Genomic DNA, 230,686 nt, shown 5'->3' on the forward strand with positions numbered 1-230,686 from the left:
AGGAATATGGCGGCTCCGGACTCGGGTTGACTGAAGCGTCGGTGATCATGGAAGAGATCAACCGCAGCGGCGGCAATTCCGGCGCGTGTCATGGACAGATGTACAACATGGGAACGCTGCTCAGACACGGCTCCGCCGAGCAAAAGGCGCGATATCTGCCGGAGATCGCGAGCGGAAAATTGCGGCTTCAATCGATGGGCGTGACCGAGCCGACCACCGGCACCGATACCACCAGTCTGAAGACAACGGCCGTTCGCAAGGGTGACCGGTATATCGTCAATGGTCAGAAAGTCTGGATCTCGCGGATTCAACACTCCGATCTGATGATCCTGCTGGCGCGGACCACGCCGATCGCTCAGGTGGCCAAGAAATCTGAAGGCATGTCGATCTTCCTGGTCGACCTGCATCAGGCGGTCAAACAAGGCATGACGGTTCGCCCGATCCCAAACATGGTGAATCACGAGACTAACGAGCTCTTTTTCGACAACCTCGAGATTCCCGCGGAAAACCTGATTGGTGAAGAAGGCAAAGGCTTCAAGTACATCCTTGATGGCTTGAATGCCGAGCGGACGCTGATTGCCGCCGAGTGTATCGGCGACGGTTACTGGTTTCTCGACAAGGTTTGCAAGTACGTCAAGGAACGCGTCGTCTTCGGCCGCCCGATCGGACAGAACCAGGGCGTGCAGTTTCCGATCGCACGCGCCCACGTCAACGTCGAAGCGGCCAGCCTGATGCGCTATAAGGCCTGCGAGCTGTTCGACGCCAGACAACCCGCCGGCGCGCAAGCCAACATGGCCAAGCTGCTGGCCGCCGACGCCTCCTGGGAAGCGGCCAACGCGTGCCTGCAGTTCCACGGCGGCTTCGGCTTTGCGAACGAATACGACGTTGAACGCAAATTCCGCGAGACACGGCTCTATCAGGTGGCGCCGATCTCGACCAATCTCATTCTTTCGTATGTAGCCGAGCATCTGCTCGGGCTACCGCGTTCCTTCTAAGGGGCTGCACATGAAACCGCTGGACGGCGTGAAGGTCATCACCCTCGAACACGCGATTGCAGCACCGTTTTGCACCCGCCAACTTGCCGATCTCGGCGCACGCGTGATCAAGATCGAGCGTCCGGGCACAGGCGACTTCGCGCGCGCCTACGACGAGCGCGTACACGGCATGGCCTCGCACTTTGTATGGTGCAACCGCTCGAAGGAAAGCCTCACGCTGGACGTCAAGGCCCCGCAGGCGCAGGGCATCTTCGAGCGCCTGCTCGACGATACCGACGTGCTGGTGCAGAACCTGGCACCCGGCGCCGCGGCGCGACTGGGGCTGTCGTATGAAGCGTTGCGTGAGAAGTATCCCCGCCTGATTGTCTGCAACATCTCGGGCTACGGATCCGATGGCCCGTATCGCGACAAGAAAGCCTACGATTTGCTGATCCAGAGCGAGTCCGGTTTTCTTTCAATTACCGGAGGCCCGGACTCGCCCGCGAAGGCCGGGTGTTCCATCGCCGATATCGCAGCAGGGATGTACGCGTACACCAACATTCTCGCCGCGCTTCTGCAACGTTCGAAGACAGGTTTGGGAAGAGAAATCGACGTCTCGATGCTCGAGAGCATGGTGGAGTGGATGACGTATCCCCTTTACTACGCGTTCGATGGCGCATCGCCGCCGCCTCGCGCCGGAGCCGCTCACGCGACCATCTACCCCTATGGCCCTTTCCCTGCCGGGGACACAAAGACCGTCATGCTGGGGTTGCAGAACGAGCGTGAGTGGGGCGTCTTCTGCGCAAAGGTTCTGCTCGCACCCGAGCTGGCTACCGATCCCCGCTTCAGCTCCAATTCGAAGCGGGTGGCGGCGCGCGAGGCGTTGCGCGACATCATCGTCGCCGTGTTCGGCGAACTGACCTCGGAAGAAGTCATCAGCCGGCTCGATCACGCGCAGATTGCCAACGCGCGAATGAACGATATGTCCGACGTGTGGGCGCATCCACAGCTTAAAGAACGCAATCGCTGGGTGAACATCGACTCGCCCGCCGGCTCCATTCCCGCCTTGCTGCCGCCTGGCATCGATACGGCATCCGATGTCCGGCTCGACCCCGTCCCCGCACTGGGCCAGCACACCGAAGCCCTTTTGAGCGAATTGGGTTTTTCAACCGATGCCGTCCGCGAACTTCGCGACGGGGCCGTCGTATAATCCCTCAGTCAAGGTAAGCCTGTTATGAGCAACGCACAGATTCTGGCTTCGTTTGCGGCCAATCTCGAGTTTGAGCAGATCCCCAAGGACGTCGTGGCACGCACGGAAGACCTCTTCCTCGACTGGTTCGGATCCGCATTGGCTGGCCGCGGTGCACGCCCCGTCGAGACGATCCGGAAACTCGCACAGGACTTCGGCCCGCATTACGGCCCCTGCGAAGTGCTGATCTCCCGCCGAACCACCAGCCCGCTCTTCGCGGCAATGATCAATGGTGCGGCGTCGCACTTCGCCGAGCAGGACGACCTCCACAACAGTTCAGTTCTCCACCCGGCAACCGTCGTTTTCCCGGCAGCGTGGGCTGCCGCTCAAGCACTCGGCAGAAGCGGCAAGGAGTTCATTGCCGCATCCGTCGCGGGCTACGAAGTGGGCATCCGCGTCGGCGAATTCCTCGGTCGATCGCACTACAAGATTTTTCATACCACCGGGACCGTCGGTACGATCGCGGCCGCGGCGGCGGTCGGCAAGCTTTTGCGGCTGAGCGGCGAACAGATGGTGAATGCGTTCGGCTCCGCCGGCACCCAGGCAGCCGGGCTCTGGGAATTCCTGAAAGACGCTGCGGACTCCAAACAACTGCATACGGCCAAGGCGGCAGCGAACGGTCTCCTCGCGGCCTACCTGGCGGCCGACGGTTTCACTGGCGCGAAAGACATCTTCGAAGGCGGCAAAGGCATGGGCGCCGGCATGTCCACGCAAACGCATCCGGAGAAACTCGTTGACGCACTCGGCACGCGCTGGGCGCTGAGCGAGACGTCCTTCAAATTTCACGCCTCATGCCGGCATACCCATCCGGCGACCGATGCCCTGTTGCAGGTCATCAGGCGGGAGCGGATCGTACCGGACGACATCGAGACGGTGGTGACACATGTTCACCAGGCTGCCATCGATGTCCTCGGACCGGTAACCGATCCGCAGACAGTGCATCAGGCGAAGTTCTCCATGGGCACTGTGCTCGCCATCGCTGCCGAGTTTGGCCACGCCGGCGTCCGGGAGTTCGACGCCCACTACAGGGAAAGCCGGATCTCGCACTTCTGCAAGAAAGTTTCGATGGTGCTCGACCGTGAGGTCGATACAGCCTATCCGTCGCGCTGGATCGGCAAGGTCACCGTGCAGACCAAAGATGGTCGCACTTTCGCTGGTCGCGTGGATGATCCCAAGGGAGATCCCGGCAACACCCTCACGCGCGCCGAACTCGAGCATAAAGCGCTCACGCTTGGCTTGTACGGCAATGCGGCCACCGAAGACGAACTCAAGCACGCCATTGCGTCCATATGGGCGATTGGCGATGCGCTCGTCGTCCCCAAACTGCTCCCCGACTCGAAACTGGAGACTCATCATGGCTAACCTGGCACCCCGGTCCTATCTCTTCGTTCCCGGAAACCGGCCTGACCGGTTTGCCAAGGCTGCGGCGTCGGGCGTCGACGTTGTCGTTATCGATCTGGAAGACGCCGTCCCTGCCGCCGAAAAGAGGATTGCGCGAGCCGCTCTGGCCGAGTGGCTGTCCACCAACAGCACGCCGGTCGCGGTGCGGGTGAACGACGTGAACAGCGAATGGTTTCGCGATGACATCGCCGTATGCCGTGCGCCCTCCGTGGCCGCTGTCATGCTGCCCAAGACCGAACGCATCGACGATATTTTCCTGTGCGAGTTCGCCGGCAAGCCGACCGATATCCTGCCGATGATCGAGACCGCGCAGGGTTTTCGGAATGTGGTCGCGATCGCCCAGCACCGGCTGACCACGCGGCTCGTCTTCGGCAATGTGGATTTCCAGCTTGACCTCGGCATCGACGGAGACGATGAGCAGCTCCTGTACTTTCGCTCGCAGATCGTCTTCGCTTCTCGCATTGGCAACCTGCTTTCGCCGGTAGATGGTGTCAGTACCACGCTGGACGATCCCGAGCAGATCACACGCGACACCCTCCGTGCAAAGCGGCTCGGTTTCGGCGCCAAGCTTTGCATTCATCCGAAGCAGGTGGCGGCAGTCAACGCTGCGTTCATTCCCGGCGAGAAGGACGTCGAATGGGCACAGCGGGTTGTAGACGGCGCCGCTGCATCTCATGGAGCGGCCGTCGCGGTGGACGGCCGTATGGTCGACCGGCCGGTCATTTTGAAGGCCCAGGAAATCCTCGCGGAGTCTCAGCGCCGTCGACGCCTGGGCGTTTGATTCAACCTCAAGAGGAGACGAAAGTCATGCAACGGTTTGAGATGTATATCAACGGCGAATCCTGCGCGCCGGCTTCGGGCGAATGGTTCGACACGGAGAATCCCTTCACCGGCGAAACGTGGGCGCAGATTGCCAAAGGCAACGCGACAGACGTCGATCGGGCTGTGCAGTCGGCGCATGCCGCCTTCAGTACAGGACCATGGTCGCAGATGTCGCCGAGCCAGCGCGGTCTGCTGCTTCATCGGGTAGGCGACCTGATCGCACGAGACGCCAGGCGGCTTGCCGAACTCGAAGTTCGTGACAACGGCAAGCTCATGGCGGAAATGCTGGGCCAGTGCCAGTACCTGCCGCAGTGGTACTACTACTTTGGCGGCCTCGCGGACAAGATTCAGGGCGCGGTCATCCCGCTCGACAAGAAAGGCTACTTCAACTACACCCGCAACGAGCCGCTGGGTGTCGTCGCCGCCATTACGCCGTGGAATTCGCCCCTGTTGCTCGCCACATGGAAAATTGCGCCCGCGTTGGCCGCGGGCTGCACGGTCGTGATCAAGCCATCCGAGTTCACTTCTGCGTCCACGATCGAGTTCGCCAAGCTCTTCACCGAGGCCGGCTTTCCGCCGGGCGTCGTGAACGTCGTAACCGGATTCGGGGCGGACGTCGGCTCCCCTCTGGTAGAGCATCCTCTGGTCAAGAAGATCACCTTCACCGGTGCGGACTCCACCGGCCGGGCCATCAACGAGGCAGCAGCCCGTCAGTTCAAACACGTGAGTCTCGAACTGGGCGGCAAGTCGCCCAATATCGTGTTCGAAGATGCAGATCTGGAAGATGCGGTGAATGGCGCGGTTTCCGGCATCTTTGCTGCGACCGGGCAAACCTGCATTGCCGGATCGCGGTTGTTGCTGCAAGAAAGTATCTACGACACCTTCGTCGACAAACTTCTGACGCTGGCACGGACCGCGGAAATGGGTAATCCGTCGAGTATGGACACGCAGGTCGGGCCGGTCACCACGCGCCCGCAGTATCAGAAGGTCCTCTCCTACATCGAAACCGCAACCCAGGAAGGCGCGACCTTGCTGCTCGGCGGGAAGCCTGGCAGCGGCCCCGAATGCGGCAACGGCTGGTTCGTCGAACCCACGATCTTCGGCGACGTGAACAACAAGATGCGAATCGCGCAGGAAGAGGTCTTTGGTCCTATCCTCTCGATCATCAGGTTCAAGGACGAGGACGACGCGGTGGCACTGGCCAATGACGTGCGTTTCGGCCTAGGCTCAGGCGTCTGGACGAAGGATATGGGCCGCTCCCTTCGTGTCGCCGAAAGGCTGCAGGCCGGCATGGTGTGGGTGAACAGCTATCGCGCGGTGAGCTACATGTCGCCGTTCGGCGGCTACAAGGATTCCGGACTGGGCCGCGAGAACGGCATCGACGCGATCCGCGAGTATCTGCAAACGAAGAGCATCTGGATCAATACCGGCGTCAAGACGGCGAATCCGTTCGTCATGAGGTAACAAGGAAATGCCCCGCGAAACACTGCGGGGTAACCTGGCAATCCATTCTGGTAATCAGGATAGCGAATGGATCACGCGTTGCCTTGCGCAACGCCTCGAATCATTCCACGAAACGCTTTGCAAGCGCCTGGACTGTCAGGACTTGATACCTTGAGCGGCCCGGGTACTCGGCGCCCGGACCTCCAGCGTGATCCCAGCCCCTTCGTCGACGGTCTTGAAGTACGTGAAGCCACTTCGATCATCGAGACGCCCGCGGGCGAGCACATCCACTCCGGCGCGCGCAGCGAGTTCCTCGGCCTTGTCGCAACTCTCGACAGAGAAGCCGAGATGAAAGACACCTTCGCCTCGCGTTTCCAGAAACCGTCGTTGCGGCGTATCGCCGTCTCCCGGCTGGCAAAGCTGCAACTGGGCGTTGTCGATATTCGCAAACTTGTAGCGCATTTTGAGAAAGGCCGGACGATCATAGCCGTCCAGTTGGTACGCGTCCAACGGTGGAAAGTCAGTCCACGGACCGACCCCAATCGACTCGTAATACTTCACAGCGTTTTCGATATCGCGGACCACGATGCAGATGTGGTGCAGTTTCTGAAAAATCGGCAGCTTGTCCATCGTGAGCTTCATCCCTGGTCGGTGTTGACGCTGGACTGCAGAACCTTTCGAGGCTACCGCGGCCCGCTTTGAAGAAACGGCAGGATCAACCCGCCTTGGCAATCTTCTTCGGCGTATACGTCTGTGCCGCATCATCATGCGACTGGCCGATGCCTGGGTTCCATTGGAAGCCGGAACGCGCCACGACTCCCGGCTTCAGGCGCTGGTCCGGACCAAAGTCCGCAAACGGATGGAAGAACAGAGGCTCTGTGCTCTCAAGCGCGCGCAACCGCGCCGCGTAAGCGTCCAGGTACGCCTGCCGCTCCTCGACGCTCACGCGCCCGGGCATCCACGACACGTGCGGCGGCAGCACATCGAAGCCGAGGTAATTGAAAATCCCGTTGTGGATCGGCCAGAGAATGTGGTTGATATCGCCGTCCACGCCATCCGGTTCGTAGAGGCTCGCCGCCGTTCCCGTCGTGGTCGACACCATCGCCTTGCGGCCCTTGAACATGCCGGTCTCGTATTTACGGCCGGTGGCATAGGCGAACCCACGCGTCATGATGCGATCCACCCAGCCCTTCAGGATGGCGGGCATCCCGAACCACCACATCGGATACTGGAAGATGATCAGATCGGACCACAGCACCTTCTGCTGCTCGGCATAGACATCCGGCGTCGGTTTCGTGGACGTCCCGAACATGTGCTCCTGTTCCGCCGAAAGATCGAGGAATTCAGGGTTGAGACGTTCGCCTACAAAGTCTTCCGCGCCGAGCTCGGGCCGCCACTTCATCTGGTACAGGTCCGTTACCTGAACCTCGTGCCCCTGCTCTATCAGGGTAGAGACAGCCGTGTCTTTGAGCGCACCGTTGAACGACTTAGGTTCGGGGTGGGCGAAAACGATAAGCACTTTCATGCGACAACTCCATAAAAACCGGTTCGTTGAGCGGGCTGGCCGTTGGCGTACGCTCGGATTCGGATCACCGCCGGGTGCAATCCCGTCACGGTGACCGGTCAGGTCTGTAGCATTCTGGATGTTTACCCAAGCCCGGTCTTGAAGGGGCTCGGCTAATTTTTGCGGAATTTTGCACAGTATTTGATCGCCTTCGTCACTTGCAGGGTCAAAAATCCCTTTCCAGCATGCCGTTCCCGATCTTCGACCCACCCTGCGTGGTGCGGAGAATTGCCAAAATTCCCGCGCATCGCCGGCCGGATCGGTGCAGATGAGCGAGCCATGCGCCGGATCACCCCGGGTCAGCGGATCAGGCCACCGCATCCAGTTGAGCAGTGTCGCCCTCCAGATACGCTGTCCGAACCGCTGGGTTGGCCAGCAGGTCTGCGCCGCTCCCTTCAAGCGCAATCTGCCCATGCTGGAGCACATACCCTCGATGCGCCACGCGCAACGCATGATGGGCGTTCTGTTCCACAAGCAGAATCGTCATGCCGAGCTGCTCGTTCAACTCCTTGATGACCGAGAAAATCTTCTTGATGAAAAGCGGCGCCAGTCCGAGCGACGGCTCGTCGAGCAGCAGCAGTCTCGGTTGCGACATCAAGGCGCGTCCTATCGCGAGCATCTGCTGCTCGCCTCCTGACAGTGTGCCGGCACGCTGCGAGACTCGGCTCCGCAGGATCGGGAACATCTCGTAGATCCGTTCGAGGTCACCCGCAGTCCGGCGATTGGCCGACGTATCGCCCATGAGGAGGTTCTCAAGCACCGTCATCCGCTGAAAGATGCGGCGCCCTTCCGGCACGACTGCAATATCGAGCTTGCCGATCGCATGTGACGGCAGGGTCGTAATATTCCGTCCGTCGAATTCGACCCTGCCGCCGCTAGCGCGGGGATAGCCGAAAATAGTATTCATCAGTGTGGATTTGCCTGCGCCGTTTGCGCCGATCAACGTGACAATCTCCCCCGTGTTCACACCTAGGCTGACTCCGCGTAGTGCCTGGACGCTGCCATAGTGGGCACTGAGTTCGGTAATCTTAAGCATGAGCGGTTTTCTCCTGCGATGCGTCATCGTGTGAAGACGTCTCGTCGTCCTCTCCGAGGTATGCGCCGATAACCTCGGGATTTGCCTTGATCTCGGCAGGCAGCCCCTCTGCAATCTTCTTCCCGTGATTGAGCACGACAATATGATCTGAAACCTTCATGACGACGCTCATATCGTGCTCAATCAGCAGAATGCCAATCCCCTGCTCCCTGGAGAGGGAGGTCAACAGCGCCGTGAGTTCCGCCGACTCACGCGGATTGAGGCCGGCGGCCGGTTCATCGAGGCAAAGCAGGATCGGTTCAGCGCACATCGCACGCGCGATCTCGACACGACGCTGTACGCCATACGGCATGTCGCCCGCAGGTTTGTTGGCGATATCGCGAACGCTCAGGCGCTCTAGCCACGTCAAGGCCTGTTCTATCGCCTTGTCGTTGGCATGCCGAAACGACTTCGAATTCAGCGCGCCGGCAATCGAAAACCTCGACGCCTGCTGCAGGACATTGTGCTGGGCAATCATCAGATTTTCGAGCACGGTCATACGCGGAAACAGCCGTATGTTCTGAAACGTCCTCACCACCTGACCGACCCGCGCGACATCCACGTTCCTCATCGCGTCGAGTCGAAGTTCGCCGCGCTGTGGATGTCGCAGTTTGACGGAGCCTTTCGTGGGTTTATAAAAACCGGTCAGGCAGTTAAAGAAGGTCGTCTTTCCGGCCCCGTTCGGCCCGATCACGGCTGTCACCTCGCCGGCACGCGCCGTCATGGACAGGTCTTCGATTGCATGAAGTCCGCCAAACTGCATGGTCAGGTTCTCAACGCTGAGCAACGAACTGGAACCGTTCATGGATTCGCCTCCACGCCCGGAGCGCTGACCGTCGCACGTCGATGGCTGATCAGCCCGCCGGGGCGCACGATCATGATAAAAACCATCGCAATACCGAAGAGCAGCATTCTGTACTCTGCAAAATCACGTCCCAGTTCAGGCAAGATCACGAGCAAGGCTGCCGCGAGCACAACGCCCAACTGACTGCCCATGCCACCCAGCACGACGATCGCAAGAATCGTCGCCGACTCCGAAAATGTGAAACTCTCTGGAGAGATGAAGCCCTGCCGTGCCGCGAAGAACACGCCGGCGAATCCGGCCAGCATGGCACCGGTCGCGAAAGCCGACAGCTTCACGTTCGTCACATTGATGCCCATTGCTTTGCAGGCAATCTCGTCTTCGCGCACCGCCTCCCACGCGCGCCCCACAGGCAAGCGTCTCAGCCTGGAGACAAGGAGGTTGGTCAGCAACGCGAGTGCCAGGATCAGGTAGTACAGAAAGACGATCCTCTGGGCAGGCGAGTAATCGAGGCCGAACACAGTTGCAAACGTCGGGCCGTCGCTGGACGTCTGCATCGGAAGCCCAAAAAACGTTGGCTTGGGAATCGACGAAATGCCGTTCGGCCCGCCCGTCAGGCCACCCCAGTTCACCAGCAGCAGCCGGATAATCTCTCCGAACCCGAGCGTAACGATCGCCAGATAGTCGCCTCTGAGTCTGAGCGTCGGATAGCCAAGCAGCATGCCGAATGCCGCGGCAAGACCGCCAGCAATCGGGAGCGACTCCCAGAAACCCAAGCCAAAATGCGTCGAGAGCAGACCGTAGGTGTACGCCCCTACCGCGTAGAAGGCGACATAGCCAAGATCGAGCAGGCCTGCCAGACCGACGACGACATTCAGGCCCCAACCCAGCATCACGTATATGAGGACCGTCGTAGCCGTATCGACGACATAGCGGTTTCCTGCAAATAGTGCGGGCAACAGCACGGCGAACGCCACGCATGCCGCTCCGATCCAAACCAGCGAGTCGTTCCGTGCGGTTTCAGACGCGGGCCTCGCGCGCACGCTTCGCTTTGAAAAAAAACTGAACCGTTGCAGCATCCACTGCAATATCAAACGTCCGGCAAAGGCGACCACAATGAAGGCTGCCAGAAGCCCCCATCGTGTTTCGACCTGTAGGCCGTTTGCTCCGTCTCGCGTGGTCAGTCCCAGCATCGGCAAACCCACGAGAGCGGCAACCAGCGCGGCGCCAAGCGCATCCCTGAGGCGAAACTGAATATCCATTCTTTGCATGGTTGTCGGGCTCATCAGACTTTCTCCACCTCTGGCCGGCCAAGCAGGCCGGAAGGACGGAACATCAGAACAATGATCAGGATGACGAACGTGGCCACATCCTTGTATTCGGGAGACAGGTAAGCCGCCCAGAAGGCTTCGATCAAGCCGATGATCAGGCCGCCGAGCATCGCGCCGGGGATTGAGCCGATTCCGCCCAGAACCGCTGCGGTAAAGGCCTTGATGCCGGCCTGAAAGCCAATTGAGAAGTCGATCACGCCGTAGTAGATTGTCACCATGACGCCGGCGACGGCAGCCAGCGCAGCGCCGATCATGAAGGTCAGGGCGATAATCCTGTCGACGTTATAGCCGAGGAACTGCATCATCCGCTGATCTTGCTCGCAGGCTCGCTGCTGCCTGCCGAAAGGCGTCCTGTTGATAAACAACGTGAACGCGGACATCAGCACGACGGTCACAATGACAATGAGCATCTGCACGTACGAGACGTACGGCCCCGGTCCGTGAAGTCCCTCACTGGAGAAAAGATTCACGCCGCCCATGACAAGCGGCGGGATCGACTTGACCCGCGCGCCCTGGGTAAGCTGAACCATGTTCTGTAAAAAGATGGAAATCCCGATCGACGAAATCAGCGGCGCGAGACGATTGGAGCCTCGAAGCGGCCGGTAGCCGACGCGTTCGACGGTCCAGCCGAATACGGACGTCAGTGCAATCGAGACGATCAAGGTAATGGCAATACTCACCACCACAGACGAGATCCCACCGCTCGCGATAAGCGTGAAGCAGGTCACGGCGATGAATGCACTGACCATATAGATATCGCCGTGAGCGAAGTTGATCATGCCGATAATGCCGTAGACCATCGTATAGCCGATCGCGATCAGGCCGTAGACGGCGCCCAATGTCAGCCCATTAATCAGTTGTTGCAGTGCCTGGCTCATGTCCTCTCCGGTGAATCTGCTTCAGAGGCGGTGCAGTGGACAGACGCACCGCCTCATTCCGTATTACAAAGACTGGAAAGGACCGGTCACTTCACATAGTCATAGTTGTTGCCGTTCCAACGGTAGACCACATAGCCAGGGCTCTTGAGATCGCCTTTCGCATCGAAGTCCACCTGGCCGACTACCGTATTGAAGGAGGCGTTGTGGAGCTGCTTCACGATCGCCGCATAGTCTGTGGAATTGGCCTTCCTCGCTGCCTCTGCGAAAACCTGCATCGCGGCATACGAGTACAGCATGTAGCCTTCCGGCTCGATCTTCTGCGCGCGGAAGGTCGCCACGACCTTTGCGGCTGCCTCACTCTTGCGCGGGTCGGGCGGGAAGGTGAACAGTACCTTGTTGATTTCCGGTCCCGCCGCAGTGACCAGTTCATTGTTCGTGAGCGTGTCGCCGCCCAGCACGGTAAGATTCAGCCCTGCCTGCGCCGCTTGCCGCAGAATCAGCGCGACTTCCTGGTAGTACCCGCCGTACGCAAGGATCTGAACGCCGTTCGCCTTCAGTTTGCTGACCAGGCCTGAATAGTCCTTTTCACCGGCTGTGATCGACTCACGCAGCACCACGGGCGTCTGCCTGGCTGCGAGATCCTTGGCGACCTCGTCGGCGAGACCGCCGCCATATGCGGTCTTATCGTCGATGATTGCGATTTTCTTGCCCTTGAAATGCGCAGCGATATAGTCGGCGGCAACCTGTCCTTGCTGATCGTCCCTACCGGTAATGCGAAAGATGCCCTTGATGCCGCGTTCCGTGATTTTCGGGTTGGTGGACACGGTGACCTGCGGGATCTGCGCGTCGTTATAGACGTCTGACGCCGGCAACGTGGAACTGGAACACCAGTGACCGTCGACGAACGCCACCTTCTGATTGACGAAACTGTTGGCAACCGAAACGGCCTGCTTTGGATCGCACACGTCGTCGCCAACGACCAGGTTGAGTGACTGCCCGAGCACACCACCCGACGCGTTGATGTCCTTCACCGCCTGTTCTGCGCCCTTGCGAAACTGATCACCGCCCGAGGCGTACTCCCCCGTCATTGGGCCAGCCACGCCCACCAGAACACTTGCATCCGCAGCGGCCGAGCATGCCAACGCCAAGCCGCCCATGCTCAGTACCGCGCCCATTCCAACCAATCTTTTCCGGCCGTTCATAACCATCTCCAAGAGCAGGCTTCGATGCGGGAACGAACAGGTCTCAGCTATCGTTCCCGGGTATTACCTCGCTGTCACTGCCGCGAGATAGATCGAAGGTTGCCGACACCAAAAACGGCGCGGAATTTGATTGTGCGAAAGCGTGGATTAGGTACAGGCTAACGATGCGCAACGGCGGCATTCCGCTGCGGGAAATCGCACAGTTTGCCAGTCCGTCCGCCGGACGGCCGCGTAAACGACTAGGCGGAAACGGCGAGAAAATCTGCGCATCCGCTCAGCCGAAGATTCGTGTTCTGGCTGACATCCTCGTGCGGCTGGCGCGCACTTAGGGGTGCTCATCCCCCTACGCGGTTGATTTCACGAGTCGCGCCGAAGAGCCACTCAACGGTCAGCCGTTGACTCTCGGCGAAAGCAGATCCTGCAGACCGATCGAGTGGTACATCTCGCGGCGCATCCGGTCCGCCACGCCGTTGACGATCTCTGCGCCGTCCTGCGACGGGTCCACATGCACGCGAAACGGCCGCTTGCCGAACGGCAGGTCCACCACGCGAACGATCTCCGCTGCGACCTCCGCCGGATCCGCATCCGCGGGCTCCAGACTCGCCAGCCCCTTCAGCGCCTGGTCGGTCACGCCGGCATACGGGCCGCTTTCATATTCGGCGGCGATGTCGGCGTCCGCCGGCTTGCCTGAATGCGCAAAGTGATTCGTACCTTTGGTGAAGGCGCCCGGCACCATGATCGTGCTCTCGATGCCCCAGCGCGCCAGCTCGGTCGAGTACGACACGGCGAGCGCATCCATGGCCGCCTTCGCCGCGAAATACGGCGCGAGGAACGGCGGCGTGCCGCCGCGCGTGGACGACGAACCGACCCACACCAGCAACCCCCTGCCCTGCTTGCGCAGGAACGGCAGCGCGGCGCGGTTCACGCGCTGCGCACCGAGCACGTTGACGTCGTACTGCTGGATCATCTGTTCGGGCGTAAACGCCTCGGCCGGCCCGAACACCATGTGACCGGCGTTGTGCACGATCACATCGAGACGGCCGGCGTCCTTCAGGATGTGCGCAATGCCCGCGGCCACCGATGCATCGGACTGCACGTCCAGTTCGACCGTGCGCAGATCGAGCGACTTTTCCTGCGACCACTGCGCGATTTCCGCGACGCGAGGCGCGTTGCGGCCCTGCGTTTCGCGCATCGACGCGTAGACGGTATGGCCCGCTTCGGCCAGCGCACGAGCCGTCATCAAACCAAATCCGGATGATGCGCCAGTCACGAGAATGCTATAAGTCATGAGATATCTCCTGTTGTCCTATGATTAACGCCCGGCTACGGGCTGCGAAGGCTGACTCAGCTCGCCTCGGCCTGCGCCGGAACGATCGCCGAAAATCGACCGGTAGTAATCCATCCCGCTATCCAGATGGGTGTGGAAGCCAAACTTTTCGTCCAGCATTGCCAGCATGTCGGCACGCTCGACGCGCATCACATAGCTGTGCTCGTTCGTCACGAGCACGCACGGCTCGCCTTGCGCCTCGGCGGCGCTGAACCACTTGCCCGGATCGGCATGACCACTCCGAAACGTGCGTCCGGCATGCTCGACCTGCCAACCGCCGTCGAGCAGGATCCAGTACGGCGCATCCGGTTCGACACCGTGATCGCACGTGGCGATCACGGCACCGGCGTCCGCTTCCCACTCGCGTGAGTGGTCGATCACCCACTGCAGCTGCGCCGTCGACAGCGCAGTGAAGAACGGCGTATGCCGCAGCAGGTGCAAATACGTCACTGAGGCTCTCATCGTCATCTTCTGTGCGGCGTCCGGCTCGCGCTTTGCGCCGCATGAGGCCAATCCCAATACGGCGATCAGCGTCAGGAGGGAGGTCGAGAGGCGCCGGCGCCAACGCGCCGCGCCGCTCGAAGCCTGAGGGGACACCATGTCAGGTTCCGCCATCGGTTTGCCGGTACGTCAGGCAAGGCCGCCGTTGGCGCGCAGCACCTGGCCGTTCACCCAGGCACCGTCCTTTCCAGCCAGGAAGGCCACGACGCCCGAGATGTCGTCCGGCTGACCCAGGCGCTCCAGCGGCGGCATCTTCGAGAACTGCGCGATCTGCTCTTCGGTCTTGCCGTTCAGGAACAGCTCCGTTGCAACCGGGCCCGGCGCCACGCAGTTCACCGTGATGCGGCGGCCGCGCAGTTCCTTCGCGAACACGCGTGAGAACGCTTCGACGGCCGCCTTCGTGCCGTTATAAACCGAGTAGCCCGGCAGGTTCAGCGCCAGTGTCGTGCTCGACAGGTTGATGATCCGGCCGCCGTCGTTCAGACGCGTCGCCGCTTCGCGCAGCGTGTTGAACACACCGCCGACGTTGATCGCGAACGTCTGGGCAAACAGCTCGTCGCTCGATTGCGCGAGCGGCGCGGTCTTCAGGATGCCGGCGTTGTTGACCAGCACGTCGACCTTGCCGAGTTGCTGCTCGACCGTCTCGAACAGACGGCGCACGTCCTCGACCTTCGACACGTCGCCCTGCACCGCGATGGCCTTGCCGCCGGCCTGGGTCAGTTCGGCCACGAGCTTGTCGGCTTCTGCCGGGCTCGATGCGTAGTTCACTGCAACCGCAAAACCGTCCTTGACGAGACGCCGGGCGATGGTGGCACCGATACCGCGCGAAGCGCCGGTGACGATTGCGACGGCGGATTGATTTGCTGCACTCATTGAAATTCTCCTGTTCAGGTGGATACCTGGACAGGATAATGACTGACATCACGGCGAAGATAATTCGCCATGTTTTTCCATCAGTATTCCATTTACTTTAACTATTGAGCGGATCATCCCGTCATGGACCGTTTCCAGGAAATGCAGGCGTTCGTTCGTACCGCCGAACGCAGCAGCTTCTCGCAGGCCGCCGACGACCTCAACATTCCACGTGCAACGATCACCAACCTGATCAAGCGGCTGGAACTGCGGATCGGCACCCGGCTGCTCGAACGCACCACGCGCACGGTACACCTCACTCACGATGGCGAGGCCTACTACCACCGGTGCGTGCGTCTGCTCGCCGATATCGAGGAGGCCGAAGGCACCTTCCGCAACGCATCGCCCAAGGGACTGCTTGTCGTGAACCTGCAGGGCACGCTGGCGCGGCACTTCGTGATCCCCGCCCTGCCCGACTTCCTGTCGAGCTATCCGGAACTGCGGCTGCACATCGGCGAGAACGACCGGCTGGTCGATCTCGTGCGGGAGGGCGTCGATTGCGTGTTGCGCGCAGGCACCCTGCGCGATTCGTCTCTGATCGGACGGCAGATCGCGTCCATGGAGCAGGTCACTGTTGCGAGCCCGGCTTACCTCGCACGCTTCGGCGAGCCGGCCAGCCTCGAGGACCTGTCCGAACATTTTGCGGTGGACTACGTGTCGAGCGCGACGGGCAAAGCGGTCCCGCTCACTTTTCTTGTCGACGGCATAGAGACTGATCTGGTGATGCGCTCGACCATCTCGGTGACAGGCGCCGACCTGTACACGGGATCGGCCATCGCCGGCGCCGGGGTGATTCAGGTGCCGCGCTACCGGATTGCGGCTGATATCGCCGACGCACGGCTCAAGGTGATTTTGCCGGGGTTTCCGCCGCCGCCGATGCCCGTGTCCGTGCTGTACCTTCACAACCGGCAGTTGTCGCCACGGGTGCGGATTTTTACTCAGTGGCTTGAAGAGATATTCAGGGGGGTGCCGTATCAGACTGGTGTGAAGCGGAGCGGTAAGACTTAGCGTGAAAGAACCCCGGAATCTCTCGTCCCCTTCAGGAAAGCCGATCGTAGCCGAGCATCTGGTTCACGTACCGAGACCGGCGTCCTTTCACTTTCATCTTTTCCCCTACAACGGTCTCATCTTGCTCTGCAATAGCGAAGCATCATACTCTCGTCGGAAGTCGGCGCTTCTTCGCGCTAACCGTGGGCTTCTCTGCGTCAATTTGCGAAATCGTAAAAATAACGAGGAAAGGATGCGACCGTCATTGAATCGGATAGTGCTGTATGCGAAAGACGTGCAGGCAACCTGTGCCTTCTACGAGCGACACTTCGAATTTGAGTGCGAGTTCGACGCCAATGGTCGCATAGCAGAGTTGGTCTCGCCGCATGGCGGCGCCATCATCATGGTTCATCAAGCCGGAAAGGGATTGAAGGCGGGGCAAGCGTCGGTAAAGCTGGTTTTCGACGTGGAAGACGTCGAGGGCTTTAAGACGCATTGTGCGAAGCAGGGACTTGAGTTCGGCACATCTCACCAAGCAGATGGATATAGTTTCGCAAACGCAAAAGACCCAGCAGGTAACCCGATATCCATTTCGAGCCGAAGGTTCGCCATCGGCCGATAGCAGCGACCGTTTGCGCCTTTCAGTAGCAGACTGGCCGGATCGGGCTGAGTTATGCCCAATGCATAGGCAACGTCCTGGACAAACGGCGGGTGCGGTCGTGAGACGCCGTGCGGCCGTGAGCGGTCGTTGGAACAGTGCTCATAAATCGGCGACAATCGGACATTCTGGAAAGCCATTCTTGCAACTGCGCTGATGTCCTGTCCACTGCGGGCTTAAAGTGCAGCCGATTCGCGCCGCTCTTGTCCACGGTAACTATCTCGGGCTCGCCGTTCTGTCTACCTTCTCGAAGTAACAGCGAGCTACTTGACCGCGCTAATGCGACAAAGCCTTCCAGACCTTCAAGGACGTACGGCCCGAGACACATCGAACCAGTTCGCCACATCATGACCACGACGAGAAGCCTGGCGCTCATTCTGGCATGCGTGTTTGCCTCTTCTCAGCACGGCCACGCGCAATGTGTCGACCTGGTCGCCAGTCTTGACGACGGTCAGTTGATGCAGTCGCGGATTGCGCTGGTCGACCGTGCCACGCCTACCGAGCAGATCCGCATCCTCGCCTACATTTTCGAAATCGATCAGACCGGCGGCCTGCTGTTGCGTCATCTGGTCGACGCCGCGCGCCGAGGCGTGCCGGTCAAGCTGCTGATCGACGGCATCGGCCCCGAGCCGCACTTCCCGTTCGAGGACGAGTTCATCGTCGCCCTGCACGAGGTGGCTCCCGGCATCGAACTCCGAATCTTCCATCCACGATCAGATCTCGTCGAGATTTCGCATCGCATGCACGACAAGCTGTTCCTGGTTGGCGACACGGCCGTGATCGGCAGTACCTCGATCTGGGATGCGAGCTTCCGCAACTGGCTCAGCGAGCGCGATCTGATGGTGTCGGGCGACGCCGGCCAGGATGCTTCCTCCCTGCACGCCATGTACCAGCATTTCGCCTTGTTCTGGAATAGCCCGGAAGTGGTTCGCCCCGAGCCGGAAAAATTCCTCAAAGTCGCAAGTCCTTATCGCGTCTCGCAGGGTTATGCGACGCTGGACCCGGCGCGCATCCGTCATTGGCGCGAATGGCTGCTGGCTCCGCTCGACGCTGCAGCCCGGGCGACGGACCTGGCCGCTACCGATACACCAACTGCCTCCGATACGCCCAATGATCCCGCCGCTCTGCCCGCACCCGAGGGGTATTTTGATCCCGCCTGGATGCCGATCGCCTGCGAGCGCCTGCGCTATGTCCACGACTGGCCCGACAAGCGCTCGCCAGGCACGTTGCAGGACATGCTACAAGCGTTCGATACGGCGCAGCACGAAATCCTGATCATCAACCCCTACCTGATCCTGGTGCCGGAACTGCGCGAGGCGCTTGAGCGCAAGCGGCGCGAAGGTGTCCACGTGATCCTGGTGAGCGCCTCGCTGGCGAGCATCACGCAGGAATTCCCCGCAGTCGGGCGCGCCTATGCCGACGATCTGCCCGGCCTGGTGAATGCCGGGATCGAGGTGCGCGAATATTCCGACCGAGAGAACCGCATGATGCACGCCAAGCTGGTCCTCATCGACGGCCATCGATATTATCTCGGCAGTTTCAATTTCGATTCGCTGTCGGCCCGCTTAAATACCGAAAACGGCCTGTGGATAGATATCCCTGAGGACGGGCTCGATCCCTTGCAAGACAGCGTGGCGTACTTCCTGCGCAACTCAAGTTCGGTGAGCGACCCCAATGGCCGCCTTCTGGCGGATCCCGATGCGCGCTGCCGGGCCGACGGCTGCGGCGGTGCCTGGCGGTGGGTGACGATGTTGATCAGGAACTTCCTCTGAGCGCGGCGTGCCCTGTCGCTAAACTACGTGGCGAGTTCGGGGGCGCCGAGCAAACCCGCGGAAGCGTGTAAGTTTGGATCAAGGCAGCGGGGCTCTTGCCTTCAGACTTCCTGTTTCCGGGCCGCATTCATGCGTCGCCCCATCTGTCGACGCGTCCGTACGCGCGGCTCGTGCATCGCTGGATACGGTCGATTGGACTGGACGACGCCGCGTACGGCACGCACACGATGCGCCGGACCAAAGCGTCGCTGATTTATCGCCGGACAAAAAACCTCCGGGCCGTCCAGCTGCTGCTTGGCCATACCAAACTTGAGAGCACAGTCCGGTACCTCGGCATCGAGGTCGACGACGCGCTCGAAATGGCGGAACGGACCGAGGTTTGAGCCGCGATCCCGCCGGACGGTAACAGACACTGTCCGGCCAGGAGCGGTCTTTGGACAGGCACCCACGAATCGTCGACAATCGTGGTTACCCATTTGCTCAAGTTGAATACCGATGAAAGTATCGAGAGACTTCGGAATCGTTGTCCGACGGGCTGCGCTTGTGTCCAAGGATGTCGACCTATCGACGGTCATGGCCGAATTCAATTTTCAGACATACTTTGACGAATCCAGCAATCTGATATCGCTCGGTCCGTTTTTTGGAGGCGATGCAGCCGACGAGTGCATGAGGTCATTGGAAAGGCTTGGTCTCGCATACGTCGACGACTTTTTTATCTTTGAGGGGTTTGTGCCCGACTGGTGTTCATTCGAAGTCTTTTGAGGCGCGACGGCTGACGAGCAGCTTCTGCTGTCGGCCACAACCTGCCGTTCAGCGAGTTGAGGAATTTGCAGTTTGAACGGCAGCCGCACTCCGGAACCCGATGCTCGCGCTATGCGCGCGATTCGACCATTGCGTATCCGTCAATCCAATGTCAGCTACTCTAAACGCACGATAACGGTTGAACTGTTCAGCGGCCCAACTCGCCGTTGCGGCCCCTCAATCTTCTATCGAGCGGGTAAGATTGGGTTCCACACTGCGGGCATATATGCGCGATGAGTATGTTTTCGAGGAGGCCGAGCCTGTGATCAATCATATAGACATAGAAAACTTTGGTAGCTTCCAAGGTTTGGAGTGGAAAAAGACAGTTCGAGACAACGGGAAGAACGTCAAGCCTTTCCAGCGCCTGAACATCCTCTACGGACGCAACTACTCTGGAAAGACGACCCTCTCTCGTGTTTTTCGTGCGCTGGAGACGCGCAAGCTCCCGCTGAACTATGTGGGCTCGTCGTTCACCGTGACGGGTGAAAAAGGTGCGGTCACTAATGCTGACCTTTTGACCCACAACTATGACGTGCGCGTCTACAACCGCGACTTTGTAACTGACAACCTGAGTTTTCTGGTCAACCAAGAGATCGGCGGCGTTATCAAGACCTTTGCCATCGTCGGTGAGCAGAACAGGGAGATCGACGACGCCATTGCTGCCATCGAAACCAAGCTTGGCAGTGTGGAGGCCAAGGCTGGACTGCGCTTTGACCTAGAGAACAAGAAGAAAGAACGCGATCGCACCAAGACTGCCCATAGCACGGCTTTGAGTGGATTAGAAGGCAAGCTGCGCTCGCATGCTGCTGAGAAGATAAAGAAGAATCCGCAGTACCTCGTGCCCGTCTACACCATAGAGCACATCAGACGCGACATTGCTTCTACCAGTAAGCCCGGCTTCATCGCGCTGACCACCGAGGAACAAGCAGGTAAGCTCACCTTGCTCAAGCAAGAAGCCTTACCCGACATTACAGGCACTCTGGCCGTCACCCTCAAGCTGGAGTCGCTGAAGGCCATTGCTGGCCCTCTTCTGTCCAAGGCGATAACGCCTACCAAAGCGATTGAAGAACTGCTTAAGGACAGCGCTTTGCAGCTTTGGGTCAAACAAGGTATCGGGCACCACCGGGACAAGCGGAACACCTGTGCTTTCTGCCGACAGGACTTGCCGTACGACATTTGGCAGGTGCTGGACGAACACTTCAGCAAAGAGTCGGATGACCTAGAAACGGCCTTGGATGCTGCTATCGCGTCAGTCACGAACGAGATCAAGTCCATTGCTAGACTCAATACCTTCACAGGAGCTCAGTTTTATGCGGATGAGCGTATCGCGTTTGAAGCGAGCAGCAAGGCACTATCGGAAGCACTTGGTGTCTACCAAGACGATTTGGATGCCCTGAAGAAATCGCTTGAGACTCGCAAGAGCAACCTGTTCCAGCCCGTGCTTCTGAAGGCCACTTCACATGACGCCAAGGAGATCGAGAAGCATGTTCAGGACATCAATTCGCTGATTGTCACGAGCAACGGAAAGACAAAAACCCTGGAAGACGACAAAAACACTGCTAGAGATGCACTTCGCTTGGCTGACGTGTTTGCGTTTGCTGAGGCGATCACCTATGAGAAGGAGGTTGCGCGCATAGCTAAGCTCAAGACCGACGCCAACACGGCAGATACGGCCCATACGGACACTGAAAGAGATATCCGTGAAGCTGAGGCAGAAGTCCAAGCCTTGAGAGCCAAGCAAAAAGATGAGCGGAAGGGGGCCGAGAGAGTCAACTCTTTGCTCAACAACTTCTTCGGCCATGACGGTATAAAGCTTGAGGCCCGTGACGGCGCAGACAAAGCCACGGTCAAGTTTGAAATCACACGAAACGGTACGGCCGCGTACAACCTCAGCGAAGGCGAGTGCAGCTTGATTGCCTTTTGCTATTTCATTGCCAAGCTAGACGACCCGGAGAGCAAAGGCAAAGAACTGATCATCTACATTGATGATCCAATTTCTAGCCTCGACGGAAACCATATCTTCTTCATGTTCAGCTTGATAGAGAGTTTAATTGCGAAGCCGATTAAGAATGCTGACGGTTCAAACGTCTACCGCTACAAGCAGCTTTTCATCTCGACCCATAACCTGGACTTCCTGAAGTACCTCAAGCGCCTGTCCATTCCGAAGAAGAAAATCCCTGCTGGTGAAGGCAAGACGAAAAGTGTCGATGACCATGAGCATTTCATGATTGAGCGCAACGGCGCTTCAAGCAACATCTTGCTCATGCCGTCTTATCTTAAAGACTACATAACTGAGTTTCACTACCTCTTTCATCAAATCTACAAGTGCAAAGATCAAGCTGCCGCAGCAGATAGCCATGAGCCATTTTTCGGCTTTGGCAACAACCTGCGAAAATTTCTAGAAGCCTTCTTGTTCTTCAAGTACCCTTATCATGATGATAGGAACGACGCCTTTGAACGGATCAAGAAATTCTTCGGGGAAGAGGAAGATGCAGCAGTTGCGCTGGTCAACCGCCTTAACAACGAGTTTTCGCACCTAGAATCTGCTCCAGACAGAGGCTTTAAGCCCGTGGAAATTCCTGAGATCGCCAAGGTGGCAAACTATGTCTTGGACAAGATTTACGCTGCTGACAAGGTGCAATACAACGCTCTGTTGAAGAGCATAGGAGAGCCTGAGCGAGCAGGCTAAAGGATCGCTTCCGATGTCGGATTGTTGGACGGAAGCCGCCACTTAACTCGATCTATACCGAATGGCCGTGCCGGGGCGCGTTGAGCCGGTCAACGGGTCCACGTGCCGACGTGCCAATGCAAAACGCATGAAGCCGTGCTCGACCAATTTCGGTCTTTCGACATAGGTGTTGCAAATCATTGGCAACCTATCCGGGGCAATTGCCCGTCTCCTAAGCGGCCTCGTCGGAGATAACACGTTTGATTAGCACCAGACAACAGACAGGTTAGGATATCAACCCGGCGAGGAGGCGCAATACGCTCGTTGTCCCATTCAAATAAGTGTTTCGGGTAAAGAGAATGCAACCGACCTACATTTCTGTTGGAAAGCTGTTTGGGGACCAAGTTCGCCACACGGTGCCGCTGTTTCAGCGGCCGTACGTCTGGGTTAGGGAGGATCAGTGGGAGCCATTATGGGAAGACATTGCCGGTCTGCTGGACCGCATCGAGCGCCGTGTCGACGGGCAGTCGGTCGCCGGCCATTTTCTCGGCACGGTAGTCCTCGAGCAAACACCGAACGCTACCGGCAGTCTGCCGCGTCGAGAAGTCATCGACGGGCAGCAACGCTTGACCACGCTGCAGCTTATGTTGAAAGCAGCCGAGCATGCGTTGTCGCACGCGCTCGACTCAGCCGATGAATCGCAGCGCCGGCCGATTGATGTCGCCCATCGACAGATTGCGCCGCTGACGATAAATCCAGGTTGGTCTACCGAAGATGAACAGTATAAGGTCTGGCCGACCAATGAAGATCGTGCACCGTTCACGTCAGTCATGGATTCCAAGGCGACCGACACGTGGGCGAAGCCCACAAACCGAATGGCCGAAGCTTACGCCTATTTCCGCGATATGTTTCAGACGTACCTGTCGGGCGCGGACGTCGGCCAGCGTGCACAACGTTTCGCAGCCGCTCTCAAGGACCACCTGCGTCTCATCGTTCTAGATCTCGATACGGAAGACGAGCCACAAGCCATCTTCGAGACGCTGAACGCGCACGGGACGCCACTGCTGCCGGCGGATCTGATCAAGAACTGGCTGCTGTGGGAAGCCAATCGCCAGCAAGTGAACATCGCGCCGCTCTACGACGCGTATTGGAAGCAGTTCGATCGCGACCACGGTTATTGGCGCGCGCGCGTCGGTGTTGGCCATGCGGCGCGCGCACGTATTGACACCTTCCTACAGAACTGGCTGTCGAAAGAAACACTCGAGCAGGTCTCGCCGAAGCATCTCTACGATCGCTTCCTACGATACATGGCGGTTTTGAAGAAACGATCGCTTGGTGAATTAATTGATGTTGCGCAGCTGATGTCGGCTGTCAAAGCGGATGCGCTTCGATACCAGCGAATCGCTAACGCCACTGGCACTACACGTTTCGATGCATTTCTGCGGCGCTTGGCGGTGCTGGATGTGACTGTATTCCAGCCGCTGCTGCTCTTTATCATGGGCCGACCGAACATCACGATCGCCGATCTCGACGACGTGGCGGTCGTGTTGGAGAGCTACTTCGTGCGCCGCATGGTCTGCGGCATGCAAACGCGTGGGGCTGGATCAATGGCACTGGCGTTGGTGAGGGTTGTTGCTCAGATTCCCGAAGGAATGGGCATCGCCGCGTCTTTGGAGAGCTATCTGCTGGCCGCGGCAGGGGCTGACCAATGGCCTAACGACAGCGTGTTCCAACTGGACTGGAGAACCCGGCGCTTTTATGGCGGGTTGAAGCGCGAACGCGTCAATATGATTCTGCAGGCTATCGAGGAGGCCTACCAGAAGTCGACGTCCAGCAAGGCCGAACCGCTATTGACATTCGATTTTTCCCAGCTCGAGATTGAACACATCATGCCGCAAAAATGGCGGGAACATTGGCCACTGGGCGACGGTCAAATTGCAGACGGTCGCGATATTGTTGTGCATGGAATCGGGAACTTGACGCTGGTGAGCAAGAAACTGAATCCGAACCTATCGAACGCTCCGTGGATATCGGAGAACGGTGGCAAGTCGAAGCGCGAAGGATTGGAAGAGCACAGCAAGCTCGAGCTAAATCGTTGGCTGCTTAAGCACAACGGGATATGGGACGAGACATCGATAGCAACCCGGGCCGATGAGCTGTTCAAACAGGCAATGATATTGTGGCCGATTCCGAGCAAATCTGCTCCCGATACAAGTACATCGGATACAGGTACCACACCGCCAATTGAAAGCAGCACGCGCAGCGCACCGATCATGACGAACACCGACCTGGCCACTGCGGTAAGTCGCGCCTCTAGTTCCGCGGGCGTGTCCGCGGCCGATTCCATCTCTAACTTCTACGTGACGTTGCAACCGACTTATTTCAACATGGGATTCTTCAACGTCACCGTCAAGGCGTCAGATCTGTTTCCGGCGGCCGGTGGCAGTATAAAAATCGTCTGCGGTTCCGAGAAACTGGTTGTCGACGGGCGCTTCGATCGGTCGACCAATACCAACGGTGCGCCGCGCGTGTTTGGCTATGCCCCGTTGAAAAATTGGTTTCAACAAAACCTAGCGCCGATGGAAGAATTTGTAGTCGAGATGATCGGCCCTTCCACGATAAGCGTGAACAAGTCTCAGCCCGGCGCCTCGACCTCTTCTCTTCGATGAACGACTGCTTTCGGCAAGAGCGACTGTCTCTTTGGGGTCGAGTACGGAAGTTCAGCGTCGGACCGGGTTCGGCCAGAAGCGGTCAGACGACAACCCGGCACGGATCGCTGACAATCGGATCGCAGTACCATCCGCTCGATAACGGCCGCCAGTAGATGATCTGGACGGCCGAACCGTCGGCCCATGCCGCCAGGAAGCGGAGTCCGAGTGTCCGATACAATCTCGTACTCCCATCGGTCCCTGACAGTGAGCCCAAATGGCAAATCGCCGAATAACTGAGTTGGTACAGGAGGCGCTCGCGATTCGTGCAAGAGCTTACGGCCTGGACAGTGATTCGACTTGGGCGGGGGTAAAAAAGCGAATGCACGAACTTAAAGGCCTCGCAGCGACAGTCGACAGCAACGAAGTTCGTCGGCACGTGATTGTTGCGTCGATTGCAACGCTTCAAACGTTCGTTCGCTTTTCAATCTCCGAACTCGTCAATTCCGAAGCGCAATATCGCGTACGTGCGGCGGAAAGGATTCCGGAGAAATATTCGGTGAAGGACGCGCTCACGCTGTTGGACGATCAGACCATCAGCTTTGGCGAGCTAGTGGCGCATATCGCTTCGTACAATTCGGTTACGGATGTAGTGTCTTGGCTCGGTGCGATCCTCGGACTTGATCTTAAAAGTGCGCTATCTAACGCCCGTAGTCATTACATGCTGCGCAGAGGTTCGAAGGGGGCACCTCTTCTGATTGCCGATGTCGATCAGTTGTTAGGTGACGTAGAAAACGCCTTCCGGCTCCGGCACATATTGGCCCACGAAATGGCCTACGGACTTTCTATCGAAACCGAAGAGTGCCGACGCTTGGTAGGAGCGGTGGACCGATTTATCGCCGCTCTCAACGCAGTTATCTGGAACACCGCTTACACGGAAGTGCCATTGGTTCCGGAGGAATACCGCGAGCGAGCAAGCGAAACGCGATGCGCTGCTAGGAGCGAACTCGCCAAGAGCCTATTCCGAGCAAGGGAGGTGGCGCGAATACTGGGATTTTCATCATGGCTCCGCAACAGTCACCTCCACTGGGTGCGGTTCGGACGAGCGTGGGCGGGAGGAGGACTGCAAGACCAGCTTGTGGGACCCATACCAGAATTTCTTCGATTTGGAGAAACAGACATGATCCTTCGACGATCTGCGCAGGTAGCAGAATGGGTCACCTTTTGGGGAGACCCACTTACGCTTCAGGATCGTTGGCGCAAATAGCGTCACAGAACTGGGGCGCGCTCGGCGACGGTGCGTTCGCGCGACAAGCCAATGTACTGAGAGATGCGTGTCGGGGTTAGATGTCCGCTATGTAGATACGGGTCCGACTGCTCAGGGTCGCGTGCCGACCATCGCCGTCGGGCAGTGACCGGCCTGTAGCCGCCCATCGTGAACGTCTTCTTTCGGGTATGCTGGGATCCCTACGATTTCAAGTCTTGCAGGGGCGATCGTCATCGGCCTGGTGGGTGCGATACGAATCATCGAAATCGCCTGCAACGTGTCGATTCGACAGCCCTTCGTTCGTCGTGGTTTTGAAGCACCATTCAACTCAGGAGAACGACGATGCGATTCATCATCACAGCCCAGGCAAGTGCAGACAATGTGAAGCCGGATGCCGGCGGCGGTTTGGACGAGGCCCTTCTCACGGCATACATGAGATTCAACGAAGAGATGTACAAGGCCGGTGTCCTGGTGGCTTCCGAAGGCTTGAACCCAGCAGCGCCCGGAGCGCGAATTGCGGTTAGCAAGGGGAAACGCTACATCGTTGATGGCCCATTTGCCGAGTCCAAGGAACTGGTCGGTGGCTTTTACATCGTCGAAGTTGGATCGCTCGAGGAAGCGATTTCCTGGGCATTGCGCGCGCCATCCGGTCTCGGCTCGGACGATGTACTGGAGGTGCGCCAACTCACCGGAGCGGGCGACGTCCCGCCCGACGTCCTCGACATCATCCGGGCAGCGGCACCGACCTGGAGCGAGTCGGTTTGGCAGGCGCGGAAGTGAAGGCCACAGACGGAACCGCCGAGTTGCCGCCCAGCCGCGTGCTCGAGTCGACGACCGCCGGCTTCAGGTCGGTGGCGTTACGTTCGGCCTGACCGATTTCAGGCTGGACTCGACCACAAAGGGACATCCACACATGCAAGTAGAATCGTCAACAATCGGCCCAGGCGATTTGATGGCCGTTCCTCTTTCGTGAGACACAGCGATGAAGGTAACGATTGCCTATATCGAGGAACCACCGTTCGGTTGGACGGAAGCGAACCGTACCGTTACCGGCGCTGACATCGAGTTGGCCGAAGCGGTTCTTCGGGAGATTGGCGCCACCCGGATCGAGCATCGTCTGACGATATTCAGCGAACTGCTCCCAGGCGTCGAAGCCGGCCGGTGGGACATGAACGTTCCGCTGTTCGTGACACCCGAACGCGCCGCCCGGGTGGCGTTCAGCGTGCCCGTCTGGGCGATCGGGGACGGCTTCCTGGTTCGGGCGGGCAATCCAAAGTCGCTCAAGAGCTATGCGTCACTTGCTGAACGCCAGGATGCGCGCCTTGGCATCATTGCCGGCCAGGTTCAGCACGACTCGGCAAGGGAATCGGGAGTAACCGAGAACCAAATAGTCATCTTCGAACATCAGAACGACGCTATCGCGGCAGTACGTTCGGGCGCGATCGACGCGTACGCAAGCACTGCGCTGGGAAATCGCATGCTTGCGGATCGGATCGGTGGCTCTGTCCTCGAGGCCGTGGAGCACGAGAGGGGAACGAGTGAGAAGCAACAACATCTCCCTCTCGGAGCGTTCTCGTTTAGTAGACGAAATAGCGAATTGCTTAATGCGGTAAACGAGCGCCTGCGTTCATATCTGGGCTCATCAGACCATCGCGCTCGTATGGCGAGATTCGGCCTGACTCACAACGAGATCGAACCTGCTCTCCCACGTCGAGCATGAGACGGCCTTCGGCCGACGGGATACAAATTCTCCGGATCGACAAAGGAAGTTCGCGTCGAGGTTACGTAAACGATTGACGGACGCTGACTAAACTTCCGGGTTCGGCCACGAAGAGACGGTCAAACGCGACGCGTAGGTCGTCAACAATTCACCGTTGCAGTGTTGGTGTGCCACCCATGTGGCAAACTTAGCAGCCCAGCATCTAAAGCGGAGTGATATGCGAGTCGTCGTACTCGGTGGTTACGGTAATTTTGGTGCGCGGATCTGCCGTGGGCTTGCAGAAGATGCGGCGATAGAGCTCGTGGTTGCCGGGCGGGACGAGGCGCAAGCTGCTGCCTTTGCGAGGACACTCGGGAGAAACGTATCGGCAATGTCACTCGACGCATGCGCTTTGGATTTTTCTAAACGTCTAGGCGTGCTCAAACCCGATTTGGTAATCCACACAGCAGGGCCGTTTCAGGGACAAGGTTACGATGCCGCTCGAGCGATCGCAGAGTGCGGAGCACACTACATCGATCTCGCAGACGGCCGGCGGTTTGTGTGTGACTTCTCCGAAGCACTGGACGCGTCGTTCAAGGCCGCCAAGCGCACAGCCTTCAGCGGTGTGAGCACGCTACCCACCCTGTCGGCGGCGGTCGTCGATGATTTGCGTCATCGTTTCGCCGAACTATCTTCGATTGAGATTTGCATCGCACCGGGGCAGCAGGCTCCGCGCGGCAAGGCGACTTTGGCAGCGGTGTTGTCATACTGTGGCGAGACCGTTCAAGTATGGCAAGGTGGCCGCTGGACATCACAAACGGGGTGGTCGAACCCAATACGAATTTCGTTTGCGAAACTGAAGTCGCGCCTCGGAGCCTTATGCGACGTTCCAGACCTCGAGCTATTCCCGCAACGGTATCCGGGCGTGACCAACGTCATTTTCCATGCCGCGCTTGAAGTTGAGCTAACGCAGCGTGTTTTCGCCTTGATCGCATGGGCAAGGCGTCGACGATTAATTTCGCGTGCAAGTCTGCTGGCCCCTGTGCTATACCGCACGGGGACGTGGCTTGATCGTTTCGGCTCAGGGCTCGGCGGCATGGTAATTCGGCTCGATGGGCTTTCCTCGCAAAGGCAGCCTCTTCATCTTGAGTGGCACCTTACCGTAGACAATAACCACGGGCCGGAAATCCCTTGCATGGCGGCGATCTTGTTGGCACGAAGGTTGGCACATGGCGACACGTTCGCGTCTGGTGCGCAGACTAGCGCGGGCTCGCTACTCCTGCGGGAGTTTGAGCCGGAATTCGCACGGTGGGGCATCCAGACTGAGGTGATCGAACGCGTTGGTTGATGATTGCGCGCGGTATCGCAAAGGGCAGCCATGTCGAAACTGGGATGGCGGCCTAGGGTCGCCCCGAAGCAATCGTCGCCGGCCCGCGTTCGACCAGTTCAGGTGGCATGTATTCCTGAAGATGGTTCCGGGTGGCTTGGCCTTCGTTTCCCACGAGTTTGCAGAAAACGTGGTTTCAGTGACGCCCATCTGCTATAGCCGAGCAGTTTCCCGAGATCGTTCTTGATCCCATCGCAGACTACATTGTCCAGACCATCAATGCCGGCACCTAAGCACTCAGCGAGATGAACAGAAGAAAGAGACTGACTTTTTGGGGCGCTGACGAAAACGACGACAGTCTTCCGCGCGCTGTCATGGAGGGTCGAAAGACCGTCACCGCCGACACAGTCGCGGACTACCACACGCCGTACGGCGAATACGGCGACGGTGGCTATGTGCCTGGTGACATCATCGAGGTTTACGATTTGAAGCAGCGGCTTCGCTGCATCATCAAGGCGACCAAGGTGTATACGATCGAATTCGGAGACATCCCGGAGGAAGTCTGGCGCGGCGAAACGTTTTCCAGTGCGGAGGAGTTCCGCGAATGCCATATTCGGTGCATGCCGCACCTTGAACTGCATGATCACTTCGAACTGGTGACGCTGCACTTTGAATTGATTGAGATCATCGCGCGCGACGTAGTGGACTGACGCTAAACGCGCGTCGCGATGAAGTTACTCGGCAGGCCCGCTTTTCCAGAGCGTCCTCGCGAACCTCAACAGCTCACGATTTCGTTCACTGAGCTAAAACAGGTTAGAACAGGTACTTCGCACGGAGGTAATAGAACCCACCGTCCATACCGATAGCAGACGTCGTGGGGTCGAAATCGGCCCCTGCGTATTGAGCTGCCGCAGGCAGTTTGTTCGGATACTCATTGAACAGGTTCTTCGCGCCCACCGCCACCTCAAAGCGCTTTGTCACGTCGTAACGTGCTTCGACATCCGTGGTGTATTCCACCTTGTTGGTGAACGGTATGAATACGGTGACCGAACCGGCATTCGGTCCGGTACGGTACGACTCCTCCGCCGAGGTGGTGCCGAAGCGCGTCTCGTGCAGAGATACGCCCCATTTGCCATAGTTCCACACTCCCCCAGCAACGATGTTGCTCTTCGGTGTCCCACTGGTCAGATAGGCAATCTGCTGAGCATTGAGCAGCGGCTGGCCATTCGTTCCGGGAGCCAGATGCGTCAACGTCGTGTTGTTGAAGTTGACGCCGAGGTCCCAATCGATCGTGCCATATTGTCCAATGTACGTATGGTACGTCGCCGCCAGATCGATGCCGTCGGTGCGCGTGTTCGCACCGTTGGTGAAATAACTGGCTGAGATCGCCGAGGCCGGAATGCCCAGCGGGGTCGAGAATCCCGCCAGGCCAATCGCGTTGATTGCAGCCTCGCCGGCCTGCGAGCCGCCTTCGACGATACGGTTGCGGATATCGATCTCATAGGCGTCGAGCGTGACGTTGATATCGTGCGTCGGCGTCAACACAAGACCCAGGTTGTAGCTTGTCGATTCCTCCGGCTTCAGCGGCTGCGCACCGAGCGCTCTAGCGGCCGCTGAATTCGCCGCAAGCAATGCGAACGCCGAGGTCGGCGTCGGACTAATCGTTGTGTAATATTGTTCGGCCAGCGTCGGCGCACGGAACCCCGTGCCGACACTCCCGCGCAACGCGATCCATGGAGTGAAGTCGTAGCGGGTCGAGATCTTGCCGTTCGTGGTGTCGCCCACGTCGCTATAGTGCTCGAATCGTCCCGCGAGATCGAGCTGCCACTTTTGGGTTAGCCTGGTCGCCAGATCGATATAGGTGCCGAGCACGTCACGCGTATTGTCGCTCGCGCTCGCCGGTGTCAGACCGACCAGTGCCGGCGTCCCTCCGTATAGATACGCATCCGGCTCGCCTGCGCCGACCGAATAGCCCTCGGTGCGCTGTTCGAAGCCGAACGACACGGTCACAGGCGCCGGCAAGCCAGGCAAACTGAACGGGCGCGTGAAATCAAGGTTATTGGTCCACTCGGTGTTCTCCTGATTGCCGATATAGAACTGCGTCGGCGTGTGACCCGTCGCGTCGTACAAGCCGATGTTCTCCGACGTCACCTGACTAAAGCCAGCGTAATCGCCGCCGTATGTCGTGCTCAGATCCCACTTCCAGCCCAACAGATCGTCCCCTTTCACGCCGACCGTCACCGAGAAGTCGTTTTCGTTAATGAGGTCCTGCGGAATGAAGCCGTTTGGATAAACCGCAGGAAGAACAACGGAGCCCCGGATCGACTGATAACTGGCCGCATCCCGATGGGCATAGGTGCCGAACCCGTAGAGCTCCACACTGTCGCTCACGTAATAGCCGGCGTTGAATCCGACAACCTCACGCGTGCTTGACGGATCGCCAAAGTAAGCATTGCTTACCGAGCCGGCGAGCGCCCCGGTGTGAGCGTACTGCCCCGTCCGGTCCGTATGATTCTCCCGAGACACCTCTGCGCTCAAATCCAGAAACCCGCCTACTCCCAGCGCAAGCCCGTAATGGGCGGACTCGTCCTGACGGAGGCCATCTCCCTGATAGGTCTGCCCCGTCGACGTTTCGATTGAACCACCCTTGGTGTCCGACTTGAGAATGATGTTGATCACCCCCGCGATGGCATCGGAGCCGTACTGCGCGGCCGCACCGTCACGCAGAATTTCCACGTGGTCGACGGCACTCACCGGGATCAGATCGATGTCGACGCCGGTGGAACCTTGCTGCGGCCCCGGGTTAAGCGCAATCGTCGCAGTCGAATGCCGGCGCTTACCGTTGACGAGCACCAGCACCTGGTCAGGTGTCAGGCCATGGAGTGTCAGCACATCGACCAAGGCGGCTTGCGCTCCACCCATGGCCTGACGCTGGATCGACGGCGACAGTGAAACCAGCGCATCGCGCAGGTCGGTCTGGCCAGTGCTCTGCAACTGGGCAGCCGTAATCACATCCACCGGCGTCAGGCTCTTTGTGGCCTTGGTCGCCGTACGGGTCCCCGTAATCACCAGTTGATCTTGAACCTGCACGCCATTCGTCCCACCTTGCTGCGGCACGGCGCCGGCCGGTTGCGCCGCAGGTGGCACGGCCGCACTCTGCGCGAAGGCGGCGCCGGTGCATGCGAACGCGGCCACCGCCGCCGAAATCGCCTTGCACCGAGCCCCTACTCTGGCCTTGCTACCCAGCATTGCTGAACGTCTGTCACGCATGGTCAGTCTCTACAAGTCAGAAATGCAATCGGCTCAATGCGGGCCGCGCACAGGTTCAATCCCCGGTCTTTTCGCGTATCGGGTAATTGAACAAAAATCCCGTTCCACTCGATCAGGAATCCTTATATCCTGGCGGATTGGTCTCCGAGTGCGAGATTGCCTCGGCTTCAAGCCCCCACCGGGCGAGCGCCGCCTGATATTGCCCTCCCGCGATCAAGCCATTGGTCGCCTCGGTCAGAGCATCAGCGAGTCCAGCGCCCTTGCGCGATGCAATCGCTACGTCGGCCCTGAGCGGCCAACCCGCATTGACGGTTCCGACGAGACGAATCTTTCCTTGCGTCGCCGCCGCATAGGCGAGCGGTGCGTGGGGATTGAAAATCGCATCGGCGCGATTGGACAACAATGCGAGCGAGGCCGTGTCCAGATCGTCGAAATACTGGAGCGAGGTTTCCTTGAGTCCCTGCGCTACGTTCTGCTTGTTCCATTCCAGCAGGATGCGCTCCTGGATCGTTCCCGAACCCGTGATGACGCGAAGACCGGCGATATCCTTCGGCTCGCGAATTGACTGGATTGCGCTGGCCACCGGTACATAGAAGGCATGCAAACCGAGCCGATAGGTCGTGAAATCGAATTTCTGCTTGCGCTGCTCCGTCACGCCCACATTCGAGATCACCGCGTCGTACTTGCTGGAAGCGAGCCCCAACGGCCAATCCGGCCATGCGACAGGCACGAATACCAGTTTCAGGCCAAGCGCGTCAGCCACGAGCAGAGCGTAGTCCGGATCCGAACCGACAATCGAGCGCGCGTCGGTGGCATAGCTTGCAATCGGCGCTGCGAATGGCGCAACGGCAACCGTCAGCACGCCAGCCTCGACAAAACGGTATCCATTGCTCAAGCGTTGCACTGCCGCGGGATTCTTCCGGGCTCTCACCCGTCCGCGCTGTTCCGGGCTGAAGTCGAATGAGTGGGTATCGGCTAGCGCCCGTTGCACCGGCCAGAGAGTCGATGCGGCAGCAAGCGCCGCAAGATTCGAGAGGAATTTTCTGCGTCGTGTCATAAGTTGGGCTCTTTGGATGGCAATGCATGCCAGGTGCGCTGACGCTCGGAATCAAAACAGGTAATGCGCGCACGTAACAGACGCCACCGTTCGGGCAGATCTGCGAGGCGTAGACAATCAATCAATAGTGCTTAGCATATTAAGACCACGCAATCCGGCTAGATCCATCATGAAACATGGGCTGCCGGAATAGTGCAGGAGCATCACTCTGGAGCAAACCAAGTATTTGGCAGATCGTTATACAGACCTAATTCAATACCTAAGCCCGCACGCATCCCAATGGCCACGTCCAATCAAGCGTCGCCGCTACTGCCATTAAATGAACAATATTTGATCCGCCACACCTCATCCGGCACCGGTTCGGCGAGATGGAACAGACAGTCAACTGATTGGCCAGCGATTGCATTGCACAGCGCAATACGTTGGGTTTAGGCACGACGGGCTTGACCGTTCTGCGCGCTGAATCCGTGGGACGGTCTCGCTTACCTGTCTTTCAGCTTTCAACCATCAAAACAAAGGGTTGGTAAGGAAGTTTGTCAACGAATCAAAACTTATTAACTTGTATCTAAAAAATTTTGATCCGCTAATCCGGGCCTGCTATGTTCCTTTCCGCTATTGGCTTCTACGACATGGGTCCGGGGCGCAGTTCGCGCACATCGTGCCATTACACGCGAGGGGAACGTAAACATGAAAAAACGAGCACTGGCGGTCGCCGCCAGACACCTGATCTGGACACATGTTGCGCTAGGTGCAACGCTGGCAGGACCGGTATTCGCACAGACCGCACCGGCCACCGGCAGCGGGACCAACCCGGCTGCCGGTGCCGCGGCAGCGCCTGCGGCCGCTTCCGGCTCGTCGGCCATCACCACCACCACCGACGAACACGGCACACAAGCGAAACTCAAGACGTTTGAAGTCACCGGCTCGCTGATCCGTCAGACGGACAAGACCGGCTTCAACGCGGTGCAGACCGTCACTCAGAAAGACATCACGCAGAGCGGCGAGACGACGGTCGCGGGTTACCTGCAATCGCTCTCGGCAAACTCGGCCAGCAGTTGGGGAGAAACCACACCGTTCAATCTCGCGCCGGGCGGCGCGGGTATCGCCCTGCGCGGCCTCAGCGAAAAGTACACGCTGGTGCTGATCGACGGGCAGCGGGCGGCGCCCTACGCGTTCGGATCGAACGGCACGGATACCTTCTTCGACATCGACACGATTCCGACCAACATGGTCGACCGCATCGAAGTGGTCAAGTCAGGCGGCGTGTCGCAGTACGGTTCGGACGCCATCGCCGGTGTCGTCAACATCATCACCAAGCACGATTACCAGGGTCTGCAACTGGACGGCAGCCTGGGCGGCGCAGCGCAAGGCGTGGATGGAACGGTCAAGTTCAATGTGCTGGGCGGTTTCGGCAACCTGGCCTCCGACGGCTATAACGTCACCGCGGCAGCAAGCTTCTATCGCGCGAGCGGCTTGACGCTCGGCGATCGCTCGACGACGGATGCGCTCGACTATTCGGCGCTGGGCGGCCCCAATGTCTCGCCGCTTTCGTATCTGGCGTCGCCGACCGGGGTGTTGCAGGCGCCCAAGAACTGCTTTGGCTCGGTCGGCTCGCCGAACCCTGCGAGCGAATTCGCCGGCGGCTCGACGGGCACGGTCTGCCAACCGCCCAACGCGGCTTCCGCGTATAGCCTGGCGCCGCAGGTCGATCGCTCGAACCTCAAGGTTCACGCGGACTTCAAGATCAACGATACGACCCAGGCATGGGTGGACGCGTGGGAAAGCTACGACACCACGCAACTCAGCAAGGGGTACGCCTATCTGGGCACGGCTGCGCCGGGTGTGACCGCGCCGACCGTCTATTCGCCTTCGGCGGGCTATGGCCTGTTCAACAACCAGACGAGCGACGGTTATACGGTCAACTACGCCTTCCCGAACCAGGTGGTGCAGAACACAGACTCGAACTTCTATCGCGTGTCGACCGGTGTGAAGGGCGAGATCGATACCAGCTCGATCGGTAACTGGAACTGGGAGGCTTCGGCGGGTCACTCGCAGAGCACGGTGACGAACACCGTCAGCAATCAGCTCAACGCAAACGTGCTGGGCACTTACCTGAGCGGCGTGACCGCCTCGACGTTCGACGGCAACACCCTGCAAAATCTGCCCGGCCTTTACGGCACGACCTCGCAGCTCGCGATTTCCAAGCTCGAAACGGTGGATGCGTCGATCTCGACGCCGAACCTGTTTCATTTGCCGACGGGTGACGTGGGCGCGGGCTTCGGTACGCAGTTCCAGCACCAGTCCGAATACGTCGGGCCGGGTTCTTACAATTACCTGAACCCGTATCTGCAGTCGGTGGATGGCGAGCGCAACATTGCCGCCGTGTTCTATCAGTTCGATATCCCGCTGCTGGATAACCTGAAGTTCAGCCAGTCCGGCCGCTACGACCACTATAGCGACGTGGGCGGCGCCTTCTCGCCCCGCTTCGCATTGCGTTACCAGCCTATCCAGGCGCTGACGGCTTATGCGAGCTACGACCGCGGTTTCCGCGCGCCGACGCTGATCGAGGCAGACCAGAAGGTCAATGCGGTGTTCCAGAGCGTCACGGTAAACGGTTCCAACTACAACGTGCCGGAGTTCATCACCGGCAACCCGAACCTGGCGCCGGAACGCACGAAGAACTACAACCTTGGCTTCGAACTGTCGCCGACGCGCAACACGGACGTGGGCCTGGATTGGTATCGAATCTCGGTTTCGAACGTGATCGGCACGCCGAACCCGACTAGCGAGGTGGCGGCGGACATCGCTCAAACGGGATCTGCGCCGGCCTTCATCACCGAGCAATTCGAGAACCTTGGCACGATGCGCACGGACGGATTCGAGGCGACCTTCCGCCAGGCGCTGCCGACGCAACTGGGCACGTTCACGCTGGCAGCCGATTGGGCGTGGGTGTGGCACTTCGATCTGGCCAATGGCCCGGGTCAACCGAGCGTGAACCTGGCCGGCAACAACCTTGGCATCGATACGGTGTTCGGTGCATCGTTCCCGCGCTGGAAGGGCAACACGAGCGTGAACTGGGTTTCGACAAACCGCAACTGGAACGCGACGCTCACGTGGCAATACACGGGGCCGTATGCGCAAGCGGCCGGAAGCCCTGGCTCAGTCGGTTCGTACAGCCAGTTCAATCTGTTTGCGTCTTACTCGGGCATCAAGCATTGGACGCTGTATGCCGGTATCAACAACATCTTCAACCACAAGCCGCCGTATGACGCGCTGTGGCCGTATGTTGACGGCAGCTTCTACGACTCGTCGCTTTACAGCGATCTCGGTGTCTACGCGCAGATCGGGGCAACGTATAAGTTTTGACGGATCGCTGGCCGGTTGAGGTTGGATCTGATAACCCGGCAAGAGAATGCGCGGCCCAGTGCGGCCGCGCAGCAAAGAACAACACCCGTACATCGTCTTCTGGCAAGCGGTCGCAACCTGTCGCTGCCGCGCGCCTCTTACGCGGATTTCCTCTCGCTATCGAAGCCGTCGCGAGCCGCGGTAACCGCATCGTGATTGTCCTCCGCCCACTGCAGCAGCACGTGTAGCGCTTCGAACATCGAATGGCCGAGGTCGGTCAGGCTGTATTCCACGCCTGGCGGTTTGGTCGGAAAGACCTCTCGATGCACATAGCCGTCGCGTTGCAACTCCTGAAGCGTCTGCGTGAGCATGCGCTGCGATATGTCAGGCACGAGCCGGCGAAGTTCTCCGAACCGGTAGGGTTGCTCGGCCAGTGCAGTCATCAGCAACGAACTCCACCTGCCGCTAATGACGTCAATGACGTCGCGCACGGGGCAATTCACGAACGCCCCGTATTTTGCCTTGGCCCCTTCAAGCTTCGCTCTGAGCGTACTCGTCGTCGCCGTGGTGGTTCCCATTTGGTAACTATCTCCTGAAAAACTGCCTTCTTTACGATTGCCCGCGAACGCCCGATTATCGAGGCGCTCTCGAATTGAGAGTAACACTCAAAATGAGGTTCGCGCATGAACGACAGTATTTTTGTGACCGGTGCGGCCGGTCAACTCGGGCAACTCGTCATCAAGCACCTGCTAGCGCGCGGCGTAGCGCCCAGCCGGATCGTCGCCGGTACCCGCAGCCCTGAGAAGCTGGCCGGCCTCGCTGCGGCAGGCATCGAGGTGCGCAAGGCGGACTTCGAAGACTTACATGGCCTGACCGAGGCTTTCAACGGTGCCGGCACCGTCCTCATTATTTCTACGGATGCCTTGGACGGAACCGATACGCGCCTGCAGCAGCATCGCAATGCGGTCGCGGCGGCCGTCGCCGCGGACGTGAAGCGTCTCGCCTATACGTCTCAGCCCAATCCAGCCAGTTCGCTTTTGACCTTCTCGCCCGACCACCTGGGAACCGAGCAGGCCATCAAGGCCACCGGTCTGCCCTACGTGATTTTCCGGAACAGCTGGTATCACGAGAATCTGCTCCGGTCGCTTCCCAATGCGCTGAAGAGCGGACAGTGGCACTCCGCGGCCGAAGGCGGGAGAACGTCGTACGTTGGACGTGAGGACATTGCCGAAGCGATTGCCGCAGCGCTCACCACTTCAACATTGGAAAGCAGGACATATACCCTCACGGGTTCTGAGGCACTGTCTACCGAAGAAGTTGCCCGCCTCGCCAGTCAGGCGACAGGCCAGCCCATTTCCGTCGTTCACGTGACCGACGGACAACTCGCTACGGGGCTGAAGGCCGCCGGCGTTCCTGAGATATTCGTCTCTGTCCTGGTGTCGGCTGAAGCGGAGACGCGGGCGGGCAATCTCTCCATCGTCACGGACCATGTCGAGTCGCTTATCGGTCGCACTCCAAAACGTCTCGCCGAGTATCTCAAGGAAGCAAAGGCCGCTTTCGGAGCTTGAGAGCCTAAGGCGCGATGCGAGCCGCCCGGGCTGCACCGCGATGTGGTTCGCGTGGACAGCCTGAGCCCGCGACGACCCGTTCAGTCCAACTCAAAAAAATCTTTGCATATATCTGCGAAGTCAGATATATTCCGCATCAGAAACAGAGGAATCAGAGATGAATCATGAGTTCGACAACTTTCTTTGGCCGGGTCAGAGCATCGTCTTTGCGTTGAGCAAAGCCCGCCATCTGCTCACGGCGGAAATGGACGTGGCGCTTGCGGGCACAGGCGTCACCAGTTCGCAAGTCGGTACACTGCTGCTCCTGTTTCAGGACATGACGCACACCTCGGCGGGCTTGTCCAGGCTGCTGCGCATCGATTCGGGATTCGTCACACGGACGGTGGATCGACTGGAGAAGCAGGGTCTCGTGCGCCGGACTCGCGACAGCGAGGACCGGCGAGTGGTCAGCCTGACGCTGACCGAAGCGGGACGGGATGCCGCCGCGCGGATCGCGGAAATTGCGCCGGAGATTTTGAACCAGCACTTGTCAGGCTTTACCCCAGCAGAATTCGCAAGCTTGTGCAGGCTCCTCGGCAAGTTGCTGGATGGGTAGGCCATTTTTTTTACCCAAATAACTGACTTGTCAGATAAAAGGCGCCGGCTTCAGGACAGCCGGCCGTCAACCCCCTTAAAGGACGCAACATGAATCCGCCAAAAGCCGCAAGCGCGCCTGCCCCATTGGTTGGCTGGCAGTTCGCACTGGGCACCTTCGCCGTGGCCCTCGCTACCTTCATGAATGTGCTGGACTCGTCGATCGCCAACGTTGCGATCCCGACGCTCTCCGGCGACCTTGGCGTGTCAGTCGACGAAGGCACGTGGGTCATCACGATGTTCTCCGCGGCCAACGCGGTGTCGATTCCACTGACCGGCTGGCTCACGCAGCGGGTCGGGCAGGTCAAGCTTTTCGTGGCAGCGATCCTGCTGTTCGTGGTGTCGTCAGCGGCGTGTGGCCTGGCGCCGAACCTGCCCGTGCTGCTCCTCGCGCGTATCGTGCAGGGCGCGGTGGCGGGGCCGCTGGTGCCGCTGTCGCAATCGCTCCTGCTCGCTTCGTTTCCGCGGGAAAAAAGCTCGAGCGCGCTGTCGCTGTGGGCGATGACCGCAACGGTCGGGCCGATCGCCGGGCCGGCTCTCGGCGGCTGGATCACCGACAACTACAACTGGTCGTGGATCTTCTACATCAACGTGCCTGTCGGCCTCTTTGCCGCCGCAGTGATCTGGGCGCTCTACCGCAAGAGCGAAACGCCGGCGCGCAAGCTGCCGGTCGACAAGGTGGGGCTCCTCTCGCTGATCGTCTGGGTGGGCGCGCTGCAGGTCATGCTCGACAAGGGCAAGGATCTCGACTGGTTCAATTCGCCGACGATCTGGGCGCTGACGATCGTCGCGCTGATCGCGTTCCTGTTCTTCGTGATCTGGGAACTGACGGAGGCCAAACCGATCGTCGATTTGCGCCTCTTTGCAGGGCGTAACTTCCTCGGCGGCACGGCGGCGATATCGGTCGCATACGCGGTCTTCTTCGCCAACCTCGTGATCCTGCCGACGTGGATTCAGGAGTATCTGGGCTACCGGGCCGTCGATGCGGGGCTGGTGACCGCGCCGCTCGGCATCTTCGCCGTGCTCCTTGCGCCCGTGATGGGCAAGATCATGCCGAAATCGGACACACGGGTGCTGGCGACGCTCGCCTTCCTCGGCTTTGCGGGCGTGTTCCTGATGCGTTCGTGGTACACGACGGGCGTCGACTCCTACACGCTCATTCTGCCGACGCTGCTGCAGGGCATCCCGATGGCGCTGTTCTTTACGCCGCTCACGGCAATCATCCTGTCGGGCTTGCCGCAGGAGAAGATCCCGGCCGCCGCGGGGCTGTCGAACTTCGCGCGGATCTTCGCCGGCGCGGCGGGCACGTCGCTCCTGAGCACCATCTGGAACGACAGGACAATCCAGCACCATTCGCAGCTCGCCGAGCAGACCAGTTTGACGAACCCGAACTACGTGCACGCGCTCGCCAATATTCAGACGACGCTGCACGCGAGTCTCTTCAAAGCCCAGGCCTTTTTCGAAACGCAATTGAGCGCGCAGGCGTCGATGCTCGGCCTGAACGACGTGTTCTGGCTGTCGGCGGTGATCTTTGTGCTGATCATTCCACTCATCTGGATCACCAAGCCCAGCAAGGACGGCGCGGCGAACGCAGCGGGGGCCGGCGGTCACTGAGTAGCGCGCCGTCCGGACGGGAAGAAATCGCAGAAATTCTTCTTGACAATATCTGACTTTACAGTCATTGTAGAAGTCACTTGAATTGAGGATGCGCCATGAAGCACTACACGTCGGAAAGTTTTTCCCTGACGCACAGCGTCGGGTTCTTGCTGACCAAGGCTCGCAACCTGATCACGGCGGAAATGGACACGGCCCTCAAGGATCTCGACATCACCGGCCCGCAGATGGGCATTCTGCTCGGCATGCAGCGCGGTTTGGCCTCAACGCCGTTCGAGCTGTCGAAGATGTTGTCCGTCGACACGGGCCTGATGACGCGGATGCTGGACAAGCTGGAAACGAAGGGGTTGCTGGAACGCTCGCGCAGCGTGGACGATCGCCGGGTGGTAAACCTGGTGCTGACGAAGCAGGGCAAACAGATCGCGGCCGAGATTCCGAATATCGCACCGGAAGTGCTGAACGCGCGGTTGAAGAAGTTCACGAAGACAGAGTTCGAAGAGCTGTGCCGTCTACTTAACAAGTTCATTGGAGAGTGAGCGCTGCGGCGCCCCCCCTTTTTTTAATCATTAATCTGACAGGTCAGAAAATGAAAGAGCAGATTACTCAACCCGGCAGCGGTGCCCGTGCGATAAAAGCGGGGCTGTCGGCGATCATGGCGGCGGTGCTCTCGGCATGCGTCAACTATGCGGGCATCCACAGCGACAAGCAGATGGCCCAACCGCAACAGTACGAGACGACGCAAAGCCTGCCGGCCGAAAGCGGTCACTGGCCGGCGGCCGACTGGGCCGACCAGTTCGGCGATGCGCAACTGAAGGCCTTGCTCGAGGAAGCGCTTAAGGGCAGCCCGACGATCGCGCAGGCGCGCGCCCGCCTCGCCGGGGCGCAAGCCTATGCGGACACCGCGAAGGCCAGCACGATGCCGCGCGTCGACGCCGAGTATTCGCTGCAACGCCAGCAGTTCAGCGGCACGGCGGAAGTGCCGCCGCCCTACGCGGGCACCTGGCAAACCCAGAACACCGGGCTGCTGAGCGCCTCATACGATCTGGATCTGTGGGGCAAGAATCGCGAATCGATGAAGGCCGCCGTCTCCCAGGTAGAAGCAAGCGAGGCCGATGCGGAAGTCGTCAAGCTCACGCTCACCACCGCGATCGCCCGCACCTATAACCAGTTGGCAAGGCTTTACGTGCTGCACGATATTGCCCAGCAGGAAGTCGGCCGCCGCGAACAGATCGACCGCATCACGGCCGGCCGCATCGCAACCGGGCTGGATACCGAAGTCGAGCGCAAGACGGCCCAGGCGAATCTCGCGACCGCGCGCTCGGCGCTCGCCGGGCTTGACGGCAGCATCCTGACGACCCGCTACCAGTTAGCCGCGCTGATGGGTGAAGGTCCGGACCGCGGGCTCGCGATCACGCGGCCGGCGCTTGGTGTCGGCGACGAAGTGCGTCTGCCGGACAACCTGCCCGCCAACCTCGTGAGCCGCCGCCCGGATATCGTCGCGGCCCGTTGGCGCGTCGATGCGATCACGCACGAAGTGAAGGAAGCGAAGGCCGAGTTCTACCCGGACATCAACCTGAGCGCCGCAATCGGTCTGGACGCGTTCGGCTTCGGCCGCTTTCTGACGGCGGCGAGCCGCACGTCCAATGTAGGTCCGGCGATCAATCTGCCGATTTTCGACGCCGGTGCGTTGCGTGCGCAATTGAAGGGCCGTTACGCCGATTTCGACGACGCCGTCGCGACCTACAACCAGACGTTGATCACCGCCTTGAGCAACGTGGCGACGCAACTTGCGCAGATCCGCTCGAGCGACGTGCAGCTTGGCGATGCGCAAGCGGCGCAACAGGCCGCACGCGAGGCCGACGATCTGGCGATCACGCAGTACAAGGGCGGCCTGACGAATCAGCTGACCGTGCTCAACGCCGACATGAACGCGCTGCAGGCCGATCAGGCCGTCGCCAACCTGCTGATGAACCGGCGCGACCAGCAGATCGCGCTCGCATCGGCGCTCGGCGGCGGCTACGTCGATACGTCATCCGAATCAATACACAGTGCGGCTGCAGCCGCGCCTTCCAACCCTGTCGTCGCCGCGCGTTGAACCGGCACGTTCGCAAACTCTCTGGAGAATTGACATGAGCGATACCACCACGACCGACCGCACGAGCGCGGACCCGGTGTCATCGAAAAGCAACGGGGCACACGCTGCTCCCGCCGGGACCTCGCCGAACGCGCCGCCGCCCGGCGCCTCAGGCAAGCGCAAGCTATGGCTTGCACTGCTGGGCATGGGCGTGGTGGTCGCGGGTGCTGCGTATGGTGCGTACTATTTCACGTATGCGCAATATCACGAGTCGACCGACGACGCGTACGTCAACGGCAATCTCGTGCAGCTCACGCCGCAGGTGACCGGCACGGTTAACGCAGTCGACACGGACGATACGCAGATCGTGAAAGTGGGCGACCCGGTTGTCACGCTGGACCCGGCCGATTCGAGGATCGCACTCCTGAACGCCGAGGCGGCGCTCGGCCAGGCCGTGCGCCAGGTGAGCACCCTCTACGTGAACAACGACTACTACGCGGCCAACGTCGCGCAGCGCGCGTCGGACCTGGCCCGAGCAGAGGACGATCTGAAGCGCCGCGTCGCGGTGCAGAACACCGGCGCGGTATCGGCGGAAGACGTCTCGCACGCCCACGACGCCGTGGCCGTCGCGCAGGCCGCGCTCGACGCCGCCCGCCAGCAGGCGCAATCGAACCATGCGCTGACCGACCGCACATCGGTCGAAAACCATCCGGACGTGCAAGCCGCCGCCGCGAAGGTCCGCGACGCCTACCTCAACTACGCGCGCAATACGCTGCCGGCGCCGGTGACGGGCTACGTGGCGCAGCGCTCGGTGCAAGTGGGCGAGCGCGTCGCACCGGGCACGCCGCTGATGTCGATCGTGCCGCTCGACGGCGTGTGGATCGACGCAAACTTCAAGGAAGTGCAATTGCGGCGGATGCGCATCGGTCAGCCGGTCACGATGACGGCGGATATCTACGGTTCGAGCGTCAAGTACCACGGGCGGGTGATCGGTTTCTCGGCTGGCACGGGCAGCGCGTTCGCGACGCTGCCGGCACAGGACGCAACCGGCAACTGGATCAAGATCGTGCAGCGCCTGCCGGTGCGTATTGCCCTCGACCAGAAGGAGCTGGAGGCGCATCCGCTTCGTATCGGGCTGTCGATGGTGGTTGACGCCGACACGCGCGACGAGTCCGGCACGCAGCTCGGCGCTGCTGTGAACACGACCTATCACACGGATGTGTTTGCGCAGTACGGCGCGCAGGCCGATGCGGAGATCGCGAAGATCATCGGGCAGAACGAGATCGCAGCGCAGGCGAAGGTGGCGACGTCGGCGGCAGGGAAAGCGGCGATGCGGGATCCTGCGCGCGGTTAGGCGCCGGTCACTCTGGTCGCCATGACAGCCAGGCGTCTGAGAACGCAGGCAGCTAAAGTCCCAATCCGCTAAGGAATGCATCGATCTGCCGCTCGAAACGAGGCCGGTCGTAGTCCACCAGCGCCATACGCCAGATGCCCTGCAGATAGGTGACAACAACTGATGCGGTAACGTGCGGATCCAGCGTTGCAGACAATCGACCCTCGTCTCGATCCTGGCTCAACCGCTCGACGAGACAAGCGTGAAAACTTCCCAGGCCATCCTCGACAAGCTTGCGCAGCTCGGGCTCCGACAGCACCTCTTCGGAGGCCATCGCCGCCATCATGCAGAGCCTCGACGGCGTGGACGGATTGTCCAGGCAGTCGAGCACCGCACCGAACAGCGCGCGAATCCCCTGGCTAGCCGTCGGGGCGCTCATCAGAGCCTGCCCGCGCTTGCGCCCTTCCGTCTCTTCGTAGCGCCTCACGCATGCCAGATAAAGCTGCTTCTTGCTCTTGAGGGTGTTGTAAAAGGAGCCTTCGCCGATGTCCATGATCTTCAGCAGATCGCGCAGCGACGTGCCGGCATAGCCGCTCTTCCAGAACAGCCACGTCGCCCGCTCCAGAGCCCGATCGTAGTCGAATGCAATTGTTCGTGCCATGGCGCCATCATAGCTTATTTGTAGCAGTAGCTAAAAATTGCATTGACAGGCTGGGCGGGCGTGAGCGATATTTGTATCGATCGCTACAAACAAGCATGTGGCGAAACATCGAGGCGCGCCGAACATCAAGGCGGATGTGCCCTTCTCTACCCTGTGCCCGGCGATGTCAGCCGGTCATTCACCGTGTCAACGAATATAAGGAGTACGGCATGTCGGTCAAACAGGCCTCGGCGGAATACAAGGCAATGGTTCAGGAAAAGCTAGGCGAGAAGTTCAATATCATTGCCGGCGATATGGAGCGCGTCCGCGCATCCGGCGCGATCGACGGCGCGTTGAAGAGCGGACAATCCGCACCGGACTTCACGCTGCCCGACGCGTTCGGCAATCAGGTCTCGCTCAAGACTCTGCTGGCCAAGGGGCCGGTAGTGATCAGTTTCTATCGCGGCGAATGGTGTCCGTTCTGCAATCTCGAACTACGCGGCTTGCAAGAAGCACTGCCGAAGATCGAAGCGCTTGGCGCAAGCCTGATTGCCATCTCTCCGGAGAAGCCGGATCACAGCATCGTGGCAACCGAGAAGAGCAAGCTGACGTTTCCGGTGCTCAGCGATTTCGGCAACACGGTGGCACGGCAGTTCGGCATCGTGTTCCGGGTCGGGGATGAGTTACAGGCATTTTCGAAGAACGTCTTCAAGAACGATATCGCGCTGCGTAACGGGGAGGATTCGTACGAACTTCCGGTTCCGGCAACCTATGTGATCGATGCGGCCGGCGTCATTCGCTTCACGCATGTCGACGTGGATTACATGACAGGTCGAGCGGAACCCGATGAGGTGGTCGCCGCGCTGGCAACCTTGAAATAAGCTCGACGGATCCTGAAAACGGATCCTGTCAATCCATCATCTTGTCTCGCGTATCGCGTGTAATGAGCCGCGTGCTGCGCCGGTAGGTGAGATACGCCCAGAGCCAATCGAGAATGACGATGGCCCGGTTCCGTCCGCCGACCAGAAAGGCGATATGAGTTGCGCCGGCTGAACGCAGTTTGACCTTCCAACGGTCCAATTCACCAGTCCAGCAGCCGTGGGCCCAGCGCCACGCCAGCAAGCGTGGGAATCAGCATGCCGAGGAGATACCAGACCGCCCAGAATGGCACGCCCATCTCGGGACAGTGGAAACAGTAAGCAACCGCTGCAGTCGCTCCCGCCAGCAGGCCGCCTGCGGCGCCGGCCAGCCTGGGACGCGTGGGAGCCAAACCTCGCATCGCCCAGAACACCATGATGAACACTGGCACTGAGAGCAACGCGATATTACGCGGACATACGCGCCACGTACTGCCCATGACCAGCGGCAAACGCGCGTCGGAAGGGGTCAACCACAACAGGACGAGCGTCGCAATCCAGACGGCGAGCACTGGCGCAGCAAGCGCGGCCCACGCGCGGCCTACCGCCACGCCTGGCCGGGATAGTCGCGCCGTCGCCAGCAACGCAGCGAGTGTGAGGCACAGAGGCAGAGCCAGCTTGATCCAGAACAGCGGCGTCTTCATCGCCGCGCCGATATCGGGGCGAACGCCATAAACGATTGCCATGAGCACCGTGGAACCGACACCGCCGCATAACATCGCCCGGCTGAATCGCTTTGCCGACACGTTATGATCGATAGCGGGCACCCCCGCGGCCAGCAGTGAAACAAGATCCTCTGTCTTCATGATGCGCCTTGAAACTTCAGTGCCAATGCTTTTAGACCGCGATGCACGCCAACCTTGACCGCCGACTCCGACAGGCCGGTGAGCTTTGCGGTTTCAGTCACCGACAGCCCCTCCAGCTTCATGTGCAGAATCGGCAGACGCTGGCGATCGGGCAACTGTTCGAGCAGCTTGCTCAGATCACGCCGGGCCTCCGCCGGTTCGACATCGCAGGTGGCGAATATCTCGAGCTCGTCGTCCAGCGGCGTGTGCAAGGCTTCCCGGCGCGATCGGGCGCGAAAAAAGTCCGCCAGTTTGTAACCTGCGATCGCATGCACCCAGGCAGTCAACGGCTGGTCCTGACGATAGGTATGGCGTCCATTATGCACTGCCAGCAAAATCTCCTGAACCAGGTCCTCGATATCGTCTTGCAGATAAAAGAGACGCTTTCTCAGGAACCCGCGCAGATGCCCGGTCAGGTCGCCGAGAAATGCCTGATAAGCCGCCGCGTCCCCATCCAGACCACGTACGAATAGAGCCTTCAGCCGCTCTTCGACGGGACGCGCCGGTCCATCTCGGTAGTTCGGTTCATTGCGGGTTCTGGTTACAGTTGGCACGAAATAAGCTACGTGAACAGCATTGACGCGGGTAGTAGAGAAGTGCTTTTCCACACGCCATGATCTCCAGCGGGACGGTCGTTGATCGTTAAAACGGGCACTTTTCTTCCGTCCTTTAGTCGTGGCTCGCCGCCAAACATGACACGAGGTATAACCGGAATCGTTCCGCCTTCCCGGTTTTCCACTAACAACAGATGCTGCTCAAGAGGTTCCTCAGTTTTTTCTCATCGGGCTGTCATATCGCCTTCCCCGCTGCGACCAATGCATGAACGATCCTCACCAGGAGTCAACTCATGCTATCCCGTCTGCTTGCGTCCATTTCACTGCTTGTGGCCCTCCCGGTTGCTGCGGCAATGCCCCGACCGGTGGTTGTCGAACTGTTTACGTCCGAAGGCTGTTCATCCTGTCCGCCGGCTGACGCCTATCTGTCGGAGTTAAGTCAGCAGCGAAGCGACATTCTCCCTTTGGCTTTTCATGTCACCTACTGGAACAGCCTCGGATGGAAGGATCCTTTTTCCCTCGATATCGCCACCCAACGTCAGGCTGAATACGGGCGACGCTTTGGCGACGGCTCCTACACGCCCGAAATGGTCGTCGACGGAACAACGGCCTTCGTGGGTTCAGACCGCTCGTCCGCCGAGGTCGCGATTCAGAAAGCGAAGGACGCGGATTCAACGTCCGCGCCGTTGTCCGCGGTGCGCAAGGGCAACGCCATTACTGTTTCGGTCGGCGCCGGCTCCGGAAGCGCGCGCGTGATTCTGGTTGGTTACGACGCGCAGCACATGACCGCCGTCGGGCGTGGCGAAAACGGAGGGCGAACGCTGAAGGAGTCCAACATCGTTCGCTCGTTCCAACAGATTGGTCAATGGACCGGCGAACCGGCTGTGTTCGACCCGCAGTTACCTGCCGGTGAGAAGTCCGCGGTATTGCTCGAGGCGCCGGACGGACACATTGTCGGAGCTGCCCGCGTGACAGATGCGCCTTAGCGTGCTCTCACCCCGTCTCGGACAGACGCATTGTAAAAGTCCTATGTGCTTACCATCTCTTCGGGAGAAGCAAGCGATGTCGCGCGTCACACGCATCAGTACCTTCTTTGCCGTTGTCGCAACACTTGTTCTTGCTCCATCGTTCGCGTCTCATGCGGCGTCGTCCAACTGGTCCGGCGATCAGCGGGCCAGTGTGCGCATCATCACAGCAACCAACGGCGTACAAGGCAGCACGCTTCAGATAGGTGTCGAGTTCCGGTATCCGAACGGGTGGCATGGTTACTGGCGCACCCCTGGCGATGCCGGCATCGCGCCGATTTTCGACTGGTCTCGGTCCCGCAATGTCGCATCGGCATCCGTGTCCTGGCCGGCGCCGTCCCGCCTCGTTATCTCGGGTCTGCAAAACAGTGTCTATACAGGCGATTTGATTCTGCCAGTGAGCCTTAAGCTAGACCATCCGCTCGAGGCGACCCGCATTGCGCTGACTCTCGACTATGCGAGTTGCGCGAATGTCTGCGTGCCCGAACATGCGGAGGTGACGCTCACGTTGCCGCCGGGCACGGACGAACCATCAAGTGAAGCAGCGGAGATCGTCGCAGCGGCGCAAAGGGTGCCGCGGACGCCCACAGAGGCCGGCATCGGCGTGGTGCATAACACGCTGGAGCAAACCTCCGGCGGCCGGCGCCTGAAGGTCGATCTGCTTAGCGAGGGTACCCCGTTTCGGTCGCCCGACCTGTTCGTCGAAGGAGCCGAGGCCGGTCTGCCCGCAGCGCCGCAGGTACACCTTTCAAACCACGGGCACCGGGCTGCACTGGAAGTCGAACTGCCACCTGCCGGTGCAGCGAAAGACCCGCTGCGCCTGACCGTGGTGGACGGATCCAGAGCGGCCGAGTTCATGGCCGCACCCGTCATCGCCACGGGAGGCGACGATCGCGGCATCGTCGTTATTCTGGCCTTGGCGCTTCTTGGCGGCCTGATTCTGAACTTCATGCCATGCGTGTTGCCCGTTCTTTCAATCAAGGTTTTCTCGGTAGCGAAAGCCGCAGGCACCGAACGCAAAACGGCAAGGCGGGTGGCGCTCGCGACGGCACTTGGGATTGTCACGTCATTCGGATTGCTTGCGGCCGTGCTGTCGGTGCTCAAACTCGCGGGTGCGTCACTTGGTTGGGGCATACAGTTCCAGCAACCATGGTTCCTCGCAGGCATGGCGGTCTTCACAACGCTGTTCGCGGCAAGCTTCTTTGACTGGCTCCCGATCGGTCTTCCGCCAATCCTTTCCGGAGGTGCAAGCGGCGCAACGAGTCGGGGGCCGATTGTCGAGGCGTTCGTCGGCGGCATGCTTTCCACGCTTCTGGCGACACCGTGCTCGGCTCCGCTCGTCGGTACGGTGGTCGGCTTTGCGTTGGCACGTAGCCCGCTCGAGATTACCGCGGTGCTTCTCGCACTTGGGGTAGGAATGGCACTCCCGTTCCTGACGTTGGCGCTCGCTCCGTTGCTCGCGACGTGGCTTCCGCGCCCCGGCCAATGGATGATCCAGTTGCGCAAAATCATGGGCCTAATGCTGCTCACGACTTCGGTCTGGCTGATCGTGTCGCTGTGGAATATCGCGGGTATGGCAGTCGCGTCACTCGTCGGCATCGTGCTGATTGCCATTCTCGCCGTACGGGCCGTCGTTACCCGATTGGGAAGCCTGCGGACCCACCGATGGTCAGGCGCGACGACTGCGCTCCTTGCGTGCAGTGCCATTGCAATGGCCTCGCTTACCCCTTCCGGAGCAGCAGATCGCAGCGCTCCACCCTCCGAATGGCAAGCGTTCGATCCAAATGCAATCAGCCCGCTGGTCGCCAGCGGCAAGACTGTGCTCGTCGACGTAACGGCAAGCTGGTGTCTCACCTGTAAGATCAATGAGCTGTCTGTTCTGGACACGGCTGCCGTGCGCACTCGGCTCAGACAGGACAATATCGTGCGCATGCGAGCCGACTGGAGCCGGTATAACCCCGGAGTCCTCGCCTACATTCAGGATTTCGGTCGCTTTGGCATTCCGCTCGACGTCGTATATGGGCCTCGCATGCCACAGGGGCAATTGCTGCCGGAGGTCTTGCAAACTTCGACGCTCTTCCGCGCGCTCGACAATGCCACCCTCCCGCAAACGGCGAAGAGCCATTCATCCGCCGGTTGAAATGGCGCAATTTCTTCAGAAGCTATTCAGACTTACGACCAACTGAAGGTAAGGGCTCGTTGAGATAGGGGGTGTAAGCCGCCACATGCTTCGAGTGGGCGCCTCGACTCAGGAAAGTCTTCTCCATGTTCTTCGTACATGGCTTGCCCTCGTTCGTGTAACCCGAAGCACTTTTTGGACGAATTTAAAGGGCGAGGTCGAACCGGCACAACACGTCGACCGCATAAAGCAAAATGGACAATCCGTCGTGTGTAGCGGCTTCACTTGACGTTGGGCTCCAGAAGCGCCAGCGCTGGCCGTACAACTCCCTCCAGCAGCGCACGCTCCGGTCTTACCCGGGCAAGCACCCGTATGCCCAGGTGTACGCCCAGCAGCAACCGGGCAAGATCATCAGCAGGCTGTGTAGTCGAAATCTCGCCAGCCTGCTGACCAGCGCGCACACAACGCAGGAAAAACGCTTCGACCGCGATCAGTACGTTTGCGATCATCGCCTGAAAATCGGCGTCGTGTGGTGCAACCTCAAGCGCCGAATTCACCAGCAGGCATCCCTTACGGTCCCTGTCGCAGACCGACCGCTCGACAATCTCGCGGAAGAATGCCTTGATGGCGTCCAACGGTGGGAGGCTTCGCTCAAATCTCGATACCCGGTCACCAAAGCTTCTTTCAATGTAATGTGCCAGCGCTCGTTCAAACAGCGACCGTTTGTCCCCGAACGCGTTGAACAGGCTTGCCCCCGTAATTCCCATACCCTGCGCGAGATCCCGGACGGACGTAGCTGTATAGCCATAGATCCAAAACTGGTGGGCGGCGGCATCAAGAACCGCATTTTCATCAAATTCCCGTGGTCGGGCCATGTTAACTCCTGCCATCGCGTAACGTTTTGCCGGTCGGCATTGCAACGTCACACACGTTACGATATTCTAAATCAATTGATCTAAAATGACCTGAGGCGATAGCAAACCTCCCCTAGGGTGCTACGAAAGCCGTGACGCACGCATCAGGCGGTCTGAACGCCACGCACAGTAAACCATGATCGACTTCTATTTTCACCCTACGCCCCACCCTGCAAAGCTTGCCCTGATGCTTGCCGGCATGAAAGCCGTGCTTGACGCAGCGGTTCGGGACCACTCTGCTCTTTGACCCGGGAGTCAGAACCGTGTATTCCGCAGAGCAGCGTCTGAAAACATTGTTTGTCGCGGGCCTCGCGGGCAACGCATCCGAATATCGCTCGTTCCTGTTCGAACTGACGCGTCACCTGCGGGGCTATCTTCGCAAGCGGATTCCACAACTCCACGACGACGTCGAGGATCTCGTTCAGGAAATCCTGCTTGCCGTGCACAATGCACGTCATACATACCGCCCGGACGAACCTCTCACCGCGTGGGTCCACGCGATCGCGCGTTATAAGCTGATGGATTTCTTCAGGACGCGTGCACGACGCGAGTCGTTGCACGAACCGCTTGACGAGCACGACGACATTTTCGCCGAATCCGACGACGAGCCGGCAGATGCCCGTCGTGATGTCGGGAAACTACTTGGTCATCTGCCTGACAAACAGAGGCTCTCGATCCTGCACGTCAAGTTGCAGGGACTTTCGGTTGCCGAAGCCGCCCAGTTGACAGGGCTATCGGAGTCGGCCGTCAAGGTCAGTATCCATAGGGGCCTCAAGGCTCTGGCCGCACACGTGCGGAGAATCGCATGAGAACAGATGATCTTGTCGGGTTGCTCTCGACCGGCATAACACCTGTAAGAAGAGGCGCTGCAGCCCGTCGGTTCGGCATCTCACTGCCTATCGCCGCTCTTGGCGCAACGGCGTTGATGGCTACAGTGTTTGGCCTTCGCCCCGATCTGGGTGTTGTCGTCAAAACCCCGATCTTCTGGGAGAAGCTCACGTTACCACTATGCCTCGCAATCGGTGCCCTGCTTGCGACCGTTCGGCTGGCGCGCCCCGGCGCCAAGGTTGGAGCCGGATGGCCCGTCATGACGACACCGGTGCTGGTCGTCTGGATCGCGGCAATTATGATTGTCGTCACCGCGGCACCCAAAGACCGCCTGCCTGCGATACTCGGGCACTCATGGCGGTCATGTCCGTTCAATATTCTTCTGCTCGCCGTTCCAGGTTTCATCGCCATATTCTGGGCCGTCAAAGGTTTGGCACCCACGAGTCTCCGGCTTGCCGGTGCTGCCTCCGGGCTGCTCGCGAGTTCGATCGCCACAGTCGCGTACTGCTTTCATTGCCCTGAGATGAGTCCGGCATTCTGGAGCGTCTGGTATATGGCTGGCATGTTGCTCCCAGCCGCGCTCGGAGCAGTGCTTGGTCACAAATTCCTTCGCTGGTGAGCAACGCTCCGACACTATGCAGTGGTGTCCCTGATCAAATGGCTGATGTCGACCACCACAGGCAAAAAAAGAAAACTCCCCTGTAACCGGACGTCTGTGACCCACGAATTAGATGACGTATCCATCACGGATACCTTCTAACTTCTGGAGAAATTCGATGTCCACAAAAGCCACTGTTAGTTCCACACTGCTCGTCGGCGTTGTTGCGAGCCTGCTTGCATCAGTCGCCCACGCAGCACCGCTCACAAAAGCGGAAGAAGGTGCAGCCATTGCGGCCCACAAGGAAAAGTGCTACGGCGTCGCCCTGAAGGGGCAGAACGATTGCGCCGCCGGTCCCGGCACGACGTGCCAGGGAACGTCGGCAATGGACTTCCAGGGTAACTCGTGGAAGTTCGTTCAAGGCGGCACCTGCACGAGTATCGAAGTGCCGGGCGGTGGCCATGGCTCGCTCACGCCGCTAAAGTCCTGAACCGGCCAACGGCTTGATGAACGGGAGCGGCCATGAACGATACCTCAAGGACAACAGCGGTTTGCGAGCCTGGCTGTTCGAGTGGCACATCATGGCTGAGGAAACGGTGTCACTCGCTGAGGAGGCCAGCCATGCAGCCGGAAAATCCTTCGGGCGGCCACGCCACCGCGTTTGCACTGGGTTTGACGGACCCATCGATCACCGCACCTGAAGACGTGATCGCCGCGCCGGGCAAGCGTGTGGTCAAGCGTTACAACGTTTATCGCAACAACGTCACGGTCACCCTCATTGACGCGCTGGCTGCGGTCTATCCTGCTATCCAGCGCATCACAGGCGTCGACTTCTTCAGGGCGATGGCCCGTTTCCATCTCCGCGCGACGCCTCCCACTTCGCCGCTGCTGTTCGAGTACGGACGGGACTTTCCTGCGTTCATCGAATCCTACGAATATGCGCGTGAAATGCCCTGGCTTGCGGACACCGCGCGCATCGAGCGGGCGTGGCTGGATGCTTATCACGCAGCCGACATGCCTGTGCTCGCTGCCGAGGCGTTAGCCACGATCGAACCGGCGTCTCTCGCTGAAGTCCGTTTCACACCACACCCCGCCGCGCGGGTGGTGCGATCACGCTATCCCGCCGTCGCCATCTTTGCGATGAACCGGACCGATGGCCCCGTTACGCCGCTCCGCTCAGGCGAAGCGGAAGACGCGCTCGTGACGCGACCCGGACACGAGGTGCTGGTATCGCGCCTGCCGGCTGGCGGTGCGGCCTTCCTGACCCATCTTCTAGAAGCTGCATCACTGGGCGAAGCGGTCGCGGCGGCGTTACAGGAGGCGCCCTCCTTCGACATCCAGGCCAACCTGGCAGGGATGCTTTCAGCCGGCGTATTGACCGGCATTCAACACGGAGATTGACCAGGATGTCGAATCAACAAAACCTGAAACTGCCCTTTCCGGAGCCGCTCGTCTCCGCCATTGGCGCGGCGAAGCGACTGATCCAGACGCTCGCGCAACCGTGGCTGGTTCAGCTCGTGCTGCGGCTTGCGCTGGCTGTGCCATTCTGGAAGTCGGGGATTCTGAAGTGGCACGGCTTCCTGCAACTCAACGATACGGCGATCGACCTGTTCACGCAGGAGTTTCAACTGCATCTCCCGGGCGGTCCCTATCCGTTTCCTGCTCCCGCAGTTTTCGCGTTTCTGTCGGGCTGCGGCGAAGTCACATTTCCGGTGCTGCTCGTGCTTGGCCTTGGAACCCGCTTCGCCGCAGCCGGCCTGATATTGATGACCTGCATCATCGAACTGACCGTGCCTGAGGGCTGGCCGATTCACCTGACCTGGGTGGCAATGGCACTGGGTATTGCGGCGTGGGGACCAGGGCTGATATCAATCGACTATCTGCTGGGTGACCGGTCGTTCAGGTCGTGATCCCGTGAACGCATCTGACCGGACAAGCGAGGTGGCATCACGAATGCCGGGTTCGAAGTATTGTCTGTCCCGGACTGAGAGCTTGCCCGACAGCCGGTTCTCGTATTGCATCGCGTATCCGCTTTAAAAACGTTGCGGCAACATGAGAACTTCAGATCTGATACTCAGGCTAACTAACAATCTGACACCGATTGAGTCGAATTTTTCTTCGAAGCGGCTCAATCGGGCGCTTAGTGTTGGCATGGCCAGCAGCACGGTTTTGCTGGTGGTACTTTACGGCATCCGCAGCGACATGCCGGAATTGCTACTGACGACGATGTTCTGGGTACGGCTCGCGTTTCCAGTAACGACACTCATCGCTGCATTGAATCTCGCTGGACGTCTTGGTCGGCCCGGTGCACCCGTCAGGCTGGCATGGTTAGTGGTCACACTACCATTCATTACCATGTTGCTCGCTGCCACGTTCATGGTATTCGCGACCCCGCCAGGTTATCGCCTGCAACTGATGTTGGGTACCACATGGAAAGTCACCACAGCGAATATTGTTCTGCTCTCCCTACCATCGCTTGCCGCCGTGATGCACGCCTTGAAGGGACTCGCTCCCATCCACCTGATATTGGCAGGGACAGGCGCCGGACTGCTCGCCGGCGCGCAAGGTCTGCTCGTATATTCGCTTTACTGTTCAGAGATGTCGGTACCGTTCTGGGGTGTCTGGTACGTACTGGGCATCAGCATCACCGCCGGTATCGGCGCCCTAGTGGGTCCGCTCTATTTGAGGTGGTAGCCTGGGAAGAGCACCAGGAGAAATCACGTCGCAGGAAATCAGGTTTCCTGATCAATACAGGTCGTCTGTGTTGATTCGACGCTGAGTCAACCGTTGCAACCTACATGCGAAGGAAAAGTCGTGAAAACCATTGGCAGTCTCAGGATAGGCGCTCGCCTTGGAATTGGATTTGGCGTGACGCTCGTTTTGCTATGTCTTGTAGGCGCTCTAGGCCTCGCCCAGACTTCCCGCATTTATGCTGGTACGCAAGATCTTGCAACCAATCTGCTTCCCAGTGTCCAGCGGCTGGGCAATATACGGGCGCTGGCTGATGAAACGCGCCAGGCGTCCTTAAGTTATCTGATTGCAACCAGCTCTTCGGAACGTCAGTTTCAGCGGTCGAAACACGACGCAGCGCTAAATGAGTTATCGCGGGTGTGGCCACAGTACGAGGCGGTGGTCGGCTCGGCTGAAGAACTGCAATTGTCGAACCAGATCAAGGCAGCATGGAGCACCTATCTCTCCCTGGACAAACGGCTGAACGAGCTTGCCGACAGTGGAGATGAGCATTTCAGTGACGCCCGGTCTTTCGCTGGAGGCGAGTCTTTGCGCGCGTTCACCAAAGTCACTGACCTCATTGCGCAGGACATTGCCCTTAATAGTCAGGGAGCGGACGACTCCAGTACCGAGGCTGCGGCCGCCTTCCACAGCGCCTTGCTGTTTACGTGCGTGCTGATCGGAATAGCCATCGCGTTGAGCCTGCTTGTTGCGTTTATCATCGCTCGCTCCATCACGGCCCCAATCCGCATGTCCGTGAAGATTGCCCAAACGGTCGCACAAGGCAACCTCACCTCGAAAATCGAAGTACGCGGCAAGGACGAAACGAGCCAGCTACTGCGAGCGCTCAAACACATGAATGAGCGACTCGCGGAACTGGTTGGACAGGTACGATCCGGCAGCGAGACCATTGCCACGGGCGCTGCGCAGATCGCAGCAGGCAATACCGATCTGAGCCAGCGCACGGAAGAACAGGCTGCGTCGATTGAGGAAACCGCAGCGAGCATGGAGGAGCTGACTTCCACCGTCAGGCAAAACACGGAAAGTGCCCGGCAAGGCAGCGCGCTTGCGGCGAACGCGTCCGACATCGCGCAGCGTGGCGGCAATGTTGTAGGACGGGTGATCGAGACCATGCATGCGATATCGGAAAGTTCGGCCAAGGTGAGCGATATCATCGCCGTGATCGAAGGTATCGCTTTCCAAACCAATATTCTCGCGCTCAACGCGGCAGTCGAGGCGGCACGTGCGGGCGATCAGGGGCGCGGTTTTGCCGTTGTCGCGGCAGAAGTGCGGACCCTTGCGCAACGAAGTGCCAGCGCCGCGAAAGAGATTAAAGGACTCATCACACACTCAGTCGAGCGCGTAAAAGCCGGTTCGGATCTGGTGAACGAAGCAGGCATGACCATGGGTGAGGTAGTCCAGGCGGTCAAGCGCGTCGCCGACCTGATGGAAGAGATTACGACAGCCTCGCTCGAACAGCATACTGGTATCGAACAGGTCAACACGGCCGTTGCGCAGATGGACCAGGTGACGCAGCAAAACGCCGCATTGGTTGAGGAAGCCTCGGCCGCCGCGCAATCGATGTCAGCGCAATCCGGCACGCTGCGCGAGATTGTGTCAATTTTCAAGCTGGCAGTTGACCCTTCGAAGACCGCCCCTGCGACGCCTCGAGCTGAGGTTGCTGCTGTACAACCATTCAAACCGGGCCAGAAAAGAACGGCAGCGGAAACGCCTGCCATTCGCGACGCGGCGGAACAGCGTACGGAATGGGCTTCGTTTTAGCCGACGTTTGCTATTTACGCGTGACCAATGTGCGCGAAAGCCCGCGCCAGTCGCCGTTGAGAGCATCACGCCGTGGCAATACGACAGCAATGGAAAATCCAAACGCGGAGCGTGTGAGAAAAGCGTTAAGGTCAGACGAAAGCGAGCCTTTCGCTATCAAAGATCAAGCACAAGCCGCTCATTCCGCCTCGAGGAACATGTACCGTGAGATACGCACATGTACATCACTTCATTGGCCTCGCGCTGCGCCGCGTTCAGGATGCTGTCGCGATGCACTGGTTGTCCGGCCACGACACGGACCTCGCACGCCCCGCAGATACCTTCCCTGCAACTATAGTCAATGTCGACACCTTCCTTGAGCAACGTATCCAATAGGCTGGCGCCCGGCGCTACCTCGATTGTCCGGCCACTGCGCGCCAGTTCGACCACATAGGTTTCCGTTGAAGCAGCCACGGCGCCTTCGACGGGATGAAACCGCTCAAGATGCACGTCACGAATCGACGCTCGCTCGCACGCCAGTTCGAACGCATCGATCATCGACTTCGGGCCGCAGCAATACGCATGCGTGCCATCAGGCCGCGTAGCAAGCCATGCATCCATGTCGAACCGCCGACCATGGTGCTCGTCGCTAAAGTGCAATTCGACCTCGATGCCGAGCGACTTCAAATCATCGACAAACGCTGCATCCACGCGAGAGCGCGCCGCATACGCGACGCGAACATCACGGCGCAGCGCGCGCAATCGACGCGCCATGCAGAGAATCGCGGTAATTCCGATGCCGCCCGCAATCAATGCGCTCGAGGTCGCCGACTCGTCGAGTGCGAACTGATTACGCGGCGAGCCGATTTCGATCTGTGCGCCACAACGCAACAACTCGTGGATATAACGGGATCCGCCGCGGCTATCCGGCTCGTCGAGGACAGCAATCACATACCGGTCAACTTCGGTTTGCGCGTTCACGAGTGAATAGCTTCGTACGATTCCATTGGGCAGATGCAGATCGATATGCGCGCCAGCAGTGAAAGATGGAAACGTCGTGTTGCCGGTCGGCACGAGTTCCACGCTCACAATGCGCGTCGCTTCGTATCGCAGCGTCCGCACCCGTGCTTTGAGTCGTTCAGCACTCATGGTTTCCACACTCAAAAGTTCATGGCGAGATTTTTATTGGCGGACAAAAATGGATTCGACAATTCATTCCTCGTCATCATTAGCCAACTATGCGGACTTACAGGATCACGATAGGTTTCGAAGACCCACCGGAGGGCGGCGTCAACGCCGATGCTGTTGCTGCGACGCTAGCCACGGCTTTTCCCGGTTCAATCTACCAGGTAGAGCAAATAAGCGGCAACACCCACACGCAAAACGCCCTTAAAAACAGGCTCGACTTGCCGCGCGATCAAAAGATCTACCTGTCACTGGCTCATTTCATCCAGACGTCGCCAAGCTTTGACGACCAGATGTTTCGCCTCGACGCGCATCGCGGCGTGGCCAGGGTTGAACTCATCGAGCCCGCATCAAAGTCGGCGCTGCGCTCCAGGTCGTACGCGTACGAAACTTCAGATGACCACGAGATCGCATCGCTTGAAGCCGCGATTGCCGCCGACTTCGCTGTCGGCGCCACAACCTCCGATACTTGAGAGGTACAGGTCACAGCGGAGCGCGCAACCCGCGCTCCGCCCTGCTCGATGCCTCCCCGCCGTCTCTAGACGACGATCCCCCCGTCGATCACCAGTTCCTGCCCCGTGATATTTCGTCCACCCTCGCTGGCAAGAAACGACACCATTGCAGCGATATCCCAAGGCTCGTTCAGCTTGCCCAATGCGGGACCCATCTCGGCCGTATAGCGCGCAACCGCAGTGGACGTATCCACCCCATCGCGACGACCGCGCTCGGCCCACCCGCGTTTCATGCGATCGACGGCAATCGGTCCCGGCGCAATGTAGTTGACCGTCACCCCTGAACGTCCCGCTTCGAGCGCGGCGCAACGCGTCAGTCCACGCAGTCCCCACTTCGACGACGTGTAGCCGACCCGCCCTGCCCGTCCACGCATGCCGTGATTGCCGCCAATGTTGATGATCCGCCCGTAGCCCCGCTCGATCATCACAGGCAGAAGATACGTCATCGTCAGGAACGGGCCGCGCAGGTTGGTGCTGATCATGGCGTCGAATTCGGCGATCGGCAGTTTTCCAATCGGCACTTCAACGGCCCCTGGAATAGCCGCGGCATTCACGAGTACATCGATGCGCCTGTCGGACCACTCGAGAACCGCCCCCAATGCGTCGGCCACCGCTTGCTCGTTCATCAGGTCGAACGCAAAGGCCTGCGCCGTACCGCCCGCTTCGAAGATGCAAGCCGCCGTCTCGTTCAGCGCATCGAGGCGGCGTCCTGCCAACGCGACGCGATATCCTTCAGACGCCAGCGTCAACGCGATTTCGCGTCCCGTTCCGCTCGAAGCGCCGGTGATCAGCGCGACGGGCATCTCCTGCTTCGCTCCAGAGGTGTTCATCATGGGTTCGTAACCGTGTCGAAGAAACGCGAGCGCGCCATCGTCTGCGTCTTGTAGATCGAACTGCCTTCACTCGGGAACGGTAAGGTCAGCGGGTTTGGTTCGATACGCACGCGGCTCGTCGGCTCACCCAGCACGATTCGCGAGTTATATTCGTTCCAGTCGACGTGATAGAACAACGGCCACGCGTCCACTGCGGCGAACTCCAGAAACAGTATGCGGCGCGGCGAGCCCGACCGGTTCAGGCCAGAACCGTGCACCGTCATCGGATGATGAAACGCAACCGTCCCCGCCTTTCCCACCAGCGGTTGCGCAGTCGAAAAATCAAGACCCTTGGTTGACGGATCAATCGCGCCGACGAACCGGTCCTCGCTGTCATGATGCTCATGCAAGGGTCCAAGGTGACTGCCCGACAACACCTGCATGGCACCGTTTTCGACAAACGCGTCGTCGATCATCACCGACGCCACGCAGGTCGACATATTGGTGTGCGGCGCAAACGCCCAGTCCTGATGCCACTCGAGGGTCGAACCGACCCGTGCAGCCTTCACATTGATCTTGCTGTGATTGAGGCGCACCGCGTCGCCCACCACACGGCGGACAAAACCTAGCACGTCCGGATTGCGAGCGAGTTCGAAATAGAACGGGTCCACGCGATGGGGCTTCTTCATGCGCTGGATCGGCGGCTTTTCGCCGCCCTGCGCGTCTTCGAAATCGAAAATCGCTCGATGCGCATCGTCATCCACCGCATCGGCCATTAACCGGTCGGTCAGCGCGCGCAGCGCCTGGGTCACGTGATCGCCGAGCAAGCCCGGCATCACGACATAGCCGCGTTCCTGATAATGTTCGACCGCAGCGTCGAATGTTTCGCTATTCAAGTTCATCTCCTTTAGTGCAGACGGCTCTCGCCACGTCGCGCCAGCCATCACGCGGACGCAGCCAATTCCTCGATGCGCAGATCGGTCACGACCATATGCGCCTTGTAATGGGTAATGCAAAACGGCAGACGGGCATGCATTGCTGCAAGTTGCGCAGTCGCACCACACGCCCAGAACACCGGCAGCTCGTCTTCGCGCAACGTGGTCAGGCCGTGACCGCCATAGGACTGCGAAAGATCCTCAATGCCGATCAGTTGCGGCAGTCCAATATGCACCGGCGCGCCATGAAACATCGTGTGGCGGCTCGATACGAGCGTCGCGCGTATCGCGTCAGCCGGCGACAATGCGCGCATCGACACGACGAGCGGTCCTTTGAACGGCTCGCACGCTTCGGTTTGCAACGAGGTCACGTACATCGCGGAGACATTGCCTTCGTCGAGATGACGCAGCCGTACACCGTGATTTCGCAACAGCGTCTCGAACGAAAACGAGCAGCCCAGCACGAACGCAACCAGGTCGTCACGCCAGATATCGGTGATCGACTCAGGCGTGCTGCTTAGCTCGCCATCGCGAAACACCATGTAGCCGCCCACGTCCGTGCGCAGATCAAGGTCGGCGCCCAGCGCGGGCATGAACGGCACGCCCGGCTCCGATCGCGCCAGCAACGGCAACGCCTGAGCGTTAGCCGCGCAAAACGCGGCGAATGCATCGGCATAGGCGGCAGGCACGATCATCAGGTTGCCCTGTACGTGATGCGGCGCGATATGGTTCGTGTATCCGGTCCAGCGCCGCTCACGGATCGCATGACGCAGGGCGAGCGGTGTATCGAACGTCGTGGTTGAGTTCATGGCGCGCTGAACTCCACGGTCACCGTGAACGCATGCGCGTTTTCGCCGGTCCATGCATCGGCGGGGATGGCCGGATAACTGCCGCTTTCGACAATTGCGACTGCCTGCTTGTCGAGAATCGGCGAGTTGGACGTCCGCACCACGCTGACGTTGCTGACCGCACCCGCGCGGCTCAACGTGAAGCTCACCTCAACCGCACCCTCCGGGCGCAAGCGGCGTGCTTCACCGGACGGCGGGTATTGCGTGATCGACCGAATATACGAGCGTAACTTGCCCACGAAGCTGTTCTCGAGCGACGCGTTGTTCACTGGCGGCGCCACCGGGGCGGGCGGCGTCGGTTCGGCCTTCAGCGGCGCAGGTTGCGACGGCGGCGTAGCCTGAGGCGGTGGCACGGGCGCGGGTTTGGGCGCGGCCACCGGCGTCGGTGCGGTCGTCGCATGCACCGGTGCCGGCACAGGTACCGGCCGGGGCTTAGGCGGCGGTGGAACCGGTTTGGGCGGCGGCGGCATTGGAGCCGGGGGGTGTACCGGCGCGGGAGGCTCGGGCGGCGGTGCCTGCAACGCCACCACGAACGTCTCCTGCTTCGGCGGAGCGGGCAACGGCGGGATAGGTCGCAGCGCGCCGAGCACGAGCAGCACGGACACAGCCACTACCATCCCGAACCCGGCCCCTTGACTCACTCGCTCCATAGGATCGGCACGCATCGCTTATTTCGCCTTCGTGATGATCGACGCGGCCGGCAGACCCGCATCTTTCAGTTGATCGAGCACGTCGACCAACACCTGCAGATTCGAGTGACCGTCGCCCGCGATGATCACGCTCGGCTTGTCGTTACCCGCAATACTGCGCAAGGCCGCCGCAACCTGCGCAACCGGCGTCGGCTTGCCGTCGACCAGCACGTCGCCGCCCTGATCGATCGTCAACGTAATGCGCTTTTGCTCCTGCACCTTCTCAGGGCTCGCCGAACTCGGCAACGCCACTTTCAATCCGAGCGCCGGCAACACATTCATGCTGATCAGCACGAAGAACGCGAGCAAAAACATCATGACGTCGATCATCGGAATGATCTCGATGCGTGCCCGCCGTACTTCTCTTTGTGGAAATTGCCTCATTTAAAGCCTCCGTCGACCTGGCTGGATAGTCGGCTCAAGCCGCGCGCTGACCGCGCATCTCGGCGCGCCGCGCCTGCCCCGACAAAGTCGCTTCAAGCAGGAAGGACTTGAATTCGTCGCTCAGGCTCTCGCCGAACCGGTGCAGGATGTTGTATCCGAGCAGGCCATACAGCGCCGTACCGATACCGATGGCAGTGGCGAAAAGCGCCGAGCCGATGCCACGGCTCACCGCGCCAGGGTCCGAAATCCCGCCTGCCGACAACGCATTGAACGTATCCATGATGCCGAGAATCGTACCGAGCAGACCCAGCAGCGGCGCTGCCGTTACGATCGTGTCGAGAATCCACAAGCCGCGATTGATCTTGCGATCCACCCGCAGGAACAGCGCCGTCGACACGTCTTCGACACGTTCGCGCGGCGCGTTCCCTTCACGCTGCACGTCCATATACTCGGACATGGCACGTGTCATCACGTCGGCGGCCGACTTGTCGAACTGCGGCTGCGGCCACGCTGGATCCTGCGCGACAGCCAACGCTAACGCCTTCGCAATGCGCGCCCGCCTGGCGGTCAGGTAAAAGTAAAAGACGAGTCGTTCGACGATCACGAAGGTGAGGATCACCATCCCTGCATAGAGCAGGTGGATCGACGCGGCATGGAGAAATTCTCGATTGATTGGCATGATGTTCCGTCAGAAGGCAGTTGCGAAAGTAACCATTGCGGTGACGCCGTTGCCCACGAGATACGTCGGGGCAGAGCCTGCGACCGACGAGCCGTCGAGGGCTTCGGTGGTCCTGGCATTCGTTGTCGCGCTATACACGCCCGACAGGTAGTGACGATTGAGCAAGTTCAGCATGTTGAGACGGATCTCAGGCTTCTTCAGGAACGCCGTGTTCGCGAAGCGCATGCCGAGCGTGCCGTCCATCGTCATGTACGAAGGGATCTTTTCGTCGTTCATGAAGGTCGAGTATTGCGAGCCCACATACTTGACACCCAGGTTGGCGAAATAGCGGCCGGTGTCGTAGTCGACTGCAAACGCGGCCTGCATGCGCGGCGATTCGACAGCTTCTTTCCCCGCCGTCGGGAGGTACGACGTACCCGTTTGAATGTTGTCCTCGATTTCCGTATGCAGATATTCAAACGACACATACGGACGGAAGTTGTGGATCGGCTGCATGCCCAGTTCGAAGTCCACACCTTCGCCCATCTGACGTCCACCATTGATCGGTTCGCTCAGGCAACCCGGATCGCAGATGCTCGACGAGATCTGACGGTTCTTGAAGTCATAGCGGAACAGCGTGGTGGACGACGTGAAATACGGTCCCTGGTAACGGTAGCCGAGCTCGAACGACGTGGAGCTTTCGCCCGGTTGATGCGGGTTTGCCTTCGTCGTCTGCGTGCCGTTGTAGTAGTACGGATAGAGCGAGTTTTCCGGCAAGAGGCCGTAGCTCTCGGTCACGCTCGCGAAAAACTGGTGGCGTTCGGCCGGTTTGAAACTCACAGCGAAAGTCGGCAATGTCGCCATGTGCACGACTTCGTCACGCGGATCCGGATTCGGTTCGAGATCGTTACCCACACGGCGCAGCCACAGTTCCTTGAGACCCGCGCTGATCTTGAGCGAGTCGCCCAGGTAGCTCAGCGTATCGCCGAAGAAGAGTGCGCCGGAGTCGTCAATGGTGTTCCGGTTCAAGCCGGTAATCACCTGCCCGTTCGACAGGCGGATCTGGTCGCTGCTACCCGAGTAGTCGAGCGGCGTGGTGCCGTTCGTGTAGCTATACGGTTGATACAGGTGGTCTTGCGAGTGCTCGAACCACGCACCGGCGACGATGTCGTTGTTGCCAATCGTGTATTCGCCCTTGAGCGTCGTACCTTCGCGAACCGTGCTTTCGATATACGGCGTGTAGACGAGAACGTTAGTGTCGGTGGTCGTGCCATTGCGGTTGAGGTCGACCGGTTGAACCGTGTCGCCGTAACCCACCGCGCTTTCGTTCATCAGCGAGGCATCGCCCGAAGCACCGTAGCCATAGTAGACATATGGCGTGAAGGTCACGCGCAACGCCGGATTCACAACGAACGTGGACGGCATCGACACGAGCAGGTTGCGCCACGGGTTCTTCAGCAATGCGTAATACGACGTGCCGCCGGCCGCGTAGCTCGCGGCGTAGTTCGACGCCGAGCCAAAGCCGCGATCCTGACTGTACTCCGCGAGCGTCGGGTTCTTATACGTATCGCGCACGATCTCCGAATAGGTCAGCGCGAGCTTTGTCGAACTGCCGCCGCCCCAGTCCTTCACAATACCCATGTCGACGTGTTGCTTCTTGTCCTCGCCTTCGCCGCGGAAATGGTTGGCGTCGATGTTCGAAAACGAAATAAAGCCACGCAAACCGGTGTCGCCAATGTCGCCGCTTTCGAGTCGCACGAACTCACGACGCGCATCGTCCGTACCGTACGACATATCGACGAGTCCGCCGGCCTCGTGAGACGGGTTATGCAGGAACAGATCGACCACGCCGCCCGTCGCGTTGACGTTCGGCGAAGCGAGGTCGGGCGTGCCCTGGTTCAACGTCACGACGTCGGTGTTCTCCGTATCGATCCACTCACCCGGAAACACGGACCAGTTCGACACGACACTCAACGGCATGCCTTCGAAGTTGAAACCCATTTGCGAGCCCTGCAGACCGCGCACTGCGATCACGCCCTGGTTGAGACCGTATGCATCGCCGGTGCCTGTCGTCGCACCCGGCGAGTACTTCAGAATCTGAAATACATCCGCGGACGGAGCCTGCTTCTGAATGAAATCGCGCGTGACCGAGCTCTTTGACTTCGGCACGTCTTCGTCGACGATCAGACCGCCACCAGGTTCTTTACGCGTCACGCCCGTTGCCGAGGGCGTGTTGTCCGCGGTGGCCGTACTCGTACCCGTTGCGCTGACTTTGCCGATGTCGGTCGTGTCTTTGTCGGGTGTAGTCGTCTGAGCGAACACCGATGCCGGAACTGTGGCACCTACGACCATCCATTTGATAAGCGTCTTGTTCTTCAATGCAGACCCCTGAGCATGCGAGTGGAAATGTCGGCGTGCAACTGAAGCTCAGCGTCACACCTTTCGGATTCGAGTGACGTCCCGCTGCTGCGGACGTTTCGTGCGATTGAATGTATCGAGGTCAATTTCTTCCCACGAGTGCTTTTTTCGCAGGGCAACGACACCGAACTGTCTACGCACACCAAAGTGTTTTCCCACCCATCTGTCGTATCGAACAACGTACGCGAGCGACGTCCATCCTTCGATGAAGCGCCGCTCATGCTCCCCTTGAAGTCACCGTATCGGCGCCGTCAATCGCGCCGGATCCACACGCCTTTGACGTTCAGGTAATCGTCGAGTTGTTGTGTTCCCGACTCGCGTCCATACCCACTCATCTTGTAGCCGCCGAACGGCATCGCGGGGTCCATCGCGTTGTAGCAGTTCACCCACACTGAGCCGGACCGAATGCGGCTCGCGAGCGTATGCGCGCGCCCCACATCGCGCGTCCACACCCCTGCGCCGAGGCCGAACGGCGTTGCGTTCGCGCGCGCGACGACCTCGTCCACCGTATCGAATGGAATGGCTGCTACCACGGGCCCAAAGATTTCCTCTCGCGCGATGCGCATGTCGTCGTTCACGTTACGGAAGACTGTGGGCGGCACAAAAAAACCACCGTCGTAGCCTGCGCCCGCCAGCCGGCGCCCACCCGCAAGCGCATGCGCGCCCTCCTGTTCTCCCGCGGACAGATAGCCGAGCACCCGGTCAAGCTGCCTCTTCGAGACGAGCGGTCCGATATCGGTCTCGCCATCCACGCCATGCCCCACCTTCAGACTGCGTGCGGTATAGGCAACGGCTTCGACGAAAGCATCGAAGATGGGACGCTGGATGAAAAGCCGCGTGCCGGCGCTGCAGATCTGCCCTGCATTGGCAAAGGCAGCCATCGCCGCGGCAGGCGCCGCGCGATCGATGTCGGCGTCCGCGAACACGATGTTGGGCGATTTACCGCCCAACTCGAGCGACAGCCGTTTCAGATTGCCCGCCGACGCCTTGACGATCTGCTGTCCCGTCACATGCGACCCCGTAAACGAGACCTTGTCGACGTCCATATGCGCGGCCAATGCCGCACCCGCCGTTGCGCCGTAGCCCGGCACGATATTGACGACACCTGGCGGCACACCCGCTTCGAGCAACAACTCGCCGAAGCGCAGCGGCGTCAGCGACGCGTCCTCCGCCGGTTTGAGCACCAGCGTGCAACCCGTGGCGAGCACCGGTCCGGTCTTCCAGATCGCGGCCATCAACGGGCCGTTCCAGGGCACGATGGCGCCGACGACGCCAACCGGCTCCTTGATTGCGCAGGCAAAGAGGTCGCCACCGAGCGACGTGTCCACCGTCTGCCCATGCAGCGTCACGGCCATCGACGCGAAATAGCGCAGCAGGCCGACCATATGGCGCTTGCTACCGCGCGTGTGGCGAATCGGCGCGCCCATATCCAGCGTGTCGAGCAGGCTTAGTTCGTCGAAGTGCGCGTCCACCAGGTCGGCGAGACGCAGCAGGATCGACTGGCGCTCATCGGGCTTCATCGCCCGCCACGGTCCTTCGAAGGCACGCCGCGCCGCGCGCACGGCGCGATCGATGTCCGCCGCGTCGCCTTCGGCGATAGTGGCGAGCCATTCGCCGGTCGCGGGATTGCGCGAATCGAACGTCTTGCCGGACAGCGCGTTCACCCATTCGCCGTCGATCAGCATGTGCTTGACGCGGCCATCGAGAAACCCGGGCTTGCCACCCGTCGGATCAGCAGAAGTCATCGGAACTCAATATGAAGGTCGGTTGAGGTGTTACGCTGCGGCCGCGAGACGTTGGAAACCGCGTTCGAGATCGTCGATCAGATCGTCGACGTCCTCCAGACCCACATGCAGCCGCAAGCCCCGGCCATCCGAAGCCCACGGACGCGCCGTGCGCAACGTGCCCGGATAGGTGGGCACAACCAGGCTCTCGTAGCCCCCCCATGAATAGCCCATCTGAAACAACGTCATGTGGTCGAGCATCGCGGCGAACTGCGCATCCGAACAAGGCTTCAGCACCAGACCGAAGAGACCCGAGGCCGCTTCGAAATCGCGCTTCCAGATGGCGTGTCCAGGATCGTCGGGAAGTGCCGGATACATCACGCTGTCCACCTCCGGGCGCTGCTGTAACCACTGCGCGACCTTGAGTGCGCTACGTTGATGCCGCTCCATGCGGATCGGCAACGTGCGCAGACCACGAAGCGCCATATACACGTCGTCGGGTCCGCCGCAATAGCCGGCTCCCGAAGCGGTCTGCTTGAGACGCACGAACACTTCTTCGGTCGTGACGGCAATACCGAGCATCAGGTCCGAATGCCCCGAGATGTATTTGGTGGCCGCATGAAGCGATACATCTATGCCGTGCCGCAAAGGCCGGAAGCCGATAGGTGACGCCCACGTGTTGTCCATGACCGACACGATGTCGCGCGCGCGGCATGCCTTGGCGATAGCAGGTACGTCGCATACCTCGAACGTCAAGGAACACGGCGACTCGAGGTAGACCACTCGCGTGTTCGGGCGAAACAGCGCTTCGATGCCCGCGCCAATCTGCGGATCGAAGTACTCGATATCCACGCCGAATTTGCGCAGGGTCTCCTCGCAAAATGCGCGGGCGGGACCGTACAGGCTGTCGACGATCAGCAGGTGATCGCCGGCCGACAGAAACGCCATCAGCGATGCCGCGATTGCGCCAAGGCCACACGACGTGACCACGGCACGATAGCCGCCTTCGAGTTCCGTCATGGCATCTTCGAGGGCGCGCGTGGTGGGTGTGCCTTCGCGGCCATAGGTGAAGCCCACGTAGGCACCGCTCGCGCGATCACGGCGCGTTTCGAGCAATTCGTCGACCGTCTCGAAGATAAACGTCGACGCGTGGTAGACGGGCGTATTCACAACGCCGTGAAAGTCGCGCGGCGTGCGGCCTGTGTGGACGACGCGGGTATCCGTCTTGTGCTGCCGTTCGGTTTTTTGGTCCATGATGTCTGTCAGGTGGCGGAGGGGGTCAAACGAGCATGCCGGCATCGACCACGATGTCCTGACCGGTCATCATCCGGCCGGTTTCGCTCGCGAGGTACAGGACGGCGCCCGCGATGTCGGAAGGACTCACGAGACGGCCCATGGCGGTTTGCGCGATGAAGCGGGCGTGCACGGCGTCATAGCTGATACCTTCCCGCTGCGCGGTTCGCCTGAACATCTCGGACAACCGTTCGCCTTCGATGCCGCCCGGCGAAACAAGATTCACGCGAATGCCAAACGCCCCCGCGTCGAGCGCGGCCGATTTGATGAGGCCGCGCAGCGCCCATTTCGACGCTGCGTACACGGAGAAATTCTGCACACCCTTATGTCCATAGGTGCCCCCGATCGCGACGATGCAGCCCTGCTGGCGTTCGATCATCGCCGGCATCACGGCTTTCATCGCGAGCAGGGTGCCGAGCACGTTCAGATCGAAGCAGGCGCGAAAGTCGCGCTCTTCTGCCAGCCAGAGCGGCCCTTTCGCTGCCGAGGTTCCCGCCGCGCAAATCAACGTATCGATCCGGCCATATTCGTCGAGCACGGCATGCGCCGCGGCATCGATTGCATCCTCGCGCGTCACGTCGGCCACGGCGACGCTCGCAAGGCCACCCGCGGCGCGAATCTTGTCCACCACCCGTTCGCCCGCGTCGATATCGCGTCCCACCACGACCACGGTCGCGCCTTCTTGCGCCAGCGCGAGCGCGAGTTCGGCACCCACACCGCGGGTGCCACCGGTCACCATCGCAACCTGGCCATCAAGCCTTCCTGCGCCGGCCCTAAGTTCGAATTCCATTTCGCGCGACATCACACTCATGTGCCGCTCCGGTCGAGTACGGCCCGTTCGAGCGCGATAGTTAGCGTAAAGAACAGATACGCGAGCGTCGTGCTGACCGCGACCGCCGCCCACATCAGGCCAAGATTCTGTTTGGAGTACGCATCGAGCATCAGCGTGCCGAGGCCCGGTGAGCCGGAGAGCCATTCGGCAAACATGGCGCACAGGATCGCGGAACTCCCGGCAAGACGAAGCCCTGTGAATACGAACGGCACCGCGCTCGGCACCCGTACCTTGAGCAAGGTTTGCCAGAAGCTCGCGCCACAGGTCCGCATCAGTTCGAGCATGCTTTGGCTCGGCGCGTCGAAGCCCCGCTTTGCCGCGAGCATCACCTGGAAGAACGTCAGCAACGCCACCATGCCGATCGTGTTCCAGCGGTCACGTCCAAACAGCACGACGACGAGCGGCGTGATGGCGATCATCGGAATGGAGCGAATCGCAATCAGCAGTGGCGTGACAGTCCGGTCGGCGAGCGGCGACAGCACGAACAGCAACGCCAATCCCACGGCAATACACACACTGACCGCAATGCCGACCACGGTGCACCACAACGTCAGCCATGTGGCGCCCGCGATTAATCCGCCGTTAGCGACCAGCGCGGCAGCGACCTCGGTGGGTGTCGGCAGCACATAGTCGGGCGCATGAAGCGCATAACTGATCGCCGCCCAGACGACGCAGACCACCGCGCCAAAGGCCACGAAATCGCCAATGCGATCGACCAGCACGCGAGCGGCCGCCGCCTGCCACGTTCGCGCAGCGATAGCGTCCGTGGAAATCGTCGCGGCAAGCACGGGCGCTTGCGCGTAGTTCACTGGATTGGATCCGTTCATGCGGAAGCCCCTTCAATTACGCGATCGCCCGGCAATGCCAGACGTTCGATCAGACAGACATAGCCATAGGCCCCGAGAGAAATGACGCATGCAATGCACACCGTGCTCCACAACCGGTCGATTTGCAGGCTGAACATGGCATTGAGCATCAGCACGCCGAGTCCTGTACTCGCGCCGCTCCATTCGGCGACGAGCGCGCCGAGGATCGACAGCGGCGCGGCGACGCGCAGGCCGACGAACAGGTACGGCACGGCGACGGGCAACGCGAGCCGGGTAAAGCGCTGCAACGGACGGGCCGCCATGACGGTGAAGAGTTCGTCGAGGCGGCTGCCGACGGCCTGCACACCCTGAATCGCCGACACCAGAATGGGAAACACACAGATGAGGCACGTCACCGCGATCCGGGTCGACACGAACGGTCCCATCCAGATCAAGAGCATCGGCATGATCGCCATGATGGGGATGCTGCTCAGCACGGCAGCGGCGGTCATCACCGTGGTCTCCACCCGGCGCACCGCGTAGACGACAAACGCGAGCGTCAGCGAGATCGCCGTCGCAGCAATGAAGCCGTAGATGGCCACGAACAAGGTTGACAGCGTTTCTTCGAACAACGCGTGCGCGTCGCGCCACATTGCGATGCCGACCGCCGACGGCGCAGGGAACGAGCGCGCGGCGACGCCCGCACGCGCGCACACTTCTGCCAGGACCAGCACCGCGACGATCAGCAACGCCGGCGGCATGAAGAATGACGCGAAGCGCGACGTAAAGCGCGAGGTGCGCCGCGCGGCGGGATGCGAGAGGCTAGGCTGCATGTTCGAACCTCTGCTCGATGTCGCTGAACAACGAGCGCCGAACCCGATCCGTGAGCACACTGAATGCCGGCGTTTCGATATGCTCGAAGCGCCGTGGCCGCGGCAAATCCACTTCAACCACGTCGACGATGCGGCCAGGCCGCGCGGCCAGTACGAAAATGCGATCGGCCATCAACACCGCTTCATCGATCGAGTGCGTGACCATCAGCGCCGTCGTGCCGGTCTGCGACCAGATCCGCAACAGCTCGAAATTCATCCGGTAGCGTGTGATTTCATCGAGCGCGCCGAACGGCTCGTCAAGAAGAAGAATGCGCGGCGCCACGGCCAGCGCACGGGCAATTGCGCAACGCTGTTGCATGCCGCCCGACAACTGCGAAGGACGCGCATGTTCGAAACCATTCAGTCCGACGAGTTGCACGAGTTCGGCCGGCGTCAGTGCACCGCGCTTGCCTTGCGTGCCGAGCATTTCGAGCGGCAGGCGGATGTTGTCGAGCACTGACCGCCAAGGCAGCAGCGTCGCCTCCTGAAACACGAAGCCGATGTCATGCCGCAGTCGCGCCGTACGCGGCGGCGCATCGTCGAGCGTGATCGTGCCGCTCGATGGCGCGACGAGATCGGCGACCATGCGCAGCAGCGTCGACTTTCCACAGCCCGACGGGCCGATGAGCGCGCCGAACTCACCCGGAGCGAGGTTGAGCGTCGCGCCTTCGAGCGCAACGAAGGGTTTGCCGTCGACAGTAAATGTCTTCGACACATCGGCAATGGACAGGCCAGGCATCGGAACTCCCAATACAGTACGGAATGGTACGAAGCGAGACGAGACGGACCGCGCCGGCTCGGCGCACGCCGCGGCAACACGTCTGTCTGAAGGTTAAGTGCACAAAAGCGGCGGACTCGTTGCCGATTTCGTGTGAAGGGGTTGCCGGTTTGGCATCACTCGGCGCAACCGGCGGCAGGCCGGGGTCAGCCGGTCATCACGCCTTGCCCAGTGCCGCGCGAATCACGCTTTGCGTGACGATTTTCGACACGTCAACCGGCAGATTCGCCGGCACCGTGCCCGCCTCGCGGCCCAGCGCCACGTTTTCCTCGAACACGGCGGGATCGATCCACAGCAAACCCTGTGTGCGGGCATCGCCTTCCGTCAGGTAGCTCTGCATCATGGCAACTTCTTCGAGCTGCTCGCTCAACTGCGTGCCCGGCGGCGCATAGCGCGCAACCACCAACTCGGCGGTCTCGCGCGGGTGTTGCGTCATCCACGACCAGCCTTCGATGAGCGCGCGCGTATAGCGCACGAGCACGTCGTGATGCTCTTCAAGCGTATCTCTGCGCGCCATCAGCACCTGCCCGTAGCCGCGAAAGCCGAGGCTGGAGAACGGCAACACATGCGGATCCAGTCCAAGACGGCGCAAAGGCGGCACCACGGTCGTCTCCCAGCCGTAGTACGCATCCACCTGGCGCGCCGCGAGCAAGGCAGGGTCGCTACCAATGGGAACGAACTTGACGCCGGAAGAATCGATTTTCGCCCGCTGAAACAGGGCCTCCACCTGGCCACGAATGCTGTTCGGCAAGCCAATCGTCTTGCCGATCATGTCGCGCAACGAGTTGATTGGCCGGTCGCTCAGGCTCACAAAACAGCTTGGATCGCGCTGCATCACCGCCGCGAAGGCGATGAGCGGCTTCTTGAGCACATAAGCACTGATCAGGCCGGCCGGGTTGCTCTCGCTGACCATTGCGCGACCGCTCGTCACCATGGTCTGATAATCCGTGCCCGGACCGCCCGGCGTGTAGACGACATCGAGCCGCTCACGCGCAAAGAAGCCTTTGTCGATCGCGACGAAGTCGCCACCAAACTGCACACCGTTGATCCATCCAAGCTGATGCGTGATGCGCGTCCGGCCCGCCACGGTGGCTTGCGCATTGCTGACCTGCGGCAGCACGTGCGCCGACAACAGGCCGACACCCAACACCGAAAGCGCACCGAGTGCAGCAAGCGCGGCGCGACGTTGACCATCCACCCCTGCGTGACCAGCCGGGGCCCCCGACGACTTGATTTGAATAGTCTCGCTCATAGCTTCCGTGCGTACGACGATGAGGCGCTGTAACCCGCCCCGATTCACCGGCATCGCTGCCGGCACTCGCTTCGCTTGCTGCGCATGGAGGTGTCTCCCATGCGGAACGGAGACAAGCCTACAGCGCAAAAAACTGCGTCGGGTAGTAAAAAATAAAGCGTTTTCTTCGTAGTCAATTTCGTCGCGCGGCGACACGCAAATGGCACTCCCCCTGTATTTTGGCGAGCGTAGCCTTGCCCTCATTTGACGTTGCAGGGCTCGCCGGCGCTATCTCCAGCGCCATGCCGATTGCTTGCAATGCCGCGCTCATCACCTGTTCATAAGGCCTTGATCATGTCCCGCAGCTCAGAAGGCATTGAAGACAAAATCGCCGCACGTCCGGTGGATATCGCCGAGATTCCGGTCGTGGATTTCTCTCCGTTCCTGCGTGGCGATCTGTCGGGTAAGGCACGCGTCGCAGCACAGATCGCTGAGGCATGCAGCCGCATCGGTTTTTTCTATCTGCGTGGACACGGCGTCGATCAGGCGCTGATCGACGCTGCATTTGCGCAGTCGGCCGCCTTCTATAGCCGCCCCGTCGACGAGAAGCAGCGTACGCGGGCCACGCCCGACTGGTATCGCGGCTGGATCCCCATGCCGTCCAGTCAGCCTCTGTCGCGCAATAGCCGCCTTCACGAGCAGTTCCGCTTGCAGGACGAGTTTGACGACGGCGAAGTCGATCCGCTCTTCTATCGCCCCAACCGCTGGCCCGACGACATGCCCGAGTTCCGCCGCGTGTGCAAGCAGTACTACGATGCGATGACCGACCTGTCGCGTCATCTGCTGAATGCATTCGCGATCGGGCTGGGTCTTCACGAGACACGCTTCAACGGCTATTTCCACAAGCCGCTCTCGCAACTCAGCCTGCTCTATTACATCCCGCTGCCTGAGCATGCCGACATCGAAGTGTCCAATACGGTCTCCCATACTGACGAAGGACCTTTCACGATCCTCGCGCAGGACTCGCGCGGCGGCCTCGAAGTCAAACGACGCGACGGCACATGGATCGAAGCGCCGCCCATTCCCGGCGCCTTCACCATCAATGTGGGCGACATGATGATGTGGTGGTCCAACGGACGCTATCTGTCCAACTATCACCGCGTGCGTAACCGTTCGCACTTCGAGCGCTATTCGATTCCGTTCTTCATGAACCCCGACCGCGACGTCACTGTGGAACCGCTGCCCGAGATACTGGCCGTGGATCAGGAGAAACGCTTCGAGGGCGTGCATGTGGGCAAGCATCTGAGCCGCTTCTACGAGAGCCTGAATCGCCGCGCGGCTGAAGAAAAGTCCGCCATGTAGTCACGGAACGCGCGCCGTCAGATCCGGCGCGCTCGCGAATCAACATGAACCAGCTGAGGATCACGCAGTGACCAGAGTTGCAGGAAAGGCGCGCATTGGCGCGGATATCGGCGGCACGTTTACCGACGTCGTACTGGAAGTGGAAGGACGCCGCGAGTCGATCAAGATACTCACGACCTACGATGCGCCCGAGCGGGCGCTGCTGGAAGGCATTGAGACGCTGCTCGCACGCGCAGGGCTGCAGATCGCGGACGTCGGCCTGATCGTGCATGGTACGACGCTCGCCACCAACGCGCTGATCGAACGCAAGGGCGCAAAAACCGCCCTGTTGACGACCGCCGGGTTTCGCGACGTGCTGGAACTCGCGTCGGAAAGCCGCTTCGATCAGTACGATCTGACGATGCAAGCGCCGACACCGCTCGTGCCGCGGCCATTGCGTATTGGCATTCCCGAACGGATCGCCGCTGATGGCGCGCTGCTCGTACCGCTCGATCGCGACGCCATTTGCGCCGCCGCGCGTCTGTTCGAGCAGGAACGCGTGACGAGCGTCGCGATTGCGTTCCTGCATAGCTACGCGAATCCCGCACATGAGCGCGAAGCGGCGCAGCTACTCGCGGAACTGATGCCGGGAGTCAGCATCTCGCAGTCGTCGGAGGTATCTCCGGAGATTCGCGAGTACGAGCGCTTTTCGACGACGGTCGCCAACGCCTATGTCCAGCCGCTCGTTGCACGATACCTGCGCCGGCTCGAAGAGAAACTGGCGACGCTCGGATTCACATGTCCGTTGCTGCTGATGCTGTCGTCCGGCGGTTTAACCACGGTCGAAACGGCCGCGCGGTTTCCGGTGCGACTCGTTGAGTCGGGTCCGGCCGGCGGCGCGATTTTCGCCGCCAGCGTGGCGGCCGAACACGGTATCGAGCAGATGCTGGCGCTCGATGTGGGGGGAACGACCGCGAAGATCTGCTTCATCAACGATGCGCGCCCGCAGATTTCGCAGATGTTCGAAGTGGCGCGCGTGCATCGCTTCCGCAAGGGCAGTGGCTTGCCGCTGCGCATTCCGGTTGTGGAGATGGTGGAGATTGGCGCGGGCGGTGGCTCGATTGCACAGATCGACTCCGCACGCCGCTTGTCGGTCGGTCCGCACAGCGCCGGTTCCGAACCCGGTCCCGCCTGCTACGGACGCGGCGGCACAGCGCCCACCGTCACCGACGCCGATCTCGTACTTGGCCGCATCGACCCCACCGCGTTTGCCGGCGGCACCATCCTGCTCGATATCGACGCCGCCACAGACGCCTTGAAGCATCTCGACGCATGGGATGCGTCGGCCGCGCAGCTCGCGCTGGGTGTCAGCGAGATGGTGGACGAAGCGATGGCCAGCGCCACGCGCGTTCACGCAATGGAGAACGGTGCCGACGCGGCCGCGCGAACGCTGTTTGCGTTCGGTGGCGCCGCGCCGCTGCATGCGGCGCGGATCGCTGAAAAGCTCGGCATCGCGCGGATCGTGATTCCGCGCAGCGCGGGCGTCGGGTCAGCAGTCGGCTTTCTGCGGGCGCCGATCGCGTATGAATTGTCCCGCAGCCTGCATCAACGCCTCACGCAGTTCGATCCCGCGCCGGTCAATGCGATGCTCGAACAGATGGCTGCCGAAGCACACGAGATCGTCGCCCGCGCACACACGGGTGCGCCCTGTATCGAGCGTCGCACCGCGTTCGCGCGCTATTGCGGCCAGGGCTTCGAAGTGGCCATCGACGTGCCGTCGCGCGCATTGACTGCGGATGACGCCGACGTACTCGCCGAGACCTTCGCTCTGGCTTATCGCGCACTGTATGGCGCGACCGCTGACGGTCTCGCCGTGGAGGTGCTCACGTGGCGCGTGTCGGTGACTGCCCCCTCCGCGCCTTATGAGCGCATCGCAACGACACCGCGCACGCGCACCGTCAAACCGGGCGGTTATCGACGCGTGATGGACCCGGCCAGCGGCGAAGCGATGGACTTCGCAATCGTTGGCCGTGAAGGACTCGAAGCCGGCGACCACATTGCCGGTCCCGCGCTGATTGTCGAGAAGGAAACCACCACGGTCGTGTCGCCCTCGTTCGACGCGATGATCGACGCGCATCACTACATCGTGCTCACGCGGCGCGAGCAAACAGGAGCCCGGCAATGAACCATGCCATGACCGATCTGCGCCAGCAGCTAATGTGGACTCGCCTGATATCGGTGGTCGAGGAATCCGCGCAGGCGCTGATGCGCACGGCGTTCTCCACCACCGTGCGCGATGCAGGCGATCTGTCCGCCGCGATCTTCGACACGCGTGGACGCATGATTGCCGAAGCCGTGACCGGCACGCCAGGACACGTCAACTCGATGGCCGAGGGCGTGCGGCACTTCCTTGCCCGCTTTCCCATCGACGCGATGGAAGACGGCGATCACTTCGTGACCAACGACCCCTGGCTCACGGCCGGTCACTTGCACGACATCACGGTGATCAGCCCGGTGGTGGCGCACGGAAAAGTGGTCGCGATGATCGGCTGCTGCTGTCACCAGGTGGATATTGGCGGCCTCGGGCAAGGTCCCGACGGTCGCTCGATCTTCGAAGAAGGGCTACAGATCCCGTTGCTCAAGCTCGCGTCGCGCGGTGTGCTGAATCAGGACCTGATGAGCATTCTGCGCGCCAATGTCCGCACGCCGTTGCAGGCGGAGGGCGACATGCTGTCGTATATCGCCTGCAATCAGTCCGGCGCGGTGCGCCTGCGTTCGATGCTCAACGAATACGGCCTGCAAGACTTCGATGCCCTCGCTGATTACATCATCGATCAATCGCTGGCGGCGACTCGGGATGCCATTGCGAAACTGCCGCGTGGAAGCTGGTCGGCCGACATGACAATCGACGGCTACGATGCGCCCATCACGCTGCGTGCCAGATTGACCATCGCCGCCGACACCATCTCGGTGGACTACGCGGGCAGCGCGGACGCCGTGAGTCAGGGCATCAACGTCGTACTGAACTACTGCCGTGCGTATTCGATCTTCGGCCTGAAATGCGTGGTGGCGCCGCAGGTGCCCAATAATCATGGCGCACTCGCGCCGTTCATCGTCGATGCCCCCGCTGGCAGCATCCTCAACGCGCAGCGTCCTTCCCCTGTCGCCGCGCGTCATGTGATCGGCCAGATGTTGCCGGACCTGGTATTCGGTTGTCTCGGCCAGGCGTTGCCTGAGCGTACGCCCGCCGAGGGATCGTCATGTTTATGGAGCGTTCAGTTGCGCGGCGTCGACGCCGCGGGTGGCACGACCTTCGATACGGTGTTCTTCAATAGCGGCGGCTCCGGCGCGCGCGCGGTGCAGGACGGGCTTTCGGCGACGGCGTTTCCGAGCGGCGTCCGGGCGATGCCCGTCGAAGTGACGGAAGCCGGCGCGCCCATCGTGATCTGGCGCAAGGAGCTGCGCGCGGATAGCGGTGGCGCCGGCCGCACGCAAGGTGGACTAGGACAGGTCGTCGAAGTGGGCACGCGCGATGGCGAGAGTTTCGAAGTGCTCGCGATGTTCGAGCGCGTACGTTCTGCAGCACGGGGCCGAGCGGGTGGTCTCGACGGTGCGACGGGCACAGTGCACCTCGCATCGGGTACGGCGTTGCGCGCGAAGGGCCTGCAACGCATTCCGCGCGGCGACCGTCTCGTGCTCGCGTTGCCGGGTGGCGCAGGCCTCGGCGATCCGGCAGAGCGCCCGGCCGAGCGGATCGAAGCGGACCTTGCACATGGCCGAATCTCGGCCGCATTTGCCCGCGACGCTTATCCTCACGTCGGTTGATGAAACGGGGTTCCGGCTTGATGCGTCGTCAGGCAAGCCCGAACCCGTGCGCCATCTGACATATCACGCGCGCGTGGAAGCATGCGCGCGTGATCCCATCTAGCTACAGCGCCCGCTCGCGATAACCCTTCCCCCAGGTGCCGAATCCGCGCATCGGCTGTCCTTCTGCCAGCAGATCGAGCGGCACCAGCATTCCACAACACGACGCCTGCACACATTCGATCCAGCGCGGATCGTGCCACCAGTATTGCGCGCGAGCCGTGGGATTCGCTGCGTCATTCACCTGGCGCGCCGGGGATTGCGCGCGGAATTCGCCCTTTTGCGCGACGTGCTCGAACGGCGCCAGCAGACTTTCAACCGTACGATATTTGCCGCCGATCATCACGCCATTCACATGAGTCGCGTCGTCGATGTTCACGGTCGGATCGCCGTCGACGAACACGAGGTCCGCGAGCGCACCCGGCACGATCGTCCCCAGATCGGGATACAGCGCCGCGCCGGCATCGCGTGTCGCCGTCTTCAACGCATCGATGGGGCGCATGCCATAGCGGACCATCGCCCTCAGGTTCAGATGCAGGCTGATCGCGGGCGCGACCATCGGATAGTCGCTCCCTGTCACCACCTTCACGCCTGCATCGATCATGCGAACGATGGCGTCGACCTGGCGGGCGACACTCGGAATGGGCTTCGATGGGCCGCCTGCCGCTGCTCGCCGTAGCGCTTCGCGATCGGCGTGCGTGAACAGCACAGCCACTCGACGGTCGTCTTCGATCAGCGAAGGTGTGTCGCCCAGCATCGCTTCGAGGCCAAACAGTGTCGGCGTCCGGTAGCACCCCGCCGCAGCCGACAACGCGAGCACATCGTCATACATGGTGCCCAACGCACTGCCCGTACGCGAATAGCCGAACCGGCTCGTCTCGCCCATATGCTCGTAGCCGTCGCCACCAAACGCCACAGCGGGAAAGAGATAGTGCGACGTGATCGGAATGCCGAGCGCATGCGCGCCGAGCGTCGCGCGCTGCTGAAGATCCGGCGGCAGACGCACATAGCATTTGATGAGATCGTATTCGAGCTGCGCCGCGCGTTCGAGCTCGCGATCGAGCTGCGCGACGTCGGCAATCGGACGCATGCCGTCCCAGAACGTGCGCGTGCCGTCGAGTGCGTCGCCCGTGCCGAAGTGGCGCGGGCCCGCCCGTTTGCCGGCGTCTACCGATTCCTTGTTCTCAAGCGCGAGATACGGGTTATCGGACAAGCCACGCGTGCTGGTAATGCCGAACGAGAGAAAGATACGCGGATCGCGCGCGCCAAGCTGATTACCCATCTCGCGATGCGTGTGCATGTCGATCATGCCGGGCATTACCGTCAGTGCGCTCGCGTCGATGTGCGCCGTCCGCGGATCGTCTGCGCCGGAGAACCGCGCTTCATCGTGTGGCGACACGGACACGATACGGTCGCGCTCGATCACGATGTCGACATCCGTCAACGCGGCGTCGGCCGCGCCGTCCCACATGCGCCCCGCGTGGATCACGGTGCGGTGGTCCGGACGGTGAACGGTCCATTCCAGATCGAGCGGGACCGGCGTCAGGTTGCCGCGCTCCAGCTCAAGGATATACAAGGCGGCGTTCGATAGAAACAGCACGTTGCGTCCTGTCGCATCGGCACTGAGTGCATCGCAAAGTATCTCTGTAACCCGCTGCGAATCGCCCACCGGCTGAAAAGCTGCGTCGATTCCCAGCGACCACAGTTCACCGCGCATCGTAAACAGCAGACGCGAACGGGCGCCTTCATGCGAACCGCCGCCCGCGATCCAGAGGGGACCGTTCGCATTGCGGACATCGAGCGCGCCCTGCGGCGCAGGTGGGTAATAACGCGTGTCCGCACTCTCGATGTCGTAAATCAGGATCGTGTTGCGCGCCTCGCGATAGCGGGCGGAGTACGGTTGCACGGCAGCGAGCGTCAACCGCGTGCCGTCCGGCGACCACGAAGGCCGCCCCGACCAGACCGTTTGATGCCAGGTGCGCGTCAATTCCCCGGTTTTTGCATCGACCACGTAGATGACGCCATCGGCCGATCCGCACGCGAGTCGACCTCCATCCGGCGCCCACACGCATTGCTTGAGTGCGTGAGCCGCGTGCGTCAGTTGACGGTCAAGCCCGGTCGCCAGATCGCGGACCCAGATGTCCATATTGCCGCCGCGGTCGCAGATATACGCAAGCTGCTTTCCATCCGGCGAGAACGCGGGCCAGATTTTCGCGTAGACGTCATCGGTCAATGGTTGAGGGCGCGCATCGCCAATCTTCAGAAGCCACAACTGGTTCAGCGCACCAAAGGCCACGTGGCCGGCATCGGGTGAGATGACCGGAAACGAAATGCCCTTGACCCTCCGGGGCGCGTCCGAAGCGTAATCACGCCAGCGACGTGCATAGCGGTGCCGCTTGACAGCAACCGTTGCGCGAAACGGCACTACGCCGAGAAAGCCCCGCGACAACGAACTTCGCCGGATCTCACCGTGCGCCGTGTGGAGGAAGATGTCGTCGTCCACGAACGCGACGGGCAACGGAAACACCTCCACGTCTTCCGGCGTCAGCGCAGTACCGTCAATGCACAGACGACTCGTGCGCCAGTCACGGTGCTTGCCGGTCAGCATGCGGTACATCAACGACTGGCCGCCGGGCGTCCATGCAGGGGCGGCAAGCAGAGCGCCCGGGTGTTGGCAGCGCGCCACGGCGGGGTGAACGCGATCGCCGCCGCGCGAGGACACGCATGCCAATTGCCCGTCCCGCACGAAGGCGATCCACGCACCATCGGGTGACCAGGCGGGCTCCGATAGCTCGGCAGCTTCCGCTGCGATGCTGCGCATGGCGCCGCTCGCCAGGTCCATCGCGTAGATCGCGAACCGGCCGCCACGATCCGACGCGAACGCAAGTTCGCGGCTATCAGGCGAGAAGCAGGGCTCGCGATAGTCGAACTCGCCGTGCGTGAGTTGGCGTAGGTCGTCACCCGCCGGATCGATCGACCACAAATGAAAATTGCCGCTGCGGTACGACTGGAAGACGATCCTCGCGCCGTCCGGCGACCAGCGGGGCCAGGCAATGTCGCCAAGATCGTCGGTGAGACGGCGCGCCTCGCCGCCGCTTATCGGCATCACCCAGAGAATGCCCTGAAGGTCCATTGCGATCCGCTGTCGATCCGGCGAAAGCGTAATGGCGAGGTTGGTGCCTTGTTCGAGAGCGACCTCGATGGTCTCCTCATCGATATCGGCCAAGGACAACGGTAAGGATTGGGAATCGTATTGCGGACTGGAACCGGTCATCGTTTGACACTCGTCGTGACTACCCGTCGCGCGCGCATTGCTGCGCGCGCAAAAACGGCCTGCCACATGCAACGACCAAACGACGCATGTGATGGGCCATGCCGTCTTCGAGGCGGATAAGGACGACGTCGCAGTGCACCGCCGTCGATCGCGGTGCATAACAGACGCGCAGTGGTGCACGCAGGTCAGTCGGTCTGGAGCATCGCATCAGCATCTGCGTGGATGCCCGGCACATCCTGCGACGGCGTGGAACGCCACTCGTGGAGCTTGCGCGCGAGTTGCTCGCCGAACTTGGCTGTGGCGAGCGGCAAGGCACGTCCACGTAACTGACCGAGCACGAGCGGGCCGAATGCAGCATCGCGTTCATCGACCGGCACCACAGCAAGCATCGGATCCTGCCGCCAGCCGAGCGTGCCGATGTCGATCTGAAACGTGATGATCCGCGATTGCCGTACGAGATCGACCAGCAAGTCGAATGAGTTCGCCTCGATGATCGGATTGAGCTGCACCGAACTCCGCGCGACGATCTCGTCGATGATCTCGCGACCGGAAAAACTGCTGTCCACGAGACCGATCTCATACTCCAGGCATTCGCGCATCCGCACGGATGGCCGTCCCGCGAGCGGATGATCCGCCGACATCACCGCGACCAGCCCCTGCCCGATCGACATCAGCGGTTGAAGCTCCGCTGCCTGCGGTGGCCGGAACACCAGCACGAGGTCCGTTTCATACGCAATCAATGCACGCATGGCGCGGCCATGGTCGCAGATGGTCACATGAAACTTGACGAGCGGATGCTGCGCCCGGAAGTCGATGATCTCCTGCAACAGAAAACCCCGCGCCACCGCCTGGCTTGCCGACACACGCACCTCGCCGCGCCGTAGCCCCGAGAGCGATTCGATCTGCGACATCACGTGACGCAGTCCCGCGTTCTGCGTGCGTATCCAGCCGAGGAACAGTTCGCCGGCCGCAGTCAATTGCGCACCCGCCGAGGTCCGCTCGAATACCGGCGCGCCGAGTTCTTCCTCAATGTCCTGAATGCGCCGCAAGAGCGCCGACGGCGTGACATACAGGCGTTCGGCCGCCCGCCGTATCGAGCCCGCACGCGCGACCTCTTCCAGATAACGCAGAACTCGCATGCTACGAAGCGTCACGGCCACACTCCCTATCCAGATTTCGAAGCACCCGCAGTCTAGCCAGACTCAATTCAAGACTCCATAGCCAGTTAAACAACAGGGGCGAACCAAATTAACACCTCGTCCTTCGATATTGATCAAGTATCGTGAAGACAACTCCCTGGTGCCTCAACGGGTTGAATCGAACGAGCGTGCCGCGGATACAAAGCAAGGTTGATGCCAATTTCAGAACAGGCCGCGAGCATCGACCCGGGACAGATCTCTCTATAAAGGACAATCAATGGATTTGCAGCTGCGCAACAAAGTCGTGGTAGTGACGGGCCCAGCAAAGGGAATGGGTCCAGCGATCGTGCGCGCGTTTGCCGCCGAAGGCGCGAAGCTGGTCCTCGCGGGACGTGACATGGCTGCGATTGAAGGTCTCGTGCAAGACCCCGCTTTAAGTGGCGCAGACATCCTGATGATTCGTTGCGATGTCACCGATGCGGCCGACGCCGACGCGCTCGCCAACGCTACGATGGCCCGCTTCGGTTGTATCGACGTACTCATTAACGTGGCGGGCGGCACCGGTCCCGTAGGCGGCACGACGTGGACCACCACGAATGAAGAGTTCGAGGAGATCGTCGATGTCAACCTGACCGGCTGTTTCAACATGATGCGGGCCATCATGCCGTCCATGATCGAACGGCGCTACGGGAAAGTCGTCAACGTGGGCGGTACGTTCGGCATGCGCGGCCGCGCCGGTCGCATGGCTTACTCGGCTTCAAAATGGGGGCTACGCGGCGTGACCAAGTCGGCAGCGCTCGAAGCCGGTCGCTACAACATCAACGTCAATTACGTTGCGCCCGGTATGGTCGACGGCGAGCGCTTTCGCACGAAGGTCGTGCCCGACGTCATGCGCAAGCTGTCCATCGGCGAGGAAGAAGCCGTCGCGCATCACGCGCAGGACTATGCGCTCCAACGCATCAGCAACGATAGCGACGTGGCGCACGCGTGCCTGTTTCTCTCCTCCGATGTATCACGTCAAATTACCGGAGTCGATCTGCCTGTCGACGGCGGATGGGCCATGCTCTGACCGCTGGTCTGCCACAGCACTTACTTTCCTCGCAAACACACCATGATTGCAGACCTGATCATTCGCGGCGGCACTGTCGTCACCGACTCCACCCAATACGTCGCATCCATTGCGATCAAGGACGGCCGCGTGCTGTGCATCGGACACGATGCGAGCATGCCCGAGGCGAAAGAAACGCTCGATGCGCGCGGCAAGCATGTGCTGCCCGGCGCGATCGACGTTCACGTTCATTTCCGCGAACCCGGCTACACCCATAAGGAAACATGGGCAACAGGGACGGCGAGTGCTGCGATGGGTGGCGTCACGACGGTGTTCGAAATGCCCAATACGAACCCGCCGACCGGCACGCCCGATGCATTGAAGCTCAAGCTCGAAGCGGCACAGAAGGCATACGTGGACTACGGCATCTATGGACTGCTCGCCGAAAACAATCTGGATCAACTGGAGAGTCTGATCGACGGCGGCGTGGCGGCGTTCAAGTGCTTCATGGGCAACACGTTCGGCAACCTGCCCTCGCCGCCCACCGGCGCGATGCTCGAAGGATTTGAAATCGTCGCGCAGCATGGCATGCGCATCTCCCTGCATGCGGAAAACGCGTCGATCATGGCGCGACGTCAACAGCAACTCAAAGCGGCTGGCCGGCATGATCCGCTCGCCCATCTCGATGCGCGACCACCCGTTGTTGCCGTAGAAGCGGTGGCCCGTGCGGCGATTCTCGCTGAATGGACCGGCGCCCGCATTCACATCCTGCATGTTTCGTCGGGTGATGAACTGCGGCCGCTTGCGGAAGCGAAGGCGCGCGGCGTCGACATCACCGCCGAGACAGCACCGCACTATCTGCTGCTCGACGAACGTGCGTACCGCGAAAAGGGCTCGCTGATTCGCGTGAATCCGCCGATTCGTCAGAAGCAGCATCAGATCGCGCTATGGGAAGGCATTCGCAACGGCACGATCGACATGATCGCGACCGATCACGCGCCGCACGCCGAAACCGAAAAGTTCAAGGACGACATCTGGTGCGCCGATTGCGGCTTCACCGGCGTGGAAACACAAATGCCGTTGATGTTGACGCAAATCGCGCAAGGCCGTCTCACGCTCAACGACTATGTGCGACTCACCGCGACGGCGCCCGCGAAGGCGTTTGGCCTCTTCCCGTACAAGGGCATTCTGCAACCGGGGGCGGACGCCGATATCGTCGTGATCGACATGGAGCGCGAAGAAATCATTACGTCCGGGCGGCTCAAGTCGATCGGCAACTCCACGCCGTTCAACCTCACACCCGTCAAGGGCGTGCCGGTACATACGCTCGTGCGTGGACGCTTTGTGATGCGCGATCGCGAGCTGGTCGAAAGCGCGCGCGGGCATGGGCAATCAGTGCGCCGGATCCAGAAGATGCCCGCGGCTACCCCACGCAATCTCGATCAGAGTACGGCCGCGATCACGTCGTCGCATCCGCAAGAAAGCGTGCTTTGACTGCCGGCGTGGACACACAGGTGCTGCGGGTGGGCCGGTTGTTGACGGCGCCCGGCCGGCACGCGCCTTCGGGACCGTCTGCGATTCATGTGCGGGACGGGCGCGTGGCCGCAATCGAAGCGCTGCCGCATGACGCGACGGACCGTAGCCGCTCGTTGATTGCGCTGCCTGCTCCCGTCAATGCACACGACCACGGACGCGGACTGCGCACACTCGCGTTCGGCGCCGCGGATGGTCCGCTCGAAACGTGGATCGCCGCGCTTGCGCGCGAGCCACGCGTCGATCCGTATCTGCGCGCCGCCGTGGCGTTTGCAGGACTCGCCGAAGGCGGCATCTGCGCGGCCAATCACTGTCACAACACGCAGAATAGCCAGGCGCTCTACGAAGAAGCCGTGGGCGTGGCAAAGGCCGCGTATGACGTAGGCATTCGCGTGGCGTTCGCCGTGCCGTTTGCAGGGGCGAATCCGACGGTGTATGGCAACCTCGGCGCCCTCCTTGCGCGTCTGCCTGAAGACGATCGGGCGGTATTGCTCGCCACGCAGCGGCCGTCGCGCACGCTCGCTGACAACCTCGCGTTGACTGAGCGGATCGCTGCCCTCCAACATCCGTGGTTCTCGGTGCAATACGGGCCGGTCGGGCCCCAGTGGGTCGACCATGCGACGCTGGAAGCGGTTGCGCGCGCATCCGCCGAAACGGGCCGACGCGTCCACATGCATCTGTTCGAAACGCGGCAGCAACGCGAATGGGCAGACGCCCGCTATGGTCCAGGTGGACTGATCGCTTATCTGGCCGGCATCGGTATGTTGTCGGCGCGCCTCACGGTTGCGCACGGCGTCTGGCTCACGCCGGATGAATGCGATGTGCTTGCGCGTTATAACGTGACGGTTTCGATCAATACGTCATCGAACCTGCGTCTTCAGTCTGGGATTGCACCGCTTGCTTCGATGATCGAGCGCGGAGTGCGTTTTGGCATTGGCCTCGACGGCATGGCACTCGACGACGACGATGACATGTTGCGCGAGATGCGTCTGCTGCGCCATGTCCAGCAAACGCAATCGCACGCCACGCTATCCATAGGCGAGCTGTTCGACGCGGCGTGCCGGCATGGCCGCTCCACGGTCGTCAGCGATGGCGGCGGCAGCATCGAAGTGGGCGCGCCCGCGGACATCCTGATCGTGGACACGACCCGGATCTTCCGTGACAGGCTCAACGACAGCGACGAAGGTCTGCTCGACCTGCTGCTTGCGCGTCTGACCAAAGCCGATATCGCCACCCTGGTCGTGGCGGGCCGCACGATCGTCGAGCGCGGTCAATGTTGCTCCGTCTCGCGCAGCGCGCTTGAACAGGCACTGCTGAACGACGCGCGACGTGCACGCGAGATCGCGCCGCTTCAACCCGCCGACACAGCACGGTTGACCCGGCTACACACGGCGCTCGGCGACTTTTACGCCTGCGGTTGTCACCGCAAACCGGATTGAATGAACCGGCTGGTCACAGAAACCGGCCCGCTACCAGGAATCGGACTCATGGAAACAGCAGCAGACAACGAAATGATGACACGCGTCGGACCGACGACGCCGGGTGGGACGCTGTTGCGCGCGTATTGGCAGGCGGTCGCGCTGGTGGAGGAGCTTGACGGGCCGCGCCCCGTCAAGGCCGTGCGTCTGATGGGCGAAGACTTCGTGCTGTTTCGCGACGAACTGGGACGCTACGGCCTGCTCGATCGTCATTGTCCGCATCGCGCCGCCGATCTCGCGTACGGCCGGCTCGAAAACGGCGGCTTACGCTGCCTGTTTCACGGCTGGCTGTTTGCGGTTGACGGCACCTGCCTCGAAACGCCGGCTGAGCCGCCCAATGTGCGTCTTTGCGACCGCGTGCGTCAGACGGCTTATCCGGTGGTCGAACGATCGGGCATCCTGTTCGCCTATCTCGGCAAGGGCACGCCGCCCGCGTTTCCCGCATTCGATTGCTTTGTCGCGCCGTCGAGCCATACGTTCGCATTCAAGGGTCTCTTCGAGTGCAACTGGCTGCAGGCATTGGAGGTGGGAATCGATCCATCGCATGCGTCGTATCTGCATCGTTTCTTCGAAGACGACTCGCCGTCCGAAAGCTACGGCAAACAGTTTCGCGGCACATCGGCGGATTCCGATGTCGCGATCACGACGGTTTTGCGCGAATACGATTGCCCCACGATTCAGGTCGAGTCCGCTCCTTACGGCCTGCGCTTGACGGCGCTGCGTGACCTGGGCCACGCGCAAACCCATGTGCGCGTGACGAACCTCGTATTTCCGCAAGCGTTCGTGATTCCGATGAGCGCCGAGATGACGATCACGCAATGGCATGTGCCGGTCGACGACACCCATTGCTATTGGTACGCCATCTTCACCAGTTTCACGGAACCCGTCGACAAGGCGCAAATGCGCGCGCAGCGGCTGGAACTCTATGAATTGCCCGACTACACGTCACGCCGTAATCGCCGCAACGAGTATGGCTACGACGTCGACGAGCAACATCGCGAGACCTACACCGGCATGGGCCACGACATCAACGTTCATGATCAGTGGGCGGTCGAATCGCAAGGCCCCATCCAGGATCGCACCCGGGAACATCTCGGCACCGCCGACAAAGGCATCGTGCGTTACCGCAGGTTGCTGAAGGATTCGATTCGCGCGGTTTCGCGCGGAGAGCGTGCGCCGATGATGGTCGATGAGAGCGAAGCGCGGAACTTGACGGGCCCCGCGTCGATCGACGGCATCAGTCATGGCGTAGAAGCGGCGACTTACTGGCAGGACGCCGACCAGCGTCGCCGCGAAGCATGCGAATGGGCTTCGCGCGCGCAATCGACGATGAAGGAAGCGTGATGCCGTCACGTCCATTCGCCGAACAGCACGCGCTGTGGTCCGACGCGCAGCACGACGCCGCGTCGCTGCTGGCCGCTCGTCTGGAAAGTGGCGACTTCGACACCGTGCGCTTTGCGTTTCCCGATCAGCACGGCATCTTGCGCGGCAAAACGCTCGTTGCTGCAGAAGCCGCGCGCGCGCTGCGCTCGGGCGTTGGCTTCACGTCCACGATGTATGCGAAAGACACGTCGCATCGCTCGGTGTTCTCCGTGTTCACCAGGGAAGGTGGACTCGGCCTCGACAACATGGCGGGCACATCCAACAGCGTGCTGCTGGCCGACCCCACTACGTTCAAGGCGCTGCCGTGGAGCCCGCGTACGGGCTGGCTGCTCTGTGATGCGTATCTGCCCGACGGACGGGCGGTGCCCTATGCAACCCGTCCGATCCTCGCGAAAGCAAACGCGTTGCTCGCGGAGCGAGGCTGGCAGTTGACAACCGGCCTCGAGGTCGAGTTTCACGTTTTTCGCGTGACCGATCCGCATATGCAACCGGAAGATGCGGGACAGCCCGGACGTCCTGTCGATGTCGAACTGCTGACGCATGGCTATCAATATCTCACGGAGTCGCGTTACGACGCCGTCGACGGCTTGATGCAGTTGCTGCGCGAAACGTGTGAGCGACTTGAGCTGCCGGTCAGTTCGCTGGAGATCGAGTTCGGTCCTAGCCAGTTCGAGTTCACCTTTGCGCCGCAATCCGCGGCGGCATCGGCTGACGCCATGTTGCTGTTTCGCAGCGCCGTCAAACAGGTGTGCGCCCGACACGGCTATCACGCGACCTTCATGTGCCGCCCACGCATTCCGAACGTCGTGTCGAGCGGCTGGCATCTGCATCAGTCGCTTGTGTCGATTGATGCTGCAGACGCGGGTTCCAATCTGTTCAAGCCCGATGCGACCGGACATCCCCTATCGCCGCTCGGCCTTCAGTTCATGGGCGGCCTGCTCAGACACGCGAGTGCATCGACGCCGTTCGCGACGCCGACCATCAACGGATACAAGCGTTTCAGAAGCCAGTCTCTAGCGCCGGATCGCGCATGCTGGGCGCACGACAATCGCGGCGCCATGCTGCGCGTGCTCGGTGGCGTGGGCGATAACGCGACGCGCATCGAAAACCGCATTGGCGAACCTGCGGCGAATCCCTACCTCTATTTTGCTTCGCAGATCTTCTCCGGCCTCGATGGGGTCGATCAGGCCATCCATCCTGGCGAGTCGGCCGATCAACCGTATTCATCGCCCGCGCCACGCTTGCCGACCACCCTGGCGGCTGCGCTCGATGCGCTGGCCGCGGATGAAGTCTTACGTTCCCAGTTTGGGCCTGGGTTTGTCGACTACTTCATTCATCTGAAGCGCGCCGAGCTGGAGCGGTATCAAGCTGAAGTGTCCGAGTGGGAGCAACGCGAGTACTTCAATCTGATGTAGATCCGTGTGGCCGTGGTGCAAATAGGTGGCGAGATCGTATTCATCAACCGGGATGGGGCTTCTCGAACCTGCGTTTCTAGTTGCCCCCAGACTTTGGACACAATCGCTTAACCTTTGACGTGCGCCTACACCGATGCCCTGATAGTGGCGGCGCGGGCGATTCTCAGACTATTGCACAACGCTTGGGCTCGGGATTCCATCGAACCAGCCGGTTGTTTCGCCTGGGCCGCGATGCAGTCTTCAGGCACGCTCACTCGGGAACAAAGCCCGTTTTACCCTCCAACATCACGGACCCGGCAATGTCCTTTTGCGCCTGTAGGGCGGCCAGACTCCTGGTGTAGCCGGCTTCCAGCACTCCATAGGCATCACCGCCCAGGACGGTGCGCAGCGGCGGCTCCGGCATCTGGCTGATCGTATAGATAGCGTCGGCCATTTTCACGGGATCGCCCGAAGCATTTGCGTCACCGTTTTCCTCGATCCAGCGACGTAGCTTGCCAACCGCGCTGCCCTTGTAGTCTTCAAGTTCCTGAGTCCAGTGGATATTGGCCACGAAGCCGGTCCTGATAGAGCCCGGTTCAATAATGATGGTCTTGATGCCGAACTCGGAGACTTCCTGGGCCACCGCTTCGGCAAAGCCTTCAAGTCCGAACTTCGCGGCGTGATATAGCGCGCCTCCCGGGAAGGCGGCACGTCCGCCGACGCTACTGACATGGATGAACGTGCCGCGCTTCTTTGCGCGCAGCGTGCCGAGGAATGCACGAGTGACATGGATGGGCGCGAGCAGATTCAGGGTGATCTGCTGCTGGATATCAGCTTCGCTCATTTCCTCCATCGCGCCAATCACGGCGCCGCCCGCATTGTTCACGACTACGTCGACATCGGGATGGCGCGCTGCGACGCTTTGAACCTGTTCGCGATTGGTCAAGTCGACCGACTCAACTTCGAGCAGATCCGGCCACGCCTGCTTCAGCGCCTGCATCGCTTCAACACGGCGCACCGCTGCAATCACAGGATGCCCCTCGGCAAGCACCTTTGTCGTGAGGGCGAGCCCCAGACCGCCAGACGCACCGGTAATGAACCACTTCTGACCAGACATTATGCCGTTCTCCCTTCAAATTGCGTGACTCAGGACATACCCACTGCTCATTCCGGTTGCCCTCACGATGGCGGGCCGTTTCTGGTCCCTCGCCGGCGTGATGACAACTAGCGTTGGCCACATGGTCGGTGTAAGGCAGGCGTGCGCAACGACCTCGTGCTGTCGGCTTTCCGCGAAGGCCGATCCTGTACATCAAACCACGCGTAGACTTCAGTTTGGGATCGTCTCGACCGATGCGTCCAATACTTCGTTTTCATCCATTTAATGCTTGGAAGGTATCAGATGGAACTTCGGCACTTGCGGTACTTCGTCGTCGTTGGCGAAGAGCAGCATTTTGGACGTGCGGCTGAGCGCCTCCGTGTTGCTCAGCCCTCCCTGTCGCGGCAGGTCCGGGATTTGGAGAGCGAACTGGGATTCCCTCTGTTCGACCGATTGCCGCGAGGAGTTCGATTGAGCGCAGCGGGGAAACTGTTCCTGGACGACTCGCGACGCATCTTGCAAGATGTCGATGAGGCGAGGCGTCGCGCCGAGCGGATCGCCCTTGGCAGAGCCGGTACGCTTCGAATCGGAATTGCCACGGCGTTGTCCTGGCATGCAATGGTTGTCGACTCGATTCGCGAACTTCGGCGCCGACAGCCAGATGCGGAGTTGATGCTGCACCACATGCTTTCTATTCATCAGATTGAAGCAGTCTTGTCGGGCCGGCTGGATGCCGGGTTTTCCGCTGCCATCACGCCGTGGCACAAGGATCTGGCGCATTGGGAGTTCGCGCAAGACAGGATCCTGCTTGCAGTGCCCAAAGGTCACCCCTTAACGAAGCGGCAAGGAATTCGATTGCGGGATCTGCAGGACATGCCGTTCATCTGGTTCCAGCGATGGGCTAATCCAGGCTTCGATGATCAATTGATGCGGGCGTGTGCTCGTGGCGGCTTGCGCGCTCCGCACATCGTCCAGGAGGCAATGGACCGCGACACACTATTGGGTCTTGTGCAATGCCAGATTGGAATCGCCTGGTCAACAGAGTCGACGCGTTGGCACTGCCCTCGAAGCGTTGTGTTACTTCCGGTTGTTGACATGAATGTCCGGCTCCCGTTCAATCTAATCTGGAAAAAAGACAATTCGTCGCCCTTACTGCAGAAGTTTGTCGCTCAGGTACAGGCGGAGGGCAATTCTGTCCAGTCACACCGGCCGGAGTAAGCGCTTGATGCAGAGGCATAGTCCCGAAGCTATCGTCGTTTTGAGTTTTGACACGGCCTCGGCCGTGAGCCGCAGGTATCAGGCGCGTTCGATTGCGCTCATATGCATCCGGTCGAATCAGGGAATAACTGACGCATCGCCACGGTCTTGCAGGTATGACAGACTCGAAACGGGTGATCAAATGAACATCGTCGACATGGCACATGCATCGGGATTTGCCGTCATCCTGGACGGCAGAATCGGTCGCGAGGAATACCAGAGCGTATGCGGTTCGGTATCGGCATTACAGCGATTCGCCGAAGCGGTACGTCAGGACGCGGCGAGTCAGCGCGAATCTGCGCCGCTGAAGTCGCCGCCGGCTGATCTGTCTGGACGGTTACGCCGCAGTTTTATTGGAGGTACGAGAAAATCTGGCGGCCAGGCGGCGTTTGCTCGTCGCGCGTCGCACAACGCTTGCCGGATGCAGTCATGACGGCGCAGATGCAAACCGTTCTGCGTCGGTTGCAGCTTGGGTCTGGCGTGGTGTTGCTGATCTACCTCTTTCTTCATCTGGTCAATCACGCGCTCGGGATCTGGTCACTCGAACTGGCTGGACGTGGCCTTGCTTTAGCGCTATGGCTCTGGCACAGCACACCTGGAACGATTGCGTTGTACGGTGCGGCTGCGCTCCACTTTGCGCTGGCCGTGCGCACGATATACGGGCGCCGTCACTGGACGTTACCGTTAGCTGAGTGGGTTCGCCTGTGGGCAGGACTCAGCCTGCCGCTGCTGCTTATCCGCCATGCAGTGACGACCCGGCTCGCGTCCTCGCTCTATGGCTTCGAGCCTGACTATGAGCGCGTCGTGATCGTCCTGCTAACGAGTGGTACGCAGGGTTTGCAGCTTGCGCTGCTCGCGCCTGGATGGATACACGGATGCCTCGGACTATGGTTTCGATTGCGTCACTTCCCGTGGGCGCGCCGCATGAAACCAGCACTGTTGGCTTTGGTCGCCCTATTGCCATTACTATCCGCGGCAGGCTTTATCCGGATGATGCGAGCTGTCGAGGCGAAGAGCGTTGTACTTGCGGCCCCCGATCCAATCCTGATTGCGCATCGGCTCACCCTGGATGTCTGGCGTCACGATCTCGTGACCTTCTATTTGTCCCTGATCGTCAGCGCGTTTGCCGCAGGCCAATTGCGCAACGGCCTTGAACGCCGGAGGTTGCGGAAAATTTCGCTGAATTCGTGACACGGCTACGACCCTGCGCGAGAGCGCCGCTGCTGAGTCGCAGGACCGAGGCCAGCACCTCCAGGATTTTCTGGTCTTCGTCCCGGGTCTGGATTGTTTTTCCGACATCGTGATGTCGGTCAATTTCTGTTTCAAGACCTTCTCTCGCTGAACTGACCTGCCTGGCGGTCAATCCGGTGGCCGACCCTTCGGCCGCAACAGCCCACCGGGCGCCGGGACCCGGGCGCCATTCAGGACGTTCTGGCGGATTCCGGTCTACTGCTCACCCGTATCTCGGCAGTGGACAGTGCGCCCTCGTTGATCACGAGCCCGATCCCGCCATTCTCGTAGCCTTCCGTGGTGTCGCTGATCGAGAAGACGGGCTGCCCGTCGATCGAGCAGTCGATCTCGCTGCCGCTCAGCGTCACCGACATCGGATAGGATTGCTCGAGATTCCACGAGTACGCCTTCTCGGCGAGTACCGTCCGCTTGCCATCCCTGACCTTGATAAGGCGCAGATAGCCGTCGCGCGACAGAAGCATGGCGTAATAGCGGCGCAACCCCTGAACCCGAACCGCTAGTCCACCCTCGTGTCCCAGGTGGATAACGATGCTCGACGATACGGTGTAGTCGCTCCACTGCCGTGTGCCATGAATGATGATGCCTTCGCCCACGCTTTGCGAAATACGGAATGCCGCCGGAAAATTCTTGCTGAAGATGCTCACGCTATTGATCCACGCGAGACGCCAGAAATCGCCCGGCTCGTCGGGGCGGCGCAGACGAAGCTCCGGCGGTCCGTCACAGCGGAGATAGTCGACGAGAATCACCCCCTTGGCCTGCGGCGCAGCGGTCGCCAGATTGAAGCCGATTTGCTGGATCGGCTGGCCGCCGGTATCGGGCAGGCGCCAGCGCAGCAACGTGCTTTGCCCAGGGGCCAGCGTCTGCGACTCGCCGTCGATCGTGTTCAGCGTATCGCCTTTGCCATACACTTTTAGCCGAAGGTTGACGGACACGGGCGCCGAGTTGCCCGGCCCGGCGGCAATGCTCGCCTCGACCCATTGCCCCGGGTAGATGAGCGGCGTAGCCATCAACTCGTACACCGGCATTTGCGGCGCATTGGGTGGCGAAAAAGTCGGCGTCATCGCCGACAGCTTCTGACCCGGCGCGAGAGACTGGATGCGCAGTGCAAGCTTGCCGCCGCTGTTCTCCACGCTCAACGCGCCCGGCGAACCACTCCTCGTGTCGGCCTCAAAACCCTGCACGCTGCCCGGCAATGAGAAGTGAAAGAGCGCACCGTTCTTTGGCCTATCCGGTGCGGGCATGCCGGCGAGCTGGTGGCCGAACCCGGCGATCTGGTAGGCAATCCGCACCGCATCGGTGACCGCGTTGCCGCCATCGGCCGAAGAGATCAGCATCCGGTCCGCGATCGGGCCGCGCCAGTCAGGCCCCGCATCCACGCCTGCGAGCCCAAGCTTGATGCCCAGCAAACAACCGAGATTGCCCGAATTGCAGTCGGTGTCCCAGCCGGACGTGTTGACTATCATCAGCGCCTTTTGCAGGTCGTCCGGCGCGTAAAGCAGACTCATGATGATGAGTGCGTGATTGGGCACCACATGGCAGTTGCCTGGGAATTTGTCGTAGCCGTAGTGGTCCTGGATGCGTTGACGGCAATCGCGCCATTCCGGCAGTTCGGCGTGCCAGCGGCGCACGTCGGCAATCAGGCGGGCGATCAGACTGTCCTCGGGAATCACGGAAAGCCCAACTTCAATCAGATGGGTGACGTCATCCGAAACGAATGCTTCGGCCTCCATGGCAGCGAGCAACTTCGCCGCATGAACGGCCTCACCATCATGGCTCACCTTCGCGGCCTGTTCGGCGAGGCGCGCTGCGAGCTGGGGCTGGCCGGGCGCGACCATGGCCCAGCCGTCAATGAAGATCTGCGCGCCGATCTGTTCCGCGACGGTTTGCCCGTTGACGGCAATGGAGCCGCTCGCGGGCGCCGGAACGCCTCGCTTCAGGTTTAGCCATGCCGTATGCTCGCTGGAGTTGCCGCTGCCGCCCCACCAGAGAATCGCGCGGTTCTCGACAATATTGTTGAGCCACGTCTTGCCGATTTCCTCGGCCGAGAGTTCCGGCTTGACACCGTGCTCTTCGAACGCACGTAGAAATGTGAAGGTGCCGGCGACGTCGTCGTCGGTCACGACGAGCGGAACGCCTAGCCGGTCGTGAACGTAGTAGTCGATAGTGCCAAGCTCCGCCATGATGCGCTGATGAGTCCAGTTTTCGAAAGGCCTGCCGAGGAATACGCCGATAAGCTTACCGAGCACGCCGGCGTAGACGCGTTCCAGATAATCTTGCTGAAGAGACATGAGTGGCACCTCTGCATACGGTACGGTTGACGAAGGTGGTGAAAGACCGGGTCGCGTAAAGCGGCACTCAGCCTTTGACCGATCCGCTTGCCATGCCTTCGATAAAGCGGCGTTGCATGACAAGAAAAAAAGCGACCATCGGCGCGACGATAATAAGCGCCGCGGCCATGATTTCGCCCCAATCGCTGCTGTACTGACCGCCCATCGAGTAGAAGCGGACCACGGCGGTCTGCACGGCGTGTCCTTGCAGGAACGTCGTCGAGATCAGGAATTCGTTCCAGGTGTTCATGCCCGCGATCACCGCTACGGTCAAAAGTCCCGGCGAAACGAGCGGAAGCGTGACGCGGCTGAACACCTGCCAACGCGTCGCACCGTCCATGATCGCGGCCTCTTCTATCTCCACCGGAATCGCCAGAAAATAAGTGCGCAGCAAAAAGATCGAAAACGGACTGTAGATCGCCGTATAGATCAGCGAGGTCGCGAAGATACTGTCCACGAGGTTCAACTTCGCAAAGCCGAAGTACAGCGGGAACAGGTAGAGCTGGATAGGCAAGGTGGTGGTGGCGAGAAAGTACACCGCAATCCAGCGGGAGCCACGCACTTTCTGCCGGGCGAGCGCATACGCCGCCATCGAACCCGTCGCGCAGATCAGCACGACCGTCAGACCGGTCACTTTCACGCTATTGAGCAGCGACCTCGCCATCTCTGCGTCGCGCCACGCCCGTGCGAAATTGATCCACTGCGGCACGTGCGGCAGTGACAGCGGATCGGCCACGATCTCCGCGCTCGTCTTCAGCGCGCTGACGACCATCAACGCAAGCGGGAACAGTGCGACGACGGCGCCCAGCGCGAGGATCACATAAGTGATCGTCAAGGTGCCTCGGCTTATCGCATGGTTCACGATTCAAGCTCCTGTTGCTGAACGCGAACATAGAAGATCGTCGCTACCAACCCGAACAGACTGATCACCAGCGCCACAGCGGCAGCCGGCCCCATCGTGAAGTTATAAAATGCGTAGCGATACGAAAGCGTCGAGAGCACTTCGCTCGAAAACGCGGGTCCTCCTTGGGTCAGCACATAGACAAAGTCGAACGCGAGAAACGACCAGATCACGGTCATGATCATCATCAGCACGATGGTGGGCCGGATCGCCGGAAGCAGGATGTAACGCATCAGTTGGAAGTAGCCGGCGCCGTCGAGCCGGGCCGCTTCGATCTGTGCGCGATCGACCTGACGGAAAGCCGCGAAAAATATCACGGCCATAAAGCCCCACCAGTGCCAGAGATCGACGGAGGCAACGGCCAACAATGCCGTGGACGGATGCGCGAGGGGGTCGTCGAGGTGGAACCCGAAGATATGCAGCCACCCTATCAGCCCGCCATCCGGGTTATAGATCATCCCCTGCCACACCCGGGCGATCACCACGGTCGCGATGATAGCGGGAAGAAAATAGACAATCTGGAAAAAGGTCCGTCCTTTCCGCACCATCAGCAGCAAGGACGCAGCGACGAGGCCCATGATGATCGGCACCGTCAGGAATAGCGCGGTCCACTTGACGTTGTTGAGAAGCGCCGAGGAAAACACGGGATCGGCGAACATCGCGCGAAAATTGTCGAACCCTGCGAACACGGGATCCGACGTGCCGTCCCAGCTGACAAACGCCATGGCAACGGTGAGCAACGCCGGGATCAGGATGATCAGCAGGTTAATCAGCAAGGCTGGAAAGAGAAACCACATAAGGTCAGCTCACAGCGGCATTTGAACGATTTAGCGCGGCAGCTTCATGAGTGCCGCGCTTATTGGGCACATCAGCGGGGCGATTCAACGCGGTGGCAACGGAGGCACCTTGCCGTCCTTGAGTTCCTTGGCGAAGGTATCCTGCATGGTCTGGAGGTATTGGTTGACGGTGATCTTGCCGAGCCAGACCTGTTCGATACCCCGGATCAGATAGTCCTCTGTCGCGGGCGGCCAATAGGTCCAGGTCGTATAGCCGTAGTTGCCGTCGCGCACGCCTTTCGAAAACGACGTCACCGTGTTCGCGAACAACGGCGAAACATTCTTCTCCAGCTTGGTGGCATCCACCGACGTCAGCGGTAAGTTCCAGTCGCCCGGCCAGTCCTTGCTGATCTTGTCGTAGAACGCATCGGAGTAGAGATAGTTCAGAAATGCGGCGGCAGCGTCCGGATTGCTTGAGCTCTTGTTGATGGAAAGCGTGCTGCCAATACCGATCTCGTAAGTCGGGTAAGGCACGCCGTCGCGCAGACTGGGTAGCGCAACGACGCCGAGTTCCTGGCCCGTCTGGGCGAAGGCCTTGGTCATGAAGTCGAACGAGAACGTGCCGTTGGGTGCCATCCCGGCCTCTCCCTTGGCGAGGCGTAATGCCTGCTGGTCGCTCGTCAACGAGAAGTAGTCCTTGCCGAACCAGCCCTTCTGGTACCAGTCGTTCAGGAGACCGATCGCCTGCTGGAACACCGGCGCCGTCCACGGCAGTTCGCCCTTGAGAGCCTTGTACACATTGTCCGGTCCGGCGAAGTGATTGAGCACCACCGTCACATGCCATTCGTTCGCATCGCGCCAGTCGCCGTTGCCTACGGAGAACGGCGTGATGCCCTTGGCCTGCATCGCAGCCGCGAGTTTGTTCAGATCGGCTAGCGTCTTCGGCGGCTGCCAGCCGTTCTTCTCAAACAGCGTCTTGTTGTAGTAGAGCACCATCGTCTCGAAGGTACGCGGCAAGACGTAAATATGGCCCTTGTAGATCCCGGCCTTCAACGCCGGTGCAAGGATGCGCTGGTCGAGGTGATACTTCTGGATATAGGCATCGAGAGGAAGAAGATGGCCCGACTCGATCAGCGGAAGCGCATAGCTTGGCCCTGGCGTCATCACAAGGTCCGGTCCTCTGCCTGCGAGTACCGCCATGCGAATCTGCTTGTCGCCGGACCCACCGGCGCGGACATCGAGCGTTAGCGGACTGCCGGGATTCGCAGCATTAAAAGGATCGACGAGATCCTTTTGAAGGATGCGCTGCTGGTCCGGCGTGGCGCCGCGCTGGTACCAGAGCGAGATAGGATCGCCGGCGAAAGCTGACGTCGCCGTGGCCGGCACGAGGACTGAGAGCATCGCACAGATCAAAGCCATGCGCCGCGACGCAGTGACACAAGATTTCACCACCACCGCTCTGCTCTTCATTGCTGTCTCCTCCTGGTAGGCGGGATCGTCGTCGCCCTATTCACGCGGATTGGCGCCGCATGATCTCAAAGGGCATTTCCCGGTGCCGACCGGGCGTGTTCTCGGGTAGTTCCGTTAGCCGCTGCAGCATCATGTGCGCCGCCACCTGCCCGAGGACGTTCTGAAACTGGTTGACCGTACTGAGCGCCGGTGTGAGTACCCGCGCAGCGAAAATATCGTCGAACCCCATGACAGCGATGTCGTCAGGAATGCGATATCCGGCGTCGCGTATGACCGACATCGCGCCAATCGCCATCAGGTCGTTGGCGGCGAAGATCGCGCTCGGACGCTCTGGGCGCAGCAGCACTTCGCGGGTTGCCTGGATACCCGCTTCCTCATCGAAGCCGCTATTGACGAGGATGTCGGGAACCAGTCCTGCTTCGAGCATGGTGCGCTGGTACCCGAGGGCGCGGTTGTCCTGCGGGCCGCCAGTCCCGGTAATCATCGTGATGCGCCTGTGCCCACGCTCAAGCAGATAGCGCGTTGCTGCCGTGGCGGCGGCAACGTTGTCGACGAAGAGATTGTCGATAGGAAGCGGCCCGCTTTTTTTGGCCGACGTTTCGATTCGCAGGACGCCAACGTTCGCGCGAGTCAGTGGTTCAAATTCCGTCGCCCGTAACGCGAAGAACACGCCGATGATGCCGTCGACGCGCCCCTGCATTCCCCACTCGAGCACGCGCCGCTCGCGGTCGGCGTCGGACTGGGTGTTGAGTGCGATGACGTCGTACCCCGCGTCCTCGGCCGCGAGTTGCACACCGCGTACCAGGGCGGGATAGAAGGGGTTGCCGATGTCCGGCACGACGCAGGCGAGCGTCATGGTCCGCTGCGTCTTGAGGGCCTGGGCCAGCCTGTTGGGCATGTACCCGAGTTCCCGTGCGGCGCGGAAAACACGCTCAAGCGTGTCCCCGGGAAACGACTGGGTAGTCGAATTTCCAAGGATGAGAGATACGGTGGTTTGCGACACATTCGCGAGACGTGCGACCTCCCGCTGCGTTGCCCGTCTCGACGGCATTAGCTTCATTTCCGCAATAATCCGAATTAGTAATTCGTATTAGTAGGAAATGTATCACCCAATTTTGCGTGGAGCAACAAGAACGCACTCAGAGAAAACCCGGAACGCCGGCTCAGCCCGAGCGGCCGAACAACTGCACCACGAGTCCGCGAAGCCATCTACAGGAACCGGGCACGGATGGACGGCCAGTTCGTTCAATTTCGCCAGCGCCTCGCCGATGTGCCGCGGCAGCGTCGCAATGAGGTCGGTGCTTTTGATGATTGCGCCCAACTCAAGGAAGCCCGGCAGTTCCAGCACCACGTCCCGCAATTGAACGTGCGACGGAGCAGCCGTTACCCGCCGGTCTTCGACACAGCGCCCGACGCAACATTCGCCGCGTCATAACGCGCCCGGTTTGCCTCATTCGGCGGGTAGAGGCCTGGCAAAGCAGCACCGTTTTCGACCTCGCTCATGATCCAGTTTTCCAGTCGCTCCTGTTCGACCGACGCGGCAACGACCTCGTCAAGAAGCGCGGCCGGAATGAGCACAGCGCCGTCCTGATCGACCACGATGACGTCGTTTGGAAATACCGCGACGCCACCACAGTCGACGGGTTCCTGCCAACCGACAAACGTCAGGCCCGCCACGGAAGGTGGCGCTGCGGTGCCCTGGCACCAGACTGGAAGGCCCGTATTCAGCACGCCCGCAATATCCCGCACCACGCCGTCCGTGACAAGCGCTGCGACTCCACGCTTGTGCATCCGTGCACAGAGGATGTCGCCGAAGATTCCCGCATCGGTTACACCCAGTGCGCCCACGACGGCAATACAACCGCCTGGCATGGCTTCAATCGCCGCACGGGTTGAAATGGGCGAGCCCCATGATGCGGGCGTCGCAAGGTCTTCCCGCGCCGACACGAAACGAAGTGTGAATGCACGGCCGACGAGCCGCGGCTGACCTTCCGCTATCGGCCGGGTACCGCGAAGCCACACGTTGCGAAGACCATGTTTGAGCAGCACCGTCGTAAGCGTGGCGGTAGATACGCCCGAGAGAGCTGCAACGATCTTTTCGTCGAGCGGAAGTGAGTCGATGGTCATGGTTTGGCGCTCCCAAAGAAAAGTGATCAGATGCTGGCGATGAGGCCGCCATCGATCCGGACTGTCGAGCCAGTAATGTATGAAGCTCGGGGACTCGCAAGGAAGGTCACCACATCGGCGTACTCTTGCGGCTCGCCATACCGCCCCACCGGAATCGATCCAGTGCTCTCGGCAGCAACGTCCTCGACCGCTCGTCCTTCGCGCCCGGCCTTCGCTTCGTCAAGGAAGCGGATGCGATCGGTGGCGATACGCCCGGGCAGCACGATGTTGCAGGTTACGCCGTCGCGGCCGACTTCCCGCGCCAGTGTCTTCGACCAGCCGACCAGAGACATGCGCAATGCGTTTGATAGTCCGAGGTTCGGTATGGGCGAGACAACACCCGATGAAGTGCTGGTGATCACCCTGCCAAAACCACGTTCGCGCATGCCTGGAAGCACCCGGTCGGTGATCGATACCACCGACAGGACCATGCTCTCGAAATGCTTGCGCCACAGTGCTGCATCCTGTCCATGCGCCGGCGTCGGCGGGGGGCCTCCGGTGTTGTTGACCAGTATGTCGATAGGCCCCAGTTCGTCCTCGATCCGACCGACGTGACTGTCCACAGTCGACAGATCGCCAAGATCCCACTGAAGCGCAATGGCATGCGAGCCCGCTTCTCTCACCGCTGTTGCGGTCTTTTCGGCTGCCGTCAGATCAATGTCGGCAACGGCAACGCGTACGCCCTCAGCCGCAAGCGTTCGCGCGATGACGCCGCCCAGACCGCCACCACCGCCAAGCACGAGGGCGGTCTTATCTTTTAGCTGTAGGTCCATCGTCTTTTCCTGTGAAAAACTGGTTAGCCATTTACTGCTGCTCGCGGACCGGCACGTCACCGGGCTCCGCAACAGCGTCAACTTCAATACGCACGCCGTTCAACGCGCATCCGATGGTGGTGCGTACGGGCGCGGCACTGCCCATCACTTTGGCGTACACGGCGTTAAAGCGCGGGAATTCGCTGATGTCCGACAGATACACCTGGACGCGAACCAGCCGGCTGAAATCAGTGCCGGCGTCTTCCAGAACAAGACGCAGATTGTCGAGCACCGCGCTCGTTTGCTCTTCGATCGTGTCGCCAATAATGTTTCGCTCAGGATCTCGCGGTACCTGACCCGCCACGAAAATCAGTCCGCCTGCGCGGCGCCATAGGCTGTAGTGACCGCCTGTGGACGGTTGCTTGCTCAATTCGGTCATGTGTGAAGTCTCAAGGTGGGAAGAATAGGGACATGAATCCGCAGGCATCCGTCTTCGGCGATCACCGGGTCAACGCGACAACCGAACGCTCGTTGCCGAGTTGCTCGCGGTATTCCCACTGCCCGTCGAGGGATCGAACCAGGGCGTTGCTGTACAGGTAGGCCGTGGTACACGTGTGCTCCGGGATCAGTAACAGCCGGTCGCCCGTATGAAGTGCGTCGCTGCGAATGACCGTGTGCTCCTCGTTCATCATCACGATGTCGCCGGCGCCTTCAAAACGCTGTAGCAGCGGCTTGTCCGGTGAGATCGCCTTACTGCCGGCGTCCAGCGTCGACGTGCCGTTGCGCGTTGAAACAACCGTCGTCAACACGAACCCGGCCGCAACCCAGTTGTGATGCGTGAGCTCCCTCAGGTGCTGGGCGTTCGAATACACCCAGGTGCCCGGCGACACATATCGCATCACAGAGCGCGGCCACAGGTCGAACGTATAGCTGCATGCGCCGACGACGTCGGCATCGATGCCGTCTTCACGCAGGCTCGACTGCAGCAACTCCAACGTACCGGCAAGCTTTTCCACTTTAGCTTTACGCTCGTCATAGGCGCCGCGAATATGGCCGTCGTAAACATGCCACCCCGCAAGCCGACCTAGCCGCTCCACCCCACGCGCGAGTTCGAGTGCTGCCTCGTCCATCGCCACGCCTGTACGCCCCATCCCCGGATCGAGGTCGACACGCAGCCGGACGGAAGACGAGGCGCCGTCGAGTAGCCGCGTCCATACGTCCAGTCCCTCGCGAGAGTCGATGAGGCCCGTGAGTTCGGCCTTCGGAAACACCGAAGCCAATTCGATAAACCGGGCGATGTTTTGCGGGTTGACGGTAGGGAACGCCCAGGTGACGCGCGTGGCGCCGGCAGCCAGGACCATTTCGACTTCGGCAAGCGTGCTTGCCTTGAAAGCGTCGACGCCATTGGCCAGCAGCAATGCAACAAGCCACGCGGCGCGGTGGGTCTTCACATGCGGCATCAGCCGCTGAACGCCGCCGCACGCTTGCGCGGTGACCTTCAGATTGTGCAGGACGCGGTCCTCCATCACCACAAAGCACGGTGTCGAGACCGCCGGCACCAGGTCCGCGGCAACCGGATTGAACGGGTTATTCGTTGTCATAGAGTCATAGTGATAGAGCGTTGGAGTCGTCTCGCGCGGATGAATCGCATCGAAGAACGAACTCGCATCGACGGCGGTTGGCTAGTGACGCAGGTCGGACAGGAATGCCTTTGCCCGCGGGTGTTGCGGCGATCGAAAAAATGTTTGCGGATCGGCTACCTCGAGAATCGCGCCGCGATCCATGAACCAGACGCTGTCGCTCACTTCCCGCGCAAACCCCATTTCGTGGGTCACGCACATCATCGTCATGCCATCTCTGGCAAGCGACTTCATCACGTTGAGCACTTCGCCAACCATCTCAGGATCAAGCGCGCTGGTCGGCTCGTCGAACAGCATTACCGGCGGCTCCATGGCCAGCGCGCGCGCAATCGCGACGCGTTGTTGCTGTCCTCCGGACAACTGCTGCGGATATGCGTTCGCCTTGCTGGCCAGACCCACCCGATCGAGCAGCGCCAATGCCTGCCGCTTCGCATCCGCACGGTTTTTCCCGGCCGCCTTCATCGGTGCGAGGCACACGTTGTCGAGCGCCGACAGATGAGGAAACAGGTTGAACTGCTGAAACACGAAGCCAACACGGGTGCGAAACCGGTTCAGGTTCAACGAAGCCTGATGGACACTCGTTCCGTCGACCGTGATCCCGCCACCCTGAATCTCCTCGAGGCGGTTGACGGTGCGGATTAGCGTCGACTTGCCCGACCCGGAAGGACCGCACACGACCACCACCTCGCCTCGCTTCACCTCGGCGGTGACGTCGACGAGCGCCTGATACTCGCCGTACCACTTATTAACTTTGGAGAACTGAATCATTGATGACACTCCTGACTTCTTGCATCTTTCCTGAGGCACGCCGACGCGCGATAGACCGCTCTATGAGATGTGCGCATTGGGTGAGCGTGTAGCACACCACAAAGTAGGTCAACGCAAGAATGAAGAAAACCTGAAACGGTTTGGTAAGAAGACTGGCGTTAATCTGCTGGGCTGAAAACGTCATTTCCTGGACACTGATCACATAGCCTATCGACGTGTCCTTCACCGTCGATACGCATTGACTGAGAATGCTAGGCAACATGTTGTACAGCGCCTGCGGCAGAATCACGTGACGCATCGTCGCGCCGTAACTCATCCCGAGTGAGCGTGCGGACTCGGTCTGCCCTTTCGGCAAGGATTCGATGCCCGCGCGGACAATCTCACTCAGGTAGGCCGCCTGATAGATCACCAGCGTGACGACCAGGGTCGTGAATGCGCTGACCAGATGACCGATCAGGCCCGGCACGAGGAAATAACTCCAGAACACCAGCATCACGAGCGGCACACCGCGCACGATGTAGACGAGCACCGTCGAAGGCACGCTCAGCAATCTGTAGGGCGAAACCCGGCATAACGCCAGCAGCACGCCAAGCGGAAACGCAAAGGCGAGACCGAGCAGCGCGAGAATCAGTGTGAGCGCGAGACCGCCAACCGGTCCGTTCGGATATTGTCCGAGCAGCAGGAAATGCGCGTTGTGGATGAGTATGTCGAGCATCGCTTATTTCGCCAGGATACGGGTGCGGCGCGCGACCGCCGCGCCCACACCCATCAGGCCCAATGAAATGGCCAGGTAGATGACCGTCCCAACCAGATAGATCTCAAAGGTTCGAAACGTCTGATTCTCGATGTCACGCACGGTGTAGGTCAGTTCCGCAACACCGATGGCCATCGCCAGACTGGTATTCTTGAAGAGCACCACGGTATGGTTAATGAACGGCGGCATGGCGATGCGAAAGCCTTGTGGCAGGATCACGTAACGCATCGACTTGGCAAAGCTCAAACCCAGCGAGCGGGCGGCCTCATGTTGACCGGCGGATACCGCCCGCAGGCCGCTTCTAATATCTTCCGAGTAGTACGCTGCCATGCACAGGCCAATGGCAATCGACGCGAAGATGAATTCGCCCCCATGTGAGTTGATCCATGCTTGCGCGCTGTCCGGCAGCAGCGTCGGAACCCCGAAGTACCAGAGGAACAGTTGCGCGAGCATCGGCACGTTCTGATGGAAGGCAACGTAACCGGCGACGATCTTCTCGATGAGCGGGTTACCTATCGCGCGCAGCGTCGCCAGCACCGTGCCGAGCGCAACAGCGAGTACCCAGCTCGTCAGTGTAAGCAGCACGGTGTACTGCATTCCCCACATGAGGTGCTTCAAATTCTGAGCCGTGAAGATGCTCGAAAAATTGAGATGCGATAACATACGGAATCCTCATCACAAAAAAGCAGCTCGGAGTTCAGCTTTTGATCGGCCCGACCTTGAAATCGCGATGCATCTGATAAATCGTGTTGGGGCCGAGCCATTTGTCGAAAATCTGCTGGGCCTCACCTGACTTTTCCATTCCGTCCAGCGCGTTATTCACTGCGTCGAGCAAAGCGGGTTCGCCCTTCTTCATACCCAGTCCCCAGTATTCGAGACCTACCGGCGGCAACAGCGCTTCCACTTTGGTGTCTTGACCGAGTTTGGCGGCAAAGCGATGCATGATGGGCTCGGACACGACAAAGCCATTGACCTTGCCCTGCACCATGGCCAGGAATGCGGATGGCGAATCGTCGTAGCTGACGAGCTGCACGCTCGGCATGACCTGACTCATGATTGCGATATTGCTGGAGCCCTTGATCGTACTGACGCGCTTGCCGTCGAGATCGTCCCGCGCCTTGAACGGGCCGTCGGTCTTCACCGCAATGACCTGCCTTGCGACGTAATACTGATGCGTGAATGCGAGCTGTTCGGCGCGCGCCGGCGAGTAGCCAAGCACAGCGGCGAGCACATCGACACGGCCTTGCAACAGTTCCGGAATGCGCGCTTCCATCGACACCACCTGCAACACGGGTTTGACGCCCAGCGCCTTCGCAACGCCCTTGCAGTAGTCGACGTCGTAACCCACGATCTCCCGTGACGCCGGATCCTGAAAGCCAAACGGCTCGAAGTTGGCCAGCACTCCGCACACCAGCGTTCCGCGCGCTTTGATATCTGCGAGCTGGTCAGCCTGTGCGGTACCCGCAACCAGGGCTAGGGCGAACCCAAGCAATGCGGCGGCTATTTTGTTAGACGATTTCATGCGATCTCCGTAGACAGTGTGCTTCAAAGCGCAACCGCGAGCGTTCGATGTGCTCGATCTGCATTGCTGGGGACTTGGAGACCCTATTCTTGGTGGAAAAAAATACCAAATAAAGAGATATTTGTGCATACTTGTCCATTCCAAAATGAGATTGATTTGAGAGGGGCTGCGTGGCACATCAGATCACTTTTCTGCAACTCGAAGCATTGGTTGCAATCGCGGATATGGGTTCGTTCGAAGCGGCCGGGCGCAAGCTCGGCAGCGTTCAATCCGGCGTATCGCGCCACGTTCGCGAGCTGGAGAATCAATTCCCGAAGCCGCTTTTCGACCGCGGTTCACGATCGGCACGGCTGACCGTCGACGGCCTCGAGGTACTCTCGCAAGCGCGCACGATTCTTCAGCAACGCGATGCGCTGGTCAGTCAATATGCGAGCGAGAAAGTATTGCGGCGCTCGTTGAGGCTGGGTGTGACTGAACTTGCGGCGCTAACCTGGTTACCTGGCTTCATCGACGCACTGCGTTCTACCTATCCGCTAGTGGATGTCGAACTTGAAGTGGGTGGTGTCGCTGTGGAACTCTACGAAAAGCTCAGACTGGCGCAACTGGATCTGGTCATCGTTCCCGACACGCCACGCTGGGCGGACATGTTGAGGTTCCCGCTCGCGAACGTGCGTAACGGCTGGTTCTGCAGTCCCACGTTCGGCCTCAAGCGGCGCAGGCTCGCCGTGTCGGAACTCGGTCAGTTAACCTTACTATCCCAGTCTGCCGACTCGGCGGTGGGACATGTCATGAGCAAATGGCTCGAGCGTAATGGTGTGCAACCGCGCAGCATCCTCACCTGCAACAACTTCGCGGCGCTTGGCGGCATGGCGAGCGCCGGTCTGGGTGTCGCCAGTCTGCCGGACGCCATCTCCGGCGAACTCGTGACGCTGGGACTGTTGCGTGAAGTTCTTGTGACGCCGGTAATGCCGCCGGTGCGCTATGTCGCCGTTGCGCGGCAAGACTCGCTGACCCCGTTCCACCGCAAGGTCATCACGCTCGCGCGCGCGACGTGCAATTATGGAATGCGCTATCAGGACGCCGACGCACGCGAACCGCTCGCCAACGAGGCTAAATAGCGATGCTGACCGTCAAGCAGATTGAGACGTTCTACTGGGTCGCGAAGCTCGGGACGGTTCAGCGGGCGGCCGACAAGCTGCATATCACGCAATCCGCGGCAACCAAGCGCCTGCAGGATGTCGAAGCGAAGTCCGCTGCGCGTTTGTTCGAAGGAAGCGGCAAGAAAGCGAGGTTGTCTGCGAAAGGGCACGAAATGTTCGCCCTGTGCGAGGGTTTGCTGGACAGCATTGGGCGACTGGAAGCCTACCAGGACGCCGACCGGCATATGGCCCGCGTGCTGCACATCGGCCTGACCGAACTGGTGGCGTTGACGTGGTTCCCGGCGTTCCTCCAGCAGATGCGCGAACTGTTCCCCAATCTCGTTCTGCAACCCCATGTGGACATGTCCGGACCGCTGCAAGAGCGGGTGCTCGATGGACGCCTCGACCTCGCAATTTTGCCCGAGGCCGAGTTGCCCGCATCGGTCGAGCGCGTGGTGCTTGGGCGTGCCCGCTTCGCCTGGTTTTGCCGTCCCGGCGCGTTCGACAGCAAGCGCACAGTGCCGCTGCACGAACTGGGCACCGTTCCCGTCATCGAGCAGATTCCCGCATCCATCATCACGATCCTGAGTTCAAGAACCTTCGAAAGTGCGGGCGTCGATCCTGAGCGTATTTGCGGCGGCAACAACGCGGTCGTGGTGGGCGGCCTCGTAGCGGCCGGAGTTGGCGTGAGCCTGCTGCCCGTCGATCTTTTCAGGCAGCAAATCCAGAACCGGCTCATGCAAATCGTGATGACCAACCCACCTGCACCGATGGTTCGCTACGACGCGATTTTTCTGAAGCAATCACATTCTGCGCTGGGGTACATGGTGGCCGACGTTGCACGGCGTTGCTGCGACTTCACTTCATCGGTGCAACAACCGGCAGCGCGTTAAAGGCAATCCGCCGAAGTCCATCTGTTCCGCTAGCCTCAAGACCGCGCGAAACATGGCCAGCCGCCAGAGCGGCAGCCCCATGAACAGCCGGGGATTGCCGAGGCGGCCTGCTTACCCGGTGTGCTGCGCGGTAGAACCACCGAGAAGGCGATGCGTTGCAATCGGACTGAGTCCGGTCTCGCATGCGGGTGTTCCCTTCTCCAGATGGATAACCAGGTCGTGGGTGGTGGAGCGGCGTGTGAGCATGAGGCAGGTGACTTCGTTCTGCAGGACGCGGGTCGAATGCCAGCAATGTGGCCGCATGCATACGCCCTCGCCAACCGGTATCAGGAACGCCTGCAGGGAATCGAGATCCGGACGGCCATCCGGGGTGCTCGTCGCGACAATCTGTATGACTGACCCGGTCAACGGAACGATTGCCTGCTGTGTCAGCCAGTGAGCCTCAAGACTCTCTACGGTATCTTCGCTGTTTCTGTATTTGACCCACAGGACTTCCGTCTCCCCAGCCATGCCTGTGTCGAAGAGGTGCTCGTGCCAGAAATCTGAGGATGGACTGGTGTACGACGGAATGCCATCGGCGATCCGCAGCGGTTTACCCAGCATCCAGCCGTAAGCTTCAAAGGCGTCGGCGGTCAGTGGCTCGATTGTCAGGGATCGAAGAATCGGCATTTCGGAAAACCTTTGCGCTTAAAGGGTGACAGTGAGAACGGTACGGTTTGCCGCGCCAGCCTATGAGTTCGGCGGCGCGGCCCCCGTATCGGGAAATAGTGCGAATTCCGGGCCGTTGGCCAGGCTGAAATCGAGCACCACTTTCAGCGCCAGCCGCGTAATGGATTCAAATAGCAGACTGTCCGGGCTACGACGGAACGAGGCCACCAGCGCAAGTGTCGGGACGCGATGCGTCACCTTGAGCAATTGCAGATGTCCGGACTCCAGTTCGCGCATGACAAAGGCCGTCGGCAACACCGCAATGCCGAAGCCGTCGAGGACCAACCGGATGATCGCGGCAACCGACGAAACACAGTTGATCTGGACATGCGACTCGCCACTTGTCGCGAACAACTCGTTTAGAAAGACATGCGGTGACGAATGCCGTGCGAAGCTGATGATAGGAAAAGCAGCCAGTTCCCCTTCCGACATCGCTTCGGCCGACAGGTTGAGGGACGGGCTCGCTACCCACCGCATCGGCAGACTACCGAGAGGGACATTCACGGCATCGGCACCGGTGACGTTCGTCGTCAGCAGTGCGATGTCGACATTGCCATTGACGAGTTGAGCCGAAAGATGGGCTGTCGTGTCGGAGGTCAGTTCAATGGCCAGATTCGGGTACTCTTCCCGCACCCGTCTCAACAGGTCGGGCAGCCAGGTGTGCACAACCGACTCGATCACGCCAAGGCGCAGCAATCCCGCGACCTTGGAACGGTCACTGACGCTTGTGAACATGTCCTGGTTCAGCTTCAGGATCTGCTCTGCGAACACCAGGGCCTTGCTTCCCTCCTGGGTGAGCGTCACGTCTCGCGGCCCCCGCTCGAACAGCCGCACGCCGAATTCCTGCTCGAGGGCCGAAATCCGGCTGGAGATCGCGGCTTGCGTCGCGTGCAGGCGTTCGGCGGTCAACCGGAAATTGCGCAGCTTGGCCAGCCATACAAACGTTTCAAGAAAACGGATGTTCATGGGACACCGTGTTGATGCGTCGAATAGCAAACGGCGAACAGCGGGCAATCCAGCATGTTGGCGACATATGGATATTTTCGGTCAGTTTATCGCGGTGCCGTGCCGTGCGTGACAAGAAAAATTAACCGCTCGGACCAACATTTATTTGTTAGACATTGAGTCCCTGCTCGTCAAGACTGACATTCGAGACTCAACTCGGGACTCCACTCGGCAGTGGTGCCGCACGTGACGCTGGTTCGCCCGTCCGTCAACCCGGTGAAAGGTAGCGATGAACACACTTGAATGTGAAATCGACGGCAGTACAGGTTTGCGTCACCTCTACTCGGTCGATATGCTGGCCCACACTGGGTAGCGCCGATGAAACCTATTCGCCAACTGCATGAAGCGCTTGCCGATTCGAGGCTTTCCGCAAGCGAATTGCTCGAGCAAAGCGCGGCCACAATCGCCCGCGACGCGGGCAGAAACGATTCCACCTACACAAGTCTCGACATTGCCGGCGCACGCGTGGCGGCGGCAACCAGCGATTCGTTGCGCCAGCGCGGCTATGTGCCGTCGTCATTGGCCGGTTTGCCCGTATCGGTCAAAGATCTGTTCAATATCAAGGGGCAACGTACGACCGCCGGTTCCCGGGTCTTCTCCGACGCCGCGCCGGCCGTCCGCGACGCGCTCGCAGTCGCACGATTACGCGACGCAGGTGCAGTCTTTGTAGGCCGCACCAACATGAGCGAGTTTGCGTTCTCAGGATTGGGGCTCAATCCGCATTACGGAACGCCACCCAACCCGCTCGACACACAGTGGGTGGCAGGGGGATCGAGCTCAGGTGCGGCAACCTCGGTAGCCCTCGGCCACGTCGTCTGTGCGCTGGGTACTGACACCGGCGGGTCGCTACGTATTCCGGCAACATTCTGCGGGTTGACCGGCTTCAAGCCCACGGCCCGCCGCGTCCCTCTGGACGGAGTATTGCCCTTGTCCACCTCATTCGACTCGGTCGGCCCGATCGCTCGAAGCGTCGACTGCTGCGCACTGGTTGATGCTGTGCTGTCGGGGCAGGTACTCGATACGGCCGCACGCCCTTTGTCCGGCGTGCGTTTCGGCGTCACGACTGACTACGTCAGCGACGACATCGACGAAGCGATTCGCTACGCGTTCGATCGCGCGGTCGGTCTGCTGCGCCGCGCCGGCGCATCGGTCGAACACTTCGCATTCCCCGAACTGTATGAAATGGCAAACCGCTATCCGCTTGCCGGAATCACAGCCATCGAGGCATGGGCATGGCATCGCAAGTGTGTCGATCGCGCGCCAAACGCGTACGATCCGCGCGTGCTGAAACGTCTGAAGGTAGGAGAGGGGCGCAGCGCGGCCGACTATATCGAGTTGCTCGCTGCGCGCGAGGGGTTCATTCGGGCAGCGCGGATGCGTCTTCTGAAGTTCGACGCCTGGCTCATGCCAACGGTTGCCATCGCGCCACCGGAAATCGCTGCTCTGGAGCAGGACGACGGTTACTTCTTTGCCGTGAACTCGAAAGTGCTGCGCAACCCGAGCATCATAAACTTCATGGACGGCTGCGCCCTATCCGTGCCATGTCATCGTCCGGGCGAGCCGCCGGTAGGACTGTCGATCTGCGGGACAGCGCTTGCCGACGCCGCGATCCTGTCAATTGGACGCAGCGTCGAGGTGCTGTTGAGCGACGCTTCAGCATCGAACAAAGCATCAGATTTGTTTATTGCTCGCCAATAAAATTAGTCGTTGGACGGCGCAAATTGGCGTTTGAATACTGCGCCTCATGCCCGGCGTCTGCTGTCGTTACACGCCACGGGTCCCCGGATGCCAAAACATACGGCTCTTCGTCCACTCTCGAATCAAGGATCTACTCGTGACTCACTATTCCAGCACGCTTCGCCTGTCGCGTCGTCCCCTCACGATCCTGGTCGGTGCGGCCCTTCTGGCGTTCGGCGGCCGCAGTTTCGCCGCCCCTTCCGTCGTCCTGATCGGACATGCCGCCCCGCTGACCGGACAGCTTGCCCACATGGGAAAGGACAGCGAAAACGCGGCACGGCTGGCGATCGATGAGATTAACAGCCAGCATCCCGTGATTGACGGAAGGCCCGTGATGTTCCAGCTTGACTCGCAGGACGATGCTGCCGATCCGCGTACCGGCACGCAGGTCGCACAGAAGCTTGTCGACGACGGCGTGGTGGCGGTTGTGGGCGACATCAATTCGGGCGTGTCGATTCCTGCCTCGAAGATTTACAGCGGCGCAGACATCGTACAGATTTCGCAGGGCTCGACGAACCCCACGTACACGCTGCAGGGTTACAAGACAACGTTCCGCGTAGTCGCAACTGATGCGCTTCAGGGACCGGCGCTTGCCAACTATGCGCTGGACTCGCTGCACGCCAGGACGATTGCCATTGTTGACGATTCAACGGCCTACGGCCAGGGACTTGCCGATGAATTCGAAAAGGCCGCGAAGGCGAAAGGCGCCAATATCGTCACGCGTGAAGCAACCAACGACAAGGCGATAGACTTTCGCGCAATCCTCACGAAGATCAAGGGCCTGCACCCCGACGTGATCATGTACGGCGGCTCGGATGCAACAGCTGGACCGCTAGCGAAGCAGGCGGCGAACCTCGGGATCACGGCGAAAGTGCTGGGAGGCGATGGTGCATGCACGGACAAGATGATCGATCTGGCTGGCGACGCGATAGGCAACGTTACATGCTCGGAGGCAGGTTTGGCATTGTCGAGAATGCCGAAGGGACAGGACTTCGACAAGCGCTACGTCGCCCGTTTCAGGACCCCGATCGACGCCTACGCGCCATTTACCTACGACGCGGTCTACGTCATCTACTCCGCAATGAAGCGGGCGAATTCGACCGAGCGAACGAAGATCCTTGCCGCGATGCCTTCAACACAGTATGACGGCGTCATCGGTCACATTGCGTTCGATCCGCACGGTGACCTCAAGGATGCAGCCATCACGATCTATCAGTTTAAGGACAAAAAGAAAACGGTGATGGACGTCATCAAGATGTAACTGACGAATCCATCGAGCACCGCGGTCTCACGAGGCGTTCGAGCCTCGGTTCATCCCGACCAACGGACCTTCACACGGACGATGTTGGGCGTCTTGCCTTAACGGCTCGACGCCGGCACGCGTTCTGCCTTGCCCCTCTACTGTCTTGCCGAAGTGGGCAGCCCCAAGAGGTCGCACGCAAGACTAACGACCTTCTCGATTTCCTCGGGCGCGCGTGGATCCAGGCCAGTCATCCGGCTGTACTCGTTCGCAAACACAATGCTGGTGTTGATGATGCCAATTATCGCGTAGTGAAGCTGCCCCGGATTGCCGGCGCGTACTACGCCCGCCAGTTGTCCGGCGCGAATGGCCTGCGTGGATATCTCGTAGGACGGACGGATGTAATTCTCGATCAACCAATCGAATCGGTCGCTTTCTATCTGACCTTCAAACGCGACCAATCGATGGAATTCGGGATGCCTCGCAGTGAAGGTCGCGAATGCGTGGAACATGTCACGCAGCACCATACCCGGTCCCTCTGTAGCCGCTTTCTCCACCCAGTGCGACGCGCTTAATTCCCGCGTGCTGTCGCCAAAAATCGACCTGACGACCTCGCGCCACAGCGCGTCTTTAGTCTTGAAGTGGTAGACGACCAACTGATGCATTTCGCCAGCATGCTTGGCAATCTGACGCAGACTCGATCCCTCGAAGCCCGACGTGGCAAAAACTTGCAGCGCCGAGGCCAGGATGCGGGAGCGGCCATCGGATGGGTTTCCCGATTTGGAAGTGTTCATGCTGACGCCCTTCAGTGCCCGTAAAACGGGATTGTTGACTTTCCGACTGGAAAGTATATCATCGCAATAACTTTCCGATCGGAAAGTCAACAAATGAGGACATGATGAAACGGGTAATCATCGTCGGAGGCGGCTATGCCGGCGCAAATCTCGCAAGAGCGCTGGACAAGGTCGCAGAGGTGTGTGTCGTCGAGGCGCGCGACCATTTCGTCCATAACGTTGCGGCGATACGCAGCGTGGTCGATCCGTCGCTGCTGCCGCAGATCGTGATTCCCTACGATCGCCTGTTGCGGCGCGGCCGGGTCAGGCAAGGTCTCGTGACTAGCGTGTCTGACGGTGGCGTCACACTGGCGAACGGCGAGACGATCGAGGGCGATGCGGTGATTGTCGCGACCGGCTCGAGCTATGCGCGCCCGTTCAAACCCGCCTGGCATTTTGCGCAGGCATTCACGGACAGCATGAAGGACGCCCATGCGGGTCTGCTCGAAACGGATCGCGTCGCGATCGTCGGCGGCGGTGCGGTGGGCGTGGAACTGGCCGGCGAGATCGCGGCGGCGCATCCGCGCAAGCGCGTCACGCTGATATCCGGCGCGCCCACGCTGATGCCCGGTTACCCGGAGAAGCTGGCCCATTCGCTTGAGGCACAACTGCGCGCCAAGGGTGTCGCCCTTCATTTCGACACACGGGTCGCGAATCTCGAATCGACGGAATACCCGTATCTCGGCACGCTGGCGTGCATGCCCGACACGTCCGGTGAGCAACTGATCTTTCCCGCGCTCGGTGCGCGACCTGTCACCGCTGTGTTCCAGCAGATGCCGAACGCCCGCTTCAATCCGCAAGGCAGAGTCAAGGTCGACGCATGGTTGCGGCCGGCGCGTGCACAACGGGTGTTCGCGTTCGGCGACGCCGCGGCCACCGGCGACCCAATGACGATCGTCGCCATCACCCGCCAGGTGCCATGGCTCGTCAAGGTCGTGGCGGCCATGCTTGACGGGCAGTCAGTGGAGTCGCAGCCTACCTATCTTCCGTGGTCATCCAGGGGCATTCTCGTGCCGCTCGGCCCGCGCGACGGTGCGAGTGTGCTGCCGGTCACGCGCAACGGTGTGCTTGTCGGTAAATGTCCCACGGCATTGATCAAGGGGCGCGACCTGTTCATTCCCCGTTACCGCAAGGACTTCGGCTATTCGGGGCAATTCGCATGAGTACCTCGCAAACCACGCACCGTGTAGCCGGGGCGTCGTGGATCTCGCCCGCGCTCTGGGTTCTGGCGATCGCCAGCGTGGTGTCTCACTTCACGGCCGTGCTGTTGCATCTGCCCCAGGCGGTCGGCGGGGCGATGCTTGCACTGTCGCTACTGCTGTTTGGCCTGCTGCACGGCGCGTCCACTTATGGATGGCGCGGCATTCTGTTTTTTATCGTCGCCTGCCTCGGCATCAGTAACGCGTTCGAGAATCTGAGCATCGTCACGGGCTTTCCGTTCGGGGCGTATCACTACACCGATGCGATGGGCCCGAAACTATTTCTCGTTCCGCTGCTGATCGGCCCGGCATACTTTGGCGTCGGGTACCTGTCGTGGACGCTTGCGCGCGCCATTCTGGGCGACGTGTCCGGCAAGCTGCGTGGCGTGCTGTCTGTTGCGACGCCTGTTATCGCGAGCTTCATCATGGTGAGCTGGGATCTGACCATCGATCCGATGATGTCGACGATCACCGGCAACTGGGTCTGGCATCACGGCGGCGACTATTTCGGCGTGCCGTTCGTCAATTTTCTCGGCTGGTATCTGACTGTTTATGTGTTCTACCAGGTGTTTGCGCTATACGCGCGGCGCCTTGACTCACCGCACTCGGAGATACCCGGTTACTGGATCAAGCCGTTGCTTGCCTACAGTTCGATGATTGTCGCGCCCGTTTTAAGCTTGCTGTTAGACACGCAGGCGGGGTCGGTGACCGATCCCGCTGGCACTGTGTGGCAGCTCCATGACATTCGGGCGGTAACAACTCTCGTGGGCCTGTTCACGGTCCTACCATTCTGGCTACTGGCCGTATTCCTTTCGGTCCGCCGTGTTCGGGAGTAGGAGTGCTCCAAGGCGACTCTGGCGTGCGGCAGGGCGCTGAGCCGGTGCAATTGTCGTCCTGCCATGTTGCCCTCCAATCCTACCCACAAGGCGCTTTAAAATCAGCGGTCTACAGGACGTCTACGGAAAATACCGGAATGCCCGGGAAGCCTTGACTGGCGGAAGGCAGCAGGCGCCAACAGTCGCCGGCAAAGCCACACCAGGTTTGACTCCCGCACACCCGAACCACGACGTACCTATCATCCTACCCATACAGCAAAATCAATCGTCTGGACAGGTCAGAAAATGGCACGCAGGCGCTTCCGATCCGGTCCTTGCGAACTGGCCTCGAATCCCCACTCGATCATCAACAGACCACCCAAACCCGCGTGGTTAAAGGATTTGGCTGTGATCGACACGGGCCTTTAGCCATGAAAACCTTCAGCATGAGTGGAATGAGTGTCACCGCGTCGACTGTCTCACCGTAGGTCTGCACATGCAACGCGGCGTAGCGATCAAGGTCAGCCTTGAGCGGTGCCGGACATGCGCCGATGCGGCCCACGAGCTTCACTCGCCGCTTGCAGCGCTGAAACTACAGTTGCAGGCAGCTACGAGAAGCAGTACGTTGAAGGACGATGGTCAAACGCTTGAACGTATCGACATGCGGCTCAATCGCATCATCCGGCTCTTACAGCAACTATTGACGCTCGCACGCGACGATGCGCAGGCTGCGATCGAAGGTACAGTGGTCAGTTTGCATCGAATCGGTGACTCTTGGCGACTTTGACGCAGCCGATGAGCGTTATCCAAGAACTTATCCGTAAATTATGTTGACGTTCAACGGCACCTTGCGAAAGGCGATGATGGCAGCGGCAAGATGGTTTAGGGCGATGAAACTACGTTCGAGTTTTTCGTATCGAACGAGCGGTCTGCGAAAGCGGTTGAACCAACTACGACAGCCTTCAACCAGTTCGATTGCAATAAGGCGGTCGGCTATGATGCGTGGAACAAGATGAACGACTGAAAGCCTGATGAAGACGCTGAATCCAGCCGTGGCTCGCGTGCTCAAACGCCCGCATTACCCGCTTGATGGAATCCTGACGTGCGTGCGTTGGTACGTGTCTTATGCGCTAAGCCTGCGAAACCTGGAAGAAATGATGGCGGGGCGAGGCATCTCGGTGGATCACTCAACCGTGCATCGTTGGGCCCTCAAGCTGCTGCCGGTGCTGGAGAAAGCGTTTCGCCGCCACAAACGCCCCGTCGGCAAGAGCCGGCGCGTCGATGAGACCTACATTAAGGTCCAGAGAGCGTCATGATGTTGCCTAGAGAGTAAATCTAACTATTATCTCGGCAAGTTTTCTCCCAAGTCTAGTGTGTTTACCCATGAGCTTAGACCGTTGACTTGGCCGATACGATTACAAAAATGTGTCGATGATCCCCCTACCCCAAAACGAGTCTCGTGAGCGGGTTCGGCGATGCAGCAAACCGTCGTCTGTCGAGCGCCTAGCGCCACTGCTCGGCGACTTCGTCGGCAAGCGCGAGTTTCTCGCGGATAACCTTTGCAATACCTGTCTGCGAGTCCCGCAAACCGTCTATTTGCGACAGCGCAAATTTTCCCGCCAACGAGTTCGTGCGCCGTATCAATCGCCCGTCAATTCCCGATATTCGTATGGCTAGTCGCTTTATCTCGTCGAACTGATTTCTTGCCCCACCAAAGTCTGGTGTGACGTCAGCGCGCGCGCGAAACTGCGCACTCAGTTCGGAGGCGTATTCGGACGACTGTCCAAGCCGATCCATGTCGATCAGGAGATCCGAACCGTCGACTATCCGCGACGCGCAGAGGCTCCACAACGCCAGGAAGGCCCGGTACGCGTTGCTACTCTCGGCCGTGCGCGCATACTGTTCGCAAACCGCAGCGTACTCTTCGGCCGATGCATAAACGAACGGCGGCAGGCTCACTCCGAACGTCTCGACAACCTGTTTAACAACGGGTTCGACCTGGTTGAGACCAAGGACTCGAAATGGTGCTGCAACAAAGAACGGGTTGCTCCACTCCTGGTTTAGCAGCCACCCAGATGCGAACTGCGCTGCGGGATTTCGCAATACGACGGCATGCACCGCATGCGGAAAAGCGCTCCGGAGCCACGGCAAACGTCCTGCGGAGCGACAAAACTTGAAGACGGGCAATTTTCCCAGACCAGTCGACTGGTCCTGGAGATTTTTCAAATAGGTCCGCAATGCTGGAAATTCGTCGTCCGGTGTGTTTCCAAAACGATCGATACTAAAGCGTTTCCGGTATCCGACCACGCCGTACCCACACTCCTGTATGAATGAACGGTACTCTTCATAGTAAGGCTTACCAAGTGGCGGATGACCCGAATCTGACGTGGATCGAATGTTGGGTATCTCGGCGACCCTTAGCTCGCCGAGCAAATTGCCCAGTGGTTCGTAAAGGGCGTTCACCGGCTCCAGGGCCCGGAAGCGCGACCACACCCATGTTCCTGCGCTCCGCCAGCCGGTGTGCAAAAAGATCGCTTGCGCCAGCTCCTTTTCTTGCCCGGCAACGTACCGGTCGCTGGCAGGACATTTTGATGTGTCCGCCACACCGTCTCCATGACGCGAGGTAATTTCAAGTAACGTCATCGTCCGCTTTTTCCATGGATTTCTCATTCTCATGTAATTGGGATTGCAAAATATATATTCTTAACCATCGAAAATCATGCTGACCACGTGCTTTCACCAGTGAAACTAACTTAAGTCTAGATGCCTCGGCTCGCGCTTCTGTTTCAGGATGATTGCAAATTCCTTACGCTAACTAACGTAGTAATGCGTATTGGTCGATGCTGTTCGGCGAATTCTATGCGTGACATCAGGCGCGAACCGATCCTGACCGACACATATGAGACTGTTGCTCAGTTCCGCCGGGCCGAGAGCAGCGCCTACATTTATCGCGTGAGTGGCAGGACTCGGAGCGGCCATAAGAACCGGCCGCGCTCGCAAGACGAAAACGTCCAGTTCATCGAAATAGAGTCCGAAACCCCTACCGGCCTACGGATAGCACAGGAGCGGCAAGGCCAGCTCGGTTCGGTCATTCTGGATGGGCGGACCTTGCGGTCCACGTGCGAAAGCAGTTCGCGCGGGGACAACGAACAGGTGCGTGTGTAGGCGGTCAGGCTAGTCAACCAACGTGGGCCGCGATCATCAGAAGCGCCGTCGCTCGACTTAAGCCTACTCCCTAGGCCAGTAAAATTAATAGCCCGAATCGCATCAAGCAATCCCTCTTATCAATGACGATAAACGTTGTTGCGTTTGCAACGGCCCCTTGCGCACTTTACTCGGCGCTTGGCCGCTGACCAACGGCAAACACCTGCAGTTCAAACTGCGATGAGGCGGGGGGAGCCTCGACGCAGGCGCGAGCGGGGGCGCTTCCCTCAGGGAGCCAGTCACTCCATTGTGAAGGAGTATCCAAGCGGCAGGATCAACGTAGTAATCCTCTCTGGAATTCCCCTGCTCCTGCTCAGAAAGTGCCCTGCGCCGGATTCGCGCAACGTCGACAACGAAGAGCATGTAAGGGCTGGGCCGATCAGTCTCAAACCACGCTGAAACATGCTCCTCCAGAATCGCTGGCGCGAATGGACGGAAAGATTCACGATTCTTGATTTTTAGATTCAGGACACTTTGCATCGTGACGTTTCGTGCGTCGCCGAGAATCGCCCGCGCGCCTAAGGACCGAGGGCCGAATTCCATTCGCCCCTGAAACCAGCCGACCACATTCCCTTCCGCGAGAAGATCCGCCACCTCGTCGAACATCTCGCTTTCAGCTACCGGTCGGAAAACCGCGCCGCAGGACATCAGCGCGGTTTCTACTTCGTCATTGCTATAGCTCGATCCCAACAGCGCGGATTTCATCGAATCGACACCGGTAAACTTCCGCGGCTGTTTCTTTTCCATGTGCCAACCAGCTAATGCCGCACCTAGCGCGCCTCCGCTGTCGCCGGCCGCCGGCCGGACCCAGATGTCGTCGAAGATTCGCGCCTTGAGCAATTTCCCATTCGCTATGCAATTCAACGAGACTCCGCCCGCCAGACACAATGCTGTTTGTCCGGTCTGCACCCTCACGGATTTCGCCAAACGCAACAGGGCATGCTCCAGAACGAGCTGGATCGAGGCGGCGAGATCGAACTCACGCCCGGTGATCAACGCTTCTGGTTTTCGCCGTGGTCCACCGAATAATTTTTCGAATTTCTCGTTGATCATGCTGTCTCCGACCGCGTAGTCGAAGTACTCCATATTCAACCAGAAGCTCCCATCCGGTTTGATATCAATAAGATGGTCGCAGATAGTCTGGAAGTAACGCGGCTCGCCATATGGCGCAAGCCCCATCAGTTTGTATTCTCCGGAGTCCACCTTGAACGGGCAGGCCAGCGCGCTGCCACCATCATGAGCCTGATACGGTCTGCACAACTTAACGGGCACGACCCGCACGCGTATCTGAAGGACATCCTCACGCGGCTGCCGACCCACAAGGCCAGCGACATCTCTGCATTGCTGCCGCATCGCTGGCAGCCGACGGTGATCGTCGGTTAGCCCAATCCGTCAAGACGGGTTTGCTGGCCACTTACAGTTTATTGACATGGGCGTCGTAACGGAAATACCGTTCGTGTATCCTCAGCATCGTTTTCAAATATGGACATCCGCGTACTTCGCTAATGCGAGACCATCGCCCGCCTCGGCAACATCACCCGCGCGGCAACTAAACTTCACATCGCGCAGCCCGCGTTGAGTGTTGCCGTGAAAAAGCTCGAGGAGGAAGTGGGCGTCACGCTCTTCACCCGTGGACGCAATCGCCCCGTGACCCTGACACCGGAGGGCGAATTGTTGATGCGCCGTGCGAAGCGCATCTTTCAGGAACTGGATTCAGCGCGACAGGAAATCGCAGACAGTCAGGAGTTGCGCACCGGTGAAGTCCGGGTGGGTATGCCGCCGATGTACGGACTGCAGTATTTCCCGCCCCTCATGCGTGCGTTCCATGCCCAGTACCCCGGCATCCGTGTTATTGCAATGCAGGGGAGCGCTGGCGAGGCCCGCTCGATTCTTGCTATCCTGGAGGGACGGCGCGTCGAGAAAGTGGATCGTTGCAAGGCATTGTCCCGTTCTCACGCACCGTCAGCCAGTGGCGCAATTGACAGATTCCGGTAACATCACGCCACCGTGCAGAACCCCAAAAAGCACCCTGTTCACGCCTTCGACGTCACGCTATTCAAGCCACCTCGGGTGATATCTTCGCGGCGGCAATCCGCGGCACGCTCGTCGATTCACGCACTACCAATTGCGTATCGAGCCGCGCCGACATGACCCGCCGCCCCGCGGTCAGCGCACCCATCAGCGAACGCGCCGCATGACGCCCCATCTCCGCGGCCGGAACCGCGATCGTCGTCAATGCGGGAGAAAAAATGGTCGTGTAATCGTCGTCGTCAAAACCGACCACGGAGATATCCTCGGGCACGCGCAGGCCGAGACGTCGGCATTCCGCAATGGCGCTCAGCGCGAACACATCTGCGTTGCACACCACCGCGGTCACATCGGGGAATTCGTAGTAGATCTGCCGCATCGCATCGGCGCCTTGCATCATCGCCGCGCCGTAGCTCTTTTCGATAATGTGGATGCCGTCGTTCAAACCATGCGCCCGCATGGTTTCCTCGAAGCCGCGCATGCGCGCCTGCTGACGGTCGTTGCCCTGCAGCGGACCGGCGACCATCGCCATATTCCTGTGACCAAGCCGGATCAGAAACTCCACGGCCTGCTTCGTCGCCGCGTAATTGTCGAAGCCGATGGACGGCACGATCGGATCTTCGTTATACGAATACGTGGTCACACAGGGAATCTGCGTTTCTTCCAGGTAGCTCCTGAGTCGCGGATCTTCGATCTTGCCGACCAGCAACAGCGCCTCGGCGCCGCGCTCGACGATCTTCTTGACCGCATCGAGCATGTTCCGGTTGTCGAACCCGTTCGTCACCACGAACACGCTATACCCCGCGGCCGTGAGTTGTTCCTCGAACGCGTGCGTCATGCGCGCAAACATCGAGTAATCGAGCGACGGAATCACTGCGCCGATGATGAACGACTTCTGCAGGCGCAGTGCCTTGGCCGCCGGATTCGGGCTGTAGCCCAATTGCATCGCCGCGTTGAATACCTTTTCCCGGGCCTCTGCGCCGACGCGATCGGGAATGTTGAACGCACGGGAGACGGTCGCGACCGAGACGCCCGCAGCCTTCGCAACGTCGAATACGTTCGCTTTTGCTTTCTGACTTTTCATGGCTCAGCAAGATGGGAACGGCGGACAGGGTCCGCTATTCCTGTTTTGACGAGCCAAGTGTATCACCGCGAGGCCGGTTGGAAAACGATTACACGCATGCCCGCCGTACCGCGGCGGGGTAATCATCCAGCAATCCGTGGGCGCTCGCGCAGCCATCAGTACGGACCTCTTTCACAGGTTTTCGTGGTTCGGTGAACGGCACCGTGCGCTTCGAGCCAGTCCGAAGCAGGCGCCTCGCCGCGATCGCACACATACCACACGGCGTTCGGGTCCGGCATCTCTTCGGTCCATACGCCGCGCAACCCCAGCGGTCGGGCGGCCGCGACCGCAGAGGCCACCGCTGCGGCCTTGCCGGTTCTGCACCGGATGGTCGTGAAGACAATCGGCGCGGCGGCGAAATCGTCAATGGCGAACCCGGGCAGCCCGTCGATCGCGTAAGGGGTCAAGATCGTGAGCCGCTGGCTGCTGACCAGCGCGGCCGCCCCCGGCAAAAAATCGCGCGTCCACCGTTCGACCTGCGCCAACGCGGCACGCTTTGCCGTGCGCTCGACCAACGAGTCGTATTCCCACAGGTGATAAAACGTCACCACCTCGCCGGGGATCAGCCAGTTGGCCACCAGCCGACCGTAAGCGCTGCCCCGGATCGGCATCGCAAGATCCCTGAACAGGCTGAAGTAAGCATCCGCGGCCCGTACGTCGATCCGGTACTCGCGCAACTCGTGAATCATGTCGAAGCACCCCTGGTCTGCTATCGGGCGGTATAGCCGCCATCCACCGTGAACATTGCGCCCGTGGCGAACGACGACTCGTCTGACGCGAGGAACAGAGCCATCGTCGCAATCTCGTGCGGCTGTCCCATCCGGTTGACCGGCGCACGCGCCTTCAGTCCGCTGACGAAACCGTCCGGATCGGGCACGGTGCGCAACATCTCTTCGTAATAGCTCGACCAGATCACGCCGGGCGCGATGCTGTTGATGCGAATGTTCTGCTCCGCGTGATCCAGCGCCATCGAACGCGTCAACGCAGCCACGCCACCCTTCGCCGCGACGTACGCCGCGCGGTCCGGAATGCCGCACACGGCGGCCGTGGACGAAATATTGACGATGGCCCCTTTGCCACGCCGCGCAATCTCGGGAATTGCATACTTCGAACAGAGAAAAACGCTTTTCAGGTTGACCTCCATAATGCGGTCCCAGTCGTCTTCCTCCGTGTTCACGACGGTCCCGCGAATCCCCAGCCCCGCGTTGTTGACCAGGATATCAAGACCGCCGAACGCACTGATCGTCGCGCCCACCGCATCGCGAATCTGCTGCGACACAACCACGTCGACGCCCACCGCGAGCGCGCGCTCGCCCAGCGTCGCAGCCACGCGCCGCGCCTGGTCGAGATTGCGGTCCGCTAACACGACCTGTGCACCTTCTTTCACAAAAAGTTCGGCGGTTGCTGCTCCAATGCCTGAAGCCGCGCCCGTCACCAGGGCTACTTTTCCTTCGAGTCGCATATCGTTTCTCATCTCTGGATTAAATGTTCAAGACGGCGGAAAACCGCTTCTTCGATGCTCATTGCCGCGAGCCACGAGGTGCGCGGGTTGTCCGGTAAAGGATTGTTTTCGAGGCGGATGAACAGATGCCCGAAGGCACCCTGGGCCTCGACTTCATGAATGTTCCTGTCGATGCCGGGATCGGCCGTTAGGACGACCGTCGTTTTGTCGAAGCCGATGCCGGCGAGTGCGACCGCAGCCGTGACATTGGCGTTCTTCGGGTAAAGTCGCGCCGATTCGCCGGCGCTGCCCTCGAAAATGACTGTCGGCCGATCGATCGCCAGCAGATCGAATTGCGACTCGGCAGGCGATCCGAGCCACGCGTGCAGCGGCTTTCTGCCGGTGTAGCGCACGAAATCGAGGCCACCTGTGCGCGCCGCATGCAATGCGTCGATACCGCCGATTGCGCCGGACACCAGCGTGACACGCGCGCCGCCGGCCTTCGCTGCGGCAGCGATCTCCTCGCGCAGCGATGACGAAGCGAGCGCGCCCACCGACACGACGATTGCGTCGACCCCACGCTCGAGCAGCGGCACCACTGCTTCGTGCACGGCGGCATGACCGGCGCACTCCACTGCGAGAGTCGGCCGCCACGCCACGAGCGTGTCGACATCATGAAAGACCTCGACGCCGTAAGTCTGCTTCAGCAGATCCGACTCGCCTGCGGCGTCCGGCACAAGGCAGCACCAGTCGAAATTCGCGGTGCCCAGTGTCTGCAACGCGGTGGCGACGCGCTTTCCCATCGCCCCCATGCCGATGATCAAAATACGTTCGCGAACCTCCGCGGACTCAAGAGGCACTGCAGCTAACTCGCGGACCGTCATGCCGCCCTCCGGTCCAGAAAAGCGGTCACGTGGTCCGCAAACACATCCGGATAAACCTGCGGGAAAAAATGTCCCCCCACAGCGCCGACGAGCATCGCATTGCGGATGCGGCGCGCGAGATCTTCGGAATGGTGAAACGGAACGATGAAATCGTCTCGCGCGCCGACGATCAGCGCCTCGATATCGAGTGCGGCCAGTTCCTCAGAGCGCTCATAACCGAGCAGCATCTCGATCCGGCGCAACGCCGTCTGCACATCGAACTCGTCGTCGCCATCGAATCGCAGGCGGTCCGCAGCGAGATGCTGCTCGTACCAGCGGGCGTCGTAACCGAAGAGCCGCGCGAACGCCGAATAAGCGCGCGTGCCGAGCTTTTCGAGCATCAGGTGACGCAGATCGAACAGATCCCTGAAGCGGCGATCCGGCTTCGCCCACCCGCCGCTGAGTACGATCTTCGCGCAACGCGAGCGGTGATCGATTGCGAGCGTTTGCGCGACGAGGCTGCCTGTCGAGTGGCCGATCATATGAGCCACACGCACGTCCTCCACGTCGAGCACCTCGAGCGCCGCCTGCGCAATCAGTGCAATGCGCTGATCCGCGGCCTTCGTACTGCCGCCGACACCGGGATGATCGAACGCGATCACCCGGAAGCGGTCTGCGAGAAGTTCCGCCACAGGCCGCCAGAACGATGCGTGTCCACCGAGACCTGCGATGCAAACAATCGCATCGCCGCGCCCGAGCGCCTCGTAATAGACACCTGAGCTTGTATGCCTGCCCATCGCTCAGCTCCCATCCCGTGGAGTGGAAAAGACCGTGCGTGCTTCGATCTCAGCGACGTTCTCCGGTCGCGCAAACGGTTCGGGAGCAGCTTCGCCCGGCTTGCGTCGACGGCCGATTTGCCGGAAGAAAGTCTCGAGACCCGAGGGCAGGAAGAACCAGGCCCAGTGCAGATCGACATCGCCGTCGTTGATGAACGTGTGGGTACGCAGCTTGCCGAGAAACAGCGTCATGCCCGGCTCGAGCCGGTACTCGGCGCCATCCAGAACGGCCTTGCCGTGACCCGCGATGAAATGCAGGACTTCCTCATTGTCGGTATGCGAATGCAGCCTGACGACGCCGCCGGGCGGCACCGTCTGGGTTCCCACCGAGAACGGCCGATCCATCGGGACGAGATGCGGCGCCACATGGACAGACGCATAGCCATTGGCCGGCTGTGGCTGCCAGTAACTCTCTTCGTCGCGTGGATGCACGAGCAGAAACTTGCCGCCCTCGCCTGCGGCGCGTTGCGCCGGCTGCTTCAATCCACCTGTTTCATCACCATTGCTGCTCATGCTCACTCTCCGTACGGAATGACATGTGACCTATAAATACGAAATCGATTACCGCTCAATGAATCGCGTTATAGCGCTCTATTCGTTTGAATTACCTTGTCTTTTGGTAATCGATTTCACCTTGAGGCTGAGTGTGACGCCTTACGACTCCACGCCGGCCTACTCTCTCCAGATGTCGTTTAACCGATAGCCGGTGGGGAACGGGTCGGACCGATCGAGGACGTACTGATGAAACCCGGTGATCCACGCACTCCCCGTGATCGCGGAACGAATGCCGGGTCGGCCGCCCACCGTCAGCGTCTCGACGATCTCGCCTGTGAACTCCGTGCCGATAATCGACCGGTTCAAGAACTTCTCGCCCGGCTCGATCAGACCGCGTGCGTGCAGCACGGCAAGCCGCGCACTGGTGCCGGTGCCGCAAGGCGAGCGATCCAGCCTGCCCGGCGACACGATCACACCGTTTTTCGACGCCAGTCTCGCCGGGGTACGTTCGAGCGGACCCGCAAACAGCGTCTGATTGATCGTGTGAATCTCCGGCATTTCCGGATGGACTGCCGGAATCTGCTCGGCTGCGGCGGCCTTGATCGCTTCACCGATCTTCACCATGTCTGCCGCTTCGGACGGCTCAACTGAAAATCCTACGGAAGCCGCATCGACCAGCACATAGATCATCCCGCCGTACGCAACGTCCACGGTCAGCGTTCCGAGGCCGGGTACTTCGACGGGAAGATCCAGGCCGAACACGAAACACGGCACATTGGCGAACCGGACATTCAGGCACTTGCCGTCCCGACACTCTGCTTGCACCTCCACGAGGCCGCCCGGCGCCTCGAGAACCAGACGCGTATAAGGTTCCTGCATCGGCAACATGCCGGTTTCGAGCAACGCCGTCACGGTGCAGATCGTGTTGCTGCCGGACATCGGCACGTAGTACTCCGACTCCATGATGACGAACCCCGCGTCCGCCCTGGGATCGCAGGGCGGCAGCACCAGATTGATACATTGCGTGACACTGCCGCGCGGCTCCTGCAACAGGAACTTGCGCAGATCGTCTGCCTCGCGCTCGAGATATTGCATCTTCTCGAACATCGTCTTGCCTGGCACGTCGAGCACGCCGCCGGTAATTACATCGTTGCGTTCGCCGGCTGTGTGAACGCCGACCACCGTAATCATTCGCTTCATTTCCATGGCCTGATTTCCTGCCTGAGTTCGTGCCTGATCCTCGATCGGAAGCGGCGTCGCCGCCCCTGTCCATGTCCCTGCCCGGCTAGAAGCGCTTCAGCACTTTTCGCTCGATCCTGCCGACGCAGCGCGTGAGCGGAAACGCGACGACGAAGTAGATGAGCGCCGTTGTCGTGAGAACTTCAACTGGACGCGCGCTCGTATTGGCAATGTTCTGGCCGACGAACATCAGGTCCGCCATGCCGAGCGCGGACACCAGCGCACTCTCCTTGAACAGGCTGACGATGTTCGACAGCAGCGGCGGCATCGCACGCACGAAAGTCAGCGGCAAGATGACATGGACGATGCGCGTCATCCGGCCAAGACCCAGCGCCACGCACGCGTCGAGCTCTTCCTTGCGGATCAGCGCGAGGGAGCCGCGGAACGTTTCGCACGTAATCGCGCCCATGTACAAGGACAGCGCCGTCAGCGATGCGACGACGATGCCGACGTCGACGTGAAGCAGAAGCGGCAGGCAGAAGAAGAACCAGAACAGTTGCACGAGCAACGGTGTGCCGCGGAACAGCTCCACATAGCCGGCCGCCAAAGCGCGCACGGGCGCGCTGCCGTATGTACGCAACAGGCTCGCAATAAACCCGAGCACGATGCCCGCAATCGATGCGCCGACGGTCAGCTTCAATGTGAGCGCGAGCCCGGCAAGCAGAGGGTCGATGTATCCCAGAAGAAACAGAAAATTGAATTTCATACCGTTACACCGAATAGCGCAGCGCACGCCGGCGTTCGACGCCCCGAAGAATCTGGGCAACGGCCACCGATACGGCCAGGTACAGCAACCCTACTGTCGTAAAGACCTCGAGCGGCCGGTAGGTGTCGGACGCCAGTTCCTTGCCGCGATACATCAGTTCCTGAATCGCCACGACGGAAAGCAGTGAGGTCTGCTGCAATGCTGAAATACCGTTCGTCACGAGTACCGGATAGGCGCTTCGGAACGCATGCGGAAGGACGATGTAGATGGCGCGCTGAAACGGCGACAAGCCGAGCGCGATACCCGCATCATGTTGTTCCCGCGGCACCGACTGAATGCCGGCGCGGTAGGCTTCCGCGTTGAAGGCCGTGAGATTGAGCGAGATGACGAGAATGCCCATCGTCACCGGTGTCAGAAATACGTTGAAGATGATCGGCACGCAGTAAAAGAACCACACCACCTGGACCAGCGCGGGCGTGCAACGAAAAAATTCGACGAATGCCGAAACCAGCATACGGATCAGCCGCGAACGGGCCTGCGACAGCAGGCCAACCCCGAACCCTGCAACCACGCCGATTGCGTTCGCACACAGCGCGATCAGGAAAGTGATTGCGAGACCCTGACGCAATGCGTCGAGCCCCGACGAGATCGACGAGAAATCGAAGGAGTAAGTCACGCTGGCACTCCTAGTCAATGTGCAGGACGTTGTTCAGAAATTCGCGGGTCCGCTCATGCTGCGGGTTCCTGAACAACTGCTCGGGCGTACCCGACTCGACGACGACGCCGTCCGCACAGAAGAGAATCCGTGAGGCGACCTTCTTCGCGAACCACATGTCGTGCGTGACCATGATCATCGGCATCGCGTTCGCGGCCAGTTCCTGAATCACCAGTTCGACTTCCGCGACCAGTTCCGGGTCGAGTGCCGACGTGACCTCGTCGAACAGCATGAGCTTCGGGTCGAGCATCAACGCGCGCGCGATCGCCACGCGCTGCTTCTGGCCGCCCGAGAGCTGGGCCGGATAGGCGCGTGCCTTCGCTGCGAGACCGAGCCGTTCCAGAAGGTGGAGCGCGCGCTGTTCAGCCGAGCTGCGCGACTCCCCTTGTGTCTTGCATGGGGCCAACGTGAGATTACGCAGCACATCCAGATGCGGGAAAAGCGTGTAGTGCTGAAAGACCATGCCGACCCGCTTGCGAATCGCCAGATCCATGCGGGTTTGCCGGGATTTGGGATCGAAAGACAGATAGCGCTGACCATCGAATTCGACGCTGCCGCCGTCGATCGTCTCAAGGCCCATCAGCACGCGCAGCAACGTGCTTTTGCCGCCGCCGCTCGGGCCGATTACGACGAGCCGGTCGTCGGGTTGCATGTCGAAATCCAGCCCTTTCAACACCTGCAGAGTGGGACTGTATTGCTTGCACAGCCCTCGCATCCGTACCAGCGGTTGCACGCCGCTGTACGCAGGTGCATCTGCCGGGTTGAAGCCGTCGCGCGACGGTGCTGCATCCCTCTCGTCCATGGTTTGCCGGCCCACCTTCATCACTTGTTCCATTTGCTTTCCTCGCAACGGCTGCGCGTGTCATCAGCTTATTGCTTGACCGACTGCGCAGCCTGCTTGACCGCGGCGTCCACGCTTGTCTTCACGAAACCCGTCCTGGTCTGCTGCTCGATAAACTGGTTAAGCAGATTCAGGTCGGCAGCAGTGAAACTTTTGTTCAGACCAAACGCGACGTCTTGCAGATTGAACGAAGGGGTCGCGCGGAAAATCTCGGCCCAGTCGGGATGCGCCGCCTGGAAGATCAGATTCGCGTCGGATTGATCGGCCAGCAGATCGGCGCGATGGGAAATCACTGCAAGACGCGTGCTGTCTGCATCCGGCAGACGGAGGATTTGCGCCTGTTTGATGGCCGGCGTGATGGCCTTGTCGTCGGTGGTCCCCTGCACCACCGCGATAACGATGCCCGGCTTGTCGATGTCGGCCACCGATTTGATCGGCGTCGGCAACTTCGAATCGGTGCGGCTGTACACGAAGTCCGTATCGTTGCGAACCACCGCGGTCGAGAAGTTGATCACCTGTTCCCGAACCGGCGTACGGTTGATGGCCATCGCCAGGTCCCACTTGTTCGTTTGCAGCCCCGCGACCATGTTGTCCCACGTCGTATCGACGAAGCGGACTTTCACCTTCAGTACGCTCTCGCCGAACTTGCGGCACAGATCGCTAAAGGCACCGGAGTAATCGCCGGTTTTCGGATCGCGCACGACGAACGGCGGCGCCAGCGCCGCGCCGCAGCGCAGTTCGCCGGCTTTGCGGATCGACGCAAACGTGGTTTCTTCCGCACTGGCGGGCGCCATCGCGCTGCCGATTCCGCTCGCGATACACACGCTCAACACAATTGACTTCAGGGTCGAGCGCAGCGTTTTCCGATCGAAAATCGATTGCGCCTCAGCAGGATGCATGGTCTTCATGATAGTCGTAGGTTCCAAAGAATGAACACAGGGGCACGGGTTTGAAGGCTCTGTATCCGGAACGCGCCGCGCCTTCCCGGCGCGACGCTTCCAACGTTTTCAGCCTATTCGTCTGACGTGGTAATCGATTACACAAAATACTGAAAAACACACGATGATCCGCGTGCTCCGCGCTGGTGACCTAGCGCTTGCTGCTCTTGGCGCATCCGGAGTGCGTAAACCCATGCTAGGTGAAAAAAAAATGCGTGTAAAGGATTACACGCATCCGTAAATACGAGCATTCGTCGGCGGTATCGCGAACCGGCTCGACGCCGACCTCGAACGCACGCAAAAACAGCCGTGGCCGGCGCCCGTGCCGCTCCTTGCATCCCAATTACTGGCATATTCAAAATCAATTAAACAAACGCCGGCAACGGTCGATAACAAGTTAAGCCGCTTCCCTCCCGCGGTTGGACTTTTCATGCAGAGCTCATACAACTATTTGCTGGTCACGATTTCGTTTGTCGTTGCGACACTCTGAACGGCGTCTGCGCATTAGCCTCGATCAGCGCCGACTCGGCATCCACCTGCGAGGGATATAACTGCAGATCGAAGGACAGCCCGAATTCCCTCAGTAGTCTGAAGTGTTCCAACCAGCGCGGCTCGGTCAGATAATCGAGCGCGACATAGTTATACTTGGGATCGCCGTGCCAGGTTGAGCACCTGGCGAATACCCCGCACGTTACGGTGGGCCACCGCATCGGCCAGCAGCGCACGCGCATCCTCGCGCAACAGGTCGACACCCGCGACGATGCCTTCGGGCTTACCCGACGACAGCGGATCGTCGGCGAGCGCCTGCAGCCAGTCGACTTCCGTCGGAGACGTCCACGCGTCATGGATCGCCTCGACGTGCACGACCTTCAGCACGTCGATCTCCGCGGCGCTGTCGGCGACGTCGTCCGGCTCCCCCAGCCTGCCGAGCGGAATCCGCTGCTCGAAATAGGCGCGCTTGTCGGACTCGCTCAGGTCGGCCTCGTTGATCTCGGTCCGGATCGTGCCCGGCAAGACCGAATTGCAACGGATCCGGTGCGGCCCCAGCGCAACCGCGCACGACTGCATTAGCGCGTGCACGCCGGCCTTGGTCGGCGTGTAGTGAGTCTGCAGCGCACCGCCGACGAGCGCGCTGATCGAGCTCGTCGCGACGATCGCCCCGCCCCCGCCCTGCCGAACCATCTGTTTCGCCACCGCCTGCGCTACATGGAACGCCCCATGCAGATTGACCTCCATGGTCCGCTGCAATAGCTCGGACGGCAGATCGAGAAACGCATGGAACGGACAGATGCCGGCGTTGCTCGCAAGCACATCGACTCGCCCGAATGCATCGACCGCGCGAGCCACCAGGTCCACAGCCGTCTCCGGCCGCGCGATGTCGCCCGGCACGGCGATCGCTTCACGTCCGGTAGCACGGATTTCGTCGAGCAGGCTGTCGATCTGATGGTCGAGCTGTCCCGGCAACAGCGGATTGCTCCAGTAGTTCAGCGCGACATGGGCGCCGTGCCGCGCACATGCCAGCGCGATCGCGCGCCCGATGCCTCGCGACCCGCCCGTCACCACCACGACCTTGTCTTTGAGCAGCATGGATGCCCTCCTGTGGCCTGTCCCGAGCCGGGATCAACGTGCATACGGCCGCTGGGTGTGCACCTCCGGATTCAGCCTCACGCCGAAACCTGGCGTGTCGGGCACCTTCATCTTGCCGATGACGGCCACGGGCTCATCCAGCAGCAGCGGAGCGAACATCGGGACGACCCGGTCGGCATCCGGCGCCATCATCAGGAACTCGGAAACGGACTGTTGTGACGCGTCGTCATGAAATGACAGCTGTAGACCGACGAGCCATGCGGGATTACCAGCACGCCCGTGCATCCGCCAGCGCCGAGATCTTGATCAGTTCGGTGATACCGCCGCACCAGCCGACGTCAGGCTGGATGATGTCGCAGCACTCCATTTCGAGCAGCATCCGGAAGCCCCGGCGCGTGGCTTCGTGCTCACCCGTCGTCACCAGCATGCCGTGCGGAACGTTAGCGCGCAGTTGCGCGTAGCCCCAATAATCGTCGGGAGGCAGGCATTCCTCGACCCACTTGAGACCGAACTCCTGCGCGCGATGCGCGAGCTTCGTCGCGTATGGCAGATCGAGGCTCAATATGTCGAATGGTGGGCATGCTCATGGACGTCACTCCATGTAGGGAAAGCCGGATCGCAGCGGGAGGTCAGGCCTAATGCGCCCAGCGCAGCACAAGTGCGTCGAGACGCCGGGCGATCTCGACAAGGCTCTGCCGGGTAGCCGGATGAAGCGGCGTTAGCGGCCGGCGCGGCGCGTCGGAGGCGATAATCCCACCCTCCTTCATTAAAGCCTTGCACGCCATCAGGCCCGACTGGCGATTCTCGAAGTTGATCAACGGCAGCCATTTCTCGTAGATACGCACCGCATCCTCACGATTGCCCGCCAGATATTCGCGAATGATCGGCTGCAAGCCGTCCGGGTAACCCGCTCCCAGCACACTGCCAGTCGCGCCCGCGTCGAGATCCGCGAGCAGCGTGATCGCTTCTTCACCGTCCCACGGCCCTTCGATGGCGTCGCCGCCCAGTTCGATCAGTTCTCTCAGCTTGGCGGCCGACTGGGGTACCTCGATCTTGAAGTAGCTCAGGTTGGGAATCTCGTGGGCCATCCGCGCAAGAAAAGCGGCCGACACCTGGGTACCGCTCATCGGCGCATCCTGATACATGATAGGAATCTCGATGCGCTCCGATACGTCGCTGAAGAACGCATGGATCGCCGCTTCGCCACACCGGATCGTGGCGCCGTGATACGGTGGCATGATCATGACCATCGCCGCGCCACGAGCCTGTGCGTCACGGCTGCGCTCCGCGCAGATGCGCGGGTTGAAATGCGTCGTGGTCACAATCACCGGCACGCGCCCGGCCACATGATCGAGTATCGTCGCGGTCAGGCGCTCCCGTTCGGGGTCCGACAGGGAAAACTGTTCCGAGTAGTTTGCGAGGATGCAAAGACCATCCGCACCGGCGTCGATGATGAAATCGATGCAGCGTTTCTGGCCCTCGAGATCGAGGTTCCCCTGTTCGGTAAAGATCGTCGGAGCGACGGAATACGCTCCTGTGTAACGGCGTCCGCCGGGCGATACTCGGTTCATTACGGCTCCTTAATTTTAATTAGCATTACAGATTTATTTATACAATCATATCCATCAAATATCATATTGAAGATTCACAACAGGAAAGAACAGTTCCGGCGAACGTCAGACTCGACCGTACCGCCCGCGCAACCCGTCGGTCACACCACACAGGATCGCCTGCAATTTCCTGCGCTTTTCCTTGGCGTGAAGTAAAACGAACGCGACATGTTTCAACGTGATCAGATTGATCAGCAACATTGCCGGATAGCGGCGCCAGTAATCGCGTGCCACCAGAATGCAATTGCGTGCCGCGTAATAGTGGCGCAGGGCGCTCTGATCGAAGATATCGACCTGTGGCCAATGCTGGGGCGCCGGCGGCTTGCCGAGCTCATGCGGTAGCGACACGTCCGCGTTCACGCACACCGGCACGCCGTGAGCCTGCGCGCGCATGCAGTATTCAGCGTCGACGTGGTCGATGAAAAAATCCTCGCGGAACTGTCCTAGCTCCCGGTACGCTTCCAGCGAGATGGCGGTTCCCGACGAGATGATCACCGAGCAGCGCAGCAGGCCGTGCGCGCCGTCGTTGATCCGCTTGATCTGCGCCGACCAGCGGCGCACCGTGAAGAGCGGCAGATCGCGATTGAAGTTCAGGTTGAATATCCGCGGCCCGACCAGGAACCGGGAATCGCCCACCTCGGCGCATCCTTCCAGCATGCGGTCGAAATAATCGTCCGGGATATAGGAGTCCTGGTCGAAAATGAAAAAGACATCACAGCCGCGATCGATCAGAAACTGAACGCCCGCATTGAACGCTCCGGCGATGCCGCCGCGATTCTGGTTGACGACCACGTCGACGCCATGCGCTCTTAGCCGCGTGTGCAGTTGCTCGTCCACGCTCGGGGAGTTGTCGACAGCCACGACCACAGGACTCAATCGTGGCAAATCCACCAGATGATCGACCTGCTCCTGGGTCGGTTTGTAAAGCGTGATCAGTGTGCCATGCTTCATGACGGCGCCTCGTTGCGAAGAGATGATGGTCTCTCGCCCCTGCATGCGGGCGAGCCCGTCCTCCTGTCGGTCGACTGCGTCCCGTACCGGCGCGGTGCGCTGCGGCGCTTCCCCACTTGTCTGGAAACCCCGCGGCCCGCCCGTTATTTCGCGTACAGCTTGATCACGCTCGCATGCACGACGCGCGTGATCTCTTCCATTCGCCAGCGGATATGCGTATCCGTTAGCGCCATACAGCGCTCGACGTCGCGCGCCGCCAGCGCATCGAGGATATGCAGATGCTCGGTGAACGCCTCGTTGCGCCGCTGGTCGACATCCACCCATCGCACGTAGTGGATCCGCGCGTTAATACCCTGCAGCACCCGGCCGATTTCCGCGTTGCCCGACAGCGCGGCCAGCTCGAGGTGAAACGTCTCGTCCTTGACGACGAGCTCGTCGGACGGCATCCGCTCCGCGCTCTTCATCACCTGCTTCCACGACCTGCGCAACGTCTTGATGTCGTTGTCCGACGCCCGTTCGCAAGCCAGCATCACCGCGGTCGATTCGATCGTGCGGCGCAACTCGAAAAGATCGAACACTTCTTTCCCATCCAGTTCCCGAATGAAAAAACCCCGGTTCGGCACGAAGGTCAACAGGTTCTCCGCCACCAGCCGGTTAAGCGCCTCGCGAATCGGCGTACGGCTGACGTCGAAGCGCTCCGCCAGTTCCAGTTCGTTGACCCGCTCGCCGGGGCGGATCTTGTACAGCACCGCCATCTGCTTCAACTGCTCGTAAATCTCGTTTACCGTCAGTCCTGCCCGCTTGGGCGCGCTGGTTTCCCGCGCCCCCGGACGCACCATCACGGAATTCGCAGCCATCGTGTCTCCTGGTTCATTTCGCTACAACTCATTATCGACTACACCTGCCGGCCGCCCGGTGGCCGCCGCCTGCACATTCGTTCAAATCGTAAACAGCCGGCCAAACTGCGGCAAGCGGTCTTCGACACCGCCGAGCCGCAACGCATGCCAGGCCAGTGCATGATTACTCGACAAAACCGGCTTGCCCAGCTTTGCTTCGATCTCGGCGATGGCGTCGACGAGCCGCAGACTCGTGCAGGAAACGAACACCGCGTCGACGTCCGGATCGCGGCCCAGTTCGAGTACCGCGTATTCGAGCGAGGCGCGATCGATGCGGGCCACTTCGTTATCGTCGCGATGCTCGAACGAGCCGACACTGACGACGTCGACGCCGCGCGCCTTGAGGTAATGGCTCATCGCGTCGTTGATCGGGCGCTCATACGGTGTCAGCAATGCCACCCGCTGGGCGCCGAGCGCGTCGAGCGCGATGCGCGCGGCAGTGATGGGGGTCGTACAGGCGACACCCGGGCGCGCCTCGCGGATACGTTCGAATACCCGCTCCTCGCCCAGCACCATCGAAGCCGACGTGCAACCGAACGCGACCACATCGAGATGCTCGCCCGGGCGAATCAGCTCCACCGCAGCCGCGATCCGGCCGTCCATCTCGGCAAGCGTCTCAGCCGTGATCTCGGCCGAATTGGCAACCCGGCTTTCATAGAACGCCACACCGTCGAGCGACAGCATGCGCCGCCATTCAAACTCGATCGTATGATCGGTCGCCAGCACGACGAGGCCGATCGCCGCGCGCCCCGCGATCCCGTCGTCCAGCGAAAAGCCGAAGCGCGCGTATGCGCCCGGAGGAGAGTCGATAGGGCTCGATTGAAGTTCGCTCACTGCAGTGTCATCCCTGTGATGTCGATGTCGGGGCGGCGGCCACTCATCAGGTCGACGAGTATCTTCGCGGTGCCGCACGACATGGTCCAGCCCATATGGCCGTGCCCGGTGTTGAAGAACAGGTTGCGATGCCGGGTCGGGCCGATCAGCGGTGTGCCTTCAGGCGTCATTGGCCGCAGGCCCGCCCAGTACGACGGACGTTGATAATCCGCGCCGTTCGGAAACAGCGCCTTCGACGTCTGCAGCATGTGCGAGAAATCCGCCGGCGAATGGTTCGTGTCGTAGCCACAGAACTCTGCTGTCGCCGTCAGCCTCAAGCGTTGCCCGAACCGCGCCCATGCGACCAGCTGGCTCTCCTCAACGCCACCGAGCATCGGCGGCTCGTGCGACTCGTCGATCGGCAGCGTGACCGAATAGCCCTTGACCGGGTAGATCGGCAGGCGATAGCCGAGCCGGCGTGCGAGGAACGGCGAATATGAACCTAGCGCGAGTACGTAACGATCGCCGCTTACCCGGCCTCGCGATGTGTCGACGTAGTCGATCTGGTCCGCGCTCGCGCGCACCTCGCGGATCGTCGTGCCCAACTGGAACTCGACACCGAGTTCCCGGCACCGTCGTTCGAGTTCGCGAGTAAACAAATGCGCGTCGCCGCTTTCGTCGGACGGGCAATAGATGGCGCCTTCTATGCTGCTCGCCGAAGCCGCGAGCGCCGGTTCGCGCGCAATCACCGCGTGCCGGTCCAGCGTCTGGAGGGGCAGCCCGTTGTCGGCCAGGATCGACATGTTCGACACGCCGCGCTCGAACGACACAGGATCACGGTACAGATACAGCAATCCATGGCTGATGCGGTCGTACGTCAGCCGCTCGTCCTGGGTCGTCTGCTGCAGCAGTTGCTGCGAATAGCGGCACAGGCGCACCTTGCGCGACGTGTTCAGACGCGAACGTTCCACCGTGCAGTTGCGCAGGAACAGCCAGCACCAGGCCCACATCCGCCAGTCCGCATTCAACTTGAGCCGCAACGCCTGCCCCTCCGCGAAGAGCGACTTCAACAGGATCTTCGGCGCACGCGGCGAAGCCCACGTATACGAGTGGCCCGGCGCGATCAAGCCCGCGTTGGCAAAACTGGTTTCGAGCGCGACGCCTTCACACCGATCGACCACGACGACTTCGTCGCCCGCTTTCGCGAGGAAATAAGCTGTGGTCACACCAACGATGCCGCCGCCCAGAACGACCGTTTTCATCCGCCTCGCTCCTATAGCGCAGCAATCGCCGCGATTTCCACCGTGTACTCGGGAAACGCGAGCTTCGATTCCACGCAGGCGCGCGCCGGCGCATCGCCTTTGGGAACCCACGCGTCCCAGATCCGGTTCATGTCCGCGAAGCTGCGGTAGTCGGCCAGCCAGATGCTGGCCGACACGATCCGGCGTTTGTCCGCGCCTACGCTGTCGAGCAGGCTGTCGATCTTGTCGAGGATCTGACGCGTCTGACCGGCGACATCGAGACTGCTGTCGCCGGCAACCTGGCCGGCGATGAATACCAGCCCGCCGGCCACGACCATCTGACTCATCCTGTCTCCCGCCCCATAGCGCTTGATGTCCATCTTCCGAGCCTCCGTCAATCGATTCAGGTTGAACGCATTCTAGCCATCAAAATTCAGCACTGTATACACTTTTTTAATCAAATTATATCGATTCCCCATTTCGATTCGCGATCCTGATCGTGGTGCAACGGATTTCTCAGTCTCTGTGCAAAAATGCTTTAAAACAGTGAATTATGCGAAAAAACCGCATGCCTGAAAATTCCTGCCGCAGCCGTTTAAAAAAATTCCCAAACGTTTTTTGTTCTGTGATTCTGTCGACACTTCTGTATATCAACCACCACTTATTGATGCTTTTGGAGAACGACAATGAAGCTGCGTCGCTGGGGAATCGAAGCATTCGTGACACTGTGTTTCGGCCTGTCTCACCTGCCTGATGCGCACGCCGACGCAAGCGTTGGCGCCGTGTTGCCGCTCACGGGATCGAGCGCGTCGATCGGCGAGGATCAGCGCCGCGGCATCGAACTCGCCGTCGCAAAGATCAACGCTCAGGGCGGCGTGCTCGGCCAGAAACTGCAGGTCAGGATCGAGGATTCAGGGGGCGGTGCGAACACTGCGCTGGACGCTGCCCGCAAGCTCGCCACGGTCGACCACGTACCGGTCGTGCTCGGTGAATTCTCGTCGTCGATCACGATTCCGGTTGGTCAGTTCCTGGTGCGTCAGGGCGACGTGCACGTGAATATCGGTTCGTCGAGCCAGCAGATTCGCAAGATCGGTCCTGGCTCGTTCAGCGTGATCGGCCTCGACAACCTGTCCGCGCGCTTCGCCGCGCAGGACGTGTTCGACCGGAAGCTGCGCCGCGTCGCGTTCATCGCGCCCAACAACGGCTACGGCCAGGGCATCGCCGACGAATTCAAGAAGCGCTTCGAGGCGCTGGGCGGTACGGTCGCGGCCCTCGTGCTCTATACCGAAGGACAATCGACCTATCGCCGCGAACTGGAGCAGATGGCGCGCGCCAACCCCGACGCCTACGTCTATAGCGCGTATGGCCAGGAAGCGGCCACCATCAATCGCCAGGCGTATGACATGCAGCTGAACAGGAGCCCGTGGTACGGCATCTACCTGACGATGTGCACGAGCGATACGCCGCCGCAGATCGCGCGCGGGCAGATCGGTCTCGAAGTGGCCTCGGGTGGCGCGGGCGCAAAGGCGTACGAAGAAGCGTACGAGGCCGCCTACAAGGAAGCGCCGCGTTCCGCCTTCGGCAGCTACGCCTATGACGCGACGATGCTGTCGGCCGCGGCGATCAACTATGCGCACTCAACCGATCCGGCCAAAATCCGCTTGGCGTTCGACGCCCTCGGCGAGAAGTATGCGGGTGTAACAGGCACGATTTCATTCGATAGCGACGGCCAGCGCATTGCCCAGCCCTACGAGAAGGTGTCGTTCAAGCAAACCGTCGCCGCGCAGTAAAGGCAGCGGCGCTACCGGAGCCCATCATGCTGCAGTTTCTTCTCGACGTCCTGATCCGCACGTCCGATCTGCTGCTCGTCTCGGTCGGCCTGTCGACGCTCTATTCGCTGATCCGTTTCCCGAATGTCGCACACGTGCAGTACGCCATGCTGGGCGCGTTCCTGTCGCTCGCCGGACAACGCGCGGGTCTGCCCCTCGGGCTCGCGGCCGCGCTGTCGTGCGTGCTCGTCGGTTGCCTCGCGGTGCTGCTGAACATCTTCGTCTTCATGCGACTGTTGCGCTCCGGCAGCGCGGTCGCGATGATCGGCTCGCTCGCGGTCTCGCTGATTGCGGTCGCGCTCGTACTCAGCACGGCGGGTTCCCGACCGCTGCAATACACGCAGGACATCAGCGCGCCCCTGACGCTCGACGGGGTAGCGGTGTCGTCCGCGCAGGCGGGCTCGATCGCCTGCGGTGCGCTCACGCTGCTGATCTTTTCCGTGCTGCTGTACCGAACCAACCTCGGCCGTTCGATGCGCGCGCTGGCATCGAACCGGGCGCTCGCGCTCGCCTCCGGCATCGACGCGAACCGGGTAACGAACCTGATCACATTCGCGAGCGGCGTGCTGGCGGCACTGGGCGGCACGATGCTCGGCCTCACCGAAAGCGTGCACGTCAATCTCGGCAACAACCTGTTGATTCCGGTGTTCTCGGCCGCCATCCTCGGCGGCCTCGGCAACCCGCTCGGCGCTGCCGCCGGGGCGCTCCTGATTGCGCTTGCCGAGACGCTCGTCATCAACGTCGATTTCGGTTCGCTGGTGGGCCGCTCGATGCAGTTCTTCCCGGTTGCCTACGTGAGCGCGGTCTCGTTCCTGATCCTGCTCGTCACGCTGATGGTCCGTCCGTACGGCATCTTCGACCGGGAGGTGCGGCGTGTCTAGCTTCCTGATCCATCTGCTGACCCTGGTCTGCCTGTACGCGATGATGGCGCTGGGCCTGAATCTGCAAGCCGGCTACGCCGGAATGGTCAACTTCGGCTTCATCGCGTTCGCGGGCCTCGGCGCCTATGCCGCCGGCATTGCGTCGCAGCTGGGCTGGCCGCTGCCCGCCGCACTGCTGCTGGCTCTCGCCGCAGCCGCCGTGCTCGCCGTCGCGACCGCCCGGCTCGGCCGTCAGCTCTCGTCCGACTACTGGGGCATCGCGACGCTCGCGATCGCGGAGATTCTGCGCACGGTCGCTCTCAACGAGTCGTGGTTGACGGGTGGCGCGCAAGGCATCGGCGGCATCCGCCCGCTGTTCGCGGATCTTCCCTCACCGTGGCGCGACCTTGCGTTTCTTGCGCTCGCCGCGCTGTGCCTCGCGCTCGTCTACGGCGGCTACGCACGCATCATCCACAGCCGCTTCGGACGCGCGCTGAAGGTGATGCGGGAAGAGACGTCGCTTGCGGTGTGCTTCGGCTACGACCCCGTGTCGCTGAAGATGCGCGCGTCGGTCGCCGCCGCGCTTCCCGCCGCGCTCGCCGGCGGGCTGCTCACCTACTACATCAGTTACGTCGGCCCTGACGTGATGGTGCCCTCCGAAACCTTCGCGCTCTGGACCATCGTGATGGTGGGCGGCCTCGGCAGCAACCTCGGCGTGCTGCTCGGCGGGCTGCTGGTGCAGTCCGTGTATTCGTTCGCGCCGTTCCTGAAAGACTGGCTCGGCGTCAGCAGCGATCTGGCCGGCGCGGTGCGCCTCGGGCTGGTCGGTCTGATGTTGCTTGCCTGCCTGTTGTGGCGGCCGCGCGGCTTGCTGCCGGAACGCCTGGAGGCGCTCTCATGACGTCCCTACTCGAACTGGACGGCATCGCCATTCGCTACGGCGGCAACACCGTGCTGTCGGGTCTCACCCTGTCGATCGACAGCGGCGAGATCGTCGGCCTGCTCGGGCCGAACGGCTCCGGCAAGAGCACGGTGCTGAACGCGGTCACCGGCTTCACGCCGCTCGCGAGCGGATCGATCCGCTTCGACGGGCGGCGCATCGATCCGCTCGCGCCGCACCGCATCGCGCAACGCGGGATTCGCCGCACTTTTCAATTGCCGTCGATGCCCACCCGGATGTCGGTACTCGAACTGACGATGACCGCGTCGTCCGAGCATCATCAACTGTGCGCAGCGCTGCTGCGCGGCCGCGCGACGCGCCGCATCGAACACGCCACCCATGCGCGTGCCAGCGCCCTTCTCGAGCAGTTGAAGCTTACCGCGGTCGCCCACCTGCCCGCCGCGTCGATTTCGGGTGGGCAGAAAAAACTCCTCAGCATCGCCTGCGCGATGATGACCGAGCCCAAGCTACTGCTGCTCGACGAACCGACCGCGGGGGTTCACCCCAACCTGCGCGGCGAACTGATTGACGAGCTGCGGCGCATTCACGGCCTGGGCGTGACGCTTGTCGTGATCGAGCACGACATGCACTTCATCCGCGAGCTATGCGAGCGCTGCGTGGTGCTCGACCGGGGTGCCGCGATCGCGAACTGCAAACCCGCCGAGCTCGACAAGAACCGCCGCGTACTCGATGCGTACCTGGGCCGCGCGCATCGCACCGCCCGACCGCTGGAGGCGCCATGATCGAGGTCCGGGATCTGTTTGCAGGCTACACGCCGGAAGTTGACATCCTGCACGGTGTATCGCTGCGCACCGGACCGATCGACATCGTGACGATCCTCGGTCCGAACGGCTGCGGGAAATCGACGCTGCTCAAGGCGATCGCGGGCTTCCTGCTGCCGCGCTCGGGAAGCGTCACGATGCAGGGCAGGGATCTCGCGTGCGTCCCCGTCAATCGCAAGGTCCGCGAGCATGGCATCGGCTTCGTGCCGCAGACCGACAACGTATTCGGCGCGCTCACTGTGCGCGAGAACCTGATGCTGGGCGGCCACGCGATGTCGTCGTTCCCGCGCGAGGCACGCATCGAGGAGCTGTGCGAGCAGTATCCCGTGTTGCGCCGGCGCTATCGCTCCCCCGCTTCGGCATTGTCGGGCGGCGAGCGCCAGATCGTGTCGCTCGCGCGCGCGCTGATGCCGAGGCCCGTGATGCTATTGCTCGACGAACCGTCGGCGGGCTTGTCGCCAAAAATGGTCGACGAAGTGTTCGACGCCATCGTTCAGATGCGCGACGCGGAACACATCGGCGTCCTGATGGTCGAGCAGAACGCGATCGAGGCACTGCGTATCGCCGACCGCGGCGTCGTGCTGACGATGGGACGCGTGGCGCTCGCCGGGCCCGCCGCAGAGCTGCTGGAGAGCGACGAGATGCGCCGGCTGTATCTGGGCGGGAGAGCCGCATGAACCCTCCAGCCGTGGATGCCGCCCCCGCTGGAACCGGCGCCGCCCGCGCCCGGCCGGCTACGATCATGATCGCGGTCGCGTCGGGCTTCGTGATGGCGATGCTCGACGTCACCATCGTCAACGTCGCGCTGAAGGCGATGCAGGACAGCCTGTCCCTGTCGCTGACCGCGCTGGTCTGGGTCGTCGACGCCTACACGCTGAGCTTCGCTGCGCTGCTGCTGTGGGGCGGCGCGCTCGCCAACCGCTTCGGTTCCAGAACGATCTATCAGACCGGTCTCGTCATCTTCGTGACGGCGTCGCTGCTGTGCGCGGCGGCATCGACTCCGACCATCCTGATCGCGGCCCGGTTGCTGCAAGGCGTCGGCGCGGCGCTCTTCATGCCGAGCTCGTTGAGCCTGCTGACGCTCGCGTTTCCGCCCGGGCCGCTGCGCGTGCGGATGATCGGTATCTGGGGCGCGCTGGTGTCCGCAGCGATGGCGTTCGGCCCGTTCGTGGGCGGCGTGCTCGTGAACGCCATCGGCTGGCGCGGCATCTTCTGGGTCAATCTGCCGGTGGGTCTGATCGGCCTGTGGCTGACGCACCGTCATGTCGCGCGCTCGCCACGCCATGCCGGTCCGCTGAACGGCGGCGGCCATCTGTTCGGCGCGGCCGCGCTGGCCGCGCTCAGCTTCACGCTGATCCAGGGGCCGAGCACCGGCTGGACGTCGCCGGCGATCGTCGGCTGCGCGCTCGCGACGCTCTGTGCCGTCGCCGCGTTCGTCGTGCGCGAACGGCGCACGCGCCACCGGATCCTGTCGCAAGCCCTGCTCGGAAATCCGCAATTCGTGACGGGCAGCCTGCTCGGGCTCGCGATCAATTTCGCGATCCTCGCCGAGATTTTCCTGATCAGTCTCTACCTGCAACAGCAACGCGGCGAGAACCCGCTGCAGACAGGTTTTCACCTGTTTCCGCTGATGGCGATGTTCGGCGCCGGCAATCTCGCGTCGGCACGCGTCAGCGCCCGTCTGGGCGCGCGCGGCACGCTGCTCTCGGGGCTCGGGCTCGCGACGCTCGGCGCGGTGGCGCTGATCGACGTCGCGCAGATGCCGTACTGGATACTCGCGCTCGCGATCGGCATCTCCAATTTCGGCGCCGGACAGGCGATTCCCGCGATGAACCTCACGGTGATGCAGTCGGCAGGGCCGGCGGACGCCAATCTTGCCGCTGCATCGCTCAACGCCAGCCGGCAAATCGGCTCGTTGCTGGGCGTCGCGATCGCCTCGGTGATCCTGCATTCGATCGTCGACCAGCAACTCGCGACGGCCATGGGTTTCGCCGTGATCGCGGCCGCTTACGCGGGCGGCTTCGGACTCGTGTTCAAGGCATTGCGGCCGGATTGAGGCGGATCGCGCGCTGTCTGTGCGTGAAGCGCCCCGCGACGGACGTTTCCATTTTCGAAAGTTTCGATCACATCGAGGATTTCATGAACACAGCAACTGCCCGGAAAGGACTCATCCTCGCGGGCGGGTCCGGTACCCGCCTCCACCCGCTCACGCATTCGGTATCCAAGCAGTTGATGCCCGTGTACGACAAGCCGATGATCTACTATCCGCTCAGCACGATCATGCTGGCCGGCATCCGCGACGTGCTGATCATCTCGACGCCGCGCGATCTCGACGCGTTCCAGCAACTGCTAGGCGACGGCGGCCAATGGGGCATGAACTTCTCCTATGCGGTTCAACCGCACCCGGACGGCCTCGCGCAGGCATTCGTGATCGGCGCGCCATTCATTGGACACGACGCCGCCACGCTGGTGCTGGGCGATAACATCTATCACGGCCCGGCGCTGTCGGCCTTACTGCAGCGGGTCGCCGCACGCCCGGAGGGCGCGACCGTGTTCGGCTACTACGTTCGCGATCCGCAGCGCTACGGCGTCGTGTCGTTCGACGCAACGGGCCGCGCCATCGATCTCGAGGAGAAACCCAGGCAGCCCAAATCGAACTATGCGGTAACCGGGCTCTATTTCTACGACAACGATGTTGTCGATCTGGCGAAGGACGTGCGCCCATCGGCGCGCGGCGAGCTCGAGATCACCGATCTGAATCGCGCCTATCTCGAACGCGGCACGCTGAATGTCGAGATTCTCGGGCGCGGCTATGCATGGCTCGATACCGGTACGCACGAGTCGCTGCTCGACGCCGCCAACTTCATCCAGGTCATGCAGGCGCGGCAGGGCTTGCAGATCGCCTGCCCGGAAGAGATCGCGTTCCGGCTTGGGTGGATCGGAGCAGATCGTCTCGAAGCACTTGCCCACAAACTCGCGAAGAGCGGCTACGGCCAGTACCTGCTCGACATCCTGCGCAAGGAGGTGGTCGCGTGAATATCGTCGAGACACCCTTGCCGGGCGTGCTGCTGTTCGAGCCGAGCGTCTTCGGCGACTCACGCGGATTTTTTGTCGAGAGTTTTCGCGCAAGCTGGCTTGCCCAGGCCGGCATCGATGCCACCTTTGTGCAGGATAACCAGTCCCGCTCGCGGCGCGGCGTACTGCGCGGCCTCCATTACCAGCGCGTCAATCCGCAAGGCAAGCTGGTGCGCGCCGCACGCGGCGAAGTCTACGACGTGGCGGTCGACATCCGGCGCGACTCTCCGTATTTCGGCCAGTGGTTCGGCACCCGACTCGACGACGTGTCGCACCGGCTGCTGTGGATTCCACCCGGCTTCGCGCACGGCTTCTGCGTACTGTCGGACGAAGCCGATTTCGCCTATAAGTGCACGCAATACTACGACGCGGCTTCGGATGCCGGCGTGCGCTGGGACGACCCGGCGCTCGGCATCGACTGGCCCGCGCTCGAGGTCGCGCCGCAACTGTCCGACAAGGATTTGCAGCATCCGTGCCTCGCGGAGCGGACACCGCAATCTCTTCCTTCCTATCGGCTGGCGCGATGACGATTCTCGTGACAGGCGCGGGCGGCCAGGTCGGACGCGAGCTCGTGATGCGGGCCGGACAACGTGCGCTGGTCGGGCTCGACCGCTCGCAACTCGACATCACCGATGCCGGCGCGCTTGCAGCGGCGCTGTCCGCGCACCGCGTCAGGCTCGTGATCAACGCCGCAGCCTGGACTGCCGTGGATCGGGCGGAAAGCGAACCGGACGCCGCCTGGCGCGTCAACTGCGACGGCCCGGCCGCGCTCGCCGCCGCGTGTGCTGCGGCCGCCATTCCACTTCTGCATATTTCGACTGACTATGTGTTCGACGGACGTTCGGCGCGCCCGTACGACGAGACCTCGGCCGTCGCCCCCCTCGGCGTGTATGGCCGCAGCAAATGGGCGGGTGAACAGGCGATCCGCGAGACGTTGCCCAAGCGGCATGTGATCCTGCGGGTCGCATGGGTGTTCGGCGCGCATGGCGGCAATTTCGTGCGCACAATGCTGCGTCTCGGGCGGGAGCGCGAAGCGCTGAGCGTAGTCGCCGATCAGTACGGCGCACCGACCCATGCGGGCGCCATCGCCGCCGCGCTGCTGTCGATCGCGGACCGGTACGGCGCGCAAGCGACGCTGCCATGGGGCACCTATCACCTGAGCGGCACGCCCGTCACCACCTGGCACGGCTTCGCGGAGTCGATCTTCGCCGAAGCGTGCGCCGCCGGCCTGCTGGCGCGCGCGCCGCTCGTTCATCCGATCCCGACCGAAGCCTATCCGTTGCCGGCGGCACGTCCGGCGCATTCTGCCCTCGACTGCACCTTGATCCGCACGCGCCTCGGCATCGAACCGACGCCGTGGATCGCAGGTCTGCGTGAAGTCCTCAACACCTGGAAACGAACCCCATGAGCTATCGATCCAAACAGGTCCTCGTCACGGGCGGCGCCGGTTTCATTGGCGCCAACTACGTCCGCCACCTGCTCGCCAGCGATCCGCAGGTCCGCATCATCAATCTCGACCTGCTGACCTATGCCGGCAGCCTCGACAATCTGAACGGCCTGCCCGACGACAGCCGCCATACGTTCGTACACGGCGACATTGCCGATCAGCCGCTCGTCGAATCCGTGCTGCGCGAGCATGCGATCGACACGATCGTGCACTTTGCCGCCGAAAGCCACGTGGACCGGTCGATCACGGGACCCGGCGAGTTCGTGCGGACCAACGTCGTCGGCACCTGGACGTTGCTCGAGGCCGCGCGGCAATACTGGTTGAACGAACAGCGTCTGAGCGCGGCCGATGCCCAGGCACAGCGGCGCTTTCACCATATCAGCACCGACGAGGTATTCGGCACGCTCGGGCCGGACGACGACGCCTTCTCCGAACGCACACGCTATGCGCCCAATTCGCCCTATTCGTCGAGCAAGGCGAGTTCCGATCACCTCGTGCGAGCGTACTTTCATACGTATGGCCTGCCGGTATCGACCACTCACTGTTCGAACAACTACGGCCCCTATCAGCACAGCGAGAAATTCATCCCGACTGTCGTCAGAAGCTGCCTTGAAGGCGCCGACATCCCGGTGTACGGCAACGGATCCAACATCCGTGACTGGCTATACGTCGAAGACCACTGCCGTGCGATCGAGGCCGTCATCGCCCGCGGCACCGTGGGGGAAACCTACAACGTCGGCGGTTGCAATGAATGGAAGAACATCGATATCGTGGCGCTTATTTGCACGTTGATGGACCGGCACCGGCCTGACGCCGCGCCACACACGCGCCTCGTGACATTCGTTGCCGACCGCCCCGGTCACGATTGGCGTTACGCGATCAATGCCGCGAAAATGCTGAGCGAATTGCAATGGCGTCCGATCGAGAGCTTCGAGACGGGAATCGCAAAAACGCTGGAGTGGCTGGTGCGAAGGCCATCATGACAGGACCGGCCTTCGACATCCGAGGCCCGATCCAACGCATATAGCGAACCAGCCGGGACGCCGAGCGTTGTTACGTCCCCTGAAGCACGGCACGTCGCTCCGCAATGGCCGCCAAGTCGGCGTCGCCAGCTCCATCGCCCACCATCTCGGTAAACGCGTGCCCAATCGGAATGCCCGCTAAAACCAGGTAGTCGGGTGTTTGCGCGATCTCTCAATCGGCTGCTGGACCCAGGACATAGCAAATCCAACCGGTTTTGTCGGGCGCCATATTAAAGAGTTCGACAAATTTCTGCGGATCCCGATGGATCGCTACGACGCAAAACCCGCTGTTGCGCACCGATCTGTCGCACCGGACGACGAGCGGCCCCGCATCAGTCATCGGGCACTGCCCCCGACCAATCCGCATAGCGCCCGCACGCATATCAACGTGCCGCATGTAGGTCCAATCTGGGTAAGCGCCGTTTACTCTGAGGGAGACGCGCTTCTGCTCCGATACGACTCGCTGACCTCTGGGATCCCTTATCCGCCATACGCCGGGATGCCAGAAGTCGACGAAGTTCCCCTTCCAGAACGAACCGCTGCTCGGCTCGTCGCGGGCAACGATCCTGTTGCGAGTAAATGGCGGATAAAAATTGATATTCTCACTCGGTAAGGAGTCGTCAAGTCCCAACCAGTAAGGCTCCACGCGATCCCAAGTTGGCCCTGAACAACAACAACAACAACAACAACAACAACTACGCAGCGAACACTCCTGATACAGACTCCGTACATTCGGCCACCCAGTCGCGGAACGTCGACCGGAAACCATGCACGGTGATCCCCGGGCGGGACATGCGTCTCAGGAGAGTCAGCATTGCCATATTCGACAGTGGGAGTACGGTCGCCGGGAATTGACCAGACGCGGGTGTCCAGATCGAATTCCTCTGGCCGCGCAAAACGCACCTCGTTCGTACGAGTTGCCGTGAAGATGAGCAGGTGCAGGACCCGTGCCGCGCGACGGGGACGTTGCTCCAGATCGCGTACGAAACTCGGGATATCTTCCCACGGCAGCGCCGCATGGTGTCTCACTTGCGAGCGCTTCTTCGACCGCGGCAACACGAGTTGCAGATGGTCAACGTACCGTGCCGGGTTGCTGCCCGTGCGGTGGCCCATCACGGTCTCCGCGTCGAGGATGGCCTTGATACGACCGCGCACCCGGCGCGCGGTCTCCGCCTTTTTAGTCCAGATCGGTTGCAGAATTCGCACGATCATCGCGGTGTCGATGTCACGCACCCGGACATCGCCGATCACAGGAAACGCGTACGTTTTAAGCGTGTTGCTCCACTGCTGGGCATGCTTGCGATTGCGCCACTCAGGTTCCTGCGCCCGGATGTACGCTTCGGCCGCCTCACGGAACGTCACGTTGGCATCCCCCGATATATTGAGCAATTGCCTGCGCTGCTGCTCCCGCCGCGCGAGGATGGGATCGATCTGATCCCTGACCATTTCACGGTACCCGGTGGCCAATTTCCGCGCTTCGCCAAGCGAGACTCGCGAAAGCGGACCGAGGCCCATTTCTCGCACACGCTTATTGAGCTTAAAGCGAAATACCCACGAACGCGCGCCACTGTCCGCGATCTGCATGTAGAGACCACCGCCGTCGGCATAATGACCGGGTGCTATCTCTTTGGCGATCCGCAGCGCGCTGAGCCGGTGCAACTGTCTTGCTGCCATGTTGCCCTCCAATCCTACCCACAAAACCCATGTCGCTACCCATACTTCATGCGGAAATTGTGCGGGACAGTAGTGGAAGCCGCAAGCACGTCGTTACCCATAAGGCACCTTAAAATCAGCGGTCTATAGGACGTCTACGGAAAATACCGAAATGCCTGGGAAGCCTTGACTGGCGGAAGGCAGCAGGAGTCGAACCTACCAGAGAGTGTCTGACACCCCCTACTGGGTTTGAAGCCCAGCCGCACCACCGGATGCGAATGCCTTCCTTCGTGAGAAGCAGGTGACGCGCGAAGCAAGCGAGGATGTATTCAAAGCGTCTCGAGCAAACGGCTGTCGGCGCGCACGAGGCGTAGATCGCGCTGAAACCGAGTATACCCAACGCGGTCGAAGAACTCCAAAATCTGGATCGCGCGTTTGCGGCCCAGGCCGCTCGCGTCGCGGAACGCAGACGCCCCCAATACACCCTCATGCTCTTGCGCAAGCGACGCCACCAGGCCCGCCAGTTCGCGCACCACGTCAGGGTGATAAAACAGATCCCGCACCACCTGATAGACCTCGCCGCGCCGTGCGAGCTTGCGCAAAAGTTGCCGCACCCGCTCTTCCGGCGCCTGCAGCGCGCTCGCCAGATCGCGCACCCACGGCGGATCGAAACGGCCTTGCGCAAGCAAGGGCAACAGTTGCGCCGCCAACTCCTGTTCGCCCGCATCGAGCGACACCGAATGCTCGGGAAGATGCAGCCACGCGCCGCTGCGCGTCACCGCACCTTCGGCGATCAACGCATCGAGCAGCGCACGCCACAATGTCTCCGTGACGAGCGGCGCTGCGATACGCCGCAAACGCGCGGCATCGGGGCCCTGCTCGTCCGGCATGCGAGCGTGAAACTGCTGCAACGCGCTCACAATCTGCGCGTGCATCTGTTCCCAATGAGCGCGCAGCACGATAAGCGCATCGTCCGCAGCCTTGCCGTGCAATGCGATGGTCAACGCCGTTGCCGGCACACTTGGCAAGGACGCCGGCAGTCCCGTCAGATGCAGCAACGTCGAGCGCAGCATGCCGCGCGGCGCCTGCTCGAGCAGCGGCTCGAGCAGGCGCTCGTCGAGCCAGGCTCGCAGGGCATCGAGCCATGCGCGCCGCTCAGGTGTACGACGCTTGCGCGCCGGTCCAAATGGATCGAGCACGCGGCCACCGCCGACCGTGCGCGTCGCCTGGGCGTTACGCATGATGAAGCGATCGCCCGGCAATGCGCAGACCGGTACGTCGAACACGAGTTGCACGCGGGCCGCTTCACCCGCTGACAGGGTATCGCCTTCCAGCAAGGCCACATGCGCGACCCGATGCAAGGTACCGATATGCACATGCACCGGCGTCCAATGCTGCAGTGTGAGGCCTGCATCGGCCAACAGCGTGAGTTCGACATCGAGCCGCTCCGACGACCCGGCCAGAGCCGCATCGACGATCCAGTCGCCTCGCGCGATCGCATCCTTGTCGATGCCGGCGAGATTGAGTGCACAACGCTGTCCGGCATGTCCCGTCTCAGCCGCGCGATTCTGGGCGTGAATGCTGCGCACGCGCACCGGCGTCGCGGCCGGAGCCAGCATCAGCGTGGCGCCGGTCGTCACGCGCCCGGCGAATACGGTGCCGGTCACGACCGTGCCCTGCCCCGCCAGCGTAAAGACGCGATCGATCGCGAGACGAAACAGCCCGTCATCGCGACGTCCGTGCCATCGCAGTGCGGCTTCGTGCAGATGCGCCTTCAGATGTTCAACGCCCGCATCGCCGGGCTGCGTCGCGTGGGTTTCGAACAGCGGCGCATCGGCAAGTGCGGTTGACGCGAGCCACGCCTGAATCTCTGCGCGCACTTGAGCAAGACGCGCCGCGTCGACGCGATCGGTCTTGGTCAACGCCACGGCACCATGCGTCACGCCAAGCAGTTGCAGGATCGCCAGATGTTCGCGCGTTTGCGTCATCACGCCGTCGTCGGCGGCGATCACCAGCAACGCGAAGTCGATCCCGCAAGCACCCGCGACCATCGTGTGCACCAGCTTCTCGTGACCGGGCACGTCGATCATGCCCAGCACCTCGCCGTTTTCCAGCGGCGTATAGGCATAACCCAGTTCAATCGAAATGCCGCGCGCCTTTTCTTCCTTGAGCCTGTCCGTATCGACACCCGTCAGCGCGCGCACGAGGGTCGTCTTGCCATGATCGATATGGCCGGCGGTGCCGACGATCATGCGCGCACCTCTTCGCACTGCGCGAGGAACGCGGCTTCGTCGACCGCTTCGAGACAGCGCAGATCGAGCCGCAATGCATCGTCGGCGATGCGGCCGATGACCGGGCGCGGCAAGTCGCGCAATGCTTTCTCAAGCTTCATCAAGGCACGGCCGTTCCGCTTGCCCGTTGCATGACGCACGACGAGTCCATAGCTCGGCAGTTGTTCGACGGGTAGCGCGCCGCTGCCGATCTGGCTGAACATCGGTTCGGCGCTCACCGCGAAGTGCTCCCCGAGGGCACGCTGCAAGACCGGTAAAGCACGCTCGGCAAAGACCCGCATTTCCGCGGCTGGGCGGGTCAGCAGACGCAGCGTCGTGAGGCGTTCGCGCAGAAATTCGGGCGCCCGGTAAAGTCGCAGGACCGGTTCGAGCGCGGCGAGAGTGAGCTTGCCGACACGCAGCGCGCGTTTCAGAGGATGCTTCTTGATCTTGCGAATCAACTCAGCGCGCCCGACGATCAGTCCGGCCTGCGGACCGCCCAGCAGCTTGTCGCCGCTAAAGGTCACGAGGTCGGCGCCTGCGGCGACGTTCTCGCGCACGGTCGGCTCGCGCGGCAGGCCCCATTGCGTCAGATCGACCAGCGTGCCGCTGCCCAGGTCCACCACCACCGGCAAGCCGTGCCTTTGTGCGAGGGGCGCCAGTTCATCGAGTTCGACGCTTTTCGTGAAACCGCTGATGACATAGTTGCTGCAATGGACCTTCATCAGCAACGCGGTCCGCGGACCGATGGCTTCCTCATAGTCTTTCAGATGCGTGCGATTGGTGGTACCGACTTCATGTAGCCTTGCGCCTGCCCGGGACATGATGTCAGGAATCCGAAACGCGCCGCCGATCTCGACCAGCTCTCCGCGCGACACGATGACATCCTTCTTCGCGGCCAGCGCCGACAGCGTCAGCAACACGGCCGCAGCGTTGTTATTGACCACGGTGGCCGCCTCCGCGCCGGTCAATTCGCAGATGAGCTCGTCGATCAGATCGTCGCGGTCGCCGCGGCTGCCGGTCGCCAGATCGAACTCGAGATTCATCGGACGCGTCAGAGCTTCGACTACGGCGCTGACGGCTTCGTCCGGCAACAGGGCTCGGCCAAGGTTGGTGTGCAATACGGTGCCGGTGAGATTGAAGACGCTGCGCAGAGGGCTTTGCGCGCGCTGCGCCAGCAGAACGGCGGCTTGCCTGGCGATATGGGCTTCGTCGCAAGCAGTGGCGAACGGCGAGGCTGCGCCGCGCAGTGCGGCGTCTGGCGGCTGAGAAACAGCGGGCGTCTCGAACGGGGTAGAGAGACCGCTTGCGAGACATGTCCCGTCCGGCCCGGTGGTTTGAGCCTCTGCTTTCGCGGCTGTTTGCGTTTGCGTTGTCGCAGCGCCGTGGGAGTCACCCTGCACGATGGTGGTTTGCAGCGTGCACCGCAGCGTGTCGAGGGTGGCGCGCACGGCGGCGAGGACCTGGGTGCGGCCGTATTCGGCCAGCAGCGGCTGCACTGCTGCGGACGACATGACCCGTTCCACGGCTGGCACGCGCGCCAGCAGCGTGTTCAACTGATTCCCCTGTACTTCGCTCACGCCGCGTGTCTCCTGCTTATGCGTCTGATGGTGCTTCGGGCCATAGCAGCGGATTGGGTCCGCTGCGTTGATAGCCTGCTTCGTTCATTAACAGATCGAGTGTGAGGCTCGCGAGGTCATCGGCGAGCGGTTCGAACTCGAAATCCTTCTCCTGATAGCCGATCTTGCGATAGGTATGGCATTCATCGCAGGATTCGGCCTTGAGGGCTTCGCTGCCGCCTTCGATGCCATGATAGGCGATCCCTTTGGTGGAATCGCAATTCGAGCACTTGGTGCGGACCATATGCCATTCATTGGCGCACAGACCGCATTGCAGATAGCGATACCCTTGATACTGGCCGCCGACGCGCACGATGCTGGCAACGGGCAGGCTCCCGCAGACGGGGCAGACGCCGGGCGTGTCGAGATAGGGAATATCGCTCGAATCGAGCCGGCTCGCAAGGTCGGTCCAGACAACCTGGAGGGCCGCCATGATAAACGGCGCGGTGGCGGGGTCGATTTCGTTGTAGCGGTGGGCGAGGATGGCGTCGGCTTGCGCGTCGAGTGTTTGCGGGGTTTGCAGGCGTAGCGAGTCGAGGACTTTACCGAGCGTTGGGGTGACGGCGCCGGCGGCTTCGACTTTGTCCAGCAGACGGTGGAGGATGTCGCGCCAGGTGGGGTCCCGGTTTGGCGAGAGCGCAGGGATCAGGGGCAGCGAGTTTTGTTGGGATTTTTTTATTGCCTCCGGCTGTGGAGGGGGTGCTGTGAAGCTGGTTTGCAAGGTGTGTTGGGCGGTGGCTACTGTTGACATTAGTCTTAGGTAGGCGGCTATTGGGTTGGTGGTGGCCAGGTGTTTTAATCGCGCTGCGCGCGCGGCGAAAACCGTCGCCCGGTCAGGCAGGCGGATGCGAGGGATCACCGAGTGGTCCAGGGATTCTATCTGCGATGCTTCCATGATTTTTTGGGGCATTGATCAGGTTCCTTCTGTTTTTTGCTGCGTATGCTTTGGTACTTGCTGGTGGTTTTTTGGGGTTTTTGCCTGCGGCGCCTTGTATTTGGCTGTGTTCCTACGGTGTTGGCCTTTCCTTGCTTTCTTAGCGGTCTATTAGCTTCGCCCCTGTGCGGGGCGGCACTTACTTTCTTTGCCGCCGCAAAGAAAGTAAGCAAAGAAAGCGGGCTGCCACCGCTAGCCCGTAGTGAGCCATCCCGGTCTGCCAGTGGGAACGGCCCAAGACGAGACCCGCCCTCGCACCACACGCCCTGGTGACAAGGCACTCATCCGTTCCAGCGTCGCGCTTCGCGCCCCGCCGTCAGGCATAACGGATCTTCGGCTTGCTCTCCTGTGTTTTGCATGATTAGGCATCCAAACATTCGTCACACATACTCCAGGCGTTCGCACCCGCATCCCACCGTAAGCGGACCCAATCCGCCGCGCACGCAGTGTGCGGGCGGGAAGAATGAGCCCTGTGTCACGAACGCGGGTGGTGCGAGAGATGATCTTGTCTCGGACCACTCTGCGGTGATACGGGGGGTGGCTCACTACGGGCTGGCGGTTGCAGCCCGCTTTCTTTGCTTACTTTCTTTGCGGCGGCAAAGAAAGTAAGTGCCGCCCCGCACAGGGGCAACACAAATAGACCACTAAGAAAGCAAGGAAAGGCCAACACCATAGAGAAAACAGCCAAAACCAAGGCGCCGCAGGCAAAAAGGGCCGCCAGCAAGGCAAAAAAAACCAACCCTTATTTAACCCCCTCCCGAAACCACTTAGGATGATGCTTCCTGGCCCACCCGAGGGTAACGGTGCCACGCACCATAGCGCCGATGGACCCTTTGATCCAAAGCGCAGCATAAACATGAACCACGATCCCGACAATGAGCACAAACGCGGCAGCAGCATGCACAACCACCGCGAAGCGAATCACAGAAACAGGAAAGTAAACCGAAAAATACCGCCGCCAAATCACAACACCGCTGCAAAGCAACAAAAGCAGGCACAGCACCATGGTAAAAAACAGCAACTTCTGCCCCGCGTTATACCGCCCAATCTCCGGCAACTTCTCCTCGCGATTGGCAAGCACATCGTCAATCTGCCGCAGCCACTGCACATCGTCGCGATCCAGATAGTTGTGATGCCAGAACCGCACCGCCAGAATGAAGAACGACACAAACATCACCACACCCACAAACGGATGCAAAATCCGCGTCCACTGCCCGCCGCCGAACAGCGCCGTCAGCCAGAACATCGACGGATGAAACAGCGCCAGCCCCGACAGCGCCAGCAACACAAACGTAATCGCCATAATCCAGTGATTCGTCCGCTCGTTCGCCGTATAACGCACAATCAGATTCGGATCATTTGACTTCATCGCCCTGCTCCCCTTCATCCCTGATGCGTCGTGCCTCATCCCGCGCCGCCAGCTCATCCTCTTCCGTCACCTCGTTCGGTCCAATCCGCGTGTAATGGAAGAACCCCGACAGCGCCGCCAATGCAATGCCCGCCACCGCCAGCGGTTTCGCAATACCCTTCCACAAGCGCACCATCGGGCTGATGCGCGGATTGTCCGGCAAGCCGTGGTAAAGCGACGGTTGATCCGCGTGGTGCAGCACATACATCACATGTGTACCGCTCACGCCCGGCGGATCGTACAGCCCCGCATGCTCAAAGCCGCGTTCCTTCAGATCCTCGATGCGCTCCGCCGCGTGCTGCTTCATGTCCTCCTTGGTGCCGAACACGATCGCGCCGGTCGGGCACGTCTTCACGCAAGCCGGCTCCTGTCCCACCGCCACGCGGTCGGAACACAGCGTGCACTTGTAGGCCCGGTTGTCCTGCTTCGAAATGCGCGGCACGTTGAACGGACAACCCGTCACGCAGTACCCGCAGCCAATGCAGTTCTCCTCATGGAAATCCACGATGCCGTTCGTGTACTGCACAATCGCGCCCGGCGAAGGACACGCCTTCAGGCAGCCCGGGTCCTCGCAGTGCATGCAGCCGTCCTTGCGGATCAGCCATTCAAGGTTGCCGTTCGGATTCTCGTACTCCGAGAAGCGCATCACGGTCCACGAATGCTCGCTGAGATCCATCGGATTGTCGTACACGCCATGGTTGATCCCCACCACGTCGCGCAGATCGTTCCACTCCATGCACGCCGTCTGGCACGCCTTGCAGCCAATGCATTTGCTGACGTCGATCAGCTTCGCCACCGTGCCGGTCACCGGCTCGCGTACCGCCGGAGGCTGCACGGTGGTGGCCGACATTCGCTTGATATCCAGTGATTGCAGTGCCATCGCGCCTCCCCTAGGCCTTCTCGACTTTCACCAGGAACGACTTGAATTCCGGTGTCTGCGAATTGCCGTCGCCCACCACCGGCGTCAACGTATTGCTCAGGTAACCCGGCTTCGTCTGCCCTTTGAAGCCCCAATGCAGCGGAATGCCGACCGTCTGCACCTTCTTGCCGTCGATCATCAACGGCTTGATGCGCTTGGTCACCACCGCCACCGCGATCAGGTAGCCACGGTTGGACGACACCTTCACGCGCTCGCCCGCCACCACGCCCACCTCCTTCGCAAGGTCTTCGCCAATCTCGACGAACTGCTGCGGCTGAATAATCGAGTTCAGCCGCGCATGCTTGGTCCAGAAGTGGAAGTGCTCGGTCAGACGATACGTGGTCGCGGTATGCGGAAACTCCGGCGCCTTGCCGAAAGCCGCCCGGTCGTCCGGAAACACGCGCGCGGCCGGATTGCTGGTAGCGAGCGCATTGTGCGGATGCAGCGTGTTATAGCCCAACGGATTCTCGAACGGCTCGTAATGCTCGGGGAACGGGCCTTCGTTCATCTCGTCGCGCGCGAAGAAACGCGCGACGCCTTCTGGATTCATGATGAATGGCCCCATGCCGTTTTCCGGCGGTTCATCCACCTTGAAGTCGGGAACGTCCGGCCCGGTCCACGCCGAGCCGTTCCAGCCAATCAGCTTGCGGGTGGGGTCGAACGGCTTGCCGTTCAGGTCGCACGAGGCGCGGTTGTAGAGAATCCGCCGGTTCACCGGCCACGCCCATGCCCAGTTCAGGGTCTGGCCGATGCCGGTCGGGTCGTCGTTGTCGCGCCGTCCCATCTGGTTGCCTTCCTCGGTCCATGCGCCGCAGAAGATCCAGCAACCGCTCGAGGTCGAACCGTCGTCCTTCAGCTGGGCAAAGCCGGCGAGCTGCTGGCCCTTCTTCAGCAGCACCTTCGCGGCGTCATTAGGATCGTTCAGGTCGGTCACGGCCTTGCCGTTGAACTCCATCGCCAGTTCTTCCGGCGTCGGGCTTTCCGGGTCCGCGTACGGCCAGTCCAGCTTGACGATCGGATCGGGGTATTTGCCGCCCTGCTCCTGATACGCCTTGCGCATGCGCAGGAAAATCCCGGACATGATCTCCAGGTCGCTCTTCGCTTCGCCTGGGCCGTCCGCGCCCTTCCAGTGCCACTGCAGCACCCGGCTCGAACTCACCAGCGAGCCGCGTTCCTCCGCGAACAGCGTGGTTGGCAACCGGAACACTTCGGTCTGGATCTTCGCGGCATCGACGTCGTTGTAGTCGCCATGGTTCTTCCAGAACTCGGCGGTTTCGATGGCAAGCGGGTCCATCACCACGAGCCACTTCAGCTTGCCGAGCGCCGAGCTCGTCTTCGCCTTGTTCGGCGAGGACGCGAGCACGTTGAAGCCCTGCGCGATATAGCCGTTCATCTTGCCCTGATCCATCAGCTCAATGGCCTGCAGCAAATCGTAGGGCTTATCGAGCTTGGGCAGATAGTCGTAGCCCCAGTTGTTGTCGGCGGTGGCGGCATCGCCCCACCACGACTTCATGAAGCTCACGAAGAACGCGCCGTAGTTCTTCCAGTAACTGAGCTGGTTGGGCCGCAACTGCTGGGTCGCGCGTTTCTTGATGTATGCGCCGTAGTCCTGCTCGTCCTCCATCGGCAAGGTCATGTAGCCCGGCAGCAGGTTCGACATCAGCCCGAGATCCGTCAGCCCTTGGATGTTCGAGTGACCGCGCAGCGCATTCATGCCGCCGCCGGCGATGCCGATATTGCCAAGCAGTAGCTGTACCATCGCGCCGGTGCGGATCATCTGCGCGCCGACCGAGTGATGCGTCCAGCCGAGCGCGTACAGGATCGTCCCGGCGCGGCCGGGCACCGCGGTCGTGGCCAGCATTTCGCAGACCTTGAGGAATTTGTCCTTCGGCGTGCCGCAGGTCTTCTCGACCATCTCGGGCGTATAGCGCGAGTAGTGCTGTTTCAGCAGGTTGTAGACGCAGCGCGGATCCTGCAGCGTCATGTCGACCTTCACGAAGCCGTCGTCGCCGCGCTCGTAATCCCACGACGCCTTGTCCGGATACGCGTGCTTCTCCGCGTCGTAGCCCGAATAGATGCCGTCGTCGAACGCGAAATCCTCGCGCACGATGAACGCGAAGTCCGTGTAGTTCTTCACATACTCGTGCTGGATCTTGTCATTCGTCAGCAGATAGTGGATCACCCCGCCGAGGAACACGATGTCCGTACCGGTGCGAATCGGCGCGTAGAAGTCGGCCACGGACGCGGTGCGCGTAAAGCGCGGATCGACCACGATCAGGCGCGCCTTGCGATGCGCCTTCGCTTCGGCCACCCATTTGAAGCCGCATGGGTGGGCCTCGGCGGCATTGCCGCCCATCACCAGGATCACGTCCGCGTTCTTGATGTCGACCCAATGGTTCGTCATCGCTCCACGGCCAAACGTCGGGGCAAGACCTGCCACCGTCGGACCGTGTCAGACACGCGCCTGGTTGTCGAACGCAAGCATCCCCATGCTGCGCACTGTCTTGTGCGTCAGATACCCCACCTCGTTGCTACCCGCCGATGCAGCGAGCATACCGGTGGTCAGCCAGCGGTTGACCTTCTTGCCGTCCGCGGTGGTTTCGACGAAGTTGGCGTCGCGGTCGGCCTTCATCAGTTTCGCGATGCGGTCGAGCGCGTCATCCCACGAAATGCGCTGCCACTGCTCGGCACCGGCGGCGCGATACTCGGGATACTTCAGGCGGCTCGGGCTGTGAATGAAGTCGATCAGGCTGGCGCCCTTCGGGCACAGCGTGCCGCGATTGACCGGGTGGTCGGGATCGCCTTCAATATGGATGATGCTGGCGGTGGCGTTCTTCGCGCCGTCACCCAGGCCGTACATGAGGATCCCGCAGCCCACCGAGCAATACGGGCAGGTGTTGCGGGTTTCAGTGGTGCGCGCCAGCTTGTACTGTCGGACCTCGGCGAGCGCGTTGTCCGGCGAGAAGCCCAGCAGGGCCAAGCTCGATCCGGCTAGCGTAGACGCCGTCACCTTCAGGAACTGACGCCGGGACATTTGCAGCATGGTCGCCCTCGGCATGGATGTTGTGGGGGTACTTAAAAGTATAAGACGTTTCCTTAATAGTTTCGTTGCGCCAGCATCGAGTCTGTACAGGACATACCCTGACTCGGAAACGTCCTTGTTATAGTGACAGGCATGGTGCTTGCGGCAGCTTGCCCACCCGTGCCGCAACGGCATAGAGGCGCAGAGGCCGGCGCCGCGATCCCGCACAGAGATCTCATGGAAATCGACACGCTATCCGCCGACAATCTGCAACGCGCCGCCCGCCACCAGGCCTCGTGGGCGATGGGCGCTTTCACGAAATTCGCGGAAGACCGCTGCGCGGCCATGGCTGCAAGCATCGCGTTTTACGCGGCGTTTTCGCTTGCGCCCACGCTCGTCATGGTGATCGCCGTGGCTGGCTGGTTCTTCGGCGCCCAGGCGGTACGCGGAGAGTTGTTCGCCCATATCCACGGGCTGCTTGGCGACGAAGCCGCGGCCGGTGTGCAGACCATCGTGCTGAACGCCCGACATGCGGGCAGTGCCGGCGGCATCGCGGCAATTATTTCGTTCGCCTTACTGGCGATCGGCGCGTCGGCCACTTTCTCGTCGCTCAATTCCGCGCTCAATATCGTCTGGCCGCTCACGGGCCCACGCTCCTCGAGCGTGATCGCTCTGGTACGGGTGCGGCTGATTTCGTTTGGACTCGTGCTCGGCGTGGCGTTCCTGCTGATCGTGTCGCTGGTGCTCGATACGGCCATCACCTTCGTCGGCAAGTGGCTGTGGGGCAACTCGCCCTATGTCGTGATCGGCAATCTGCTGCAGTTGCTGGTCGCCCTGCTGGTGCTGGCGTTCGCCTTCGCTGCGCTGCTGAAGTTCCTGCCCGATGCCGTGGTCCGCTGGCGCGACGCCTTCGTGGGCGGCGTGGTCGCGGCCGTGCTGTTTTCCGCCGGCAAGAAACTCTTCGCCCTCTATCTGGCCCATGCGGGCATGGCCAATTCGTTCGGCGCGGCCGGTTCACTGGCCGTGCTGCTGATGTGGCTGTACTTCTCGGCAGCGGTGCTGCTGCTCGGTGCGGAGTTCTCCGCGGCTCGCGGACGCCTGCACGATCCGCGCGGCGCATGGGGGCAACTCGAGGAAGCGCCGCCGGGCAGCCGCGCGAAGATGGCCTCGGTGTTCGCCGCTTCAACGATGCCGGCGCGCGCGCCGGGCAGCGCTGCGCCCGGCACGAAGCTCGCCGCGGCCATGGCGGTCGCGAGTCCGGCAAGCGGTACGGGAAGCGCGACGGACACGCTCGCTGACCAGCCCGCGTCGGCGACCGCTGGTGCGGCCGCGCCGTCTTCAGGCGCACGCACGGCGGCCAGCATCGGTCGCAAAGTGATTCGCGCGGAAGACCACGCCACGCGCGCCGCCGCCTCCACGCTGCTGGAGGCCGGCCGCAAGGCTGCGGCCGCCGACCGCTACGTCAAGCGTCATCCTTGGGGATCGATGTTGCTGGCCGCCGGCGCGGCCCTGCTGGTCACGGCCGTGGCGGGCCGCCGCCGCGGCGACGGCGCAGCCGCCCCGGAAAGCGCCGATGACATCCGTTGATGCCATTTTCGCGTCGCATACCAGGGAGAACACCCACACTCGGGGGCAACTGTCCAGCACGCATATCAACATGATGGCGATGTAACGGGTAATTAGGCACGCACTACGACGCCATCGCCATAGACAACAAAATTACATAACGCCTTCAAAAGTGTGTCCAAATGACGAATGCCCACACTTCCACTATCAACGAAACAACAATAATGCGATTTTCGGCATTCAATGTTGCCACATCAGCAATAATGCCAGGTACGCTTGATAAATAAGCGTTTTCGGCCAGTGTCACGTTTACGAGACACTCATTTTTTTTCAGTATTACCCTTCAGACACCCTGCGCTATTCTCCTTTCCGCAACAACGAAACCAATCATCGCGTGGAGAAATGGATGAAAAAATTCGCACTGTCTAGCCTCTCGCTGGCACTGCTGGGTGCAGCAGGTGCAGCTCATGCTCAAAGCAGCGTTACTCTGTACGGCGTGCTCGATGACTCGATCCAGTACGTGCACAACGTGACCACGAAAGCGGATCCGCTGACCAACAACAACCTGTTCGGCCTCGCTGCCGGTAACCTGCAGGGCAACCGTTGGGGCTTGAAGGGCACGGAAGATCTGGGCGGTGGCCTGAAGGCTGTCTTCCAGTTGGAAAACGGCTTTAATCCGAACAACGGCGCGCTGGGTCAAGGCGGCAAGATGTTCGGTCGTCAGGCATTCGTTGGCCTGCAAAGCGACCAGTTCGGTACGGTTACCCTCGGCCGCCAGTATGACCCGGTCGTCGACCTGGTCCAGGCAGTCACGGCTGACAACTACTGGGGCTCCACATTCACGACGCCGGGCGACGTTGACAACAACGACAACAGCTCGCGTACGAACAACGCAATCAAGTACACGTCGCAAACGTACGCTGGCTTCCAGTTCGAAGCCCTGTATGCATTCGGCGGCGTAGCAGGTTCGACGGGTTCGGGCCAAACCTGGTCGGGCGCGGCAACGTACTCGAACGGTCCGATCAGCGTCGCAGCCGGCTACATCCGTATGGACAACGCCAGCACGGCAGCTGGCCGCGGTGCCACGGCAACCACGAGCGCAGGCTGGGCGAGCGGTGCGACCTCGGACGCGACGTTTGACGGTGCAATCAACACGCAATTCGCTTCCGCGAAGTCGATCGGTATCGCTTCGATCGGCGCGCAGTACGTAGTTGGCCCGATCACGGCCGGCCTGCGTTACAGCAACGCACAGTACAAGCCGGACGCATTCTCGACGTTCACTTCGACCGAGCGTTACAACGTCGGCGCTGGCTTCGTGAACTACCAACTGACGCCGGCAGCATTGCTGGGTCTGGGCTACACGTTCACGCACGGTTCCGGCTACGGCCCGTCGGCAACGTATAACCAGGTCTCGCTGGGTGGCGACTACAACCTGTCGAAGCGCACGGACATCTACCTGGTCGGCGCGTATCAAAAGGCGTCGGGCACGGACGTGACCGCATCGGTGGCCGACTACGGCAACACGTCGAACTCGACGGCGCAGGAAATCGTCAGCCTCGGTATCCGTCACAAGTTCTAATCGACTTGACGGACAGCTAAAGCAGGACGCTGTTCGAAAGCCAGCCACAGGCGATAAGCCGGTGGCTGGCTTTTTTTATGGCTGAAGGGAATTGCGCTGCTACGGGAGGCGCAACCAGGCGCCTCCCGTAGCGCGCCAGGCGGTCCAGGTCTAGCGCTGTGCCTTGTTCTTCTCGGCCTGCGCCAGGGTCTGAGCCGGCTTGGCGGCCGCCGCTTCATCGCTCGCCACCGGCGCACGGTGCAGCACCAGCGCCCGCTCAAGGCGCTGCATCGGCACATTCGCCGATTCCTGCCAGTCGGGATCGGGAATCTCCGAGAACACCTGACGCAGGCGTTCGCCCCACGTCCGATGGATCATTTCGAAGTACGCATTGTCGTGATCGACCGAGACGAAACGCGTCACCCGCAACGCGTCCTTTTCGTAGACCAGCAGATCGAGCGGCAGGCCCACCGACAGATTCGAGCGCAGCGTCGAGTCCATCGAGATCAGCGCGCACTTGGCGGCTTCGTCGAGCGGCGTGGTGGGGGTTAGCACGCGGTCGATGATCGGCTTGCCGTACTTCGACTCGCCGATCTGGAAATACGGGTTCACCGCCGACGATTCGATGAAATTGCCCGCCGCGTAAATCATGAACAGATGCGGCCGGCCGCCGTTCGGCTTGGCGGGCGCGGCGATCTGCCCACCCAGGATGAAGCTGCAGTTGAAGTCGACGCCGAACTCCTGCAGCGCCTGAGCTTCCCGGTGATGCACGTCGCGCACCGCCTGCCCCACCACGCGCGCCGCGTCCGCCATGGTGGGTGCGCTCCACAGGGTGGGCCGCTCGGGATCGGTCGGTTCGCTCAGTTCCTGCAGCACGGCCTGGGTCAGCGACAGATTGCCGGCGCCAAGCAGCACCAGCACGCGCTCGCCCGGCAATTCGAACACCGTCATCTTGCGCGCCGTGCTGATGTGATCGACGCCGGCATTGGTGCGGGTATCGGACAGGAACACCAGCCCGTCGTCCACGCACATCGCCACACAGTAAGTCATAAAAGTTATCCAGAAGACCCGCAAACGCCGCTATTGTAATGCCGCCGCGCCACGTCTTTCGTACGATGCCTCTTATTGCGGCGCCTGCGCGCTCACCGTGACCGAGACGTTCAGCTTCTCTTCCAGACCGCCGATGCGCCGGCCGCGCACAGGCGCCGCGGCTTCGTAGTCGCGCGCCGCCGCGAGCCGGCAGTAGATTTCGCTGGCAAAGGCCGCGCGCGTGACGTCGACGGAAATCCAGCCCTGCCCGTCGAGCCAGACGTCGACCCACGCGTGGCTCGCACCGTTCGGCGCGTCGCCCGGCGCGAGATAGCCGCTCACGTAGCGCGCCGGAATGCCCCGTAGGCGGCAGCACGCCAGCATCAGGTGCGCATGGTCCTGGCACACGCCCTTGCCGAGCGCGAGCGCCTCAGACGCCGTGCTGGTCGCTTCCGTGACGCCTGGCTGGTAGGTCACGCGCTGCACGATCGCCTCGGACAGTTTGATCAGTCCTTGAGGCGAGCCGAGCGACGCCACCGCTTGCGCCAGTTCACGCACCGCGCCATCCGCCTCGGTGAGACGCGTGGCACAGGTATAGTGTTCGAGCGGAATGGGGCCCACTGCGTCGCGCAGAAGCCCGTCGGCGAGCGGAATCGTATCGATCTCCCCCGACACATGCAGACGGATCTCGCTATGCGGCTTGTTCAGCACCAGCGTATGCAGCACATTGCCGTAGGCGTCGAAGGTGGCGTCGAGCTTGCCGGGCGCGTCGATGGTCCAGCGTCGCACCACCTGGGAGGCGCCGCTCGACGGCGTAAGACGCAACTGCTGGATCGAATAGTGAACCGTCGTTTCGTAGCGATAGGCGGTGTCGTGGCGGATCGTCAGGTACATAAAGAAAACTCCGTCAGGCCACTGGCAGCATCAGATAGGTCCGCGCCACCAGATTGCCGAGTTCGAACACCCGGGCAAGGAACTGGGTCAGATAGGCATGCAGGCCCGCTTCGAAGATCTGCCGGATGTCGGAGTACACCAGCTCGGCGCGCAGCTTGCCGGCGAATCGCTCGCACTGGTTGGACCCCGAGGTGCGCAGCATCGCCAGATTGACGCACACGCCCTCCAGCGAGGCCAGCAGCGAGCGCGGCATCTGCTGGTTCAGGATCATCAGTTCAACCACCCGGGCCGGCGTCACGACGTCGCGATACACCTTGCGGTAGATCTCCAGCGCCGACACCGAACTGAGAATCGACGTCCAGTAGTAAAAGTCTTCGAGCTGGCGGGCTGCGTCGCGCGAGTTCGGTTCGACGTCGGCGAAGCGCACGTCGAGAATCCGCGCGGTGTTGTCCGCGCGCTCCAGGTACGTGCCGAGCTGCGTGAAGAAGAACGCGTCGTCCTGCAGCGCGGTGCCGATCGTCACGCCGCGCGAAAGATGCGAGCGGAACTTGACCCACTCGAACAGCTCATCCGGGTTCGCGGTGAGCTGACCGGCCGCCGTGCGTTCGTTGAACTCGAGCCAGGTGTCGTTGATGGTCTCCCACCATTCGGTCGTCAACGTGCCGCGCACGGCACGGGCGTTTTCACGCGCGGCCTGCAGGCAGGAGTGAATGCTCGACGGATTGGTCGAGTCCGCCACCATGAAATCGAGTACGTGTTCGCGCGTCGGTTCGTCGTAGCGTTGCGCAAAGGCGGCTTCGAGTTCGGAGATCCGCAGCACCGAACGCTGCGCGCGGGCCTCCTGCTCCGGCGTCTGCGGCAACAGCAGCGCCTTCAGGTTGATATCGAGCATGCGCGCGGTGTTCTCGGCGCGCTCCATGTAACGGGCCATCCAGAAGAGGTGGTCGGCAGTGCGGCTTAGCATGACGGCTTTCCATGTTTGTGATGAACGCGATGGCGGTACAACCCGCAACCCCCTCAGTCGACCATCCAGGTGTCTTTGGTGCCGCCTCCCTGCGATGAATTGACCACCAGCGACCCTTCCTGCAACGCGACACGGGTCAATCCGCCTGCGCACATCGTCACGGTCTTGCCGGACAGCACGAACGGGCGCAGATCGATATGGCGCGGCGCGATGCCGGCCTCGACAAAGGTTGGACACGCCGACAACGCAAGCGTGGGCTGCGCGATATAGCCCGCCGGCCGCGCGATCAAACGCTCGCGGAACGCTTCGATTTCGGCGCTGGTCGACGCCGGCCCAACCAGCATCCCATAGCCGCCGGCGCCGTGCACTTCCTTGACCACCAGTTCGGACAGATGCGCGAGCGTGTAGGCGAGATCGTCCGGCTTGCGGCACTGAAACGTCGGCACGTTGTTGAGGATCGGCTTCTCGCCGAGGTAAAACTCGATCATCTCCGGCACATACGGATAGATCGATTTGTCGTCGGCAATGCCGGTGCCCATCGCATTGGCGAGCGCCACTCGCCCTGCCCGATACGCGGTCAGCAGGCCCGGTACGCCGAGCGCCGAATCGGTGCGGAACGCGAGTGGATCGAGAAAGTCGTCGTCCACCCGGCGATAGATCACATCGACGCGCTTGGGCCCCTGGGTCGTACGCATGAAGACGTAGTTGTCGTCGACGAACAGATCCTTGCCTTCCACCAGTTCAACGCCCATCTGCTGGGCAAGGAAGGTGTGCTCGAAATACGCCGAGTTGTACATGCCCGGCGTGAGCACCACCACCACCGGATCGTCGACGCCCTCAGGCGCAACCGAGCGCAAGGTATCGAGCAGCAGGTCGGGGTAATGCGCCACCGGCGCAATCCGGTTCTGCACGAACAGCTCGGGAAACAAGCGCATCATCATCTTGCGGTTCTCGAGCATGTAAGACACGCCGGAGGGCACCCGCAGGTTATCTTCGAGCACGTAGAACGCGCCGTCTTCGCCGGCTCGCACCACGTCGACGCCCGCAATATGCGCATACACGCCGAGCGGCACGTTGACGCCCTGCATCTCGGGACGGTACTGCGCATTGGTATAGACCTGCTCGGCCGGAACGATGCCGGCGCGCACGATGTTGCGGTCGTGATAGACGTCGTGGATAAACAGATTGAGCGCCTGGACGCGCTGCCGCAGCCCGGCTTCGAGGGTCTGCCATTCGCTGCGTGGGATGATGCGCGGGATCAGATCGAAGGGGATGAGCCGTTCCGTGCCGGACAGATCGCCGTTGACCGCGAAGGTAATCCCCACCCGGCGAAACAGCAGATCCGCCTCCGCGCGCTTGCGCGCGATTGCCTCGTTACCCTGCTTTGCCAGCCAGCGTTCGAAGCGTGCGTAATGAGGCCGCACGACTTCGTCATGATGACGCATCTCGTCATAGCATCGCATGTCACGCCCCGCTCTTTGTGTCGGATAGAAGGCGAATGCGCTGCGCATTCGGTGTTCGACTAGCATCAAAGCAAGCGCTATGCCATTGGCTTTCCGCACGCAAACCCATTGGATGCACACGAACGGCGCATAGCCTCGGTACGGCTTCTGCACCATCGTACTGCGGCGGCTCGCAATGCGCCACTCCGGTGCAGCTCACGCTGGCTCACGGCGTATTTCCGGGCCTCGGTGGGGCAGCGGCGGATCCATCGAGACGATCGGCACGCATTCGCGGCGGCCATAAAAAATCCCCGCGGATTCGCACCCGCGGGGATTTTTGCACTGCCTGGACATTCAGCGCTTCAGTTCGCGCATGGCGCGGGCCGTCGTTCGAAAACGAACGGTGCAGCGCCGTGCACGCTTACGCTGCTGCTGCGTCCTTCAGCTTCTTCAGCGGACGTGCCTTGATGCGCACGCTAGCCGGCTTGGCCGGGAACCAACGCTCTTCGCCCGTGAACGGGTCTTTGCCGAAGCGCTTCTTCTTCGCCGGGACAGCTTGCACGACGATCTTCAGAAGACCCGACAGCGTGAATTCGCCAGCACCCTTCTTGTGGACTGCGCCGAGGATCGTGTCTTCGAGCGCGGCCAGCACAGCCTTGGCAGCCTTCGGTTCAACAGCAGCACGTTCTGCGACGTGTGCAGCCAGCGAGGCCTTCGTGAAGGTGTCCTTGATCGGCGACGGTGCGCCGGACGCCTTCACGGCGACCTTCTTAGCTGCGACGACTTTCTTCGCAGGAACTTTCTTCGCAGCAACCTTTTTGGTCGGTACCGTAGCAGCCTTCTTGGCCACCTTTTTTGCGGAAGTCGGCATGTTTCTCCTACCTGTTGTTGGTCAGTGAATGCAAGAAGCGCCCGCGGTATGCGCACGCTTCAAGGCCGGATTCTACAAGCGCTACGGCGTTTTGCGCGACTCTTTTGTGTGTAAGCGTTACGGTTTGTTGCGTCGTGCCGACTCCGCAACACTTTTTAACCCGTATTTCAGGGGGTAAACGTGAAAAGGCGGGTGCCGGCGCCGGGTTACTTTGCTCGCCGCATTGAACCTCAAGATAGGGCAAACCCGTTGCCAGGTACCTGTTTTTAGCTGCTTTAGCGGCACTCCATGCGTTCGATCGCGGCGGCGCGGCGACCGTTTGCCGCATAAGCGGCGGGTCCGATGCTCAGCGTGCGAGGCGCGGCATCAGCTTGGCGAGCGTGTTCAGCGCGGCGTCGATCTGCTCGACGGCGATGCCGCCGTAGCCGAACATCAGGCCCGGTTGTGCCCTCGCCCGCAGATGAAATCGGCCGAGGCCGTAGAGCCCGATCGACGCCTCGCGCGCCGCCGCGATCACTGCTGCTTCGGTCAGCGGCGCCTTGAGATAGGCGGCCAAATGGATGCCGGCGGTCGGCACCACGGCGTCGAACCACGGCGCGAGTCCGCCGCGGAGATGCTCGAGCAGACACGCGCGACGCGCGCCATAGAGCTTGTGCATGCGCCGCAGATGCTTGGCGAAATCGCCATTCAGCATGAATGACGCAAGCGCCGTCTGGGTCAGCGTGCAGCCGTGCCAGTCCGTCACCTGCCGTGCCGTGCACAGCGGCCCGAGCAGCGATGCGGGCGGCACCGCATAACCCACCCGTAACTCGGGAAAGATCGTTTTGGAAAACGTGCCGATATAGGCGACCAGGCCGGCGCGATCGAGACTTTTCAACGGCTCCATGGGCCGCCCTTCGAAACGGTATTCGCTGTCGTAGTCGTCTTCGATGATGACCGCGCCGCGCTTTTGCGCCCATTCCAGCAACGCGACGCGCCGCTCGAGACTCATCGGCATGCCGAGCGGAAACTGGTGCGACGGCGTCACATAGACGAGCCGCGCATGGTCCGGCAGCTTGTGGACGATCAGGCCGTCCGCATCGACCGGCACCGGCACGACCTTGGCACCGGCCGCCGCGAGGCTGGCCAGCGCGGGTGGATAGCCTGGATCTTCGATGGCGGCCACGTCGCCGGGACGCAGCGTGACGCGTGCGATCAGATCGAGCGCGTGCTGCGCGCCTTGCGTCACGATCACCTCATCCCAGTTGCACACCACCGCGCGGTTGAAGCCAAGATAGCGCGCGACGGCAAGACGCAATTCGGGCTCGCCGGCCGCTTCGCGATAGGTGCCGGGACTGCGCGACTGCGCCCGCACGGCCTGATTGATGCAGCGGCGCCAGACGTCGAATGGGAACGGCGCCTTGTCCGTCTTGCCGCCGATGAAATCGTGCGCCAAAGCGGGCATCGGCCCAGGTAAGGACAGCCCGTGAGGCATCTGCTGCCAGAGCGGTTGCGCGCGCGCTTTCGATTTCGCTTTCGCCTGCACGCGCGCCGCTTCCACTGCCCGGACGTAGCCGGAGCGCTGCGCGGGCAGCCGCTGCAAACCTTCCGCGACAAACGTCCCCGAGCCTGAACGCGCGCTGAGATAACCTTCGGCAAGCAGGCGCTCGAAGACATCGAGCGTGGTCTTGCGCGAGACGCCGAGTTGCACCGCGAGATCGCGCGTGGACGGCAAACGCGTGCCGCCTGTCAGGCGCCCTTCGACGATGCCCTCGCGCAACTGCCGGTAGATCTGCCCCGCGAGGTCGTGACGTCCCTCGACTACGATGTGGATCTCCATCGAAGTGGCTACCTGAAATAATCGATAAATGGCTATTTTATACGACCACTCCAGGACCTAAGCTGACGTCTGCGGTCCCGTCTCGCGGACACTTTCAAACAGGAGCAAGCTATGCAATCCCGTCTCGACTTCTACAAGGCCACGCCCAGCGGCACGCGCGCGATGATTGCGCTGGAGCAGGCCGTCAGCCAGTGTGGGATCGAAAAATCGCTGATGGAACTGGTGCGTTTGCGCGCCTCGCAGTTGAACGGCTGCGCGTTCTGCGTCGATATGCACGTCGCCGATGCGCGCAAAGGCGGCGAAACGGAGCGGCGTCTCGCGTCCGTGGTGGTCTGGCGCGAAGCGCCCTTCTTCACAGAACGCGAACGGGCGGCGCTCGAATGGACCGAGGCCGTCACGCTGGTCGCCCAGACGCATGTGCCCGACGCCGTTTGGGAAGCGGTCAAGCCGCATTTCAGCGAGCAGGAGATCGCCGACCTGACCATGCTGGTGGTGGCGATCAACGGCTGGAACCGGATCTCGGTAGCGTTCCGCAAGATCCCGGAGTGAGTTACTCTGCCGCCGCCGGCGAGAGTCCATTCGCCGCGTGCGCGGCATCGCGCGCCTCGCTCGCGCAACGATGATGTTCGCGCGACAGGCGATTCATCAGCGGCAGCAGTAGCACGGCCACCAGGGCGCCGAGCGCGGCCAGCCAGCCGAGCCCCATGAACAGCTTCGTATAGAGCGGCAAAGACTGCAGCGGACCGAGATCGCCGGACGGCATCTGCGCGAAGTTCGCCACCACGCTGCCCAGATAACCGGACACACCGCTCGCGACGAAATACGCGCCCATCAGGAAGCCGCTCATGCGGGCCGGCACGTAACGCGCAATCATCGCGAGACCGAGGCCGCTCACCAGCAGCTCGCCGAGCGAATACAGCCCGTAGCCGCCCACCATGAACCACGACGACACCCGGCCGTCGACCGCATAGCGGCCGCTCACCGCATACACGAAGAAACCCGCCGCGACGACCACGAAGCCGATCGCATACTTCACCGCCACCGACACGTCATTGCCGCTCTTCGAGAGTTTCGTATACAGCACCGCGAGAATCGGGCTCAGCAGCATGATCCAGATCGGATTGAGCGCCTGAAACTGCGCCGCGCTCCAGGTGAAGAGCGACACGCCGAACAGCGAGAAATGCGGATCGACGTTGCGCACCGCGAACAGCGTGAGCGAGGTCGACATCTGCTGATAGAACACGAAGAACAGGATGGCCTGCAACGTCAGCACCAGTGCCGCGATCAGTCCCGCGCGTTCCGAGTGTTCGCATTTGGCGAGCATGTAGCCGAAGATCGCCAGAATCGCGACGCCCGCCGTGTACACGCAAGCCACCGCGATAGCCTTGTGCTGCAGCACGAACATCGTCGCCACGCACAATGCGGCGCCGCCCAGCACCACGGCACCCACCCGCGCCCAGCGGACCGGCTCGGCATCCGGTGCGGAGCCCACATGCGCCAGCGTGCGGAACATGATGAAGTAGTTCAGCACGGCGAGCAGCATGCCCGCGCAGCACACGGCAAACGCCGCATGCCAGCCCCAGTGGTCCTTGATCCACGGCGTGGCGAGCATCGACACTGTCGAGCCGATGTTGACCGCCATGTAGTAGATCGTAAACGCGCTGTCGATCCGGGCGTCGTCGCCTTCATAGATGCGGCGCACCAGATTCGCGGCATTTGCCTTGAACAGGCCGTTGCCCACCACGACCACGCCGAGCGAGGCGTACATGTAGGTGAGCTGGTCGTTCGGCACGGCGAGCATCAGATAGCCCGCGGACAGCACCAATGCGCCGAACACCATCGTGCGGCGCGTCCCGAGGATCTTGTCGCCGATCCAGCCGCCTACCGACGGTGCGGCATACACGAGCGCCGTGAATGCGCCCCACGTGAGCGTGGCGTGGCTATCGGTGAAGCCGAGCTTGTCGATCATGAACAGGACCAGCAGCGCGGCCATCCCGTAGTAGCCGAAACGCTCCCACATCTCGATCAGGAAGACCGTCGAAAACGATCGAGTCTGGGATACGGTTGAATTCATCATGTGCCTCGTGTTCTTGCGATTGCGGCGGCGCGCGTTTGAATGAGCGTGCCGCTGAAAACTGGGTCTGGAAATATCAGGCCGCCGTGACGCACAAAAGTGCCGGCATGCGCATGCTCATCCGCGCAACACAGCGGAGCGACCAGGCAGTGGGAAAAGGAATGAGTTCGACATAAATCGCGCCATATCGACGCCGGACGCTAGCAAGCGAAACGGCTCCAATGATAAAGCATGAGGTGGGCGAAGCAGCCGGAGGGCGGCAGGCAGCGGCCCGTGCGAGCGGGCTGCGAGAGAAACGCGGCGGTAGGCATCAACGATGGCAGTCATCTCAAGTTAGCAGCGCAGTTGGGGTAAACCGCGCTGCTTGTCGTTCCGCGCACAGGATCGCTGCGCACGGGATAGGAAACAGCATGCGGGCCGAAAGTGTGGATCGGCTCGTAAGCGCACGCGATTGTCCGGAGCGTGGGCCATGCCGTCACTCAGGGAATTCACTGATGCGCGCCACGCTACCCAGGGCAATTGCAAATTTTTCTGCGGCTTGCCGCGCGATATCATCCATGAACCCGAAATGCATCAATTTATTTAAGCACCCGATGCGGTAATGGTTCGAATTCAAAATAGCGCGATTTTTAACGTCTATTTCACGTTCGAACCTCAGCGGCCCGTCGAGCAACCTGCAAACGGGGTTGGGCTTCTGGCAACATAGCGGGCTGGTTTCGAAAAAAAATGCCCCACAGGCATACTCACGCTTTTCCGATGGCCTTCGAGGCTATCAAACTTTGTTTACTTAAATCAAACATATTTTGACGGGCTGATTCATCCTGCTATGGTTACGAAAACTGAAAACAAAAATCCGGCCCTTGAGCTGGGTAGCAAGATACGCGCGCTCCGGCAACGTCTGAAGCGCACGCTCGATGACACAGCTACGGCGGCGCGCATTTCGAAGCCTTTCCTGTCGCAAGTAGAACGGGGCCTTGCGACACCGTCTCTCACGTCGCTCGCGGGCATTGCCAGCGCGCTCGGCGTGACCGTGCAGTATTTCGTCGATACCCCGAGCGAAGAACGTTCGGTAAGCCGTGGCGACCAGTTGAAATTTTTCGGCTTCGCGGATTCCGCGAACCTGTTCGCACGTCTGACGAATCTGACTGGGGGACGTCAACTGGAAGCGATTCTCGTCAAGATGCCCCCGGGGCAGAAGCGCTCCGAAGTGAACACCCATGCCGGCGAAGAGTTTTTGTATGTGATCAGCGGCAAGGTCTCGCTGACCCTGGAAGGCAAAACCTTTTCGCTGCAGGCGGGGGACAGCGCGCATTACGAATCGACCGTGCCGCATAGCTGGGCCAATACGGCGCGCGGCGAGTCGCTCGTGGTCTGGGTCGGGACGCCGCGCCTGTTCTAAACGGCACGGCATGATTCTTATGGAGTGCGTTTTCGGCTGGAGACAGCCTTTGCACATTCATCAGGATTGCTATGGATTCGCGGTGACCTCGCCGCTCAGGTAATCCGCTCCGTCGTCAGGGCGCGCGAGAGACCGTGCATGGGCCGGCGCAATGCGACATCGAATGGGTTGGTTTGCGGCCCGAGCGCCAAGGCCTGGCGGCGCAGCAGTTCCACCACCATCGGCAAGCGGTCGTCGCCGAGGCGCGCGGCCAGCGTGCCCACGCTGAGCGCCGCCACCGCCACGCCAGTGCGGTCCAGAATCGGCACCGCCACCCCCGCCATGCCGTCGAGTACGCCGCTATTGCGCCCCGCGTAGCCCAGTTGCCGCACCCGCTCGATCTCGGTGCGCAGATACACCTCGTCCAGCACGCCGTAGCCGCGAATTCGCGGCACGTTAAAGCGGATGATCTCCTCGCGCTCGGCTTCCGGCAGGAACGCCAGAATCGCGAGACTCCCCTGGCCGACGCCCAGCGCCACCCGTCCGCCAATGTCGCCGGTGAACGAGCGAATCGGGAACGGGCCTTCGCAGATGTCGAGGCAGACCGCGTCGAAGCTGCTTTTGACCAGCAGGAAGATCGTGTCGCCAAGGCTCGCACACAGGCGCAGCAATGCCGGGCGGCACAGCGTACGCATGCCGCTCGGGTTGCCTGCTTGCGCCGCGAGCGCAAAAAACTCGACGCTCAACCGATACAGCTTCGAGCTTTCGTCCTGCTCGACCATGCCCTCGGCGATCAGGGCGTGCAGGATCCGGTGCACCGTGCCCTGGGTCAGCCCCACCGCCTTGGCGAGCCGCGTGACGCGTCCGCCGTCCGGTTGCGCTTCGGCCAGCGCGCGAATCACGGCAAACGAGCGCTGCAGCATGCCCGTGCCGGGCGCCTCGGGGGACGCGGCCGGATCGGCAGCGGCAGTTCCCCGTTTTGCAGCAGCATTCATGATTTTCCCTCAAACTTATTCCACTGATCGGAACACTATAGTGTGTTTTATTCATCAATGGAATAGCTGCAGCACGCTTCGCTGTACCAGTCTTATCCCGATCGATTAGGGATTTCTCGCACATCACGCAGTGGAACAAAACAGCCCCGTCTCCCTCTACTGATTTCACTCAACGGAATTTTTTATATTCTTATACCGCCAAGCGGAATTTGCATTTGACGCCATGCAATTTGGCTAGCTAGAGTCGGCCCCATCAGACGTTTTGTCGATTCAGCCGGTGTCCATGCACCGAAAGGCCAGACCATGTCGTTCCTCACGCTCACGGACGTAGCGAAATCGTTCGGCGATCTGCAGGCCGTCGCCGATGTGAACCTCTCCGTCGAAAAAGGCGAGTTCGTTTCGCTGCTCGGTCCGTCCGGTTGCGGCAAGACCACCACGCTGCAGATGATCGCGGGCTTCGTCGAGACCACGCGCGGGCGCATCACGCTCGACGGCCGCGACATCACCCACACCAAGCCGAACCAGCGCGGCCTCGGCATCGTGTTCCAGAGCTATGCGCTGTTTCCGCACATGAGCGTGGCGCAGAACGTCGGCTTCGGCCTCGAGATGCGCGGCATCGACAAGGCCGAACGCAACGAGCGGGTGCGCGAAGCGCTCGCACTGGTGCGGCTCGATACGCTCGCGCATCGCTTTCCGCGCGAACTCTCCGGCGGCCAGCGGCAACGCGTAGCGATTGCGCGCGCCATCGTCATCGCGCCGCCGGTGCTGCTGCTCGACGAACCGATGTCGAATCTCGACGCCAAGCTGCGCGAAGACATGCAATTCGAACTGCGCTCGATCCAGCGCAAGATCGGCACCACCACCATCATGGTCACGCACGACCAGTCGGAAGCGCTCTCCATCAGCGACCGCGTAGTGGTGATGGAAGCCGGCCGCATCACGCAGATCGATACGCCCTACCGCGCGTACGAACGCCCCGAAAACCACTTCGTTTCGCAGTTCATCGGCAAGGCCAACATGCTGCCGGGCACGATCGTCGCGCGCGACGGCGACGCCATCCGCATCGACCTCGGCCATGACGTCGCCGAAACCGGCCACACCGCGCAACTGCCGCAGAAGGAACGCGTGGTGAAGATCGGCGACGCCGTCACGCTATGCATTCGCCCCGAAAAACTGCGGCTCTGCGCACCGGGCGCTGGACGTCTGGCCGCTACCGTCGCAAGCCGCTTCTTCCTCGGCAGCCAGTGGCTCTACCGGGTCGATTCGAAGCTCGGCGAGGTCATGGTGTGCTGTCAGAACGAAGGCACGGAGCCGCTGGCGGAAGGCGCGGCGGTTGGCGTCGACTGGAACAGCGACGCGATCCGTTTCGTGCAACGGGAGGCACGTCATGGCTAGCACGCTGCCCCTCGGCAAGGAAGCCGGCAAAAAACCGGGCAAAGAACAAGGCGAAGACGGCCACACCCACGAGAGCGACAACGGCGGCAGCGGCCCCCGCGACGACAGCACCCGCAGCACGCGGCGCGCGCCGTGGCAGGCGTTCCTGCCTCTGTGGCTGATGTGCGCGCCGGCCTTCCTGCTATTCGCGGCGCTGGTGCTGATTCCGCTTGCGATGACGCTGGTACTGAGCTTCTACCGCTTCGATCCCGCGAGCGGTCCGATCGCCGCCTTCCAGTTCGGCAATTACGCGGAGGTGCTGAAGTCCAGCTACTTCCATACGATCTTTTTGCGCACCTTCGGCATTGCCTTCCTGACCACCTTGCTGTGCGTCGTGATCGGCACGCCCGAAGCCTACGTGCTCTCGCGCATGCGCGATCCGTGGCGCTCGCTCTTTCTGCTGGTGATCCTCGCACCCTTGCTGGTCTCGGTGGTGGTGCGCGCGTTCGGCTGGAGCATGCTGCTCAACCCGAATGGCCTCGTGAACCAGGCCTTCGCGCTGGTGGGTCTCGGCCCCTACAAGCTCGAATACACGACCTTCGCGATCGTCATTGCACTGGTCCACGTGATGCTGCCGTTCATGGTGATTCCCGTGTGGACTGCCCTGCAAAAGCTCGATCCGCAAACCGAAAACGCCGCCCTCTCGTTGATGGCTTCGCCCGCCACCACGCTGCGCCGCATCGTATTGCCGCAACTGACGCCGGGCATCCTTTCCGGCAGCCTGATGGTGTTCGGCCTGTCGGCGAGCGCCTTTGCGATTCCCGGCCTGCTCGGCGGACGGCGCCTGAAAGTCGCCGCCACTGCCGTCTACGACGAATTCCTCAGTTCGCTGAACTGGCCGCTCGGCGCCACCATCGCCCTGCTGTTGCTGCTCGCGAACCTGATCGTGATGCTCACCTACTACCGGCTGCTGGAACGCAAGTACGCCCGGAGCATCGGCTAACCCGACGCGAACACGAGAACCCCAAGATGAGAAAAAACGGCCCTCTCGCGCTGATCTTTCATGCGCTCGTGATCCTGTTCGTGCTCGCGCCGCTGGCGATCGTGGTGCTGGTCGCCTTCACGCCGGACGAGACCCTGACGCTGCCCACGCATGGCTTTTCGTTGCGCTGGTTTCGCGCGATCCTCGACTATCCCGACTTCATCTCGGCCTTCTTCAACAGCCTGAAACTCGCCTTCGCCTCGGCGACGCTGTCGCTGATCGTTGCGCTGCCGGCGGCGCTCGCCATCGGCAGGGCACGGTTTCCGGGGCGTGGGTTTTTGAACGGACTGCTGCTCTCGCCGCTGGTGATTCCCGGCCTCGTGCTGGGCATTGCCTTGCTGCGCTTCTTTGCGCTGATCGGCGCCACGGGTTCGTTCGCGTGGCTGGTCCTCGCGCACATGATCATCATCACGCCGTTCGTGATGCGGCTGGTGCTCGCCTCGGTGAGCGGCCTCGACCGCAGCGTCGAACATGCGGCCGCCTCGCTCGGCGCCGATGCGTGGACCACCTTCCGCCGCATCACCTTTCCGATGATCCTGCCCGGCATCACGGGCGGCTGGCTGCTCGCCTTCATCAACAGCTTCGACGAGCTGACCATGTCGATCTTCGTCACCTCGCCGCAAACCGTCACGCTGCCGGTGCGCATGTACATGTACGCCACCGAATCGATCGATCCGATGATGGCCTCCGTCTCCGCGCTGGTGATCTTCATCACGGCCGGCGCGATGCTGCTGCTCGACCGCGTGTATGGACTCAACCGCATTCTGATCGGCCAGCACTGATGACTTCCCCTGACCTGCCCCGTATGACACGCCCTCCGCATGCGCCTGATGCTGCGTCCGTCAGCCCCGCTGCGCTTGCCGAACCCGGTCCGCAATTCGTTAGGGTTGCTGAGTTGCATCGTGAGCCGCTCGCTTTCGTTCTGGATGGCAGGGACGCCACGGCGCTCGCAGGCGACACCGTACTGACCGCGATCCTGATGCAGCAACGCAGCGTGCGCCACAGCGAATTCAGCGGCGAGCCGCGCGCCGGGTTTTGCCTGATCGGCGCCTGCCAGGACTGCTGGGTACGCAGCGAAGACGGCACGCGCCTGCGCGCCTGTTCGACCTTGCTCGCCGCCGGCATGCGCATCGTCACGCGTAATGCTGTCGTAGTCGTAGCCGCCAACGCCTCAATGGACCCGATGGCTTCGGCATCCCCCGCATCCGACGGAGTCGCGCCATGAACGACCAACGCCGCGTCGTGATTGTCGGCGCTGGACCGGCCGGCGTGCGCGCCGCCGAAACGCTCGTCGCGGCGGGAATCAAACCCGTCGTGCTCGACGAGAACGCCCGCTGGGGCGGCCAGATCTATCGGCAGCCGCCCGCCGATGCCGGCTTCGAGCGCTCGAAGCAGACTCTCTACGGTTTCGAAGCCCGCAAGGCCGATGCGCTGCATGCGACCATGGCCGCCCTGCTGCCGCATCTCGACTACCGTCCCGACACGCTAGCCTGGGCCTGCGCGCCCGGCCGACTCGATACGCTGCACGCAGGACGCGAAACCGGCGTGCCGTTCTCGCATCTGATCATCGCCAGCGGCGCGACCGATCGCATTCTGCCGGTGCCCGGCTGGACGCTGCCGGGCGTCTACACGTTAGGCGGCGCGCAGGTCGCGCTGAAGTCGCAAGGCTGCGCGATCGGCCGGCGCGTCGTGCTGGCCGGCACCGGACCGCTGCTCTACCTCGTTGCTTACCAATACGTCAAAGCCGGGGCACATGTCGCCGCCGTCCTCGACACCAGCGCGCTCTCGCAACAGATGGCCGCGGCGCCGAAACTCGCGCTCCAGCCGGCCACCTTTGCGAAAGGACTCTACTACGTCGGGTGGCTGAAGACACGTGGCGTGCGAATCGAGCGCAACGTGACGCTCGTCGGCATCAAGGGCGGGCGCCACGTCAGCGGCATTACCTGGCAAGGTGCGCGCAGCGGCGCGCCGAACGAGACGCTCGACTGCGATGCCGTGGGCCTCGGCTTCGGTCTGCGTCCGGAAACCCAGCTCGCCGATCTGGCCGGCTGCCGTTTCCGCTTCGATGCGCAAAACCGCTGCTGGCTGCCCGAACTCGACGCCGGCGGGCGCAGTTCGGTGCCGGGCATTTACCTGGCCGGCGACGGCGCGGGCATCGCCGGCGCCGATGCCGCCGAACTGGCCGGACGCCGCACCGCCCTCGCCTTGCTCGACGATCTCGGCGTCGCCCATCCGCGTGGTCAAGGCATGCCCGACGCGGCCACGCTCGATCGTCGCCTGCAACGCATCGCCGTGTTCCGTGCGGGCCTCGAAGCCGCTTTCGCGCCACCCGCGCGCGCGGCCTCGCAATGGCCCGACACAATGACCGTGTGCCGCTGCGAAGAGGTCGACGCCGGCACGCTGCGTCAATGCATCCGCAGTGGCGCAGCCGGTGAGATCAACCGTCTGAAAGCACTGACGCGCGTCGGCATGGGCCGTTGCCAGGGCCGCATGTGCGGCGAAGCGGCGCTCGCGCTGCTCAGCACGGAAACCGGCAAGCCGCTCGAGGCGGTGGGCCGGCTGCGCAGCCAGCCGCCGGTCAAACCGATTCCCATGTCGCCCGCGCTCTATACCGAGGGCGTCACCGAGATTCCCGAGGACGCCCGCGATGAATAAACCCGTGCACTACGACGTCGCGATTGCGGGCGGCGGCCTGGTGGGTGCGTCGAGCGCGCTCGCGCTGGCGAAAAGCGGCTTGCGCGTAGGTCTGTTCGAGCGGCGCTTCTGCGGCGCGCAGGCGAGCGGCGTCAACTACGGCGGCGTGCGCTGCCAGGGACGGCCGGTCGAACAGATGCCGCTCGCCATGCGTGCGCGGCGCGTGTGGGATCGCTTGCCCGAGCTGATCGGTATCGACGGCGAGTTCGTGGTCTCCGGCCATTTGCGGCTCGCCCGCAGCGAGGCCGATCTGGCCGCGCTCGAAAGCTGGGCGCAGATGGCGCGTCAACACGGCCTCGATCCGCAACTGATCAGCGGCGAGACGTTCCGCCGCCGTTATCCGTGGCTCGGCGCGGCGGCGATCGGCGGCTCGCTGTGCGCCAGCGACGGTCACGCGAACCCGCGCCTCGTCTCGCCGGCCTTTGCGCGCGCCGCGCGGGCGGCCGGCGCCGAGGTTCGTGAGCAGACCGAACTGACCGACATCCGCCACGACGGGACGCGCTTTCACCTGAGCGCGGGCGACCTGCGCTTCACCGCCGACTGGTTGATCAACTCGGCCGGCGCATGGGCCAATAAGGTCGCCGCGTCATTCGGCGAGACCGTGCCCCTGAAGCCGATCTATCCGAACATGTGGGTCACCGAGCCCTTGCCGCTCTTTATCACGCACAACCTCGGCGTGTATGGCGGCGGCATCTACGCGCGCCAGGTCGCACGCGGCAATTGCGTGGTCGGCGGCGGTCGCGGTCATGGCGACGGCGAATACGGCCAGCCCTCCACCGAAACCACCCGCGCCGTGATGCGCGACGCCTGCGCCCTGTTGCCCGCGCTGCGCGACGCCCTGCTGATCCGCACGTGGAGCGGCGTCGAAGGCGAAACGCCGGACAGCAATCCGATCATCGGCGCGAGCCGCACCGTGCCGCGCCTGCTGCACGCCTTCGGTTTTTCGGGCGGCGGCTTTCTGCTCGCGCCCGGTGTCGGCGAAGTGCTGGCCGACCTGGTCGTCCACGGTTCGACCGCCACACCGCTCGAGGCGTTTTCGATCGAACGCTTTACGTCCGTCCCTACCCCTAGCTTGCACGCTCTCTAGTCAAACCCAGGAGATCCACCATGAAATTGTTCAGAACGATGGCCGCGCTCGCCGCCTTGTGCGCATTCGGTGCGGCCGCGCCGGCGTGGTCGCAGACCAAGACGATCTATATCGGCATGAACGGCGGCCCGATGGAAAAGGCCTATACGAGCCAGGTGCTGCCCGACTTCGAAAAAGCCAACAACGTGAAAGTGGTGGTGGTGCCGGGCACGTCGTCGGACATTCTCGCCAAGCTGCTCGCCAACAAGGCGAATCCGGGGATCCACGTGGTGTTTCTCGACGACGGTGTGATGGCGCGCGCGGTCAGCATGGGCGTCTGCCAGAAGCTCGATGACGCGCCCGTCCTCAAGGAACTCTACCCGTTTGCGCGCATGAAGGACGATATGGGCGCGGGCGTGCAGCTCGGCATGACCGGCATTGCGTACAACAAGAAGCTGTTTGCCGAAAAAGGCTGGGCGCCGCCCACCTCGTGGATGGACTTCGCCGATCCGAAGTACAAGGGCAAAGTGGTGTTCCAGTCGGAGTCGAGCAGCACGTTCGGCCTGCACGGTTTTCTGGCGATCAATCGTCTGATGGGCGGTAGCGAGCAGAACGTCGAGCCGGCCTTCACGAAATGGTCCACAACGGTGGGGCCGAATGTCGCCGAGTACGTGCCGAACTCGGCGAAGATTTCGGAAATGGTGCAGACGGGCGAAGCGGGTCTGTTCCCGCTGACGCCGACCGGCGTCAGCGATCTGCAGGACAAAGGCCTTCCGGTGGCGTATGTGAATCCGAAGGAAGGTCCAGTGCTGCTGCTGGTCGACCTGTGCGTGGTGAACAACAACTCCGACCCGGCGCTCGCCCAGAAGCTCGCGCAATTCCTGCTGTCCGCCCCGGCGCAAACCAAAGCGGCCGATGCCGGCAAGCAGATCCCCACCAACCGTCTCGCGAAGATGCCTGCGGCGATGCAGCAGAGCCTCGGCAATATCGACGATCTGCTGCACAAGGTGACCGTAGTGGATTGGGATGCGATCAATGCGCACCGCGCGCAGTGGGATACGCGCTGGAACCGGCAGATCGAGCAGTAAGCCCGACGCGCCTCGGTTCGCCGAGGCGTGCCCCGATAGGCTTCAGTTCACCTCAGTTCACTTCACGACGGAGAGCGCGACCGCGAGCCAGATCGCGCTCACGCCGCCGAGAAACAGACGCCGGGCGACGCGGATCCCGGCGTCGCTGGTTTCGGTTTCGACCGGGCGGGTTGCCGTCCACGGCACGAGGCCGAGGCAGGCGAAGCCGCCCAGTGCGAACAGCACCACCAGCACGTCGGTGAATCGCCACGGCGCGGGCTCATGGACGCCCCAGTAGCCGAGATACACGATACCGAACGAAAACGCCGTCGCCGACGCCGAACTCAGCGCCACCACCGACCCTGTTGGACTCGGCATGATGTCCTCCTGTCGCCCACCTGCCGCCGCAGCGCGGCTTGAGCGATTCTACCGCGTGGCGTGCGCCGCCCCGAGCAAGGCGCCGTGAGACGCGGCCAACGGTCTATGCGGTACGCGCCTCGCGTGCCTCATAGGCCTTCAGGTGGTTATAGGCGATGCGCAGCAGCGACAACCCCGCGTCGCGCTGCTGTGCCGAACCGCCGCGCTGGATCAGGTCGCCGAGAATATGGTCGGCCTCGGTGCGGGAATGGTTCTCGACGTCGCGCAACATCGACGCCGTCAGCGGCGAAGGCGTGAAGAGCGTCTGATTGGCGCGGGCGTCGAAATGCGGCCCCATCGTAAAGCCGTTGTGCTGCGCGATTGCGCGGCATTCGCCCAGCACGCCTTCGATCGCGCGACGGCCATCCGGTGCGCTGAGAATATCGGCCACCGCGCCGCGGAACAGGCAGGTGCTGGCGGCCAGCGTCGCGAGGAACACCCACTTTTCCCACATGCTCAGCAGGATATGGTCGCTCGGCAGGACGTCGAAGCCCGCGCCCGACATCTGTTCGCCGATCTCCCGCACCCGGGCCGACAGGCCGCCTTCCAGCTCGCCGAAGGAGACCGCATGCATTTCGTTCAGATGGACGATCTCGCGCTCGCGATTGAGCGTCGCCGCGATCACGCATTGGCCGCCCAGCACGCGCGGCGCACCGAACTTTTCTTTCAGGACATCGATATGACGCATGCCGTTGAGCAGCGGCAGGATCAGCGTGGACGGACCAACGAGCGGCTCGAACGACGCAATCGCGTCGTCGAGGTTGTAGGCCTTGCAACTCAGGATAACCAGATCGAACGGCTCGACGGAGTCGCCCGCCTGCACGGTCTTGGGGTCGCGCAGCGTGAAGTCGCCACGCGGACTCTTGATGACCAGCCCCGCGCGACGCAACTCTTCGGCCCGGCCCGCCCGCACCAGAAACGTCACGTCACGCCCGACCTGGGCCAAACGCCCACCGAAGTAACCGCCCACCGCACCTGCACCTACAACCAGAATTCGCATCACATTGTCTCTCGGGAGGAGTTGTTGTTCCGCTCACGGGCGCCGTGCCGCCTCCAGCCGGAAAGAACCGGAAGGACGCAGGACGCGAACCGGGCATCTGCGTCAATGTAGCAAAAAATCCCGGTCTGCACGGGCTTGCCCGACGGCGCTCCTGCGTGCGCGTCAAAGTCTCGTCAAAGAATTTCGAGCGCCAGTGCGATGCCTTGCCCACCGCCGATGCACAGCGTGACGATGCCGCGCTTGAGTCCATCGCGCCGCATCGAGTGGATCAGGCGTGTGGTCAGCACTGCGCCGGTCGCGCCGATCGGGTGGCCGTGGGCGATCGCGCCGCCTTCGACGTTGACGAGTTGTTCCGCCAGCCCGAGCTGGCGCAACACGGCAATCGGCACGGCGGCAAAGGCCTCGTTGATCTCGACGCGCTCGACATCCTTCAACTGCCAGCCCGCGCGAGCGAGCGCCATCTGCACGGCGGGCACCGGTCCGAGGCCGAACATGCCGGGCTCGACCGCCGCGACACCGTAGGCGACGAGCCGCGCGAACGGTTCGATGCCGTGTGCCTCGGCAAAGCCACGCTCCGCGACCACCATGGCGGCCGCGCCGCTATTCAGACCCGGCGCGTTGCCGGCGGTAATCGTGCCGTCGGGGCGAAACGCAGGGCGCAGCCGCGCCAGCGTTTCGACGGTGGTATCGGCGCGCGGTTGCTCGTCGCGTGCGAAGTGCTGCGGGCCTTTGCGTCCTTCGATGGTGACGCTCACCAGTTCGGCGTCGAACCGGCCGCTCTCCTGAGCCGCCACGAAACGCTGCTGCGAACGCGCGGCCCAACGGTCCTGCGCATCGCGGGTGATGTCCATCTGCGTCACGAGGTCTTCGGTGTGCCAGCCGGAATGCTCGCCGGAAAACGCGTCGACGAGGCCGTCGCGCAGCATGCTGTCGTGCACCTGCGCATTGCCCATGCGGTAGCCCCAGCGGCCGCCGTCGAGCAGATACGGCGCGCGGTCCATGTTCTCCATGCCGCCCGCCACCGCCGCGTCGCCGAGGCCCAGCCAGATTTCCTGGGCCGCCGACGCAATGGCCTGAGCGCCCGAGCCACAGACGCGGTTCACGGTCAGCGCGGGCACCGCGACCGGCACACCGCCGCCGATTGCGGCCTGACGCGCCGGGTTCATCTTGTTGCCGGCCTGGATCACATTGCCCATCACCACCGAGGCCAACTCGCCTGCGGCAAGACCGCTGCGGCTCAACGTCTCGCGCACGGCAAGCGCGCCGAGGGCGGTGGCCGGCACGTCTTTCAGCGTGCCGTTGTAAGCGCCAATCGGCGTTCTCACAGGATTGCAGATCACTACGTCTCGCTTGCTCATCATCGTCTCTCCTATTCAAGTAACGCTTGCCTGCGCCGCCACTGCCGCGTCAGTTCGCGGCCAACGCAGGTTGTGCATCCCATCCCCCGCCCAGCGAGCGGTACAACGCCACCGCCGCCAGCGCGTGCTCGCGCTTTGCCTGGTTCAATGCTTCGGAATCGCGCAGATACGCCTCTTGTGCCGCCAGTACGTCCAGGAAGCTCGACGCGCCGTCCTTGTACAACTCGGTGGACAACCGCAGCGCGTGATTCGACGCGTCCAGCGCGCCGCCGAGACGGTCCACCTGCACGGCATCGTTGACCAGATCGCTGCGGGTGTCTTCGACTTCCTTTAGCGCCTGCAGCAGGGTCTGCTGCAGGCCGAGTTGCGATTCGCGCATCTTGCTTTCGCTCTCGTCGATGCCGGCGCTGATCCGGCCGGCGTTGAAGATCGGGCTCGTCGCGTTCAAGGCGGCGCTGAACAGGTTGTCGGTCAAGGTGGGCAAGCCGAGATACGACGAAGCCAGCAGGCCGTCCGCGAGATTCAGCTTGAACTGCGGATAGCGCTGCGCCTTCGACACCCCCACCTCGGCCGCGCGCTGTTCGACGCTTGCGTAGGCAGTGCGCACGTCGGGCCGGCGCAGCAGCGCTTCGGACGGCAGGATCTGCGGGACGCTTTGCGCCGGCGCCGGAATGTCGCGCGCCTCGGTGAGCAGCAGGTTGCCGACGCTCTCCGGCGTACGCCCCGAATACACGGCGATCAGGCTGAGCTGATGCTGGATCCGCGAATTCACCTGCGGAATCTGCGCCTGCAGATCCTGCAACTGATTCTGCGCACGGGCGACGTCGAGCTGCGTCGACAGGCCGTAGTGCAGCCGCTCCTGCGTAAGCTTGAGCGCGCGACTGCGGATCTGCTCGTTGTCGTTCAGGATCTGCAGTTCCGACTGCGCCCAGCGCAGGTCGATATAGGCAGAGGCCGTGTTGGCCGCCAAGGCGAGCCGCAATTCGTTCAACGCGGCTTCGCGACCCGCGACCTGGGCCTGCGCGGCCAGCACCGCCAGCCGTTCGCCGCCGAACACGTCGGGCGTCCAGCTCGCCGCCACGCCGACGCCCGCCTGGCGAACATAGCCGAGCGGCGGCGGCGCGTTGAGTCGCTCATCGGTCGCCGTCGCCGTGGCGTCGAGTTCAGGCAGCAACACCGAACGCTGCTGCGTGGTAATCGCTTGCGCCTGCTTGACGCGCTCGACTGCGGCCTGCACATCCAGATTGCCGTTCAACACGGACTCAACCAGTTGATGCAGCACCGGGTCGCCGAAACGCGCCCACCAGGCGTTCGCATCCACGGTGTCCTGCGGCGCGTCGACGCTCCACGCCGCGGGCGCGACGGCCTGCACGACGTGCGGCAGGTCCGCATGCGTTTCCGGCTGAACGGCACAGGCCCCCAGCCCGAGCAACAGAAACGCACTCACACCAGTTTTGGCGACGATCGATTTCATATCGTTATCCTTATGAATTCATCAATGAGCGTCGGGAGGCGGTGTGCTCAAACCGAACGGCCGCGAAAACGCCACGCTCAGCAAACCCACCACAAAGCACAGCGCCACCGCGAGAAAGGCGTCGGAGAAGGTCAGCACCAGCGCTTCGCGCATCAGCAGCGAATGCAGCAGGTCGAGGCCCGCATGGGTCGCGTTGAGCGTATTGCCGCTTATCTGCGCAAGACGGCTGGACTGCTGCTGCAGCAAGCCTTCGACCACCGGCCGCCCGGCGGTAAGGTGTTCGTCGAGGCGCTCGTAGTGCAGATTCAGGCGGTCGTTGAGCATGGTGCTGCTTACCGCAATACCGATCGCGCCGCCCAGGTTGCGCATCAGATTGAACAGGCCGCTCGCCGAGCGCAGCCGCGACGGCGGCAGCGAGCCGAGCGCCATGGTCACGATGGGCGGCACGCAGAATTGCTGGCCGATGCCGCGCAAGGCCTGCGGCAGCAGCAACTCCTGCCAGCCCCACTGACTGGTCAGGGGCACATAGAGATAGCAGCCCAAACCGAAGCACACGAGACCGAACACCATCAGCCAGCGCATGTCGATCACGCGCGCCAGCGTCGAATAAGCCGCCAGCGCCAGCAGTTGAAAGCATCCCACCGAGAGCAGCGCCAAGCCGATCTGCAACGAATCGAAACCGCGCACACGGGCGAGAAACACTGGCGTCAGAAACACCGAGCAGAACAGCCCTACCCCGGTGATGAACGACAGCAGGCTGCCGATGCCGAAGTTGCGGACCGCCAGCGCGCGCAGATCGACGATGGGCTCCCTGGCCGTGAACGCGTGCACGATGAACAGAAAGCCGCAAATCGCCGAGATCCACGTGCACAAAACGATCACATCGTCGCCGAACCAGTTCTTGCGCGGCCCTTCCTCGAGCACGTATTCGAGGCAGCCGAGAAAGCCCGACATCAGCAGGATGCCCAGGTAATCGCCCTTTTTGAGCAGCGACAGATCGACCTCGTCGATGTGCACGAACTTCGGCACCATCAGCGTGACGAACACGCCCGGCACGAGGTTCAGGTAGAACAGCCAGTGCCAGGACCATTGCGAGGTGATCCAGCCGCCGATCACCGGGCCGATGGTCGGCGCGAGCGAAGCGAGCGCGCCGATGGTGGTCGAGGCGATCAGCCGCTGTTTGCCGGGAAACAGCACGAACGCGGTCGTGAACACCGTGGGAATCATCGCCGCGCCGAGGGCGCCCTGCAGACCGCGGAACAGGATCATCGAGTTGATGTCCCACGCGAGACCGCACAGCATGCTCGTGATCGTGAAGCCGAGGGCGGAGAACGCGAACAACCAGCGCGTCGAGAACACGCGCGTGAGCCAGCCGGACATCGGAATCACCAGAATTTCCGCGATCAGGTACGAGGTCTGCACCCACGACAGTTCATCCTGACTGGCGGACAAACCACCGCCGATATCCCTCAAGGAAGACGCGACGATCTGGATATCCAGCGTCGCCATGAAAAAGCCGAGGCACATCAGCGCGAACGCGAAGGCCTTGGTGCGGGTCGGCTGATCGGCGGGATTGAGCGGTGGGTGGGTCATGGTCGGTCTGGACTTGGCGAAGGCGAAGGCAAGCGCGGGGGGCTCGGCGGCTTGGCGCGGTACGACGCGTTATGGCGCGGTGCGGCCGTTACGAACGCGCCGGCTCGTTGCCGGTAGCGCTACTGCTGCTACTGCCGCTGCCGCCGTCGAGATGAACCTTGACGGTCGCCGACAAGCCTGGCCGCAGCACGCCCTGCATCTCCTGCGGCACCTCGAGGCGAATGCGCACCGGCACGCGCTGCACGATCTTCGTGAAGTTGCCGGTCGCGTTCTCCGCGGGCAATACGCTGAAGGTCGCGCCGGTTGCGGGAGCGAGGCTCTCCACCACGCCGTGCAGCGACTGGCTGGAGGCGTCGAGCGCGACGTCGACCGGATCGCCGACGCGCATCTTCTTCAACTGGTCCTCCTTGAAGTTCGCATCGACCCACAGCCCGGACGACGGCACCACCGTCAGCAGCGACACACCTGTGCTGGCGAGCAGCCCCAGCTGGGCGGTGCGATTGCCGATGTAGCCATCCACCGGCGAGCGGATCGTTGTGTATTCAACGTTCAACTCGGCGACACGCTGCGCCGCCTGCGCCGTCGCGACGCGCGCCTCGGCCGCGCCGATCTGCGCATCGAGCACGCTGATCTCGCGTTGCGCGGCGAGCAGCGCCGCGCCGCTGCGATCCACTGCGGCGTGCGCCTTGACGAGGTCCGCATCGGCCCGCTCGACGACCTGGTTCGACACCGCCTCGTCCTTGACGAGCTCACGGTAGCGTGCCTCGTCCTGCGCGCTGCGCGTCAGCTCCGCACCCGAAGCCTTCACCTCGGCGGCTTGCTCGTTGATGGTCGCCAACTGCAGCGACTTCTTCGCCTGCAACTCGGTGACCGCGGCCTGCGCGCTCTGCACATCCGCGCGCGCCTGAGCGAGACGTGCGTCGTAATCGCGCGCGTCGAGCCGGATCAGCACCTGCCCGACCTGCACATGCTGGTTGTCGTGCACCAGCAGGTCGGTGACGAAGCCGTTCACCTTCGGCGCCATCACTGTCACGTCCCCGCCGACGTAGGCATCGTCAGTGCTTTCGACAAAGCGGCCGACGACAAACCAGTACGACAGCGCGGACGCCAGCACCACCAGCACGACGATCACCGCGAGCAGCATCCACGGGATGCGGCGGGTCGGTTTGGCGACGCCGGCGGCGCCAGCCGGTGCAAGAGTAGAAGGAGTCGTGGACATGATTGGGTGTGCGTATGCACTAAATAATGGTCAAAACAGGCGTGAAAAGCACGCCAACCCTTACCTGCTAGCCCGCTAAGTCAGGCTTTCGTCATCGCAAACAATTCGCTACGCAACGAGGCTGCGCGTTCGACGCCGAAGCGCCGCTCGAACGCTTCCTGCGCCGCATGCCACCGAAGGCGCGCCGCGGCGAGCTTCGTCTCACCGGCCTCGGTCAGGCTGAGCGCCAGTTCCCTGCTCTTCACTTCCGTGCTGCGGCTCAGCAACAGGCCATCGCGCTGCAGCGGCTGCAGCGCACGCACCAGCGTGGTCCGCTCCATCACCATCTCATCGGCCAGTTGCTTCATCGTCATGGGCGCCGCCCGCTTGATGCGCCTCAGGATCGAGAACTGCGTGATCGTCAGGCCGACCTGCGCCATATGCCGGTCGTACAGTTGCGACACGTAGCGGGCCGCCTGGCGAATCGCAAAACAGTCGTCGTCGGGTAGCGCCTGCATATCGTCCATGAGTGTCCCGAAACCGAGTGCATACACACTTATTAGGGCAAAATATTACCGCCAACCTTACAGCAGTTCACAACATCATCCGTCCGCGCGCTCACTCGGCCGTCATGCCGAACAGCTCTGCGCGTAGAGCTTTGGCCCGGGCATGGCCGAATTTGCCTTCGAACTCGGCCTGCGCATTCCGCCACGCGGCGGCCGCCTGGGCAAACGTCGTCTTGCCGCTCGCCGACAAGCTGAACAGATAAGTCCGGCCATCGTGCTCCGACGCTTCGCTCACCACCAGGCCGTCGCGTTGCAACGGTTTGAGCGCGCGCACCAGCGTCGTACGGTCCATCACCATGGCGTCGGCCATCTCGACCATGGTGGCAGGCGCGCGCCGTGCCAGCTTCGCCATGATCGTGAACTGCGCGGCCGTCAGCCCCACCTCGCCCAGATGACGCTCGTAGATCTGCGTCACGTAGCGCGCGGCTTGCCGCAGCGCGAAGCAATTGCACTCGTCGTAGGTAAGAGGACCGTTCATGCGAGGCAGTATATGTGTGCGTACACACAGAGTCAACAGGCAAGGAAAACGTAAAATCTTTGTAATCTTCAGATCTAAGTTATTACAATATGTTACCGTCCGATCCGATCGGGCTTGAGACCAGCATGAGCGCTTGCCCTGGGGCCTGCCCGAGCACCCGCTTCATGCCGTATTCCAATCCATTTTGCTGACGCGAGGGGCCAACACGTCATGTCAACGGTAACCAGCAGCACCGCATCCAGTTCTGCGAGCACGTCGATTCAGGAAGCCGCGCAGTCGATCATCAGCGGCTCGACCAAATCGAACACGGACGTGAACGCCCTCGTCACCGCGCTCGTCAATGCGAAAGTGGCCGGCAAAAAGGCCGCGCTCACCAGCCGGGCCACGCACGACAACAATCAGTTGACCGCGATCGGCACGGTGAAGTCGGTGCTCTCGCTGCTGCAAAGCGCCCTGACACCGCTCGCGAACGGCAGCGCCTTCACCACCTTCACAGCATCTGCCGGCGGCAAGGGCCTGACAGCCTCGGCTGGCAAGGGTGCGGTGGCGGGCAGCTATGCCGTGGACGTCAAAAGCATTGCCGCCTCGCAGTCCATCACCTCCGGCGCGTTCACCAGCAAGACGGCCCTTGGTGCGGGCTCACTGACGTTGTCGGTGGGCGGCAAAAGCACCACCATCAATATCGCAAGCGGCAAAAGCACGCTGACCGATATCGCCGCGGCCATCAACGCGGCGTCCGGTAATCCGGGTGTCGCGGCGACGGTTGTCAACGGGGTGGACGGCGCGCATCTGCTGCTGCACTCCAGCGCCACCGGCCTCGCGAACGGCATCAATGTGCAGGTCCAGTCGGAGAGCGCGGACCTCAACAAGCTCAACGTGAAGAGCACCATTTCGACCACCACACCGGCCACAACCCAGGTGGACGACTCCGGCAACTGGAAGCAAAGCGTCGCCGGACAGAACGCGCATCTCACCCTCTCCGGCATGGAGATCGAGAACGCCAGCAACACCATCACGTCCGCTATCGAAGGCTTGACGCTGAACCTGTCGGCCGACGCGGTGGACAACCCGCAGACGCTCACGATCGCGCAGGACGTCACGGATCAGAAGACCGCGATCAGCGCGTTCGTCACGGCGTACAACAACTTCATCAGCACTTCCGCGTCGTTCACGGGTTTCGACGCCACCAGGAAAGCCGGCTCGCAAGGCGGCGTGCTGCTCGGCGATTCCACCTTCAACGCGATCCGCAACACGCTGGCGAGTGCGATGAGCGGCGGCCTGAAACAGGGCAGCAGCACGGCCAACCTCGCGGCCATCGGCATCACGTTGCAGAAGGACGGCACGCTCAAGACCGACGACGTCAAGCTGACGACCGCGTTGACCACGGACTCGACGGCCGTCGCCGCCCTCTTCGACTCGAAGACGGGCCTGGCTGCTTCGATGAACACGTCGCTGACTTCGTTCCTGAAGACGGGCGGCATGCTCGATGCCCACAGCGACGCGCTCACTGCCGACCTGAAGGCGATCAGCAGCCAGCAAACCCAGTTGACCGATTACACGGACAAGCTGACCAAGGGTTACAACGCGCAGTTCACGGCGCTTAACAAGCTGATGACGCAGACGAGCCAGAACGGCGACTATCTGACCGCCCTGTTTGGCGGGAAGAATAGTGCTGGGGCGATGGCGAACAACAAGTAGGTTCGCGGCATGGGGAGGCGGCGCCTCCCCGCTCACAACAAGCGATGCGCGAGCCGCGCCGCCACCCGCGCGGTGCGCTTGTCGTGATCGAGCGAGGGGTTGTATTCGGCGATATCCGCCGCGCGCAGTTTGCCTGAAGCGCGCACGCGCATCGCCATCGCTTCGACAACCGCTAGCGGCACCCCAAGCGCCGCGGGTGCCGATACGCCTGGCGCGGTCGAGCCGGGCAGCACGTCCAGATCGACGGTCAGATAGATATCGTCTGCGGCTTCGAGCCACGCGTCCAGTTGAGCCAGACGGTGCGGCAATTGCGACTCCTGCAGTTCCGTATCGAGCACATACCGCACGCCGAGTTCCTGCGCCCGTGCGAACAACGCCGCGGTATTGGCGAGATCGCTGATCCCCAGGCACACGTAATTGAACGGCACGCCACGCGTCGCGCAATCACACGCCATCTGATCGAAGGGCGTGCCGGAATTCGCCGGACGCGTCTGGCGCAGATCGAAGTGCGCATCGAAGTTCACGATAAGCAGTCGGCGCTCGGCCGCGTCGCCTAGATGAGCGCGCAAACCGCTGTACGTCCCCCAGGCTACTTCATGACCGCCGCCGAACACCAGCGGCCGGCCACCGCATGCGAGGATCTCCGCAACAGCCTGGCCCAACGCGTGTTGCGCGGCTTCGAGATCGCCGTCGTCGCAGAGTACATCGCCGGCATCGTACAGTGCCGTCGATGCCTTCGCCGGCAGGCCGGCAAGCGCTTTTCGCAACTCCTTCGGCGCATGCGCCGCCCCCGTGCGTCCCTGGTTGCGGCGCACGCCCTCATCCGAGCCGAAACCGACGATCACCGGCGTATCCCGAGCGAGCCGCTCGCCCGCAAACCGCGCGACCTGGCTGAACACGCGCCGCGTATCGCCAGGCTCGCCGTCGTCGCGGCGGCCGCTCCACACCTTTTCGTCGAACGGAAGGTTCATGCGCGCGACAACACGGCTTGCAGAAAGGCGCGCGTACGCGGTTGCGTCGGCGCCGAAAAAATCTCCGAAGGCGGCCCGGCTTCGACAATCACGCCGCCGTCCATCACCACCACGACGTCGGCGACTTCCTTGGCAAAGCCCATTTCGTGCGTGACGACCACCATCGTCATGCCTTCGCTCGCCAGCAATTTCATGACCTGCAGCACTTCGCCGACCAGTTCCGGGTCGAGTGCCGAGGTGGGTTCGTCGAACAGCATTACGCGCGGCTGCATGGCAAGCGCCCGGGCAATCGCCACGCGTTGCTTCTGGCCGCCCGAGAGGCTGGCGGGCATCACATTGGCCTTGTGCGCGAGGCCCACCTTGTCGAGCAGGGCCATGGCCGCGGTTTCGGCCTCGGCCTTGCTCGCGCCGCGCAGCATGCGCGGCCCCACGGTGATGTTATGCAGCACCGACAGATGCGGAAACAGATTGAACGACTGAAACACCATGCCGACCTCGGTGCGCAGCGCATTGAGCGAGCGCTCCTTCAGCATGACGCCGTGATCCACCAGACGATGACCGCAGATATCCACGGTGCCGCCTTCGGCCTGTTCGAGACCGTTGCAGCAGCGCAGGAACGTGCTCTTGCCCGAGCCGCTCGGCCCGATCACGACCACCACCTGCTGCGGTTGAATGTCGAAATCGATGCCGTTCAACACGACGTGCGCGCCGAACGACTTGGTCAGCCCGCGAATCTGAACGATAGGTTGCGACGCGTTGTTCATTGCACCATGCCTCCTGCACGCAAACGACGCTCGACGCGATGCAGTGCGTAATTGGTCGCCTGGGTCAGCACGAGATACACCAGCGCAATGGCCAGGTACACCTCGAGCGAACGGTACGACACGCTGATGATTTTCTGACCTTCGTGCATCAGGTCGTCGATGGTCAGCAGGGACACCAGCGCCGAGTTCTTGATCAGCGCGATGAATTCGTTGCCGAGCGGCGGGATCATCCGCACCACGGCCTGCGGCAGGATGATGGCGCGCATTGCCTGGCCCGAGGACATGCCGATCGACCGCGCCGCCTCCATCTGCCCGCGATCCACCGACTGGATCGCCCCACGCACGATCTCCGAGACGTAGGCGGCCGAATACAGTCCCAGCCCCAGCACGCCGCACACGAACGCGGGCAACAGGATGCCGAACTGCGGCAGGCCGAAGAACAGCAGAAACAGTTGCACGAGCAACGGTGTACCGCGGAAAAACGTCAGGTAAGCGGTGCAGAAGCCGTACAGGACGCGGCGCTTCGGCGTAAGACGGCCAATGCCGATCAGGAGACCGAGCACGCAACTCAGTGCGAGCGCCGCCGCGGTCACTTCCACCGTGACGAGCGCGCCGTGTGCGATGTCGGTCCAGCCGGCGATGACCGGCGAGAAATCGAGTTCCATCTGTCTGACTCAGCCGGTTATTGCGCGTCAGCGCCGAACCACTTGTGGACGATCGCCGCATAGGTGCCGTCGGCCTTGATCCTGGCGAGTGCGCTGTTCAACGCACCCTTCAGCTCAGGCTCGTCCTTGCGCACGGCAACGCCGTACTGCTCGGTGGTGAGCTGCTGGCTGATCACGCGAAAGCCGCCGCGCGTCCTGGCCAGTTGATACGCCGCAGGTTTGCCGGTGACGGCCGCATCGGCCCGGCCGATACCGACCAGATCGAACATCTCCTGATTTTTCTCGACTTCGACGCGCTGTACTTGCGGGTAGTTGTCGCGCAGGAAGTTGACCGATTTCGTGCCCACCTGCACCGAGACTTTTTTGCCGTTCAGGTCGGTCAGCGCCTTGATCGGCGAATCGGTTTTCACCAATGCGACGAGGCCGCCCGCGTAGTACGGGTCGGTGAAGTCGACCACCTTGGCGCGGTCGTCGGTGATGTAGATCGCCGAGATCGCGGCATCGAAGCGGTGAGCGATCAGGCCGGGAATCAACCCCTTGAAGTCGATGTCGGTCCACTGCACGGTCTTGCCCATCGCCTTCGCCAGCGCGTTCATGATGTCAATGTCGAAACCGGTGCGCGCGCCGTTTTCGGTGAACTCCATCGGCGGGAAGGTGGCGTCGGTGGCGACCTGCAGCACATTGGCGCCTTGCGCCGAGGCTGGGCCGGAGAAGCCCGCAAAGGTGACGGCGAGCGTCAGGCAGGTGACGGAGAACAGGCGTTGCAGTTTCATGGCGGAGCTCCAAAAAAGGACCAAGGCAAGGATCAATGCGGAATCGGGACCGGGAGAATCGTTCGGGTTCGGGTTCGTGAAAATCATTCGGACTGCAGATGCTCGGAGATGGCGCGGGCCGTGCGTAGCGTCCCGTCGATAAACTGGCTTTCGCGGCCGGCGGCGCGGGTCGACGGCGCCATCAGCGTGATCGAGGCACTGCAGCCCGCCGCGCGGCCGCCGCGATGGAAGATCGGCGCGCTCACGCCCCACACGCCTGGGTCGACTTCGCTGTCGCTGACGGCGTAGCCCTCGGCGCGGATGCGCGCCAGTTCAGCTTCGAGCGCGGCACGCCCTGGCGCGTCATGTTCGAACGTGCTGTCCAGTACTTCGGTGCGTGCCTTGTCGCTCATGAAGGCGAGCAACGATTTGGCCGAGGCGCCGGCTTTCAGGGGCACGGCCCGCCCCTTCTCGAACGAGCAGCGCAACGAATGCTGGCTCTCGACCATTTCGAGGCACATCACCTGGTTCTTCACTGCGACGACGAGCCCGATGCTCTCTTGCGAGACCCGCGCCAGCACCTGCATTTCGCTGCGGCTCGCTTCGACGAGCAGCGAATTGACGTCGAAGCCGAGCGCGAGCTGCAGGCTAATCGGACCAGGGGCGTAGTGTCCGGCGTTTTCCGCGACGAAACCCCAGCGTTTGAGGAGCGCGATCTGCCGGTAGAGGGTGCTTTGTGCGAGTCCGGTGATGGACTGCAGGTCTCTCACGGAAAGCGCCTTGCCATGACTGGCCAGCGCCGCAAGGACGAGCAGCACACGTTCTGCACCGGTGACATTCTGTTCCGCGTTCACGACCACCACGACACGACGAATAACGATGAAGTGAGGATGCCAGAACGTTCTCAGATTTCAAAAATCGATTTCCCATGGAGTGGGAATCGATGACGAGGGTTTTCCCCTGAACAGGAGAAAACGACGCGCGTGAGCCGCGAACCTCACAACGGCAGCACGCTCACCCCCACTTCCACACGATGCGCGCCACCGCCGAGAATCATCCCGCGCAGCAACGACACGTCGCTGTAATCGCGGCCAATCGCGAGCGTCACGTGATCCATATCGGCGAGCACATCATTCGTCGGATCAAGATCGATCCAGCCACTCCCCGGGCAATGCACCGACACCCACGCATGGGACGCATCCGCCCCAATCAGGCGCGGCTGACCCGGCGGCGGATCGTTGCGCAGATAGCCGCTCACATAGCGCGCCGGCAGCCCGAGCGAACGCAGACAGCCGATCATCACCTGCGCGAAATCCTGACATACACCGCTCTTCAATTCGAACGCGCGCTCGGCCGGCGTATCGAACATCGTTGCTGAAGGCTTATACGCGAAGTCGCGGTAAATGCGATGCATCAGATCGATCGCACCGGCCGCGACCGGCGTGCCGGGCGTGAAGCTCGGCAGCGCATAGGCGCGCAACGCGGGCCGCAAAGCAATATTCGGCGAGGCAAAACAGAATTCGACTTCGGGCCGGAACTCGCCGCCCACGTGAAAACGCAGCGCGTCGGCCACCTCCTCCCATGCGGGCGTGGTGTCGGGATCGAGCTTCGTCCAGCGCGGCGTCAGTTGCACCGTGGTTTCGCTGACCATCTGCAGACGCTCGTGCGGCGCGTCGAGCGTGAAATACAGCACGTCGTTGCCGAACGCATCGATGCGGCTGTGCATATACGACGGTTCCGGCTCGATCTTCTCTTCATGCGAGATGACGCGCTGCCAGGCGCACACCAGCGGCCGGATGGTCGCGAGATGCTGCGCGGTTTCGACGAAGGTCGAATAACGGTAAGTGGTGCGGTGCGAGACCGACAGGATGGTCTGTGCGGTCTTCATGACGATACCTGCGAAGCGAGCGTGTTGGCGTGGCTGAAGTAGCGCGCGCTGATTTCGTTGGCCGCCGCGGCGGCGAAAGCGCCGAGGTCGTCGCAGACCTGGATCAGCACCGTGTAGGCGCCGTTCTCGTCCGTTTCGCACAGGCTTTCGAGCGACGGCAACGTGTCGGGCGGCGGCATCAGATCGACAAACGCGCGGTGGCGGGTGCCGCCCGCCGCAATCGTAATCTCGTCGAGCTTGCCGCACAGCCGTTCGTAGACGCCGTACAGGCCGCGCGGATTGGTCGGTTCGACCACCAGCAGGTCGATCAGCGCCGGCACTTCGAGACGGCCCGGGTAGAGCGAGCGGTAAGTCAGCGTGCTGTCGAACAGTTGCAGCAGCAGGTCGAAACCGGCCGGCGTGGCGAGTTGACCCTTGTCGGCCACCACGCGCAGGGTCGACGTCATCGAGGCGACCCGTTCGATATGCCGGCCGGCGAACAACAGGCGCCACGCTTCGTCGCGGGTCATGCGGTCGCCTTGCGCGCCGCTGATCGCCGAGAGTTGCGTGGCCAGATGTTCGAGCGCGTCCATCAAGGTGACGCGATCGTAGCGGTCATGACGGCTGCTGCCTGGCGCGGCGGCGCCATTGCCGTTCGCGGCGCTCGCACTGGCGGCGGGCATCAGCTTCTGCAAGGCGTCGCGGAAGTCGTTACGGGCGGCGAGAATCGTCCGCCAGTGGTCGTTCGAAAGACGGCCGCGAATCTCGCCGCTCGCCCGCACCTGCGCGTTCAGCACCTGGCCGATGCTGGCGGGCCCCGTGGTCTCGTGCAGATTCGCCACCAGCGTGCGTTCGAAGGCCTGCAGCGAATCGTCGTTGCGCACGTCGCCGAATTGCACCAGCCCGCAGTACTGCGCCAGTTCGACCAGCGTCTCGAACATGGCATCCGCGTCGTTGCTCTCCAGCGAGCCGAGGATCAGGCGCAGCAGCCGCACGTTATTCTCGGCGCGTTCGCTGTAGCGCCCGGCCCAGAACAGATTCTCCGCGGCCCGGCTCGAGACCGTGCGATGCTTGCGCGCGAGGTCGGCGGGCTGCATCGGCGAAGGCAGCAGCGTGAAGGTGGAGATCGGCTGGCTCGACAGCACCCAGGTATCGACGCTGCTGCCGCCGAACTGCATCGACACCGTCGCCTGCCGTTCCGCGGCGAGACGCGTGAAGCCGCCCGGCATTACATGCCAGCCGCCGTTGAAATCGGCGATCGCATACACGCGCAGCACCGACGGACGGCGCCCCAGCGTGCCGTCCTCATAGCGCGGCGCACACGAATACGGCAGCGGCAGTTGAATCGTGAAGTTATCGGGCAGCGCTTCGATCCGGCCGCGCCATGCATCGAGCGGCTGAACGCCGTGCGCGAGGCCCGGCGGACTGTCGCGCTGCGCGGCCGGCCAGGTCGGCACGAGAAAGGCTTCGTCCAGATGCGCAAAGGCGTGCTCGCGCGCCGCCTCTTCGCCGCACCACCAGGTCGGCACGCCCGGCAACAGCAGGTCTTCGTCCAGCAGCGCCTCGGCGATGCCCGGCAAAAAACCATGCAACGCCGGGGATTCCACAAAGCCCGAACCCGGCACGTTGGAGACGATCACGTTGCCGGCCCGCATCACCTGCAACAGGCCCGGCACGCCGATGCTCGAATCCGCGCGCAGTTCCACCGGATCGCAAAACGCGTCGTCGAGGCGACGCAGCACCACATGCACCCGCTCCAGACCGGCGAGCGTCTTCAGATACAGCATGTCGTCGCGCACCGTGAGGTCTTTGCCCTCGACGAGCGTCACGCCCAGATAGCGCGCCAGAAACACATGCTCGAAATAGGTTTCGCTGAACGGCCCCGGCGTGAGCAGCGCGATATGCGGCGAACTGTCCGCGGCATCGCCATGCATCACGGCGCGGGCCGACTGCACGAGCGTGGCGATCAGTTGCGAATAGGTCGGCGCGAGGCGGCTCACGTGCAGCGACCGGAACGGCTCGGCGAACTGGCTCGAGACGATCAGCCGGTTCTCCAGCGCGTAGCCGAGGCCCGAGGGCGCCTCGGTACGATGCGACATGACCGTCCAGTTGCCGTTCGGCGCACGGGCAAGATCCACCGCGACCACCTGCAGATACTGGCCACCCGGCGGCGTAAAGCCGCGCACGGACCGCAGATAGCCCGGGTGCCCAAACACCAGCGCGGGCGGCAACTGGCCGCGCTGCAGCAGGGTCTGCGGACCGTAGACGTCGGCCACCACCGCGTTGAGCAACTGCGCCCGCTGCATCACGCCGGCTTCGATCTCGGCCCACTCGGCCTCGTCGATCAGCAACGGCAGCAGATCGAGCGCCCACGGCCGCGGCTCGCCCTTGTCCGCGTAGACGTTGTAGCTGATGTCGTTATCGCGGATCTGCTGCGCGACCGAGGCCGTGTGGTGCTCGAGCGCGGCAATGCCGTCGTCGCCGAGCAGTTCGAAAAACCGCCGCCACGGCTCGCGCAACGACCCTGACGAATCGAGCAACTCGTCCCAGTGCCCATCGCGGACCGGCAGCACCCGCAGGAGCGACAGCGCATCCGCGTGAGCCGCGGTTGCCTCGAAGGGAAAAGTCGATTGAAAGGCCAAGGTCGTATCGGGTTAATTGTTTTTCAGGTCACCAGTAGCGTAAGTCCAACGTGAACGGGAATTCCAGACTGCGTTGCGGCGCCTCTGCCACGAGCGGTCCAGGCGTATGACCCATCGTAAAGAAGCGCGCGCGCCGCCGGCTCTCGGCCTCGTACGCGTTGACCGGGAAGGTCTGGTAATTGCGCCCACCCGGATGAGCCACATGATACTGGCATCCGCCAATAGAACGGCCAGTCCAGGTGTCGACGAGGTCAAAAGTAAGCGGAGCATCGACGCCGATCGTCGGATGCAAGGCCGACGGTTGCGACCACGCCCGATAGCGCACGCCCGCCACAAACTCGCTGACGCGGCCTGTGGGTTGCAGCGGCAGCGGCACGCCGTTGACGGTCACCACATGACGGTTCTCGTTCAGACCCAGCACGCGTACTTCAAGCCGCTCCACCGAGGAATCCACATAACGCACCGTGCCGCCCGGCGCGCCCTCCTCGCCCATCACGTGCCACGGTTCGAGCGCGCTGCGGATGGTCAGCGTCACGCCGCTGGTCGTCGTTTCGCCCACCAGCGGGAAGCGGAACTCGAAATGCGGCGCGAACCACGAGCGGTCGAAGGCGTAGCCTGCTTCGGCCAGGTCCGCGAGGACGTCGTCGAAATCCATCTCCACAAACGTGCCCAGCAGGAAACGGTCGTGCAGTTCCGTACCCCAGCGCGTCAGACGCGTGGTGTACGGCGTCTTCCAGAAACGCGCCACCAGTGCGCGCAGCAGCAACTGCTGGACAAGGCTCATGCGCGCGTGCGGCGGCATTTCGAAGCCGCGCAGCTCCAGCAGACCGAGGCGGCCGGTCGGGCCGTCGGGCGAATAGAGCTTGTCGATACAGAACTCGGCGCGGTGCGTGTTGCCGGTGACGTCGATCAGGATGTTGCGCAGCGAGCGGTCGATCATCCACGCCGGCAATTGCCCGCCGTGGCGGCCGCCGAGCAGATCGATCTGGCGCTGCAGTTCGCGGAAGGCGATCTCCAGTTCGTAGATCTGGTCGTTACGCGCCTCGTCGACGCGCGGCGCCTGGCTGGTCGGTCCGATAAACAGCCCCGAGAACAGGTACGACAGCGACGGGTGGTTGAGCCAGTAAGCCACCAGGCTCGCCAGCAGATCCGGGCGTCGCAGGAACGGACTGTCGGCCGGCGTCGCGCCGCCGAGCACGAAGTGGTTACCGCCGCCGGTGCCGGTGTGGCGGCCGTCGGTCATGAACTTCTCGGTGCTCAGATACGTTTCGTGCGCCGACTGGTACAGATACTCGGTGTGGTCGACCAGTTGCTCCCAGCTCGACGCCGGGTGGATGTTCACTTCGATCACGCCCGGGTCCGGCGTCACCTGCAGCATCTTCAGACGCTGATCGCGCGGCGGCGGATAGCCTTCGATGACGACCTTCATGCCCAGTTCGGCGGCCGTCGCTTCGACTGCGGCGAGCAGGTCCAGATAGTCGTCAAGCTCGGTGAGCGGCGGCATGAACACATGCAGCATCTTGCGGCCGCTGCCGAAACTGTCGGTTTCGACCTTCGGACCGGCGGCGCGAGCAGGATCGCGGGCTTCGACGCACAACGCGGTGCGGGTGATCCAGCTTGCCGATTCGCCCCGTTCGGGTATGCGCAGGGTGGCGGGCGTGGCGCCGGCCGCCCCTGCGCCGGTGCCCGTACCTGTGCCGCCGGCGCGCAGTGCAGCCGCACCGCCCACACCGTGACCATCCGCGCCGCCACTTGCCTCGCCTGCCACACGCCCCGCCCCCGTGCCGCCTTCATACTGCATGCGCAATTGCGCGGCCGTGCGCAGCGGCGCGGGCGGGGCGAACGGATCGTGCGCGTGCTGGTACGGATAGTCCGTCTCCGAGACCCACGGCAGCGCATCCAGCGGCAGGCGGTAGCCCATCGGCGAATCGCCCGGGATCAGATACATGCGGTCGCCGCGGAAATACCACGGACCTGTGACCCAGCGCGGCCCTTCCAGCGGCAGGTCGCGTTCGCGCGAAAGCGGCAGCACGTAGCCCGTCACCGAGGCGAGGCCGCTATCGTAGACGCGCCGTAAGCGCACGCGCTCCATCTCGTCGTCGAGGCGCGAATCGAACGGATCGACGTTGACCGGCAGGCGCCGCTCGCGCCACAGGTAGTACCAGGTGTCCTCGTAGCCGGCCTTGATGAACTGCGCGTCGAGCGCGAGCTTGCCCGTCAGGTGGGTCAGGAAGGTACGCGCGTCTTCCGCGGTATAGCTGCCCGGCTGGCGCTCGTCGGCGAACAGCGTCGGATCCTGCCAGCACGGCTCGCCATCCGCCCGCCAATAGAGCGACAGCGCCCAGCGCGGCAGTTGCTCGCCCGGATACCACTTGCCCTGGCCGATATGCAGAAAGCCGTTCGCGCCGTAGCGGGAACGCAGCTTGTCCATCAGCCCGACCGCGTAGCTGCGCTTGGTCGGCCCGAGGGCGTCGGTGTTCCACTCGGCGGCGTCGCGATCGCGCACCGCGACGAAGGTCGGCTCGCCGCCCATCGTCAGGCGCACGTCCATCGCCTCCAGTTCCTCGTCCACGTAGGCGCCCATCTTCAGGACGTCGGACCAGACTTCCTCGGTATAAGGCTTGGTGACGCGCGGCGTCTCCAGCACCCGCGAGATCGACATCGTGTGTTCGAACTCGACTTCGGACTCGTCCACCGCGCCCGAAATCGGCGCGGCGCTGCCCGGCTCCGGTGTGCAGGCTACCGGAATGTGGCCTTCGCCCGCCAGCAGGCCCGAAGTCGGATCGAGCCCGATCCAGCCGGCGCCCGGCAAGTAGACCTCGCACCAGGCGTGCAGGTCGGTGAAGTCGACTTCGGTGCCGCTCGGGCCGTCCAGCGACTTGGTATCCGGCGCCAGTTGCAGCAGATAGCCGGACACGAAGCGCGCGGCAAGCCCCAACTGCCGCAAGGTCTCGACCAGCAGCCAGCCGGAATCGCGGCACGAGCCGGCCGCCGTGGTGAGCGTTTCTTCGGGCGTCTGCACGCCGGGTTCCATCCGGATCAGATAACGGATCTCGCGCTGCAGGCGCTGGTTCAGTTCCACCAGAAAGTCCGCGGTCACCTTGGGCGAGCGGTCGATGCTCGCCACGAACTCCTTGAAGCGCGGGGTCGGCTCCCGCTTGATCAGGTAGGGCGCCAGCTCGGCGGCGAGGCCAGGCGCGTACTCGAAGGGGAATTTCTCGGCGGAAGGCTCGAGGAAGAAGTCGAACGGGTTGTAGACGGCCATTTCGGCCACCAGGTCGACGGTGATCTTGAACTCGCGGGTTTTCTCGGGAAACACCAGCCGCGCCTGGTAGTTGGCGAAGGCATCCTGCTGCCAGTTGATGAAATGTTCGGCCGGCTCGACCCGCATCGAATACGACACGATCGGGGTACGGCAATGGGGCGCGGGCCGCAACCGCACGACCTGCGGCGACAGCGCGACCAGGCGGTCATAACGATAATGTGTGACATGGTTCAACGCGACACGTATAGACACACCGGACTCCTGGGCGAAGGATGGCAGCCCGCCAAAAAGCAAGCTTCATGCCGTTGGTAGAAAAACTTGCCGGGTCTGGCCTCGCGGCCGGCAAACAAACTCCGTGTGCGCATGCGTGGACCTCGCAGCCTCCCGAAGCCTGCAAGAACCTGTCGACGCCTCACCTGGCGCACCCGTCGGCCAGCCTCGCACAAGGCTTTCCCGGCTGCACGCACCAAAGCGGCGCAGAGCGCATGCCCCATCATGCACGTAATGTGCGTTAAACCAGTGACGTCTGGCAAATGCGGCATGAAGATTGCGGTGTATCCGGCGCCCGTCAGCCCACTTTCAGGTCCCCCATGAGAACCTTCCACTGCAACCGCTGCGAGCACCTTGTGTTCTACGAAAACGTCCTCTGCGAGCGCTGCGAGGCGATGCTCGGCTTCGTGCCGGAACTGGGCGAACTGAGCGCCTTCGAGGCGGCCGGCGGAGATGCCGGCGAGGGCCTCTGGCGCAGCCTGCATCCGCAGGCCGCCGGCGCGCTGTACCGGCAATGCGGCAACTACGCGCTCGAACACGTCTGCAACTGGATGATCCCCGCCGGGCAACCGGAGACGCTATGCCGCTCCTGTCTCCTGACGCGCACCATTCCGAACCTCACGCCGCCCGATAACCGGCTCTACTGGTACCGCCTCGAAGTCGCCAAGCGGCGCCTGCTCTATACGTTTGCGACGCTGGGCGTGAAGGTCGAGTCGCGCCGCGACCATCCGCAGGACGGGCTCGAGTTCGAGTTTCTCGAGGACACCGGCGACGGCGGCCAGGTCATGACCGGCCACGACAACGGCCTGATCACGCTGAACATCGCGGAAGCCGACGACGCCTATCGCGAACGCACCCGCACCGCCATGCACGAGCCCTACCGCACCCTGCTCGGGCATTTCCGGCATGAGACGGGACACTACTACTTCGACCGCCTGGTCGCCGGTACGCCCTGGCTCGAGCCGTTCCGGGCGCTGTTCGGCGACGAGCGCGCCGACTACGCAGAGGCGCTGGAAACCTACTACCGCGACGGTGCGCCGGCCGAGTGGCCGCAGTCGTACATCAGCGCCTACGCGACGATGCATCCGTGGGAGGACTGGGCGGAGACGTGGGCGCACTACCTGCTGATCGTCGACGTGCTGGATACCGCCACGTCCTACGGCGTGGCGCTTTTGCCGAGCGATCCGAGCGAGCCGACGCTGACCGACCAGACGCCGGTCGAAGACGCCAGCTTCGATAACCTGATGAAGCGCTGGTTTCCGCTGACGTACGCGCTCAACAGCCTGAACCGCAGCCTGGGCATGCCCGACGGCTATCCGTTCACGCTCGCGCCGCCGGTCGTCGAGAAGCTGCGGCTGGTGCACCGGGTGATTGCCGGGCAGCCGCCGCCGACGCTGTCGGCGCCCCCGCCCACTGCACCGCCACCCGGCCCGGAAGCGGTTACGCCGTCGTAAATTTTTGTGACGGCTGGTAAACTTTGGTAGTGAAACGGCGGCTATCCTGCTCGTTCGAGCGGACAGCCGCTGCTCCGGCGCGCCCGCCGGGCCGGCTCCGCATCCCTCTCGCTACCCTTTCGGATCAAGGCAGGACCTCGATGCGGACCGACCAGTCTCTGGCCTTGGCCAAAGAGCGCCACCTCGCGGGCGACCTCGCCAGCGCCCGCTCGCTCTACGAAACCGTCCTCGTCGACGAGCCGGCCAATGCCGACGTCATGTTTCGCCTTGGCGTGCTCGGGCTGCAATGCGCCGCCTATAACGAAGCGCTCGACTGGCTGGACCGCGCAATCGCGCTGGCGCCCCACGAAGCCCGCTATCAGTTCGCGCGCGGCCAGGTGCTGTCGGCAGCGGGACGTTTCGACGACGCCATCGACACCTACCGCGCCCTGCTCGCCTTCGACGCCACCTCCGCGGACCTGTGGTTCGCGCTCGCCGGCGCGTTGCAGTCGAACGGCGACGCGCGCGGAGCGGCCGCGGCGTATGAGTCGGCCGCCGCGCTCGATCCGGCGCAGGTCGATGCATTGAACAACCTGGGCAACTGCCATCGTCAGCTCGGCGCGCCCGAACGCGCGCAAGACGCGTATCGCCGCGCCCTCGCCGTGCAACCCGATCACGCGAACGCGCTGACCAACCTCGGCACGCTCCTGCAGGAGAGCGGCCAGCTCGACGCCGCCATCGACCTGCTCAGCGCGGCAGTGCGCAGTGCGCCGGACTCCCCGACGTGCCTGCTCAACCTCGGTGTGGCGCGCTGCGCGCGGCGCGAGTTCGACGAGGCGGTGACCCTGCTCGCGCGCACGCTCGCACTCAACCCGCACTTTCCCGAAGCCGCGTACAACCTCGGCAACGCGCTGCATGCGCTCGGGCGGCGCCACGAGGCCCAGGCGCAGTACCGCCATGCGGTCGCGCTCGATCCGCTGCACGCCGACGCGCATAACAACCTCGGCAACGTCAGCAAGGAACTCGGCGAATACAAGTCCGCCGCGGCGGCGTTCGACGCCGCGATCCGCACGCGTCCGGGCTTTGTGGCGGCCTATAACAACGCCGGCAATCTGATGCGCACGCTGCGCCGCACGGGGGAAGCGGAGGCGCTCTTCGAAGCCGCACTCGCAGTCGACCCGGATCACTCGGTCTCGCACAACAACCTCGGCAACGTCCTGAAAGACTGCGGCGCGCTCGACGAAGGCATCGTCCACTACCGCCGCGCCATCGAGTCGGATCCGGACAACGTGGTCGCGCACAGCAACCTCGCCTATGCGCTGACGTTTCAAGCCGAAGCCGGCGAAACGGTACTCGACGAATGCCGGCGCTGGTCCGCGCAGCATGAAACGCCGTTACGCGCGACGCGCCGGCCGCATCCAAACGACCGCACGCCGCAGCGGCGATTGCGGATCGGCTACGTGGCGGCGGACTTTCGCGACCACTGCCAGTCGCTGTTTACGGTGCCGTTCTTCTCGCATCACGATCATGAGCAGTTCGAAATCTTTTGCTATGCGAGCGTCGAACGTCCCGACGATCTGACGCGCCGGCTGGCCGGTTATGCCGACGTCTGGCGCGACGTTCGCGAACTCGACGACGAGCAGCTTGCGCAGCAGATTCGCGCGGACGGTATCGATATCCTCGTCGATCTGGCCATGCACATGGCCGACGGCAGGCCTTTGCTGTTTGCGCGCAAGCCCGCGCCGGTGCAGGTGGCATGGCTGGCCTATCCGGGCACTACCGGGATCGAGGCGATCGATTACCGGCTGACCGATCCACATCTCGATCCCACACACGACCACCACTACACCGAACGCTCAGTGCGCCTGCCCGACTCGTTCTGGTGCTACGACCCGTTGACGAACGAGCCCGCGGTCAACCCGCTGCCGGCGTTAACCGCGAACACGTTCACGTTCGGCTGCCTGAACAATCCCTGCAAGCTGACCGACCGCACGCTCGCCATGTGGAGCGCCGTGTTGCGCGAGGTCGGCGAGGCGCGTCTGCTGCTAATGGCGCCGGCCGGCAACGCCCACCAGAATCTCGCGCGGCGGATGGAACGCCAGGGCATCGATCTGCAGCGGGTCGGTTTCGTGCCGTTCCAGCCGCGTGGCGATTATCTACGCACCTATCACCAGATCGACCTAGGCCTCGACACGTTTCCGTACAACGGCCACACGACGAGCCTCGATTCGCTATGGATGGGCGTGCCCGTTGTCACGCGGGTCGGCGAAACCGCTGTGGGACGCGGCGGCCTGAGTCAGCTCGTCAATCTGGGACTGCCCGAACTGGCCGCATACTCGGACGACGCGTTCGTCCGCATCGCCGTCGCGCTGGCTGCGGACCGTACGCGTCTCGCGGACTTGCGGCAAGCGCTGCGGCCACGCATGGAGCGATCGCCGCTGATGGATGGCGCGCGCTTTGCCCACCACGTCGAAGCGGCTTACCGGACGATGTGGCAGGCGTGGTGCGCGCAGTAAAGCGAGCGAATCAGTAGGCGACATACGGCCCGGTACCGCCCGGTGTCGCTTGCTGCTCGACTGCCGCGTAGACGTTGCGGCCGTAGAAGAACGGCAAACCCCAGTCGAAAATCGCGGACGTCACGAATGCCGGTCCCGCAAGCAGCGGCATCACCGAGTCGCCGCCGGAACTCTGCGTCAGCGCCGTCGCGTTGCCCACATTGAACGACACCGCACTGTTGACGCCATTCACGCCTTCGATCATCGCGCTCAACTGCTCAGTCGAGGTTGGGCAGTAGTACGCACTATTCGGACTCGCGCAGGTGGGCAACGCGCTGGTCTGGAAGAACAGTCCGGTTGAACCGCTGTCCATGATGCTCTTCGTGTACGTCAAGCCGTTTTGCACCGTCGAGAACGTGCCGTTCGACGGACTGACGCCGATCACCTGCGCACTGGCCAGGCCATTGTTGCTTTGCGTGCCGATGCCGAACACGAGTTGACCGGTCAGCGTCACTTCGCTATTCGAGCCGACCGCCGGCAGCATCAGGATCGAACCGTTGTTGTCGGTCGTGAAGTAGGGAATCGGATTGGCCACCTGCAGCGCTTCCGCGATCGCAAGCGACGTGCAAGTGGTCCCCGCACATCCGTAGTAGGTCGCGGGCACGGCCTGCTGCGCGCAGTTAGCGCCGCAATCGTGCTTGAACACGCCGATGCCGAGCACACCGTTGGCCGCCAGCGCGACCGGGGTGTTGCGCGAGGCGCCGACGCTGCTGCAGTTCGACGGCACCGCGCTGTAGCCCGGATCGATCACCTGGATCGGCAGCGAAGCGGCTTTCTCGCCGCCAACCTGCACGTCGGCGATCCGCACCGCACCCCACGTATAACCGTCGAAGAACTGCATGCATTCGGCGAGCTGATTGCCCGAGGCATCCTGCTCCTGCGGCAACGCCACCGAGGACGGCAGTTGCGAAGCGAACACGCGCAGCCCCCACGAGCCGGTATCGACCAGCACGTGATTGATGGTCTGACACTGCGTGGTGCCCGGCGCGCACACCGTAACGCTGACAAAAGGCATGTTCGGCACGCCGCTCACACCGGAGTCGACCGTCACCGCCACCGCGTTGGCCGCCAGCACCTGGGTCGCCGGCGACGTATTGGTGACCGACTGCGTAGGCGCCGACGCGTTCGACGCGCTGCCGCTCGAGCTACCGCCGCCACCGCCGCCGCATGCGGCGAGCAGCACCATCAGCAGCGCGGCAATCGCCAGCTTAAGAAACGAATCTGAATCGCGCATGATGGCTCCGTTATTGAATGACGTTGACATCGACGCCCGCCGGCACGGCTTGCGGCAGGTACGCATGACCGGCGAACGCGCGCAGGTGGCCGCCCGAGAACACCACCAGGTCGCTGTTCGAGACCGCGAGCGGTGTGCCGCGGCGCGTCGCGGTTGCCGCAACGTAGGAGTCGAAGGCTGCGCCGAGCGTGGTCTTCAGATCCGGCAGCGTCGGGCCTTCCCATGCCACGCCGAACACGATCCCGCCGGGCGCCACATACTCGCGCACGACCGTGCCCGAAGGCAGCGTCAGCAGATGAACCGTGTACGCGGCTTGCGAAGTCGCGCTGTGTGCGGTGGCGTGCATGAGCACCTGGTCGTTGCCGACGGTGCTGACGTTCTGGCCAAGCGTGGCCTCCGCGGGCAAGGAAAGGACACAGGTTGCCCCCAGCATTGCGCAAGCAATGCCTGTATGAAGCATCGTTTTCAAGTGAATTCCTTCGAGGTGAAAACGCTCGCGAATCGCCCGTGGCGATCGAGAACGACGAATTAGGGGCGCACTCCTCGACCGGTGGAAACCGGTGCTGCAATCACGCCGGAAGAGGTTGCGTGAATGCGTCTACGGAGCGGCGGGGCGAAACTTTAGCGAGGCAAAAAGCACCCTCGCAATCGTTTGGCTGAGCGTGTTAAACGGCGTGACAGCACATGCTGTTTGACTGAAGAAACCAGTACCCGTACTGGCGGTGCATCCCGGCCCGTTTAGGTCGTTTCTTGCGTTTTAAGCGAACAGCATCAGAAAAATTAAGGGCGGCAGCAAAAAATCCGGCAACGCGGAAAATTTTGCGGATCGTATTAAATGGGCGCTACATAATCGACGTTCAGCCTGTTTCCCTCATACATTTCGTTATGCGAAGCTTTTTATTCGTCTGAGGAAAACGTTGGGCGGTTTCGTTGCGAAGCCGGGACGGAACCCTCGGAGCCGCAAACCGTGTCATCGTCGCGCCGCGATCTGCAAATGAAAATGCCGGCGCTGACGGAGTATGTCCTGTCAGCACCGGCATCGTGTTCGACCCGGACGCGCCAGACCCGAGTTCAAATGGAATTCGAATCGGGCGCGTGGGCTACCGCCGCCGATCTGTTACTTCTTCGGTTGCAGTAGGGTTTTCAGCTCCTGCACATTCTCTTCGACGCGTTTGGCGATCACGGCATACGACTCCGCCTGCGACTGATATGCCGCCTGCGCGAGTTGCTGCATGTCGGCCAACGCTTTGTGCAAGGTCTGCTGGACCAGTTCGGCCGTTTGCGTGGGTGCCCCACCCGAGGCGGAGAATTGTCCGGCCAGCGACTGCAGTTCGCCCAGAGTCGAACGCAGCATGTCGGCCTGCTTCTGCGCGAGCGACTGCATGCCCTGCAGCGCAGCCTGATTGGCCGTTACCAGCGCCTCGACGTCCTTGCGTCGCGCTTCCATGATGGCGGGCACGTCGAAGCCGGGTAGCTTGAACTGCTCCAGCATTTTGGTGAATTCGCCAAACGGATTGGCGGCGTCAGGTCGTTCCATGCTCATTCCTCCTTGGGGCAGATGGGTCCACGCCAATCGCTGCATCACTGATGACCCCCAGGGCCGATGAATGTGCCTCGATTGACCTCCGGTGTGCCGTGGCTCGCTGTTGCGCCGAAACTGCTGCCTGCCGGGCGCCTGCGGGCCATGCCGCTACACGGCTCAATCATGCGCCTTCTGCACACATTGCGCCAGCTAAGGGACAGAAGTGACCGCTGCCCTGCGGCGTTGCTCGACCCAGACCGCGCTCGCTGCGCCGCATCGCACGTGCCTTACTGCGCGTTACCTCATGCCTCGACATCATGGGCCACTGCTACGCTCGCGCGAGGTGTCAGCGAGATGCGGCCGAACCCGTTTGGTGCATGGTTGAAGTGTATTTCGCAGGTTGCCGTAACCCGAATGAAATAAACCAAACCCTTATCGGCACAAGTTCACGCAAATGTGCCATGTACACCTTCAGAACTCATAGCGCATGTCGTTTACACACCTACACCCCTGCGCAGCGTGAGGTTTTTCTCAGACGAAATAGCTCACGCGCCCCGCCCTCCGCAGAGATCGTTTTTCCCCATCGTGTACAGGTATCCGCATGAACAAGCTGACGAACACAATCAAGTTCAAGATCATTCTCGCGCTCGGCGCGTGCATCGTCTTGATGATCGCCATTGGATTGATGGGCGTTCGTGGGCTCGCAACCTTAAGCTCGGACATGAACTCCATGTATGGAGACAGCACGGTACCGATTGAAGACCTCGCGGCCACTCAGGCCTACGCACTGAAGATTCGCCTCGCGCTGAGCCGCCTGCAGGTCCTCCACGATCCGAGCGAGGTCAAGCAGGCATCGGAGCAGATCCATGGCTTGCAGAAGAAACTCGACACAGCGTGGACCGACTACTATCCGGGTAAAGTTTCCGCGGACGACGAGCGCAAAATCGCCGACCAGATCTCGGCTCAATACGCCGACTTCAAATCGCTGGTCGACTCGCAACTCGCGGCCGCCGACAGCGGCACGCCCGATACCGCCGCGGCGGACCTGGAGAACATGCGCAACGTGGGCACCAAACTGTCCGACACCATCGATCAGGACATCGATGTGAATGCGACCCAGGTCAAGCAACTCGCCGGCCAGGGTATCGACACGTTCCACATGCTGCTGTGGATCGCAATTGGTGGGATCGTGCTGGGCCTCGCCGTTGCGATCGCCGCATCGGCGTATCTGCTGAAGGCGATCATGAATCCGCTCCAATCGGCGGTACAGCTCGCGCAACGCATCGCCGAAGGACAGCTTGAAAACGAACTCACGATTCATTCGAAAGACGAATTCGGTCATCTGCTCGGCGCGCTGAAGCAGATGGATACGCATCTCGCCGAAATCGTCCGCGGCATCAAGACGTCGAGCGAATCGATCATGGTCGCCTCGAGCGAGATCGCAGCCGGCAACATGGACCTGTCCTCGCGCACCGAAGAGCAAGCGGCTTCGCTCGAAGAAACGGCCGCCAGCATGGAAGAGCTCACTGCAACCGTCAAGCAGAACTCCGAAAACGCGCGCCAGGCGACGACGCTGGCAGGCAATGCGTCGGACGTAGCCGACAAGGGCAATACGGTCGTGGAACGCATGCTGGTGACGATGGGCGATATCACCGCGAGTTCGGCGAAGATTGCCGACATCACCACACTGATCGAGGGCATCGCCTTCCAGACCAACATTCTCGCGCTGAACGCGGCGGTCGAAGCCGCCCGCGCCGGCGAACAGGGCCGTGGCTTCGCGGTGGTCGCAGGCGAAGTGCGCAGCCTCGCGCAGCGTTCGTCGAGCGCCGCGAAGGAGATCAAGGACCTGATCCAGAGTTCGGTGGCAACGATTCACAACGGCTCGTCGCAAGCGGAAGAAGTGGGCCGCACGATGGCGGAAGTGCAGCAGGCCATCAAGCGGGTGGCCGATATCAACGCGGAAATCTCGGCTGCATCGGATGAGCAAAGCCGCGGCATCGAGCAGGTGAATCAGGCGGTGGGCCAGATGGACGAAGTGACGCAGCAAAACGCGGCGCTCGTCGAAGAGGCGTCGGCAGCCGCGCAGTCGCTCGAACAGCAGGCCGCACAGCAAAAACGTGCCGTCTCCGTGTTCAAGGTCACCGAGAGCAAGTCGGCCGTCGCCGCGCCGCGTACCGTCGCCACCGCGAGCAAGGCAAAGGCGCGTGCTCCGCTGGTGCGTCCCGCGCCGAAACGCGCGCCGGTCGCCCCCGCTGCAAAACCCGCAGCCGCGTTGGTCGAGGGCGGCTCCGACAATTGGGAAACGTTCTAACGCGTGAGAACAACGGCGGTACGCGCTCGAGACTTCGTACGATCGCGCACCGTCCGGCACGAGTCGATCCGCACGCAAGCTCCGCTTCCCTCCTCGCTGCGAGTGCGGCGCATCAGGCGCGCCGCGCAGCCACGCCTCGATGCCTCCGGCTTTGCTCTGCCCTGCGCCGCATCATGCAGTCACCCCGTCCGAAGTCGTATCCGGACGCCACCCTATCGCCGCAGGACGTTTATGTAAGATTTGGCCGATATACTCGCCACGCCTCGCTAACCGGTGTTTCACCTTCCTTATCGAGCCGTGAGATGTGAAGCGCTCGCCATGAGCCGGCCCATCCGATCCTATGCAAACCAGTGACCGCGCCCCGCCGCCACCCGTGCGGGGCTTCCAACATCTGCGCCATGGCCTCGCGGCTCGCATCAGCCGGATTGCCGTGCTGGCCGGACGCCATCCGCTGACCGTCGGTGCGCTGGGAACCCTGCTGTCGCTGGGTGCCGTGGGTCTCACGCTCGTCACGCTGGCGGCCGGCCGTCAGGACGCGATCGATCACGCGCGCGACACCTCGCGCAGCGTCATCTCCATTCTGAGCAGCGACGTCCAGCATAATTTCGAACTCGCGGATCTCTCGCTCCAGGCGGTCGCAGCCGGCTTGCGCGATCCGGTCGTGATGAATCTAGACCCCGGCATACGGCATAAAGTGCTGTTCGAGCGCACGGCAACGGCGCGCTATATCAGCGCGGTAACCGCCCTGGACGAAGATGGCAACGTCGTCGAATACGGTGCAGGCACGCCGCCTCAGGCCAACTTTGCAGACCGCGATTATTTCTACGTCCACGAACAAAGCCGCGACCTCGGCCTCTATATCTCCAAGCCGTACCACTCGCGCCTGCGAAACCACGCAGGGTCGATCGCGCTCAGCCGCCGGATCGAGAAAGCGGATGGCTCGTTCGGCGGGATCGCCGCGGTTGCCATCGACCTCGACTATTTTCAGCAACTACTCGACAAACTCGACGTCGGCACGCACGGCATCGCCCTCATCCTCCGCAACGACGGAACCCTGGTGGCCCGCAGCCCGGCGCTCGACGACTCGACGCAGTTTGTCGTGCTGCGCTCGCCGATGTTTCGCCGCATGCTCGAGGGGAAAAACGGATCGTACGAAGCGGTGTCGCCCGTGGACGGCAGGACGCGGCTCTACACCTTCGCACGCATTCCCGGCACGACGCTGATCGCAGCGGTCGCCCCCGCAGAAGACGATATGCTCGCCGAGTGGAAGGGGCGCTCCGAGATCGTCGGTGCGTCAGCGCTGTTCGTGAGCGGGACCTTTGTGGTGGTGATCTGGCTGCTGGCGTTCGCCTTGCGCGACCGCACCGCGATGCAGTCGCGCCTCGAACACATGGCGCAGACCGATTCGCTGACCGGTCTCAACAACCGGCGCACGCTCGACAAGGCGCTGCTCACCGAATGGCAGCGCATGCAGCGAACCGGACGCGAACTGTCGGTGCTGTTCATCGACGCCGACCATTTCAAGAAGTACAACGACGAGCACGGTCACGCCGTCGGCGATCAGGCGCTCAAGCGTATCGCCGCCGGTCTCGAACGCCACCTGCGACGCCCCGGCGACCTGGTGGCGCGCTACGGCGGCGAGGAGTTCGTGGCGGTGTTGCCCGATACGGGCGAACGCGGGGCGCTTAACGTCGCGGAAGCGATTCGCCGCGAGATCGAGGTATGTCATCACGCCGAGGGGGTACGGCGCATTCCGGCGCTCACCGTGAGCATCGGCTGCGGCACGGCGGGCCAGGCGGGCGACGCCTCGCTCGACGCTTTCATGCGACGCACCGACGCCGCGTTATATGCGGCGAAAACCGCCGGCCGCAATCGTGTGGCGCCAGCCGCACCCGTCGATCTCTAAGTTGTGCGATACGCTGTTGGCGTACGCTTCTGCAAGGTTGTGTAAGTTACTTTCAGATTTCCGTAACCCTGCAGAAGGCGGCGTCGACTATCGTGTGGTTATGTTCGGCGCACTGTCGCGCCAACGCTGACCCGACGGGATCGACAACATGAAAAAGACCCTTCTGAGCGCGGCACTGGTTGCGCTCCTGACCGCCGCCACCTCGTCCGCCTTCGCACAGCAGGACGGCCCGCCCCGTTTGCCCGCGCAAGACCACGGCCAGCCGCCGCACGACGACCTCATGCCCCCGCACGGTCCCGGCTTCGCGGTCGTCAACGATCTCGAACAACTGCGCCGGCTGTACGCGATGACGGGCCACGAAAGCGACATCATCGCCGTCTACCACGACGTGCTGAACAAGACACAGGATCCGATGCTGCGGCACTTCGTTTATGACTCGCTCGCGCGCGAGCAACTGAAACCGTCGAACCCGGATCAGGCCATCGCGACGCTGCGCCTGAGCCTGGCCGAAGATGTGGCCGCGTCCAACCGCGCACCGCACGGCGACAGGCCGGGCGCCGATGCGCCGCCGGCACAGAATCAGCCGCAGTAGTTCCGGCGCTCGCGGACCAAGGTGCAATTCGTCCGACGGCACGCAGACCGTCGTATCATCTGCACCTTGGCCACCCACCGTCGAGCACCATGCCGTTTGCCGCGTCACCCCGTTTCGAAGCCGCTCTTCCCGTTCCGCGCCGCATTGGCCTACCGCTTTCGTGGGCTCACACCCGCGTCCTGACGCGCCTGTCCACCGCCGCGCTATGCATCGCGCTGGCCGCGTGCGCCACACCTCCGTCTTCGTCGTCCTCGCTGCCCGGGCAGCAGGCGCGCATCGATCCGGTCAGCGTGTTCCCGATGGACGCCTACGACCAGAACGTCGATCACTGGATCGATCCTGCCGGCGCAAACTACGATCAACCGTTTCTGAGCGCCGCAGACCAACGCACCCATTTTGAAGCGCTGCGTGCGCGTTACTTCGGCACCGCTGCGGACGATGCTTCGCCGTGGAACCGCACCTACGTCGAGACGCGTGTGTACCGCAACGGCGGCGCCGATATCGCCGCGCTGCAGCGCCGCCGTCTTGCCTGGTTCGACAACACCGGCAAGGCCGCCGACGAGATCGGCTACGGCCAGAATTTCCGGCCACACACGCAGACGTGGATCGATGCGATTGCACAGAACATGGACGTCGGCCAGTTCGAGCGTGCGCCCACCTATGCCGCCGCGCACCGCGCCATTGCGACCGGCAACGTCCTGGTACGCGAACTGCCGACCATGGACCCGTCGTTCTACGACCGGCGCCTCGCCGGCGAGGGTTACCCGTTCGACAACCTGCAGGTCTCGGCAGCGCGCCCCGGCACGCCGCTCTACGTGCTGGGCAGCAGCGTCGACGGCGGCTGGTACTACGTGCAGACACCGGATGTGCAGGGCTGGGTGCGCAGCGACAAGATTGCGCTGGTGAGCCCCGCGTTCGTCGACATCTGGCGCAGTGCGGCGCGCAATGGACTCACCGCGGTCATCGTGGCCTCGGCGCCCGTGCGCGACAGCCAGGGCGCATTCCGTTTCGACGCGCCCGCCGGCACCTTGCTGCCGGTCGCGCCCGGCGATAGCACGGCCCAGCGCGTCGTGATGGTCCCCGCCCGCGACGAAAACGGCAATGCCGTGGCCCGCATCGCGCAACTCGGCGACACGCAAATCGCCGACGCGCCGCTCGCCGCCACGCCACGTCATCTGGCGATGCTGCTCAAGGCCCTGATCGGGCGACCATACGGTTGGGGCAATACCGGCTTCTATAACGACTGTTCGTCCGAAACGCAAAGCATCTTCGCTGCGTTCGGCATCTGGCTGCCGCGGCATTCGTCGACGCAGATGAGCGCCGGGCACATGACCGATCTGTCTTCGTCCACGCCGGAACAACGCATCGACTACCTCACGAAACATGGCGTGCCGATGCGCACGCTGATCTATATCGGCGGTCACGTGATGCTGTATCTGGGCAACACCACGCGCGATCGTCAAGTGGTGCCGCTCGTCTATCAGGACGTGTGGGGCTTGCGTCCGGCGGACAACAGCCGGCGCGCGGTGATCGGCGGCTCGGTGATTTTCCCGCTGCTCGCGCATATCCCCGAAGACCCGAGCCTGCAATCGCTCGCCGCGACACCGATTTTCCAGATCAGCATCATCGGCGCGCCGGCTGAAGGCACGCCCGTTCAACCCGACGACGACAATCCTGCCGGCTGAATCGCCGGGCCCTCAGCGGCTGCCAAGGCGGCCTGACCATGCCTGCCGCGTTGCGGGCATGCGAATTGCAGCATACGTCTCCAAGCGAGGGGCTCCGGCCCCTGTGACTATCCATCACATATATTCGGAGGCGTTATGTTGGGAACCATTCTTCTGATCGTCTTGATCCTGCTGCTTGTCGGCGCCTTCCCCGCATGGCCGCACAGCCGTTCCTGGGGCTACGCGCCGACGGGCACCATCGGGATTGTCGTCATCGTCGTGATCGTCCTGGTCGTCATGGGACAGATATAGGCTGAAGCGACGACGTAGCTCGCAGAACGCGGACCGCCAGTTTGACCGCATCGTTTGTAAAACTGGCGGTCAGCTTCCCCGTTTGCCACTCCCCCGCCCGTCTCATCCCGCCCCGCACCTGGCGTCCAGCCACGCGTCAGTTCGACCTCAGCCCGGACCGTGCCTTCGACGTGCAACGCCGCCCACTCGCCGGCCCGTTTTGACGCGGCACGCTGCTTGCGGCTGAAACGCGTGAGCAGACGGACTTCCGTTTGTGTCGATGACCTAATTTCTGGAGGATCCGGAAATGAACAGCACTGCGAAGAAAACTAGTAGCCGCCGGGCGAATGTCTAGCAACTGATCAACGATTGATCCACGCCGGGGGGCGAAGCAACGACGCACGAGCGGCGCGGCGCGCCATTCGAATAACTAAACCACCACGGAGAAGCAATGAATCATCATGACGTGGAACTGGAACTCCTGCACCTTGAATACGTATTCGCCCATCTTTCGGCGACCCATACCGTCCCGCCCCTCAGCTATTGGCGCGGCCGGCTCAATGCGCTGCGCAAGATCCCGGTTGTGCCGCAGCAGCGAGACCGCATCAACCGGTTGGAGCATTTGCTCGGCGCACTTGAGGTCTCACGTCCATCGAGTCCAGACGCGACACCGCAAGAAGGCCCCGCGCGTGTCGCGATTCGCGCCCGTCGTTAGCTTCCGCGCGGATCCTCTTCGAGCCGCAGGCGGTCGAACGAGCGCAGCACGCTGCTGCCGGTCAGCGCCAGTTTCCAGTAACGCTCCTTGAGCGCACCGACCACGAACAGGTTATAGGGCAGCACAATCGCGCCGCGTCCCCAGTTGGGCCGCCACGTGCGCGCGATGCCTCGGCGCATGAACAGCGAGAGCGTCGGCACCCCCAGCGCGGACGCCAGGTGGCCGAGCCCGGAGTCGTTGCCGATAAACCAGCCGGACTCGGCGATCCACGCGGCCACATCCGCCAGCCGCTCGAACGAATGCAGCCGTTGCGCGGCGTCCTTGTCCATCAGCCAGGTTTGCCGCTCGCAAGGCGCGACCAGCAAGGTGGGCTGGAAATCGCGTTGCACGAGCTTCTGCGCGAGCGCGACGAATTTTTTGCGCGGCCACATTTTCTCGATGTGACTGCCGGTCGGATGAATCGCCACGCGCCGCTCGTAAGCGCGAAAGCGAATCCAGTTCGGCACGGTGATGCCGTTGTGGCGCGTGATGTCGGCCAGACCGAACTCATCGCGCGCCACCGCGACGATCATGTCGATCATATGCCCGGGCACCTGGAAGGCGTCGAAGCCAACGATCTCGCAGACCTCGCCGCTCGCAGCAAGCGCCTTGCCGCACGGCGTTGCGCGCAACTGGATCACCAGCTCGAATTGCCCCGCGGCGTCCTGTTGTTCGCACTCGTTGCGTACGTCGATACCTGGAAACCAGTCGGCCAGATCCTTCACCACCCAACTGAACACGGTGAGCCGATAACCGTTCCTGATCAGGTTGTTCACCAGCACCATCATCAACAGCGTGTCGCCAATGGCCGTGGGCATCACCACAGCAATCGACGCGGCACCTTCGAGCTTCGCCTTCATCTTTCCTGCATCTCCGTTGAGCCCATCTGCGCCGGCTGCCCTGTCACGCGCAACCGCAGCGCACGAAACGCGTTCAGCACGCGTTCGACCGTAATGCTCTCGCGCCACCAGCGCTCTTTCAGACCTGCCGTCGGCACCCACCATGACGGCAAGACGATGTCGCCGGTCGTGAAACCCGGACGCCAGCGCTGCGCCACGCCGCGGCGGCGAAACAGCGTCAAGGTGGGGATGCCGAGCGACGACGCCAGATGTCCTACGCCCGAGTCATTACCGATAAACCAGCCGGATTCGTAGAGCCATTCCGCCAGCAGCGCCGACGAGGCGAACGAACGCAGCGGCGGCAGTTCGCCGGCGAGCGTCTCCCAACGGGCAAGCTCGCGCGTTTCCACCACGAATTCAACCTGCAGGCCACCGGCTTGCAGACGGCGCGACAGTTCGAGAAAGCGCTGCGGCAACCAGCGCTTATCCGGCGTGCTGGCCTCGGGGTGAATCGCCACGCGCGAAGCATGCTTGCGAAACCGCAAGCCGGCAGGAGGACGCATGCCGTTCGACGTCACCGCGTCGTAAAGCTCGAAACGCGCTGCAGCAAAATCGGCGAAACGCTTCGCCATGCAATAAGGATTCTTCGCGTACTCAACTTCGTGCAAATCGATAAAACCCGCATGCCAGTCGCCGACCTGCGCGAGCGGCCGGTCACGATGCATCTGAATGACATGGAGATAGTTCGCCAGCACGCTACGGGCGCGGTCCGGCGCCAGAGCGGGCGCGATGCGCAGACGGGGAAACCACTCGGCGAGCGCGTGGGCGTGGTCACCGAAGACGTCCACTTGCCAGCCTGCGAGCGAGAGATTGTGCGCAACGATCAGCAGGTTCAGCGTATCGCCGAGGGCGGGCGACATGATGAACGCGGCGCGGCGCGCGGCGAGGTGAACGTCAGGTACGCCGCCCCCGATCGAATCGGTGCGATTCGCCTGTCGCGTCTGATCGTTCGCCATACACTCAATCCAGCCTAAGTAGATTCGACCGCATGTTGCCACACAATCGGTAGACGACGGATTTCGAAGTCTTGCCGCATATTTCGGTTGACGACCTGCGCGAGCGAACCGCGCAGCCGGGCTGCCCGGCGACCCGGCCGGTTTGATTTCGAAGCATTTCTTCGCGGCTTTCCGAACACTCCGCCGAGCCGCACACGGCGCGCGCGGCAGCGCCAGCGCCCAAGCCGTTCCGCCTCGCGAGCGCCCTTCGACGCCGGTTCTTTTGCGGGCAGCACCGTGAAACTTTCGGTAAGAGTCGTGACAGCGCATCCGCTCGCGCTTCATGCACTATGCCGGTCAAATTGACCCATGGCGGTGCCCGCCCCTTCAATCATGCAAGTCGTCGTGTGCCTGACCTCGTTCAATCGTATCGATTGCGCGCGCATCTCCATGGAGATCATCAAGCTGAACTGGGCTCACAAATGGCCGGTGGTCCACGCCTGTTCGGATGCGGGCTATACGCGCTATATCGAGGACGTGCTGGTGAAACGCGAGCCTCGTCCGCTTACCGCCGGCGCCCTCGACCTGTTGGTGGCCTCCGTCAGTGCTGCCGTTTCGCGCTTCCACGCGGAGTACGTGATCCATCTCGAGGCGGACACCTGGGTCTTCGACCAGAAAGTCATCCAGCGATATCTGGAACAGCTTGCAGAGAATCCCGCTGCGGTCATCGCCGCTTCCTCGTGGAGTACGGATTGCGTGCCGGCGTGGAAACGCTCGCCCTTGCTGGGACGGCGGCTGCGTGCCCGGCTCGCCGGTGTGCTCAGGCCGTTCGGTTCGAGCTATGGCGTTCGCGAGAAAAAGTCGCTTTCCACGCAGTTTTTCATCGCCAGGGCGACGCCCGAATTTCTGGAGATGCTGTCCGGCCTCCGCGTGAAAGACGACCATTTTCTCGAGAAAGTCCTGTATACGGCAGTGGTCGAACGCTTCGGGACGCGAGGCATCGTCAACATGCCCGAGCGCGAGCCGGTCCATCCGCGCTTTCGTCATGCCTGCGAGCCGCTTAGCCTGTTCTGTCAACATTGGCCGAGCGCCGAAGACGCACCTTCGGCGAAAACCCATCCGGACCTCACGCAAGACGATCGGCTGCGCGGGAAAAAGGAATGCCTGCAGGCGATGCCGTTAATGCGGCACGGTCCGTATATGGACAAACTGCTGAACAGCGACAATCTCGCTTATTACAATGGCAATGCCAAGCGGTCTGGGTAGGCTTGGCTTCGCGGTGCCAGAGAATCAGAAGCTGCTGTGAAACCCACGCTAGCGGCCATCAACTATGCCCCGCCGCTGCAACGCCGTGCGGCTTGACGTACCAGTAGTCGATCACCCAGTCCGGGTCATGATAGGACTTCGGTAACGTAGACGGATAGGCGAGTGTCGACCGGTAGGCAATGCGCGAATTGGGCGCGTAAAACTCCGGAACCAGGTAGTACGAATTGACCAGCACGCGGTCAAGCGCGCGGGTGGCCGCTTCGAGATCGTCGAGCGTGGTCGCGGTTAGCGCGGCGTGAATCAGCGCGTCGACCACCTTGGAATGCACGCCAACGGTATTTTCCGAGCCTACCTCCGAGGCGGCGGCACTCCCGAAGCGGCGCAGCAGTTCGACGCCCGGCACGGTGACCGGCGGATAGCCTCCCGTGGTCATATCGAAGTCGAAGCTGTCGAGCCGTTGCTGATACAACGCACTGTCGACCTCGCGCAGATGCGCCTCGATACCGAGCATGTTGAGCGCCTGCATATACGGCAGCAGCAAACGGTCCATGCCGGGTTGGTCGTCGAGTACCTCGATGCTCATAGGCGTACCGTTCGCGTCGCGTAACGCACCGTCGCGGTAGTGCCAGCCCGCCTGGCTCAACAGATCGCGCGCTTCACGCAGATTGTTGCGCAGCGAATCCGGCGGCAGCGTCGACGGTTGTTTCAGCATCGGACCGAACACCTCGGGCGGCAGGCTCGCCCGGTACGGTTCGAGCAGTGCCAGCTCCTTTGGACCGGGCATGCCGGTGGCTCCAAACGAACCCGGATCGAAATAACTGTTCGAGCGCCGATACTGGTCATAGAACATCATCCGGTTCATCCAGTCGTAGTCGAATGCGAGGGTGAGCGCGTGGCGCACCCTCACGTCCTGAAACATCGGCCGGCGCAGATTCATCAGAAGGCCCCGCATATACGCGGGACCGTTGGCGAAGGTGCCTTTCTGCAGCAGACCATTACGGAAATTCTCGCCAATGTACCGGCGCGCCCAGATCGTCGCACTGCCTTCGATGTTGACGTCGATATTGCCCGCCTTGAATGCTTCAAGCAGTCCGAAGTTGTCGAAAAAGAGCTGAAACGAGATGCGCCCGAAGCGAAACATGCCGCGCCGCGCGGGCAGATCGGCAGCCCAGTAGTCAGGATTGCGCCGGTAGGCAATGTCCTTGTCGTTCTTGCGACGCTCGATCAGGTAGGGCCCGCTCGCGATTGGCGGCACGTTGGCAATCTGGTCGAACGGCGGACGCGTGCCATCGGGCCGCATGCCCCACTTCGGCGAGAACACCGGCAGATCGCCCGCGATCAACGGCGCGTCGCGTTCCGCGCGCTTGAAGTCGAAGCGGATCGTCGACGCATCGATCACGGTTGCGCTTTTGATGACCGAGAACTCGGAGTTATAGAGCGGCGAGGCTTGCGGGCTGGTGAGCGTATCGAACGAATACTTGACGTCCGCTGCCGTGATGCGATCGCCATTGGAAAAGCGCGCCGCGGGGTTGAGGTGGAAGGTCGCCGAAGCGAGGTCCGGTTGGACCTCGACATCGTCGGCGATCAGCGGGTATTCCGAGGCGAGCTCGTCCCAACTGCGCTGCATGAGCGTGTCGAACATCAGGTTGCGGATGTCCGGCGCCGGCGCGCCGCGCAGCAGGAAAGGATTCAGCGAATCGTAGCTTTGCAGTTCGTCGTAGTTGCCGAAGTTCAGCGTACCGTCGGCGGGGGCACCTGGGTTGGCGTAGTCGAAATGGGTGAAGCTCGCGGGATAACGCGGTTCGCCGAATTGAGCAAGCGAGGATGCGGCGTGAACGGGCATCGTGAACAAAGCCAGCGCAGCCACGGTCATGGTGTTGTGTAGTGCGACGCAAGCCAACCGTCTACTGAGATCCATCAGTCCCTTCCCTTGGCAATTGCTGCCAAGTTTAGCCGCCTTCTCCAGCAACCGGAATCCGACCAATATCTTAGGACTCTTCCGATGGGGGAGCATTAGCCCACAGGCGCCTCGGGCAGGAGTAGATAGGTGCAAAACCGCCAAGCCTCATGAGAGAATCGCGGCAAACCACAACCGAACGCTGACGATTGAGGCCCTGCCTCGCGTCGCGCACCCGCTGCCATGGTTCATCCTTCACCGCGCCAGTCGTCGTCCGAACGACCCGTGTCCGCACCCGACCCGCTGACCGTCGAGCAACAGGCGCTCCAACGCCGCCTCGAAGCCTACTCGCCCGATACACCCGGCGTCCCGATGCCGTACAGCCGACGCCTCGCCGAGCGTGAGGGCTGGTCGCATGCGCACGCCATGGCAGTCATCGCCGAATATAAGCGCTTTGCATATCTCGCGGTTTCGAGCGGGCATGTCGCGACGCCTTCGAAGGCTATCGACGCCGCATGGCATCTGCATCTCGAGTACACCCGCGAATACTGGGACGTTTTCTGCGTCGAGGTGCTCTGCGCGCCGCTGCACCATACACCGGGCAATGGTGCCCCTGACGAAGCCGCTGCTTATGCGCGGCTCTATGAGCAGACGCTCGACAGCTACCGGCGCGCATTCGGCAGCGAACCGCCCGCGACGATCTGGCCACGTCCGTCGACCAACCGCGTGCAGCACGAGACGGCACCAGGTAATGCACCCAGCCACGCGCGCGGCGAAGAAGGTCTGGCTCAACGTTTGAAGCGCCGCCGGACTGCCCTGCGTCCGCGCCGTGCACGCTTCGCATGGCTAGCCTGGCTGAGCGGCGCCGTCGCGACCTGCGCGTACGCGCAGGAGCTCAACGTGCTGAACTACGCCGGTCCACAGTTCCTGCAGTTCTATCTGCTGCTATGCGCCGGCGTGCTGCTGCTGATTTTCGCCATGCAGCGCATCACGTACCATCGGCATGCATGGGGCATCTGCCGCCATCAACCCGCCCCGCGCGAGTTGCCGCCTGACGAGGTGGCCTTCCTCGCAGGCGGCGCGGCACGAATGGCGCATGTCGCCACGCTAGCCCTGGTCGAGTCTGAAGCGATCCGTTTTACGCCGATTGCAAGCCGCCACCCCTACGTGACGGTCAAAGACTCATTCAAGGGCGGACGCTTCGTCGACGAATGCGAATGGTTGCGGCGCCGCAAGGACGGCCGGGCCAACTACACCACGTTCCGCGCGCGCCTGATGATGCGCGAAACAACGCTGAGCCGGGACCTTTGCGCCGAAGGTTGGCTATGGGCGCCCCACAGCATGCGCAAGCTGCGGTTCGCGGCCCACATGCTGGCTTTGCTGACACTAGGCACAGGCTGCGCGAAGACCATCGTCGGTTTGAACCGAGACCGGCCCATAACGTTCCTGGTCATGGCGATGGTGCTGTTCCTCGCCGCGTATCTATTGTTGACGGTACGTCTGCCAGGACTCGGAGGCAGAGGACTGACAAAGGCCGGACGCACGGCGCTCGACGCACAACGCGCGCGCTACGCAAACCGCGAGCCGGGACGCGACGCCCCGCTTTGGAAGCTGGCGTTCGCCGGCGTGGTCGCGCTCCAGGGCACCTCATGGTCGATCTATGCGAATGCGCTCGAAGAGCCCTCACCCGCGATAAGCAGCTCATCGCAGTTCGATGCCTCCACGGACTCGTCCAGTTCGAGTTCGAGCAATTGCAGTTCGAGCGGGTGTGGTGGATGTTCGAACTGAATCCGTGCTGACCGCTTAACGTCCAAGGCATTGACGAAGGCCGAAACGGCCTCATGTCAAAGCGTCGATGCGTCAAACGGCGCGCTGAACAGCTACGCATTTGATCTCGACGAGCAAACCCGGATGAGCCAGCTCCGAGACGCCAATACACGTCCACGCGCAGGCGCCGCGCGGGAACACACGGTTCTTGACCTCGCGGAACACGTCCATATGCTGGCTCATCGCTACGTGGTAAGTGGTCATCTCCACCACATCCTCAAAGGTGCAGCCGCCTGCGGCCAACACTTGCCGCAGGTTTTCCCAGCAAGCGGTGAACTGCGCCTCAGGATCATGGATGACTTCTAACTCTTGCGTCCGCCCTACTTGTCCGGCACAAAACAGGAGCTGACCGACCTTCACGGCAGGGGCATAACCCGCGCGCTCAACGAGCGCACGCATGGCTTCGGGCACAATGATTTCGCGGTCTGGCATGGGTTGGGCTTCTCTATGCGCTATACGTGGCAGGTGATTGGCAGGCGGGTAGCATTCTGGCACGAGTTCCGTTTGTATCGCGGACGAGCGACTGCGGCGATCTGACGCTCTCCTTCGAAATAATAGTTGCCATGCTAATCATCTTGCGCTTTAATACCTCCCATGTTCGATCATTGTCTCTACTTCAACTCCGTCGCGCTTGCCCGCCTGGTCGAGCGCGAGTGGACCGCCGTCTATGCCCGCTTTGGCCTGACGCCGGCGCAAGGGTTCGTGCTGCGCGTCGTGCTGGCGTCGCCGGGGAGTCTGAGCAGTCAGGTGGCGGATATCCTCGGCATCGCTCGCCCCACTGCCACGCGTCTGATCGACAATCTCTGCGACAAGAACCTGGTCGAGCGCCGTCAGGGCGAAGAGGACGCCAGGGAATGGGGCGTGTATCCCACCCGCTCGGGCAAGGCACTTGACCGGCCCATCAACGAGGCCAGTGCGGACATCGCCAAAGCGTTGCGCCGGAAAATTGGCCCTGACCTGTTCGAATCCACTGTGTCCGGCATGCAGAACGTGAGAAAGGCGCTGGATTAAGCTGCCCGCCTCATGCTGCCAATCGCGCGGCACAGATGGTTGTCTTGCTAATCGAATTGGGAATCGGAAAATGGACAAGCTTGCGACACAAGGCATGCCCGCCTGCGAGGCAGCGCAACGGTATGCGCTCAAAGCCAAAGAACGACTGCATTGGGTGGTCGGCATCGTGATTACGCTAGTGGTGCTTGCGCTGTTTGCGATGGCTGTCGCGTTTGCGCCGTCCAGCGTCCGTGCCAACACGTCCCTTTGCCTTAAGCAGGTCGCGAACGATGAGCACGTTAGCCTCGAAGCGTTCTTTCAGAGCCCGGCAGAACAGGATGCGTTCGCAGAGGCCATCTCCGCTTGCTCACGCTAGGCGAGGATGGCCTCATTGCTTGTGCCTACCCAACGTAGTTCGCAGCCACGCGTTGCCGTGAGCCTGGACCGAACGTGAGAGCGCTAAACAAGGCCAGGACCCATGCGCCCAGGCCGCCATACAGCATCACAAGCCCGAAGCCATGCACCAGTGCGGCATGAGCGATCGCCGCTTGCGGATCCATTGCGGCAAGCGGCGCGCTTCCTTGACTCAGTAACGCCATATCGCCGGCAGCGACCTTTTCGGCGAGCAAACGCACCTGCCCGCGATCCACAGTAGCCGGCAGTACGCGCGTCAGGTAAGACAGCACGCCTTCAAGAAGAATGAAACCCATCATGGCGATATTGATAGCCAACGTAATAAGCCGCGCACTCATGTCGATCCCCGAAGCCATGCCCGCGCGGTCCGGCGAAACAGCGCCTGTCGCCGTATTCGTCACCGGCGTGTTGGTCAAGCCGAGGCCGATGCCGCACAACAGGCAGCCGGGCAACATCGTGAGCCAATCCGCATGCTCCGCGCCGCTGCCGAACTTCATCAGAATGAAGCCGAGGCCAATCGTGAACATGCCAAGCGGAATCACCCGGCGAGCCTCGATCCGGAGCACGAGCCGCTCGGCCAGCGGCGGCACGACCAGCGTGGGCAACGTGTACGCAAGCAACGACAGGCCCGCGCTCACGTTGCCATAGCCAAGCGCACCGTGAAAATAGATCGGCAGATAAATCATGAACGGCCAGAAGCTGAAGTTCATGCCCATCGATCCAAACAGCGCGCCCGAAAAACTGCGGATGCGCAGCACCGAAAAGTCGAACATCGGCCGGGGGCTGCGCTTTTCGATCACCAGGAAGGCGATGAAACTCAGCACCGTCACCGCCAGAATGCTCAGCGCTGCGAGACTGCCGAAGCCGAGATCCGGGCCTTGCGTGATGAAATACACGAGACCGAAGCACGCCACCGAGAGCGTGACGACGCCGGGAACATCGAGGTGCTGCGCATGCGGATCGCGCGACTCCTGCACGCCGGCGAAGACCAAAGCCAACGCGACGATCGAGACGAGAATATGGATCAGGAAGACCCATTGCCAGTTCGAGACCGCGACAATCACGCCGCCGATGATCGGCCCGAACCCGAGGCCGATACCGAAGATGATGCCCCACGCCGCAAACGCCCTGCTGCGCTCGCGGCCTTCCTGGAACTGATGCGACAGCACGGCCACCTGGCAGATCAGCATCGCGCCACCGCCGATGCCCTGCATAAAGCGGCTCGCGATCAGCACCGACGTGCTTTGCGCGAGTCCACAAAGCAACGAGGTGATCGCAAACAGCACGATGCTGGCGACGTACATGCGCTTACGCCCGAAGCGGTCCGCGAGCGCGCCGGTTGCCATCAAAACGGTTGTGCACGCAATCGTGTACGCATTCATGATCCATTGCATGGACTTGAAATCGCCATGCAACACGGTTTGAAGCGTGGGGAGAATCGTCGGCACGCTTGAGATTTCAAGGCCGAACATCAGTGAGGTCAGGCACACCGCAGCAAGTGCGAGCGCGTTTTTTGGAGAACGGGAGAGCGTCATGGATATCGCCGGAAGGTGGATAGAGTCCTGTCGCGCAGGCGTACGTCCATAGCGGGTCGCCCTTCACATGCAGAACCACTCGATTCGCGCGACTTCGAGGTTTAATATATCGGGAACGAGATTCCCGATTGACGAGAGTTTTTCCCGTGAATTATTCCTGTGGGGACCCAATATGACGGACCGGCTCGATGGCGTGTCGACCTTTGTTCAAGTCGTCGACGCGGGCAGTTTCACGCTGGCAGCCGAACGCATGCATCTCACGCGTTCGGCCGTCGGCAAGGTGATTACGCGTCTCGAGGCGCGTCTCGGCGTGCGCCTTTTGCAACGCACGACGCGTAGCCAGACACTGACCGAGGCCGGTCAGGCCTATTACGACCGTTGCGTGCGCGCGCTTGCCGAACTGGAGGCCGCGGAGGCCGATCTAGAAAGCGAGCGCACCGAGCCGCGCGGCCGTCTGCGCGTGAGCGTGCCGGTCGCGTTCGGGCATCAATGCGTCGCGCCGGTGCTGTTCGAACTCGCACGCAAGCACCCACAGTTGCAGATCGACATCTCGTTCACCGACCGCGCGGTGGATCTCATCGAAGAAGGCTTCGACCTCGCGGTGCGCATCGGCGATCTGCACGACAGCACGAGTCTCGTCGCGCGCCGTCTTGGCGTGCAGCATATGAGCATCGGCGCGGCGCCGTCGTATCTGGCGAAATATGGCCTGCCCGTAGACATCGACGATCTCCATGGTCACGCCGGCATCGCCTATTCGCGCGGCGGTGTGCTGGCGCCCTGGCGCGTGCGGGACGGCGAGGGCCAGCCGCAGGAATTGCGCATCGCGCCGCAACTGAGTCTCGACGACGTCCAGGCCATTGCGGGTGCTGGCATTGCCGGCTTCGGGCTGGTGCAGTTGCCGTGCTGGCTGTTGAGCCGCCATGTGCAGACGGGCGAACTTGCGTTCGTGAGGGAACGCTGCGGCGTGCGTGCGCAGGACATTCACGCCGTGTGGCCGAAAACCCGCTATCTGCCGCTCAAAACACGTTGCGCGGTCGATGCGCTCGTTGCGGAGATTCCGGAGATGATTCGCGCTTGAGCCGACGCTTAACGCGGCAACGCCACGCGAATCGCCGCAAGCCACAGTCCCACCGCATGCGCCCCTGGATCGGCAAAGCCCAACGCGCGCTTGCCGACATAGCTGGACCGACCGAGCCTCGGGCTCATCGATGCCGTCTGCTCCGCACCGGCCACGGCTGCGTCGACGGCGCTCTGCAATGCTGCGTGGGCGTCGACATCCGCGTCCGCAGATTGCGCGAGCGCGGCTTGCAATGCATCGACCGCCGGCAATAGCGCATCCACCATGGTGCGATCGCCCGGATGCGCGCCACCCAGTTCCATCAAGGCCGTAACGCCCGCGCTGAACGCCTGCGCCCAACGCTTCGCAGCAGGGCCGCTCGCTTGATCGAGCACGCTGCCTGCGCGCAGCAACATCACCGCATAGAGCGGCCCCGACGTGCCGCCCACCACACGTCGAACGGTCGCGGACATGGCGCGCAACACGGCACCCGGTGCCGTCTCCGCCGGATAGGTATCGAGTTCATGCAGGATGCCCCGCGCGCCGCGTGCGAGGCTAATGCCGAGATCGCCGTCGCCCACGCGCTGATCCATCTCGGTCAACACCGCTTCCGCTTCGATCAGGCGCGCGCACACCGCTTCGATCACCTGACGCAACGCCGAACCGCGAGCGAGGCGCGCGCCGCTCGTGTCGACGGGTGCGACCGGCGCGTCCTTGACATAGGCCTGCGCCACACGGCCGCTCAATGCCGGCCACGCGGACGTGTGCGCGGCAGCATCGAGCCATGCGAGCCGCCGATCGTCGAGGCGCAATAAAGTCAGCGACACGCCCGCCATTTCGAGCGCGCTCAGAAAGGTGCCTGCCCATGCGCGCTCCACCTTGATGCTGCGCGCGGCGAGAAACTGCAGCGCCGCAGCGGCGACAATGCTCAATTCGCTCTGCGGCGTACCGCCCAGATTGTTCACCAGCAAGGCAACGCGCGCGTCCGCCGGCAAGGCAAGATCGTCGACGATCCTGGTGAGCAAACGCGCAACGATGGCGTCGGCCGGCTCGAGCGCGCCGCGTTCGATACCGGGCTCACCGTGAATCCCAAGCCCCCACTCAATCTCGTCGTCGGCCAGTTCGAAGCCCGCCTTCCCTGCCGCCGGCACCGTGCACGGCGTAAGCGCAACGCCCATCGTGCCGAGCATGGCCGCCGCCTCTCGTGCGGCCTGTGCCACTTCGTCGAGCGGCCGCCCTTCGGCGGCCGCGGCGCCCGCAATCTTGTGAACCAGCACCGTGCCCGCGAGACCGCGCCGGCCCGCGTGTTCGCCGTTGGCGGAGAGCGCGACATCGTCCGCGACGATCACCATCTCCACGGCAATGCCTTCGGCGCGGGCAATTTCAGCGGCGAGTCCAAAGTTGAAGCGATCGCCGGTGTAGTTTTTGACGATCAGCAGCACGCCGGCGGGACCCGCGACCGCGCGAATCGCGTCGAGCACGGCATCCGTCGAAGGCGACGTGAACACTTCGCCCGACACTGCCGCGCTCAACATGCCCGGACCTACGTAGCCCGCATGGGCCGGTTCGTGGCCGGCGCCGCCGCCGGAGATCAGCGCGACTTCACCGCGTTTGGCCGCGGCTTCGCAGTCGGCCCGCACGATGATCGTGCCGCCCTGCAGCAACGACAGACCGGGATTGAGCGCGGCGAGTCCGTCCAGCATCTCGGGGACGACCGCGGAAACATCGTTGATGAGCTTCTTCATGTGCGCCAGCTTCCTTGTGAGCCGCGGGCCGTGCATCGCGAGCCGTTGCGGCTGGGGTTGCGAGACTGCTATGGGATGGCTATCGAATGGTTGCAAGCACATCGCCGCAAACCCGACTTTACCGCGCCTCGGCGTGCAGCGCCGCATCGCGTTGCGACGTCTGGAGAAGCAAAAGGGAAATACGTGGAATGGTCGCGCTATTGGCGCGCAAGAAAGAATGAAGCGAACAGCGAAGCGAGACACGACAGTAGACAGAAGCTGAAGCCATTGAAGCCTCAATAGGACAGCTTCCGTCTGCGTCGATTGTGCGTTGGTAGGCTCGATTGGATTCGAACCAACGACCCCCACCATGTCAAGGTGGTGCTCTAACCAACTGAGCTACGAGCCTTTAGAGGCGCGAATTATAGAGACTCTCTTTGCACAGCACAAGCCCCGCGCAAGCCGGGCGCCGATCCCATCTTCAACACATCGCCGCCGCTACTGAAGAGCATTGCGTGCGCGCGCCCTCGGGAAAATTGCGCTTATCATCACGGTCAGACCAGCCCCGTCAACAGGACGCACCGTGAACACACCCGAATTCCCGAACGACCTGGCGCAGATTCGCGACATCATGCGTCAGTTCGTCAGCGAGCGCGACTGGGACCAATTCCACACGCCGAAGAATCTGGCGACCGCGCTGAGTGTCGAGGCAAGCGAGCTACTCGAACCGTTTCAATGGCTCGTCTCCGGCGACGCAAGTGAACTCGACGAAGCGAAGCTCACCGCCATTCGACACGAGATGGCCGACGTCCTCGTCTACCTCGTGCGCCTTGCGGATAAGCTGGACGTCGACCTGTTTCAGGCCGTGCAGGAAAAGATGGTGCTCAACCGGGCCAAGTATCCGGCCGACAAGGTGCGCGGCGACTCGCGCAAATACTCGGAGTACAAGGACAAGGATCGCTAGCAGTCAGCGCACCATACTCACCGATACATCTGCGCGGTCGACGACCACTTGAACGTGCGCCGCCACTTGCCCCCCTGCTGTCGGAGCTGGATATCGTGGAAGCCGTCGGTCGCGCCCGGCAGGATCACGAGCGAGTTGCTGGCCTCGTACTCGTCGTGATCGCGCGTGCCGTCCTTGTGCCAGTCGCCGGCGATCAGCTTGTCGAAGGTCATGGGGCGTGCGAACACGACCCGCAATGCTTTGCCGTCGACCCGGAACAGATACAACGCTTCAAAATGGCCTCCGCCGCCGGCATAGCCCTCGCTCCAACCGGCGCGAACGCCGAACGCATACTCGCCGCTTTTGATCTGGTACGGCGCGAGGTCGAATCGCTTCCAGCTGGCCGGCATGGCCAGTTTGGCGTCGTTGGCGTCCTTTGCGTCCAGCGCCTCAGGCAAGTCGAGATCCGTGTCGCTCCAGTCGGTCTGCGTATCGACAGGCGTTTCGGTGCGCGCCACCAGCCTCGGCGCCCCGCCGCCGGTCGCGTCGAAGACCCCGAACCACACCTGCCTGTTTTCCGAATCGCTGCTATCGAAGCTCTCGCATTGGCCGCGCGCGTATTGCTGCGCATCAGCCGCGTCCTCAGGCGTGTCGGCGAGGCAAATCATCGCGACGTACGCGTTTGCGCGTTGCGGCCAGGGCTTGGCGCCTGCAAGAACCACGCGTTTCGGATCCTGGCCGGGCGCCAGTTGCTGCACCAGATACGGTGTGCTGAAACCTGCGGGCAACGCTGTGCCAAAGCCGTCGGGCTGCTTAGCGCCGCTCATGCCGCTGTCGGATAGCTTCCGCGCGTCTTGCGTCTTGATGGCGCCGGGGACGGCGTCGAGCGAGTGGACGGTCGTGTCGGCCATGACCGTCGTGACGTGAAGGACACTCATCAAAGGGCACAGGAGCAGGGCGGCGCGGCGGATTTTCATTTGATGCAGTGAAAGTTTCGATGGCGGAA

The 230,686-nt window shown here is 61.9% G+C and carries 197 protein-coding genes, 2 tRNA genes and 12 pseudogenes (1 of these 211 only partly in view); 92 read left to right on the forward strand and 119 right to left on the reverse strand.

Annotated features, from left to right (window positions below; translation table 11 throughout):
* The 5 genes in view from BUS12_RS12750 to BUS12_RS12770 are tightly spaced (at most 26 nt apart) and all read left to right on the forward strand, a layout consistent with a single transcriptional unit that may run on beyond the window.
* Positions 1–995: the 3' portion of an acyl-CoA dehydrogenase family protein gene (locus BUS12_RS12750; RefSeq protein ID WP_074296030.1), read on the forward strand. 166 nt of this gene lie to the left of the window's left edge; the window shows 995 of its 1,161 coding nt (coding positions 167–1,161); its start codon lies off the left edge, out of view; it ends in the stop codon at positions 993–995.
* 10 nt (positions 996–1,005) lie between these two features.
* Positions 1,006–2,184 carry a CaiB/BaiF CoA transferase family protein gene (locus BUS12_RS12755; protein WP_074296031.1) on the forward strand — a complete coding sequence of 393 codons (1,179 nt, stop codon included), beginning with the start codon at positions 1,006–1,008 and terminating at the stop codon, positions 2,182–2,184.
* A gap of 24 nt (positions 2,185–2,208) precedes the next feature.
* On the forward strand, positions 2,209–3,585 hold the full coding sequence (locus BUS12_RS12760) for an MmgE/PrpD family protein (RefSeq protein ID WP_074296032.1): 1,377 nt from the start codon (positions 2,209–2,211) through the stop codon (positions 3,583–3,585).
* A complete protein-coding gene (locus BUS12_RS12765) occupies positions 3,578–4,405 on the forward strand; it encodes an HpcH/HpaI aldolase/citrate lyase family protein (RefSeq protein ID WP_074296033.1) in 828 nt (275 codons plus the stop codon). The genes BUS12_RS12760 and BUS12_RS12765 overlap by 8 nt, the downstream gene beginning before the upstream one ends.
* Before the next feature lie 26 nt (positions 4,406–4,431).
* Entirely contained in the window at positions 4,432–5,910 is a 1,479-nt protein-coding gene (locus BUS12_RS12770; RefSeq protein ID WP_074296034.1) for an aldehyde dehydrogenase, read from the forward strand.
* A gap of 135 nt (positions 5,911–6,045) precedes the next feature.
* On the opposite strand, the gene BUS12_RS12775 is transcribed toward BUS12_RS12770, so the two are convergent.
* From BUS12_RS12775 to BUS12_RS12820, 10 genes are all read right to left on the reverse strand, one after another.
* Complete coding sequence (locus BUS12_RS12775) at positions 6,046–6,519, reverse strand: VOC family protein (RefSeq protein ID WP_074297439.1); 474 nt, start codon at positions 6,517–6,519, stop codon at positions 6,046–6,048.
* Between the two features lie 85 nt (positions 6,520–6,604).
* On the reverse strand, positions 6,605–7,414 hold the full coding sequence (locus BUS12_RS12780) for an NAD(P)H-dependent oxidoreductase (RefSeq protein ID WP_074296035.1): 810 nt from the start codon (positions 7,412–7,414) through the stop codon (positions 6,605–6,607).
* A gap of 346 nt (positions 7,415–7,760) precedes the next feature.
* Entirely contained in the window at positions 7,761–8,489 is a 729-nt protein-coding gene (locus BUS12_RS12785) for an ABC transporter ATP-binding protein (RefSeq protein ID WP_074296036.1), read from the reverse strand.
* On the reverse strand, positions 8,482–9,333 hold the full coding sequence (locus tag BUS12_RS12790; protein ID WP_074296037.1) for an ABC transporter ATP-binding protein: 852 nt from the start codon (positions 9,331–9,333) through the stop codon (positions 8,482–8,484). Before BUS12_RS12790 ends, BUS12_RS12785 begins: the two co-directional genes overlap by 8 nt.
* Positions 9,330–10,616 carry a high-affinity branched-chain amino acid ABC transporter permease LivM gene (gene livM / locus BUS12_RS12795; protein WP_074296038.1) on the reverse strand — a complete coding sequence of 429 codons (1,287 nt, stop codon included), beginning with the start codon at positions 10,614–10,616 and terminating at the stop codon, positions 9,330–9,332. The genes BUS12_RS12790 and livM overlap by 4 nt, the downstream gene beginning before the upstream one ends.
* Entirely contained in the window at positions 10,616–11,539 is a 924-nt protein-coding gene (locus tag BUS12_RS12800) for an ABC transporter permease subunit (RefSeq protein ID WP_074296039.1), read from the reverse strand. Before BUS12_RS12800 ends, livM begins: the two co-directional genes overlap by 1 nt.
* Before the next feature lie 86 nt (positions 11,540–11,625).
* Entirely contained in the window at positions 11,626–12,741 is a 1,116-nt protein-coding gene (locus BUS12_RS12805) for a branched-chain amino acid ABC transporter substrate-binding protein (protein WP_074296040.1), read from the reverse strand.
* A 388-nt stretch (positions 12,742–13,129) separates the two neighbouring features.
* Positions 13,130–14,029: an SDR family oxidoreductase gene (locus BUS12_RS12810; RefSeq protein WP_074296041.1), complete on the reverse strand. Its 900-nt coding sequence runs from the start codon at positions 14,027–14,029 to the stop codon at positions 13,130–13,132.
* Positions 14,030–14,053: 24 nt separating this feature from the next.
* Positions 14,054–14,668: a hypothetical protein gene (locus tag BUS12_RS12815; RefSeq protein ID WP_216352709.1), complete on the reverse strand. Its 615-nt coding sequence runs from the start codon at positions 14,666–14,668 to the stop codon at positions 14,054–14,056.
* Positions 14,669–14,698: 30 nt separating this feature from the next.
* Positions 14,699–15,442: an SDR family oxidoreductase gene (locus tag BUS12_RS12820; RefSeq protein ID WP_074296042.1), complete on the reverse strand. Its 744-nt coding sequence runs from the start codon at positions 15,440–15,442 to the stop codon at positions 14,699–14,701.
* 123 nt (positions 15,443–15,565) lie between these two features.
* Between BUS12_RS12820 and BUS12_RS12825 the strand changes: the two genes are divergently transcribed.
* The 11 genes and pseudogenes from BUS12_RS12825 to BUS12_RS12880 all read left to right on the forward strand — a co-directional run bounded on the left by BUS12_RS12825 (position 15,566) and on the right by BUS12_RS12880 (position 30,018).
* Positions 15,566–16,489: a LysR family transcriptional regulator gene (locus BUS12_RS12825; protein ID WP_074296043.1), complete on the forward strand. Its 924-nt coding sequence runs from the start codon at positions 15,566–15,568 to the stop codon at positions 16,487–16,489.
* A gap of 232 nt (positions 16,490–16,721) precedes the next feature.
* Entirely contained in the window at positions 16,722–17,090 is a 369-nt protein-coding gene (locus tag BUS12_RS12830) for a VOC family protein (protein ID WP_074296044.1), read from the forward strand.
* A gap of 383 nt (positions 17,091–17,473) precedes the next feature.
* Complete coding sequence (locus tag BUS12_RS12835; RefSeq protein WP_253190059.1) at positions 17,474–18,898, forward strand: phospholipase D-like domain-containing protein; 1,425 nt, start codon at positions 17,474–17,476, stop codon at positions 18,896–18,898.
* Positions 18,899–18,930: 32 nt separating this feature from the next.
* A pseudogene (locus tag BUS12_RS12840) lies at positions 18,931–19,281 on the forward strand (tyrosine-type recombinase/integrase); the annotation flags it as partial.
* Positions 19,282–19,901: 620 nt separating this feature from the next.
* Positions 19,902–22,388: an AAA family ATPase gene (locus BUS12_RS12850; RefSeq protein ID WP_253190060.1), complete on the forward strand. Its 2,487-nt coding sequence runs from the start codon at positions 19,902–19,904 to the stop codon at positions 22,386–22,388.
* 338 nt (positions 22,389–22,726) lie between these two features.
* Complete coding sequence (locus BUS12_RS12855) at positions 22,727–25,036, forward strand: DUF262 domain-containing protein (RefSeq protein ID WP_074296046.1); 2,310 nt, start codon at positions 22,727–22,729, stop codon at positions 25,034–25,036.
* 256 nt (positions 25,037–25,292) lie between these two features.
* Positions 25,293–26,282 carry a hypothetical protein gene (locus BUS12_RS12860; protein WP_074296047.1) on the forward strand — a complete coding sequence of 330 codons (990 nt, stop codon included), beginning with the start codon at positions 25,293–25,295 and terminating at the stop codon, positions 26,280–26,282.
* Between the two features lie 342 nt (positions 26,283–26,624).
* Positions 26,625–27,062, forward strand: coding sequence for a YciI family protein (locus BUS12_RS12865; RefSeq protein WP_074296048.1), 438 nt, complete (start codon positions 26,625–26,627; stop codon positions 27,060–27,062).
* Between the two features lie 202 nt (positions 27,063–27,264).
* Positions 27,265–28,002: a transporter substrate-binding domain-containing protein gene (locus tag BUS12_RS12870; protein WP_074296049.1), complete on the forward strand. Its 738-nt coding sequence runs from the start codon at positions 27,265–27,267 to the stop codon at positions 28,000–28,002.
* A 217-nt stretch (positions 28,003–28,219) separates the two neighbouring features.
* Positions 28,220–29,329 carry a saccharopine dehydrogenase family protein gene (locus BUS12_RS12875; RefSeq protein ID WP_074296050.1) on the forward strand — a complete coding sequence of 370 codons (1,110 nt, stop codon included), beginning with the start codon at positions 28,220–28,222 and terminating at the stop codon, positions 29,327–29,329.
* 284 nt (positions 29,330–29,613) lie between these two features.
* Positions 29,614–30,018 (forward strand): ASCH domain-containing protein, encoded by a 405-nt coding sequence (locus BUS12_RS12880; RefSeq protein WP_253190061.1) that lies wholly within the window; start codon positions 29,614–29,616, stop codon positions 30,016–30,018.
* Between the two features lie 103 nt (positions 30,019–30,121).
* Here the strand turns inward: BUS12_RS12880 and BUS12_RS12885 are convergent, their stop codons facing one another.
* Both BUS12_RS12885 and BUS12_RS12890 read right to left on the reverse strand, forming a co-directional pair.
* Positions 30,122–32,578 (reverse strand): TonB-dependent receptor plug domain-containing protein, encoded by a 2,457-nt coding sequence (locus BUS12_RS12885; protein ID WP_083640363.1) that lies wholly within the window; start codon positions 32,576–32,578, stop codon positions 30,122–30,124.
* A gap of 112 nt (positions 32,579–32,690) precedes the next feature.
* Entirely contained in the window at positions 32,691–33,635 is a 945-nt protein-coding gene (locus tag BUS12_RS12890) for an ABC transporter substrate-binding protein (protein ID WP_074296053.1), read from the reverse strand.
* Positions 33,636–34,322: 687 nt separating this feature from the next.
* Between BUS12_RS12890 and BUS12_RS12895 the strand changes: the two genes are divergently transcribed.
* Entirely contained in the window at positions 34,323–37,001 is a 2,679-nt protein-coding gene (locus BUS12_RS12895) for a TonB-dependent receptor (protein ID WP_074296054.1), read from the forward strand.
* 137 nt (positions 37,002–37,138) lie between these two features.
* Here the strand turns inward: BUS12_RS12895 and BUS12_RS12900 are convergent, their stop codons facing one another.
* Positions 37,139–37,558, reverse strand: coding sequence for a winged helix-turn-helix transcriptional regulator (locus tag BUS12_RS12900; RefSeq protein ID WP_074296055.1), 420 nt, complete (start codon positions 37,556–37,558; stop codon positions 37,139–37,141).
* Between the two features lie 105 nt (positions 37,559–37,663).
* Between BUS12_RS12900 and BUS12_RS12905 the strand changes: the two genes are divergently transcribed.
* The 6 genes from BUS12_RS12905 (at position 37,664) to BUS12_RS12930 (ending at position 44,223) form a co-directional block, all read left to right on the forward strand.
* Complete coding sequence (locus tag BUS12_RS12905; RefSeq protein ID WP_074296056.1) at positions 37,664–38,548, forward strand: NmrA family NAD(P)-binding protein; 885 nt, start codon at positions 37,664–37,666, stop codon at positions 38,546–38,548.
* 157 nt (positions 38,549–38,705) lie between these two features.
* Positions 38,706–39,143 (forward strand): MarR family winged helix-turn-helix transcriptional regulator, encoded by a 438-nt coding sequence (locus tag BUS12_RS12910; RefSeq protein ID WP_074296057.1) that lies wholly within the window; start codon positions 38,706–38,708, stop codon positions 39,141–39,143.
* Between the two features lie 89 nt (positions 39,144–39,232).
* The gene (locus tag BUS12_RS12915) at positions 39,233–40,795 is read left to right on the forward strand and encodes a DHA2 family efflux MFS transporter permease subunit (protein WP_074296058.1); all 1,563 of its coding nucleotides are present in this window, start codon (positions 39,233–39,235) and stop codon (positions 40,793–40,795) included.
* 98 nt (positions 40,796–40,893) lie between these two features.
* Positions 40,894–41,331 (forward strand): MarR family winged helix-turn-helix transcriptional regulator, encoded by a 438-nt coding sequence (locus BUS12_RS12920; protein ID WP_074296059.1) that lies wholly within the window; start codon positions 40,894–40,896, stop codon positions 41,329–41,331.
* Between the two features lie 50 nt (positions 41,332–41,381).
* Positions 41,382–42,890 (forward strand): efflux transporter outer membrane subunit, encoded by a 1,509-nt coding sequence (locus BUS12_RS12925; RefSeq protein ID WP_074296060.1) that lies wholly within the window; start codon positions 41,382–41,384, stop codon positions 42,888–42,890.
* A 34-nt stretch (positions 42,891–42,924) separates the two neighbouring features.
* Positions 42,925–44,223: an HlyD/EmrA/EmrK family protein gene (locus BUS12_RS12930; protein ID WP_074296061.1), complete on the forward strand. Its 1,299-nt coding sequence runs from the start codon at positions 42,925–42,927 to the stop codon at positions 44,221–44,223.
* Positions 44,224–44,275: 52 nt separating this feature from the next.
* On the opposite strand, the gene BUS12_RS12935 is transcribed toward BUS12_RS12930, so the two are convergent.
* On the reverse strand, positions 44,276–44,863 hold the full coding sequence (locus tag BUS12_RS12935) for a TetR/AcrR family transcriptional regulator (protein WP_074296062.1): 588 nt from the start codon (positions 44,861–44,863) through the stop codon (positions 44,276–44,278).
* Between the two features lie 95 nt (positions 44,864–44,958).
* On the opposite strand from BUS12_RS12935, the gene BUS12_RS12940 reads away from it, so the two are divergent.
* Complete coding sequence (locus BUS12_RS12940) at positions 44,959–45,723, forward strand: peroxiredoxin-like family protein (protein WP_216352710.1); 765 nt, start codon at positions 44,959–44,961, stop codon at positions 45,721–45,723.
* Positions 45,724–45,923: 200 nt separating this feature from the next.
* Here BUS12_RS12940 and BUS12_RS12945 read toward each other — a convergent pair whose 3' ends face one another.
* A complete protein-coding gene (locus tag BUS12_RS12945) occupies positions 45,924–46,565 on the reverse strand; it encodes a DUF1109 domain-containing protein (protein ID WP_074296064.1) in 642 nt (213 codons plus the stop codon).
* Positions 46,562–47,086 carry a sigma-70 family RNA polymerase sigma factor gene (locus tag BUS12_RS12950; RefSeq protein ID WP_253190139.1) on the reverse strand — a complete coding sequence of 175 codons (525 nt, stop codon included), beginning with the start codon at positions 47,084–47,086 and terminating at the stop codon, positions 46,562–46,564. Before BUS12_RS12950 ends, BUS12_RS12945 begins: the two co-directional genes overlap by 4 nt.
* Before the next feature lie 365 nt (positions 47,087–47,451).
* Between BUS12_RS12950 and BUS12_RS12955 the strand changes: the two genes are divergently transcribed.
* Positions 47,452–48,144 carry a DUF1223 domain-containing protein gene (locus BUS12_RS12955; RefSeq protein ID WP_074296065.1) on the forward strand — a complete coding sequence of 231 codons (693 nt, stop codon included), beginning with the start codon at positions 47,452–47,454 and terminating at the stop codon, positions 48,142–48,144.
* Between the two features lie 76 nt (positions 48,145–48,220).
* Positions 48,221–50,323 (forward strand): protein-disulfide reductase DsbD family protein, encoded by a 2,103-nt coding sequence (locus BUS12_RS12960; RefSeq protein ID WP_074296066.1) that lies wholly within the window; start codon positions 48,221–48,223, stop codon positions 50,321–50,323.
* A 260-nt stretch (positions 50,324–50,583) separates the two neighbouring features.
* Here BUS12_RS12960 and BUS12_RS12965 read toward each other — a convergent pair whose 3' ends face one another.
* A complete protein-coding gene (locus tag BUS12_RS12965) occupies positions 50,584–51,177 on the reverse strand; it encodes a TetR/AcrR family transcriptional regulator (protein ID WP_074296067.1) in 594 nt (197 codons plus the stop codon).
* A 302-nt stretch (positions 51,178–51,479) separates the two neighbouring features.
* On the opposite strand from BUS12_RS12965, the gene BUS12_RS12970 reads away from it, so the two are divergent.
* From BUS12_RS12970 to BUS12_RS13000, 7 genes are all read left to right on the forward strand, one after another.
* A complete protein-coding gene (locus tag BUS12_RS12970; RefSeq protein ID WP_074297450.1) occupies positions 51,480–52,025 on the forward strand; it encodes a sigma-70 family RNA polymerase sigma factor in 546 nt (181 codons plus the stop codon).
* The gene (locus BUS12_RS12975) at positions 52,022–52,663 is read left to right on the forward strand and encodes a DUF1109 domain-containing protein (protein ID WP_074296068.1); all 642 of its coding nucleotides are present in this window, start codon (positions 52,022–52,024) and stop codon (positions 52,661–52,663) included. Before BUS12_RS12970 ends, BUS12_RS12975 begins: the two co-directional genes overlap by 4 nt.
* 157 nt (positions 52,664–52,820) lie before the next feature.
* Positions 52,821–53,132: a BufA1 family periplasmic bufferin-type metallophore gene (locus tag BUS12_RS12980; RefSeq protein ID WP_074296069.1), complete on the forward strand. Its 312-nt coding sequence runs from the start codon at positions 52,821–52,823 to the stop codon at positions 53,130–53,132.
* 131 nt (positions 53,133–53,263) lie between these two features.
* Entirely contained in the window at positions 53,264–54,043 is a 780-nt protein-coding gene (locus BUS12_RS12985) for an HvfC/BufC N-terminal domain-containing protein (RefSeq protein WP_074296070.1), read from the forward strand.
* A gap of 5 nt (positions 54,044–54,048) precedes the next feature.
* Positions 54,049–54,552, forward strand: a complete 504-nt coding sequence (locus tag BUS12_RS12990) for a DoxX family protein (RefSeq protein ID WP_143788313.1) — start codon at positions 54,049–54,051, stop codon at positions 54,550–54,552.
* 142 nt (positions 54,553–54,694) lie between these two features.
* Entirely contained in the window at positions 54,695–55,336 is a 642-nt protein-coding gene (locus BUS12_RS12995) for a DUF1109 domain-containing protein (RefSeq protein WP_074296071.1), read from the forward strand.
* 120 nt (positions 55,337–55,456) lie between these two features.
* Positions 55,457–57,154, forward strand: a complete 1,698-nt coding sequence (locus BUS12_RS13000; RefSeq protein WP_074296072.1) for a methyl-accepting chemotaxis protein — start codon at positions 55,457–55,459, stop codon at positions 57,152–57,154.
* A gap of 156 nt (positions 57,155–57,310) precedes the next feature.
* Here the strand turns inward: BUS12_RS13000 and BUS12_RS13005 are convergent, their stop codons facing one another.
* Complete coding sequence (locus BUS12_RS13005; protein ID WP_074296073.1) at positions 57,311–58,282, reverse strand: PDR/VanB family oxidoreductase; 972 nt, start codon at positions 58,280–58,282, stop codon at positions 57,311–57,313.
* Between the two features lie 89 nt (positions 58,283–58,371).
* Between BUS12_RS13005 and BUS12_RS13010 the strand changes: the two genes are divergently transcribed.
* A complete protein-coding gene (locus BUS12_RS13010; protein WP_074296074.1) occupies positions 58,372–58,791 on the forward strand; it encodes a hypothetical protein in 420 nt (139 codons plus the stop codon).
* A gap of 65 nt (positions 58,792–58,856) precedes the next feature.
* Here BUS12_RS13010 and BUS12_RS13015 read toward each other — a convergent pair whose 3' ends face one another.
* The 14 genes from BUS12_RS13015 to BUS12_RS13080 form a co-directional block, all read right to left on the reverse strand.
* Complete coding sequence (locus BUS12_RS13015) at positions 58,857–59,663, reverse strand: SDR family NAD(P)-dependent oxidoreductase (protein ID WP_216352711.1); 807 nt, start codon at positions 59,661–59,663, stop codon at positions 58,857–58,859.
* The gene (locus tag BUS12_RS13020) at positions 59,660–60,538 is read right to left on the reverse strand and encodes a phytanoyl-CoA dioxygenase family protein (RefSeq protein WP_216352712.1); all 879 of its coding nucleotides are present in this window, start codon (positions 60,536–60,538) and stop codon (positions 59,660–59,662) included. Before BUS12_RS13020 ends, BUS12_RS13015 begins: the two co-directional genes overlap by 4 nt.
* 47 nt (positions 60,539–60,585) lie before the next feature.
* Positions 60,586–61,386 carry a D-glutamate cyclase family protein gene (locus tag BUS12_RS13025; protein WP_074296077.1) on the reverse strand — a complete coding sequence of 267 codons (801 nt, stop codon included), beginning with the start codon at positions 61,384–61,386 and terminating at the stop codon, positions 60,586–60,588.
* Complete coding sequence (locus BUS12_RS39650; RefSeq protein ID WP_143788314.1) at positions 61,383–62,090, reverse strand: energy transducer TonB; 708 nt, start codon at positions 62,088–62,090, stop codon at positions 61,383–61,385. The genes BUS12_RS13025 and BUS12_RS39650 overlap by 4 nt, the downstream gene beginning before the upstream one ends.
* 3 nt (positions 62,091–62,093) lie before the next feature.
* Positions 62,094–62,498, reverse strand: coding sequence for an ExbD/TolR family protein (locus tag BUS12_RS13035; RefSeq protein ID WP_074296079.1), 405 nt, complete (start codon positions 62,496–62,498; stop codon positions 62,094–62,096).
* A gap of 34 nt (positions 62,499–62,532) precedes the next feature.
* Positions 62,533–63,177 (reverse strand): MotA/TolQ/ExbB proton channel family protein, encoded by a 645-nt coding sequence (locus tag BUS12_RS13040; RefSeq protein ID WP_074296080.1) that lies wholly within the window; start codon positions 63,175–63,177, stop codon positions 62,533–62,535.
* Between the two features lie 9 nt (positions 63,178–63,186).
* Entirely contained in the window at positions 63,187–65,535 is a 2,349-nt protein-coding gene (locus tag BUS12_RS13045) for a TonB-dependent receptor (protein ID WP_143788315.1), read from the reverse strand.
* A 290-nt stretch (positions 65,536–65,825) separates the two neighbouring features.
* Positions 65,826–67,319: an aldehyde dehydrogenase family protein gene (locus tag BUS12_RS13050; protein WP_074296082.1), complete on the reverse strand. Its 1,494-nt coding sequence runs from the start codon at positions 67,317–67,319 to the stop codon at positions 65,826–65,828.
* A gap of 30 nt (positions 67,320–67,349) precedes the next feature.
* Positions 67,350–68,552 carry a cystathionine beta-lyase gene (gene metC / locus BUS12_RS13055; RefSeq protein ID WP_074296083.1) on the reverse strand — a complete coding sequence of 401 codons (1,203 nt, stop codon included), beginning with the start codon at positions 68,550–68,552 and terminating at the stop codon, positions 67,350–67,352.
* A 25-nt stretch (positions 68,553–68,577) separates the two neighbouring features.
* Positions 68,578–69,402 carry an SDR family NAD(P)-dependent oxidoreductase gene (locus BUS12_RS13060; RefSeq protein WP_216352713.1) on the reverse strand — a complete coding sequence of 275 codons (825 nt, stop codon included), beginning with the start codon at positions 69,400–69,402 and terminating at the stop codon, positions 68,578–68,580.
* Positions 69,399–70,250: an ABC transporter permease gene (locus BUS12_RS13065; RefSeq protein ID WP_074296084.1), complete on the reverse strand. Its 852-nt coding sequence runs from the start codon at positions 70,248–70,250 to the stop codon at positions 69,399–69,401. The genes BUS12_RS13060 and BUS12_RS13065 overlap by 4 nt, the downstream gene beginning before the upstream one ends.
* Positions 70,247–71,062 (reverse strand): ABC transporter permease, encoded by an 816-nt coding sequence (locus BUS12_RS13070; RefSeq protein ID WP_074296085.1) that lies wholly within the window; start codon positions 71,060–71,062, stop codon positions 70,247–70,249. The genes BUS12_RS13065 and BUS12_RS13070 overlap by 4 nt, the downstream gene beginning before the upstream one ends.
* Positions 71,052–71,840 (reverse strand): ABC transporter ATP-binding protein, encoded by a 789-nt coding sequence (locus BUS12_RS13075; RefSeq protein ID WP_074296086.1) that lies wholly within the window; start codon positions 71,838–71,840, stop codon positions 71,052–71,054. The genes BUS12_RS13070 and BUS12_RS13075 overlap by 11 nt, the downstream gene beginning before the upstream one ends.
* A 196-nt stretch (positions 71,841–72,036) precedes the next feature.
* The gene (locus tag BUS12_RS13080; RefSeq protein WP_171991633.1) at positions 72,037–73,131 is read right to left on the reverse strand and encodes an ABC transporter substrate-binding protein; all 1,095 of its coding nucleotides are present in this window, start codon (positions 73,129–73,131) and stop codon (positions 72,037–72,039) included.
* A gap of 333 nt (positions 73,132–73,464) precedes the next feature.
* Between BUS12_RS13080 and BUS12_RS13085 the strand changes: the two genes are divergently transcribed.
* The 3 genes from BUS12_RS13085 (at position 73,465) to BUS12_RS13095 (ending at position 78,276) form a co-directional block, all read left to right on the forward strand.
* Positions 73,465–74,472, forward strand: a complete 1,008-nt coding sequence (locus BUS12_RS13085) for an isopenicillin N synthase family dioxygenase (protein ID WP_074296088.1) — start codon at positions 73,465–73,467, stop codon at positions 74,470–74,472.
* A 67-nt stretch (positions 74,473–74,539) separates the two neighbouring features.
* Positions 74,540–76,636, forward strand: a complete 2,097-nt coding sequence (locus tag BUS12_RS13090) for a hydantoinase/oxoprolinase family protein (RefSeq protein WP_074296089.1) — start codon at positions 74,540–74,542, stop codon at positions 76,634–76,636.
* The gene (locus tag BUS12_RS13095) at positions 76,633–78,276 is read left to right on the forward strand and encodes a hydantoinase B/oxoprolinase family protein (protein WP_074296090.1); all 1,644 of its coding nucleotides are present in this window, start codon (positions 76,633–76,635) and stop codon (positions 78,274–78,276) included. Before BUS12_RS13090 ends, BUS12_RS13095 begins: the two co-directional genes overlap by 4 nt.
* 103 nt (positions 78,277–78,379) lie before the next feature.
* Here the strand turns inward: BUS12_RS13095 and BUS12_RS13100 are convergent, their stop codons facing one another.
* Together BUS12_RS13100 and BUS12_RS13105 are read right to left on the reverse strand one after the other, a co-directional pair.
* On the reverse strand, positions 78,380–81,589 hold the full coding sequence (locus BUS12_RS13100) for an amidohydrolase family protein (RefSeq protein WP_074296091.1): 3,210 nt from the start codon (positions 81,587–81,589) through the stop codon (positions 78,380–78,382).
* Between the two features lie 185 nt (positions 81,590–81,774).
* Entirely contained in the window at positions 81,775–82,743 is a 969-nt protein-coding gene (locus tag BUS12_RS13105; RefSeq protein WP_074297457.1) for a LysR family transcriptional regulator, read from the reverse strand.
* A 262-nt stretch (positions 82,744–83,005) separates the two neighbouring features.
* Between BUS12_RS13105 and BUS12_RS13110 the strand changes: the two genes are divergently transcribed.
* From BUS12_RS13110 to BUS12_RS13130, 5 genes are read left to right on the forward strand one after another with little or no spacing between them, the layout of a single operon-like run.
* Entirely contained in the window at positions 83,006–83,797 is a 792-nt protein-coding gene (locus BUS12_RS13110) for an SDR family NAD(P)-dependent oxidoreductase (protein WP_074296092.1), read from the forward strand.
* 42 nt (positions 83,798–83,839) lie between these two features.
* Positions 83,840–85,270 carry an allantoinase AllB gene (gene allB / locus BUS12_RS13115; RefSeq protein WP_074296093.1) on the forward strand — a complete coding sequence of 477 codons (1,431 nt, stop codon included), beginning with the start codon at positions 83,840–83,842 and terminating at the stop codon, positions 85,268–85,270.
* Positions 85,267–86,748, forward strand: a complete 1,482-nt coding sequence (locus BUS12_RS13120) for an amidohydrolase family protein (protein WP_171991634.1) — start codon at positions 85,267–85,269, stop codon at positions 86,746–86,748. The genes allB and BUS12_RS13120 overlap by 4 nt, the downstream gene beginning before the upstream one ends.
* Positions 86,749–86,796: 48 nt before the next feature.
* Positions 86,797–88,131 carry an aromatic ring-hydroxylating dioxygenase subunit alpha gene (locus BUS12_RS13125; protein WP_074296094.1) on the forward strand — a complete coding sequence of 445 codons (1,335 nt, stop codon included), beginning with the start codon at positions 86,797–86,799 and terminating at the stop codon, positions 88,129–88,131.
* Complete coding sequence (locus BUS12_RS13130; protein ID WP_074297461.1) at positions 88,131–89,585, forward strand: glutamine synthetase family protein; 1,455 nt, start codon at positions 88,131–88,133, stop codon at positions 89,583–89,585. The genes BUS12_RS13125 and BUS12_RS13130 overlap by 1 nt, the downstream gene beginning before the upstream one ends.
* A gap of 250 nt (positions 89,586–89,835) precedes the next feature.
* On the opposite strand, the gene BUS12_RS13135 is transcribed toward BUS12_RS13130, so the two are convergent.
* Positions 89,836–90,681: an SDR family NAD(P)-dependent oxidoreductase gene (locus BUS12_RS13135; protein WP_074296095.1), complete on the reverse strand. Its 846-nt coding sequence runs from the start codon at positions 90,679–90,681 to the stop codon at positions 89,836–89,838.
* Positions 90,682–90,963: 282 nt separating this feature from the next.
* On the opposite strand from BUS12_RS13135, the gene BUS12_RS13140 reads away from it, so the two are divergent.
* From BUS12_RS13140 to BUS12_RS13145, 3 genes are all read left to right on the forward strand, one after another.
* Entirely contained in the window at positions 90,964–91,878 is a 915-nt protein-coding gene (locus BUS12_RS13140) for a LysR substrate-binding domain-containing protein (RefSeq protein WP_074296096.1), read from the forward strand.
* A gap of 181 nt (positions 91,879–92,059) precedes the next feature.
* Positions 92,060–92,350 (forward strand): hypothetical protein, encoded by a 291-nt coding sequence (locus tag BUS12_RS37810; RefSeq protein ID WP_083640369.1) that lies wholly within the window; start codon positions 92,060–92,062, stop codon positions 92,348–92,350.
* Positions 92,347–93,108, forward strand: a complete 762-nt coding sequence (locus tag BUS12_RS13145; protein ID WP_074296097.1) for a hypothetical protein — start codon at positions 92,347–92,349, stop codon at positions 93,106–93,108. Before BUS12_RS37810 ends, BUS12_RS13145 begins: the two co-directional genes overlap by 4 nt.
* Positions 93,109–93,338: 230 nt before the next feature.
* Here BUS12_RS13145 and BUS12_RS13150 read toward each other — a convergent pair whose 3' ends face one another.
* From BUS12_RS13150 to BUS12_RS13215, 15 genes and pseudogenes are all read right to left on the reverse strand, one after another.
* Complete coding sequence (locus BUS12_RS13150; RefSeq protein ID WP_074296098.1) at positions 93,339–95,456, reverse strand: ADP-ribosylglycohydrolase family protein; 2,118 nt, start codon at positions 95,454–95,456, stop codon at positions 93,339–93,341.
* 67 nt (positions 95,457–95,523) lie between these two features.
* The gene (locus BUS12_RS13155; RefSeq protein ID WP_074296099.1) at positions 95,524–96,357 is read right to left on the reverse strand and encodes a carbohydrate ABC transporter permease; all 834 of its coding nucleotides are present in this window, start codon (positions 96,355–96,357) and stop codon (positions 95,524–95,526) included.
* Positions 96,354–97,193 (reverse strand): carbohydrate ABC transporter permease, encoded by an 840-nt coding sequence (locus tag BUS12_RS13160; RefSeq protein WP_074296100.1) that lies wholly within the window; start codon positions 97,191–97,193, stop codon positions 96,354–96,356. The genes BUS12_RS13155 and BUS12_RS13160 overlap by 4 nt, the downstream gene beginning before the upstream one ends.
* Positions 97,194–97,277: 84 nt before the next feature.
* Entirely contained in the window at positions 97,278–98,642 is a 1,365-nt protein-coding gene (locus tag BUS12_RS13165; RefSeq protein WP_074296101.1) for an ABC transporter substrate-binding protein, read from the reverse strand.
* Between the two features lie 40 nt (positions 98,643–98,682).
* Positions 98,683–99,540 carry a LacI family DNA-binding transcriptional regulator gene (locus tag BUS12_RS13170; protein WP_253190062.1) on the reverse strand — a complete coding sequence of 286 codons (858 nt, stop codon included), beginning with the start codon at positions 99,538–99,540 and terminating at the stop codon, positions 98,683–98,685.
* A gap of 3 nt (positions 99,541–99,543) precedes the next feature.
* A pseudogene (locus BUS12_RS39790) lies at positions 99,544–99,702 on the reverse strand (LacI family DNA-binding transcriptional regulator); the annotation flags it as partial.
* Positions 99,703–99,840: 138 nt separating this feature from the next.
* Positions 99,841–99,999 (reverse strand): annotated as a pseudogene (locus BUS12_RS38155) (LysR family transcriptional regulator); the annotation flags it as partial.
* 26 nt (positions 100,000–100,025) lie between these two features.
* Positions 100,026–100,769 (reverse strand): ribonuclease activity regulator RraA, encoded by a 744-nt coding sequence (locus tag BUS12_RS13180; protein ID WP_074296104.1) that lies wholly within the window; start codon positions 100,767–100,769, stop codon positions 100,026–100,028.
* 26 nt (positions 100,770–100,795) lie between these two features.
* A complete protein-coding gene (locus BUS12_RS13185; protein WP_074296105.1) occupies positions 100,796–101,581 on the reverse strand; it encodes an SDR family oxidoreductase in 786 nt (261 codons plus the stop codon).
* Between the two features lie 31 nt (positions 101,582–101,612).
* Positions 101,613–101,999 (reverse strand): RidA family protein, encoded by a 387-nt coding sequence (locus BUS12_RS13190; protein WP_074296106.1) that lies wholly within the window; start codon positions 101,997–101,999, stop codon positions 101,613–101,615.
* Between the two features lie 61 nt (positions 102,000–102,060).
* Positions 102,061–103,086 (reverse strand): alanine racemase, encoded by a 1,026-nt coding sequence (locus BUS12_RS13195; RefSeq protein WP_253190142.1) that lies wholly within the window; start codon positions 103,084–103,086, stop codon positions 102,061–102,063.
* Between the two features lie 156 nt (positions 103,087–103,242).
* Positions 103,243–103,968: an amino acid ABC transporter ATP-binding protein gene (locus tag BUS12_RS13200; RefSeq protein ID WP_074296108.1), complete on the reverse strand. Its 726-nt coding sequence runs from the start codon at positions 103,966–103,968 to the stop codon at positions 103,243–103,245.
* Positions 103,946–104,683, reverse strand: a complete 738-nt coding sequence (locus BUS12_RS13205) for an amino acid ABC transporter permease (RefSeq protein ID WP_074296109.1) — start codon at positions 104,681–104,683, stop codon at positions 103,946–103,948. Before BUS12_RS13205 ends, BUS12_RS13200 begins: the two co-directional genes overlap by 23 nt.
* A 3-nt stretch (positions 104,684–104,686) precedes the next feature.
* Positions 104,687–105,385, reverse strand: a complete 699-nt coding sequence (locus BUS12_RS13210) for an amino acid ABC transporter permease (protein ID WP_074296110.1) — start codon at positions 105,383–105,385, stop codon at positions 104,687–104,689.
* 34 nt (positions 105,386–105,419) lie between these two features.
* The gene (locus BUS12_RS13215; RefSeq protein ID WP_074296111.1) at positions 105,420–106,244 is read right to left on the reverse strand and encodes an ABC transporter substrate-binding protein; all 825 of its coding nucleotides are present in this window, start codon (positions 106,242–106,244) and stop codon (positions 105,420–105,422) included.
* A 170-nt stretch (positions 106,245–106,414) separates the two neighbouring features.
* Between BUS12_RS13215 and BUS12_RS13220 the strand changes: the two genes are divergently transcribed.
* Positions 106,415–107,362, forward strand: coding sequence for a LysR family transcriptional regulator (locus tag BUS12_RS13220; RefSeq protein ID WP_083640372.1), 948 nt, complete (start codon positions 106,415–106,417; stop codon positions 107,360–107,362).
* A gap of 2 nt (positions 107,363–107,364) precedes the next feature.
* Entirely contained in the window at positions 107,365–108,276 is a 912-nt protein-coding gene (locus BUS12_RS13225; protein ID WP_074296112.1) for a LysR family transcriptional regulator, read from the forward strand.
* 111 nt (positions 108,277–108,387) lie between these two features.
* Here BUS12_RS13225 and BUS12_RS13230 read toward each other — a convergent pair whose 3' ends face one another.
* Together BUS12_RS13230 and BUS12_RS13235 are read right to left on the reverse strand one after the other, a co-directional pair.
* Positions 108,388–108,945, reverse strand: coding sequence for an ureidoglycolate lyase (locus tag BUS12_RS13230; protein ID WP_074296113.1), 558 nt, complete (start codon positions 108,943–108,945; stop codon positions 108,388–108,390).
* Positions 108,946–109,005: 60 nt separating this feature from the next.
* Entirely contained in the window at positions 109,006–109,950 is a 945-nt protein-coding gene (locus tag BUS12_RS13235; protein WP_074296114.1) for a LysR family transcriptional regulator, read from the reverse strand.
* Positions 109,951–110,307: 357 nt separating this feature from the next.
* On the opposite strand from BUS12_RS13235, the gene BUS12_RS13240 reads away from it, so the two are divergent.
* Positions 110,308–111,687: an amidase gene (locus BUS12_RS13240; protein WP_074296115.1), complete on the forward strand. Its 1,380-nt coding sequence runs from the start codon at positions 110,308–110,310 to the stop codon at positions 111,685–111,687.
* 136 nt (positions 111,688–111,823) lie between these two features.
* Positions 111,824–112,987: a branched-chain amino acid ABC transporter substrate-binding protein gene (locus tag BUS12_RS13245; protein WP_437123863.1), complete on the forward strand. Its 1,164-nt coding sequence runs from the start codon at positions 111,824–111,826 to the stop codon at positions 112,985–112,987.
* Positions 112,988–113,124: 137 nt separating this feature from the next.
* Here BUS12_RS13245 and BUS12_RS13250 read toward each other — a convergent pair whose 3' ends face one another.
* On the reverse strand, positions 113,125–113,760 hold the full coding sequence (locus BUS12_RS13250; RefSeq protein WP_074296116.1) for a TetR/AcrR family transcriptional regulator: 636 nt from the start codon (positions 113,758–113,760) through the stop codon (positions 113,125–113,127).
* Positions 113,761–113,861: 101 nt separating this feature from the next.
* Here BUS12_RS13250 and BUS12_RS13255 point away from each other — a divergent pair, with 101 nt between their 5' ends.
* Together BUS12_RS13255 and BUS12_RS13260 are read left to right on the forward strand one after the other, a co-directional pair.
* A complete protein-coding gene (locus BUS12_RS13255) occupies positions 113,862–114,962 on the forward strand; it encodes an NAD(P)/FAD-dependent oxidoreductase (RefSeq protein ID WP_074296117.1) in 1,101 nt (366 codons plus the stop codon).
* Positions 114,959–115,834 (forward strand): carotenoid biosynthesis protein, encoded by an 876-nt coding sequence (locus tag BUS12_RS13260; RefSeq protein WP_074296118.1) that lies wholly within the window; start codon positions 114,959–114,961, stop codon positions 115,832–115,834. Before BUS12_RS13255 ends, BUS12_RS13260 begins: the two co-directional genes overlap by 4 nt.
* Positions 115,835–116,180: 346 nt before the next feature.
* Here the strand turns inward: BUS12_RS13260 and BUS12_RS13265 are convergent.
* A pseudogene (locus tag BUS12_RS13265) lies at positions 116,181–116,360 on the reverse strand (DUF2274 domain-containing protein); the annotation flags it as partial.
* Between BUS12_RS13265 and BUS12_RS13270 the strand changes: the two are divergent.
* A pseudogene (locus BUS12_RS13270) lies at positions 116,361–116,585 on the forward strand (histidine kinase dimerization/phospho-acceptor domain-containing protein); the annotation flags it as partial.
* A 42-nt stretch (positions 116,586–116,627) separates the two neighbouring features.
* Here the strand turns inward: BUS12_RS13270 and BUS12_RS38160 are convergent.
* A pseudogene (locus BUS12_RS38160) lies at positions 116,628–116,783 on the reverse strand (IS5/IS1182 family transposase); the annotation flags it as partial.
* A gap of 61 nt (positions 116,784–116,844) precedes the next feature.
* Here BUS12_RS38160 and BUS12_RS13280 point away from each other — a divergent pair.
* A pseudogene (locus tag BUS12_RS13280) lies at positions 116,845–117,117 on the forward strand (IS6 family transposase); the annotation flags it as partial.
* 199 nt (positions 117,118–117,316) lie between these two features.
* Here the strand turns inward: BUS12_RS13280 and BUS12_RS13285 are convergent.
* The gene (locus BUS12_RS13285; RefSeq protein WP_253190063.1) at positions 117,317–118,456 is read right to left on the reverse strand and encodes a hypothetical protein; all 1,140 of its coding nucleotides are present in this window, start codon (positions 118,454–118,456) and stop codon (positions 117,317–117,319) included.
* A gap of 405 nt (positions 118,457–118,861) precedes the next feature.
* On the opposite strand from BUS12_RS13285, the pseudogene BUS12_RS39350 reads away from it, so the two are divergent.
* Positions 118,862–118,951: pseudogene (locus BUS12_RS39350) on the forward strand (IS5/IS1182 family transposase); the annotation flags it as partial.
* A gap of 129 nt (positions 118,952–119,080) precedes the next feature.
* On the opposite strand, the gene BUS12_RS37820 reads toward BUS12_RS39350, so the two are convergent.
* A complete protein-coding gene (locus tag BUS12_RS37820; RefSeq protein ID WP_143788316.1) occupies positions 119,081–120,196 on the reverse strand; it encodes a carbamoyltransferase C-terminal domain-containing protein in 1,116 nt (371 codons plus the stop codon).
* A 30-nt stretch (positions 120,197–120,226) separates the two neighbouring features.
* Between BUS12_RS37820 and BUS12_RS13305 the strand changes: the two are divergent.
* Together BUS12_RS13305 and BUS12_RS13310 are read left to right on the forward strand one after the other, a co-directional pair.
* A pseudogene (locus tag BUS12_RS13305) lies at positions 120,227–120,400 on the forward strand (transposase domain-containing protein); the annotation flags it as partial.
* A 132-nt stretch (positions 120,401–120,532) separates the two neighbouring features.
* Positions 120,533–121,012 (forward strand): LysR family transcriptional regulator, encoded by a 480-nt coding sequence (locus BUS12_RS13310; RefSeq protein WP_290439572.1) that lies wholly within the window; start codon positions 120,533–120,535, stop codon positions 121,010–121,012.
* A 61-nt stretch (positions 121,013–121,073) separates the two neighbouring features.
* Here the strand turns inward: BUS12_RS13310 and BUS12_RS13315 are convergent, their stop codons facing one another.
* From BUS12_RS13315 to BUS12_RS13405, 19 genes and pseudogenes are all read right to left on the reverse strand, one after another.
* Entirely contained in the window at positions 121,074–122,129 is a 1,056-nt protein-coding gene (locus tag BUS12_RS13315; RefSeq protein ID WP_074296123.1) for a LacI family DNA-binding transcriptional regulator, read from the reverse strand.
* Positions 122,130–122,284: 155 nt separating this feature from the next.
* Positions 122,285–122,857 carry an NIPSNAP family protein gene (locus tag BUS12_RS13320; RefSeq protein WP_074296124.1) on the reverse strand — a complete coding sequence of 191 codons (573 nt, stop codon included), beginning with the start codon at positions 122,855–122,857 and terminating at the stop codon, positions 122,285–122,287.
* 20 nt (positions 122,858–122,877) lie between these two features.
* Positions 122,878–123,630 carry an SDR family oxidoreductase gene (locus tag BUS12_RS13325; protein WP_074296125.1) on the reverse strand — a complete coding sequence of 251 codons (753 nt, stop codon included), beginning with the start codon at positions 123,628–123,630 and terminating at the stop codon, positions 122,878–122,880.
* Positions 123,631–123,638: 8 nt separating this feature from the next.
* Entirely contained in the window at positions 123,639–124,469 is an 831-nt protein-coding gene (locus BUS12_RS13330; protein ID WP_290439560.1) for an aspartate dehydrogenase, read from the reverse strand.
* Positions 124,470–124,489: 20 nt separating this feature from the next.
* Positions 124,490–125,269 carry an alpha/beta fold hydrolase gene (locus BUS12_RS13335; RefSeq protein ID WP_074296127.1) on the reverse strand — a complete coding sequence of 260 codons (780 nt, stop codon included), beginning with the start codon at positions 125,267–125,269 and terminating at the stop codon, positions 124,490–124,492.
* 3 nt (positions 125,270–125,272) lie between these two features.
* Positions 125,273–125,821, reverse strand: coding sequence for a cupin domain-containing protein (locus BUS12_RS13340; RefSeq protein ID WP_083640374.1), 549 nt, complete (start codon positions 125,819–125,821; stop codon positions 125,273–125,275).
* 159 nt (positions 125,822–125,980) lie between these two features.
* The gene (locus BUS12_RS13345) at positions 125,981–127,009 is read right to left on the reverse strand and encodes a proline racemase family protein (RefSeq protein ID WP_074296128.1); all 1,029 of its coding nucleotides are present in this window, start codon (positions 127,007–127,009) and stop codon (positions 125,981–125,983) included.
* 79 nt (positions 127,010–127,088) lie between these two features.
* Positions 127,089–127,748, reverse strand: a complete 660-nt coding sequence (locus BUS12_RS13350; protein WP_074296129.1) for an amino acid ABC transporter permease — start codon at positions 127,746–127,748, stop codon at positions 127,089–127,091.
* Between the two features lie 4 nt (positions 127,749–127,752).
* Positions 127,753–128,424: an amino acid ABC transporter permease gene (locus BUS12_RS13355; protein ID WP_074296130.1), complete on the reverse strand. Its 672-nt coding sequence runs from the start codon at positions 128,422–128,424 to the stop codon at positions 127,753–127,755.
* Between the two features lie 10 nt (positions 128,425–128,434).
* Positions 128,435–129,298 (reverse strand): amino acid ABC transporter ATP-binding protein, encoded by an 864-nt coding sequence (locus BUS12_RS13360; protein WP_253190064.1) that lies wholly within the window; start codon positions 129,296–129,298, stop codon positions 128,435–128,437.
* Positions 129,299–129,333: 35 nt separating this feature from the next.
* On the reverse strand, positions 129,334–130,212 hold the full coding sequence (locus tag BUS12_RS13365; protein ID WP_253190065.1) for a substrate-binding periplasmic protein: 879 nt from the start codon (positions 130,210–130,212) through the stop codon (positions 129,334–129,336).
* Positions 130,213–131,136: 924 nt separating this feature from the next.
* Positions 131,137–131,829, reverse strand: a pseudogene (locus BUS12_RS13370) (SDR family NAD(P)-dependent oxidoreductase); the annotation flags it as partial.
* Between the two features lie 33 nt (positions 131,830–131,862).
* A pseudogene (locus BUS12_RS13375) lies at positions 131,863–132,391 on the reverse strand (enolase C-terminal domain-like protein); the annotation flags it as partial.
* A gap of 73 nt (positions 132,392–132,464) precedes the next feature.
* Complete coding sequence (locus BUS12_RS13380) at positions 132,465–133,400, reverse strand: dihydrodipicolinate synthase family protein (RefSeq protein WP_074296131.1); 936 nt, start codon at positions 133,398–133,400, stop codon at positions 132,465–132,467.
* Positions 133,401–133,505: 105 nt separating this feature from the next.
* On the reverse strand, positions 133,506–134,390 hold the full coding sequence (locus BUS12_RS13385) for a glycosyltransferase family 2 protein (protein ID WP_074296132.1): 885 nt from the start codon (positions 134,388–134,390) through the stop codon (positions 133,506–133,508).
* 143 nt (positions 134,391–134,533) lie between these two features.
* A complete protein-coding gene (locus BUS12_RS13390; protein WP_074296133.1) occupies positions 134,534–135,247 on the reverse strand; it encodes a GntR family transcriptional regulator in 714 nt (237 codons plus the stop codon).
* 81 nt (positions 135,248–135,328) lie between these two features.
* Entirely contained in the window at positions 135,329–136,120 is a 792-nt protein-coding gene (locus tag BUS12_RS13395) for a maleate cis-trans isomerase family protein (protein WP_074296134.1), read from the reverse strand.
* On the reverse strand, positions 136,117–137,361 hold the full coding sequence (locus BUS12_RS13400; RefSeq protein WP_074296135.1) for a D-amino acid dehydrogenase: 1,245 nt from the start codon (positions 137,359–137,361) through the stop codon (positions 136,117–136,119). Before BUS12_RS13400 ends, BUS12_RS13395 begins: the two co-directional genes overlap by 4 nt.
* Positions 137,362–137,372: 11 nt before the next feature.
* Positions 137,373–137,720: a RidA family protein gene (locus tag BUS12_RS13405; RefSeq protein WP_074296136.1), complete on the reverse strand. Its 348-nt coding sequence runs from the start codon at positions 137,718–137,720 to the stop codon at positions 137,373–137,375.
* 306 nt (positions 137,721–138,026) lie between these two features.
* On the opposite strand from BUS12_RS13405, the gene BUS12_RS13410 reads away from it, so the two are divergent.
* The 10 genes from BUS12_RS13410 (at position 138,027) to rfbB (ending at position 147,256) form a co-directional block, all read left to right on the forward strand.
* Positions 138,027–139,130 carry an ABC transporter substrate-binding protein gene (locus tag BUS12_RS13410; RefSeq protein ID WP_074296137.1) on the forward strand — a complete coding sequence of 368 codons (1,104 nt, stop codon included), beginning with the start codon at positions 138,027–138,029 and terminating at the stop codon, positions 139,128–139,130.
* 26 nt (positions 139,131–139,156) lie between these two features.
* Positions 139,157–140,050 (forward strand): branched-chain amino acid ABC transporter permease, encoded by an 894-nt coding sequence (locus tag BUS12_RS13415; protein ID WP_074296138.1) that lies wholly within the window; start codon positions 139,157–139,159, stop codon positions 140,048–140,050.
* Positions 140,043–140,930 carry a branched-chain amino acid ABC transporter permease gene (locus BUS12_RS13420; RefSeq protein ID WP_074296139.1) on the forward strand — a complete coding sequence of 296 codons (888 nt, stop codon included), beginning with the start codon at positions 140,043–140,045 and terminating at the stop codon, positions 140,928–140,930. The genes BUS12_RS13415 and BUS12_RS13420 overlap by 8 nt, the downstream gene beginning before the upstream one ends.
* Positions 140,927–141,712 carry an ABC transporter ATP-binding protein gene (locus tag BUS12_RS13425; protein ID WP_074296140.1) on the forward strand — a complete coding sequence of 262 codons (786 nt, stop codon included), beginning with the start codon at positions 140,927–140,929 and terminating at the stop codon, positions 141,710–141,712. Before BUS12_RS13420 ends, BUS12_RS13425 begins: the two co-directional genes overlap by 4 nt.
* The gene (locus BUS12_RS13430; protein WP_074296141.1) at positions 141,709–142,428 is read left to right on the forward strand and encodes an ABC transporter ATP-binding protein; all 720 of its coding nucleotides are present in this window, start codon (positions 141,709–141,711) and stop codon (positions 142,426–142,428) included. Before BUS12_RS13425 ends, BUS12_RS13430 begins: the two co-directional genes overlap by 4 nt.
* Positions 142,425–143,807: an MFS transporter gene (locus tag BUS12_RS13435; protein ID WP_074296142.1), complete on the forward strand. Its 1,383-nt coding sequence runs from the start codon at positions 142,425–142,427 to the stop codon at positions 143,805–143,807. The genes BUS12_RS13430 and BUS12_RS13435 overlap by 4 nt, the downstream gene beginning before the upstream one ends.
* 83 nt (positions 143,808–143,890) lie before the next feature.
* Positions 143,891–144,787 (forward strand): glucose-1-phosphate thymidylyltransferase RfbA, encoded by an 897-nt coding sequence (rfbA, locus tag BUS12_RS13440; protein ID WP_074297476.1) that lies wholly within the window; start codon positions 143,891–143,893, stop codon positions 144,785–144,787.
* Positions 144,784–145,353 (forward strand): dTDP-4-dehydrorhamnose 3,5-epimerase, encoded by a 570-nt coding sequence (gene rfbC / locus BUS12_RS13445; protein WP_074296143.1) that lies wholly within the window; start codon positions 144,784–144,786, stop codon positions 145,351–145,353. The genes rfbA and rfbC overlap by 4 nt, the downstream gene beginning before the upstream one ends.
* Positions 145,350–146,234: a dTDP-4-dehydrorhamnose reductase gene (gene rfbD / locus BUS12_RS13450; protein ID WP_074296144.1), complete on the forward strand. Its 885-nt coding sequence runs from the start codon at positions 145,350–145,352 to the stop codon at positions 146,232–146,234. Before rfbC ends, rfbD begins: the two co-directional genes overlap by 4 nt.
* Positions 146,231–147,256: a dTDP-glucose 4,6-dehydratase gene (gene rfbB / locus BUS12_RS13455; protein WP_074296145.1), complete on the forward strand. Its 1,026-nt coding sequence runs from the start codon at positions 146,231–146,233 to the stop codon at positions 147,254–147,256. The genes rfbD and rfbB overlap by 4 nt, the downstream gene beginning before the upstream one ends.
* Before the next feature lie 761 nt (positions 147,257–148,017).
* Here the strand turns inward: rfbB and BUS12_RS13460 are convergent.
* From BUS12_RS13460 to fdnG, 8 genes and pseudogenes are all read right to left on the reverse strand, one after another.
* A pseudogene (locus tag BUS12_RS13460) lies at positions 148,018–148,969 on the reverse strand (tyrosine-type recombinase/integrase); the annotation flags it as partial.
* A 170-nt stretch (positions 148,970–149,139) separates the two neighbouring features.
* Positions 149,140–149,235 (reverse strand) — tRNA-Sec (locus BUS12_RS13465).
* A 42-nt stretch (positions 149,236–149,277) separates the two neighbouring features.
* A complete protein-coding gene (selB, locus tag BUS12_RS13470; protein WP_074296146.1) occupies positions 149,278–151,200 on the reverse strand; it encodes a selenocysteine-specific translation elongation factor in 1,923 nt (640 codons plus the stop codon).
* On the reverse strand, positions 151,197–152,798 hold the full coding sequence (selA, locus tag BUS12_RS13475; protein WP_083640376.1) for an L-seryl-tRNA(Sec) selenium transferase: 1,602 nt from the start codon (positions 152,796–152,798) through the stop codon (positions 151,197–151,199). The genes selB and selA overlap by 4 nt, the downstream gene beginning before the upstream one ends.
* 16 nt (positions 152,799–152,814) lie before the next feature.
* Positions 152,815–153,747, reverse strand: coding sequence for a formate dehydrogenase accessory protein FdhE (fdhE, locus tag BUS12_RS13485; protein WP_074296147.1), 933 nt, complete (start codon positions 153,745–153,747; stop codon positions 152,815–152,817).
* A 766-nt stretch (positions 153,748–154,513) separates the two neighbouring features.
* On the reverse strand, positions 154,514–155,140 hold the full coding sequence (locus BUS12_RS13495; RefSeq protein WP_074296149.1) for a formate dehydrogenase subunit gamma: 627 nt from the start codon (positions 155,138–155,140) through the stop codon (positions 154,514–154,516).
* On the reverse strand, positions 155,127–156,059 hold the full coding sequence (fdxH, locus tag BUS12_RS13500; RefSeq protein WP_074296150.1) for a formate dehydrogenase subunit beta: 933 nt from the start codon (positions 156,057–156,059) through the stop codon (positions 155,127–155,129). The genes BUS12_RS13495 and fdxH overlap by 14 nt, the downstream gene beginning before the upstream one ends.
* Positions 156,060–156,069: 10 nt before the next feature.
* Positions 156,070–159,141: a formate dehydrogenase-N subunit alpha gene (gene fdnG, locus BUS12_RS13505; RefSeq protein ID WP_083640472.1), complete on the reverse strand. Its 3,072-nt coding sequence runs from the start codon at positions 159,139–159,141 to the stop codon at positions 156,070–156,072.
* Positions 159,142–159,357: 216 nt separating this feature from the next.
* Between fdnG and BUS12_RS13510 the strand changes: the two genes are divergently transcribed.
* Complete coding sequence (locus BUS12_RS13510; RefSeq protein ID WP_074296151.1) at positions 159,358–160,707, forward strand: YihY/virulence factor BrkB family protein; 1,350 nt, start codon at positions 159,358–159,360, stop codon at positions 160,705–160,707.
* 385 nt (positions 160,708–161,092) lie between these two features.
* Positions 161,093–162,265 (forward strand): porin, encoded by a 1,173-nt coding sequence (locus BUS12_RS13515; RefSeq protein ID WP_074296152.1) that lies wholly within the window; start codon positions 161,093–161,095, stop codon positions 162,263–162,265.
* Positions 162,266–162,415: 150 nt separating this feature from the next.
* On the opposite strand, the gene BUS12_RS13520 is transcribed toward BUS12_RS13515, so the two are convergent.
* The 6 genes from BUS12_RS13520 to BUS12_RS13545 all read right to left on the reverse strand — a co-directional run bounded on the left by BUS12_RS13520 (position 162,416) and on the right by BUS12_RS13545 (position 169,263).
* Positions 162,416–163,294: a proteasome-type protease gene (locus BUS12_RS13520; protein ID WP_074296153.1), complete on the reverse strand. Its 879-nt coding sequence runs from the start codon at positions 163,292–163,294 to the stop codon at positions 162,416–162,418.
* A 72-nt stretch (positions 163,295–163,366) separates the two neighbouring features.
* Positions 163,367–164,167, reverse strand: a complete 801-nt coding sequence (locus BUS12_RS13525) for a transglutaminase family protein (RefSeq protein WP_074296154.1) — start codon at positions 164,165–164,167, stop codon at positions 163,367–163,369.
* 13 nt (positions 164,168–164,180) lie between these two features.
* Positions 164,181–165,131 (reverse strand): alpha-E domain-containing protein, encoded by a 951-nt coding sequence (locus BUS12_RS13530; RefSeq protein WP_074296155.1) that lies wholly within the window; start codon positions 165,129–165,131, stop codon positions 164,181–164,183.
* A 53-nt stretch (positions 165,132–165,184) separates the two neighbouring features.
* Positions 165,185–166,594: a circularly permuted type 2 ATP-grasp protein gene (locus BUS12_RS13535; protein ID WP_074297478.1), complete on the reverse strand. Its 1,410-nt coding sequence runs from the start codon at positions 166,592–166,594 to the stop codon at positions 165,185–165,187.
* A gap of 400 nt (positions 166,595–166,994) precedes the next feature.
* The gene (locus BUS12_RS13540) at positions 166,995–167,444 is read right to left on the reverse strand and encodes an HU family DNA-binding protein (protein ID WP_074296156.1); all 450 of its coding nucleotides are present in this window, start codon (positions 167,442–167,444) and stop codon (positions 166,995–166,997) included.
* A 346-nt stretch (positions 167,445–167,790) separates the two neighbouring features.
* Entirely contained in the window at positions 167,791–169,263 is a 1,473-nt protein-coding gene (locus tag BUS12_RS13545; RefSeq protein ID WP_074296157.1) for a MocR-like pyridoxine biosynthesis transcription factor PdxR, read from the reverse strand.
* Positions 169,264–169,374: 111 nt separating this feature from the next.
* Here BUS12_RS13545 and BUS12_RS13550 point away from each other — a divergent pair, with 111 nt between their 5' ends.
* Complete coding sequence (locus BUS12_RS13550; RefSeq protein WP_074296158.1) at positions 169,375–169,812, forward strand: carboxymuconolactone decarboxylase family protein; 438 nt, start codon at positions 169,375–169,377, stop codon at positions 169,810–169,812.
* A gap of 1 nt (position 169,813) precedes the next feature.
* On the opposite strand, the gene BUS12_RS13555 is transcribed toward BUS12_RS13550, so the two are convergent.
* Positions 169,814–171,340, reverse strand: a complete 1,527-nt coding sequence (locus BUS12_RS13555) for a peptide MFS transporter (RefSeq protein ID WP_171991635.1) — start codon at positions 171,338–171,340, stop codon at positions 169,814–169,816.
* A gap of 823 nt (positions 171,341–172,163) precedes the next feature.
* Here BUS12_RS13555 and BUS12_RS13560 point away from each other — a divergent pair.
* On the forward strand, positions 172,164–172,736 hold the full coding sequence (locus tag BUS12_RS13560; protein ID WP_074296160.1) for a helix-turn-helix domain-containing protein: 573 nt from the start codon (positions 172,164–172,166) through the stop codon (positions 172,734–172,736).
* Positions 172,737–172,831: 95 nt separating this feature from the next.
* Here BUS12_RS13560 and BUS12_RS13565 read toward each other — a convergent pair whose 3' ends face one another.
* Positions 172,832–173,710, reverse strand: a complete 879-nt coding sequence (locus tag BUS12_RS13565) for an IclR family transcriptional regulator (protein WP_074296161.1) — start codon at positions 173,708–173,710, stop codon at positions 172,832–172,834.
* Positions 173,711–174,013: 303 nt separating this feature from the next.
* On the opposite strand from BUS12_RS13565, the gene BUS12_RS13570 reads away from it, so the two are divergent.
* The 7 genes from BUS12_RS13570 to BUS12_RS13600 are packed head-to-tail and all read left to right on the forward strand — an operon-like array spanning position 174,014 to position 180,974.
* Positions 174,014–175,105 (forward strand): ABC transporter ATP-binding protein, encoded by a 1,092-nt coding sequence (locus BUS12_RS13570; RefSeq protein ID WP_074296162.1) that lies wholly within the window; start codon positions 174,014–174,016, stop codon positions 175,103–175,105.
* Positions 175,098–176,087 (forward strand): ABC transporter permease, encoded by a 990-nt coding sequence (locus BUS12_RS13575; RefSeq protein ID WP_083640377.1) that lies wholly within the window; start codon positions 175,098–175,100, stop codon positions 176,085–176,087. Before BUS12_RS13570 ends, BUS12_RS13575 begins: the two co-directional genes overlap by 8 nt.
* A 26-nt stretch (positions 176,088–176,113) precedes the next feature.
* Entirely contained in the window at positions 176,114–176,908 is a 795-nt protein-coding gene (locus BUS12_RS13580; RefSeq protein ID WP_074296163.1) for an ABC transporter permease, read from the forward strand.
* Between the two features lie 23 nt (positions 176,909–176,931).
* Positions 176,932–177,351 (forward strand): (2Fe-2S)-binding protein, encoded by a 420-nt coding sequence (locus BUS12_RS13585; RefSeq protein WP_083640378.1) that lies wholly within the window; start codon positions 176,932–176,934, stop codon positions 177,349–177,351.
* Positions 177,348–178,781, forward strand: a complete 1,434-nt coding sequence (locus tag BUS12_RS13590; protein ID WP_074296164.1) for an FAD/NAD(P)-dependent oxidoreductase — start codon at positions 177,348–177,350, stop codon at positions 178,779–178,781. The genes BUS12_RS13585 and BUS12_RS13590 overlap by 4 nt, the downstream gene beginning before the upstream one ends.
* Entirely contained in the window at positions 178,774–179,907 is a 1,134-nt protein-coding gene (locus tag BUS12_RS13595; protein WP_074296165.1) for an NAD(P)/FAD-dependent oxidoreductase, read from the forward strand. The genes BUS12_RS13590 and BUS12_RS13595 overlap by 8 nt, the downstream gene beginning before the upstream one ends.
* 20 nt (positions 179,908–179,927) lie before the next feature.
* The gene (locus BUS12_RS13600; protein WP_074296166.1) at positions 179,928–180,974 is read left to right on the forward strand and encodes an ABC transporter substrate-binding protein; all 1,047 of its coding nucleotides are present in this window, start codon (positions 179,928–179,930) and stop codon (positions 180,972–180,974) included.
* 57 nt (positions 180,975–181,031) lie between these two features.
* On the opposite strand, the gene BUS12_RS13605 is transcribed toward BUS12_RS13600, so the two are convergent.
* From BUS12_RS13605 to BUS12_RS13640, 8 genes are all read right to left on the reverse strand, one after another.
* Positions 181,032–181,331, reverse strand: a complete 300-nt coding sequence (locus tag BUS12_RS13605; protein WP_074296167.1) for a hypothetical protein — start codon at positions 181,329–181,331, stop codon at positions 181,032–181,034.
* A 103-nt stretch (positions 181,332–181,434) separates the two neighbouring features.
* The gene (gene panE, locus BUS12_RS13610; RefSeq protein WP_074296168.1) at positions 181,435–182,370 is read right to left on the reverse strand and encodes a 2-dehydropantoate 2-reductase; all 936 of its coding nucleotides are present in this window, start codon (positions 182,368–182,370) and stop codon (positions 181,435–181,437) included.
* A 173-nt stretch (positions 182,371–182,543) separates the two neighbouring features.
* Entirely contained in the window at positions 182,544–183,728 is a 1,185-nt protein-coding gene (locus tag BUS12_RS13615; RefSeq protein ID WP_074297482.1) for a thiolase family protein, read from the reverse strand.
* Positions 183,729–183,777: 49 nt separating this feature from the next.
* Positions 183,778–185,202 (reverse strand): efflux transporter outer membrane subunit, encoded by a 1,425-nt coding sequence (locus tag BUS12_RS13620; protein ID WP_074296169.1) that lies wholly within the window; start codon positions 185,200–185,202, stop codon positions 183,778–183,780.
* A gap of 21 nt (positions 185,203–185,223) precedes the next feature.
* Positions 185,224–186,795: a DHA2 family efflux MFS transporter permease subunit gene (locus tag BUS12_RS13625; protein ID WP_074296170.1), complete on the reverse strand. Its 1,572-nt coding sequence runs from the start codon at positions 186,793–186,795 to the stop codon at positions 185,224–185,226.
* Positions 186,796–186,883: 88 nt separating this feature from the next.
* Positions 186,884–188,014 carry an HlyD family secretion protein gene (locus tag BUS12_RS13630; RefSeq protein WP_171991636.1) on the reverse strand — a complete coding sequence of 377 codons (1,131 nt, stop codon included), beginning with the start codon at positions 188,012–188,014 and terminating at the stop codon, positions 186,884–186,886.
* An 80-nt stretch (positions 188,015–188,094) separates the two neighbouring features.
* Positions 188,095–188,511: a MarR family winged helix-turn-helix transcriptional regulator gene (locus BUS12_RS13635; RefSeq protein ID WP_074297484.1), complete on the reverse strand. Its 417-nt coding sequence runs from the start codon at positions 188,509–188,511 to the stop codon at positions 188,095–188,097.
* A gap of 100 nt (positions 188,512–188,611) precedes the next feature.
* A complete protein-coding gene (locus BUS12_RS13640; RefSeq protein ID WP_074296172.1) occupies positions 188,612–189,037 on the reverse strand; it encodes a MarR family winged helix-turn-helix transcriptional regulator in 426 nt (141 codons plus the stop codon).
* Positions 189,038–189,247: 210 nt separating this feature from the next.
* On the opposite strand from BUS12_RS13640, the gene fliD reads away from it, so the two are divergent.
* Positions 189,248–190,735: a flagellar filament capping protein FliD gene (gene fliD / locus BUS12_RS13645; protein WP_074296173.1), complete on the forward strand. Its 1,488-nt coding sequence runs from the start codon at positions 189,248–189,250 to the stop codon at positions 190,733–190,735.
* 32 nt (positions 190,736–190,767) lie between these two features.
* Here fliD and hutG read toward each other — a convergent pair whose 3' ends face one another.
* From hutG to BUS12_RS13685, 8 genes are all read right to left on the reverse strand, one after another.
* Complete coding sequence (hutG, locus tag BUS12_RS13650; RefSeq protein ID WP_074296174.1) at positions 190,768–191,706, reverse strand: formimidoylglutamase; 939 nt, start codon at positions 191,704–191,706, stop codon at positions 190,768–190,770.
* Positions 191,703–192,470 (reverse strand): amino acid ABC transporter ATP-binding protein, encoded by a 768-nt coding sequence (locus BUS12_RS13655; protein WP_074296175.1) that lies wholly within the window; start codon positions 192,468–192,470, stop codon positions 191,703–191,705. Before BUS12_RS13655 ends, hutG begins: the two co-directional genes overlap by 4 nt.
* Positions 192,467–193,135, reverse strand: coding sequence for an amino acid ABC transporter permease (locus tag BUS12_RS13660; RefSeq protein WP_074296176.1), 669 nt, complete (start codon positions 193,133–193,135; stop codon positions 192,467–192,469). Before BUS12_RS13660 ends, BUS12_RS13655 begins: the two co-directional genes overlap by 4 nt.
* Positions 193,136–193,152: 17 nt before the next feature.
* A complete protein-coding gene (locus BUS12_RS13665; RefSeq protein WP_074296177.1) occupies positions 193,153–193,908 on the reverse strand; it encodes a transporter substrate-binding domain-containing protein in 756 nt (251 codons plus the stop codon).
* Positions 193,909–193,991: 83 nt separating this feature from the next.
* Entirely contained in the window at positions 193,992–194,741 is a 750-nt protein-coding gene (locus BUS12_RS13670) for an IclR family transcriptional regulator (RefSeq protein WP_074297486.1), read from the reverse strand.
* 143 nt (positions 194,742–194,884) lie between these two features.
* Positions 194,885–195,775: a transglutaminase family protein gene (locus BUS12_RS13675; RefSeq protein WP_074296178.1), complete on the reverse strand. Its 891-nt coding sequence runs from the start codon at positions 195,773–195,775 to the stop codon at positions 194,885–194,887.
* A complete protein-coding gene (locus BUS12_RS13680) occupies positions 195,772–198,396 on the reverse strand; it encodes a circularly permuted type 2 ATP-grasp protein (protein WP_074296179.1) in 2,625 nt (874 codons plus the stop codon). Before BUS12_RS13680 ends, BUS12_RS13675 begins: the two co-directional genes overlap by 4 nt.
* 28 nt (positions 198,397–198,424) lie before the next feature.
* The gene (locus BUS12_RS13685; RefSeq protein ID WP_074296180.1) at positions 198,425–201,913 is read right to left on the reverse strand and encodes a transglutaminase family protein; all 3,489 of its coding nucleotides are present in this window, start codon (positions 201,911–201,913) and stop codon (positions 198,425–198,427) included.
* Between the two features lie 338 nt (positions 201,914–202,251).
* Between BUS12_RS13685 and BUS12_RS13690 the strand changes: the two genes are divergently transcribed.
* Positions 202,252–203,385, forward strand: a complete 1,134-nt coding sequence (locus BUS12_RS13690; protein WP_074296181.1) for a zinc-binding metallopeptidase family protein — start codon at positions 202,252–202,254, stop codon at positions 203,383–203,385.
* Positions 203,386–203,525: 140 nt separating this feature from the next.
* The gene (locus BUS12_RS13695; protein ID WP_074296182.1) at positions 203,526–205,880 is read left to right on the forward strand and encodes a tetratricopeptide repeat protein; all 2,355 of its coding nucleotides are present in this window, start codon (positions 203,526–203,528) and stop codon (positions 205,878–205,880) included.
* 10 nt (positions 205,881–205,890) lie between these two features.
* Here the strand turns inward: BUS12_RS13695 and BUS12_RS13700 are convergent, their stop codons facing one another.
* From BUS12_RS13700 to phaP, 3 genes are all read right to left on the reverse strand, one after another.
* A complete protein-coding gene (locus BUS12_RS13700) occupies positions 205,891–207,153 on the reverse strand; it encodes a DUF3443 domain-containing protein (protein ID WP_074296183.1) in 1,263 nt (420 codons plus the stop codon).
* Positions 207,154–207,163: 10 nt separating this feature from the next.
* Positions 207,164–207,613, reverse strand: a complete 450-nt coding sequence (locus BUS12_RS13705; protein WP_083640379.1) for a DUF2844 domain-containing protein — start codon at positions 207,611–207,613, stop codon at positions 207,164–207,166.
* A gap of 657 nt (positions 207,614–208,270) precedes the next feature.
* Complete coding sequence (gene phaP, locus BUS12_RS13710) at positions 208,271–208,690, reverse strand: phasin family protein (RefSeq protein ID WP_074296185.1); 420 nt, start codon at positions 208,688–208,690, stop codon at positions 208,271–208,273.
* 586 nt (positions 208,691–209,276) lie between these two features.
* Here phaP and BUS12_RS39655 point away from each other — a divergent pair.
* From BUS12_RS39655 to BUS12_RS13740, 6 genes are all read left to right on the forward strand, one after another.
* Positions 209,277–210,986, forward strand: a complete 1,710-nt coding sequence (locus BUS12_RS39655) for a methyl-accepting chemotaxis protein (protein ID WP_074296186.1) — start codon at positions 209,277–209,279, stop codon at positions 210,984–210,986.
* 373 nt (positions 210,987–211,359) lie between these two features.
* Complete coding sequence (locus BUS12_RS13720) at positions 211,360–212,892, forward strand: sensor domain-containing diguanylate cyclase (protein ID WP_253190067.1); 1,533 nt, start codon at positions 211,360–211,362, stop codon at positions 212,890–212,892.
* A gap of 148 nt (positions 212,893–213,040) precedes the next feature.
* Complete coding sequence (locus tag BUS12_RS13725; RefSeq protein ID WP_074296187.1) at positions 213,041–213,484, forward strand: hypothetical protein; 444 nt, start codon at positions 213,041–213,043, stop codon at positions 213,482–213,484.
* 89 nt (positions 213,485–213,573) lie between these two features.
* The gene (locus BUS12_RS13730) at positions 213,574–215,169 is read left to right on the forward strand and encodes an SH3 domain-containing C40 family peptidase (protein WP_083640381.1); all 1,596 of its coding nucleotides are present in this window, start codon (positions 213,574–213,576) and stop codon (positions 215,167–215,169) included.
* 135 nt (positions 215,170–215,304) lie between these two features.
* The gene (locus tag BUS12_RS13735) at positions 215,305–215,460 is read left to right on the forward strand and encodes a DUF3309 family protein (protein ID WP_074296188.1); all 156 of its coding nucleotides are present in this window, start codon (positions 215,305–215,307) and stop codon (positions 215,458–215,460) included.
* 430 nt (positions 215,461–215,890) lie between these two features.
* The gene (locus tag BUS12_RS13740; RefSeq protein ID WP_074296189.1) at positions 215,891–216,154 is read left to right on the forward strand and encodes a hypothetical protein; all 264 of its coding nucleotides are present in this window, start codon (positions 215,891–215,893) and stop codon (positions 216,152–216,154) included.
* Here BUS12_RS13740 and BUS12_RS13745 read toward each other — a convergent pair.
* Positions 216,151–217,053 carry a glycosyltransferase family 9 protein gene (locus BUS12_RS13745; protein ID WP_074296190.1) on the reverse strand — a complete coding sequence of 301 codons (903 nt, stop codon included), beginning with the start codon at positions 217,051–217,053 and terminating at the stop codon, positions 216,151–216,153. The two genes, BUS12_RS13740 and BUS12_RS13745, sit on opposite strands and share 4 nt — an antisense overlap.
* On the reverse strand, positions 217,050–218,048 hold the full coding sequence (locus BUS12_RS13750) for a glycosyltransferase family 9 protein (RefSeq protein WP_253190068.1): 999 nt from the start codon (positions 218,046–218,048) through the stop codon (positions 217,050–217,052). The genes BUS12_RS13745 and BUS12_RS13750 overlap by 4 nt, the downstream gene beginning before the upstream one ends.
* 429 nt (positions 218,049–218,477) lie before the next feature.
* On the opposite strand from BUS12_RS13750, the gene BUS12_RS13755 reads away from it, so the two are divergent.
* Positions 218,478–219,293, forward strand: coding sequence for a hypothetical protein (locus BUS12_RS13755; protein WP_253190069.1), 816 nt, complete (start codon positions 218,478–218,480; stop codon positions 219,291–219,293).
* 58 nt (positions 219,294–219,351) lie between these two features.
* On the opposite strand, the gene BUS12_RS13760 is transcribed toward BUS12_RS13755, so the two are convergent.
* Positions 219,352–221,211 carry an extracellular solute-binding protein gene (locus BUS12_RS13760; RefSeq protein ID WP_074296192.1) on the reverse strand — a complete coding sequence of 620 codons (1,860 nt, stop codon included), beginning with the start codon at positions 221,209–221,211 and terminating at the stop codon, positions 219,352–219,354.
* A gap of 264 nt (positions 221,212–221,475) precedes the next feature.
* Between BUS12_RS13760 and BUS12_RS13765 the strand changes: the two genes are divergently transcribed.
* Positions 221,476–222,978, forward strand: a complete 1,503-nt coding sequence (locus BUS12_RS13765; protein WP_253190070.1) for a TIGR04222 domain-containing membrane protein — start codon at positions 221,476–221,478, stop codon at positions 222,976–222,978.
* A 72-nt stretch (positions 222,979–223,050) separates the two neighbouring features.
* On the opposite strand, the gene BUS12_RS13770 is transcribed toward BUS12_RS13765, so the two are convergent.
* Positions 223,051–223,449, reverse strand: coding sequence for a RidA family protein (locus BUS12_RS13770; RefSeq protein WP_074296193.1), 399 nt, complete (start codon positions 223,447–223,449; stop codon positions 223,051–223,053).
* A gap of 162 nt (positions 223,450–223,611) precedes the next feature.
* Between BUS12_RS13770 and BUS12_RS13775 the strand changes: the two genes are divergently transcribed.
* On the forward strand, positions 223,612–224,028 hold the full coding sequence (locus BUS12_RS13775) for a MarR family winged helix-turn-helix transcriptional regulator (protein ID WP_074296194.1): 417 nt from the start codon (positions 223,612–223,614) through the stop codon (positions 224,026–224,028).
* A gap of 70 nt (positions 224,029–224,098) precedes the next feature.
* Positions 224,099–224,383, forward strand: coding sequence for a hypothetical protein (locus tag BUS12_RS13780; protein WP_074296195.1), 285 nt, complete (start codon positions 224,099–224,101; stop codon positions 224,381–224,383).
* Positions 224,384–224,408: 25 nt separating this feature from the next.
* On the opposite strand, the gene BUS12_RS13785 is transcribed toward BUS12_RS13780, so the two are convergent.
* Complete coding sequence (locus tag BUS12_RS13785) at positions 224,409–225,956, reverse strand: MFS transporter (protein ID WP_074296196.1); 1,548 nt, start codon at positions 225,954–225,956, stop codon at positions 224,409–224,411.
* 172 nt (positions 225,957–226,128) lie between these two features.
* On the opposite strand from BUS12_RS13785, the gene BUS12_RS13790 reads away from it, so the two are divergent.
* Entirely contained in the window at positions 226,129–227,034 is a 906-nt protein-coding gene (locus tag BUS12_RS13790; protein WP_074296197.1) for a LysR family transcriptional regulator, read from the forward strand.
* Between the two features lie 8 nt (positions 227,035–227,042).
* Here BUS12_RS13790 and dhaL read toward each other — a convergent pair whose 3' ends face one another.
* Together dhaL and BUS12_RS13800 are read right to left on the reverse strand one after the other, a co-directional pair.
* Entirely contained in the window at positions 227,043–228,758 is a 1,716-nt protein-coding gene (gene dhaL, locus BUS12_RS13795; protein WP_074296198.1) for a dihydroxyacetone kinase subunit DhaL, read from the reverse strand.
* Positions 228,759–229,069: 311 nt separating this feature from the next.
* Positions 229,070–229,146 (reverse strand) — tRNA-Val (locus BUS12_RS13800).
* Between the two features lie 222 nt (positions 229,147–229,368).
* Between BUS12_RS13800 and BUS12_RS13805 the strand changes: the two genes are divergently transcribed.
* Complete coding sequence (locus tag BUS12_RS13805) at positions 229,369–229,701, forward strand: nucleotide pyrophosphohydrolase (RefSeq protein ID WP_074297498.1); 333 nt, start codon at positions 229,369–229,371, stop codon at positions 229,699–229,701.
* 17 nt (positions 229,702–229,718) lie between these two features.
* Here BUS12_RS13805 and BUS12_RS13810 read toward each other — a convergent pair whose 3' ends face one another.
* Positions 229,719–230,618, reverse strand: coding sequence for a hypothetical protein (locus BUS12_RS13810; RefSeq protein WP_253190071.1), 900 nt, complete (start codon positions 230,616–230,618; stop codon positions 229,719–229,721).
* Positions 230,619–230,686: the final 68 nt, after the last annotated feature.

Source organism: Paraburkholderia phenazinium (assembly GCF_900142845.1).
GTDB classification, from domain to species: domain Bacteria; phylum Pseudomonadota; class Gammaproteobacteria; order Burkholderiales; family Burkholderiaceae; genus Paraburkholderia; species Paraburkholderia phenazinium_A.

Coding starts and splice junctions, on each gene's coding strand:
- BUS12_RS13600 (WP_074296166.1), top strand. CDS start 179,928: ATGAAATTGTTCAGAACGATGGCCGCGCTCGCCGCCTTGTGCGCATTC.
- BUS12_RS13380 (WP_074296131.1), bottom strand. CDS start 133,400: ATGAACCGAGTATCGCCCGGCGGACGCCGTTACACAGGAGCGTATTCC.
- BUS12_RS13145 (WP_074296097.1), top strand. CDS start 92,347: ATGACGGCGCAGATGCAAACCGTTCTGCGTCGGTTGCAGCTTGGGTCT.
- BUS12_RS13285 (WP_253190063.1), bottom strand. CDS start 118,456: ATGACGTTACTTGAAATTACCTCGCGTCATGGAGACGGTGTGGCGGAC.
- BUS12_RS13255 (WP_074296117.1), top strand. CDS start 113,862: ATGATGAAACGGGTAATCATCGTCGGAGGCGGCTATGCCGGCGCAAAT.
- BUS12_RS13125 (WP_074296094.1), top strand. CDS start 86,797: ATGGAAACAGCAGCAGACAACGAAATGATGACACGCGTCGGACCGACG.
- BUS12_RS13075 (WP_074296086.1), bottom strand. CDS start 71,840: ATGCCTGGCCTGTCCATTGCCGATGTGTCGAAGACATTTACTGTCGAC.
- BUS12_RS13240 (WP_074296115.1), top strand. CDS start 110,308: ATGAAACCTATTCGCCAACTGCATGAAGCGCTTGCCGATTCGAGGCTT.
- BUS12_RS12855 (WP_074296046.1), top strand. CDS start 22,727: ATGCAACCGACCTACATTTCTGTTGGAAAGCTGTTTGGGGACCAAGTT.
- BUS12_RS13525 (WP_074296154.1), bottom strand. CDS start 164,167: ATGTACCTGACGATCCGCCACGACACCGCCTATCGCTACGAAACGACG.
- BUS12_RS13780 (WP_074296195.1), top strand. CDS start 224,099: ATGGACAAGCTTGCGACACAAGGCATGCCCGCCTGCGAGGCAGCGCAA.
- BUS12_RS13495 (WP_074296149.1), bottom strand. CDS start 155,140: ATGAAGTCAAATGATCCGAATCTGATTGTGCGTTATACGGCGAACGAG.
- BUS12_RS12815 (WP_216352709.1), bottom strand. CDS start 14,668: ATGGTGTCCCCTCAGGCTTCGAGCGGCGCGGCGCGTTGGCGCCGGCGC.
- dhaL (WP_074296198.1), bottom strand. CDS start 228,758: ATGAAGAAGCTCATCAACGATGTTTCCGCGGTCGTCCCCGAGATGCTG.
- BUS12_RS13065 (WP_074296084.1), bottom strand. CDS start 70,250: ATGAACGGATCCAATCCAGTGAACTACGCGCAAGCGCCCGTGCTTGCC.
- BUS12_RS13655 (WP_074296175.1), bottom strand. CDS start 192,470: ATGAACAACGCGTCGCAACCTATCGTTCAGATTCGCGGGCTGACCAAG.
- BUS12_RS13515 (WP_074296152.1), top strand. CDS start 161,093: ATGAAAAAATTCGCACTGTCTAGCCTCTCGCTGGCACTGCTGGGTGCA.
- BUS12_RS13385 (WP_074296132.1), bottom strand. CDS start 134,390: ATGAAGCATGGCACACTGATCACGCTTTACAAACCGACCCAGGAGCAG.
- BUS12_RS13195 (WP_253190142.1), bottom strand. CDS start 103,086: ATGGAGGACCGCGTCCTGCACAATCTGAAGGTCACCGCGCAAGCGTGC.
- BUS12_RS12755 (WP_074296031.1), top strand. CDS start 1,006: ATGAAACCGCTGGACGGCGTGAAGGTCATCACCCTCGAACACGCGATT.
- BUS12_RS13040 (WP_074296080.1), bottom strand. CDS start 63,177: ATGCCAATCAATCGAGAATTTCTCCATGCCGCGTCGATCCACCTGCTC.
- BUS12_RS13745 (WP_074296190.1), bottom strand. CDS start 217,053: ATGAAGGCGAAGCTCGAAGGTGCCGCGTCGATTGCTGTGGTGATGCCC.
- BUS12_RS13315 (WP_074296123.1), bottom strand. CDS start 122,129: ATGAAAAGTCAGAAAGCAAAAGCGAACGTATTCGACGTTGCGAAGGCT.
- BUS12_RS12910 (WP_074296057.1), top strand. CDS start 38,706: ATGAATCATGAGTTCGACAACTTTCTTTGGCCGGGTCAGAGCATCGTC.
- BUS12_RS12895 (WP_074296054.1), top strand. CDS start 34,323: ATGAAAAAACGAGCACTGGCGGTCGCCGCCAGACACCTGATCTGGACA.
- BUS12_RS13205 (WP_074296109.1), bottom strand. CDS start 104,683: ATGCTCGACATACTCATCCACAACGCGCATTTCCTGCTGCTCGGACAA.
- BUS12_RS13760 (WP_074296192.1), bottom strand. CDS start 221,211: ATGGATCTCAGTAGACGGTTGGCTTGCGTCGCACTACACAACACCATG.
- fdxH (WP_074296150.1), bottom strand. CDS start 156,059: ATGGCACTGCAATCACTGGATATCAAGCGAATGTCGGCCACCACCGTG.
- BUS12_RS13790 (WP_074296197.1), top strand. CDS start 226,129: ATGACGGACCGGCTCGATGGCGTGTCGACCTTTGTTCAAGTCGTCGAC.
- BUS12_RS13410 (WP_074296137.1), top strand. CDS start 138,027: ATGAAGCTGCGTCGCTGGGGAATCGAAGCATTCGTGACACTGTGTTTC.
- BUS12_RS13085 (WP_074296088.1), top strand. CDS start 73,465: ATGTCCCGCAGCTCAGAAGGCATTGAAGACAAAATCGCCGCACGTCCG.
- BUS12_RS13185 (WP_074296105.1), bottom strand. CDS start 101,581: ATGGACCTACAGCTAAAAGATAAGACCGCCCTCGTGCTTGGCGGTGGT.
- BUS12_RS13005 (WP_074296073.1), bottom strand. CDS start 58,282: ATGAGTGCTGAACGACTCAAAGCACGGGTGCGGACGCTGCGATACGAA.
- BUS12_RS13735 (WP_074296188.1), top strand. CDS start 215,305: ATGTTGGGAACCATTCTTCTGATCGTCTTGATCCTGCTGCTTGTCGGC.
- BUS12_RS13200 (WP_074296108.1), bottom strand. CDS start 103,968: ATGATTCAGTTCTCCAAAGTTAATAAGTGGTACGGCGAGTATCAGGCG.
- BUS12_RS12975 (WP_074296068.1), top strand. CDS start 52,022: ATGAGAACAGATGATCTTGTCGGGTTGCTCTCGACCGGCATAACACCT.
- BUS12_RS12775 (WP_074297439.1), bottom strand. CDS start 6,519: ATGGACAAGCTGCCGATTTTTCAGAAACTGCACCACATCTGCATCGTG.
- BUS12_RS13010 (WP_074296074.1), top strand. CDS start 58,372: ATGCGGACTTACAGGATCACGATAGGTTTCGAAGACCCACCGGAGGGC.
- BUS12_RS13405 (WP_074296136.1), bottom strand. CDS start 137,720: ATGGACATCAAGCGCTATGGGGCGGGAGACAGGATGAGTCAGATGGTC.
- BUS12_RS13750 (WP_253190068.1), bottom strand. CDS start 218,048: ATGGCGAACGATCAGACGCGACAGGCGAATCGCACCGATTCGATCGGG.
- BUS12_RS12865 (WP_074296048.1), top strand. CDS start 26,625: ATGCGATTCATCATCACAGCCCAGGCAAGTGCAGACAATGTGAAGCCG.
- BUS12_RS12880 (WP_253190061.1), top strand. CDS start 29,614: ATGAACAGAAGAAAGAGACTGACTTTTTGGGGCGCTGACGAAAACGAC.
- BUS12_RS13190 (WP_074296106.1), bottom strand. CDS start 101,999: ATGACCGAATTGAGCAAGCAACCGTCCACAGGCGGTCACTACAGCCTA.
- BUS12_RS13730 (WP_083640381.1), top strand. CDS start 213,574: ATGCCGTTTGCCGCGTCACCCCGTTTCGAAGCCGCTCTTCCCGTTCCG.
- BUS12_RS13755 (WP_253190069.1), top strand. CDS start 218,478: ATGGAGATCATCAAGCTGAACTGGGCTCACAAATGGCCGGTGGTCCAC.
- BUS12_RS13035 (WP_074296079.1), bottom strand. CDS start 62,498: ATGAGGCAATTTCCACAAAGAGAAGTACGGCGGGCACGCATCGAGATC.
- BUS12_RS12875 (WP_074296050.1), top strand. CDS start 28,220: ATGCGAGTCGTCGTACTCGGTGGTTACGGTAATTTTGGTGCGCGGATC.
- BUS12_RS13565 (WP_074296161.1), bottom strand. CDS start 173,710: ATGAATGCTGCTGCAAAACGGGGAACTGCCGCTGCCGATCCGGCCGCG.
- BUS12_RS12770 (WP_074296034.1), top strand. CDS start 4,432: ATGCAACGGTTTGAGATGTATATCAACGGCGAATCCTGCGCGCCGGCT.
- BUS12_RS12805 (WP_074296040.1), bottom strand. CDS start 12,741: ATGAACGGCCGGAAAAGATTGGTTGGAATGGGCGCGGTACTGAGCATG.
- BUS12_RS12915 (WP_074296058.1), top strand. CDS start 39,233: ATGAATCCGCCAAAAGCCGCAAGCGCGCCTGCCCCATTGGTTGGCTGG.
- BUS12_RS12935 (WP_074296062.1), bottom strand. CDS start 44,863: ATGGCACGAACAATTGCATTCGACTACGATCGGGCTCTGGAGCGGGCG.
- BUS12_RS13435 (WP_074296142.1), top strand. CDS start 142,425: ATGAACCCTCCAGCCGTGGATGCCGCCCCCGCTGGAACCGGCGCCGCC.
- BUS12_RS13785 (WP_074296196.1), bottom strand. CDS start 225,956: ATGACGCTCTCCCGTTCTCCAAAAAACGCGCTCGCACTTGCTGCGGTG.
- phaP (WP_074296185.1), bottom strand. CDS start 208,690: ATGGAACGACCTGACGCCGCCAATCCGTTTGGCGAATTCACCAAAATG.
- BUS12_RS13585 (WP_083640378.1), top strand. CDS start 176,932: ATGACACGCCCTCCGCATGCGCCTGATGCTGCGTCCGTCAGCCCCGCT.
- BUS12_RS13415 (WP_074296138.1), top strand. CDS start 139,157: ATGCTGCAGTTTCTTCTCGACGTCCTGATCCGCACGTCCGATCTGCTG.
- BUS12_RS12830 (WP_074296044.1), top strand. CDS start 16,722: ATGCGACCGTCATTGAATCGGATAGTGCTGTATGCGAAAGACGTGCAG.
- BUS12_RS12905 (WP_074296056.1), top strand. CDS start 37,664: ATGAACGACAGTATTTTTGTGACCGGTGCGGCCGGTCAACTCGGGCAA.
- BUS12_RS13690 (WP_074296181.1), top strand. CDS start 202,252: ATGAGAACCTTCCACTGCAACCGCTGCGAGCACCTTGTGTTCTACGAA.
- BUS12_RS13665 (WP_074296177.1), bottom strand. CDS start 193,908: ATGAAACTGCAACGCCTGTTCTCCGTCACCTGCCTGACGCTCGCCGTC.
- BUS12_RS13080 (WP_171991633.1), bottom strand. CDS start 73,131: ATGAGCGAGACTATTCAAATCAAGTCGTCGGGGGCCCCGGCTGGTCAC.
- BUS12_RS13365 (WP_253190065.1), bottom strand. CDS start 130,212: ATGAAGACCATGCATCCTGCTGAGGCGCAATCGATTTTCGATCGGAAA.
- BUS12_RS13615 (WP_074297482.1), bottom strand. CDS start 183,728: ATGAGCAAGCGAGACGTAGTGATCTGCAATCCTGTGAGAACGCCGATT.
- BUS12_RS12765 (WP_074296033.1), top strand. CDS start 3,578: ATGGCTAACCTGGCACCCCGGTCCTATCTCTTCGTTCCCGGAAACCGG.
- BUS12_RS13335 (WP_074296127.1), bottom strand. CDS start 125,269: ATGGGCAGGCATACAAGCTCAGGTGTCTATTACGAGGCGCTCGGGCGC.
- BUS12_RS12900 (WP_074296055.1), bottom strand. CDS start 37,558: ATGGGAACCACCACGGCGACGACGAGTACGCTCAGAGCGAAGCTTGAA.
- BUS12_RS12920 (WP_074296059.1), top strand. CDS start 40,894: ATGAAGCACTACACGTCGGAAAGTTTTTCCCTGACGCACAGCGTCGGG.
- BUS12_RS13700 (WP_074296183.1), bottom strand. CDS start 207,153: ATGCGCGATTCAGATTCGTTTCTTAAGCTGGCGATTGCCGCGCTGCTG.
- BUS12_RS13130 (WP_074297461.1), top strand. CDS start 88,131: ATGCCGTCACGTCCATTCGCCGAACAGCACGCGCTGTGGTCCGACGCG.
- BUS12_RS12820 (WP_074296042.1), bottom strand. CDS start 15,442: ATGAGTGCAGCAAATCAATCCGCCGTCGCAATCGTCACCGGCGCTTCG.
- BUS12_RS12960 (WP_074296066.1), top strand. CDS start 48,221: ATGTCGCGCGTCACACGCATCAGTACCTTCTTTGCCGTTGTCGCAACA.
- BUS12_RS13390 (WP_074296133.1), bottom strand. CDS start 135,247: ATGGCTGCGAATTCCGTGATGGTGCGTCCGGGGGCGCGGGAAACCAGC.
- BUS12_RS13320 (WP_074296124.1), bottom strand. CDS start 122,857: ATGATTCACGAGTTGCGCGAGTACCGGATCGACGTACGGGCCGCGGAT.
- BUS12_RS13095 (WP_074296090.1), top strand. CDS start 76,633: ATGAACCATGCCATGACCGATCTGCGCCAGCAGCTAATGTGGACTCGC.
- BUS12_RS13340 (WP_083640374.1), bottom strand. CDS start 125,821: ATGAGCAGCAATGGTGATGAAACAGGTGGATTGAAGCAGCCGGCGCAA.
- BUS12_RS13400 (WP_074296135.1), bottom strand. CDS start 137,361: ATGAAAACGGTCGTTCTGGGCGGCGGCATCGTTGGTGTGACCACAGCT.
- BUS12_RS13180 (WP_074296104.1), bottom strand. CDS start 100,769: ATGACCATCGACTCACTTCCGCTCGACGAAAAGATCGTTGCAGCTCTC.
- BUS12_RS13230 (WP_074296113.1), bottom strand. CDS start 108,945: ATGCCGATTCTTCGATCCCTGACAATCGAGCCACTGACCGCCGACGCC.
- BUS12_RS13770 (WP_074296193.1), bottom strand. CDS start 223,449: ATGCCAGACCGCGAAATCATTGTGCCCGAAGCCATGCGTGCGCTCGTT.
- hutG (WP_074296174.1), bottom strand. CDS start 191,706: ATGAACCTTCCGTTCGACGAAAAGGTGTGGAGCGGCCGCCGCGACGAC.
- BUS12_RS12760 (WP_074296032.1), top strand. CDS start 2,209: ATGAGCAACGCACAGATTCTGGCTTCGTTTGCGGCCAATCTCGAGTTT.
- BUS12_RS12800 (WP_074296039.1), bottom strand. CDS start 11,539: ATGAGCCAGGCACTGCAACAACTGATTAATGGGCTGACATTGGGCGCC.
- BUS12_RS13165 (WP_074296101.1), bottom strand. CDS start 98,642: ATGAAGAGCAGAGCGGTGGTGGTGAAATCTTGTGTCACTGCGTCGCGG.
- BUS12_RS13250 (WP_074296116.1), bottom strand. CDS start 113,760: ATGAACACTTCCAAATCGGGAAACCCATCCGATGGCCGCTCCCGCATC.
- BUS12_RS13660 (WP_074296176.1), bottom strand. CDS start 193,135: ATGGAACTCGATTTCTCGCCGGTCATCGCCGGCTGGACCGACATCGCA.
- BUS12_RS13135 (WP_074296095.1), bottom strand. CDS start 90,681: ATGTCTGGTCAGAAGTGGTTCATTACCGGTGCGTCTGGCGGTCTGGGG.
- BUS12_RS12885 (WP_083640363.1), bottom strand. CDS start 32,578: ATGCGTGACAGACGTTCAGCAATGCTGGGTAGCAAGGCCAGAGTAGGG.
- BUS12_RS13015 (WP_216352711.1), bottom strand. CDS start 59,663: ATGATGAACACCTCTGGAGCGAAGCAGGAGATGCCCGTCGCGCTGATC.
- BUS12_RS13810 (WP_253190071.1), bottom strand. CDS start 230,618: ATGAGTGTCCTTCACGTCACGACGGTCATGGCCGACACGACCGTCCAC.
- panE (WP_074296168.1), bottom strand. CDS start 182,370: ATGCGAATTCTGGTTGTAGGTGCAGGTGCGGTGGGCGGTTACTTCGGT.
- BUS12_RS12790 (WP_074296037.1), bottom strand. CDS start 9,333: ATGAACGGTTCCAGTTCGTTGCTCAGCGTTGAGAACCTGACCATGCAG.
- BUS12_RS13170 (WP_253190062.1), bottom strand. CDS start 99,540: ATGCCCAACAGGCTGGCCCAGGCCCTCAAGACGCAGCGGACCATGACG.
- BUS12_RS12925 (WP_074296060.1), top strand. CDS start 41,382: ATGAAAGAGCAGATTACTCAACCCGGCAGCGGTGCCCGTGCGATAAAA.
- BUS12_RS13150 (WP_074296098.1), bottom strand. CDS start 95,456: ATGTCTCTTCAGCAAGATTATCTGGAACGCGTCTACGCCGGCGTGCTC.
- BUS12_RS12810 (WP_074296041.1), bottom strand. CDS start 14,029: ATGACTTATAGCATTCTCGTGACTGGCGCATCATCCGGATTTGGTTTG.
- BUS12_RS12990 (WP_143788313.1), top strand. CDS start 54,049: ATGTCGAATCAACAAAACCTGAAACTGCCCTTTCCGGAGCCGCTCGTC.
- BUS12_RS13110 (WP_074296092.1), top strand. CDS start 83,006: ATGGATTTGCAGCTGCGCAACAAAGTCGTGGTAGTGACGGGCCCAGCA.
- BUS12_RS13160 (WP_074296100.1), bottom strand. CDS start 97,193: ATGTGGTTTCTCTTTCCAGCCTTGCTGATTAACCTGCTGATCATCCTG.
- BUS12_RS13345 (WP_074296128.1), bottom strand. CDS start 127,009: ATGGAAATGAAGCGAATGATTACGGTGGTCGGCGTTCACACAGCCGGC.
- BUS12_RS13070 (WP_074296085.1), bottom strand. CDS start 71,062: ATGCAGCCTAGCCTCTCGCATCCCGCCGCGCGGCGCACCTCGCGCTTT.
- BUS12_RS13100 (WP_074296091.1), bottom strand. CDS start 81,589: ATGACCGGTTCCAGTCCGCAATACGATTCCCAATCCTTACCGTTGTCC.
- BUS12_RS13560 (WP_074296160.1), top strand. CDS start 172,164: ATGGTTACGAAAACTGAAAACAAAAATCCGGCCCTTGAGCTGGGTAGC.
- BUS12_RS12780 (WP_074296035.1), bottom strand. CDS start 7,414: ATGAAAGTGCTTATCGTTTTCGCCCACCCCGAACCTAAGTCGTTCAAC.
- BUS12_RS13595 (WP_074296165.1), top strand. CDS start 178,774: ATGAATAAACCCGTGCACTACGACGTCGCGATTGCGGGCGGCGGCCTG.
- BUS12_RS13235 (WP_074296114.1), bottom strand. CDS start 109,950: ATGAACATCCGTTTTCTTGAAACGTTTGTATGGCTGGCCAAGCTGCGC.
- BUS12_RS13360 (WP_253190064.1), bottom strand. CDS start 129,298: ATGGAACAAGTGATGAAGGTGGGCCGGCAAACCATGGACGAGAGGGAT.
- BUS12_RS13630 (WP_171991636.1), bottom strand. CDS start 188,014: ATGTCCACGACTCCTTCTACTCTTGCACCGGCTGGCGCCGCCGGCGTC.
- BUS12_RS13530 (WP_074296155.1), bottom strand. CDS start 165,131: ATGCTAAGCCGCACTGCCGACCACCTCTTCTGGATGGCCCGTTACATG.
- BUS12_RS13215 (WP_074296111.1), bottom strand. CDS start 106,244: ATGAAATCGTCTAACAAAATAGCCGCCGCATTGCTTGGGTTCGCCCTA.
- BUS12_RS13060 (WP_216352713.1), bottom strand. CDS start 69,402: ATGAGTGTGATGTCGCGCGAAATGGAATTCGAACTTAGGGCCGGCGCA.
- BUS12_RS13705 (WP_083640379.1), bottom strand. CDS start 207,613: ATGCTTCATACAGGCATTGCTTGCGCAATGCTGGGGGCAACCTGTGTC.
- BUS12_RS39650 (WP_143788314.1), bottom strand. CDS start 62,090: ATGCGTGCCGATCCTATGGAGCGAGTGAGTCAAGGGGCCGGGTTCGGG.
- BUS12_RS37820 (WP_143788316.1), bottom strand. CDS start 120,196: ATGGGGCTTGCGCCATATGGCGAGCCGCGTTACTTCCAGACTATCTGC.
- BUS12_RS12890 (WP_074296053.1), bottom strand. CDS start 33,635: ATGACACGACGCAGAAAATTCCTCTCGAATCTTGCGGCGCTTGCTGCC.
- BUS12_RS13350 (WP_074296129.1), bottom strand. CDS start 127,748: ATGAAATTCAATTTTCTGTTTCTTCTGGGATACATCGACCCTCTGCTT.
- BUS12_RS13025 (WP_074296077.1), bottom strand. CDS start 61,386: ATGAACTCAACCACGACGTTCGATACACCGCTCGCCCTGCGTCATGCG.
- BUS12_RS37810 (WP_083640369.1), top strand. CDS start 92,060: ATGAACATCGTCGACATGGCACATGCATCGGGATTTGCCGTCATCCTG.
- BUS12_RS13575 (WP_083640377.1), top strand. CDS start 175,098: ATGGCTAGCACGCTGCCCCTCGGCAAGGAAGCCGGCAAAAAACCGGGC.
- BUS12_RS13580 (WP_074296163.1), top strand. CDS start 176,114: ATGAGAAAAAACGGCCCTCTCGCGCTGATCTTTCATGCGCTCGTGATC.
- BUS12_RS13675 (WP_074296178.1), bottom strand. CDS start 195,775: ATGAAGACCGCACAGACCATCCTGTCGGTCTCGCACCGCACCACTTAC.
- BUS12_RS12785 (WP_074296036.1), bottom strand. CDS start 8,489: ATGCTTAAGATTACCGAACTCAGTGCCCACTATGGCAGCGTCCAGGCA.
- BUS12_RS13430 (WP_074296141.1), top strand. CDS start 141,709: ATGATCGAGGTCCGGGATCTGTTTGCAGGCTACACGCCGGAAGTTGAC.
- BUS12_RS13545 (WP_074296157.1), bottom strand. CDS start 169,263: ATGGAGATCCACATCGTAGTCGAGGGACGTCACGACCTCGCGGGGCAG.
- metC (WP_074296083.1), bottom strand. CDS start 68,552: ATGGACCAAAAAACCGAACGGCAGCACAAGACGGATACCCGCGTCGTC.
- BUS12_RS12965 (WP_074296067.1), bottom strand. CDS start 51,177: ATGGCCCGACCACGGGAATTTGATGAAAATGCGGTTCTTGATGCCGCC.
- BUS12_RS13640 (WP_074296172.1), bottom strand. CDS start 189,037: ATGAACGGTCCTCTTACCTACGACGAGTGCAATTGCTTCGCGCTGCGG.
- allB (WP_074296093.1), top strand. CDS start 83,840: ATGATTGCAGACCTGATCATTCGCGGCGGCACTGTCGTCACCGACTCC.
- rfbD (WP_074296144.1), top strand. CDS start 145,350: ATGACGATTCTCGTGACAGGCGCGGGCGGCCAGGTCGGACGCGAGCTC.
- BUS12_RS13540 (WP_074296156.1), bottom strand. CDS start 167,444: ATGCCGACTTCCGCAAAAAAGGTGGCCAAGAAGGCTGCTACGGTACCG.
- BUS12_RS12835 (WP_253190059.1), top strand. CDS start 17,474: ATGACCACGACGAGAAGCCTGGCGCTCATTCTGGCATGCGTGTTTGCC.
- fliD (WP_074296173.1), top strand. CDS start 189,248: ATGTCAACGGTAACCAGCAGCACCGCATCCAGTTCTGCGAGCACGTCG.
- livM (WP_074296038.1), bottom strand. CDS start 10,616: ATGAGCCCGACAACCATGCAAAGAATGGATATTCAGTTTCGCCTCAGG.
- BUS12_RS13635 (WP_074297484.1), bottom strand. CDS start 188,511: ATGCAGGCGCTACCCGACGACGACTGTTTTGCGATTCGCCAGGCGGCC.
- BUS12_RS13260 (WP_074296118.1), top strand. CDS start 114,959: ATGAGTACCTCGCAAACCACGCACCGTGTAGCCGGGGCGTCGTGGATC.
- BUS12_RS13325 (WP_074296125.1), bottom strand. CDS start 123,630: ATGCGACTCGAAGGAAAAGTAGCCCTGGTGACGGGCGCGGCTTCAGGC.
- BUS12_RS12825 (WP_074296043.1), top strand. CDS start 15,566: ATGGACCGTTTCCAGGAAATGCAGGCGTTCGTTCGTACCGCCGAACGC.
- BUS12_RS13775 (WP_074296194.1), top strand. CDS start 223,612: ATGTTCGATCATTGTCTCTACTTCAACTCCGTCGCGCTTGCCCGCCTG.
- BUS12_RS12995 (WP_074296071.1), top strand. CDS start 54,695: ATGAGAACTTCAGATCTGATACTCAGGCTAACTAACAATCTGACACCG.
- BUS12_RS13535 (WP_074297478.1), bottom strand. CDS start 166,594: ATGCGATGCTATGACGAGATGCGTCATCATGACGAAGTCGTGCGGCCT.
- BUS12_RS39655 (WP_074296186.1), top strand. CDS start 209,277: ATGAACAAGCTGACGAACACAATCAAGTTCAAGATCATTCTCGCGCTC.
- BUS12_RS12940 (WP_216352710.1), top strand. CDS start 44,959: ATGTGGCGAAACATCGAGGCGCGCCGAACATCAAGGCGGATGTGCCCT.
- BUS12_RS13805 (WP_074297498.1), top strand. CDS start 229,369: ATGCGTCAGTTCGTCAGCGAGCGCGACTGGGACCAATTCCACACGCCG.
- rfbA (WP_074297476.1), top strand. CDS start 143,891: ATGAACACAGCAACTGCCCGGAAAGGACTCATCCTCGCGGGCGGGTCC.
- BUS12_RS12870 (WP_074296049.1), top strand. CDS start 27,265: ATGAAGGTAACGATTGCCTATATCGAGGAACCACCGTTCGGTTGGACG.
- BUS12_RS13740 (WP_074296189.1), top strand. CDS start 215,891: ATGAATCATCATGACGTGGAACTGGAACTCCTGCACCTTGAATACGTA.
- BUS12_RS13605 (WP_074296167.1), bottom strand. CDS start 181,331: ATGCCGAGTCCAACAGGGTCGGTGGTGGCGCTGAGTTCGGCGTCGGCG.
- BUS12_RS12985 (WP_074296070.1), top strand. CDS start 53,264: ATGCAGCCGGAAAATCCTTCGGGCGGCCACGCCACCGCGTTTGCACTG.
- BUS12_RS13590 (WP_074296164.1), top strand. CDS start 177,348: ATGAACGACCAACGCCGCGTCGTGATTGTCGGCGCTGGACCGGCCGGC.
- BUS12_RS13625 (WP_074296170.1), bottom strand. CDS start 186,795: ATGACCCACCCACCGCTCAATCCCGCCGATCAGCCGACCCGCACCAAG.
- BUS12_RS13210 (WP_074296110.1), bottom strand. CDS start 105,385: ATGTTATCGCATCTCAATTTTTCGAGCATCTTCACGGCTCAGAATTTG.
- BUS12_RS13425 (WP_074296140.1), top strand. CDS start 140,927: ATGACGTCCCTACTCGAACTGGACGGCATCGCCATTCGCTACGGCGGC.
- selB (WP_074296146.1), bottom strand. CDS start 151,200: ATGATCGTCGGCACCGCCGGCCATATCGATCATGGCAAGACGACCCTC.
- BUS12_RS13510 (WP_074296151.1), top strand. CDS start 159,358: ATGGAAATCGACACGCTATCCGCCGACAATCTGCAACGCGCCGCCCGC.
- BUS12_RS12955 (WP_074296065.1), top strand. CDS start 47,452: ATGCTATCCCGTCTGCTTGCGTCCATTTCACTGCTTGTGGCCCTCCCG.
- BUS12_RS12860 (WP_074296047.1), top strand. CDS start 25,293: ATGGCAAATCGCCGAATAACTGAGTTGGTACAGGAGGCGCTCGCGATT.
- rfbB (WP_074296145.1), top strand. CDS start 146,231: ATGAGCTATCGATCCAAACAGGTCCTCGTCACGGGCGGCGCCGGTTTC.
- BUS12_RS13695 (WP_074296182.1), top strand. CDS start 203,526: ATGCGGACCGACCAGTCTCTGGCCTTGGCCAAAGAGCGCCACCTCGCG.
- BUS12_RS13140 (WP_074296096.1), top strand. CDS start 90,964: ATGGAACTTCGGCACTTGCGGTACTTCGTCGTCGTTGGCGAAGAGCAG.
- BUS12_RS13570 (WP_074296162.1), top strand. CDS start 174,014: ATGTCGTTCCTCACGCTCACGGACGTAGCGAAATCGTTCGGCGATCTG.
- BUS12_RS13225 (WP_074296112.1), top strand. CDS start 107,365: ATGCTGACCGTCAAGCAGATTGAGACGTTCTACTGGGTCGCGAAGCTC.
- BUS12_RS12980 (WP_074296069.1), top strand. CDS start 52,821: ATGTCCACAAAAGCCACTGTTAGTTCCACACTGCTCGTCGGCGTTGTT.
- fdhE (WP_074296147.1), bottom strand. CDS start 153,747: ATGCCCCAAAAAATCATGGAAGCATCGCAGATAGAATCCCTGGACCAC.
- BUS12_RS13620 (WP_074296169.1), bottom strand. CDS start 185,202: ATGAAATCGATCGTCGCCAAAACTGGTGTGAGTGCGTTTCTGTTGCTC.
- BUS12_RS13520 (WP_074296153.1), bottom strand. CDS start 163,294: ATGACTTACTGTGTGGCGATGTGCGTGGACGACGGGCTGGTGTTCCTG.
- BUS12_RS13550 (WP_074296158.1), top strand. CDS start 169,375: ATGCAATCCCGTCTCGACTTCTACAAGGCCACGCCCAGCGGCACGCGC.
- BUS12_RS13725 (WP_074296187.1), top strand. CDS start 213,041: ATGAAAAAGACCCTTCTGAGCGCGGCACTGGTTGCGCTCCTGACCGCC.
- BUS12_RS13555 (WP_171991635.1), bottom strand. CDS start 171,340: ATGATGAATTCAACCGTATCCCAGACTCGATCGTTTTCGACGGTCTTC.
- BUS12_RS12945 (WP_074296064.1), bottom strand. CDS start 46,565: ATGAAGACAGAGGATCTTGTTTCACTGCTGGCCGCGGGGGTGCCCGCT.
- BUS12_RS12930 (WP_074296061.1), top strand. CDS start 42,925: ATGAGCGATACCACCACGACCGACCGCACGAGCGCGGACCCGGTGTCA.
- BUS12_RS13050 (WP_074296082.1), bottom strand. CDS start 67,319: ATGACTTCTGCTGATCCGACGGGTGGCAAGCCCGGGTTTCTCGATGGC.